At 70.8% G+C, this 227,354-nt stretch carries 204 protein-coding genes, 4 tRNA genes, 5 pseudogenes and 1 riboswitch (2 of these 214 only partly in view); of the genes and pseudogenes, 85 read left to right on the top strand and 128 right to left on the bottom strand.

Features of this window, described 5'->3' with window-relative positions:
* Together AB0B57_RS07655 and AB0B57_RS07650 are read right to left on the bottom strand one after the other, a co-directional pair.
* A protein-coding gene (locus tag AB0B57_RS07655; protein WP_357066557.1) for a PP2C family protein-serine/threonine phosphatase crosses the window boundary here: on the bottom strand, positions 1 to 11 show its 5' end (the start). Its footprint begins 1,114 nt before the window's first position; the window shows 11 of its 1,125 coding nt (coding positions 1–11); it begins with the start codon at positions 9 to 11; the stop codon falls past the left edge of the window.
* Positions 12 to 115: 104 nt separating this feature from the next.
* Positions 116 to 748: a septal ring lytic transglycosylase RlpA family protein gene (locus tag AB0B57_RS07650; RefSeq protein ID WP_357066429.1), complete on the bottom strand. Its 633-nt coding sequence runs from the start codon at positions 746 to 748 to the stop codon at positions 116 to 118.
* A gap of 187 nt (positions 749 to 935) precedes the next feature.
* On the opposite strand from AB0B57_RS07650, the gene AB0B57_RS07645 reads away from it, so the two are divergent.
* Positions 936 to 1,487: a phosphoribosyltransferase family protein gene (locus AB0B57_RS07645; protein ID WP_357066427.1), complete on the top strand. Its 552-nt coding sequence runs from the start codon at positions 936 to 938 to the stop codon at positions 1,485 to 1,487.
* Between the two features lie 49 nt (positions 1,488 to 1,536).
* Positions 1,537 to 1,968: an ASCH domain-containing protein gene (locus AB0B57_RS07640; RefSeq protein ID WP_357066425.1), complete on the top strand. Its 432-nt coding sequence runs from the start codon at positions 1,537 to 1,539 to the stop codon at positions 1,966 to 1,968.
* A 10-nt stretch (positions 1,969 to 1,978) separates the two neighbouring features.
* On the opposite strand, the gene AB0B57_RS07635 is transcribed toward AB0B57_RS07640, so the two are convergent.
* Positions 1,979 to 2,860, bottom strand: coding sequence for an LLM class flavin-dependent oxidoreductase (locus AB0B57_RS07635; RefSeq protein ID WP_357066423.1), 882 nt, complete (start codon positions 2,858 to 2,860; stop codon positions 1,979 to 1,981).
* Positions 2,861 to 3,053: 193 nt separating this feature from the next.
* Here AB0B57_RS07635 and AB0B57_RS07630 point away from each other — a divergent pair, with 193 nt between their 5' ends.
* Positions 3,054 to 3,758 carry a dihydrofolate reductase family protein gene (locus AB0B57_RS07630; protein ID WP_357066421.1) on the top strand — a complete coding sequence of 235 codons (705 nt, stop codon included), beginning with the start codon at positions 3,054 to 3,056 and terminating at the stop codon, positions 3,756 to 3,758.
* Between the two features lie 31 nt (positions 3,759 to 3,789).
* A complete protein-coding gene (locus tag AB0B57_RS07625; RefSeq protein ID WP_357066419.1) occupies positions 3,790 to 4,434 on the top strand; it encodes a dihydrofolate reductase family protein in 645 nt (214 codons plus the stop codon).
* 14 nt (positions 4,435 to 4,448) lie between these two features.
* On the opposite strand, the gene AB0B57_RS07620 is transcribed toward AB0B57_RS07625, so the two are convergent.
* A complete protein-coding gene (locus tag AB0B57_RS07620) occupies positions 4,449 to 4,793 on the bottom strand; it encodes a VOC family protein (RefSeq protein ID WP_357066416.1) in 345 nt (114 codons plus the stop codon).
* A 151-nt stretch (positions 4,794 to 4,944) separates the two neighbouring features.
* On the opposite strand from AB0B57_RS07620, the gene AB0B57_RS07615 reads away from it, so the two are divergent.
* Together AB0B57_RS07615 and AB0B57_RS07610 are read left to right on the top strand one after the other, a co-directional pair.
* On the top strand, positions 4,945 to 5,733 hold the full coding sequence (locus AB0B57_RS07615) for a hypothetical protein (RefSeq protein WP_357066413.1): 789 nt from the start codon (positions 4,945 to 4,947) through the stop codon (positions 5,731 to 5,733).
* The gene (locus AB0B57_RS07610; protein WP_357066410.1) at positions 5,730 to 6,077 is read left to right on the top strand and encodes a transcriptional regulator; all 348 of its coding nucleotides are present in this window, start codon (positions 5,730 to 5,732) and stop codon (positions 6,075 to 6,077) included. Before AB0B57_RS07615 ends, AB0B57_RS07610 begins: the two co-directional genes overlap by 4 nt.
* A gap of 58 nt (positions 6,078 to 6,135) precedes the next feature.
* Here the strand turns inward: AB0B57_RS07610 and AB0B57_RS07605 are convergent, their stop codons facing one another.
* Positions 6,136 to 6,939, bottom strand: coding sequence for a hypothetical protein (locus AB0B57_RS07605; RefSeq protein WP_357066407.1), 804 nt, complete (start codon positions 6,937 to 6,939; stop codon positions 6,136 to 6,138).
* Positions 6,936 to 7,523: an RNA polymerase sigma factor gene (locus AB0B57_RS07600; protein ID WP_357066404.1), complete on the bottom strand. Its 588-nt coding sequence runs from the start codon at positions 7,521 to 7,523 to the stop codon at positions 6,936 to 6,938. Before AB0B57_RS07600 ends, AB0B57_RS07605 begins: the two co-directional genes overlap by 4 nt.
* 137 nt (positions 7,524 to 7,660) lie before the next feature.
* Here AB0B57_RS07600 and AB0B57_RS07595 point away from each other — a divergent pair, with 137 nt between their 5' ends.
* Together AB0B57_RS07595 and AB0B57_RS07590 are read left to right on the top strand one after the other, a co-directional pair.
* Positions 7,661 to 8,605, top strand: coding sequence for an ATP-binding cassette domain-containing protein (locus AB0B57_RS07595; protein ID WP_357066400.1), 945 nt, complete (start codon positions 7,661 to 7,663; stop codon positions 8,603 to 8,605).
* Positions 8,602 to 9,351, top strand: a complete 750-nt coding sequence (locus AB0B57_RS07590; RefSeq protein ID WP_357066398.1) for an ABC transporter permease — start codon at positions 8,602 to 8,604, stop codon at positions 9,349 to 9,351. Before AB0B57_RS07595 ends, AB0B57_RS07590 begins: the two co-directional genes overlap by 4 nt.
* Here the strand turns inward: AB0B57_RS07590 and AB0B57_RS07585 are convergent.
* Together AB0B57_RS07585 and AB0B57_RS07580 are read right to left on the bottom strand one after the other, a co-directional pair.
* Positions 9,335 to 12,472, bottom strand: coding sequence for a BTAD domain-containing putative transcriptional regulator (locus AB0B57_RS07585; RefSeq protein WP_357066395.1), 3,138 nt, complete (start codon positions 12,470 to 12,472; stop codon positions 9,335 to 9,337). The genes AB0B57_RS07590 and AB0B57_RS07585 overlap by 17 nt on opposite strands.
* A 120-nt stretch (positions 12,473 to 12,592) precedes the next feature.
* Complete coding sequence (locus AB0B57_RS07580) at positions 12,593 to 12,979, bottom strand: helix-turn-helix domain-containing protein (RefSeq protein ID WP_357066392.1); 387 nt, start codon at positions 12,977 to 12,979, stop codon at positions 12,593 to 12,595.
* Between the two features lie 102 nt (positions 12,980 to 13,081).
* Here AB0B57_RS07580 and AB0B57_RS07575 point away from each other — a divergent pair, with 102 nt between their 5' ends.
* The 3 genes from AB0B57_RS07575 to AB0B57_RS07565 are packed head-to-tail and all read left to right on the top strand — an operon-like array spanning position 13,082 to position 15,213.
* On the top strand, positions 13,082 to 13,705 hold the full coding sequence (locus AB0B57_RS07575) for an NAD(P)H-binding protein (RefSeq protein ID WP_357066389.1): 624 nt from the start codon (positions 13,082 to 13,084) through the stop codon (positions 13,703 to 13,705).
* Entirely contained in the window at positions 13,705 to 14,127 is a 423-nt protein-coding gene (locus AB0B57_RS07570) for a nitroreductase family deazaflavin-dependent oxidoreductase (protein ID WP_357066386.1), read from the top strand. The genes AB0B57_RS07575 and AB0B57_RS07570 overlap by 1 nt, the downstream gene beginning before the upstream one ends.
* Positions 14,128 to 14,163: 36 nt before the next feature.
* The gene (locus tag AB0B57_RS07565) at positions 14,164 to 15,213 is read left to right on the top strand and encodes an LD-carboxypeptidase (protein WP_357066383.1); all 1,050 of its coding nucleotides are present in this window, start codon (positions 14,164 to 14,166) and stop codon (positions 15,211 to 15,213) included.
* A gap of 26 nt (positions 15,214 to 15,239) precedes the next feature.
* On the opposite strand, the gene AB0B57_RS07560 is transcribed toward AB0B57_RS07565, so the two are convergent.
* Positions 15,240 to 15,560, bottom strand: coding sequence for a hypothetical protein (locus tag AB0B57_RS07560; protein WP_357066380.1), 321 nt, complete (start codon positions 15,558 to 15,560; stop codon positions 15,240 to 15,242).
* Between the two features lie 1,011 nt (positions 15,561 to 16,571).
* Here AB0B57_RS07560 and AB0B57_RS07555 point away from each other — a divergent pair.
* Both AB0B57_RS07555 and AB0B57_RS07550 read left to right on the top strand, forming a co-directional pair.
* Positions 16,572 to 16,904 carry an NUDIX hydrolase gene (locus AB0B57_RS07555; protein WP_357066377.1) on the top strand — a complete coding sequence of 111 codons (333 nt, stop codon included), beginning with the start codon at positions 16,572 to 16,574 and terminating at the stop codon, positions 16,902 to 16,904.
* Positions 16,905 to 16,919: 15 nt separating this feature from the next.
* The gene (locus AB0B57_RS07550; RefSeq protein WP_357066375.1) at positions 16,920 to 17,876 is read left to right on the top strand and encodes a hypothetical protein; all 957 of its coding nucleotides are present in this window, start codon (positions 16,920 to 16,922) and stop codon (positions 17,874 to 17,876) included.
* A 261-nt stretch (positions 17,877 to 18,137) separates the two neighbouring features.
* Here AB0B57_RS07550 and AB0B57_RS07545 read toward each other — a convergent pair whose 3' ends face one another.
* Complete coding sequence (locus AB0B57_RS07545) at positions 18,138 to 18,524, bottom strand: hypothetical protein (protein WP_357066372.1); 387 nt, start codon at positions 18,522 to 18,524, stop codon at positions 18,138 to 18,140.
* Positions 18,525 to 18,738: 214 nt separating this feature from the next.
* On the opposite strand from AB0B57_RS07545, the gene AB0B57_RS07540 reads away from it, so the two are divergent.
* On the top strand, positions 18,739 to 19,554 hold the full coding sequence (locus AB0B57_RS07540; protein ID WP_357066369.1) for a cellulose-binding domain-containing protein: 816 nt from the start codon (positions 18,739 to 18,741) through the stop codon (positions 19,552 to 19,554).
* A gap of 154 nt (positions 19,555 to 19,708) precedes the next feature.
* Here the strand turns inward: AB0B57_RS07540 and AB0B57_RS07535 are convergent.
* Positions 19,709 to 19,782, bottom strand: a tRNA-Gly gene (locus tag AB0B57_RS07535).
* A 282-nt stretch (positions 19,783 to 20,064) separates the two neighbouring features.
* Entirely contained in the window at positions 20,065 to 20,622 is a 558-nt protein-coding gene (locus tag AB0B57_RS07530; protein WP_357066366.1) for a pyridoxamine 5'-phosphate oxidase family protein, read from the bottom strand.
* A gap of 99 nt (positions 20,623 to 20,721) precedes the next feature.
* Between AB0B57_RS07530 and dcd the strand changes: the two genes are divergently transcribed.
* Positions 20,722 to 21,300: a dCTP deaminase gene (gene dcd / locus AB0B57_RS07525; RefSeq protein ID WP_357066363.1), complete on the top strand. Its 579-nt coding sequence runs from the start codon at positions 20,722 to 20,724 to the stop codon at positions 21,298 to 21,300.
* Between the two features lie 60 nt (positions 21,301 to 21,360).
* On the opposite strand, the gene AB0B57_RS07520 is transcribed toward dcd, so the two are convergent.
* Entirely contained in the window at positions 21,361 to 22,347 is a 987-nt protein-coding gene (locus AB0B57_RS07520; RefSeq protein ID WP_357066360.1) for an NlpC/P60 family protein, read from the bottom strand.
* Between the two features lie 67 nt (positions 22,348 to 22,414).
* A riboswitch (cyclic di-AMP (ydaO/yuaA leader) is annotated at positions 22,415 to 22,550 on the bottom strand.
* A 234-nt stretch (positions 22,551 to 22,784) separates the two neighbouring features.
* Between AB0B57_RS07520 and AB0B57_RS07515 the strand changes: the two genes are divergently transcribed.
* On the top strand, positions 22,785 to 24,767 hold the full coding sequence (locus AB0B57_RS07515) for an N-acetylmuramoyl-L-alanine amidase (protein ID WP_357066357.1): 1,983 nt from the start codon (positions 22,785 to 22,787) through the stop codon (positions 24,765 to 24,767).
* 64 nt (positions 24,768 to 24,831) lie between these two features.
* Here AB0B57_RS07515 and AB0B57_RS07510 read toward each other — a convergent pair whose 3' ends face one another.
* The 5 genes from AB0B57_RS07510 to AB0B57_RS07490 form a co-directional block, all read right to left on the bottom strand.
* Entirely contained in the window at positions 24,832 to 25,845 is a 1,014-nt protein-coding gene (locus AB0B57_RS07510) for an NlpC/P60 family protein (RefSeq protein ID WP_357066555.1), read from the bottom strand.
* A gap of 167 nt (positions 25,846 to 26,012) precedes the next feature.
* Positions 26,013 to 27,014: a hemolysin family protein gene (locus AB0B57_RS07505; protein ID WP_357066354.1), complete on the bottom strand. Its 1,002-nt coding sequence runs from the start codon at positions 27,012 to 27,014 to the stop codon at positions 26,013 to 26,015.
* Positions 27,007 to 28,329, bottom strand: coding sequence for a hemolysin family protein (locus tag AB0B57_RS07500; protein ID WP_357066351.1), 1,323 nt, complete (start codon positions 28,327 to 28,329; stop codon positions 27,007 to 27,009). Before AB0B57_RS07500 ends, AB0B57_RS07505 begins: the two co-directional genes overlap by 8 nt.
* A gap of 110 nt (positions 28,330 to 28,439) precedes the next feature.
* The gene (locus AB0B57_RS07495; protein ID WP_357066553.1) at positions 28,440 to 30,629 is read right to left on the bottom strand and encodes a (Fe-S)-binding protein; all 2,190 of its coding nucleotides are present in this window, start codon (positions 30,627 to 30,629) and stop codon (positions 28,440 to 28,442) included.
* Between the two features lie 208 nt (positions 30,630 to 30,837).
* A complete protein-coding gene (locus AB0B57_RS07490) occupies positions 30,838 to 31,101 on the bottom strand; it encodes a cell division protein CrgA (protein ID WP_357066348.1) in 264 nt (87 codons plus the stop codon).
* 227 nt (positions 31,102 to 31,328) lie between these two features.
* Between AB0B57_RS07490 and AB0B57_RS07485 the strand changes: the two genes are divergently transcribed.
* From AB0B57_RS07485 to AB0B57_RS07470, 4 genes are read left to right on the top strand one after another with little or no spacing between them, the layout of a single operon-like run.
* On the top strand, positions 31,329 to 32,129 hold the full coding sequence (locus AB0B57_RS07485) for a DUF881 domain-containing protein (protein WP_357066346.1): 801 nt from the start codon (positions 31,329 to 31,331) through the stop codon (positions 32,127 to 32,129).
* Positions 32,126 to 33,808 (top strand): class E sortase, encoded by a 1,683-nt coding sequence (locus tag AB0B57_RS07480; RefSeq protein WP_357066343.1) that lies wholly within the window; start codon positions 32,126 to 32,128, stop codon positions 33,806 to 33,808. Before AB0B57_RS07485 ends, AB0B57_RS07480 begins: the two co-directional genes overlap by 4 nt.
* Before the next feature lie 4 nt (positions 33,809 to 33,812).
* A complete protein-coding gene (locus AB0B57_RS07475) occupies positions 33,813 to 34,091 on the top strand; it encodes a hypothetical protein (RefSeq protein ID WP_357066338.1) in 279 nt (92 codons plus the stop codon).
* A 2-nt stretch (positions 34,092 to 34,093) separates the two neighbouring features.
* On the top strand, positions 34,094 to 34,744 hold the full coding sequence (locus AB0B57_RS07470) for an aminodeoxychorismate/anthranilate synthase component II (protein ID WP_357066336.1): 651 nt from the start codon (positions 34,094 to 34,096) through the stop codon (positions 34,742 to 34,744).
* A gap of 36 nt (positions 34,745 to 34,780) precedes the next feature.
* Here the strand turns inward: AB0B57_RS07470 and AB0B57_RS07465 are convergent, their stop codons facing one another.
* The 8 genes from AB0B57_RS07465 to AB0B57_RS07430 form a co-directional block, all read right to left on the bottom strand.
* Positions 34,781 to 35,410: an ElyC/SanA/YdcF family protein gene (locus AB0B57_RS07465; RefSeq protein ID WP_357066333.1), complete on the bottom strand. Its 630-nt coding sequence runs from the start codon at positions 35,408 to 35,410 to the stop codon at positions 34,781 to 34,783.
* 76 nt (positions 35,411 to 35,486) lie between these two features.
* Positions 35,487 to 37,307 (bottom strand): Stk1 family PASTA domain-containing Ser/Thr kinase, encoded by a 1,821-nt coding sequence (gene pknB / locus AB0B57_RS07460; RefSeq protein WP_357066330.1) that lies wholly within the window; start codon positions 37,305 to 37,307, stop codon positions 35,487 to 35,489.
* A complete protein-coding gene (locus AB0B57_RS07455) occupies positions 37,304 to 38,737 on the bottom strand; it encodes a protein kinase (protein WP_357066327.1) in 1,434 nt (477 codons plus the stop codon). The genes pknB and AB0B57_RS07455 overlap by 4 nt, the downstream gene beginning before the upstream one ends.
* 1 nt (position 38,738) lies before the next feature.
* Positions 38,739 to 40,244, bottom strand: coding sequence for a penicillin-binding protein 2 (locus AB0B57_RS07450; protein WP_357066324.1), 1,506 nt, complete (start codon positions 40,242 to 40,244; stop codon positions 38,739 to 38,741).
* Positions 40,241 to 41,731: an FtsW/RodA/SpoVE family cell cycle protein gene (locus AB0B57_RS07445; protein ID WP_357066321.1), complete on the bottom strand. Its 1,491-nt coding sequence runs from the start codon at positions 41,729 to 41,731 to the stop codon at positions 40,241 to 40,243. The genes AB0B57_RS07450 and AB0B57_RS07445 overlap by 4 nt, the downstream gene beginning before the upstream one ends.
* A 30-nt stretch (positions 41,732 to 41,761) precedes the next feature.
* A complete protein-coding gene (locus tag AB0B57_RS07440) occupies positions 41,762 to 43,267 on the bottom strand; it encodes a PP2C family serine/threonine-protein phosphatase (protein ID WP_357066317.1) in 1,506 nt (501 codons plus the stop codon).
* Positions 43,264 to 43,749 carry an FHA domain-containing protein gene (locus AB0B57_RS07435; RefSeq protein WP_357066314.1) on the bottom strand — a complete coding sequence of 162 codons (486 nt, stop codon included), beginning with the start codon at positions 43,747 to 43,749 and terminating at the stop codon, positions 43,264 to 43,266. Before AB0B57_RS07435 ends, AB0B57_RS07440 begins: the two co-directional genes overlap by 4 nt.
* 6 nt (positions 43,750 to 43,755) lie before the next feature.
* Positions 43,756 to 44,544 (bottom strand): DUF3662 and FHA domain-containing protein, encoded by a 789-nt coding sequence (locus tag AB0B57_RS07430; protein ID WP_007454122.1) that lies wholly within the window; start codon positions 44,542 to 44,544, stop codon positions 43,756 to 43,758.
* A gap of 206 nt (positions 44,545 to 44,750) precedes the next feature.
* Between AB0B57_RS07430 and AB0B57_RS07425 the strand changes: the two genes are divergently transcribed.
* The 3 genes from AB0B57_RS07425 (at position 44,751) to AB0B57_RS07415 (ending at position 46,818) form a co-directional block, all read left to right on the top strand.
* Positions 44,751 to 44,836 (top strand) — tRNA-Leu (locus AB0B57_RS07425).
* Positions 44,837 to 44,899: 63 nt separating this feature from the next.
* The gene (locus tag AB0B57_RS07420; RefSeq protein WP_357066310.1) at positions 44,900 to 46,015 is read left to right on the top strand and encodes an NAD-dependent epimerase/dehydratase family protein; all 1,116 of its coding nucleotides are present in this window, start codon (positions 44,900 to 44,902) and stop codon (positions 46,013 to 46,015) included.
* Complete coding sequence (locus AB0B57_RS07415; RefSeq protein ID WP_357066307.1) at positions 46,012 to 46,818, top strand: WecB/TagA/CpsF family glycosyltransferase; 807 nt, start codon at positions 46,012 to 46,014, stop codon at positions 46,816 to 46,818. Before AB0B57_RS07420 ends, AB0B57_RS07415 begins: the two co-directional genes overlap by 4 nt.
* Before the next feature lie 70 nt (positions 46,819 to 46,888).
* Here the strand turns inward: AB0B57_RS07415 and AB0B57_RS07410 are convergent, their stop codons facing one another.
* Positions 46,889 to 48,445, bottom strand: coding sequence for a S8 family serine peptidase (locus tag AB0B57_RS07410; RefSeq protein ID WP_357066304.1), 1,557 nt, complete (start codon positions 48,443 to 48,445; stop codon positions 46,889 to 46,891).
* Between the two features lie 215 nt (positions 48,446 to 48,660).
* Between AB0B57_RS07410 and AB0B57_RS07405 the strand changes: the two genes are divergently transcribed.
* Positions 48,661 to 49,260: a hypothetical protein gene (locus AB0B57_RS07405; protein ID WP_357066301.1), complete on the top strand. Its 600-nt coding sequence runs from the start codon at positions 48,661 to 48,663 to the stop codon at positions 49,258 to 49,260.
* On the opposite strand, the gene AB0B57_RS07400 is transcribed toward AB0B57_RS07405, so the two are convergent.
* The 3 genes from AB0B57_RS07400 to AB0B57_RS07390 all read right to left on the bottom strand — a co-directional run bounded on the left by AB0B57_RS07400 (position 49,228) and on the right by AB0B57_RS07390 (position 50,901).
* Positions 49,228 to 49,629, bottom strand: coding sequence for a hypothetical protein (locus AB0B57_RS07400; RefSeq protein WP_357066298.1), 402 nt, complete (start codon positions 49,627 to 49,629; stop codon positions 49,228 to 49,230). The two genes, AB0B57_RS07405 and AB0B57_RS07400, sit on opposite strands and share 33 nt — an antisense overlap.
* A gap of 199 nt (positions 49,630 to 49,828) precedes the next feature.
* Positions 49,829 to 50,050 carry a DUF397 domain-containing protein gene (locus tag AB0B57_RS07395; RefSeq protein ID WP_357066294.1) on the bottom strand — a complete coding sequence of 74 codons (222 nt, stop codon included), beginning with the start codon at positions 50,048 to 50,050 and terminating at the stop codon, positions 49,829 to 49,831.
* Positions 50,020 to 50,901 carry a helix-turn-helix transcriptional regulator gene (locus tag AB0B57_RS07390; RefSeq protein WP_357066291.1) on the bottom strand — a complete coding sequence of 294 codons (882 nt, stop codon included), beginning with the start codon at positions 50,899 to 50,901 and terminating at the stop codon, positions 50,020 to 50,022. The genes AB0B57_RS07395 and AB0B57_RS07390 overlap by 31 nt, the downstream gene beginning before the upstream one ends.
* Positions 50,902 to 51,524: 623 nt before the next feature.
* Between AB0B57_RS07390 and AB0B57_RS07385 the strand changes: the two genes are divergently transcribed.
* Positions 51,525 to 51,809, top strand: a complete 285-nt coding sequence (locus tag AB0B57_RS07385; RefSeq protein WP_357066288.1) for a hypothetical protein — start codon at positions 51,525 to 51,527, stop codon at positions 51,807 to 51,809.
* Positions 51,810 to 51,913: 104 nt separating this feature from the next.
* On the top strand, positions 51,914 to 52,369 hold the full coding sequence (locus tag AB0B57_RS07380) for a hypothetical protein (protein ID WP_357066285.1): 456 nt from the start codon (positions 51,914 to 51,916) through the stop codon (positions 52,367 to 52,369).
* Between the two features lie 113 nt (positions 52,370 to 52,482).
* On the opposite strand, the gene AB0B57_RS07375 is transcribed toward AB0B57_RS07380, so the two are convergent.
* Both AB0B57_RS07375 and AB0B57_RS07370 read right to left on the bottom strand, forming a co-directional pair.
* Complete coding sequence (locus tag AB0B57_RS07375; protein ID WP_357066282.1) at positions 52,483 to 53,373, bottom strand: PASTA domain-containing protein; 891 nt, start codon at positions 53,371 to 53,373, stop codon at positions 52,483 to 52,485.
* Between the two features lie 162 nt (positions 53,374 to 53,535).
* A complete protein-coding gene (locus AB0B57_RS07370) occupies positions 53,536 to 54,222 on the bottom strand; it encodes a PASTA domain-containing protein (protein WP_357066279.1) in 687 nt (228 codons plus the stop codon).
* Positions 54,223 to 54,348: 126 nt separating this feature from the next.
* Here AB0B57_RS07370 and AB0B57_RS07365 point away from each other — a divergent pair, with 126 nt between their 5' ends.
* The gene (locus tag AB0B57_RS07365) at positions 54,349 to 55,794 is read left to right on the top strand and encodes a hypothetical protein (protein WP_357066276.1); all 1,446 of its coding nucleotides are present in this window, start codon (positions 54,349 to 54,351) and stop codon (positions 55,792 to 55,794) included.
* A 166-nt stretch (positions 55,795 to 55,960) separates the two neighbouring features.
* Here the strand turns inward: AB0B57_RS07365 and AB0B57_RS07360 are convergent, their stop codons facing one another.
* Both AB0B57_RS07360 and AB0B57_RS07355 read right to left on the bottom strand, forming a co-directional pair.
* Complete coding sequence (locus AB0B57_RS07360; RefSeq protein WP_357066273.1) at positions 55,961 to 57,439, bottom strand: glutamate--cysteine ligase; 1,479 nt, start codon at positions 57,437 to 57,439, stop codon at positions 55,961 to 55,963.
* Positions 57,440 to 57,710: 271 nt separating this feature from the next.
* Positions 57,711 to 58,292: a YceI family protein gene (locus AB0B57_RS07355; RefSeq protein WP_357066270.1), complete on the bottom strand. Its 582-nt coding sequence runs from the start codon at positions 58,290 to 58,292 to the stop codon at positions 57,711 to 57,713.
* Positions 58,293 to 58,395: 103 nt separating this feature from the next.
* Here AB0B57_RS07355 and AB0B57_RS07350 point away from each other — a divergent pair, with 103 nt between their 5' ends.
* Positions 58,396 to 58,902 carry a MarR family transcriptional regulator gene (locus AB0B57_RS07350; protein ID WP_357066266.1) on the top strand — a complete coding sequence of 169 codons (507 nt, stop codon included), beginning with the start codon at positions 58,396 to 58,398 and terminating at the stop codon, positions 58,900 to 58,902.
* A gap of 241 nt (positions 58,903 to 59,143) precedes the next feature.
* Here AB0B57_RS07350 and AB0B57_RS07345 read toward each other — a convergent pair whose 3' ends face one another.
* From AB0B57_RS07345 to AB0B57_RS07335, 3 genes are all read right to left on the bottom strand, one after another.
* A complete protein-coding gene (locus AB0B57_RS07345) occupies positions 59,144 to 61,834 on the bottom strand; it encodes a helix-turn-helix domain-containing protein (protein ID WP_357066263.1) in 2,691 nt (896 codons plus the stop codon).
* Between the two features lie 134 nt (positions 61,835 to 61,968).
* On the bottom strand, positions 61,969 to 63,117 hold the full coding sequence (locus tag AB0B57_RS07340; RefSeq protein WP_357066260.1) for an acyl-CoA dehydrogenase family protein: 1,149 nt from the start codon (positions 63,115 to 63,117) through the stop codon (positions 61,969 to 61,971).
* 71 nt (positions 63,118 to 63,188) lie between these two features.
* Positions 63,189 to 64,721, bottom strand: a complete 1,533-nt coding sequence (locus AB0B57_RS07335; RefSeq protein ID WP_357066257.1) for an acyl-CoA carboxylase subunit beta — start codon at positions 64,719 to 64,721, stop codon at positions 63,189 to 63,191.
* Between the two features lie 169 nt (positions 64,722 to 64,890).
* Here AB0B57_RS07335 and AB0B57_RS07330 point away from each other — a divergent pair, with 169 nt between their 5' ends.
* Entirely contained in the window at positions 64,891 to 65,451 is a 561-nt protein-coding gene (locus AB0B57_RS07330; protein WP_357066254.1) for a snapalysin family zinc-dependent metalloprotease, read from the top strand.
* 54 nt (positions 65,452 to 65,505) lie between these two features.
* Here AB0B57_RS07330 and AB0B57_RS07325 read toward each other — a convergent pair whose 3' ends face one another.
* Positions 65,506 to 66,426, bottom strand: coding sequence for a hydroxymethylglutaryl-CoA lyase (locus AB0B57_RS07325; protein WP_357066251.1), 921 nt, complete (start codon positions 66,424 to 66,426; stop codon positions 65,506 to 65,508).
* Positions 66,427 to 67,449: 1,023 nt separating this feature from the next.
* On the opposite strand from AB0B57_RS07325, the gene AB0B57_RS07320 reads away from it, so the two are divergent.
* Positions 67,450 to 68,184, top strand: coding sequence for a hypothetical protein (locus AB0B57_RS07320; protein WP_357066248.1), 735 nt, complete (start codon positions 67,450 to 67,452; stop codon positions 68,182 to 68,184).
* Between the two features lie 91 nt (positions 68,185 to 68,275).
* Here the strand turns inward: AB0B57_RS07320 and AB0B57_RS07315 are convergent, their stop codons facing one another.
* The 4 genes from AB0B57_RS07315 to AB0B57_RS07300 all read right to left on the bottom strand — a co-directional run bounded on the left by AB0B57_RS07315 (position 68,276) and on the right by AB0B57_RS07300 (position 75,048).
* Positions 68,276 to 69,649: a biotin carboxylase N-terminal domain-containing protein gene (locus AB0B57_RS07315; RefSeq protein ID WP_357066245.1), complete on the bottom strand. Its 1,374-nt coding sequence runs from the start codon at positions 69,647 to 69,649 to the stop codon at positions 68,276 to 68,278.
* Positions 69,650 to 69,720: 71 nt separating this feature from the next.
* Positions 69,721 to 70,311, bottom strand: coding sequence for a TetR/AcrR family transcriptional regulator (locus AB0B57_RS07310; protein ID WP_357066242.1), 591 nt, complete (start codon positions 70,309 to 70,311; stop codon positions 69,721 to 69,723).
* 103 nt (positions 70,312 to 70,414) lie between these two features.
* Positions 70,415 to 73,258: a hypothetical protein gene (locus AB0B57_RS07305; RefSeq protein WP_357066239.1), complete on the bottom strand. Its 2,844-nt coding sequence runs from the start codon at positions 73,256 to 73,258 to the stop codon at positions 70,415 to 70,417.
* Positions 73,259 to 73,260: 2 nt separating this feature from the next.
* Positions 73,261 to 75,048, bottom strand: a complete 1,788-nt coding sequence (locus AB0B57_RS07300; RefSeq protein ID WP_357066236.1) for an HSP90 family protein — start codon at positions 75,046 to 75,048, stop codon at positions 73,261 to 73,263.
* A 119-nt stretch (positions 75,049 to 75,167) separates the two neighbouring features.
* Here AB0B57_RS07300 and AB0B57_RS07295 point away from each other — a divergent pair.
* Positions 75,168 to 76,271: pseudogene (locus AB0B57_RS07295) on the top strand (MFS transporter); the annotation flags it as partial.
* Positions 76,272 to 76,346: 75 nt separating this feature from the next.
* Here the strand turns inward: AB0B57_RS07295 and AB0B57_RS07290 are convergent.
* The gene (locus AB0B57_RS07290; RefSeq protein WP_357066551.1) at positions 76,347 to 77,504 is read right to left on the bottom strand and encodes an FAD-dependent oxidoreductase; all 1,158 of its coding nucleotides are present in this window, start codon (positions 77,502 to 77,504) and stop codon (positions 76,347 to 76,349) included.
* Between the two features lie 119 nt (positions 77,505 to 77,623).
* Here AB0B57_RS07290 and AB0B57_RS07285 point away from each other — a divergent pair, with 119 nt between their 5' ends.
* The 3 genes from AB0B57_RS07285 to AB0B57_RS07275 all read left to right on the top strand — a co-directional run bounded on the left by AB0B57_RS07285 (position 77,624) and on the right by AB0B57_RS07275 (position 80,006).
* Positions 77,624 to 78,205 (top strand): TetR family transcriptional regulator, encoded by a 582-nt coding sequence (locus AB0B57_RS07285; RefSeq protein WP_357066234.1) that lies wholly within the window; start codon positions 77,624 to 77,626, stop codon positions 78,203 to 78,205.
* 68 nt (positions 78,206 to 78,273) lie between these two features.
* The gene (locus AB0B57_RS07280) at positions 78,274 to 78,822 is read left to right on the top strand and encodes a SigE family RNA polymerase sigma factor (protein ID WP_357066231.1); all 549 of its coding nucleotides are present in this window, start codon (positions 78,274 to 78,276) and stop codon (positions 78,820 to 78,822) included.
* Positions 78,819 to 80,006 (top strand): hypothetical protein, encoded by a 1,188-nt coding sequence (locus tag AB0B57_RS07275; protein WP_357066227.1) that lies wholly within the window; start codon positions 78,819 to 78,821, stop codon positions 80,004 to 80,006. Before AB0B57_RS07280 ends, AB0B57_RS07275 begins: the two co-directional genes overlap by 4 nt.
* Positions 80,007 to 80,091: 85 nt before the next feature.
* Here the strand turns inward: AB0B57_RS07275 and AB0B57_RS07270 are convergent, their stop codons facing one another.
* The 3 genes from AB0B57_RS07270 to AB0B57_RS07260 all read right to left on the bottom strand — a co-directional run bounded on the left by AB0B57_RS07270 (position 80,092) and on the right by AB0B57_RS07260 (position 83,606).
* Positions 80,092 to 80,994 carry a sulfurtransferase gene (locus tag AB0B57_RS07270; RefSeq protein ID WP_357066224.1) on the bottom strand — a complete coding sequence of 301 codons (903 nt, stop codon included), beginning with the start codon at positions 80,992 to 80,994 and terminating at the stop codon, positions 80,092 to 80,094.
* Positions 80,995 to 81,118: 124 nt separating this feature from the next.
* On the bottom strand, positions 81,119 to 82,663 hold the full coding sequence (locus AB0B57_RS07265; protein ID WP_357066220.1) for a hypothetical protein: 1,545 nt from the start codon (positions 82,661 to 82,663) through the stop codon (positions 81,119 to 81,121).
* Between the two features lie 175 nt (positions 82,664 to 82,838).
* Positions 82,839 to 83,606, bottom strand: a complete 768-nt coding sequence (locus AB0B57_RS07260; RefSeq protein WP_357066217.1) for an SGNH/GDSL hydrolase family protein — start codon at positions 83,604 to 83,606, stop codon at positions 82,839 to 82,841.
* Between the two features lie 223 nt (positions 83,607 to 83,829).
* Between AB0B57_RS07260 and AB0B57_RS07255 the strand changes: the two genes are divergently transcribed.
* The 6 genes from AB0B57_RS07255 to AB0B57_RS07230 all read left to right on the top strand — a co-directional run bounded on the left by AB0B57_RS07255 (position 83,830) and on the right by AB0B57_RS07230 (position 89,497).
* Positions 83,830 to 84,969 (top strand): transporter substrate-binding domain-containing protein, encoded by a 1,140-nt coding sequence (locus AB0B57_RS07255; protein WP_357066214.1) that lies wholly within the window; start codon positions 83,830 to 83,832, stop codon positions 84,967 to 84,969.
* Positions 84,855 to 86,024: a hypothetical protein gene (locus AB0B57_RS07250; RefSeq protein WP_357066549.1), complete on the top strand. Its 1,170-nt coding sequence runs from the start codon at positions 84,855 to 84,857 to the stop codon at positions 86,022 to 86,024. The genes AB0B57_RS07255 and AB0B57_RS07250 overlap by 115 nt, the downstream gene beginning before the upstream one ends.
* 64 nt (positions 86,025 to 86,088) lie before the next feature.
* On the top strand, positions 86,089 to 87,858 hold the full coding sequence (locus AB0B57_RS07245; RefSeq protein ID WP_357066211.1) for a proline--tRNA ligase: 1,770 nt from the start codon (positions 86,089 to 86,091) through the stop codon (positions 87,856 to 87,858).
* A 57-nt stretch (positions 87,859 to 87,915) separates the two neighbouring features.
* Positions 87,916 to 88,341: a CBS domain-containing protein gene (locus AB0B57_RS07240; protein WP_252416973.1), complete on the top strand. Its 426-nt coding sequence runs from the start codon at positions 87,916 to 87,918 to the stop codon at positions 88,339 to 88,341.
* 71 nt (positions 88,342 to 88,412) lie between these two features.
* Positions 88,413 to 88,841: a SufE family protein gene (locus AB0B57_RS07235; RefSeq protein ID WP_357066208.1), complete on the top strand. Its 429-nt coding sequence runs from the start codon at positions 88,413 to 88,415 to the stop codon at positions 88,839 to 88,841.
* A gap of 20 nt (positions 88,842 to 88,861) precedes the next feature.
* Complete coding sequence (locus tag AB0B57_RS07230; protein WP_357066205.1) at positions 88,862 to 89,497, top strand: DsbA family oxidoreductase; 636 nt, start codon at positions 88,862 to 88,864, stop codon at positions 89,495 to 89,497.
* Positions 89,498 to 89,565: 68 nt separating this feature from the next.
* Here AB0B57_RS07230 and AB0B57_RS07225 read toward each other — a convergent pair whose 3' ends face one another.
* From AB0B57_RS07225 to AB0B57_RS07205, 5 genes and pseudogenes are all read right to left on the bottom strand, one after another.
* Positions 89,566 to 90,114, bottom strand: a complete 549-nt coding sequence (locus AB0B57_RS07225; protein ID WP_357066547.1) for a YbaK/EbsC family protein — start codon at positions 90,112 to 90,114, stop codon at positions 89,566 to 89,568.
* 95 nt (positions 90,115 to 90,209) lie between these two features.
* Entirely contained in the window at positions 90,210 to 90,404 is a 195-nt protein-coding gene (locus AB0B57_RS07220; protein ID WP_357066201.1) for a hypothetical protein, read from the bottom strand.
* Positions 90,405 to 90,479: 75 nt separating this feature from the next.
* Positions 90,480 to 91,133: a GAP family protein gene (locus AB0B57_RS07215; protein ID WP_357066198.1), complete on the bottom strand. Its 654-nt coding sequence runs from the start codon at positions 91,131 to 91,133 to the stop codon at positions 90,480 to 90,482.
* Between the two features lie 51 nt (positions 91,134 to 91,184).
* Entirely contained in the window at positions 91,185 to 92,573 is a 1,389-nt protein-coding gene (locus tag AB0B57_RS07210; RefSeq protein WP_357066195.1) for an MFS transporter, read from the bottom strand.
* Between the two features lie 58 nt (positions 92,574 to 92,631).
* A pseudogene (locus AB0B57_RS07205) lies at positions 92,632 to 92,948 on the bottom strand (hypothetical protein).
* Between the two features lie 162 nt (positions 92,949 to 93,110).
* Between AB0B57_RS07205 and AB0B57_RS07200 the strand changes: the two are divergent.
* Positions 93,111 to 97,553, top strand: a complete 4,443-nt coding sequence (locus AB0B57_RS07200) for an HAD-IC family P-type ATPase (RefSeq protein WP_357066192.1) — start codon at positions 93,111 to 93,113, stop codon at positions 97,551 to 97,553.
* A 30-nt stretch (positions 97,554 to 97,583) separates the two neighbouring features.
* Here AB0B57_RS07200 and AB0B57_RS07195 read toward each other — a convergent pair whose 3' ends face one another.
* Complete coding sequence (locus AB0B57_RS07195; RefSeq protein ID WP_357066189.1) at positions 97,584 to 97,958, bottom strand: YciI family protein; 375 nt, start codon at positions 97,956 to 97,958, stop codon at positions 97,584 to 97,586.
* Positions 97,959 to 98,062: 104 nt separating this feature from the next.
* Entirely contained in the window at positions 98,063 to 99,037 is a 975-nt protein-coding gene (locus AB0B57_RS07190) for a DUF6461 domain-containing protein (protein ID WP_357066187.1), read from the bottom strand.
* Between the two features lie 135 nt (positions 99,038 to 99,172).
* On the opposite strand from AB0B57_RS07190, the gene AB0B57_RS07185 reads away from it, so the two are divergent.
* Positions 99,173 to 99,610, top strand: coding sequence for a DUF4259 domain-containing protein (locus AB0B57_RS07185; protein WP_357066184.1), 438 nt, complete (start codon positions 99,173 to 99,175; stop codon positions 99,608 to 99,610).
* A gap of 33 nt (positions 99,611 to 99,643) precedes the next feature.
* Here the strand turns inward: AB0B57_RS07185 and AB0B57_RS07180 are convergent, their stop codons facing one another.
* The 3 genes from AB0B57_RS07180 to AB0B57_RS07170 form a co-directional block, all read right to left on the bottom strand.
* Complete coding sequence (locus AB0B57_RS07180; protein WP_357066181.1) at positions 99,644 to 100,243, bottom strand: hypothetical protein; 600 nt, start codon at positions 100,241 to 100,243, stop codon at positions 99,644 to 99,646.
* Positions 100,244 to 100,347: 104 nt separating this feature from the next.
* A complete protein-coding gene (locus tag AB0B57_RS07175) occupies positions 100,348 to 102,669 on the bottom strand; it encodes a hypothetical protein (protein ID WP_357066178.1) in 2,322 nt (773 codons plus the stop codon).
* Positions 102,662 to 103,444 (bottom strand): hypothetical protein, encoded by a 783-nt coding sequence (locus tag AB0B57_RS07170; protein ID WP_357066175.1) that lies wholly within the window; start codon positions 103,442 to 103,444, stop codon positions 102,662 to 102,664. Before AB0B57_RS07170 ends, AB0B57_RS07175 begins: the two co-directional genes overlap by 8 nt.
* Before the next feature lie 642 nt (positions 103,445 to 104,086).
* Here AB0B57_RS07170 and AB0B57_RS07165 point away from each other — a divergent pair.
* On the top strand, positions 104,087 to 104,464 hold the full coding sequence (locus AB0B57_RS07165; protein WP_357066172.1) for a carboxymuconolactone decarboxylase family protein: 378 nt from the start codon (positions 104,087 to 104,089) through the stop codon (positions 104,462 to 104,464).
* Positions 104,465 to 104,960: 496 nt separating this feature from the next.
* On the opposite strand, the gene AB0B57_RS07160 is transcribed toward AB0B57_RS07165, so the two are convergent.
* From AB0B57_RS07160 to gyrB, 6 genes are all read right to left on the bottom strand, one after another.
* Positions 104,961 to 105,036 (bottom strand) — tRNA-Ala (locus AB0B57_RS07160).
* 42 nt (positions 105,037 to 105,078) lie between these two features.
* Positions 105,079 to 105,207: a DLW-39 family protein gene (locus AB0B57_RS07155; protein WP_209444550.1), complete on the bottom strand. Its 129-nt coding sequence runs from the start codon at positions 105,205 to 105,207 to the stop codon at positions 105,079 to 105,081.
* A 44-nt stretch (positions 105,208 to 105,251) separates the two neighbouring features.
* Positions 105,252 to 105,325, bottom strand: a tRNA-Ile gene (locus tag AB0B57_RS07150).
* Between the two features lie 150 nt (positions 105,326 to 105,475).
* On the bottom strand, positions 105,476 to 106,387 hold the full coding sequence (locus tag AB0B57_RS07145) for a DUF3566 domain-containing protein (protein ID WP_357066169.1): 912 nt from the start codon (positions 106,385 to 106,387) through the stop codon (positions 105,476 to 105,478).
* A gap of 4 nt (positions 106,388 to 106,391) precedes the next feature.
* Entirely contained in the window at positions 106,392 to 110,108 is a 3,717-nt protein-coding gene (gene gyrA / locus AB0B57_RS07140) for an intein-containing DNA gyrase subunit A (protein ID WP_357066545.1), read from the bottom strand.
* A gap of 193 nt (positions 110,109 to 110,301) precedes the next feature.
* Positions 110,302 to 112,248 carry a DNA topoisomerase (ATP-hydrolyzing) subunit B gene (gene gyrB, locus AB0B57_RS07135; RefSeq protein ID WP_357066166.1) on the bottom strand — a complete coding sequence of 649 codons (1,947 nt, stop codon included), beginning with the start codon at positions 112,246 to 112,248 and terminating at the stop codon, positions 110,302 to 110,304.
* 522 nt (positions 112,249 to 112,770) lie between these two features.
* Between gyrB and AB0B57_RS07130 the strand changes: the two genes are divergently transcribed.
* Positions 112,771 to 113,325 (top strand): hypothetical protein, encoded by a 555-nt coding sequence (locus AB0B57_RS07130; RefSeq protein WP_357066163.1) that lies wholly within the window; start codon positions 112,771 to 112,773, stop codon positions 113,323 to 113,325.
* Here the strand turns inward: AB0B57_RS07130 and AB0B57_RS07125 are convergent.
* The gene (locus AB0B57_RS07125; RefSeq protein ID WP_357066160.1) at positions 113,310 to 113,825 is read right to left on the bottom strand and encodes a MarR family transcriptional regulator; all 516 of its coding nucleotides are present in this window, start codon (positions 113,823 to 113,825) and stop codon (positions 113,310 to 113,312) included. The two genes, AB0B57_RS07130 and AB0B57_RS07125, sit on opposite strands and share 16 nt — an antisense overlap.
* 117 nt (positions 113,826 to 113,942) lie before the next feature.
* Here AB0B57_RS07125 and AB0B57_RS07120 point away from each other — a divergent pair, with 117 nt between their 5' ends.
* The gene (locus tag AB0B57_RS07120; protein ID WP_357066157.1) at positions 113,943 to 114,170 is read left to right on the top strand and encodes a hypothetical protein; all 228 of its coding nucleotides are present in this window, start codon (positions 113,943 to 113,945) and stop codon (positions 114,168 to 114,170) included.
* A gap of 10 nt (positions 114,171 to 114,180) precedes the next feature.
* Here the strand turns inward: AB0B57_RS07120 and AB0B57_RS07115 are convergent, their stop codons facing one another.
* From AB0B57_RS07115 to dnaA, 5 genes are all read right to left on the bottom strand, one after another.
* The gene (locus AB0B57_RS07115; protein ID WP_357066154.1) at positions 114,181 to 114,792 is read right to left on the bottom strand and encodes a DciA family protein; all 612 of its coding nucleotides are present in this window, start codon (positions 114,790 to 114,792) and stop codon (positions 114,181 to 114,183) included.
* Positions 114,782 to 115,915, bottom strand: coding sequence for a DNA replication/repair protein RecF (gene recF, locus AB0B57_RS07110; RefSeq protein WP_357066151.1), 1,134 nt, complete (start codon positions 115,913 to 115,915; stop codon positions 114,782 to 114,784). Before recF ends, AB0B57_RS07115 begins: the two co-directional genes overlap by 11 nt.
* Before the next feature lie 16 nt (positions 115,916 to 115,931).
* Entirely contained in the window at positions 115,932 to 116,807 is an 876-nt protein-coding gene (gnd, locus tag AB0B57_RS07105) for a phosphogluconate dehydrogenase (NAD(+)-dependent, decarboxylating) (RefSeq protein ID WP_357066148.1), read from the bottom strand.
* A 40-nt stretch (positions 116,808 to 116,847) separates the two neighbouring features.
* Entirely contained in the window at positions 116,848 to 117,981 is a 1,134-nt protein-coding gene (gene dnaN / locus AB0B57_RS07100) for a DNA polymerase III subunit beta (RefSeq protein WP_357066144.1), read from the bottom strand.
* 773 nt (positions 117,982 to 118,754) lie between these two features.
* The gene (gene dnaA, locus AB0B57_RS07095; RefSeq protein ID WP_357066141.1) at positions 118,755 to 120,581 is read right to left on the bottom strand and encodes a chromosomal replication initiator protein DnaA; all 1,827 of its coding nucleotides are present in this window, start codon (positions 120,579 to 120,581) and stop codon (positions 118,755 to 118,757) included.
* 626 nt (positions 120,582 to 121,207) lie between these two features.
* Between dnaA and rpmH the strand changes: the two genes are divergently transcribed.
* The 9 genes from rpmH to AB0B57_RS07050 all read left to right on the top strand — a co-directional run bounded on the left by rpmH (position 121,208) and on the right by AB0B57_RS07050 (position 130,122).
* Complete coding sequence (gene rpmH, locus AB0B57_RS07090; RefSeq protein ID WP_007453904.1) at positions 121,208 to 121,345, top strand: 50S ribosomal protein L34; 138 nt, start codon at positions 121,208 to 121,210, stop codon at positions 121,343 to 121,345.
* Between the two features lie 33 nt (positions 121,346 to 121,378).
* A complete protein-coding gene (gene rnpA, locus AB0B57_RS07085; RefSeq protein WP_357066138.1) occupies positions 121,379 to 121,795 on the top strand; it encodes a ribonuclease P protein component in 417 nt (138 codons plus the stop codon).
* Positions 121,792 to 122,088, top strand: coding sequence for a membrane protein insertion efficiency factor YidD (gene yidD, locus AB0B57_RS07080; protein WP_357066135.1), 297 nt, complete (start codon positions 121,792 to 121,794; stop codon positions 122,086 to 122,088). The genes rnpA and yidD overlap by 4 nt, the downstream gene beginning before the upstream one ends.
* Before the next feature lie 2 nt (positions 122,089 to 122,090).
* Positions 122,091 to 123,080 carry a membrane protein insertase YidC gene (gene yidC, locus AB0B57_RS07075; RefSeq protein ID WP_357066543.1) on the top strand — a complete coding sequence of 330 codons (990 nt, stop codon included), beginning with the start codon at positions 122,091 to 122,093 and terminating at the stop codon, positions 123,078 to 123,080.
* A 211-nt stretch (positions 123,081 to 123,291) separates the two neighbouring features.
* Entirely contained in the window at positions 123,292 to 123,912 is a 621-nt protein-coding gene (locus AB0B57_RS07070) for a R3H domain-containing nucleic acid-binding protein (RefSeq protein WP_357066132.1), read from the top strand.
* 4 nt (positions 123,913 to 123,916) lie between these two features.
* Entirely contained in the window at positions 123,917 to 124,765 is an 849-nt protein-coding gene (gene rsmG, locus AB0B57_RS07065; RefSeq protein ID WP_357066130.1) for a 16S rRNA (guanine(527)-N(7))-methyltransferase RsmG, read from the top strand.
* Between the two features lie 256 nt (positions 124,766 to 125,021).
* On the top strand, positions 125,022 to 126,329 hold the full coding sequence (locus tag AB0B57_RS07060; protein ID WP_357066128.1) for a ParA family protein: 1,308 nt from the start codon (positions 125,022 to 125,024) through the stop codon (positions 126,327 to 126,329).
* 27 nt (positions 126,330 to 126,356) lie between these two features.
* Positions 126,357 to 127,370, top strand: a complete 1,014-nt coding sequence (locus tag AB0B57_RS07055; RefSeq protein ID WP_357066125.1) for a ParB/RepB/Spo0J family partition protein — start codon at positions 126,357 to 126,359, stop codon at positions 127,368 to 127,370.
* Between the two features lie 1,495 nt (positions 127,371 to 128,865).
* On the top strand, positions 128,866 to 130,122 hold the full coding sequence (locus AB0B57_RS07050) for a hypothetical protein (RefSeq protein WP_357066122.1): 1,257 nt from the start codon (positions 128,866 to 128,868) through the stop codon (positions 130,120 to 130,122).
* 106 nt (positions 130,123 to 130,228) lie between these two features.
* Here the strand turns inward: AB0B57_RS07050 and AB0B57_RS07045 are convergent, their stop codons facing one another.
* Positions 130,229 to 131,233: a D-alanine--D-alanine ligase gene (locus tag AB0B57_RS07045; RefSeq protein WP_357066120.1), complete on the bottom strand. Its 1,005-nt coding sequence runs from the start codon at positions 131,231 to 131,233 to the stop codon at positions 130,229 to 130,231.
* A 7-nt stretch (positions 131,234 to 131,240) separates the two neighbouring features.
* The gene (locus AB0B57_RS07040; RefSeq protein WP_357066117.1) at positions 131,241 to 132,554 is read right to left on the bottom strand and encodes a PLP-dependent aminotransferase family protein; all 1,314 of its coding nucleotides are present in this window, start codon (positions 132,552 to 132,554) and stop codon (positions 131,241 to 131,243) included.
* Between the two features lie 297 nt (positions 132,555 to 132,851).
* On the opposite strand from AB0B57_RS07040, the gene AB0B57_RS07035 reads away from it, so the two are divergent.
* Entirely contained in the window at positions 132,852 to 133,517 is a 666-nt protein-coding gene (locus AB0B57_RS07035) for a GNAT family N-acetyltransferase (RefSeq protein WP_357066114.1), read from the top strand.
* A gap of 15 nt (positions 133,518 to 133,532) precedes the next feature.
* On the opposite strand, the gene AB0B57_RS07030 is transcribed toward AB0B57_RS07035, so the two are convergent.
* The 7 genes from AB0B57_RS07030 to murJ all read right to left on the bottom strand — a co-directional run bounded on the left by AB0B57_RS07030 (position 133,533) and on the right by murJ (position 141,919).
* On the bottom strand, positions 133,533 to 134,696 hold the full coding sequence (locus AB0B57_RS07030; protein WP_357066111.1) for an N-acetylmuramoyl-L-alanine amidase: 1,164 nt from the start codon (positions 134,694 to 134,696) through the stop codon (positions 133,533 to 133,535).
* A gap of 171 nt (positions 134,697 to 134,867) precedes the next feature.
* Positions 134,868 to 135,191, bottom strand: a complete 324-nt coding sequence (gene trxA / locus AB0B57_RS07025; protein WP_053651673.1) for a thioredoxin — start codon at positions 135,189 to 135,191, stop codon at positions 134,868 to 134,870.
* A 31-nt stretch (positions 135,192 to 135,222) separates the two neighbouring features.
* Positions 135,223 to 136,173 (bottom strand): thioredoxin-disulfide reductase, encoded by a 951-nt coding sequence (gene trxB / locus AB0B57_RS07020; RefSeq protein ID WP_357066108.1) that lies wholly within the window; start codon positions 136,171 to 136,173, stop codon positions 135,223 to 135,225.
* Between the two features lie 183 nt (positions 136,174 to 136,356).
* A complete protein-coding gene (locus AB0B57_RS07015; RefSeq protein ID WP_357066106.1) occupies positions 136,357 to 137,352 on the bottom strand; it encodes a hypothetical protein in 996 nt (331 codons plus the stop codon).
* A complete protein-coding gene (gene sigM / locus AB0B57_RS07010) occupies positions 137,349 to 138,065 on the bottom strand; it encodes an RNA polymerase sigma factor SigM (RefSeq protein WP_357066103.1) in 717 nt (238 codons plus the stop codon). The genes AB0B57_RS07015 and sigM overlap by 4 nt, the downstream gene beginning before the upstream one ends.
* 43 nt (positions 138,066 to 138,108) lie before the next feature.
* Positions 138,109 to 139,716 (bottom strand): protein kinase family protein, encoded by a 1,608-nt coding sequence (locus tag AB0B57_RS07005; RefSeq protein ID WP_357066100.1) that lies wholly within the window; start codon positions 139,714 to 139,716, stop codon positions 138,109 to 138,111.
* Positions 139,717 to 140,161: 445 nt separating this feature from the next.
* On the bottom strand, positions 140,162 to 141,919 hold the full coding sequence (murJ, locus tag AB0B57_RS07000; protein ID WP_357066097.1) for a murein biosynthesis integral membrane protein MurJ: 1,758 nt from the start codon (positions 141,917 to 141,919) through the stop codon (positions 140,162 to 140,164).
* A 126-nt stretch (positions 141,920 to 142,045) separates the two neighbouring features.
* Here murJ and AB0B57_RS06995 point away from each other — a divergent pair, with 126 nt between their 5' ends.
* On the top strand, positions 142,046 to 143,506 hold the full coding sequence (locus tag AB0B57_RS06995; RefSeq protein WP_357066094.1) for a CCA tRNA nucleotidyltransferase: 1,461 nt from the start codon (positions 142,046 to 142,048) through the stop codon (positions 143,504 to 143,506).
* Between the two features lie 198 nt (positions 143,507 to 143,704).
* Here AB0B57_RS06995 and AB0B57_RS06990 read toward each other — a convergent pair whose 3' ends face one another.
* The gene (locus AB0B57_RS06990; RefSeq protein WP_357066091.1) at positions 143,705 to 145,222 is read right to left on the bottom strand and encodes an SPFH domain-containing protein; all 1,518 of its coding nucleotides are present in this window, start codon (positions 145,220 to 145,222) and stop codon (positions 143,705 to 143,707) included.
* Between the two features lie 29 nt (positions 145,223 to 145,251).
* Complete coding sequence (locus tag AB0B57_RS06985) at positions 145,252 to 145,773, bottom strand: hypothetical protein (protein ID WP_357066541.1); 522 nt, start codon at positions 145,771 to 145,773, stop codon at positions 145,252 to 145,254.
* A 78-nt stretch (positions 145,774 to 145,851) separates the two neighbouring features.
* Here AB0B57_RS06985 and AB0B57_RS06980 point away from each other — a divergent pair, with 78 nt between their 5' ends.
* Both AB0B57_RS06980 and AB0B57_RS06975 read left to right on the top strand, forming a co-directional pair.
* Positions 145,852 to 146,331, top strand: a complete 480-nt coding sequence (locus tag AB0B57_RS06980; RefSeq protein ID WP_357066089.1) for a methylated-DNA--[protein]-cysteine S-methyltransferase — start codon at positions 145,852 to 145,854, stop codon at positions 146,329 to 146,331.
* Positions 146,332 to 146,455: 124 nt separating this feature from the next.
* Entirely contained in the window at positions 146,456 to 147,397 is a 942-nt protein-coding gene (locus AB0B57_RS06975) for a hypothetical protein (RefSeq protein ID WP_357066086.1), read from the top strand.
* 91 nt (positions 147,398 to 147,488) lie between these two features.
* On the opposite strand, the gene AB0B57_RS06970 is transcribed toward AB0B57_RS06975, so the two are convergent.
* Complete coding sequence (locus AB0B57_RS06970; RefSeq protein ID WP_357066083.1) at positions 147,489 to 148,568, bottom strand: inositol-3-phosphate synthase; 1,080 nt, start codon at positions 148,566 to 148,568, stop codon at positions 147,489 to 147,491.
* Positions 148,569 to 148,591: 23 nt separating this feature from the next.
* Positions 148,592 to 149,230, bottom strand: a complete 639-nt coding sequence (locus tag AB0B57_RS06965; protein WP_357066080.1) for a PadR family transcriptional regulator — start codon at positions 149,228 to 149,230, stop codon at positions 148,592 to 148,594.
* 175 nt (positions 149,231 to 149,405) lie between these two features.
* Here AB0B57_RS06965 and AB0B57_RS06960 point away from each other — a divergent pair, with 175 nt between their 5' ends.
* A complete protein-coding gene (locus tag AB0B57_RS06960; RefSeq protein ID WP_357066078.1) occupies positions 149,406 to 149,855 on the top strand; it encodes a DUF5318 domain-containing protein in 450 nt (149 codons plus the stop codon).
* 139 nt (positions 149,856 to 149,994) lie between these two features.
* Here AB0B57_RS06960 and AB0B57_RS06955 read toward each other — a convergent pair whose 3' ends face one another.
* Positions 149,995 to 150,717: a hypothetical protein gene (locus AB0B57_RS06955; RefSeq protein WP_357066075.1), complete on the bottom strand. Its 723-nt coding sequence runs from the start codon at positions 150,715 to 150,717 to the stop codon at positions 149,995 to 149,997.
* Here AB0B57_RS06955 and AB0B57_RS06950 point away from each other — a divergent pair.
* A complete protein-coding gene (locus AB0B57_RS06950) occupies positions 150,680 to 152,929 on the top strand; it encodes a transglycosylase domain-containing protein (protein ID WP_357066072.1) in 2,250 nt (749 codons plus the stop codon). The genes AB0B57_RS06955 and AB0B57_RS06950 overlap by 38 nt on opposite strands.
* 127 nt (positions 152,930 to 153,056) lie before the next feature.
* Positions 153,057 to 154,565: a glycosyltransferase 87 family protein gene (locus AB0B57_RS06945; protein WP_357066069.1), complete on the top strand. Its 1,509-nt coding sequence runs from the start codon at positions 153,057 to 153,059 to the stop codon at positions 154,563 to 154,565.
* Positions 154,566 to 154,572: 7 nt separating this feature from the next.
* Here AB0B57_RS06945 and AB0B57_RS06940 read toward each other — a convergent pair whose 3' ends face one another.
* Together AB0B57_RS06940 and AB0B57_RS06935 are read right to left on the bottom strand one after the other, a co-directional pair.
* Positions 154,573 to 157,098 (bottom strand): hypothetical protein, encoded by a 2,526-nt coding sequence (locus AB0B57_RS06940; protein WP_357066066.1) that lies wholly within the window; start codon positions 157,096 to 157,098, stop codon positions 154,573 to 154,575.
* The gene (locus AB0B57_RS06935) at positions 157,095 to 157,886 is read right to left on the bottom strand and encodes a deoxyribonuclease IV (protein WP_357066063.1); all 792 of its coding nucleotides are present in this window, start codon (positions 157,884 to 157,886) and stop codon (positions 157,095 to 157,097) included. Before AB0B57_RS06935 ends, AB0B57_RS06940 begins: the two co-directional genes overlap by 4 nt.
* A gap of 640 nt (positions 157,887 to 158,526) precedes the next feature.
* Between AB0B57_RS06935 and rpsF the strand changes: the two genes are divergently transcribed.
* The 4 genes from rpsF (at position 158,527) to rplI (ending at position 160,179) form a co-directional block, all read left to right on the top strand.
* On the top strand, positions 158,527 to 158,817 hold the full coding sequence (rpsF, locus tag AB0B57_RS06930) for a 30S ribosomal protein S6 (RefSeq protein ID WP_036391391.1): 291 nt from the start codon (positions 158,527 to 158,529) through the stop codon (positions 158,815 to 158,817).
* An 80-nt stretch (positions 158,818 to 158,897) separates the two neighbouring features.
* Positions 158,898 to 159,437 (top strand): single-stranded DNA-binding protein, encoded by a 540-nt coding sequence (locus AB0B57_RS06925; protein WP_030487687.1) that lies wholly within the window; start codon positions 158,898 to 158,900, stop codon positions 159,435 to 159,437.
* Positions 159,437 to 159,718, top strand: a complete 282-nt coding sequence (rpsR, locus tag AB0B57_RS06920) for a 30S ribosomal protein S18 (RefSeq protein ID WP_051723758.1) — start codon at positions 159,437 to 159,439, stop codon at positions 159,716 to 159,718. The genes AB0B57_RS06925 and rpsR overlap by 1 nt, the downstream gene beginning before the upstream one ends.
* A 14-nt stretch (positions 159,719 to 159,732) precedes the next feature.
* The gene (gene rplI / locus AB0B57_RS06915; protein WP_355028584.1) at positions 159,733 to 160,179 is read left to right on the top strand and encodes a 50S ribosomal protein L9; all 447 of its coding nucleotides are present in this window, start codon (positions 159,733 to 159,735) and stop codon (positions 160,177 to 160,179) included.
* Between the two features lie 197 nt (positions 160,180 to 160,376).
* Here rplI and AB0B57_RS06910 read toward each other — a convergent pair whose 3' ends face one another.
* Complete coding sequence (locus AB0B57_RS06910; RefSeq protein WP_357066058.1) at positions 160,377 to 161,915, bottom strand: hypothetical protein; 1,539 nt, start codon at positions 161,913 to 161,915, stop codon at positions 160,377 to 160,379.
* Positions 161,916 to 162,296: 381 nt separating this feature from the next.
* On the opposite strand from AB0B57_RS06910, the gene dnaB reads away from it, so the two are divergent.
* Positions 162,297 to 165,134, top strand: a complete 2,838-nt coding sequence (dnaB, locus tag AB0B57_RS06905) for a replicative DNA helicase (RefSeq protein ID WP_357066055.1) — start codon at positions 162,297 to 162,299, stop codon at positions 165,132 to 165,134.
* 22 nt (positions 165,135 to 165,156) lie between these two features.
* Here dnaB and AB0B57_RS06900 read toward each other — a convergent pair whose 3' ends face one another.
* The 5 genes from AB0B57_RS06900 to AB0B57_RS06880 form a co-directional block, all read right to left on the bottom strand.
* Positions 165,157 to 165,834 (bottom strand): maleylpyruvate isomerase N-terminal domain-containing protein, encoded by a 678-nt coding sequence (locus AB0B57_RS06900; protein ID WP_357066052.1) that lies wholly within the window; start codon positions 165,832 to 165,834, stop codon positions 165,157 to 165,159.
* Positions 165,835 to 165,929: 95 nt separating this feature from the next.
* A complete protein-coding gene (locus AB0B57_RS06895; RefSeq protein ID WP_357066049.1) occupies positions 165,930 to 166,307 on the bottom strand; it encodes a zf-TFIIB domain-containing protein in 378 nt (125 codons plus the stop codon).
* Positions 166,308 to 166,329: 22 nt separating this feature from the next.
* Positions 166,330 to 166,962, bottom strand: a complete 633-nt coding sequence (locus AB0B57_RS06890) for a phosphoribosyltransferase family protein (protein WP_357066046.1) — start codon at positions 166,960 to 166,962, stop codon at positions 166,330 to 166,332.
* Positions 166,963 to 167,003: 41 nt separating this feature from the next.
* Positions 167,004 to 168,335, bottom strand: a complete 1,332-nt coding sequence (locus AB0B57_RS06885) for a glycosyltransferase family 87 protein (RefSeq protein WP_357066043.1) — start codon at positions 168,333 to 168,335, stop codon at positions 167,004 to 167,006.
* 44 nt (positions 168,336 to 168,379) lie between these two features.
* Positions 168,380 to 170,773, bottom strand: coding sequence for a bifunctional diguanylate cyclase/phosphodiesterase (locus tag AB0B57_RS06880; RefSeq protein ID WP_357066539.1), 2,394 nt, complete (start codon positions 170,771 to 170,773; stop codon positions 168,380 to 168,382).
* A 757-nt stretch (positions 170,774 to 171,530) separates the two neighbouring features.
* Between AB0B57_RS06880 and AB0B57_RS06875 the strand changes: the two genes are divergently transcribed.
* The 5 genes from AB0B57_RS06875 (at position 171,531) to AB0B57_RS06855 (ending at position 177,571) form a co-directional block, all read left to right on the top strand.
* Positions 171,531 to 174,605: a BTAD domain-containing putative transcriptional regulator gene (locus AB0B57_RS06875; RefSeq protein ID WP_357066040.1), complete on the top strand. Its 3,075-nt coding sequence runs from the start codon at positions 171,531 to 171,533 to the stop codon at positions 174,603 to 174,605.
* 251 nt (positions 174,606 to 174,856) lie between these two features.
* Entirely contained in the window at positions 174,857 to 175,348 is a 492-nt protein-coding gene (gene moaC / locus AB0B57_RS06870; RefSeq protein ID WP_357066037.1) for a cyclic pyranopterin monophosphate synthase MoaC, read from the top strand.
* A complete protein-coding gene (locus AB0B57_RS06865) occupies positions 175,345 to 175,815 on the top strand; it encodes a MogA/MoaB family molybdenum cofactor biosynthesis protein (protein WP_357066033.1) in 471 nt (156 codons plus the stop codon). Before moaC ends, AB0B57_RS06865 begins: the two co-directional genes overlap by 4 nt.
* A gap of 74 nt (positions 175,816 to 175,889) precedes the next feature.
* Positions 175,890 to 177,146 carry a molybdopterin molybdotransferase MoeA gene (locus tag AB0B57_RS06860; RefSeq protein ID WP_357066031.1) on the top strand — a complete coding sequence of 419 codons (1,257 nt, stop codon included), beginning with the start codon at positions 175,890 to 175,892 and terminating at the stop codon, positions 177,144 to 177,146.
* Positions 177,143 to 177,571 (top strand): molybdenum cofactor biosynthesis protein MoaE, encoded by a 429-nt coding sequence (locus AB0B57_RS06855; protein WP_357066028.1) that lies wholly within the window; start codon positions 177,143 to 177,145, stop codon positions 177,569 to 177,571. Before AB0B57_RS06860 ends, AB0B57_RS06855 begins: the two co-directional genes overlap by 4 nt.
* Positions 177,572 to 177,575: 4 nt before the next feature.
* Here AB0B57_RS06855 and AB0B57_RS06850 read toward each other — a convergent pair whose 3' ends face one another.
* Positions 177,576 to 179,039 (bottom strand): glycosyltransferase 87 family protein, encoded by a 1,464-nt coding sequence (locus AB0B57_RS06850; protein WP_357066025.1) that lies wholly within the window; start codon positions 179,037 to 179,039, stop codon positions 177,576 to 177,578.
* A 216-nt stretch (positions 179,040 to 179,255) separates the two neighbouring features.
* Positions 179,256 to 179,801, bottom strand: coding sequence for a DoxX family protein (locus AB0B57_RS06845; RefSeq protein WP_357066021.1), 546 nt, complete (start codon positions 179,799 to 179,801; stop codon positions 179,256 to 179,258).
* A 134-nt stretch (positions 179,802 to 179,935) separates the two neighbouring features.
* Here AB0B57_RS06845 and AB0B57_RS06840 point away from each other — a divergent pair, with 134 nt between their 5' ends.
* Positions 179,936 to 180,484: an N-acetyltransferase gene (locus AB0B57_RS06840; protein ID WP_357066019.1), complete on the top strand. Its 549-nt coding sequence runs from the start codon at positions 179,936 to 179,938 to the stop codon at positions 180,482 to 180,484.
* Between the two features lie 24 nt (positions 180,485 to 180,508).
* Here AB0B57_RS06840 and AB0B57_RS06835 read toward each other — a convergent pair whose 3' ends face one another.
* From AB0B57_RS06835 to AB0B57_RS06825, 3 genes and pseudogenes are all read right to left on the bottom strand, one after another.
* On the bottom strand, positions 180,509 to 181,750 hold the full coding sequence (locus tag AB0B57_RS06835) for an ATP-binding protein (protein ID WP_357066015.1): 1,242 nt from the start codon (positions 181,748 to 181,750) through the stop codon (positions 180,509 to 180,511).
* Positions 181,751 to 181,906: 156 nt separating this feature from the next.
* Positions 181,907 to 182,362: a hypothetical protein gene (locus AB0B57_RS06830; RefSeq protein ID WP_357066537.1), complete on the bottom strand. Its 456-nt coding sequence runs from the start codon at positions 182,360 to 182,362 to the stop codon at positions 181,907 to 181,909.
* 416 nt (positions 182,363 to 182,778) lie between these two features.
* A pseudogene (locus AB0B57_RS06825) lies at positions 182,779 to 183,270 on the bottom strand (hypothetical protein); the annotation flags it as partial.
* Positions 183,271 to 183,760: 490 nt separating this feature from the next.
* On the opposite strand from AB0B57_RS06825, the gene AB0B57_RS06820 reads away from it, so the two are divergent.
* Positions 183,761 to 184,402, top strand: a complete 642-nt coding sequence (locus AB0B57_RS06820; protein WP_357066012.1) for a prepilin peptidase — start codon at positions 183,761 to 183,763, stop codon at positions 184,400 to 184,402.
* Positions 184,403 to 184,478: 76 nt separating this feature from the next.
* Here AB0B57_RS06820 and AB0B57_RS06815 read toward each other — a convergent pair whose 3' ends face one another.
* From AB0B57_RS06815 to AB0B57_RS06795, 5 genes are all read right to left on the bottom strand, one after another.
* Positions 184,479 to 187,670 (bottom strand): UvrD-helicase domain-containing protein, encoded by a 3,192-nt coding sequence (locus AB0B57_RS06815; protein ID WP_357066010.1) that lies wholly within the window; start codon positions 187,668 to 187,670, stop codon positions 184,479 to 184,481.
* A 61-nt stretch (positions 187,671 to 187,731) separates the two neighbouring features.
* A complete protein-coding gene (locus tag AB0B57_RS06810) occupies positions 187,732 to 189,039 on the bottom strand; it encodes a metallophosphoesterase (RefSeq protein WP_357066006.1) in 1,308 nt (435 codons plus the stop codon).
* Positions 189,040 to 189,049: 10 nt separating this feature from the next.
* On the bottom strand, positions 189,050 to 189,304 hold the full coding sequence (locus tag AB0B57_RS06805; RefSeq protein WP_357066003.1) for a MoaD/ThiS family protein: 255 nt from the start codon (positions 189,302 to 189,304) through the stop codon (positions 189,050 to 189,052).
* A gap of 3 nt (positions 189,305 to 189,307) precedes the next feature.
* A complete protein-coding gene (gene moaA, locus AB0B57_RS06800) occupies positions 189,308 to 190,321 on the bottom strand; it encodes a GTP 3',8-cyclase MoaA (RefSeq protein ID WP_357066000.1) in 1,014 nt (337 codons plus the stop codon).
* Complete coding sequence (locus AB0B57_RS06795; protein WP_357065997.1) at positions 190,318 to 191,232, bottom strand: fructosamine kinase family protein; 915 nt, start codon at positions 191,230 to 191,232, stop codon at positions 190,318 to 190,320. Before AB0B57_RS06795 ends, moaA begins: the two co-directional genes overlap by 4 nt.
* A gap of 172 nt (positions 191,233 to 191,404) precedes the next feature.
* Between AB0B57_RS06795 and AB0B57_RS06790 the strand changes: the two genes are divergently transcribed.
* The gene (locus tag AB0B57_RS06790) at positions 191,405 to 192,451 is read left to right on the top strand and encodes a DUF4192 domain-containing protein (RefSeq protein WP_357065994.1); all 1,047 of its coding nucleotides are present in this window, start codon (positions 191,405 to 191,407) and stop codon (positions 192,449 to 192,451) included.
* A gap of 200 nt (positions 192,452 to 192,651) precedes the next feature.
* On the opposite strand, the gene AB0B57_RS06785 is transcribed toward AB0B57_RS06790, so the two are convergent.
* The gene (locus tag AB0B57_RS06785; protein ID WP_357065991.1) at positions 192,652 to 193,383 is read right to left on the bottom strand and encodes an XRE family transcriptional regulator; all 732 of its coding nucleotides are present in this window, start codon (positions 193,381 to 193,383) and stop codon (positions 192,652 to 192,654) included.
* A gap of 322 nt (positions 193,384 to 193,705) precedes the next feature.
* Here AB0B57_RS06785 and AB0B57_RS06780 point away from each other — a divergent pair, with 322 nt between their 5' ends.
* Both AB0B57_RS06780 and AB0B57_RS06775 read left to right on the top strand, forming a co-directional pair.
* Positions 193,706 to 193,996 (top strand): hypothetical protein, encoded by a 291-nt coding sequence (locus tag AB0B57_RS06780; RefSeq protein ID WP_357065989.1) that lies wholly within the window; start codon positions 193,706 to 193,708, stop codon positions 193,994 to 193,996.
* A gap of 490 nt (positions 193,997 to 194,486) precedes the next feature.
* On the top strand, positions 194,487 to 195,266 hold the full coding sequence (locus AB0B57_RS06775; RefSeq protein ID WP_357065986.1) for a GAP family protein: 780 nt from the start codon (positions 194,487 to 194,489) through the stop codon (positions 195,264 to 195,266).
* A gap of 84 nt (positions 195,267 to 195,350) precedes the next feature.
* Here the strand turns inward: AB0B57_RS06775 and fdhD are convergent, their stop codons facing one another.
* The gene (fdhD, locus tag AB0B57_RS06770) at positions 195,351 to 196,217 is read right to left on the bottom strand and encodes a formate dehydrogenase accessory sulfurtransferase FdhD (RefSeq protein WP_357065983.1); all 867 of its coding nucleotides are present in this window, start codon (positions 196,215 to 196,217) and stop codon (positions 195,351 to 195,353) included.
* Between the two features lie 140 nt (positions 196,218 to 196,357).
* On the opposite strand from fdhD, the pseudogene AB0B57_RS06765 reads away from it, so the two are divergent.
* The 3 genes and pseudogenes from AB0B57_RS06765 to AB0B57_RS06755 all read left to right on the top strand — a co-directional run.
* Positions 196,358 to 197,044 (top strand): annotated as a pseudogene (locus AB0B57_RS06765) (NTP transferase domain-containing protein); the annotation flags it as partial.
* Positions 197,041 to 197,307 carry a DUF6457 domain-containing protein gene (locus AB0B57_RS06760; protein ID WP_357065980.1) on the top strand — a complete coding sequence of 89 codons (267 nt, stop codon included), beginning with the start codon at positions 197,041 to 197,043 and terminating at the stop codon, positions 197,305 to 197,307. The pseudogene AB0B57_RS06765 and the gene AB0B57_RS06760, both read left to right, overlap by 4 nt.
* An 81-nt stretch (positions 197,308 to 197,388) precedes the next feature.
* Positions 197,389 to 198,495, top strand: coding sequence for a hypothetical protein (locus AB0B57_RS06755; RefSeq protein ID WP_357065977.1), 1,107 nt, complete (start codon positions 197,389 to 197,391; stop codon positions 198,493 to 198,495).
* A 161-nt stretch (positions 198,496 to 198,656) separates the two neighbouring features.
* Here the strand turns inward: AB0B57_RS06755 and AB0B57_RS06750 are convergent, their stop codons facing one another.
* Together AB0B57_RS06750 and AB0B57_RS06745 are read right to left on the bottom strand one after the other, a co-directional pair.
* Positions 198,657 to 199,658, bottom strand: a complete 1,002-nt coding sequence (locus AB0B57_RS06750; protein WP_357065975.1) for a zinc-binding dehydrogenase — start codon at positions 199,656 to 199,658, stop codon at positions 198,657 to 198,659.
* A 25-nt stretch (positions 199,659 to 199,683) separates the two neighbouring features.
* A complete protein-coding gene (locus tag AB0B57_RS06745; protein ID WP_357065971.1) occupies positions 199,684 to 200,148 on the bottom strand; it encodes an Lrp/AsnC family transcriptional regulator in 465 nt (154 codons plus the stop codon).
* 59 nt (positions 200,149 to 200,207) lie between these two features.
* Here AB0B57_RS06745 and ddaH point away from each other — a divergent pair, with 59 nt between their 5' ends.
* On the top strand, positions 200,208 to 201,041 hold the full coding sequence (ddaH, locus tag AB0B57_RS06740) for a dimethylargininase (protein ID WP_357065968.1): 834 nt from the start codon (positions 200,208 to 200,210) through the stop codon (positions 201,039 to 201,041).
* Positions 201,042 to 201,101: 60 nt separating this feature from the next.
* Here the strand turns inward: ddaH and AB0B57_RS06735 are convergent, their stop codons facing one another.
* Both AB0B57_RS06735 and AB0B57_RS06730 read right to left on the bottom strand, forming a co-directional pair.
* The gene (locus AB0B57_RS06735) at positions 201,102 to 202,289 is read right to left on the bottom strand and encodes an ABC transporter substrate-binding protein (protein ID WP_357065966.1); all 1,188 of its coding nucleotides are present in this window, start codon (positions 202,287 to 202,289) and stop codon (positions 201,102 to 201,104) included.
* Positions 202,290 to 202,369: 80 nt separating this feature from the next.
* Entirely contained in the window at positions 202,370 to 203,167 is a 798-nt protein-coding gene (locus AB0B57_RS06730; protein WP_357065963.1) for an alpha/beta hydrolase, read from the bottom strand.
* An 83-nt stretch (positions 203,168 to 203,250) separates the two neighbouring features.
* Between AB0B57_RS06730 and AB0B57_RS06725 the strand changes: the two genes are divergently transcribed.
* The gene (locus AB0B57_RS06725; protein WP_357065961.1) at positions 203,251 to 203,853 is read left to right on the top strand and encodes a bacterial proteasome activator family protein; all 603 of its coding nucleotides are present in this window, start codon (positions 203,251 to 203,253) and stop codon (positions 203,851 to 203,853) included.
* A gap of 3 nt (positions 203,854 to 203,856) precedes the next feature.
* On the opposite strand, the gene AB0B57_RS06720 is transcribed toward AB0B57_RS06725, so the two are convergent.
* The 3 genes from AB0B57_RS06720 to AB0B57_RS06710 form a co-directional block, all read right to left on the bottom strand.
* Entirely contained in the window at positions 203,857 to 204,669 is an 813-nt protein-coding gene (locus AB0B57_RS06720) for an HAD family hydrolase (RefSeq protein WP_357065958.1), read from the bottom strand.
* Positions 204,669 to 205,490 carry an HAD family hydrolase gene (locus AB0B57_RS06715; RefSeq protein WP_357065955.1) on the bottom strand — a complete coding sequence of 274 codons (822 nt, stop codon included), beginning with the start codon at positions 205,488 to 205,490 and terminating at the stop codon, positions 204,669 to 204,671. The genes AB0B57_RS06720 and AB0B57_RS06715 overlap by 1 nt, the downstream gene beginning before the upstream one ends.
* Before the next feature lie 236 nt (positions 205,491 to 205,726).
* On the bottom strand, positions 205,727 to 206,470 hold the full coding sequence (locus AB0B57_RS06710) for a hypothetical protein (RefSeq protein WP_357065952.1): 744 nt from the start codon (positions 206,468 to 206,470) through the stop codon (positions 205,727 to 205,729).
* Between the two features lie 131 nt (positions 206,471 to 206,601).
* Here AB0B57_RS06710 and AB0B57_RS06705 point away from each other — a divergent pair, with 131 nt between their 5' ends.
* From AB0B57_RS06705 to AB0B57_RS06695, 3 genes are all read left to right on the top strand, one after another.
* The gene (locus tag AB0B57_RS06705; RefSeq protein ID WP_357065949.1) at positions 206,602 to 207,033 is read left to right on the top strand and encodes an OsmC family protein; all 432 of its coding nucleotides are present in this window, start codon (positions 206,602 to 206,604) and stop codon (positions 207,031 to 207,033) included.
* 149 nt (positions 207,034 to 207,182) lie between these two features.
* A complete protein-coding gene (locus AB0B57_RS06700) occupies positions 207,183 to 207,545 on the top strand; it encodes a metallopeptidase family protein (protein WP_357065946.1) in 363 nt (120 codons plus the stop codon).
* Positions 207,546 to 207,647: 102 nt separating this feature from the next.
* The gene (locus AB0B57_RS06695) at positions 207,648 to 208,370 is read left to right on the top strand and encodes an AIM24 family protein (protein WP_357065944.1); all 723 of its coding nucleotides are present in this window, start codon (positions 207,648 to 207,650) and stop codon (positions 208,368 to 208,370) included.
* Between the two features lie 44 nt (positions 208,371 to 208,414).
* On the opposite strand, the gene pheA is transcribed toward AB0B57_RS06695, so the two are convergent.
* The 5 genes from pheA to AB0B57_RS06670 form a co-directional block, all read right to left on the bottom strand.
* Entirely contained in the window at positions 208,415 to 209,371 is a 957-nt protein-coding gene (pheA, locus tag AB0B57_RS06690; protein ID WP_357065941.1) for a prephenate dehydratase, read from the bottom strand.
* Between the two features lie 10 nt (positions 209,372 to 209,381).
* A complete protein-coding gene (locus AB0B57_RS06685) occupies positions 209,382 to 210,008 on the bottom strand; it encodes a hypothetical protein (protein ID WP_357065938.1) in 627 nt (208 codons plus the stop codon).
* An 84-nt stretch (positions 210,009 to 210,092) separates the two neighbouring features.
* Positions 210,093 to 210,482 (bottom strand): ACT domain-containing protein, encoded by a 390-nt coding sequence (locus AB0B57_RS06680; protein ID WP_357065935.1) that lies wholly within the window; start codon positions 210,480 to 210,482, stop codon positions 210,093 to 210,095.
* 65 nt (positions 210,483 to 210,547) lie between these two features.
* Positions 210,548 to 211,006 (bottom strand): hypothetical protein, encoded by a 459-nt coding sequence (locus AB0B57_RS06675; RefSeq protein ID WP_357065932.1) that lies wholly within the window; start codon positions 211,004 to 211,006, stop codon positions 210,548 to 210,550.
* 168 nt (positions 211,007 to 211,174) lie between these two features.
* The gene (locus tag AB0B57_RS06670; protein ID WP_357065929.1) at positions 211,175 to 211,912 is read right to left on the bottom strand and encodes a hypothetical protein; all 738 of its coding nucleotides are present in this window, start codon (positions 211,910 to 211,912) and stop codon (positions 211,175 to 211,177) included.
* Positions 211,913 to 212,075: 163 nt separating this feature from the next.
* Between AB0B57_RS06670 and AB0B57_RS06665 the strand changes: the two genes are divergently transcribed.
* On the top strand, positions 212,076 to 213,293 hold the full coding sequence (locus AB0B57_RS06665; RefSeq protein ID WP_357065926.1) for an arginine deiminase: 1,218 nt from the start codon (positions 212,076 to 212,078) through the stop codon (positions 213,291 to 213,293).
* A 93-nt stretch (positions 213,294 to 213,386) separates the two neighbouring features.
* Here AB0B57_RS06665 and AB0B57_RS06660 read toward each other — a convergent pair whose 3' ends face one another.
* The 14 genes and pseudogenes from AB0B57_RS06660 to AB0B57_RS06595 form a co-directional block, all read right to left on the bottom strand.
* Positions 213,387 to 214,274: a DUF5926 family protein gene (locus tag AB0B57_RS06660; RefSeq protein WP_357065924.1), complete on the bottom strand. Its 888-nt coding sequence runs from the start codon at positions 214,272 to 214,274 to the stop codon at positions 213,387 to 213,389.
* Between the two features lie 127 nt (positions 214,275 to 214,401).
* Positions 214,402 to 214,821 (bottom strand): ATP-binding protein, encoded by a 420-nt coding sequence (locus AB0B57_RS06655; RefSeq protein ID WP_357066535.1) that lies wholly within the window; start codon positions 214,819 to 214,821, stop codon positions 214,402 to 214,404.
* A 61-nt stretch (positions 214,822 to 214,882) separates the two neighbouring features.
* Entirely contained in the window at positions 214,883 to 216,337 is a 1,455-nt protein-coding gene (locus AB0B57_RS06650; protein WP_357065921.1) for a PAS domain-containing sensor histidine kinase, read from the bottom strand.
* A gap of 45 nt (positions 216,338 to 216,382) precedes the next feature.
* Positions 216,383 to 217,171: a glycerophosphodiester phosphodiesterase family protein gene (locus AB0B57_RS06645; RefSeq protein ID WP_357065919.1), complete on the bottom strand. Its 789-nt coding sequence runs from the start codon at positions 217,169 to 217,171 to the stop codon at positions 216,383 to 216,385.
* 10 nt (positions 217,172 to 217,181) lie between these two features.
* The gene (locus tag AB0B57_RS06640) at positions 217,182 to 217,517 is read right to left on the bottom strand and encodes a rhodanese-like domain-containing protein (RefSeq protein ID WP_357065916.1); all 336 of its coding nucleotides are present in this window, start codon (positions 217,515 to 217,517) and stop codon (positions 217,182 to 217,184) included.
* A 58-nt stretch (positions 217,518 to 217,575) separates the two neighbouring features.
* Positions 217,576 to 218,538: an LCP family protein gene (locus AB0B57_RS06635; RefSeq protein WP_357065913.1), complete on the bottom strand. Its 963-nt coding sequence runs from the start codon at positions 218,536 to 218,538 to the stop codon at positions 217,576 to 217,578.
* A gap of 183 nt (positions 218,539 to 218,721) precedes the next feature.
* Positions 218,722 to 219,984 carry an LCP family protein gene (locus tag AB0B57_RS06630; protein ID WP_357065909.1) on the bottom strand — a complete coding sequence of 421 codons (1,263 nt, stop codon included), beginning with the start codon at positions 219,982 to 219,984 and terminating at the stop codon, positions 218,722 to 218,724.
* Between the two features lie 175 nt (positions 219,985 to 220,159).
* A complete protein-coding gene (locus tag AB0B57_RS06625; protein ID WP_357065906.1) occupies positions 220,160 to 221,386 on the bottom strand; it encodes an LCP family protein in 1,227 nt (408 codons plus the stop codon).
* A gap of 65 nt (positions 221,387 to 221,451) precedes the next feature.
* Complete coding sequence (locus AB0B57_RS06620) at positions 221,452 to 222,429, bottom strand: NAD-dependent epimerase/dehydratase family protein (protein WP_357065904.1); 978 nt, start codon at positions 222,427 to 222,429, stop codon at positions 221,452 to 221,454.
* A gap of 81 nt (positions 222,430 to 222,510) precedes the next feature.
* A complete protein-coding gene (locus AB0B57_RS06615; RefSeq protein ID WP_357065901.1) occupies positions 222,511 to 224,202 on the bottom strand; it encodes a cation acetate symporter in 1,692 nt (563 codons plus the stop codon).
* The gene (locus AB0B57_RS06610; RefSeq protein ID WP_357065898.1) at positions 224,180 to 224,545 is read right to left on the bottom strand and encodes a DUF485 domain-containing protein; all 366 of its coding nucleotides are present in this window, start codon (positions 224,543 to 224,545) and stop codon (positions 224,180 to 224,182) included. Before AB0B57_RS06610 ends, AB0B57_RS06615 begins: the two co-directional genes overlap by 23 nt.
* Positions 224,546 to 224,720: 175 nt before the next feature.
* A pseudogene (locus AB0B57_RS06605) lies at positions 224,721 to 225,254 on the bottom strand (flavin reductase family protein); the annotation flags it as partial.
* 283 nt (positions 225,255 to 225,537) lie between these two features.
* Entirely contained in the window at positions 225,538 to 227,241 is a 1,704-nt protein-coding gene (locus AB0B57_RS06600) for an ABC transporter permease (RefSeq protein WP_357065895.1), read from the bottom strand.
* On the bottom strand, positions 227,226 to 227,354 hold the 3' end of the coding sequence (locus AB0B57_RS06595) for an ABC transporter ATP-binding protein (protein ID WP_357065893.1). Its footprint extends 636 nt past the window's final position; the window shows 129 of its 765 coding nt (coding positions 637–765); the start codon falls outside the window, past its right edge — the gene reads right to left on this strand; its stop codon occupies positions 227,226 to 227,228. The genes AB0B57_RS06600 and AB0B57_RS06595 overlap by 16 nt, the downstream gene beginning before the upstream one ends.

Here is a 227,354-nt window from a genome sequence, read left to right as displayed (position 1 = left end):
ACGACTGACAGTTTGCCTGATCGAAGTGAACCAGTGAATGAACCTGACCCGTCGTCCAGGAAGGTTCTGTCCGGCCGGCCCGGTCGAGCGTCCGAATCGGCGCGACCCGACCCGGTCAGCCGAGCACCTCGTAGCGGACGGTGAGCGCGCCCACGTCGACCGAGGCGATGCTGGCGAACGCGGCCCGGGAGAGGTCGAGGCAGCGGCCGTCGATGAACGGGCCGCGGTCGTTGATCCGCACCACGACCGACTTGCCGTTGGCCGGGTTGGTCACCCGGACCTTGGTGTTGAACGGCAGCGTCTTGTGCGCGGCGGTCAGCGCGCCCGGGTTGAACGACTCACCGTTGGCGGTGAGCTGCCCGTCGGAGTAGAACGAGGCGCCACACGAGCCGCTCTCCAGCACCTTCGGGGCGGCCGTGGTCTTCTTCGCGGTCGGCTTCGGCTTCGGCGGGGCGGTACGGGTCTTGCCCCGGGAGGCGGCCTGCTGCGACCGGATGGCCGACGGACTGGCGGACACGCTCGGCGAGGCGCTGGCAGACGGGGAGACGGCCGGGGAACTGGGGGTGAGGCTGCTCGCGGCCGTGGTCGGGGTGAGGTCGAGGGCCGTCTGCCCCGACTGGGCGGAGCCGGAGGTCAGCTGAACGGCACCGAACGTGCCCCCGACCGCGAGGGCGACGCCGACCGCCGCGGTGGCCACGATGCCCGCCGGAGAGGAGAAGATGCGGGTACGGGAGTGCTTGGCTGCCACCGGCCCGGTCCTTTCGTCGTCTGAACAAACCGGGTCGGACCGTAACGAGAGAAGCACTTCCGACGTCAACGTGATCATTGTGGTATGCCCGTATTTGCACTGGTACGTGTAGCCGATCATCCGACCCCGGGTGGGCCGGCCGGCCCGGGTGGCGACACGCCGACCACCGGTGCCGCAGGATGAGCGGATGCCCGCTGAGCTGACCGAACGCCTGGCCACCCTGTTTCGGTGGATCGACCCCGGACCGGACACCAGTCACCTGGTCAGCGACATCTCCGGCTGGTGGCGGGACCCGGCGGTGCTGGCCGAGCTGGGACCGGCCCTGGTCGCGCCGTACCGGGCCGCCCGACCGACGGTGGTGCTCGCCCCGGCGGTCACCGGGTTGCTGCTCGGTCCGTTGGCCGCGACCGCCCTCGGGGTCGGCTTCGTGGCCGCCCACAAACCCGGCGACGGGCGATTGCCGGCCGGCCCGCTCACCTGGGCGCAGAGTCCACCGGACTATCGGGGGCGGCGGGTCGACCTGGCCGTACGCGACCGGCACCTCGGCCCCGGCGACCGGGTCCTGGTGGTGGACGACTGGGTGCGTACCGGCGCTCAACTCCACGCTCTGTACGACATCTGCGCGGCGCGCGGCGCAGAGGTGCTGGGCACCGCCGTGGTGGCGGTCGACTGCCCACCGGAGGTCGCGGCCGATCTGCGGATCACCGGCCTGCTCAACGCGGCGGATCTGCCAGCGTGACGGCGTATTGCGGCGGCGGTGTGGGTCGCGCTGGCCTAGCCTCGGCAGGATGTGGCCTCGGATCGGTGGACTGCGCACCCTCGCCCTCGGCACCCCAGGTGAGCTGCGGGCGACCCTCAACACCCTCGTACTCGCCGGAGTGAAGACCGCGACGGCCGGGCGGCTCGCCTACTACGCGGAGGAGGGCGAGGAGTTGGAGCAGGTCGGGGAACGGCTGGCCCTGGTCGACGACGACGACGCGCTGGCCGGTGTCGTGGAGATCACCGGAGTCGAGGTGGTCCGCTTCGCGGACGTGCCGTGGGACTTCGCCCGCGCCGAGGGCGAGGGGGACCGCTCGATCGAGGAGTGGCGGGCTGGTCACTCGTCCTACTGGGCGCGGCTCGGCACCCCGGTCGACGGCGACACCCCGATCGTCTGCCTCCGCCTACGGCTGGTCTCCGGCGGCGAGGGCGGCGTGGCCAGCGGCGACCTGGGCACCTGACGCCGGCAGCTCAGCCGCGCAGTTCCGGGAGCAGTCGGGTCGCCACGTCCACCAGGACGGCCTCGTCGCCGGCGTACCAGCTGCTGGCCCGCGGCCAGTGCGTCACCACGTCGGTGAAGCCCAGGTCGGCGGCCCGGCCGACCTGATCGGCGAAGAACTGCGCGCTGCTGAGCGAGAAGACAGGTGCGGCGTCCAGGGAGAGATAGCGGTCCAGAGTGGCCGGGTCGCGGCCGGCCTCGTCCAACGTCCGGTCCATCCGCGCGGACAGCGCGGTCACGCTGTCCCACCAGCCGGCCAGGTCGTTGTCGTCACCGGTGCCGGTGGTCACCCAGCCCTGGCCGAAGCGGGCCACCAGCCGCATCGACCGTGGCCCGTTGGCGGCTACCACGAACGGCACCCGGGGTTGCTGCACGCAGCCGGGGTTGTTGCGGGCGTCCACCGCGGCGAACCAGTCACCACGCCAGGTGGTGCCGTCCTCGCGCAGGATCAGATCCAGCAGTTCGACGAACTCGGCGAACCGGTCCACCCGCTGGCGCGGCGGCAGCGTCTCGCCGCCCAGCACCGCCGAGTCGAAACCGATGCCGCCCGCGCCCAGGCCGAGCAGCAGCCGACCGGCGGAGACGTCGTCCACCGTGGTGATCTGCCGGGTGAACGCGGCCGGGTGCCGGAAGTTCGGCGACGCGACGAGGGTGCCCAGCCGGATGCGGGAGGTCACCGTGGCGGCGGCGGTCAGCGTGCCCATCGAGTCGAACCACGGGCCGTCGACGAGGTCCCGCCAGCCCAGGTGGTCGTACGTCCAGGCGTGGTCGAAGCCCCACTCGTCGACCTGCCGCCAGCGCTGCTGCGACTCCGCCCAACGCTGGTCCGGCAAAATCACGATGCCAATCCGCATGATCGCCAGCCTAGTCGCGTCCGAGTGGCCCTCGGCACCTCGCCAGAACAGGCAGCCCAGGGGCTGAATCCAGATATCGATGCGGAAGTGACGCGCGTCACACCATGGTCCGGTAGGGCGACCCCGATCGGCTCCGACCCCTTGGCGAGCAACGCCCCCTCCGGGGTGTGACCAAGGAGAGGATCCACACGAGATGACGAAGGTGACCGCACAGCTGTCGGTGTCGGTGGACGGCTTCTACGCCGGCCCACGGTTCGACGGGCACGGCAACTGGATGGACTCGGCGGAGAGCGCCGCGTTCTTCCGGGTCACCCGCTGGGCGACCGAGGCGTCGGCGTGGCGCGAACGACAGGGCTTCGCCGGTGGTGAGCAGGACGCCAACTCCGAGGTCATCGCCGAGTCGTTCGGGGCCGCCGGCGCGTACGTGATGGGACGCCGGATGGCCGACGGCGGTGAGGTGCCGTGGGGCGACGAGCCGCCGTTTCGCGCGCCGGTCTTCGTCGTCACCCACCGCCCCCGCCAGCCGTTGCTGCGGGGAGGAGGCACCAGCTTCACCTTCGTCACCGATGGCGTGGCCAGCGCCGTCGAGCAGGCGCGCGCCGCAGCCGGCGGCAAGGACGTCGCTGTCGCCGGGGGAGGCAGCCTGGTGCGGCAGGTGCTCAAGGCCGGCCTCCTCGACGAGTTGGAGCTGCACGTCGTACCCGTCGTGCTCGGCACCGGTCTCCGGCTGTTCGACGCGGACCTCGACCTCGGCGAGAGGGAGGCGATCGAGCTGACGCCGACCCGGTTCATCCACACACCGCAGGTCACCCACATCCGGTACGCGGTGCGCGGTCGGGCCCCGCTCGTGCTCGACGACCGGGGCAGCGGCGGTGGCCCGACGGTGACCACGAACTGAATCCACCCGGTAAACCTGAGAGGAGAAAGCCATGCCACAACTACTGCGGGTGCAGTGCTTCAACGTGTCGCGGGACGGGTTCGGCACCGGCGTGGGGCAGAGCCTGGAACGGCCCTTCGGTCACGCGGACCCCACCCCGCTGTTCTCCTGGCGGGCCGCCACCGCCAGCTTCGTGTATCGCACCGAGCCGGGCGGCACTCGCGGCCTGGACGACTACCTGACCCGCGACGCCGAGTGCAACATCGGCGCGGAGATCATGGGTCGCAACAAGTTCGGCCCCCAGCGTGGCCCCTGGGAGAACCACGACTGGCAGGGTTGGTGGGGCGGCAATCCGCCGTTCCACACGCCGGTCTTCGTGCTCACCCACCACGTGCGCCCGTCGTTCAGCCTGTCCGACACCACGTTTCACTTCCGCGATGTCAGCCCGGCCGACGCCCTGGCCGAGGCGAAGCAGGCAGCCGACGGTCGGGACGTACGCCTCGGTGGTGGGGTCGCCACCATCCGCGAGTTCATCGAGGCCGACCTGGTCGACACGATGCACATCGCCGTCGCGCCCGTCGACCTCGACCGGGGCGAGCGGTTGTGGGACAGCCCGGACGAACTGCTCGACCGTTTCCACAGTGAGTCGGTGCCCAGCCCCAGCGGAGTCACCCACCTGCTGTTCTGGCGACGCTGACGGGACGCCGACCACTAGGGCAGGCGGGACAGCACCAGCATGCGGTTGCCGTCGGGGTCGGTGACCCGGGCGGACCGCTCACCCCACGGTTGGTCGACCGGCTCCTCGGTGACCGTCGCACCGGCCGAGCGCAGAGCGTGCACGGCGGCGTCGCAGTCGTCGGCGTAGACGCACAGCTCCCAGCGGTGCGCGGCGGTCGGCTCGCCGGCTTCCGGGTTGGCGGCCAGCCCGAGTTCGCCGTTGCCCAACCGGAGTGCGACGAACTCCGGCTCACCCTCCTGCGGGAACCGGTAGGTCAACTCGAAGCCGACCACGTCCCGGTAGAACCCGATCAGTCGTGGCAGGTCAGGTGTCGTCACGATCGGAAAGGCTTCGGTGAACACGGACCACCTCCACGCCGGACCCTAGCCGCGCCACGGCTCCGGTGGAACTACCACCGTCGATACGGCGCGCCCCACTGTTCGCCCGACCCTCTTGCGCAAAATGATTTGCAATGCAAACCTATTGGCAGTGCAGGAGATCCCGAGCAGGCTGGAGGCCACCGTGTCGGAACAACGGAGCACCGCGCCAGACGACAGAGACACCCCCGGAGAACTCCTCGCGTCGGTGGCCGCGCTTCGGCGGCGTACCCGGGTCGCCCGACACGCCTACTGGTTGCCACTCCTGCTGTTCGGTCTCCTGATCGCGGCGGCGGCACCCCTGTACGTGGAGTCGGCCGACCCCCTCGCCATGCGCGGTTCGCAGGGCAACTCCGCGCTGACCGGCCTCGGTGGGGACTTCCTCGAACGCTCGGCGGCCCTCGGGTGGTACTGGCTGGTGGCGCTCATCGGCGGCTACCTACTGACCCTCGGCTGGTACCGGTGGCGTGGCGCGCGGGTGGGCGTGCAGACCCCGACCCGGACGTACGTCATCGCCGGCATCGTCGGCACGCTGGTCGGCCTCGTCCTGCCGATCGTGCTGCGGTTCCTCCTGCTCAACTCGGCGACCGCGGTGTCGAGCGCGACAAGCTGGCTGACCACGCCGCTGTTGGGCGTGTCCAATCGCGGCATGTTTCCGCACCTGGTCATCGCGGTGGGTCTGCTGGTCCTGGCCCGACTGGAACGCAGTCGCGGCCTGACGGTCGTCACCGTGGGCTACGCCGCCGCGGTCGTCCTCGTGAACGTCTACTTCCAGACCGCGAACTTCGAGCCGGGCGACCTGAGCCGACACAGCTTCCTGCTGGCGGCCCTACTGCCGGCGCCGATCCTGCTCGTCGGTGGCATCATCGCTCTTTTCACCACCGGTAAGAGGTCGACATGAGCACCGGCACCGGCCCCGGCGGGCACCCGACGAACGGGCTCAGCGACACCGTCCACCAGCGCAACCGGCTCGGCATCCTCACCATCGCCGCCGAGGCCGAGCGGGTGGAGGTCGCCTACCTGCGCGACGCACTCGAACTCACCGCCGGCAACCTCTCCCGACACCTCGCCGTGCTGGAGGAGGCGGAGCTGATCCAGATCGACCGGGGCTACCACGGCCGCAGACCCAAGACCTGGATCAGGATCACCGAGCAGGGGCAGGCCGCACTGGCTGCCGAGATCAACGCCCTACGGGAACTGCTCCGCCGCCACCAGGAGTTGGGCGGCGCTCCGCCGGCGCGCTGAGATCGACGTGCTGATCCCGGTGAACGCCCGACAGGACGCGGGCCTTCACCGGGCTCGCCTATCGCCCCCAGGGCTCGGCGGGTCGGCAGTCAGCTCCCGGCTCGCCGTAGACGACGGTGCCGGAGGAGTCCACGTAGCAGTGATCGAACTCGTGCGACGAACGAAACAGCAGACGGCGGCCAATCTCCACGCCGGCGGAGTCAAAGCTGACCAACTCGGCGTCCCTGGTGACATTGGCATCATCGGTGAGCAGGCCGAACACCCCGTTCACCAACCGCGCCGTGGTCGTGTGGCCGTCTCCGTGTTCGAGCACCAGCCGGTGCACGCGAGCGCTGACCCGGCCGGTCACCCCGACGTCGCCTCCGTCGGCTTCGGTCGACATGAGCAGGAGCCGCTGGACCGGGCCAGGCAACCAAGCCCGTTGCGGCCAGACGCGTTCACCTGTGGCACCCCCACTGGTCTCCTCACCCGGCCGCATCGTGACCTCGCAGGTGAAATATCCGGTGTCCGTGATGAACAGCACCAGGCCGCGGTGGTCCTGCTCGGCGGCCACGGCCACATCGTCAACCGACAGTGGAAGCCGCTCCATCTGCGTGTTCCACTTCAGGCACCGCTCCACCGCCTGGTGCAGCGTCGGTGACAGTTCACTCGAACCCATCGCCAGGTGCCGCACCTCCCCGTCGTTCGGCACCATCGCCACGCCGGCCACCACCGCCGCAGCCGTCGCCACGGTGGCGATGCCGAGTCGTACGGCCCCGTGGCGCCGAGGCCGGCGGATCGACGTCATCAGGCCCGCTCGCATTCGCGCCGCCGTGGCGGGCGGCAGTTCACGCTCGGCAGGCGTGTCGAGAATGTCCCTCATCGCTCTTCCTCCTGCTTGTTGCCATCGGTAACCATCCGTGCCAGCCGAGCCCGTGCGCGGCTCACGCGCGAACGGAGCGCGCCTTCGCTGATGCCGAGCACCGTCGCCGCCTCGCCGTACGACACGCCGGACCACAGACACAGGGCCACCGCCTCCCGCTCCGCGCGAGGTAGTCGGCGGACCACCGCCAAGATCTTCTTCATCTGCCGCTCGTCATCGAGCCGCGCGACGATGTCGCCGGCCGGGTCCGCGTCCGCCTCCCGCTCCGGTGGCAACCTCCGCAGGGCTGTCCACCACCGCCGGGCCGAACGCCACTCGGTGCGTGTCGTATTGGTGGCGACCACCAGCAGCCACGGCAACACCAACCCGTCCACCAGGACCGCCGCTTCGCCGCGCCTACGCCACGCGACCAGGAAGGTCGCCTGCGTCACGTCCTCGGCGAGCGCCCAGGAGCCGGTGAGCCGGAACACGTGGTTGTAGACCGCCTTGGCGTACCTGTCGAAAAGCCGGGCGAAGGCGACCTCGTCACCGGCTGCGATTGTCGACCACAGGTCTTGGTCAGACGGTTGTATCTGGCTCGTCACACCTGACTATTGCCGGTCGGGGCGAATCTGTTGCAGTCCTGCCCGAAGTCGGGGCGGGAACGAGGTGGGACACCGTGTCAGTGGCCGTGTCACCGTCGCGTCAGGGCGGTGACAGGCCGGCCGCCGATGGTAGCTGCATGACGAGTTCAGCGATTGCAGTCTCCGGGCTGCGAAAGGCCTACAAGGACAGGGTCGTGCTCGACGGCATCGATCTGGATGTCCCCGCGGGCACGATCTTCTCCCTGCTCGGCCCGAACGGGGCGGGCAAGACGACGACAGTGAACGTGCTGACCACACTGGTGAAGGCCGACGGCGGGACCGTACGCATCGCCGGACACGACGCCGTCACCCAGGCCAAGGCGGTACGCGCGGCGATCGGGGTCACCGGTCAGTTCGCGGCCGTGGACGAGCTGCTGACCGGACGCGAGAACCTGCAGCTGATGGTGGACCTGAGCCAGGTGCCCGCCAAGGACGGCCGAAGGGTCGTCGCGGAGCTGCTGGAGCGGTTCGAGCTGACGGAGTCCGCGCAGAAGCCGGTGTCGACCTATTCCGGTGGCATGCGCCGCAAGCTGGACCTGGCGATGACGCTCGTCGGCGAGCCGCGGATCATCTTCCTCGACGAGCCGACGACGGGCCTGGATCCGCGCAGCCGCCGCACGATGTGGTCGATCATCCGGGACCTGGTGGCCGACGGTGTGACGATCTTCCTCACCACCCAGTACCTCGAGGAAGCCGACCAGCTCGCCGACCGGATCGCCGTCCTCGACCAGGGGCGCGTCGTCGCCCAGGGCACGCCCGACGAGCTCAAGCGCCAGATCCCCGGCACCCACGTCCGGCTCCGCTTCACCACCGTCGCCGAACTCGACGCCGCCGCCCGGGTGCTCGACGGCTCCACCCGGGACGACGAGGCACTGGCGCTGCGGGTTCCCGGTGACGGCGGAACCGCCTCGTTGCGGGCCCTGCTGGACCGGCTCGACGAGTACGCGATCACCGCCGAGGGGTTCTCCGTACAGACGCCGGACCTCGATGACGTCTTCCTCGCCCTGACGGGCACCCGCACCCCGGAGGTTTCCGCGAAATGAGCGCCAAGTCCCATTCGATCGTCATGCTGCGTCGCAACTTCACGCACCTCACCCGGAACCCGACCTCGGTGTTCAACGCGGTCCTGATGCCGATCGTGATCATGTTGATGTTCGTGTACATGTTCGGCGACGCCTTCAACGTCGGCGTCGACTACATCGACTACGCCACTCCGGGACTGATGCTGTTGGCGGTCTGCTACGGCCTCGGGGCCACCGCGACGGCGGTGAACTCCGACATGACGAAGGGCATCATCAACCGGTTCAAAGTCATGCACGTCTCCCGAGGCGCGGTGCTGACCGGTCACGTCGTCGCCAGCGTACTGACCAACCTGGTCGCCATCGCGGCCCTGGTCGGGGTGGCCTTCCTACTCGGATTCAGTCCGTCGGCGAGCCTCCTCGGCTGGCTCGGCGTGATCGGCATCATCGTGCTGCTCGGCTTCGCCGCCGGCTGGCTCACGGTCGCCCTGGGGCTCTCGGCGAAGTCTCCGGAAACGGCGGGGCTGGCTTCCGTACCGCTGGTCATGCTGCCGTTCTTCAGCAGCGCGATCGTGCCGGCGGACAAGATGGGCCCCGGGCTGCGGGAGTTCGCGGAATACCAGCCCTTCACACCGATCATCGAAACTCTGCGCGGGTTCCTCAACGGAACGCCGTCCGCCGGTGACGTGATCCCCGCCCTCGCCTGGTGCGTCGGAATCGCTCTCGTCGGATACCTGTGGGCACGTTCCACGTTCACGAAGCGAGCGTGACCGCGACCAACCGGCTCCAGTCCGTCCGACTGCCTTCTCGCGCCGCCTCTGCGAATCTCACTTCGCCGAGGCGGCGCCGTACTTCCTGCTCGATCCGAGCCACGTCCGGCTGGGAAAGATCCTGCCGTCCGCGCACACCGGTGCTCGCGGCGAGCAGCCGCGCGGCCAGCTCATGCTGGTCCCGGCGCAGCGCCAGATCCGCGACTCCGACGAGCACCCGCGCGATCGACGGGGCGTGCCCCGTCGTCGCCGCCGCCTCGCAGGCCAGGGAATGGTGTCTGCCCGCCGCACCGAGATCTTCCGCGACATAACCGAGCAGGTCGTGGGTCACAACGCGGATGTACGGCTGCGTCGCCTCGTCGCGCAACAGGGTCGTCGCGACACCAACCTGGTGGGCCACCTCTTCGGCGTGACCGCGCCAGCGAGCGAGTTCCGCCTGGGACAGGGCCAGCACGGCCAACGCACCCGGCCACGTGACCCGCGCCGCGCACCGCCGCGCCTCGGCCATGGCCGCCGCGCTGGACTCCTCGTCGCCAAGCAACCAGTACAGCTGAGCCTGCCGGGACCGCATCCGGATGACGTCCTCGACGGTGCCGACCTCGGTGACGACCGCAGCCGCCTCCTCGTAGTGCTCGCACGCACGGGCGAACTCACCGCGTACGGCGATCAGCTCCGCCAGCTCGGTAAGGGCGAACGAGATCCCGAACCGTTCGCCGAGTGCCCGGAACTCGGCGAGCGCCGCCACGAGATGTGCTTCCACGTCCCGACCGTCCTGGCCGAAAATGATCCGCATCTTGCCCAGTTGCAACCGGGCCAGTGCGCGTACCCAGGGATCCTCGTCGTCCAGCAGCGGTTCCCACGCCTGCAGGATCGCGTCCGGATCTCGCAGCATGCGTTCCAGCGGGACGACGAGCGCCATCCCCGGGTGGCTGGCGTGACTGCGTTGGCTGAACTCGTACGCCTTGTGGATCCACTCCGCCGCCTGGTGCTCGTCGCCCGGTCCCGAGTTCACGAAGAGCACGACGAGCGCGTACACCGTGGCCCGGATCTCGTCGCTGACCTCACCAGGCGTCTCAGTGGCCGCCGTGATCAACTCCATGCCTTCGGTCCGGTGGCCACCGAGCCACCAGTACCACCCGGCACCTGCGGCCAGCCGCATGGCCGCGTGCGCTTCGCCTGCGGCGAGGGCACCGCGCATCGCGGACCCGATGTTGTCATGTTCAACTTCGAGAGTGGCGAGCCATTTCACCTGGTCCGCGCGGCGAAGCTGCGGCTCCGCGGTCGCGGTCAGTTCGATGAAGTACGTCAGATGCGCGTGGCGCGCCAGGTCCGATTCTCCCGCCTCAAGGAGGCGATGCGCGGCGTACTCCTTGATCGTGCCGAGCATCCGGTAGCGCGGGGCCTCATCGCCCTCGGCGACCACCAGCGACTTCTCGGCCAGCGCGGTGACCAACTCGAGCACATCCTCCGGCTCGACCTCGTCGCCGGCACAGACCCGTTCGGCCGCTTCGAGGCTCGCCCCGCCCGAGAACACCGAGAGCCGGCGCAGGACCGCCCGTTCCGCGTCGCTCAACAGCTCCCAACTCCAGTCGACCACCGCGCGCAGCGTTCGGTGCCGGGGCAACGCGGTACGGCTGCCGCCGGTCAGGAGGCGGAACCGATCGTCGAGCCGCCTGGCAAGCTGGTCGATGGACATCGTGCGCAACCTGGCGGCGGCCAGCTCGATCGCCAGCGGCATTCCGTCCAGCGCCCGACAGATCCGCGCCATCGTCGACAACGTGGAGGCGTCGACCGCCAGATCCCTGCGCACCGCGCCCGCTCGGTCGCGCAGCAACCGGACAGCGGGAGAGGTCTCGATCTCGTTGGGATCGGCATCGACGTCCGGCAGGGCCAGCGGCGCGACCGGCCAGAGCGCCTCGCCGGTGATGCCGAGCGGTTCCCTGCTCGTCGCGATGATCCGCAGTCGCCGACACTCCCCGAGCAGCCGGTCCGCGAGCACCGCCGCCGACTCGATCACGTGCTCACAGTTGTCCAGGATCAGCAACGCCTCCCGCTCGCGGATCGCGGCGACGAGCCGGTCGATCAACTCCATGCTCGGTGGCTCGCCGAGCAGCGCGTCCCGGAGTCCGAGCCCTGCGAGCGTCGCCTGCACCACGTCACCGTCCGCGCCGATGGCGGCGAACTCGACGAGCCAGGCGCCGTCCGGCAGGTTGTCGAGCATTCTGCGCGCGGTTTCCGTGGCCAGCCGGGTCTTCCCGGAGCCACCCGGGCCGATCAGGGTCGTGAGTCGGTGTTCGGCGACGAGCGCGCCGACCTCGGCGACGGCCTCGTCCTTGCCGATGAAGCTGCTCAGTTCGGCACGAAGGTTGGTCTTCCGGTTCTCCTCGCGCCGTTGCACCTCACCCCGCAAGAGCGCGACGTGCAACGCCGAGAGTTCCGGCGAGGGGTCGACACCCAGCGCGTCGGCCAGGGCCGCACTCGTGCGCTGATACACGAGCAGCGCCTCGTTGTCCCGGCCGCTCGCGCCGAGGGCCCGCATCAACGCGAGAGCCAGCCGTTCCCGTACCGGATGCGCGGCCACCAGGTCGGTCAGCTCCGCGACCAGCTCCGGACCAGGGCCGAGGCCGACCTCCACGTCGAAGCGATCCTCCTGGGCGGTCAGACGCAGCCTGTCGAACCGGGTGACCGCCGCGTCGAGCGCCGCGCTGTCGACCAGACCGACGTCCTGCATCGCCGCACCACGCCACAGGTCGAGGGCCTCACGCAGCCGCTGTCCCCGCTGCTGGCCCTCGTCATCGCGGGCCAGGCCGACGAGACGTTCGAACCGTACGGCGTCCACGTCGTCGGGTTCGACAATCAACCGGTAGCCGTCCGGCTGTCCCTCGATCGATCCCTCCGGCAGCGCCTTCCGCAGCCGGGAAACCAGGCGGTGCAGGGCGTTCGCCGCATCGGAGGGCGGATGTTCACCCCAGATCCAGTCGACGAGGGTCCCCTTCGGGACCACTCGACCCGGGTTGAGCGCGAGGGCGGTCAGCAGCCCGCGCAGCCGCGCGCCCGGCACGTCGATGACGGTGCCGACGTCCGTGCGAACCTCGACTGGACCAAGCATCCTGACCTGCACCTGGCAGATCCTGCCACGAACGTGAGAAGCATCCGTGTCACCGTGGTGCACCGCCAACGGCTCTCCGGACGAGGTCGACCACGCTTTCCTGGCCCTGCGCCGCGCCGGTGGCACGCGGGGTCACCCAGCGCGGTTGCGCCGGGTGGCGTTGTCGTACGACTCGCGGGCGTCGAGCAACTGGTCCCAATGCTGCTCGGTCCAGGCGCAGGCAACCGCGATCGGTTCGAGCATGCTGCGGCCCACCGGCGTCAGCTCGTACTCCACGTGCGGGGTGACCTCGGTGAAGACGGTGCGCTTGACCAGCCCGTCCCGTTCGAGGGAGCGCAGCGACTGGGTGAGCACCTTGGCAGTGACGCGGCGCAGCGGCACGCGCAGCTCCGAGAACCGGCGAGGCCCCTGCTCCAGGCAGCGGATGATGAGCGCCGCCCACTTGTCGCCGAATCGGATCGGGTTGAGCGAGGACGGGCACAGCTCGTCGAACATGTCGGCGGGCAGGGGTTGCCTCATCACCAAACGATAACTGGTATCCCGGCGGTAACCACGACCCTCGATAGCGTCGGCACATCGGCCGGGTGCACGGGCTCCGGCCTCTGGCGAGAGGCGTGACTCATGAGGATCGTGGTCTTTGGCGCGGGCGGTCGGGCCGGACGGCAGGCCGTCGCCGAGGCGCGACGACGCGGCCACCAGGTCACCGCCCTGGTGCGCAACCCCGCTGACCACGGCGACCTGCCCGACGTACGGGTGGTGGCAGGCGACGTGACCGACGCCGGGAGCATCGCGCAGGCAGCCGCCGGGCACGACGCCGCCATCAGCGCCGCCGTCGACCTGTCCGTACCGCCGCACGACTTCTTCACCGCATCGTCGCGCGCCCTGGCCGCCGGCCTGACCAAGACGGGGGTACGTCGCCTGGTGGTGGTCGGTCTCGCCTCGATCATGCCCGGGGCATCCGGTGCCGCTCTGATGGACCAGCCCGGCTACCCGAACGAGTACCGGCCCTTCTACCTCGGTCACGCAGCGGGCCTCGACGAGATTCGGACCTCCGACCTCGACTGGGCCTACCTGGCCCCCGCCGGTGACTTCGACCACGGCGGCACACGCACCGGCCACTACCGGATCGCCGAACATGGCGACCCAGCCAGTCGGATCAGCTATGCGGACTTCGCGATCGCACTTGTCGACGAGATCGAGGCCCCCCGCCACCACCGCGCCGCCGCGAGTGTCCGGGAGGTCTGATGCCCGAGGTCCACGACAGCCCGAACGCCTGGGTCGCGGAGCACATCCGCCGGTTCGAGGAGACTGGCGGCCGGCCCCGGCCCGGCGTGAACGACCTGCTCCTGACGACCCGAGGCCGACAGACCGGCAAACTGCGCCGCACCGCGCTCGTCTACGAACGCGACGGCGACCACTACGTGCTGGCCGCCTCCAACCGCGGCGCAGACCGCCACCCCGCGTGGTACCTCAACCTGCTCGCCGACCCGTACGTCACGGTGCAGGTCGGTACGGAGACCTTCGGCGCGTACGCGCGCCCCGCCACGGCCGGGGAGCGTCCGCATCTGTGGCGCTTGATGGTGTCGGCCAGGTCGGAGTACGCCGCCTACCAACAACGCATCACGCGGGAGATCCCCGTGGTGCTCCTGGAACCTGTAACGAAATGAGATGCGGACGGCCTGGCGTACCTGTTGGATCTCGTCATGACACATGAGCTTGTTCGCCCTCGGAAGGCTCGACCCGGGGACAAGATCGCGGTTCTCTCGCCGTCCTTCGCCGCGGCCGGCGCCTTTCCCGAGATCCACGAACAGGCCATGCGACGGCTCGCCGACCTGACCGGCCTCGTGCCGGTCGAATACCCGACCACCCGCACGGTGGGTGCGCCCGCGGCGGCGCGGGCGGCGGACATCAACGCCGCCTTCGCAGATCCCCAGGTACGCGGCCTTCTCGCCGTTGTCGGAGGCGACGACCAGATCACCGTCATCCCGCATCTGGACGCCGACCTCGCCCGAGCCGATCCGAAGCCGTTCCTCGGCACCAGCGACAACACCAACCTGCACCAGTGGCTCTGGGGCCTCGGCATCGCCAGCTTCTACGGTGGGTCCTCCCAGGTGCACCTCGGCCCCGGGCCGGCCGTGGACGACATCCACGCCCGGTCGCTGCGAGCGGCGTTACTCACCGGCGAGCGGTTGGAGATCACCGACCCGGGCGAGTCCGAGGACATCGGGTTCGACTGGGCCGACCCGCGGGCGTTGACGTCTTTCGGAGAACGCGAACCGACGGAACCATGGAGCTGGTACGGGCCGCGTCGAGCAGTTACCGGCCCCACCTGGGGTGGCTGCCTGGAAGTCATCCAGTGGATCCTGACGGCGGGGCGCTTCCCGTCCACTCCGGAGGCTCTGCGGGGCGGGGTGCTGGTCATCGAGACGTCGGAGGAGCTTCTCCCGGCCCGCGAGGTCGGCTGGATCGTCCGATCGCTTGGTGAACGCGGTTTCCTCAGCGCCGTCGACGCGGTGCTGGTCGCCCGTCCGCCGGTCTCCGACCGGACGCGCCGACCCACCGCCGAGGATCGGGCACGGCTACGTGAGCAGCAGCGCGACACGGTCGTCGACGTGGTGACCCGCTACAACCCGGAGGCAGTCGTCTGCGTCGGCATCCCGTTCGGCCACACCCGACCACAGTGGATCCTTCCCCACGGCGGCCCGGTCACCGTCGACGGCGTGGAACGCCGGGTGTTCGCGGACTATCGATAGAGCCCGCTCGCCCCACAAGCCGGCGGTTAGCTGTCGGTGCCAGGCCCCGCGTCGAGCGCGGCACGGACGCCCGCCCGCACCCGGAACACGAGCGTCAGGAGGAGCAGCAGCACCGCACCTCCGGCACCGATGAGGATCGCGTACGGCGCGACGACGTCAAGGATATTGATCCACGTCGGTGTCCCGCTGTCGTGGACGATGCCCAGGCGCTTCGGGTCGCTGCCGTCGTTCGGCGGGCCCGACACCCCGGCCGCGCCGAAGGCGGCGAGCAGCCCGCAGACCCACCCGATGGTCCCCGGCCACCTCGATCCGGCGACGCCGACCCGCCGCGCCGCGCCGCGATCCACAGCATCGGCACCAGCACCGCGGTCAGGGCCAACCCCAGATAGGCCAAGGATTTTTCGATGACGGCGGCGAGCGACCCGCTCATGCTGTTGCCATAGTTGAACAGCTCGGTGAAGTGGAGCAGCTCTCAGACGGTCACGGCGGCACGGAGCAGCAGCCCGACGCTGAGCACCGCGATGGGGAGCGGCATCCAGGCGAGATGCTGTCGATGTCGGGGCAGCGCGGTGCTGGTCACGACGACCAATCTATAAGGCAGTTGTGCGTAGCTGGTGCTGCCGCCGACTCGATGCGTAGCTTCCAGCTACTCCTGATCTGAGCGCTGGTGCCGGAGCAGCAGCACGGCTGAGGCCAGGTGGCCAACGGCAAGACACCTCCCAGGAGGAAACCCTGCTTGGGTGTCTTCGTTGTCTGCCACCACGGGTTACCGGCCGTTCCCACATCTGCGATCCTGCCATCGTCGAAGGCGAATGAGCCAGATGGAGAACGGGCAGTCAAAACCTCGAGTGAGGGTGACAATCTAGAGCCAGCGGACGAGAGCACGCTCGATGTGTCCTCGTTGCCGCATTCGTCTGATCCACAGGGCGCCACCGAGTGCCAGGACCAGGCCCGCCCACTTCGGTGCACCTGCCTTCCACACGAGCCCCCCGACGAGGACGGCGGCCAGGAGCAGAACCCACTCCACCCTGCCGGGAGTTACCCACCTGGCGAACCCTGCGCGAGTCATGAGCACACCGAAACACAAACGCGGTCTTCTCACCTCGAACGTTCCGGCGAGGGCGAACACCGGAGGGACGACGTAGCGTCTTCGACGCCGCTTCTCCGCACCGCATGGCTCACCGATTGGACGGCCAGATGAGGATTCCGCCGATCGCGTTCAGGCTGCTCCATCGCCTGCGCGGGCTGTACTGGCGGATCGCCAAGCCGACCACCTACGGCGTGCAAGCGCTGATCATCCACCCGGTCGACGCTGACCGAGTCCTCCTCGTCCAACACAGCTACGGTGACCAATCCCTGTGGCGCCTGCCCGGGGCGGATACAAGCCAGCCCGAGAAACCCCTGAGCAGGCGGCCAGGCGTGAGTGCGTCGAGGAACTGGGCGTCACGTTGGACTCGTCGGCTCTCGTGCTCGAGGAGCACGTGACGACCAGCGGGGGCAGAAAGGGCCACCTGATGGTCGTCCGCCTGCACGCGCTCTCCGACGAGATCACCCCGAACGGCGAGATCTCCCAGGCCCGGTGGGTAGCCGTCGACCTTACGGACCTACCCCACGACTCGGCGGTCTCCAAGCGGGTGGGTTCGGCCCTGGAAACGCATCTGGGCCGGCCCCCCAGATCCGGTTTCCGGTGACCGATGATGCTCGTGATGACGACACCGCGAGGCGAACGCGATCAGGCCAGCCTTCGGCGGCGGCTGGAGATGTTGAAGCTGCCGGTTGTGCCACTGGAACGCCATGGATTTCTGACACGCTCGGACCGCGTGGATATGAAGCGCGAGCCGGAGGCGGTCGGCGTCGGGCCCGATGGCACGGCGTTCGCCGTCTGGTCCGACCGGATGGACTCCCGGCACAAGCAGGTGACCTGGCATCTCGGTGGCAAGGGGATCCGGATTGTCGGTGCCATCGATGTGGAGACAGACCTTCGCGTGTCGTTCGTGCAACCGCTCTCGCAGGGGCGGGTCCTGCTGGCGGCGGCCCGTACCGGGCGTGACGCGCTCAACGGTGAGGTGTGGACCCGCGACGGCGATCTGGAGTGCCGAGGCCATCTCGGTGATGCCATCAAGGAACTCCAGACAACGCCGTCCGGCAAGGTATGGGCCGGATATTTCGATGAGGGAGCGTTGGGCGGGAGCGGGCCGGAGGGACACGGCCTTGCCCGGTTCAACCAGGACCTGACCGTCGACTGGCTCTACCCGCACGATGCCGGGCTCCCGTACATCTCCGACTGCTACACGCTCAACCTGCACGGCGAAACCGCGCACTTCTGCCCCTACACGGATTTCCATGTCCAGTCGGCGTCAGGTGACACGGTCACCGATTGGGGGGCGTCTCCCTATCAGTCCGCGCACGGCATGCTGGTCAGCGGCGCAGACCGAGCTCTTCTGACGGGCTGGGGCTCCGAGTACGACGTCGTGACGCTGCTGCGCATCAGCCGAGAGGGCGTGCACCGCATCGGCGGGCAATGCCGCCTCGTGCTACCCGACGGCATCGAAGCACAGCGTCTCCGCTACACCTGCCGGAGCGGCGACCTGCACGCCTTCGCCCGGGGCACCTGGTACCGCACCACCATGGACGAGCTACAGGCTGTCGCGTTCCACTCGTAGCGGACGCGGACAGCCGAGCTTCCCTGCGTTCGTCCTGTACGTGGATTTCCTGTCTGGACTGGTGGGCACCAGGGTTGTAGTTCTCGTCGATCGGGCCCATCAGCCCGGCGCCCACGCCACTAGGGCGGACAAGACGTGCGAGCCAGACAAGGCCAGCCCCCGCACGGTCAGCTTGGGAATTGCGGATGCGACCCTGCTAGCAGGGTCGACGGGCTGGTTGCGGCGACCCTTGGTTGCCTGGGTTGACCGTGACTGTCCGGCCTAACGGCACGCCTCCGCCCGCTCCTCAGCGGTGGGCCGTACTCGCTCCCACTGCGGGTCGTAGCAGTCCAGACCGTGAGCGGCTGCCATCCGAGCAGCCTCGGTCGAGACTTCCTCGCACACGCTGTACCGCATCGTGAAGTAGACGAACGGCCCAGACGCCTCATCCATCAGCGGACCAGCGGACCACGGGCTGGCATCGTCCTTGTCGTCGGAGGACAGGTCTACCCACCGCTCCAACAGGGCGAGGACGTAGGCCCGGATGCGTGGGGTCGGGGGTAGTTCCTCGCCCTCCGCGTACGTGGCATAGAGCCGGTCGTAGACCTCACCCGCAGCGGCGTCGTCAGCCGGCTGCTCACCTTCCCAGACCGCCAAGTCGTAACTCATGGCGGCAGTCTGCCCGCGGGGCCCGACAACCCACGCGGTTGAAGCGCCAACCCGTCCTGGCCGAGGGGGCCGGTCGGGAGATCACGGCGGTCTCCAGTGGCGAGCTGGTGCGACGCGTGGTGGAGACGACCACCGATCCGATCAATTGACAGACATTGATTGATGCGGTCGACTGGCGAGGCCCGTATCCCCCGGCTCACCCAGGAGGACCCTCTTGCGTACGCTCCTGACCCTCGCCGCGGCCGCCGTCTGCGCCGCCGGTGCACTGGCCGTCCCCGCAGCGGCGGCGCAGGCCGATCCGGCCGGCACCACCCCGGCCGGCGCGACCGTCCCGGCCGACGCCTGCGCCGGTACCGTCCAGATCCAGTCGCTCACCTTCAACCCGCCCCGGGTGGTTCCGGGCCAGGTCGTCAGGGCCACGGCCGTCGGGCAGAACTGCACCGCCCAACAGCAACAGGTCGGCACGGCGATCTACGGCCGGTTCGCCGGCTCCACCCCCGGCCTCCCCACCGGCTGCCCGGCCCTCCCCTCGCTGCCGGGCTGGGCGGTCACCGTCGATCCGGGCGCGACCTTCAGCTGGCAGGAGGGTTACCATGTGCCCTCCGGCTGTACGGCCACCGGCCTGGAGGTCACGGTCCTGCTAGAGAACAGCGCCACCGGCACGCGACTCACCCAGACCGCCACGGTGCCGATCGACCCGCCGCCGGCGGCGCCCTGCACCGTGAGCTACCGCACCGGGAGCGAGTGGCCGGGAGGCTTCACCGCCCAGATCACCATCAAGAACACCAGCACCGTGCCGGTCAACGGTTGGACGCTCAGCTTCACCTTCCCCGGTGACCAGCACATCGTCCAGTCCTGGTCCACCACGGCGCAGCAGAGCGGTGCCACCGTCACGGCCCGGAACCTCAGCTACAACCCCCTGGTGGCGCCGGGCGCCTCGGTGGACTTCGGCGTCCTGGGCACCTGGCAGGCCAGCGACGCGGTGCCGATCGCGTTCACGCTCAACAACGTCAGCTGCGCCGCCGGGTAGCCCGCGCACCGGACCCGGCAACACGCTCGCGTCGCCGGCGCGAGGACGACGGGACGGGCGCCGAGGCGGGCCAATAGCACAGCGCCCTGTTTCAGCCATCTAGAACGACGGAAGCCCTGGCGGGACCATCGGTCCTGACCAGGGCTCTCGCATCTGGAGCGGGTGACGGGAATCGAACCCGCACTGTCAGCTTGGGAAGCTGATGTTCTGCCATTGAACTACACCCGCAAGCGGCACCACTGTACCCGAGTCGCCGAGCCCGTGCACCCAGGCACCCCGACCCGCCTCTTGCCCGCGTGCCGCGCTGCCCGCGCTGCCTGGTTCGGCCAGGCTTCGGCCCGGCTTGATCCACTCGGGTTCCTGAAAGTCGAGGTGTCCGAGCGGCCGGGACACCGCGATTTCACCAAAGCCGAGTCGATCATGCGGGGCGGCGCGGCGCCGGGTGGGGCGTACGGCCGAATGCCGGCTCCGTTACGACGGAGCCGGCATTCGGTTGTGTCTGGGCTGCGGTCAGGCGGCTGTGCACTGGACGTCACGACTGCGGCGGGCCGGGCGGGTCTGCGGCACGGTGAGTGGCGCGGCAGCCGCCGTCGGGGCGTGCGGGTCGAGCCAGACCCGAACGGCCGGACGGCCCGCCGGGAGGCCGGGGACGCCCACGGTGTGCTGCTCGCGGCGGGTGAGCATCGCCACGTCGACGGTGAACTCGAAGAGCCTCCAGTCGACCTGCGGCTCGGCGCGGGCGCTCTGCGCCAGGTGCGCCACCCGGACCGGATCGGTCACCGGACGGGCATGCCCCGCCACGTACGCCTCGTCGTCGCTCTCCTCCGGGGGGAACGAGTGCAGCGCGTAGCGGCCGTCGCGTTCGAGGTCACGGCGCTTCGGAGAGTCGATGATGAAGCAGAACAGACCCTCGTCGGTGATGACCGGGGAGACCGGATGGACCCGGGGCCCGCCGTCGGCGCGGACCGTGGCCAGGTAGCCGAAGCCCGGCCCGTACTGCTGGAGGAGAACGCGGATCCCGTCGGCGAGTCGGGGCTCGTCGGCGGCGAATTCGGACCAGGAAGCCATGCGAGCATTCTATCGAACAAATGTACGAGCAGCGACCTCGACGCGCTGGTCACCGGCACCGAATCTGGTGGGTTTTCGGGCCGCCGCTATGGTGGTCCGATGCTGCTCTCCGACCGCGACCTGGTCTCCGAGATCAAGGCCGGCACGCTGGGCCTGGAGCCGTTCGAGCCCACCCTGGTCCAACCTTCCAGCATCGACGTGCGGCTGGACCGGCTGTTCCGGGTCTTCAACAACCATCTCTACACCCACATTGACCCGGCGATGCAGCAGGACGACCTGACGTCGGCGATCGAGGTGCCCGACGGGGAGCCGTTCGTGCTGCACCCCGGCGAGTTCGTGCTCGCCTCGACGTTGGAGGTCATCTCGCTGGGTGACCAGCTCGCCGGCCGACTGGAGGGCAAGAGTTCGCTGGGGCGGCTGGGGCTGCTCACGCACTCCACCGCCGGTTTCATCGACCCCGGCTTCTCCGGTCACGTCACGCTGGAGCTGTCGAACGTGGCGAACCTGCCGATCACGCTCTGGCCGGGCATGAAGATCGGGCAGCTCTGCATCTTCCGACTCTCCTCGCCGGCCGAGCACCCGTACGGCTCGGCAGTCTACGGCTCGCGCTACCAGGGGCAGCGGGGGCCGACGCCGAGTCGCGCCTGGCAGCACTGGCGCACCTGGCCCACCCGCTGAACCCGTGACGACGGGGGCCCGCCGCGACGGATCGCGACGGGCCCCCGGTCCGCGCACTGATCAGCCTGGACGGCCGTAGCTGTGGACCTGACCGTCGTCGGCCCTCTTCATCTTGACCGGTTCACCGGCCTGCGAGGCGTGCACCACCCAGCCGTCACCGACGTACATGCCGACGTGGTGGATGTCGCTGTAGTAGAAGACCAGGTCGCCGGGGCGCAGGTCGCCCTTGCTGACCTTCTTGGTGGCGCGGCTCTGCGCGGCGGCGTTGTGCGGCAGGGACACCCCGGCCTTCGCCCAGGCGGCCAGCATCAGCCCGGAGCAGTCGTACGAGTTCGGGCCCTCGGCACCCCAGACGTAGGGCTTGCCGATCTGCGCGCAGGCGAACTTGACCGCCGTGCCGGCGGCGCCACCGGGATAGCTGGCAGGGCAGGGCGCCGGGCGCAGCGGACCGCCGCCACCGCTGCCGTACACCTTGAGGCGCAGCTTCTGCAGCTTGTCGATCTCCTCGTTGATCTGCTTCTTCTTCGCCGCCAGCTGAGCCTCGGTGCGGGTCAGTTGGGCCACCATCGCGTCGAGCGGCGCCTTCTGCCCGGCCAACTGGTCGCGCAGGTCGGCCACCTCGCGGACGTCCTGCTGCTGGTTGTGCGCGAAGCGGTCGAGCATCTCGAGCTGCCCGACCACCTCGCTGGGCGACCGGCTGCCCAGTACGGCGTTGACGGTCAGCACGTTCTCGCCCTTGTACGCGCGCACCGCCAGGGCACTGACCTTGTCCATCGCGGCGTCGACCTGGCGCTCCAGCGGGGCGATCCGGGCGGCCAGCGCGCCGGCCTGCCTGCGTTTGGCGGCGAGGTCGATCCGGGTGGCGTTGTGCTGTTCGATGATCGGTTCGAGTTTGTTCCAGTCGGCGTCGATCTGGCGCTCGATCTCGGCGACGGACGGGTCGGCGTGGGCCGGCGTGGCGCTGCCGGTCAGGACGACGGCGACGCCGGCCAGTGCGGCGAGCGCGGTGGTGAAGCGGGACCAGCGTGGGCGCGGCGCGATCGACATGGGGCCGGCTGCTGCCGACCGCTCGGACGACGGCCGCGGGGCATGGAGTGCCACCGGGGTTCCGTACTCCTTCTTCCTGACCGCCTACCGGGTTAGCTGACGGGTTCGGGCGGGAAGTCGGCGCCCTACCGCAGTGGCTGCGGATTCACCCCGGGGGACATGGGTCCCCGGTTCGTTCGGAAACGACTCGGCGGTGTCGGTCCGTTACCGCCCGGGCTGGGCGGAGCTGCTATCGGGCCGACAAAAGACCAGAGTAGAGACGCCCGTTACCACTCCGCAACCCGCGCGGCCGTGACACTCCGTACCGATCGGAGAGGAGCCCCGACCACACGCGAAGATTTCTTTCCAGGCAGGTCGACACATAGAAAGGTATTGACGTGGGCTCCCGGGCGGCGCGAAGGTGACCTGACCTGCACCCGTGGAATCTAGGGGGTTCGATGCACCATCCAACCCTGTCCCCCGGCCGGCGCGCACTGCTCGCCGCCGCCGTGGTCGCCGCCGCGACCGCGGTACCGCTACCCGCCCACGCCGCCGCCGCACCCACCGGCGACCGCCAGCAGCAGTACGCCGCCGCGGCGGCCGAGTTCGGCGTACCGACCGACGTGCTGCTCGGCGTCTCCTACCTGGAGTCCCGCTGGGACAGCAACGCCGGCACACCCAGCACCAGCGGCGGTTACGGCCCGATGCACCTGACCGACGCCAGACACATGGCCGCCCTGCCCACGGCCGGCCACCACGACGCCGGCACCGGCACCGAGGATCCGCGCGGCGACGACTCCCGTACCGCGCTGGCACCCGCGCCTCGGCCGGCGGACCCGGCACCATCGGCCGCCGCGTTGCAGACCGTGGACGCCGCCGCCGCACTGACCGGCGCGGCCACCGACTCGCTGCGTACCGACGTCGGTGTGAACATCCGGGGCGGCGCGGCGCTGCTGGCCTCGTACCAGCGGGAGTTGGGCGCGCCGGTCGGTGCCGGCACCGACCCGGCCACCTGGTACGGCGCGGTGGCCCGCTACGCCGGCGCGGACACCGCCGACGCCGCGGCGGCCTTCGCCGACGAGGTCTTCACCACCATCGGCACCGGCGAGTCGCGGACGACCGACGACGGAGCGCGGATCACGCTGCCGGCCCGGGCGATCCGTCCGGAGCGCTCCTGGCTGGACCGACTGGGTCTGCGCCGGCTCGCCCGCCCGGACGGGCTGGAGTGCCCCCGCACCATCTCCTGCGAGTGGATCCCGGCGCCCTACGCGGCGTTCGGCGACGGGGACTACGGCAACCACGACCTGTCCGACCGGCCCGCCCGGCAGAAGGTCGAGTACATCGTCATCCACGACACCGAGGGAAGCTGGGCGACCACCCTGCAACTCGTGCAGGATCCGACCTACGTGAGCTGGCACTACACGCTGCGCTCGGTGGACGGGCACGTCGCCCAGCACGTGCGGACCAAGGATGTCGCCTGGCACGCCGGCAACTGGTACGTCAACGCCAAGGCGATCGGGCTGGAGCACGAGGGCTTCGCGGCGCAGGGCACCTGGTACACCGAGGCCATGTACCGGGCCTCGGCGAAGCTGGTCCGGCACCTCGCGCTGCGGCTGGGCGTCCCGCTGGACCGCCAGCACATCATCGGCCACGACAACGTGCCCGGCACCGTCGCCGCGAACGTCCGGGGGATGCACTGGGACACCGGCCCGTACTGGGACTGGACGCACTACTTCACGCTGTTGCACGCGCCCCGGCTGGACACCGGCACCCCGGCCACCGGTCTGGTCCGGATCGACCCGGACTTCGCCACCAACCAGCCGGCGTTCGTCGGCTGCGTCACCGCCGGTGTGCCGTGCGCGCCACGCGGCTCCTCGGCGGTGGTGCTGCGCTCCGCGCCGGCCGCGGACGCGCCGCTCGTCAACGACATCGCGCTGCGCCCCGACGGCACCCCCAACACGATGGAGGTGTCGGACCACGGTGCCCGTGCCTCCGCCGGTCAGACGTACGCGCTTGCCGGCCGGCAGGGCGACTGGACGGCGATCTGGTACCTCGGGCAGCGGGCGTGGTTCCACAACCCGGCGTCCGCGCCCACCGCCAGTTGGACCGTCGGCGTGGTGGCCACCCCGAAGCCCGGTCGGGCCACCATCCCGGTCTACGGACGCGCCTACCCGGAGCAGGCCGCCTACCCGGCAGGGGTGCCCTACCAGGCGATCTCGCCGCTGCAGTACACCCTGGCCGCCGGGCAGCGGTACGCCGTCGGCGCGGTGCTGCCGGGCGAGTACTACCGGGCCAGCACGTTCGACGGTTCCTCGCCCGGCGACTGGACGGTGATCCGCGGCAAGAACCGGTACGCGCAGATCCAGTTCGGCCACCGCATCATGTACGTCGACCTGGCCGACGTGCAGCTCCTGCCGTCCCCGGTGGGTGCGCCCCGCTGAGAAACCACGACGGCCCCCGGTCGGTGACCGGGGGCCGTCGTGTTGGCGCTGGGGCCTGGGTGGATCAGCCAGGTCTGCGGAACCCGGCGACGGGCATGGTGTTGATGCTGGACACCGACACCGGTTTACCGGCTCGTGGCGCGTGCACCATCTGGTTGTTACCCAGATACAGCCCGACATGACTCAGGCCGGAGTAGAAGAAGACCAGGTCACCGGCACGGGCCTCGGATCGCGAGACGGCCTTGCCCTCGTTCCACTGGTCTCCGGTGTGGTGGGTGAGGTAGATCCCGGCCGACTTGTAGGCGTACTGGGTCAGCCCCGAGCAGTCGAACGAGTTCGGGCCGACGGCCCCCCAGACGTACGGATCGCCGACCTGCTGGCAGGCGGTCTTGATCGCCTTCTGGGCGGCCACGGAAACCACACCGTTGATGGTCGGGCAGCCGGCGGTCTTGACCGTGGTCTTGGGCATCGACGCCTCGAGTTGCTTGATCTCGGCGTCGATCTGCTTCTTCTTGGCCGCCAGCTCGTTCTGCTGCTTGGTCTGGGTCGCGATCAGCGTGTCCAGCTTCTGCTTCTCGCCGTCGTACTTGGCCCGTACGGCAAGGACACCCTCGACCTCCTTGCGCTCCTGCGCGGCCAGCCGATCGAGGATGGTGAGCTGCTCGGTGAGCGTGTCCGGCTTGGCGCTGACCAGCAGCGTGCCAATGTCGTGCGACGGGCCCGAGATGTAGTAGCGGGAGGCGAGATCGCCGACCCGGTTGAGCGCCAGCTCGCTCTGCAACGCCAGCGGCTCGATCTTCTTCTGCAGGTCGACCGACTTCTGCCGGTTGACCTTCAGCTGCGCCCTGACCTTGTTGTACTGCTCGATGGTGGGCTCCAACTGCTCCCACTTCTTGTCGATCTGCGCTTCGATCTCGTCGACCGTCGGCGCGGCGTGCACCGGCGCGGCGAGCTGGCCCGCGCCGACCACCGCGGCGGCCGTCAGGACGAGCAGACGGCGAGTGGCACGGCGCAGAACACCCGGCCGAGCAGACGCAAACAGGTCGTGACGATGAGGGGGCATGGTTGCCACCGGCACCGACTCCTTTGCCACCGACCGCCGGGCGCCTCGCGTGAGGGAAGGGCCGAGGCAGACGACCCACAGCGGTCGGTGCCCCACATTAGGGAAGCGCGGGGCGGTAATCAAGGCGAGCGGAATAACCGTCACTGTCGGGCAACCAACTGCACACCAAGGGTATTGGTGAATCATCCAACGATTGCGGTCAATACATCGTCGAGTGTGACCACACCGAGAGGGCGCCGGCCGTCGCTGACCAGCACCATGTGCCGCCGTTCGCGGCGCATGGCCAGCAGCAGGTCCGCCAGCGTACGCTCCGGCGGCACCACCGCCAGCGGCCGATAGACCTGGGCCGGCACCGGCGACCGGCGCCCCTGTCCCGCGTACCCGAGCACGTCCTTGACGTGCACGAAGCCGAGCACCCGACGGGTCGAGCGCTGCACCACCGGGAACCGGGACCGGCCGGTCCGGGTTGCCAACACCTCCAGCGACGCCGGCGAGACGTCCTCGGCCACCGTCACCACCGTCGACCACGGCTGTAGGGCATCCGCCGCCGTGCGGCTGTGCAGGGCCAGCGCGCCGGTGATCCGGGCGTGCTGCTCCGCGTCGAGCAGCCCCTCGGTCCGTGCCTGCGAGACGAGCCCGGCCAACTCCTCGGCGGTGAACACCGTCTTCACCGCCTCGGACGCCTCGATCCGCCAGATCGCGAGCACCCGGCGGGCCGCCCACTTCATCGCGAGCAGCAGCGGCTTGGTGGCCACACAGAACGCCAGCATCGCCGGGCCGAGCCAGAGTGCGGACACCTCCGGGCCGGCCAGCGTGATGTTCTTCGGCACCATCTCACCGACGACCGTGTGCAGGAAGACCACCACGCCCAGGGCCAGCACGAAGGCCACCGGGTGCACCGCCCGCTCGGGCAGGCCGGCCTCGTGGAACGGCGGCTCCAGCAGGTGTGCCAACGCCGGCTCGGCGATCGCCCCCAGGCCCAGCGAGCAGACCGTGATGCCGAGCTGCGCGCCGGCGATCATCAGCGGGATCTGGTTCATCGCCGACAGCGCCCACCGGGCGCGCTTCGACCCGGCGGCCAGCGGCTCGATCACCGTCCGGCGGGACGCGATGAGCGCGAACTCACTGCCCACGAAGAACCCGTTGCCGAGCAGCAGCAGCACGGTCACCAGCAGCTCAGTCATCGTCGTCCGGCTCCGCCGGGCGCAACACCCGGACCTGCTCGATCCGGTGCCGTTCCACCTCCACCACGGTGAACTCCCAGCCGTCCGCCTCGACCGTCTCACCGGCCAGCGGGATGTGCCCGAGCTGGGCCATCAGGAACCCGGCCAACGTCTCGTAGGGCCCCTCCGGCAGCCGGAAGCCGGTCTGCTCGGCCAGCTCGTCGGAGCGGAGCACCCCGTCGACCAGGACAGTGCGCTCGCCGCCGGGCACTCTCAACTCGACCGGGTCGGCATCGTCCACACTCGCCGGATCGAACTCGTCGGCGATCTCCCCGACCAACTCCTCGACGAGATCCTCGATCGTCACCACGCCGTCCGTGCCGCCGTACTCGTCGACCACGATGGCCAGGTCGGCTCCGGCCGCCTTCAGGGCCGCCAGCACGCCGTCCAGGTTGAGGCTCTCCGGCACGTAGACGGGCTCACGGGCCACCGACCCGACACTTGTCGAGGCCCGGTCGGCCAGGGGCACACCGAGCGCGTCAGGCACCCCGGCCACGCCGGTCACCAGGTCCAGGGTCTCCTCGTACACCGGGAAGCGGGTCCGCCCGGTCTGCCGGGACTGTTCGAGCAGCTCGGCCACGGTGGCCGTGGCGCGCAGCGCGACCACGTCCACCCGGGGGGTCATCGCCTCGGCGGCCCGCTTGTCGCCGAACCGGATGGTGCGGCGCAGCAGCATCGCGGTGTCCGTCGGCAGCGCGCCGGCCCGGGCCGAGATGGCCGCCAGCAGGCCCAACTCCTCCGGTGAGCGGGCGCTGGCCAGCTCCTCCTGCGGTTCGACGCCGAGCGCCCGGACCAGCCGGTTCGCCGAGCCGTTCAAGCCCCGGATCAGCCAGCCGAACGTCCGGGAGAAGGTGTGCATCGGACCGGCCGTGGCCAGCGCCGCCGGCATGGGCCGGGCCAGCGCCGCGTTCTTCGGCACCAGCTCACCGAAGAGCATGGAGAGCAGCGTGGCCAGGGCCAACGCCAGGAACGGGGTGTAGCGCTCGGTGCTCTCCCCGGCCAGCGGGCGCAGCAGCGGGGTGAACAGCCGGGCCAGGGCCGGCTCGGCCAGGTAGCCGGTGAGCAGCGCGGTGATGGTGATGCCGAGCTGTGCGCCGGAGAGCTGGAAGGAGAGTTCGCGCAGCGCGGTGCGTACCGTCAGGGCGGCCTGGTCGCCGGCGGCGGCCCGCCTGTCGATCTCCGCGCGGTCGACCGTGACCAGGGCGAACTCGGCCGCGACGAAGAACGCGTTGCCCGCGGTCAGCGCAACGAAGCCGACCAGGGGCAACAGCGTCATCAAGAGCAGGCCGTCGATGTCGCCTCACCTCGGCGAGATTCTTGCACGGCGACGGCGGCCCGCATGGGGCCGCCGTCGCCGCCGATGAACAGATCCCAGGTGTACGCGCCTCAGCCGCCGACCGGCGTCGTCTCCTTGCCGCCCTGCGGCTTGACCGAACGGAGCAGCACGCTCGCCACGTCGATCACCTCGACCTGCTCGCCGGCGCCCTTGCCGTTGACCCCGTCGTTGAGCATCGTCGAGCAGAACGGGCAGCCGACGGCGACAGTCCTGGCCCCGGTGGCCATGGCCTCCTCGACCCGGTCCACGTTGATCCGCTTGCCGATCTTCTCTTCCATCCACATCCGGGCGCCGCCGGCACCGCAGCAGAAGGAGCGTTCGCTGTTGCGCGGCATCTCGGTCAGGTCGCCCTCGATGGCGTCGCCGAGGACCTCCCGGGGCGCCGCGAAGACCCGGTTGTGCCGGCCCAGGTAGCAGGGGTCGTGGTAGGTGACGCCGCCGTCGACCGGCTGCACCGGCGTGAGCTTGCCGGTGGCGACCAGGTGGGCCAGCAGTTGGGTGTGGTGGACCACCTCGAACTCGCCGCCGAGCTGGCCGTACTCGTTGCCCAGGGTGTTGAAGCAGTGCGGGCAGGTCGCGACGATCTTGCGCTTGGCCTTCTCCCGGCCCTCGAACGCCTCGTTGAGCGTCTCCACGTTCTGCTGGGCGAGCATCTGGAAGACGAACTCGTTGCCGATCCGCCGTGCCGGGTCGCCCGAGCAGGTCTCGCCCTCGCCCAGGATCGCGAACGACACACCCGCCTCGTTGAGCAGCGTGGCCACCGCGCGGGTGGTCTTCTTGGCCCGGTCCTCGAAGGCACCCGCACAGCCGACCCAGAACAGGTACTCGAAGTCGTCCACCTCGCCGACCCGGGGCACCTCGAAGTCCAGGCCCTTGGTCCAGTCCTCGCGGGTGTTCTGCGGCGCACCCCACGGGTTGCCCTTGTTCTCCAGGTTGCGCAGCATCACGCCGGCCTCGGAGGGGAAACTCGACTCGATCAGCACCTGGTAGCGGCGCATGTCGACGATGTGGTCCACGTGCTCGATGTCGACCGGGCACTGCTCGACGCAGGCGCCGCAGGTGGTGCAGGACCAGAGCACGTCCGGGTCGATGACGCCGCCCTCCTCGGCGGTGCCGATCAGCGGCTTGTCGGCCTCGGCCAGGGCCAGCACGTCCAGGTGGGCGAGCTGCGCCTGGGTGGCCTTCTCCTCACCGGTCAGGTCCTTGCCGCCGCCGGCCAGCAGGTAGGGCGCCTTGGCGTACGCGTGGTCACGCAGGCTCAGCACGAGCAGCTTGGGCGACAGCGGCTTGCCGGTGTTCCAGGCCGGGCACTGCGACTGGCAGCGACCGCACTCGGTGCAGGTACTGAAGTCCAGCAGGCCCTTCCAGGTGAACTGCTCGACGTGGGCGACGCCGAACTGGTCCTTCTCCGGGTCCGCCTCCTCGAAGTCGAGCGGCTTGCCCTGGCTGGTCATCGGGCGCAGCGCGCCGAGGCCGGAGCCGGCCGGCCGGGCCGGCTCACGCTTGAAGAAGATGTTGGGGAACGCCAGGAAGCGGTGCCAGGCGACACCCATGGTGACGTTCAGGGAGATGACGATCAGCCAGGTCATCGAAATGATGATCTTAATGGCGGCGGCGACGCTCACCCCGTCCGCCCAGGCCGGCAGCACCGCGCCGACCGCGTGGCTGACCGGGGTGGCCCAGACCGGGAACTCGAAGTGGTCGGTGGCGACCTTGAAGCCCCGGATCACGAACCCGAAGATCAGGACCAGCAGCACGATCCACTCGACGAAGTAGCCCTGCCACATGGTCGAGCCGGTGAACCGGGACCGCCCGCCCGGCCGGGTCGGCCGGTTGCGGAGCCGGATCGCCATCAGCACCAGGATGCCGACCAGGCCCAGCACCCCGATGATCTCGGTGACCAGGCCAAAGATCGTCCAGTGCCCGATGATCGGCAGGCCACCGTCGGTGGTGACCACCTCGAAGTACGCCTCGAGCACCAGCAGCGACAGCACGACGAAGCCGACCATCACGAACCAGTGCGCGGCACCCACCACGCCCCACTTGAGCATCCGCGTGTGGCCGGCCGTCTCGACGAGCATCGTCCGGGCGCGGGTGATCTTGTCGGTGAACCGTTCCGGTGCCGGCTGCCCGAGCCGGATGACTGCCACCATCTTCAGGACCGCACGCACCGCAAGCCACACCGCCACGGCGGTGATGGCGGCCGCGAGGATCGTGGTGACGATCTGGACGCTGCCCATCGAGTTGGCCTCCCCGGTCTGCTGCCTGATGACCTCGCTCTGCTCGGTCATGCAGTGCAGCCTACGCGAAGGTTACCCAGCAGTAACGTGAGTCATCTCGCAGTAGGCCACGCTGCCTGCGGACACCATAGGGGGCCCCACCCGATCCTGCCGGGCAGGGGCGCGCCGGGTTGACGTGGGACCGCCGACGCGACGGCCCCGAGCCGGCTCAGCGCCAGCGGGAGAGCAGCCCCAGCGAGGCGACCATCGCGCCGAAACCAACCGCGAGGTTCCAGTAACCCCACGCGGCGACCGGGTACTCCTGCTCGGACAGGTAATAGAGCACCAGCCAGCCGATGCCCACGACGATCAGGGCGACCGCGGTGACCGGCAACCACACCGGGCTAGGCTTGCGCGTCGACGCCGACGTCGTCGGACGAACGTCCGTCGGCGCGGTGTACACCTTCTTCTTGCGGACCTGAGACTTGGGCACGACGCTCTCCAGAGGGGTGACGACCTCGTCCGGCCTGACAACCGGGCGCGGGGGCGACGGTCCATGGCCAATAATGTTCGACAGCTAGCGTAGTCCCGATTGCCCGTCCGGACCATGAATGGGGTCAGGCCGGTGCACGGAGTGACCGAAAAAGGCGGACCTGTTCGCGTCACCGGCCAGCCGGGCGGCCGGGCGGACCGATCCCCGACACGCGGAAGGAACGCTCGGTGGAGTACACATCCGGCGCAACCTCCTGGCAGAAGGTCCTCCGACGGGCCGCCGCCGGGCTGCTGCCCCGGCGCCCGCGTCAACGGCGTCCGGGCTGGTCGATCGGGGTGCCCCTGATCGCCGCCGCGGCGGGCCTGCTCTTCACCACCACCGCGACCACCGCCGGCGGCACCGCGCTGCGGGAGGATCGGCGACCCCAACTCAACCAGTTCATCGAGGACCGGCGCGAGCAGGTGGCGGCGAGCGAACGCCGGGCCGCCACGCTGCGTGGCGAGGTCGAGCAACGGACCAACACCCTGGCCGGCTCGGACGCCCCGATCAAGGAGCAGCAGAATCGGGCCCAGGGCAGCCTCCAGGGCGCCGGGTTCACCGCCCTCGGCGGGCCCGGGGTCACGGTCGAGCTGAACGACGCGCCTCAGCTCGACCAGACCAAGTCGGACGCCAGCAACGACGACCTGGTGGTGCACCAGGCGGACGTGCAGGCGGTGGTCAACGCGCTCTGGGCCGGCGGGGCGGAGGCCATGTCAATCATGAACGTCCGCGTGCTCGCGACCAGCGCGGTACGCTGCGTCGGTAACACCCTGCTGTTGCACGGCCGGGTGTACTCCCCACCGTTCAAGATCGTAGCGATCGGCGACCCCGCTGCCCTCCAGCAGGCCCTCGCCAGCTCCCAGGGAGTCCAGTGGTTCAAGGACGCGGTCGACGACTACCAGCTCGGCTACAAGGAGACGGTCTCCACGGTGCGGGTCCCCGCATTCGAGGACTCGACCTCCCTGCGCTCGGCTACGGTGCCTAAATGAGCGGGCCGGACGAGCATCGCGACGGGCGACACCGGGACCAGACCGACGATCCGACCGCCTTCCTGCCCAAGGTCGACCGGCCCGAACCGACGCCTGGCCGACCGACCCCGACCGGCAACTGGCCTGAGCCGGTGTTGCCCGCCCGACCGGGTGCGGCGCGCCCGTCGACCCCACCTGAGCCTCCCCGCCCGGCCGACCCGACCCCCAGCACCGGCCGACCGAGTGTCGACGCGCCCCCGCCGTGGCCGGGCACCGTGACCCGGCACCCCGGGTCCGACGTTCCGCCCGCCCCCGGCCGACCGGCCGCGACCAACCCGGGCCCGACGCGACCCGCTGTCCCGAGCGACGCTCCGACCCGACCCCCCACGCCCACCGGCCCGCCCAGCGCGGCGGCGCCCGGGGCCGCACCCACCCGACCAGCAGCACCCACCCGACCCGCAGCACCCGCCCGACCGGTCGCACCCACCCGACCGGCGGTACCCGCCCGACCGTCGGCCACCGCTGGCGCGCCGGGTGCCACGCCGACCCTCCCGGGCGCGCCGAGTGCCACGCCGACCCGGTCGACGACCTCCGGCACGCCGAGTCAACCTGCCCCGTCCGGCCCCCCGACGCCGCCGGTTGCCGACGCGCCGACCGCGTTCATCCCCCAGATCGCCGCCCGGCCCGCCCGAGCGACCGGCTCCCCGGCCGGCCAGGAGGCCTTCTCCGCGGCCGGGCCGGGCCAGGTCCCGCCCACCGGGCCGGACCGCGTCGCCGACCCCGCCGCCACCGCGTTGATTCCCGTCGTGCCTGCCACACCCACCACCCGGCCGCCAACCATGGACTCGACCACGCTGATGGGTGCCGTCCCACGTACGTCAGGCCCGCAGGAGCCGACCGGCGGCGACAACCCCGCCGAGCCGCCCCGACCCCGGCGCGGCGAGCGGGTGGTCCAGCTCCGGCCGCACCAGACCGGCGAGGGCTACAAGAGCGTCTACTCCGAGCTCACCCGCCCGTCGCTCGGCTCACGAATCCGCACCGGAGTCCGCGTCACCGGCGAAATCCTGATCACCTTCGGTCTGGTGGTGCTGCTCTTCGCCGGTTACGAGGTGTGGGGCAAGTCGGCGATCGTCGACGCCCACCAGAACGACCTCACCAATGAGCTGGAGCAGCAGTGGGGAGGCCCGGCCGACGACCCGACTGTCGTCCCGTCGGCCGGCCCGAGCGTCAAACCGTCGCCACCGGTACGCGGCAAGCCGCTCGCCGGCCTCTACCTCCCCAAGATCGACAAGAATCTGGTGGTGGTCGAGGGCGTCACCCAGGAGGACATCCGCTACGCCCCGGGCCACTACCCCACCAGCGCGATGCCCGGCCAGGTGGGCAACTTCTCCGTCGCCGGGCACCGCAACCGGGCCACCTTCTGGCGGCTCGACGAGCTGGTCGAGGGCGACGCCGTCGTGGTCGAGAGCAAGACCGACTGGTACGTCTACCGGGTGTCGCAGTCGCGGATCGTCCGGCCCACCCAGGTCGAGGTGGTGGCGCCGGTGCCCGGCGAGCCGAACAAGAAACCGACCAAGCGGATGCTCACCCTGACCACCTGCAACCCGAAATGGGACAACTACCAGCGGCTGATCATCCACGCCGAGCTGGACCGCACCCAACCCAAGTCGGCGGGCCGCCCCGCTGAGCTGGGAGACTGACCCGATGTACGCGTTCATCTGGCGCAAGCTGCCGTTCGGGGTGGCCGGAAAGCTGGTCGGCTCGGTGCTGCTGGTGGCCGCCACGGTGGCCCTGCTCTGGTATGTCGCCTTCCCGTGGGCCGAGCCCCTGCTGCCCTTCGACGACGTGCAGGTCGAGTCGGGTGTCCCCGCCGAATCGGGCGACGGCGGCCCGGTGACCGGCGACACCCCGGCCGGCGACGAGCACGATCTGCCGTACGACACCAATCAGAACAACCCCGCGCCGCCCTCCCCGAGCAGGTGACAATGCGCATCCTGGTGATCGACAACTACGACTCGTTCGTCTTCAACCTCGTGCAATATCTCGGCCAGCTCGGCGTGGACTGCGAGGTCCGCCGCAACGACGAGATCGACGTCGAGGCGGTCGGCAGGGTGGGCGCGGCCGGCATCCTGCTCTCCCCGGGGCCGGGCAGCCCCGACCGCGCCGGCATCTGCCTGGACGTCATCCGACGGTACGCGGGCGAGCTGCCGATCTTCGGTGTCTGCCTCGGCCACCAGGCGATCGGCGAGGCGTTCGGTGCGACAGTGACGCGCGCACCCGAGCTGCTGCACGGCAAGACCTCCGAGGTACGCCACGACTCGGTCGGCGTACTCGCCGGCCTGCCCGACCCGTTCACCGCCACCCGCTACCACTCACTCGCCGTGCTGCCCGACACGCTCCCCGAGGAGCTGGAGGTCACCGGCTGGACCCGCTCCGGTGTGGTGATGGCGATGCGGCACCGGACGCTTCCCATCGAGGGCGTCCAGTTCCACCCGGAGTCGGTGCTCACCGAGGGCGGCCACCTGATGCTGGCCAACTGGCTGGCCGGTTGCGGTCACCAGGAGGCGTTGGAGCGCGCCCCCGCGCTGGCCGCCGAGGTCGACGCCCGTCGCCGGGCGGCCTTCGCCACCACCTGAGGCGGCTGACCCGGTGAGAACGTCCCGCTGGCCGGGTCAGCCGCGCAGCGCGTCCTGAACCGCCGGATCCGCGGGTGAGCGGACCGCCGGCGCACGATCGCGGGCCGCGTCCCACGCCGCCTTACCGCTGGCGAAATAGTCCCGGATCGACTTCTCGGCGAGCAGGACCGGCCCGCAGCCGCACCGTGCGGTGACCCCGTCGACGTCGAGCCCGAGATGCCGGCACAGCGTCACCGCCCGGGACAGGTGGTAGGACTGGGTCACGATCAGAGCCCGCTGGACCCCGTACACCTCGCGCGCTCGGGCACAACTGTCGTAGGTGTCCAGGCCGAACGGGTCGGCCACCACGCGACGCGCGTCGACACCGAGTTCGGTGAGGTACGACGTCATCACCGCGGGCTCGTCACCCGACGCGCCGCCCCCGTCGCCGGACACGAGCACGACCTTGGCCCGCCCGCTGGTCACCAACTCGGCGGCGGTCTCCAGCCGGCCGGTGAGCCGGTCGCCCGGCCGTTGCCGATCGGCCGCCACCGCGGTACCGAGGACGATCACCACCTCGGCGGCCGGGGCGTCGGCCTCGGCGTACAGGTGGCCGCGGGCGGCAATCGTCGTCCACAGCCACGGAAGGCTGGCGAGCAGCAGCACGGCGGTCGCCAGGATGGCCACGCGTCTGAGGCGTCGAGGACGTCGACGTACCGGGCCGACACCTGATGCGTCGGCGTCACTCATACCGAAACAGGCCTTAGTCCTCGGGAAGCCGGCTCGGCGGGGGCGGGAACGGCAGACCGACGCCGCCCCCGCTGCCGGGCGTGGTCGGTGTGCCCGACGGCGTGCCGCTGGGCGTGCCGCTGGGTGATGGGTCGACCACCTTCACCGGGACGCCGATCTCGATGGTCACGGTCTTGTCCTTGGCTAGTGCGGTGCCCGCGGTCGGATTCTGCCTCTGGACCCGACCGGCCTGGTCCGCCGCCACCTCGTCACCGTCGCGGAACTCGACCTTGTAACCCGCCTCGCGCAGCTCCTGGGCGGCCTCGTCGCGGGTGGAGTTGACCACGTTGGGGACCTTGCCGACGTTGCCCTTGGAGACCTCGACGGTCACCGTGCTGTCCTGCGCGACGGTGGTCCCCGACGGCGGGGTCAGCTTGAGCACGGTGCCCTTCGCCGCGGGGTTGTCCACCTGCTTGTCCTGGACCTTCAACCCCTGGCCCTCAAGCTGAGACTTGACGAGCTCGTACTGGGAGTTGACCAGGCCGGGGGGGATCTTCACGGCCGGCTTGCCGTCGCAGAGCTGAATGGTCACCGGGCTGCCCTGTTCCAGCCGAGTGTTCGGCGGCGGATCCTGCTTGGCGACGGTGCCCTTCGTGCAGTCGTTGGCCAGGATCGGGTCACCCAGCTTCGGCTGGAGGTTGGCGCCCTGGATCTCGGTGAAGGCGACGGTCTGGCTCTTGCCGCTGAGGTTGGGCACCAGCTTGTTGGCCTTGTCCTGTTGCATGTTCCAGAGCAGGGCTGCGACCAGGGCGATCACCGCCAGCACGCCGACCGCGCTGAACGTCGCGATCACCCAGGAGGACGCCTTGCGCTGGCGCGGATCACCCACCCGGGCCGGGATCTGCCCGGTCTGGGGCCCACCGCCGGCAACCGGGTAGCCGCCCCGGCCGCCGGCCGGTGCCATCGCCACAGTCTCCGCCTCGCGCAACACCGGGGTAGCCAACACGGGCCGGCCGGCGGCGGCGCGGAGCAGGTCGGCGCGCATCTCGCCGGCGCTCTGGTAGCGGTTGAGCGGGTTCTTCGACAACGCCTTCAACACGATCGCGTCGACGGCCGGGGTGACATCCGGGTTGATGTCACTCGGCGTCGGCGGCGTCTCCCGGACGTGCTGGTACGCCACGCTGACCGGGCTGTCCCCGACGAACGGCGGGTGCCCGCAGACCAGCTCGAAGAGCACACAGCCGGCCGCGTACACATCGGAGCGGGCGTCGACGGCCTCGCCGCGCGCCTGCTCCGGGGACAGGTACTGTGCCGTGCCGATCACCGCGCTGGTCTGCGTCATGGTGGTCGCGCCGCTGGCCAGCGCACGGGCGATGCCGAAGTCCATCACCTTGACCTGGCCGGTCTGGGTGAGCATCACGTTGCCGGGCTTGATGTCCCGGTGGATGATGCCGTGCCGGTGGCTGAACTCCAGCGCGGCACACATGTCGGCGCAGATCTCCAACGCCCGGCGCGGCTGTAGCCGACCCTCGGCGCCGAGGACCTCCTTCAAGGTCCGTCCGTTGACGAACTCCATCACGATGAACGGCAGCGTCTCGCCGGTCGGCGCGGTCTCCTCACCGGTGTCGTAGACCGCCACGATCGCCGGGTGGTTGAGCGAGGCGGCGTTCTGCGCCTCCCGACGGAACCGCATCTGGAACGTCGCGTCCCGAGCCAGGTCGGTGCGGAGCATCTTGATCGCGACGTCCCGACCGAGCCGGAGATCGCGACCGCGGTGCACCTCGGCCATGCCGCCGTAGCCGAGCAGCTCGCCGACCTGGTACCTGCCACCGAGCAGGCGGGCCTGCGCTGTCATCGCGTCTGTCGTCCTTCGCTCGTCGTCGTCCCGCCGTCGCCCGGCTGGAGTCGTATCTCCCGACGGTACGACGTCTGGGTCACATCGTCGCGCCCGTCGAGTCGCAGCACGCCGGACGTCACGGTGCGCGCACTCGTCCCGGCTGGTTCACCGGCCTGCGACTGCTTGTTCAGCTTGTAGGAAATCACGCCGGAGCAGAGCAGGACCAGCACGGCAAGCAAGATGGCAAGAAGCACCATCCCCGGCCGGGACCGCCGAGGCTCGGGTGACGGCGCCGATGGGCCAGGCTGCCGGGCGTACGCCGGCTGTTGTTGCTGCCGGGGTGCGGTCGGCACCGCCGCGGCACCGCGCGGGTAGCCGTTTTGTGCGGCCGGCGGCCGGGCGACCGGCGCGACAGCGGTGGGTCGCGGCTGCTGAGCCGGCGCGACGGCGGTGGGCCGTGGCTGCTGAGCCGGCGCGACAGCTGTCGGCCTCGGCCCGGCGGCGGCCGGCGGGCGGGCACCCGGCGGCCGCATCTGGTGCGCCTGCGGCACCTGGGCCCGACCAGGCGCGGCCGGTGAGGACGGTGCCGCGGAGACCGGCCCGGCGTTGCCGCCGGCCCTGGCCTGCTGGGAGAGCGCGGCCTTGAGTTGACGGGCGACCCCGGCGAGGGCGGCGGCGCTCGGCCAGCGGGCGGCCGGGTCCTTCGCCAACGCCCGTTCGACCACCGCGCGCACCTGCGGGGGAATGTCGGACGGCAGTGGCCGAGGCGTCTCCCGGACGTGCCGCATCGCGATGTCGAGCGGGTTGTCGCCCTCGAACGGACGCCGCCCGGCAAGGCACTGGTAGGCGACCACGCCGAGCGCGTACACGTCGGACGCCGGGGTGGCCACACCGCCGGTGGCCTGCTCCGGGGAGATGTACGAGGCGGTGCCGAGCACCGAACCGGCGGCGGTGAGCTGGCCGACCAGGTCGGAGCGGGCGATGCCGAAGTCGGTGAGCACCAGCGTGCCGTTCGGCCGGACCAGCAGGTTGCCCGGCTTCACGTCGCGGTGCACGATGCCCTTCTCGTGCGCGGCGTGCAACGCGTCGGCGGCCTGCGCGACGAGGGCCATCGTCCGGGCCGGGGTGAGCCGCCCGACCCGACTCAGCGTGGACGACAGGGCGTCGCCCTCGACGTACTCCATGACCAGGAACGCGATCTGCTGGTCGTTGCCGAAGTCGTAGACGTCCACCACGCCGGGATGGTTGATGGTGGCCATGGTGCGGGCCTCACCGCGGAACCGCTCGGCGAAGTCCGGGTCGTCGAGCAGCGCGGGAAGCAGGCTCTTGACCGCGACCGTCCGGCCGAGCACCTGGTCGGTGCCGCGCCAGACGTCGCCCATGCCGCCGCTGGCGATCCGCTCGTCGAGACGGTAGCGGTTGCCGAGCTGGACGCCGGGGCTGAGCATGTCAGCGCCCCCCGGGGTCGCGGATGGCGGCGCGCATGATCTGGCCGGCGATCCGGGCTGCCTCGCCGCTGCCACCGGGCCCGGCCTGTTCGAGCATCACGCAGACCGCGGAGATCGGGGTGCCGTTCTTGTCCAGTGCGAAGCCGATGAACCAGCCGTGGTCGGGCCGGTCCGGTGCGGACTGGGCGGTGCCCGTCTTGCCGCCGACCGTGTAGCCGCTGACCGCGGCCTTCTTGCCGGTGCCGTTCTGGACGACGCTGACCATCATCTCGCGCAGGTCGGCGGCGACCTGCGGCTCGACCGGCTGACGCAGCTCCCGTGGCTTGGCGGTGAAGTAGCTGGTGGTCCGGTCCGGGGCGAGCAACTGCTGGACCAGGTAGGGCCGCATCTGGCTGCCGTTGTTGGCGATCGCACCGGCGATCATGGCACCTTCGAGCGGGGTCATCCGGACGTTGTTCTGGCCGATCGAGGACTGGGCCAGTGCGGCCTGGTCGACGCTGCCGTCCGGGTTCAGCATGTCCCCGGTCCGGCTGGCCGCCGTGGGCAGACCGTCCTCGCCGAGGTGACCGACGGTCAGATCCTCCTGCTCGAAGCCGAACTGCCGGGCCTTCTCCTTGAGAGTGTCGGCGCCCAGCCGCACGCCGAGTTGCGCGAAGCCGGTGTTGCACGACTCGGTGACCGCCTCCAGCAGGGTGACCTTCGACTCCGGGCAGATCGACGGGTCGGCGTTGCGGATCGGGGTGCCGGAGGTGGGCGGCGTCCAACTGGGACCGGCCGGGATCTGGGTGGTCTTGCCGACGCCGTTCTCCAGTGCCGCCGCGGCAACCACAATCTTGAACGTGGAGCCCGGCGGCAGTGTCTCGGAGAGCGCCCGGTTCTTCAGGGGGCCCGCCGGGTCCTGTTCCAGCTTGTTGTACGCCGCGGCCGCATCCTTGTCGGTGTGACTGGCCAGCGGGTTCGGGTCGAAGCTGGGCATGGAGACAAGCGCCTGCACCGCCCCGGTACGCGGGTCGATGGCGATGGCCGCGCCCCGCTTCGCCCCCACCTGGTTGTTGCGCAGCTGGTTGTACGCCACGTCCTGGGCCTGCTTGGAGAGGCTGAGCAGCACGTTGCCGCCACCGCTCTCGTCGCCGGTGAACATGTCCTTGATCCGGTCGCCGATCAGCTGGTCGCTGGTGCCGGCCAGGAAGTCGTTCTCCGCCCGCTCGATGCCCGTGTCGGCCAGGCTGACCGGCTTGTAGCCGAGCACGTGAGCGTACTCCGCGCCGCCCGGGTAGGCGCGCTGGAACTTCAGCCTGCCGGTGGTCTCCTTGCTGGTCGCCACCGCAGTGCCGCCGGCCTCGATGTTGCCGCGCTTGCGCTTGTAGTCGGCGACCTGGACCCGACCGTTGTAGTCGCTGGTGCGGTACTCGTCGGCCTTCTGGAACTGCACCCAGTTGAGGTTGGCGAAGAGCAGGCCGAACAGGACCATGACGACGACGCCGACCCGGCGCAGTGGTGCGTTCACGGCTTGATCACCTCCGTGGGAGCACCGTGCAGCTGCTCCGGTGCGCCACCGGTGGGCCGGGCGGCCTTGCTGGCGCTCCCGCCGACCGGCCGACGGGCTCCGTCGGAGACCCGCAGCAGCACCGCGACGAGCAACCAGTTGGCCATCAACGACGAGCCACCGGCGGACAGGAACGGGGTGGTCTGACCGGTCAGCGGAATGAGCTTGCTGATCCCACCGACGATCACGAAGACCTGGAGGCCGAGGGTGAACGCGAGACCGCCAGCGAGGAGCTTGCCGAACGAGTCCCGGACCGCGAGCGCGGCCCGCAGCCCACGCTCCACGATCAACAGGTAGACGACGAGCAGGGCGGAGAGACCGAAGAGGCCGAGCTCCTCACCGAGGCCGGCGAAAATGAAGTCGTTCTGCACCTCGGGCAGGCTGTCCGGTTGGCCGCCGCCCGGCCCGGCGCCGAAGAGCCCACCCGTGCCCAGGGCGAGCAGCCCCTGCACGAGTTGGTAGCCCTTGTTGGTCGGGTCGGCGAACGGGTCCAGCCAGATCTCCGCCCGGACGTAGAAGTTGGCGAACGGGCCGCCGACCGTCGAACCGAGGACGTAGGCGAGGTAGGCCCCGCCGAAGAAGAGGACGAGACCGATCAGCAGCCAACTGACTCGTTCGGTGGCGATGTAGAGAGTCACCACGAACATGCCGAAGTAGAGCAGCGACGTGCCCAGGTCCTTCTCGAAGACGAGGACCATGAGGCTGACCAGCCAGACTCCGACCACCGGGCCGAGGTCGCGCCCGCGCGGGAAGTCGATGCCGAGGAACCGTCGACTCGCCAGCGAGAGCACCTCGCGCTTGCGGACCAGGTAGTAGGCGAAGAAGACAAGCAGCGCCAGCTTGGCGAACTCACCCGGCTGGATGGAGAAACCACCCACCCGGATCCACAGCTTCGCACCGTTGATCTCGGAGATGCTCCTGGGCAACACCGCCGGGAGCATCACCAGCACGATGCCGGCCAACCCCAGGGTGTACGCGTACCGGGAGACCGAACGGTGGTCGCGCATGATGGCGAGCAGGGCGGCGGCGAGGATCACCGCGGCGAGCGTCCAGGCCAACTGCCGCCCGCCGATGCCGGCGAAGATGGCCAGGCTCTCCCGGTCGGCCACGGGCGCGTCGCCCAGGTCGATCCGGCGGAGGAAGCCCACCCCGAGCCCGTTGAGCAGGGCCACCGCCGGCAACAGCGCCGGGTCGGCGAACGGGGCGAGGAATCGGATGACCAGATGCAGACCGAGGAAGACCGCGCCGAGCGCGGCGGCGGGCATCCAGAAGTCCGGGGTCACGGTGTCCAGCAGGTTCGCCTCGACCGTCGCCCCGTACGCGGCCACCAACGCCATGGCGAGCAGCAGGAGGGACAGCTCGGCGTTGCGGCGCGACCGCGCCAGGCGTACGCCGGACTGCTCGCCCGCGGTGGCGGGCGAGGTTGCCGGTGTGGCCGCTACGGTCACAGGTGGAATCCTCGGGATCTCAGCCGACGCTCACTCAGGAGATCGGCAGGCGGCCGGGTCGAGCGCCGGCGTGGCCGAGTCGGAGGGCGTGACGTCGGGTGTGGTGGACGAGCCGATGGCGGTGGCGCCGACGGTCGGGCTCGCGCTGACAACCCCGTTGGATGTCGGGGACGCGATGGTGCTCGGGCTGCCGTTCGGGCTTGGGCTGCCGTTCGGGCTTGGGCTGCCGTTCGGGCTTGGGCTGCCGTTCGGGCTCGACGCCGGACCGGCCGGCGTCGGCGTGCCACCCGCCGCGGCGGACGGATCCAGCGGGCAGAGCGGCTTCAGGTTGGGGTTGCTCGGGGTGTCGCTGGTCAGCTCGGCGAGCTGACGCTCGGCGTCCGGCTCGCTCTTGGCCCGGATGCCCACCCGGACGGTGTCCTGCGCGGCGACCGTGAGGTCGTCCAGGCGGGTGCCGCTGCGGCGGTGCACGGTGGAGAGGTCCATCCCGGCGATCTGACCCTGGACGCCACGGAAGACGGCGACCTGGCCCTCCTCGGTGGCTCCCACGTAGTACTGCCGCTGGGTGTACGTCCAGCCTCCGAAGGCCCCTCCGCCCACGATCACCAGCAGGGCCAGCGCCATGGCGGCGGTGCGTACCGGGCGGCGCTTCGGACGGTCCGGTTCGTCGTCCGAGGCCGCTGGCTCCTCGGGCACGGCCGGGCGCGGCGCGGCCAGCGCCGAGGCCCGGGCAGCCGGAGTCGAGTCGTCCGCGGAGGTCGCCATGCCCCGGTCCCGAGCGGCGGCACCACCGACGATCGGGCTCGCCTCGACGATGTCCTGATCCGTGGCGTCGGCGATGATCACCGTGATGTTGTCCGGGCCACCGCCGCGCAGCGCGAGCTGCACCAGCCGCTCGACGCACTGCTGCGGGTCGGTGTATTCCCGGAGGGTGTCGCCGATGGTCTCGGCGCTGACCACACCCGAGAGGCCGTCGCTGCAGATCAGGTACCTGTCGCCGGGCAGCACCTGGCGCACCGAGTATTCCGGGTCGATGTCCCGGCCGTCGAGAGCTCGGGTGAGCAGCGACCGCTGTGGGTGACTGCTCGCCTCCTCGGCGCTGATCCGGCCTTCGTCGACGAGCATCTGGACGTAGGTGTCGTCCTTGGTGATCTGCGCGAAGTCACCGTTGCGCAGCAGGTAGGCCCGCGAGTCGCCGATGTGGACCATCCCCAGCTTGCTGCCGGTGAAGAGGGTCGCCGTCAGCGTGGTGCCCATCCCCTCCAACTGCGGGTTGGCATCCACCGTGTCGCGGAGTTGTTGGTTGGCGGTGCCCACGGCCGAACGCAACGCGTCGACGAGAGCGTCCCCGGGGACGTCCTCGTCGAGCGGCGCCATGGCACCGATGACGATGTTGCTGGCGACGTCACCGGCGGCCATGCCGCCCATGCCGTCGGCAACGGCGAGTAGCCGCGGCCCGGCGTAGACGGAGTCTTGATTGCCGTCTCGGATCAGACCGCGGTCGCTGTGGGCCGCATAGCGCAGGGTCAGAGTCATGGCCGTAATTCGAGGGAAGTGCGGCCGATCCGGATCGGCACGCCGAGGGGGACGGGGGTTGGTCCGGTGACCTTAGCGCGATCGAGGTACGTGCCGTTAGTCGAGCCGAGGTCCTCGACGTACCACTGCCCTTCGCGCGGCACGAGCCGGGCGTGTCGCGCCGAGGCGTAGTCGTCGGTGATGACCAGGGTGGAGTCCTCAGCTCGACCAATGGTGATCTGCGCTTCACCGAGAGTGATCCGGGTGCCGGCCAGTTGACCGGCTGTCACCACGAGCTGGTGTGCCGCCCTACCCCGTTTGACCTTCGCGGGTTTCGTCGCCTGCCCCGTCGAGGCGCCCACCGCGCGCGGCGCGGCGACCAGACGCCCGGAGCGGGCGCCCGCGAAGAGATCCCGGCGGATCACGCCGACCACCGTGAACACGAAGATCCACAGCAGGATCAGGAACCCGAACCGGGCAACTGTGATGACCAGTTCCGGCAAGGCGGATCAGCCGTCCACGCGGAAGGTCAGCGTCGTCGTGCCGAGCTGGACCATGTCACCGGGGTTGAGTGCGACAGCGGAGACCCGCTGCCCGTTGACCATGGTGCCGTTGGTCGACCCCAGATCGGTCAGCACGACCTGGCCCCCGTCGAAATCCAACCGGGCGTGTCGCCGGGAGATGCCGACGTCGGGCAGACGCAGGTTGGCCTGGTCGCCGCGACCGATCACCGTCGACCCCATCTGAAGGGGGTAGGTGCGACCGTCGCCGGAGACCAGCCGCACGTTGCGACCGCCACCGTGCCCGGGCGGAGGGCCGTAGCCACCACCCTGGTCGTACGCGGGGTAGGCGGGCGGCCCGGCGTCGTAGCCGGGTGCCGACACCGGGGCGACCTCGCCGCCGGTGTAGACCTCGGCTGTGACACGGAACATGCCCGTGTCCAGGCCCTCGCCTCGCTCGATCTCGACGATCACGTCGCCATAGACCGTCCAGGCCTGCTCGCCGATGAACTCCGCCTGCGACTGGGCCAACTCCTGGGCCAGCGCAGCGGCGTACGGCGCCAGCCGACTGTGGTCGAACGGCGAGAGATCGATCACGTAGCGGTTGGGCACCAACGTGCGCCCACCGGCCAGGATCGCCTTGTGCGCCTCGGCCTCCCGCTGCATGGCGTTGAGGATCTCCACGGGGTGGACCACCCCTTTGAAGACCTTGGCGAAGGCCCCTTCTACCAGGCCTTCCAGACGCTTCTCGAAGCGTTGCAGCACGCTCACCGGCTCCTCCTCGGGTCCCGAGGACATGATGGTATCCGGCCGGCGCGCGCGCAGCTCACACGCCGCTCGGCCACCTGCTCTCGGCCCGTTCGGAAGGGCCGGGATTGCCGTGCTAATCTTTCGTCCGCCACGAACGGTAATCGCTCGTGGCGAGCGCCTTGGACAGCGTAGTATTCCCGGGGCCGCTGGAGACAGCGGGGCCGGGGCGGCTACAGTGTTCCGGGTTGTGCCACGGGGATGTGGCGGAATGGCAGACGCGCACGGTTCAGGTCCGTGTGCCCGAAAGGGCGTGGGGGTTCAACTCCCCCCATCCCCACCACCGACGAGGGCTCCGCTTACGCGGGGCCCTTCCGTCATATCGGGACGGGCCAGACGTCACGCTATGCTGCGATGGATTCTGCCTCCGATGGACCGGGAGTGGCGTGTGAGTGTCGCGTTGGTGACAGGGTCGGGTGGCCTGATCGGCTCCGAGGCGGTCCGGCACTTCGCCGGCCTCGGTCTGGACGTCGTCGGCATCGACAACGACATGCGCCGGTACTTCTTCGGCGAAGACGGCTCCACATCCTGGAGCCTGGAGCGGCTCGCTCGTGACCTGGGCAGCGCGTACACGCATTTCGCGGTGGACATCCGGGACCGCGACGGCTTGGAGCAGGTCTTCAAGAAGTACGCCTCGGACATCGCCGTGGTGATCCACAGCGCCGCTCAGCCGAGCCACGACTGGGCGGCCAAGGAGCCGTACACGGACTTCGACGTGAACGCCGGCGGCACGCTCAACATCCTGGAGAACACCCGCCGGCACGCGATCGACGCGCCGTTCATCCACTGCTCGACCAACAAGGTCTACGGCGACCGGCCCAACAGCCTGCCGCTGATCGAGCTGGAGACACGGTACGAGCTGCCCGAGGACCACCGCTGGTACGAGGGCATCACCGAAGAGATGTCGATCGACCACTCGCTGCACTCGGTCTTCGGCGCCTCCAAGGTCGCGGCGGACGTCATGGTCCAGGAGTACGGGCGCTACTTCGACATGAAGACCGCCTGCTTCCGCGGCGGCACGCTCACCGGTCCGGCGCACTCGGCCGCCGAGCTGCACGGGTTCCTGGCGTACCTGATGCGCTGCGTGATGGAGGGCCGGACATACAACCTGTTCGGCTACAAGGGCAAGATGGTCCGGGACGCGATCCACTCACGCGACGTGCTCACCGCGTTCGAGGCGTTCTTCCGGGCCCCCCGCTCCGCCGAGGTCTACAACCTCGGTGGCGGCCGGCACTCCAACACCTCCCACATCGAGGCGTTCCGGATCGCCGAGGAGATCGCCGGCCGCGAGGCGCGGATCAACTACGTCGAGCAGAACCGCACCGGCGACCACCAGTGGTATGTCAGCAGCATGGCCCGGTTCGAGGCGCAGTACCCGGACTGGAAGATCACGTACGACGTGCCGATGATCCTGCGGGAGATCTACGAGGCCAACGTGGGCAAGTGGGTATTCAAGGCATGACCGCGCGGACCAAGCGCAATGTGCTCGGCGTCCTGGTCGACGTCACCGACTACGCGACGGCGACCGACGCGGTGGTGACCGCGGCGCACGAGCGGCGTCCGCTCGCGCTGACCGCGCTGGCCGTGCACGGCGTGATGACCGGGGTGCTGGATCCGGCGCACAACGCCCGGCTCAACTCGTTCGACGTGGTCACGCCGGACGGGCAGCCGGTGCGGTGGGCGCTCAACCTGCTGCACCACGCCGGGCTCGCCGACCGGGTCTACGGGCCGACGCTGACCCTGCACGTGTTGTCGCGCTTCGCCGACGAGGGCTTGCCGGTCTACCTTTACGGCTCGACCGAGGAGACCCTCGCCCGGTTGATCCCGGCGCTGGAGCGGATGTTCCCCGCACTGAAGATCGCCGGGGTGGAGCCGTCCAAGTTTCGGGCCGTCCAGCCGGGTGAGGACACCGAGATCGCCGACCGCATCCGGTCCAGCGGCGCCCGGTTGGTCCTGGTCGGGTTGGGCTGCCCACGCCAGGAGGTCTTCGCGTACGCCATGCGGCCGCTGCTGGACATGCCGTTGATGGCGGTCGGTGCGGCCTTCGACTACCACGCCGGGCTGCTGCGCCAGCCTCCGCGCTGGATGCAGCGCGCCGGTCTGGAGTGGTTCTGGCGTCTCGGTCTGGAGCCGAAGCGGCTCTGGCGCCGCTACGTCATCCTCAACCCGGCCTACCTGAGCCGGCTCGCCGCCCAGAAGGTCGGCCTGTGGAAGGCCCGGCCGCCGGCGCCGGCGACCGAGCGGCCGGCCACCTTCTCGGTCTGACCCCTGATCGCGTACGACACGAGGCCCCACCCGATTTTCCGGGTGGGGCCTCGGTCGTGGGGAGGGAGGGTCAGACGGTCAGGGTCCAGGTGTTGATGTAGCCGGTGTCGGCCGAGTAGGTGTCCCGTACCTGGAGCCGCCAGATGCCGTCGGCGGCCTCACCGGACACGTTGGTCGTGTAGGTGGCGTTCACGTTGTCCGCGCTGTCCGAGGTGCTGCTGTTCTTCAGCCGGTACGCGCTGCCGTCCGGGGCGAGCAGGTCGATGACCAGGTCACCACGGTAGGTGTGCACGATGTTGACCGCCACCGTGGAGGCCGACGAGGCGTTGCGACCGCAGCCGGAGATGGTGATCGAGCTGGTCACCGCCGCCCCGGCGTCCGGGATCGACACGTCGGTGCCGTTGGTGCCGGTGCAGCCGGTCGGCGGCGGCGGGGTAGTGCCGGTGCCCACGTAGAGAAGCAGGTTCGGTGAGCCCGAGCCGGGGTTGCTCACCACGTTGGGTGTCGCGCTGGCCACCAACTGGTTGCGGACCTGAGCCGGGGTCCAGCTCGGGTTGGCGCTGGCCACCAGGGCCGCCGCTCCGACCACGTGCGGCGTGGCCATCGAGGTACCGCTGATCGTGTTGGTCGCGGTGTTGCTGTTGTACCAGGCCGAGGTGATCGACGAGCCGGGCGCGAAGATGTCCAGGCAGGTGCCGACGTTGGAGAACGACGAGCGGGCGTCCGAGCTGGTCGTCGAGCCCACCGTGATGGCCTCCGTGGTACGCGCCGGTGAGGTGTTGCACGCGTTCGCGCCGTTGTCGTTGCCGGCCGCCAGGCCGTACGTGACACCGGAGGCGATCGAGTTGCGCACGGCGTTGTCCAGCGAGCTGTTCGCGCCGCCACCGAGGCTCATGTTCGCCACCGCCGGCTTGATCGCGTTCGCGGTGACCCAGTCGACGCCGGCGATCACACCGGCGTTGGTGCCGCTGCCGGAGCAGTTCAGCACCCGGACACCGACGAGCTGGACCGCCTTGGCGACCCCGTACGAGGATCCGCCGACGGTGCCGGCGACGTGCGTGCCGTGCCCGTTGCAGTCGTCGGCCGCCCCGCCGTCCACCGCGTCGTAGCCGGAGGTTGCCCGGCCACCGAAGTCGTTGTGGGAGAACCGGATGCCGGTGTCGATGATGTACGCGTGCACGTTGCTTGCCGTGTTCGGGTAGGTGTAGGAGCTGTCCAGCGGCAGGTTGCGCTGGTCGATCCGGTCCAGGCCCCAGGAGGGCGGGTTGGCCTGCGTGCCGGAGATGGAGACGGTGTGGTTCTGCTCGACGTACGCCACCGCCGGGTCGGCCGCGATCCGCGCCGCCGCGCTCGCGCTGACCTTGACCTCGAAGCCGCGCAGCGCCGCGCCGTAGGTGCGGGCCACCGTGCCGCCGTGGCGGCCGGAGAGCCGCTTCGCGGTGTCACCGACCCGGTCGCGGGCCACGGCGCTGTCCTTGAGAACGACGATGTAGCTGTCCGGCACGGCGGTGACTCCGCCGGCGGCCCTGACCTCACCCGCGGGTTCGGCGGCCAGGGCCGGCGTGCCGACGGCCAGCACGGTCGCCGTGGCCACCCCGACCAGTACGGACCTTCGTGGAAGACCCATTTCCTACCTCCCTCTGACCGGTGGTGGAACGTGACCACCGGTCCCAACATCAATCGACAATTGCCGATCTAGCTGAGGGTAAGTCAGCGACCAGGTAGTTGGACATGCCGAAACGCCCATATCTCGGTGCGATGACCCCTACGGGCCTGGGGTCCGGGGCGAACAGGGGACCGGCCCGGATTCGCACCTGCGTGATTCGGGGAAGACTCTCGAACATGGAGAGTCAACTCACCATCCTGCTTCCGGTCGCCGCCGTCTGGCTGGCCGCCGGTGTCGTGGCCGACGGGCTCCCCCGGCTGCGCACCACCTGCCTGCTGCGCCGGCGTACCGGATGGTTGCTGGTGTTGGCTCTGACCGGCGTGGCGCTCACCGCGACCGTGCTCGGCGCCGGCCTGCTCAGTGCCGGCACCGCGCCGGTCGACCGTGCCGCCGCCGGGCTCACGCTGGCCGCCGGTCCGGCGCTCGTGGCGACGGTCTGCTCCCTCCGGCGGATCCGGCGGCTGCGGGCCGGGGCGGGGGCGTTCGTCAGCGCCCCCGGCACGCCGGCGCCACACGGGCTGCGCGCCGCCGCGGCCCACCCGCTCATCGGCCTGCCGCTACAGGTGACCGCCCTGGCCACGGTGCCGGCGGTGATCGGGGCGATCGGCACCGATCTCGGGGCCGACCCGGGTGTCACCGGGCCGGCGATCACCGTGGGCGCGCTCGCGGTGATCGCCATCGGGGTCCGGCACGCCCTGCGGCACAGCCGGTTCGCCGAGCGGGCCCAGCCCAACGTTCCGCGATCAGCGCGGGCGGCCAGCCCCCTGCACGTATAGCAGTTCCAGGATCGCCCTGGTCGCCTCGAACCAGCGGTCCAGCCAGCCGGGCGGCGGCACGCTGCCCCTCGGCGGCAACTCCAACAGCAGGCCGCGCAGCAGCGGGTGGTCGGCCAACGAGCCGCTGGGCTCCATCGGCCAGCCGGTGGGCGGAAACGACGGCTCCACCAGCGGGTTCGGGTCCAGCGAGGGCAGCGAGAGCGGAATATCGGCCGAGTCGGAGGCCGACCCGTCCCGCCCGCTCATCTCCTGGTCTGTCGAAATTACTTCGGTCAGTACGCTGTCCCGACGCGCTCCGCGGTACTTACCACCGAACCGCTCCGGTTTGCCCGGACCGTTGGTGAGATTGTCTGACCCGATCGTCGTCATCCGTCTCGCCTACCTCGCTCGGTTGCCGGTCGGGGCGACGGGTCGTCGACCCGCGCCGTACCGCTCGGTTCAACGAGACGGGCCGGCTGTGGCGACGGGAATCCCGGCGGAACCTCGCCCAGCCACCCCCGCCCGACCCTCCCCGCACACGGCAAGGTCCCCGTCCGGATCCGGACGGGGACCTCAGTTGACCACTCGGTCAGACCGCGCCGAACGCACCGCCTCGGGTGCCGCCGACGAAGGCGTGCCAGTCACTCGGTGCGAAGACCAGGGCTGGGCCCGCCTTGTCCTTCGAGTCCCGCACTCCGACCGCCCCCGTCACGTACGCCACCTCCACGCAGTTGTCACAGTTCGGCCCGCTCTTCGAGCTCTTGAACCATGCTGCCTGCGTCAGGTCCACGGGGAACCCTTTGGTCGCCATTTCCACAACGGCTCCTCTGCCAGTTTTGCGATGTGTGCGACAGACTCCTCTGGACGTATGGCCGCAGCGCGGATGTGATCGAAGATGAAGCTGTACTTCTGCAGTTCGTCGCTTTTCTCGAGGAAAAGCCCACCCGTGGCGTTCTCCGCGTACACAACATCCGGATCACCGGGCTCAGGGAAGCTGAGGATCGTGAAGGTGCCGTCCATGCCGGCGTGCGCGCCCACCTCGAAGGGCAGGATCTGCAGCGTCACGTTCGGCAACTCGGCAACCTCGACCAACCGCTTGAGTTGGCCACGCATCACCTCGTCCCCGCCCACCGGCCGACGTACCACCGCCTCATCGAGTACCACCCACAGATCGACCGGATCGTCCTGGGTCAACAACGACTGACGGCCCAAACGGACACGCACCCTCTGGTGCACCTGATCGGCGGTGAAGTCCGGCCGGGCCGCGCGGATCATCGCCGACGCGTACTCCTCGGTCTCCAGGAGACCCGGCACGACCTGCTGTTCGTACGCCCGGATCGAACTCGCCGCCGCCTCCAGCCCGACGTACGCGCCGACGAGCACCGTGCTGTACGGATGCCACCAACCTTTTTGTCGGGCCTCCCGGGCGATCTGCACCAGCTCGTCGCTTTCGGCGCCGACCACCCCGTAGATCCGCAGCATGTCCCGGACGTCGCGCGGGGTGGCGGTGGTGTGCCCGGTCTCGATCCGGGAGATCTTCGACGCCGAGCACTCCAACTGCTCGGCGACCACCTCGATGGTGATCCCGGCGGACTCACGCTGGCGGCGCAGCTCGGCACCGAGCCTTCGCCGCCTGATGGTGGGACTGCGCCGCTCACTCATCGCGCGAACCGCGAATCGTTGATCCCCGCCGCTGGCTGCTCGACCCCACTCGGGCTACCTCCGGTCGATGCGCCACTGATGACACCCGCCGGTGGCGCGACCGTCGTCCGGCGAGCGTTCGCGACGAGGGGTGGTGCGGTCCTCGGCCGGTCGCGACGGGCGAAACCGGCTCCCAGTGTGCCGTCCGTACGCGGAAGGCTTCAATAGGCCTTTCGCGGGACTCGCTCACGTATCGGCAAAAGTCGACGTGCAACTTGCATGTGGCACGTCCCTCATGCACTCTGTCCGTATGGCACGGGTTACTCAGCGTCTCCGTCCACTCCCTCGCAGTGGTGACCCCACCGAGCCGGGGGCACCGGGCGCGACGCGGGTCCGGCCGACGACATCGAGACCTGCTCCGGGGGTAAAGACCCCGCTGCTGCAAGCCGGCAAGCTGCGGCGGCGGGCGCGGTCCCCGGAAGCATCCGGGTGGTGGTCGGGTGGCGGCACGCCACCAGCGAGGTACGGCCCGGCCACCGCCATCCGCACCACCGGTTCACGAGGCACGACCCCGTCACCGGCCGAGACGTCCCCCGTTCAGGCACCGCCGGCACAGCCGCCGGCCATCCTCCCCAGGAGCCCATGTGCTTCCCCGCACCGGTGACGTACTGCTCGTGACTCGCGCGGCGAGTGTCCAGTTCCTCCGGCCCATCAAGTTCCGGGTGATCCGAGTGTTGGACTGGCCCACCTATGACGGCTGGCTCTGGCTCGACGGCTATGAGTTGAACGCCGCGGGCGACGCGGTCATCCGACGGTCGATCTTCGTCCAGCGGGCAGGGCTGCAACAGCTACAGGCAGCCCCCGAGCCGCGCCCGCACACCGTGCGCGCCCGGCGACCGGTCACCCGTACCCCGATCCGGGTTGGCTGACCGACCCGATCCGCCGCCGGTGGGCGTGCCGTCACCATAGAATTGGTACGCCCACCCCGGCACTGTTCCGCCCGCGCGTCCAGGACCCTGACCCTGGGATGGTCATGGTCAATCAGCCCGCCCTGCGGCGGCACCACCGCTCCCTCATCGCCTACGCATTCGGCCTGCTCGCCCTCCTCGGGGCGGTGGCCACGATCCTGGTCCTCGTCCGCGACCCGGCGATGTCGTCCACCCGGCTGACCACACCGGTGCCCGCACCTGAGATCACCGTGGTCGACGCCGACCCGCCGACGGACGACGGTCCCGCGGCGCACGAGGAACCCGACTGGATCGGCGCCGGTGGCCCGGGCGAACATGCCGCGGGCACCGGCCCGACCGGGCCGGTGGTCGGCGGTGGCGCCGGCGGCCAGTCCGACGGCCGTCAGGAACTCACCGAGGCAGCTCCGGCCCGGGACACCACGCCGAACGTCCGCCGCTCCCTGTTCTGGTCCGGGATCTTCGGTCTCGCCATCTCCATGGCCGGCCTCGGCCTGGTCGGCACCCGCCGACGGAGGTGGTGACCACCAATCAGGCCGTCCTCGGCCTGGTCGGCACCCGCCCGTGGTGGTGGTGACCACCAATCAGACCAGCCTCGGCCTGGTCGGCACCGGCCGGTGGTGGTGCTGACCATCGGTCAGGGTGTGCTCGTGACCGTCGGACTCGGGGCGGTCGGGCTCACCCCGGTCGAGGGCCGGGCCTGGGAGACGATCAACAACACCTCGTCGTCGGTCGACACCGACGTGCCCGTTCCCGGCTCGGTGCCCACCACGGTCCCCGGTGGCAGCTCCGACGGGCGGTACTCAACCTGGTAGGAGATGCCGAGCCGGCCCAGCAACCCCTCGGCGGTGGCCTGCGGCAGCCCGGCGAGCGGCGGCACCGGCACCTCGTCCGGCGCGCTGGTGGTCGGCGGGCTGCTCGGTGTCTCGCTTGTCGGTGCCGCCGAGCTGGGGGATGCGCTGGTCGGTGCGGCACTTGTGGCACTTGTGGCACTGGCTGACGGGGCGGACGGGGTGCTACCCGGGTCGTCCCGGTCGTCATCGCGCTGGGCGAGCACCAACCAGAGCGCTCCCCCGAGCAGCCCGACGAGCAGCAGCGCGAGCACACCCCACAGGATCGGTAGCCACCAGCGCCGGCCGCCCTGCTCCTCGACGTACCACTCACCGCCGGATTCCGGCCGGGACGGCCGCACCTCGGCCCGCCCGGACCACGACGGCGAAGTCGACTGCTCCACCGGTATCCGGGTCGTCTGGTCCGCAGGCGTGCCCGGAGTAACCGGCGCGGCCGGCGTGCCCGGCGCGGCCGGCGTGCCCGGTTGGGTACCGGTGGGACGGTCGATCGGCATGGTCTGGTCGGGCGAGGCGGCGGGATGAGCCGGGACGGCCCGGTCGATCGGCGCCGTCTCGTCCGGTGCGCTGGCGGGTCGGGTCGGTTGCGGTGACTCCGCCCGGTCGGTGGCCGGTGGCAGGGGACGGGTCCGGTCGTCGTCGTGCTCGCCGGCGGGCGGCTCCTGGCGGTCGTCGCTCATCGCACGTCCTTTCCCGAACCGGACGGGCGTCATGGCCCCTCGACCGTCAACCTAGTCTCCCAACCGGCCATCGGTGGGGATCAGCGTGCCGAGCCGCGCCGCCCGCACACAAGCGGGGCGCACCGATCCCGCCGGGCAGCCGATCGGCTCGCCGGCCCGAGATCAGGAAGTGGGCTTCGCCGTCGGTTGTTCGGGGGCGCCCGACCCGCACCAGATGCTGACCTCGTCGTTCCACCGGGCCGGGCCATCCTCCACCGGCTCCTGCCGGGCGACCTTTCCGTTGCGGCCGCTGATGTAACGCGGGTAGAGGCCCTCGTCGACCAAATCGTCGACGGCTTTGGCGCAGTCCTTCCCGACCACGTCCGGCACCTCGGCCGCTGGCGCCGGCCCAGCCACCTGGAGTTGCACGGTCGTACCCCGGGCGACCTCGGCGCCCACGGTCGGTGAGGTGCTCTCGACCGTACGACCGGACCCACCGCCGAACACCAGCCGCCAGCCCAGCCGCTGCTCGCGCAGCACGTCCCGGGCCTGCTCGAAGTCGGTGCCGACCACCGGTGGCACGGTCAGCCCGGGCCCCCTGGTCGCCGTGGCGGAGGTGCGGACGGCCGACGGCGTGGCCCGGCCGGTGCTCGGCCGGGGCGCGGTGGCCCGGCTGGTCGGCGGAGCGGTCGTGGTCGCGGCGGCCAGCGGATCCCCGGGAGGTGGGTCACCGTCGCCGGCCAGCAGCCAACCGCCGGTCGCGCCGATCGCGGCGAGCAGCACAACGGCCAACCCACCACCCAGCAGCACGCTGGCCCGGCTCGTGCCGCCGCCCGCGGCATCCTGCGAGCCCGTGTTCGTGTCCGTCATACCGCCCACCGCCTCATCACCGGCGACCGTACCGCCCGCCGCCCAATCCGCCGCACCGACGGTCAGTCCATACCGGCGGGTCGTTGCGACTCGCCGCGCCGACGACGGGACGTTACGCTGCCCGGCATGGCCAGACAGGGCTGGGGAGTGTCGATCGCGACCGCGATCGGAATCGCTGCCGGCGCGGGCGCCGCACAACTGGGCTTCGGCTACGGGCTCGGCGTCATCACCTGGACGCCCACCGATCTCGGGGCCACGGACACGGCCTGGGCCGACGGCCTCGCCTGGGCCACCTGGCTCGCCGCCAGCTCGACGGTCCTCGGCGCGGTCTGTGCGCAGCGGCTACACCAGCGCGGCGCATCCACGACGCCCGAGCAGCCGGTGACCGAGGTTTCCGGCCCCGCCACCGACACCACCGGCCCAGAGACGCCCGAGAGGCGATCGCCGCAGCCAGCCGAGGTGCCGTCCGACGACCGAGCCGACCCGGAGACGACCGCAAGGCGACCGCCGCAGCCGTCCGACGACCGAGGCGGCCTGCTGCGGCGGGTGGTCCTGGCGCTCGGCGCCGGGGTCGGCGGGCTGGTCACCGTACTGCTGATCGCCGTTCCCGCGCGGGTCGCGACCGGTGCCGACACCGGCGAACCGCAACGGACCGCCGCCGTGCAGGCGACGCTGGGCATCCTGATCGGTGTGCTCGTCGCGGTCTGGGCGCTCCGGTCCCGGGCCGCCGCGGTCAACGTGACCGCGACCGCCGCCTGGCTGTGGCTGCTCGCGGTGGTCTCGGTGATCGACGGGGTACGCGTCGGACGAGGGCTGACCGGTGCTCAGCTCGGCACCTGGCAGCTCGATCCGGACCAGCCGCGGTACTGGATCGCCGACCAGCTCTACTGGCCCGGTGCGCTGTTGGCACTCGTGCCCGCGCTGCTGATCGGCGTGCTGGCCGCCCGGCACAGCGCCCGGTCGGCCGGGCACCGGATCGGGGCCGCGGCCTCCGGCGCTGCCGGTCCGGTGCTTGTCGCGCTCGCCTACCTGACCACCCTGCCGCACTGGTCGACGCTGGGCCCCGCGCAGCTGTCCACCCAGCTGATCGCCCCGTACGCGGTGCTCGCCGGCATCGGCGGCTCCGTGCTGGCGGCTGTCCTCGTCGATCGCGCCGAGCGGAGTCGGGGTGCGGCTGCCTCGGTCCCGAGGGCGGACGCGCGCCCGGCTGCTCAGGTCGACTCGACCCGGGCCACCGTCGACGGGCCGACCCCTCGGACCGATCCGGCTCCGAACGCCGAGCCGTCGACTTCCCGCTCGCCCATCGCCACCACGGGTCGACGCGGCAGGACCGACGCCCCACCCGGGACAACCATGGCAGGCGCCGCACCAGGTGCGGATGCCACGCCAGGTGCGGGTGCCACGCCAGGTGCGGATGCCACGCCAGGTCCGGATGCAGCGCCGCGGGTGCCCGCACCAAGGGTGCCCGCGCCGCGCACCGAACCCTCCATCTCCGCCCCCGCAGAGGATCCGACACCAAGCGCCCGCCGCACCCGCGCAACCCGCCGATCCACCCGCCCCACCCCCGACTAACCCCCACCCCCCACCCCACCCCCCACCCCCCACCCCGGCCCCCACCCCACCCCGGCCCGCCTCGTTGATCATGGGGTTATTGCCATCCGGCACGGCGTGTCGCGGCAATAACCTCATGATCAACGCGATCTGAGGGGGGGGTGGGGGTGGGGTGGGGTGGGGTGGGTTAGGGGACTGGCCAGGTGTGGACGGGTTCGTTGGCGCGCTGGAGTTCCGCGTAGCGCTGGACCATGTGGTGCAGTGCGGCCGACCGGTTCATGTCGAGGCGACGCTGGGCCGCCCACACCGCCTCGGTCTGCCAGACGGCGCCGTTGCGGCCGGTACGGCAGCGTTGCTCGATGATGCCGAGCAGCCGGTCCCGCTGGGCCGGCGCGACGCCGAACCCGTCCAGGCCGGCCGCGGCGGTGGGCAGCAACCGCTCCAGCACCAGCTTGGTGACGGGCACGTCGCCGAGCCCGGGCCAGTGCAGCACGGCATCGAGGCCCCGTCGGGCGGCGGCCTGGAAGTTCTCCTCGGCGGAGCTGAAGGTGAGTTGGCTCCAGATCGGACGGTCCGCCTCGGCCAGACCCCGCGCCAGCCCGAAGTAGAAGGCCGCGTTGGCGAGCATGTCCACCACCGTCGGGCCGGCCGGCAGCACCCGGTTCTCCACCCGCAGGTGCGGTCGGCCGTTCATGATGTCGTAGACCGGGCGGTTCCACCGGTAGACAGTGCCGTTGTGCAGCCTCAACTCCCCGAGCTGCGGCACACCGCCGGCGTGCAGCACCTCCACCGGGTCCTCGTCCCCGCAGATCGGCAGCAGTGGCGGGAAGTACCGAACATTTTCCTCGAAGAGATCGAAGATCGAGGTGATCCACCGCTCACCGAACCACACCCGGGGCCGTACGCCCTGGGCCTTGAGCTCGTCCGGGCGGGTGTCGGTGGCCTGCTGGAACAGGGCGATCCGCGTCTCGGCCCACAGTTGACGCCCGTACAGGAAGGGGCTGTTCGCCCCGATCGCCACCTGCACGCCGGCGATGGCCTGGGAGGCGTTCCAGTAGTCGGCGAAGCTGTCCGGTGCCACCTGGAGGTGGAACTGGAGGCTGGTGCAGGCCGCCTCGGGGGCGATCGAGTCGGTGTGCGTCCGGAGCTGCTCGACGCCGCGGATGTCCAGCTCGATGTCCTCGCCGCGGGCGCCCACGATCTGGTCGTTGAGCACCCGATAGCGCTCGTTGGTGGAGAGGTTGTCCTCCACCAGGTGCCCCTCGGTGAGGGTGGGCAGGATGCCGACCAGGACGATCTTCGCGTCGGACCTGGCCGCGCGCTCGTCGGCTCTGGAGAGGCTGCCGCGCAGGTCGTGCTCGTAGTCGGCGAAGCCGGTGCCCTCGATCAGTCGGGGTTCGGCGTTGAGTTCCAGGTTGAACTGCCCCAGCTCGGTCTGGAACAGCGGGTCGGCGATGTCGGCGAGGATCTCCTCGTTGCGCATCGCCGGCTCGGCCGCCGAGTCGACCAGGTTGAGCTCGATCTCCAGGCCGGTCATCGGCCGGTCGGCGTCGAACCCGAAGTCGTCCAACATGAGGGCGAAGACATCCAGGCACCGTCGCACCTTCTGCCGGTAGCGGATGCGATCATCCCGGGTGAAGGCGCCCTGCGCGACGTCCCTGCCCATGTGTCCTCCCGACAACCGGCGCGGTCGGGATTCTGCCGTCCCGGCAAGCGCATTGTGAACCCTTCACGGTAAGAGCGCCCACCTGACCGGGGCCAGAGGCCGGAGCGGAGGCACTCGTGGCGCCATCTGTACCCCGTCGTCGACGCCTGGACCCGGGGGCGGTGCCAACAAGTCGTGACAATTACCACGACCACGACATTGGCGGTGGAGACGACGCCGGGCCCGCGCCGACGTGCGGCGCGGGCCCGGCGTACCGGTGATCCGGGGCAGATCAGGCCTGACGGACGGCCTCGCCCTCGATCTCGATCTTGATCTTGCGGCTGACCAGCACGCCACCGGTCTCCAGGGTGACGTTCCAGGTCAGGCCGAACTCCTCCCGGTCGATCTCGGTGCTCGCGGAGAAACCGAAGATGTCCTGACCGAACGGGCTGCGGCCGACACCCTCGAACTCCACCTCCAGCTCGACCGGACGGGTGACGCCCCTGATGCTCAGCTCACCGGTGAGCACGAACTCGCTGCCACGACGGGACTTGACCCCGGTGCTGCGGAACTCGAGCGTCGGAAACTTCTCCACGTCCAGGAACTCGGGGCTGCGCAGGTGCGCGTCCCGGTCGGTCTGGGTGGTGTCGATGCTGGCCGCCTGGATGGTGGCGGAGACCGACGACTGCATCGGGTCCTCGGCGATGGTGATGGTGGCGGTCGCCTCCTTGAACTCACCGCGAACCTTGCTCACCATCATGTGCCGCGCGACGAAGCCGACCCGCTTGTGCGCCACATCCAGCGCGTAGGTGCCAGCCGCCGGGATGGTGAGGCCGTCCCAGTCGCGGGTAACCACATCGGTGCTGCTGGTCATGCTGCTGTCCTCCAGGGGGGGGAATGTTTAGTAGCCCAACGACTGCCGGAGCAAATATAACCGCAACAATATTCCCCGTGTCAAGTACTGCTAGGATGAACGAGTGACCAACGTCTTCGACGATCCCCGGATCACCGCCGTCGGCCTACTCTTCGAGGCGCACGCCGGGCTGTCAGCCCGGTTCACCGCCCAACTCGAGGAGCATGGCCTCTCCTCGGTCGAGTTCGAGGTCATCACCCGACTGGCCCGCTCGCCGGGCAACCAACTACGGATGACCGACCTCGCCGCCCAGACCTCGTTGTCCACAAGCGGCGTGACGCGCGTCGTCGACCGGATGGAACGCGACGGGTTGCTCACCCGGCGGGCCTGTCCGAACGACAGGCGCAGCTCGTACGCGGTCGTCACCGCCGCCGGGATGCAGCGACTGAACGAGACGCTGCCCGGGCATCTACAGATGATCGAGCAATGGTTCACCGGCCAACTCGACCCGGAGGCACTGGCGGCCCTGCTCGACGGGCTACGCCGGGTCCGCGACGCCGCACATCCGTGCGCCACCGCCGGCAGCGACGACGTCAGCCCCGAGCAGCAGACCGCCACCACCCGGCCCTGAGCACCGGGGCGGTGACGATTACCAATAGCGGCAGAAAAAGCGGCAGAACTAAGCCATCCGAGCCGAAGAATGCCATCTAACCCGACTTTCCGCCTCCATGGCGGTGGCAGGCTTCCTACACCGGGGATCAACCGGGGGGTGACGGCGCGGGCGATCAGCGAGGGGTAGCACCAAGGGGGCTCTTCGTCCGCGCCACTCTCCCGCCCCGACGCCCGTCGGCGCCGCTCGCGAGCGGCAGACCCTAGGGTGCTTCCGGGCCACTCCGGACGGCGGTCAGCGCGTAGAGCAGGCCCGACTCCTGCGGCAGCAGCCGAATGCCGCTCTCCTCGCAGACCCGCTCCAGCCGGTCCAGGACCGCCGGGTTCGCGGTGCTGGCGGCCAGTCCCACCAGCGCCTCCACCACATCTCGGTGATCCTGACCCTTGGCGTCGACGGCGGCGGCGAACCACTCGGCGGCCAACTCCCGGTCACCCCGGTGCAGCGCCAGATTGCCCTCGATCAACGCACAGAGCCCAGCCTCCGGGCCGCCCGAGGACAGTGCCGCGTCCTCCGAGCGCTGTCGCGGCACCACGCCCCGCCGAGCCGACGCTCGCGGCGATTCGGCCGCCACCGCGTCGACAGTCCCCGCGCGCAGCTCGCTGAGCACCTCTGTCGCTTCCGCACCACGCCCGTCCTGAGCCAGCGCCAACCCGAGTTTCCCCAGCACCCGGCGGCGGCGTCGCGGATCACCCAGCTCGGCCAACGCCGCGATCGCCCGCCGGCCCTGGTCGACGGCGTCCGCGTACCAGCCCTCCAGGCGGGCGACCTCGGCTCGGTTGGCCCAGGCCAGCACCCGAAGTCGCTGCTCGCCACTCTCCGCGGCGAGTCGGTCCACCGCGGCGAGCCTGCGCCGGGCCGCGGCCAGGTCACCCGTCCGGATCTCGTGCCAGGCGAGGCTGTTCTGGGCCACCGCCAGATCCCGGGTACGTCCATTACGGGCGGCCAACCGCAGCGCCGTCTCGGCCTGCTCGCGAGCCTCGTCCTGCCCCCCGACGGAGATCAGCAGGGTGCCGAGCATGTTTCGCGCCTCCAACTCCCCGGTGACGTCGCCGGCCTGCCGGAAGATGTCCAACGCCGCGCGTGCCGTCGACAGCTCCTCGGCGCCCGCGCCGTGCTCGGCCGCCAGCCGGGCAACCCCGAGCGCGGCCCAGCCCCGCAGGATCGGATCGGCGTCCGCGGTCCGCGGGTCCGCCAGCAACCGCCGCAGCCACTGCCGCCCGGCGACGTCGCGCCCACGGAACCGCCACCAGCGGGTCAGGCACGCCGCCAGCCGCAGCGCGGTCATCGGGTCGTCGGTGGCCGCGTGGACCAGCGACGAGCTGATGTCACTGCTGATCTCGTCCAGCCGGTGCACCGCGTCGGGCAGCCGGGGGCCGACCAGGTCGCTGGCGGTCCGGGCCACCAGGCGCGCGATCACCTCGGCGTGCCGACGTCGGATGCCCGTCAACTCACCCTCTCCGGCCGCCTGCTCGACGGCGTAGTCGCGGACCGCGTCGAGCAACCGGAACCGGAACGGCCCGGTGCCGCGTACGCTCAGCAGCCCGAGCTCGACGAACCGGTCCAGCAGTGCGACAGGGTCGATCGCCACCGTGCCGTCCCGGTCGGCCTCGTCGCCGAGCATCTCCTCGGCCAACTCCACCGACCAGCGGTCGCCGAACACGGCGAGCCGGCGAAGCGCCGCCTGCTCGTCCGGGGCCAGCAATCGGTAACTTGTCGCCACCGCTTCGCGCAGGGTGACCGAACCCCCCGCCGAACCCGTGTCGGCTTCGCCGGTGGTGCGGGTGAGCGCATCCGAGGCGTCCCAGCCGGGGTGGCCCGCCGGCTCGGCGGGAGTGGCGAGGTCGAGCACCCGGTCGCCGTACCTGTCGAGCAGTTCGGTGAGGTCGAGGAGTCGGCCCCGAGCGGCCATCAGCTCGATGGCCAGCGGCAGCCCGCCCAGCCGGCGGACCAGCGCGGCAAGCGCTGGCAACTCGTCGCGGGTGGGCGGCTCCCGACGGACCTGGGCGAGCCGGGAGATGAACAACGCGACAGCTGGCCAGGTGTCGAGCGGGGCCGATCCGGAGCGTTCGGCACCCGGTGGCGGCACGTCGAGCGGCGCGACCGGCCACACTCTCTCGCCGGGCAGCCCGACCGGGTGCCGCCCGGTGACCAACACCCGCAGCGAGGGCAGTGCGGCGAGCAGCCGGTGCAGCGTCGTGGCCACCGGGCCGGGCGCACGCTCCACCGCGTCCACCACCAGCAGCGCCGGCTGCCCGGCGAGCCGGGCCACGAGTTCCGGCAGCCGCGCCGCCCCGAGTACGCCCATCGAGGCGGCGAACACGTCCGGCCCGTCCGAGCCTTCGCCGACAAGCATCCCGGCCACACCGGCCGGGTGGGCGACGGCCACCAGATGCGCCACCGCCGTCGCCAGGGCGGTCTTGCCGACCCCGGCCAGCCCGACCAGGCTCACCAGCCGGGGCCCGCGCTCGGCCGTCAGCATCTCGGCCAGCTCGGTGAGGTCACGCTCCCGGCCGACAAGCGTGATCGGCGGCGGGAGTGCGGCCGGCAGGTCGATGGATGCCGCCTCCGCCGTCGTCCTGCCCCCGATCCCGAGCGCCGTCGGGGTGGCGTCCGCCCGGGCTGGCTCGGCGCCGGCGGGGCCCCGGGCCGCGGCCAGGAACGCCGCTCGGCTGGTGCCGGTCAGCGCCAACGCCGCGGCGAGCAGCTCGACAGTGGTGCGCTGCGGCCGGACCGACCGGCCGCGCTCCAGGTCACGCACCGTCCGCACACCCACCCCGGCCCGGGACGCCAGCTCGGCCTGGGTCAGGCCGGCGGCGCGTCGATGCCCGCGGAGCAGCTCCGGCAGGGAAGTACGCCCAGCCGGGCTCCGTGACCGATCATGATCCGGAGTCATGGCCACGAAGAGTACGGATGGACTACGACCGTCGGCAGCCGAACGTCGGGCTACCGACGCCCGTTCGCCGATAATCCGACAGCCCTACGGACAGCCCGCTCGGGGCCAAATGGCCGGCCTACCCGGTGAGACTCTCAGAGGCCCAGATCACGAGCGATGATCATGCGTTGCACCTCGCTGGTGCCCTCGCCGATCTCCAGAATCTTGGAGTCCCGCCAGAATCGGGCCACCGGATACTCGTTCATGAAGCCGTACCCGCCGTGGATCTGGGTGGCCTCGCGGGCGTTGTCCACCGCGATCGTGCTGGCGTGCAGCTTGGCGATGGCGGCCTGCCGCTTGAACGGCTCGCCGGCCAGCATCCGGGCGGCGGCGTCGTAGTAGGCCAGCCGGGCGGTGTACGCCTTCAGCTCCATGTCAGCGATCTTGAACTGGATCGCCTGGTTGGCGCCGATCGGCTGGCCGAAGGCGTGCCGCTCCTTCGCGTACCTGATGGACTCGTCGACGCAGCCCTGGGCGAGGCCGACCGCCAGCGCCGCGATGGCGATCCGACCCTCGTCGAGGATCCGCAGGAACTGGGCGAAGCCGCGGCCCCGCTCGCCGAGCAGGTTGGCCGCCGGCACCCGGCAGTCGTCGAAGGTCAGCTCGTGGGTGTCCGAGGCGGTCCACCCCACCTTGGAGTAGCCCGGCGCCACGGTGAACCCGGGCGTGCCGGTCGGCACGATGATCGTCGACAGCTCCTTGGAGCCGTCCGGGTTCGTGCCGGTCACCGCCGTGACGGTCACCATGGCCGTGATGTCGGTGCCCGAGTTGGTGATGAACGCCTTCGACCCGTTGATCACCCACTCGTCGCCGTCCAGCACCGCCCGCGTCTGGGTGCCGGCGGCGTCCGAGCCGGTGCCCGGCTCGGTGAGCCCGAACCCGGCCAGCGCCTCACCGCTGAGCAACCGGGGCAACCACGTCGCCTTCTGCTCGGCGGTGCCAAACCGGTAGATCGGCATCGCGCCGAGCGAGACCGCCGCCTCCAGCGTGATGGCCACGCTGGAGTCGACCCGGGCCAACTCCTCCAGGGCCAGGCAGAGCGCGAAGTAGTCGCCGCCCATGCCGCCGTGCTCCTCGCCGAAGGGCAGGCCGAACAGGCCCATCTTGCCCATCTGGCGGATCACCTCGTACGGGAAGGTGTGCTGCTCGTAGTGCTCGGCGATGACCGGGGCGACCACCTCGCGCGCGAAGTCCCGCACGCTCTCCCGCAGCGCCGTTTGGTCGTCGGTGAGCCGGAAATCCATCTCATCCTCCTGTGGGGACGGTGCCGTCGGGCGCTCGTGACGCCGGGGACGGGTGGCGGTACGCCGTCGGGTCAGACCGGGGTGACGCCGTGCCGACGACGAGAGAAGTGCCGATCCTTGGTACGCGCCGCCGCGAAGCGACGGACCAGCTCGGTGCGCAGGTCGTGCGGCTCGACGATGGCGTCCACCACCAGCTCGCTGGCGAGCCGGACGACGTCGATGTCCTGCTCGTACTCGGCTCGCTTGGCGGCCACGAAGGCGGCCCGCTCGGCCTCGTCCTCGATCGCCGCGATCTTGTTGGCGTAGACGGCGTTCACGGCGGCCTCGGCCCCCATCACCGCGATCTTCGCGCTGGGTAGGGCGATGGTGGCGTCCGGCTCGAACCCGGGGCCGGCCATCGCGTAGAGGCCGGCGCCGTACGCCTTGCGGACCACCACGCAGATCTTCGGCACCGTCGCCTCGGAGATCGCGGTGATCATCTTGGCGCCGTGCCGGATGATGCCCTGCTTCTCCACCGCGCTGCCGACCATGAAGCCGGGGACGTCACTGAGGAACAGCAGCGGCACGTTGAACGCGTCGCAGAGCTGCACGAACCGGGTGGCCTTGTCGGCGGAGTCGACGAAGAGCACACCGCCCTTGAACATCGAGTTGTTGCCGAGCACGCCGACGACCTGACCGTCCAGACGACCGAAGCCGATGGTCAGCTCCTTGGCCCACAGCGCCTGGATCTCGAAGAACGAACCCTCGTCGAGCAGGCCCTTGACGTACCGCCGCATGTCGAACGCCTGCCGCTCGCTGGCCGGCACCAGCGCGGCCAGGTCGGCCTTCGCGGACGCCGGGACCGCCGGTGCGGTCGGCGGCGCCTGGGTCCAGTTCGCCGGCAGGTACGACAGGTAGGTCTTCACCACGTCGAGCGCGTCGGCCTCGGTCTTGCAGAGGAAGTGCCCGACGCCGGACTCGGCGGTGTGCACCTTGGCCCCGCCCATCGCCTCCAGGGTGGTCTTCTCGCCGGTGACCATCTCGACCATGCGGTCCGAGCCGAGATACATGCTCGCGTTGCCGTCGACCAGGGCCACCACGTCGCAGAACGCCGGAATGTACGCCCCTCCGGCGGCGCTCGGGCCGAACAGCGCGCAGACCTGCGGAATTGAGCCGGAGGCGCGGACCTGGTTCCAGAAGATCTTGCCGGCGCCGCGGCGACCGGGGAAGAGGTCGACCTGGTCGGTGATGCGCGCGCCGGCCGAGTCGACCAGGTAGACCATCGGCACGCCGGCGCCGTACGCCCGCTCGATGATCCGGATGATCTTCTCGACGGTGCGGGCACCCCAGCTGCCGGCCTTGACGGTGGAGTCGTTGGCCATCAGGCAGACCTGTCGGCCGTCGATGGTGGCGGTGCCGGTGACCACGCCGTCGGCGGGCAGCCCCTCGGCGAGCGCGTTGGCGTAGAGGCCGTCCTCGACGAACGAACCCTCGTCGACGAGCAGTGCGACCCGCTCGCGCGCGAAGAGCTTGCCCTTGGCCGCGTTGGCGGCATGGTATTTGTCCGCGCCGCCGGACCGGGCCCGCTTGCGCAGCTGCTCCAGTGCCTCACCGTCGAGCGTCACGCCGACTCCTCCGCCATACTGACCTGAACGATCGTTAGGCTAGCGCATCGGCGCGACCGCCCGCGACCCATGAGCGAATCAGACGGGCGAGGCCCAGCACAAGACATTGAATAACATGAATCCTTATCGCTAGGCTCCTGGCACCCCTCCTCCCGGATTGGAGTCAGCGATGACCTCACGACTCAATCGGCTCGCTGTCGCGTTCCTCGCGACGGCACTCGCCACCGTCGGCGTCACGGTCGCCAACCCCGCGCCCGCATCCGCCGCCATGACCATCTGCTACAACACCAGCCAGGCGGGAAGCTACGCCAGCGTCGCCAACCAGTCCGCCTCGATCTGGAACAACGCCACGTCGAACCTGACGCTCTCCGCGAACTGCGGCTCCAACCTCCGGATCTACCGGATCACCGGCGGCGGTTCCTACGCCGTCCGGACCAGCCTCGGCAACGGCCGGGTCTACATCGACACCCAGCAGGCGGCGCAGTACAGCGTGCTGCGGATCATGACCCACGAGATCGGGCACATCCTCGGCCTGCCGGACAACTACAACGGCAACTGCGCGATCCTGATGTCCGGTGGCAGCGCCGGCACCGGCTGCACCAACCCGTACCCGAGCACCGCCGAGGCGAACCGGGTGACAAGCCTCTTCGCCGGCACCTTCAGCGCCACCGACCGTAGTGCGGACATCTTCCGGGACAGCTGGCCGAGCGTGGTCGCTCCGGTGAGCTGACCGACCTGGCAGGTGGAAGGGGCCGGCGTCCGCGCCGGCCCCTTCGTCGCGTCCTCAGCTCGGCAGCGGCGTCAGCCGGGTACGCGGGCCGGCTCGCAGCACGCCGGACGGCAGCTTCTTGCCGAGCAACTCCTCGGCCAACTCCGCCACCTCGAGCAGAGCCGCCAGGTCGATGCCGGTGTCGATGCCCATGTCGTGCAGCATGTGCACGGCCTCCTCGGTGGCCAGGTTGCCGCTCGCCCCCGGCGCGTACGGGCAGCCGCCCAGACCACCGACGCTGGCGTCGAACTCGGTGACCCCCAACTCCAGCGCGGTCAACAGGTTGGCCAGCGCCGTACCCCTGGTGTTGTGGAAGTGCAGCAGCACCGGCACCTGCGCGTCGCGGTCGCGTACCGCGGTCAGCAGCTCGCGGACCCGACGCGGCGTGCCCATGCCGGTGGTGTCGCCGAACGCGACCCGGTCCGCGCCGTCACGGACCACCCGGTCCACGATCCCGGCCACCCGCTTCGGGTCGATGTCCCCCTCGTACGGGCAGCCGAAGCTGGTCGCCACGATCACCTCGACCCGCGCGGAGGCGCCGTGCAGCAGATCGATCAGCTCGGCGATGTCGTCGAGTGACTCGTCCGTGGATCGGTTGACGTTGCGCCGGTTGTGCGTGTCGCTGGCCGAGACCACCACCTCGATCTCGGTGAAACCGGCCGCGAGGGCGCGCTGGGCACCCCGGGTGTTCGGCACCAGGGCCGAGTAGCGCACCCCGTCGGCCCGCACCGCCCGCTGCCACACCTCGTCGGCGTCGGCCATCTGCGGAATCGCCCTGGGGTGCACGAACGACACCGCCTCGATCCGGCGTACGCCGGTGCCGGAGAGGGCGTCGAGCAGGCGCACCTTGGCCTCGGCCGGGATCGGGTCCTCGTTCTGCAACCCGTCCCGTGGCCCAACCTCGCGAATGGAGACGAAATCTGGCAATTCCGCCATGGGTCACCTCACTATCTGCCCTGGTGGGACAACGGTAGCGACACCCCGGCCCGGATAGCCGCCAGCGTCGGAGGCGGTACGGACACGGTGTGCGACGGCCGCCCGCCGGGGTGGCCCGTCCAGCCAGCGCCGGACCACCCTTCGGCGAATGAATCAGGCCAGAAGGATGCCATCACCGGCGGCGGCATGGAACTGCGGGCGGTCGGGTGGCTACGTTGGTGCCGGCGGGACAGCGGGGCCAGCCATCGGCTCGACCCCACCGTCCGGACGCCTCCGGTGGTCAGCGCTGCGACGGTCCTTCCAAGAGCTCCGCAGCGCATCGGAGTGCGGTCGAGAGGGCGCCCGCGCACGCGGCGGCGCCCTCTCGACCCACGAGCAGAGCCAGCACCACGGCGCCATCGGTGCCGAGCGATGCCTTCCGCAGAATGCGGACCGCCCGCGACCCCGCACTCGGCCAGTCTGCACCAATACCGTTCATCGCTCTTCCTCCGACAATCAGCCCGCAATTGCGGGGCGGTTAACGTCGATGGAACTTCCACGACTGTTTCCACGATCAACAACGAATCTGGATCGGGCGTTGGACGTTTCCATCTCCCTGGCAACGACCCGACCCGATGAACATGACGATCTTGTGACCGGGTTGCCGTAGGGCTACCCGGCCAACCCGACAGATGGCCGGGCTGCGACCACGACCCGGCCAAATTGGTCTGGTGTAAGGGCTGAACGCAGGCTCATCCTGACAACCCGGCCAGCCACCCGGCCAGAATCTGACTTGCGACACAGCCTCAGATACCCGTTTGCTTGATCTGAGGCGGTACAAATGTTGATCCCGGCGTCATGTGAGCTCTTGGAAGGACCCGCGTGGCGCGGTTTGCGGGGATGCCATGACCACCGGAGATTGAAAGGAGCAATGTGAACGCCGAGGGACAAGTGCCACTCTCAGCAGAACGCACCCAAAGACACCGACTGGTGCCGCGGTCGACGCTCGAAGCGCAATATCGCCAGCGATATCACAACCCCGCCGTGTCGACGTACGCGCTGGCGGTCCGTGAGATCGTGGAGACCTGCCCCGAGATCGGGCCGATCGACACCTGGCAGAAACTGGCGGACCGGATCTACACACCCCAGTCCGATCCCGACCGAGCCAGTCGGAGCAGGAAACAGTCCCTTCTGCGCAAGAAGCTGTCGCGACACTTCACCGCCGAGAGCAAGGGGCCGCCCTGGCAGACGGTGATGCTGGTGGTGAAGCACGCGCTGCCGCCGGAGCTCCGCCGGCAGTGGCTGGCCGACCTCGCCGAGTTGTACGAGCTGGCCCGCGGCGAGAGGCCACCGAATGGCGTTCGCGACGAACGCGCCGAGGACAGGACCGAGGTGCGGGACGGCCGCGATCTCGAACAATGCCTGCGCCAGCGGATCGTCGACCTGGAACGAGAGTGTCTCGACTTGCGGGTGGAGGTCAGTGAGTTGCGGGCCGCCCAAACGACTCGGCCCCTCGGCCCCACATCAGACGATCTGCCTCGACAGCGCGAGCCGTTGAGCGGCTCGTCGACCCCGACGCCCAACACCAGGCACTTTCCGCCCAGCCAGGCCCGGGGCGGCGGTCCGGCGCAGAGTCACTACCCGGCACCGCGGCTGGACATGGGTTCGCCCGGCCTACCCGGGCAGAACAGGGGAGAGCTGGCCCGCCTGGTCGACCAGCCCTGGCACGCCCGACAACCACAACTCGACACTCCCAACAACCTGCGCCAACACCCGTAGCCCCCGCACCCACCCCGGTCGGTGATCAAGAGGTTTGCGTCCGGATTCCTAACGCAAACCTCTTGATCAACCCGACCGCGGGTGGGTGGGGTCAGCGCATGCGGGCGACGATGCCGGTGTCGTAGGAGCCGGAGCGGAACTCTTCGTTGGCCAGCAGCTCGGCGAAGAAGGGGACGTTGTTCTTCGGGCCCTCGATCTGGAAGGCGGCCACCGCCTCCTGCGCGCGATCGAGCACCTCGTCTCGGGTCGCGCCGCTGATGATCAGCTTGGCCAGCAGACTGTCGTAGAACGGCGTGACAGTGTTGCCCTCGGTGTAGCCGGAGTCCACCCGCACACCCGTGCCCGTCGGCTCCACCCAGGTCCTGATTACACCAGGGCCGGGCAGGAAACGCTTCGGGTCCTCGGCGTTGATCCGCATCTCGATGGCATGGCCACGCGGCGTCAGCGCGTCCGGGTCGAAGGTCGGGGCCAACCCGGACGCCACCCGCAGCTGCTCCTCGACCAGGTCGATGCCGTAGACGTACTCGGTCACCGGGTGCTCCACCTGCAGCCGCGTGTTCATCTCCAGGAAGAAGAACTCTTCGGCGCCGGGGCCGGGGCCGTCGCCCTCGGAGTCCCGCTGACGCGGGACCAGCAGGCACTCCACGGTGCCGGCGTTGCGATAGCCGACCGCCTCACCCGCGCGCACCGCCGCCGCCAGGAGCCGGGACCGCAGCTCCGGCGAGACCGCCGGCGACGGGGACTCCTCGACCAGCTTCTGGTTGCGCCGCTGCACCGAGCACTCCCGCTCGCCGAGCGCCACCACCCGGCCATCGGCCAGGCCGAGGATCTGCACCTCGACGTGCCGCACCCGGGGGAAATACCGCTCGATCAGCACCGAGCCGTCGCCGAACATCCGCTCGGCGAACGCGCGCACCTTGTCGTACTCGGTGCGCAGCGCGGTCTCGTCGACGGCCACCGCCATGCCCATGCCGCCACCGCCGGCCGCGGCCTTGACCATCACCGGGTAGCCGATCGCGGCGGCGGCCGTCAGCGCCGCGTCCAGGTCGGCGGCCGGATCGGTGGTGCCGGGTGCGACCGGGACACCGGCCGCCGCCATCAGGTTCCGGGCATTGATCTTGTCGCCCATCGCGGTGATCGCGTCCGCGCCGGGCCCGACCCAGACCAGGCCGCTCGCCTCGACGGTACGGGCGAACTCGGCGTTCTCCGACAGGAAGCCGTACCCGGGGTGGATGGCCTGGGCACCTGTCGACTTCGCGGCGGCGAGGATCGCCTCGGTGTTGCGGTAGCTCTGCGCCGGGGCCGGTGGGCCGATGAGGACCGCCTCGTCCGCCTCGGCGACGAACGGCAGGTCGGCGTCGGCCTCCGAATACACCGCGATCGCGCGGATGCCGAGCCGCTTGGCGGTACGGATGATCCGGCGGGCGATCTCGCCCCGATTGGCGACCAACAGTGACTCGATCATTTTTCCTCCCGGCGTCCGGATGTTGGGACGATGTCAGGGAATCATGACCGGCCTGCTTCTGACGAGTCGGCTCAGGCGAGCAGCGCGGCCAGGGTCGCACCGCGCAACAGCTCGGCACGACGGCGCCGGTCCACCTCACCACCGAGGAACGGGGTCGAGTTCATCAGGCCGAACGCGGCGTGCGCGAGCACCCGCGCCTCGCCGTCGGGCATGCCCGGGTGCAGCGCGGTGAGCACTGTCACCCACTCCTCGACGTAGAGCCGTTGCAGACGGCGAATGCGTCGCCGCGGCTCCTCCGGCAGGCGGTCCAACTCGTGCAGGTGCAACGCGATCACCGCCGGGTTGGCCAGCGCGAACTCGACGTGAAAGTCGATAAGCGACTCCAGCACTCCGCGCGGGTCGCCCGGGCGCCCGGCGGCGCGTTCCCGCCCGCCGGCCAGCAGCCCCTCACTCACCGGGATGAGCGCGGCGGCCAGCATCGCCTCCTTGCCGGCGAAGTGGTGGTAGAGCGCCGGACCGGTAACACCGGCGGCCCCGCCGATGTCATCCATCGACACACCGTGATAACCACGGGCGGCGAACAGGCCGACCGCGATCTCCAGAATCTCGTCCTTGCGGGACCTGCGCCGGCCCGCACCCCGTGTTTGCTGCTCCACCGTCACCGGGCAAGCCTAGACCGCGAACCGGGTGCGGTGGTTGCCGGTGAGTGTCGCTCGCACCGGGGTCGGGCCACCCCTGACCTGGTCGGGGGCGGCCCGCTCCGGGTCAGTCGTCCTCGTCCAGGTCGTGCTCCGCACGCAGTGCGGCGGCCTCCGCGGGCCGATCGAGCAAATCCAACGCACGAGCCAGCAGCCAGGCCGTCTGGCGGACCGGCTGCGCGTCGGCCGGCAGCCCACCGAGCACCCGGCGCAGGAGCACCTCCGCCTCGGCCGGCCGGTCCAGACGCAGCAGCAGCTCACCGGTGAGGCGCTCGGCCATGGCGGCCTCACTGAACGCCCCGATCGACCGCAACCGGTCGGGCACCCCGGCGAGCCGGTCCAACGCCTCGTCCAGTCGACCCTCGCCGGTGAGCACCCGTGCGCCGACCTCGGCCGCCATCGCCAGCTCGTACGTCACCGACGGCTCGGTCTGCCCGGCCAGCTTCGCCGCCACCCCGTCCACCACCTCGACGGCCCGCAACGCCGTGTCCCGGTCGTCGGCCCAGAGCCAGGCGTACGCCTCCCGCCGGCGGGCACGCAGCTCGTCCAGCGGCAGGTCACCGAGCCGGTACGCCTCAGCCGCGGCAGCGAACCGCTCGCCCGCCAGCGCGTCCCGGTCGGCGTCGAAGAGGATCCCGCCGGCCTCCTCCAGCACCTGCGCCCGGTAGGGAAGGTTGTCCGGGCCGTCCAGATTGACGGCCAACTGCTCCAGCAGGGCCAACGCCGGGTCAACCGCACCGAGCCTGGCGTAGACGCCGGCCAACAGGTGCCGGCAGCGGTCGGCCTCGGCCTGGGCGCCCATCCGGTCCAGGCCGAGCACGGCCTCCTCCGCGACCTCGGCGGCCTCGGCCAGCCGGCCCACCATCTGGTACGCGTTCGCCAGCTCCCACCGCAGGAACGCGTCCCCCTCGGCGCCCCGCTCCACGCACAGCGTCACCGCCTCGACGAAGTCGTCCACCGCGTCGACGGCCCGGCCGGCCGCCTGCAAGGCCCGAGCGCGGGCGACTCGGACCGGCAGCTCCGCGTCCGCCGGTGCTGCCGCCAACGCCTCGTCGCAGGCGGCCACGGCGTCCGCCGGATCGTCAGTCATCCGCGCATGGGCCAGGCAGGCGGTCACGATCACCTCGCCGACGCCCAGCTCACGGCCGAGCTGGCGAGCCTCGTCGACGGCGGCTCGCGCCTCGTCGAGGCGGTCCGTCTGCTCCAGCACGTGCGCCCGGTACGTCGCGATCCGGGCCAGCAGATGCCGGTCGCCGCCCGCGTCGGCCGGTGCCCGGTCGAGCGCGGCGAGCGCGTCCGCCCAGCGCTCCCGGTTCAGCAGCGCCGACGCCATTCGGACGTGGCCACCCGCCCGCTGCCGGGCGTCGCCGGACCGGTCCAGGGCCTCGGCCGCCTCGCGGGCCAGCGTCAGCCCCGCCTCGGCGCCCTCGTCGGACCGGGCCAACAGCACCCCGAGCCGCCCGGCGACCACCTGGGCGGGCACGTCCTCGCCCGCCTCCCGGTACAGCTCCAGCGCCGCCCGGTTCAGCTCGACCGCGCTCTCGAAGTCTTCCTCGTCGGCACGCTCGCCCGCCCGCAGCGCCAACCGGTGCGCGGACGTACGTGCGGGCAGCTCGGCGGAGCCGAACCGTTCGTCGAAGGCGACAAGCACCGCCCGGAAGGTGGTCTGGTCGTGTCGACCCCAGCTCTGGTCCGCGAGGTCCAGCAGGTCGTCGGGGCCGGCGTCGGCGGGCAGGTCAACGGTGGGTCGTTCACCCCTGCCGGGCCGCACCCGCTCGGCCCGGTCGGCGGTCCGGCCGGTCGGGCGGCGGCGGACACTCGCCGACAGCGGCAGATGCTCCCCGCTCGCCCGCACGGCCAGCCGGCGGGCGATCCACTCCGACTGGTGGGCGGTGCCGTTACGGGCGTCGAAGCGGGCGGCCAGGCCGGTCGCGGTCTCGGCCAACTCGTCCGCCAGCGCCGCCGCGGACACCTCGGCGGCCGGCCGGCCCTCGGCGGCCCGGCGGTACACGGTCGACCCGCCGGCCTGCCGCAGTGCCGCGGCGGCGGCCGCCGCGAAGTGCATGGCGGCGGCCGGCGACGGCGGCTTGTCCAACCAGTCCAGGTGTCGCTCGACCAGCTCAACCGCCCGCGCCTCGTTGCCGGTCAACGTGCAGAACTCGACGTGGTCGCCGATGTCCCACAGGTCGGCGAGGTTGCCGCGCAGCCGGCGGTACGCCTCCCGGTGCGCGTCCCGCGCCGCCTCGCCCCGCCCGGTCCGCAGGTACGGCAGGAGCAGCGCGGTGAGGATCGCCTGCGGCTGTTCGTTGCAGTTGAGCCGGCCGGCGAGCACCGGCTCGGCCAGCTCCACCGCCTCGGCGTCCCGCCCGGTGTCGGCGAGGTATTCCACCCGACCCGTCGGATCACAGCCGGCGCAGTCGGAGAGTTCGCCGCGCGGGGCGGTCTGCCAGAGCCGGTACCAGTGCGCTGCGGCTTCGGCGTCGCCCACGTGGTCGGCGACCCGGAACCGGTGCTTGTACACGGCCTGCAGGCTGTGCCCACCGGCCCGGTAGCGCCGCTCCATGTCGTCCAGCACGGCGTACGTGCGGTCGAGCGGCACCTCCGGGAAGTTCAGCAGGCCGTTGACCATGTACTTGAAGTGCCACAGCAACTGGTGCAGGTGGCTCTGGTGGTAGGGCTGCGGGTCATTGTCGAACTCGGACAGACACCAGGAGAAGGTCACGAAGGACTTCGCCGGCTCGCCGCCGTAGATGTAGCCCTCGGTGGCCTGCATCCGGGTGACGAAGGCAAGGTGCCGGTCGTCGGCGGCGTCCACCCGACGCAGCAGCTGCTCCAGCGCGGCGATCTGCCCCGCCCCGTACGGCATGTCGGCGATCCCGCGCAGCACCCGCCACAGATCCTCGTCGCTCATGCTCACTCCCGTCCCGGCACAGCCCGGCCGAGCAGGCCGAGGAAGGAATCGTTCAGCAGCGCGGCGTCGGCCGCGCGGATCGGATGGTGGCCGAGCAGCAGCGCCTGCCCGTACAGGGCCTCGACGGCGAGACCGACCAGCTCCGGGTCGGCCAGCGCGGTGACGCGGCGTACCAGCGGGTTGCGGTGGTTGAGCACCAACTGCGGACGGTCCGGCGGGGCGGTGGCGGCGAGCGCGTCGAGCACGCCGCCCCACAGTTCGTCGGCCCGGTCCCGGCTGGCCGCGAGCTGGTCGTTGAACGCGGCCGACCGGCTCACCAGGTAGAGCGCGGGCAGCGAGACCGGGTCGTACGCCCGGATGACCACCTCGCAGCCGGACCGTTCGACGGCCCGTTGCGCCGCGGTGAGGAACGGCCGCAGCGCCAGCTCCACCTGCGGGTCGAGTGCGTCGAAGCGGGTGGTGAGGTCGCTCGGCTCCAGCCGCTCGATCAGCACCGAGCGGTCCACCACCGGCAGCCGCTCGATCAGCTCGGTGTCGTACGTGTAGCCGGCATTGACCACCGCCAGATCCTGCGCGGCGGCCACGGCGGCGAGCTGACGGAACTCGTCGAGGCTCGCCGCGTAGCGGACCACGCCGTAGCGCTCGCGGAACTCGGCGAGGGTGAGCGTGCCGACGTTGGTGTCCATGGGCCACCACCTGTCGACCAGCCGGAGCATCTCGTCGTCGTGCAACGCCAGGGCCTTCACGCCGAGGTGGTGCACCTGGAGGAACTGCGCCAGCCGGTGCGGGTCGTGCCGCGCCAGCCGGACCAGCCAACCGCGCACCTGGTCGCCAAGCGCCTCCCGCGTCGCCGTCAGCAGCGTGTCCTCGTAGAGGGCCTCCCGGCTGGCGGTCGGGCGCAGCTCGGTCGCGTCCACCACGCAGTGCGCGAAGAATGCCCACTCGGGCAGCAGCCCGTCGGCATTTTCGGTGAGCAGCATCCGCTTGAGGTAGACGCGGTGCCCGGCCCGGGCCGCCGGGTTCACCGGGGTGGGCAGGATGACGGCGACACCGGTCAGCCCGGCCTCCGGCACGGCTAACGGCAGCACGTCGAACGGGTCGACACCCAGCGTCTCCCGCGCGTACCGGATCAGGGCCGCGCGGTCCAGCGGCGCATCCGGCGTGGTCGGCCACGGCGGTGCCCCGGTGGTGGTGACGACGTCGCCGACGCGGACGGTGACCGGCAGCAGCGCCCCGAAGAGTCGGGCCAGGTCGGTGACGGTCGGGGTGGTGAACCACTGGTCGGCGTCGCGGCGGGGCACCAGCGTGACGGTGGTGCCCGGCTCGGCGCGGGCGGCCTCCGGCGGGGCCAGCGTCACCGCGTAGCGGCCGTCGGCGTACCCGGTCCAGCGCACCGTCGGATTGTCGCCGTGCCGGGTGAGCACCTGGATCTCGTCGGCCACCAGGAAGCAGGAGAGCAGGCCGATGCCGAACTGGCCGAGGAACTCGTGCCGGGAGAAGCCCAGCTCGTCGCGCTTGGAGCTGCGGCCGATGGTGGCCAACAACTCGTGCACCTGCGCCTCGGTCAGGCCGATGCCGGTGTCGTGCACCCGCAGCGTGCCGTCCCCGGTGCGGTCCGGGGGTTCGATGCGGACCAGCGCCGGCGCGTCCGGCTCGACCGCACGCCGGGCGGTGATCGCGTCCACCGCGTTCTGGAGCAGCTCGCGGACGTAGACCCGCGGGCTGCCGTAAAGGTGATGACTGAGCAGGTCGACCACGCCACGCAGGTCGACCTGGAAAGTGTGATCCACGCCTGGTTTCTCCCCGGTCCGATGCCGGCGCCCACCGTACCGATGATCACCGACAGGCGCGTCCCTCTTTCGTCTCGACGGCTTGACCCTCGACCCGGTCGAACCGGCACGGTCACCGGATGACCTCCTCAGCTCTCGGCCGGGACTTCCGGCTGCTCTGGTCCGCCGCCGTCTCGTCGCGGCTCGGGGACGCGCTGCGTACGCCGGCGCTGGCCCTGCTGGCCGCGGCGGTGACCCGCGACCCCCGGATCATCGCGGCGGTCACCGTGGCCGGTCAGCTACCGCCGCTGCTCTTCGGCCTGCTCGGCGGCGTGTACGCGGACCGCTGGGACCGCCGTCGGACGATGGCCCTGGTCGACGGGGTACGCGCCATCGTGGTGGCGGCGCTGGCCGTGGCGGTCGCCCTCGACCGGGTCGGTGTCGCGGTGCTGCTGCTGGCGGCGTTCCTCCTCGCCGCGCTGGGCACCCTCTTCGACTCCGCGTCGTTCGCCCTGCTTCCCGCGCTGGTGTCCCCGGACGCGCTGCCCCGGGCGAACGGTCGACTCCAGGCGGGGTCCGCGGTGGCCGGCGGCTTCCTCGGCGCACCCGCCGCCGGTGTCCTCTTCGCCCTCGCCCCGGCCCTGCCGTTCGCCCTCGACGCCGTCACCTTCGCCGCCGCCGCCCTGCTCGTGCTGGCCCTGGCACCGGTTCCGGTTCCGGTCGCGAGAGCGCACGCACGGCGCGGATCGGTGCGCAGCGAGATCGCCGAGGGGATGCGGTGGCTACGCGGGCACCGGACACTGTGGCGGGTCACCCTGCTGGCCGCCGCGAGCAACCTGGCGATCAGCGGGATCATGGCGGTGCTGGTGCTCTACGCGCTGGACGTGCTGCGGGTGCCGCCGGCCGGGTACGGGCTGTTCGCCGCCGCCGCCATCGTCGGCGGTGTGACGGGGGCTCTCGGGGCGGGTCGGCTCGCCGCCCGGTTCGGCACGGTGTCGACGTTGCGTGCGGTGCTCGCCGCGCAGACCGTGGCGTTGACCGGGTTCGCGCTGGCTCGGCATCCGGTGCCGGGCGGCCTCGCGTTGGCCGTCTTCGCCGTCGGGACCGTGGTGTGGAACAGCCTGTCGGCGTCGTACGGGCAGCGGCACGTGCCGACCGGGCTGCTCGGCCGGGTGGGTGCGGCCCAGCGGATGGTCGGCCTGCTCACCGCACCGGTCGGGGCGGTGCTCGCCGGTCTGGCTGCCGCGGCGTACGGCACGGTGCCGGTGGCGGGCGCGGCGGCCGGCCGTGACCGGCGTGCCCAACCCCACCGGCGTCGGCTAACCCGGCGTCGGTGCCCGGTGGGACAGCCCGGACAGGCGCAGCGCGACCTTCCGGCGCGCTGGCGGCAGTGTGCCGAGCACCCGGAGCAGCACGTCACGGGCCGGTCGACGGGCCGGGGAGACGGTGGCCAGCCGGGTCAGCCCGGCGGCGAAGCTCAACACGTCCTCGGCCATCGGCCGCTGCCGGGCGCTGTAGTCGTCGAGCAGCGATTCGGGGCCTCCGTCGAGCACGTCCGCCACCGCGGTGCCGAGGGCGACCGCGTCGCAGATGCCGAGGTTCATGCCCTGGCCGCCGGCTGGGCTGTGCACGTGCCCGGCGTCTCCGGCCAGCAGCACCGGCCCGGCTCGGAAGGTGTCGGCGATCCGGTGGTGCACCCGGAACCGGGAGCCCCAGCGCACCTCGGTCACCCGGTCGGGTCGTCGCGCCGGGCCACGCTCGTCGAGCAACCTCTGCAGGTACGCGGCATCCGGATCCGCCGGAGCCGTCGCCACCGCGGCTACCAGCCGGACCACTCCGTCCGGCAGGGGTGCCCAGATCAGCGGACCGGAACGGGCGAGGAAGAGCGCCACCTCGTCACCGGGCAGGGTGCTGTCCACCCGTACGTCGGCGAGCACGAAGGACTCCTCGTCACTGGGGCCGGTGAAGCCGATACCGGCCGCCTGCCGGACGGTGCTGTGCAGGCCGTCCGCACCGACCACGTACCGGGCGCGCAGCGTCTCCCCGTCGACCTGCGCGAGCACCCCGTCGCCGGCCGGGGTCAGGCCGGTCAACCGCGACGGCCGGCGGACCTGGACGCCGCGGGCGGCCAACCGACCGCTGAGGACCGCCTCGGTGACCGACTGCGAGACCAGCAGCGCGTAGGGGAAGCGGGATGGCAACTGGTGGAACGGCACCGCCAGCAACACCCGGTCCCGGTCGCGGACGGTGAAACGCGGCGACCGCACCCCCTGGGCGACAAGCGGCGCCGCCGCGCCGATCCGGTCCAGCACCTCCAGGGTGTACGCGTGCACGACTGCCGCACGGGAGGTCGTGGGCGGCTCGGTCAGTTGGTCCAGGACGGTCACCTCGATCCCGCGTCGGGCCAGTGTCAGCGCGGTGGCGAGACCGGTGGGGCCAGCGCCCACCACCAGGACGTCGGTGCTCACGGGCAGCATGGCCACCTCCGGAAGACTGTTGCCAACGACTATTGCCAACGACTGTTGGCAAACACTTGTTGGCGACGCTAGGGCGCTGCTGATTGTGTGTCAACAGTTGTTGGCATACGGTCGTGGACATGACAGCGTCCGCCCAGCCGACCCACCCCCGCCGCTCCGACGCCACCCGGGCGGCGATCCTGCGGAAGGCCCGGGAACGCTTCGCGGCGGACGGATACGAGCGCGCCACGATCCGGGCCATTGCCGCCGACGCTCAGATCGACCCGTCGATGGTGATGCGCTACTACGGCAGCAAGGAGGGGCTCTTCGCGGCGGCGGCCGAGTTCGACCTGCGCCTGCCCGATCTGGCCCCGGTGCCGCCCGCCCGCCTCGGCGAGGTGCTGATCCGGCACTTCCTCGCCCGCTGGGAGGGCGACGAGACGCTCGTGGCGCTCCTGCGGGCCGCCAGCACCAACCCGGGCGCCGCCGAGCGCATGCGGGGCATCTTCGCCGACCAGCTCACCGCCGCCGTGGCCACGTTCGGCACCGACCCGGCACTGACCACCCGACGTGCCGGTCTGGTGGCCAGCCAGATCCTCGGCCTCGCGTTCACCAGATACATCGTCCGCCTGCCACCCATCGTGGACGCGCCGGCCGAGGAACTGGTCTCCTGGATCGCACCGACCCTTCAGCGCTATCTGACCGGGGTGCCGGAAAACTGACCCAACCTTTTACCCCTCCTCGTGCGTCTGGCAGGTGACGCGTGACGCGACGCCGGAAGGGAGGGCGGATGGTACCGACGGGACACGACGGACGCGACGGCTACCTCGCCTTCGTGGAGAGCCACCAACACCGGCTGCTCCGCGCCGCCTACCTGATCTGTGGCAACCGCCACCAGGCCGAGGATCTCCTCCAGGAGGCCCTGCTCAAGCTGGCGCTGCGCTGGGCGTCGGTTCGCGACGGCGACCCCGCCGCGTACGTGCGGGCCATCCTCTACCGGGACGCGGTGTCGTGGTGGCGTCGCCGACGGCGGGAATGGCTGAGCGCCACACCGCCGGACCGGGCGACCCACGACCGCGACGGCGCGCTGCGGCTGACGCTGCACGACGCACTGGGCCTGCTGCCGCCCCGGCAGCGGGCCGTCCTGGTGTTGCGCTACTACGAGGACCTGACCGAGGTCGCCACCGCAGAGGCGCTCGGGGTGACCGTCGGCACCGTGAAGAGCCAGTGTCACGCGGCACTACGCCGCCTCCGCGAATCCGCCCCAGATCTCGCCCAGAACGCCCGAGCGGGTCAGGGCAGGGCCGATCTGGCCACCGGCGTGGAGGTGAACCCGTGAACGAGCAGGATCTGCGCCAACTCCTGACCGCCAGCGTCGAGGACGTCCTACCCAGCCAGCCGGCGTCGGCCGGATGGGACCGGGCTCGGCGTAGGCGGCGCGCTCGGCGGGCGGTCGGCGGGGTCGTCCTGGCCGTGGCACTGGTCGGCGGTGGCACGGTGGCGGCTCTGCGATCGCCCGCCGACCCGCCGCCGAATCACTCGGTGGCACCGACCCCGACAGTCGTCCCCACGCACCCTGGCCCCGTGCAGCACCCGCCCGCCGAGCTGACCTTCCCGCCCGACCCGCTGGCCCGACTCAGCGGCCCGGCGACCGTGCCGCTCTCCCAGCGACCGGTCCAGCGGGCGCTGGCGCTGTTCCAGCCGACGGACGAGGAGAATCGCGCGGACGGCCCGGTTCGGGTGCTCGGCAACGACGGCGTGGTGCGCAGTCTCGACGTGGTGACGCTGGCACCCACCCGGGACGTGAGCTACAACGAGGCACCCGCCGTGAAGCCGGGCGTGCTGTCGCCGGACGGCAAGTCGGCGGCGTTCGCGCAGACCAAGGAACTGGTCATGGTCGACCTCACCACCGCGGAGGTACGCCGGATTCCGCTCGACGGCTATCTGGAGCGGGTGGTCTGGGCGAACGACCGGGTGCTGGTCGGCAGCGAGGACCGCACGTACGCGGTGGACCGGGCCACCGGGACGGCGAGCACGATCGACGTGTCGACCTGGGCCGTGGTCGCACCTGATCCGGCAGCCGGCCGCGAGGCACCGCTTGTCGAGCTGATCGGCGAGCGGAGCAGCCTGAAGCTGCGCACCCGGACCGCCCGCGAGGCCACGATCCGTTCCGAAGAACGGATCACCGGCGATGCGCTGCCCGCGCCCTACCAGGTCAACGAGTTCTACGGCCGGGGCTGGTTGCACGGCGGGCGACTGGCCAGCGCGGCGTGGATCACCAACGGCGAGATCGACGGCGCCGAGGGGGCGGCCGTGCTGGACGCCCGGACCGGAGCGGTGGTGCACGTGCTCGACCTGGGCCGGGAGCGCAGCAAGGGCTGCTGCGAGGTGCTGGGCTGGGACAACAAGGGTTCGGTGCTGCTGCGACTGGAACCGGCCGCCCTGGCCCGCTGGAACCCGGAGACCGGCGAGATCACCGGCATCATCCGCGACCTGCGTGGCGTGCTCGCGGTCGCCGGCTGAAACGACCGTCCCCGCGCGACAGGGCATCGCGCGGGGACGGTTCAAGCCAGCACCACCGCTCAGGCGGCCAGGCCCACACCGCCGCTCAGGCGGCCAGGCCGCCGGGCTGGTCGCCCTTGACGACGGGTGCCCGGACCAGGTTGCCCCACTCGGTCCACGAGCCGTCGTAGTTACGCACCTGCGGGTAACCCAGCAGGTGCCGCAGCACGAACCAGGTGTGGCTGGACCGCTCGCCGATCCGGCAGTACGCGATCACGTCGTCGTCGGGGCTCAGCCCGAGCTGGTCGGCGTAGATCGCCTTCAACTCGTCGGCGGACTTGAACGTGCCGTCGTCGTTGGCGGCGGACTTCCACGGCTTGCTGACCGCCCCCGGGATGTGGCCGCCCCGCAGCGCGCCCTCCTGCGGGTAGTCCGGCATGTGCAGCGTCTCGCCGGTGTACTCACCCGGCGACCGGACGTCGACAAGCGGCCGGCCGGCGGCGATGTGCGCCATGACCTGCTCACGGTAGGCCCGCAGCGGCGCGTCGTCCCGCAGCGGGACCGGGTAGTCGGCACGGGGGCGAGCTGGCTTGTCGCGGGTCACCTCGCGCCCCTCGGCGATCCACTTCTGCCGGCCGCCGTCGAGCAGCCGCACGTCGGCGTGGCCGAAGAGCGAGAACACCCAGAGGGCGTACGCGGCCCACCAGTTGAAGTTGTCGCCGTAGAAGACGACCGTGTCGCCCCGGCCGATGCCCTTCGCGGCGCACAACTCGGCGAAGCTCGCGGCATCCAGATAGTCGCGGGTCACCTGGTCGTTCAGCTCCAGGTGCCAGTCGACCTTCACCGCACCGGGGATGTGACCCGATTCGTAGAGCAGCACGTCCTCGTCGGACTCGACAACCACGAGGCCCTCGTCGCCCAGGTGCTCGGCCAGCCACTCGGTGGTGACCAGCCGTTGCGGGTCCGCGTACGACTGAAGGCGGGGATCAGGATCGTTCGGCACAGACATGATCCCCAAACTACGCCGCGACACGACCGGACGGCCCGGCATCGGGGATCGGGAACGACACATGTGGCCGGAAACGCGCCCGGCCCACCACCCGGGAGGGTGATGGGCCGGCCGCACACCGGCTCTAACTGCCTGCGGGCTGCTCGGCAACCCCGAAGAACCAGATGGCTGCCGTGGTCTCGACGCCGTCCTGGTTGACGCCGACAACCTCGAGCATCGTCCAGCCGGCCTCGGTCGGCACCCAGGTCACCGACGCGCTGCCGTCAGCGTTGGCCGGCACGGTGCCGGTCTGCTCGTTGAAGGAGTAGCGGTAGCTGACCGTGCCGGGCACGACCGGGGTGAAGGTGAACACCCCGGGTACGCCCGGTCCGCCGCTCTCGGTGAACTCCTGGTAGACGGTCGAGGAGATGGTCGGCATGGTGAGGGCGCCCGAGAAGCGGTAGTTGGTTACCGGCGACTGGTTGCCGAGGGCATCCACGCTCCACACATCGAGCGAGTTCGGGCCGCTGCGGGGGTTCAGGGTCACGGTGGCCGAGCCGCCGGGGTGGTTGGCGGTCACCCGGCCGGGAGCGCCGGAGTTGAGCTGGTAGACGAATCCGGCCACGTCCGCCGCGCCCTGGGCGTCGAAGGTGAACCTCCCCGACAGCGCCGGTGCCGGCGGCCCGTCGACCGGGAAGTCGGTGGAGGACACCGCCGGTGCCGTGGTCGGCCCCTCGAAATCGGTACGGAAGTAGCAGACCGGACTCCACTCACTGGTGGCTCCGCTGTCCGCCGCCCGCACCTGCCAGGCGTAGACCCGGTCGTGCTCGAACAGGGAGGGGAAATCCCGGAACCGGCCCAGCGCCCGCTGACCGTCGCGGGAGAAGTCGATGCGTTCCACCCGGGCGTCCGGCTCGTCGACCGGCCACAGTGCGAACGTCGCGGTGATCTCGTCCGTCCCGCCGGTGTCGGTGCGGTCCCTGTCGTGCACGACCGCCGAGAGGTCCAGGGTTCGGAACGGCAGCACCTGGTACGGCTCAGCGACAGTGCAGTTCGTGCCGTTCGCCGTCTGCAGGTCGGTCGGTACGCCCGGCGGGTAGTTGTGCACGATCGAGAGGCCCACCTGGCTCGCGTACTTCCGGGCCAGCTTCGGGTCCTTCTCGACCCTGACCGGGAGCCGGAGCGAGAGAGTGAGCGTCGACTTGCCCTCGGCGAGTGCCTGACGCAGCCCCTGCGTGGCGTCGAATCCGACGTAGGGAGCCGGGCACCCGGACTCCGCGGGTAGCGCGGTGGTGTCGATACGCGCGAGGTCGACCGGGGGCTTCGCCCAACTGGAGCGCGAGGTGTACGCCTCGGTGCGCCACAACTCCACCTCGGGACGCTTGGCGCAGTCGCCCGCCCCGGTCTCCTTGGCGTTGAACGTCGCGAGTTCGATGACCGCGCCGCGATAGGAGGTGATGTCGAAGGTGAAGTACGCCCGTGAGGTGTGCGGGCGTCGCTTGCTGTCGACCCAGGTGCCGACGGCCACGTCGCCGGCCTGATCAATGTCGATCTTCTTTGGGCGCTCGGAGTCGGTCCAGGCCCAGGAGGTGTTCTTCTCGAAGCGCACGTCGTACGCGGCGGCCGGCGAGGCGGTCGAGACGACCACCAGCCCGGCGGCGACCAGCGTGGACAGTGCGCCAGCCAGCAAGGATCGCCCGGTTGATCTGGACGACGTCGTACCAGGTATGAGGGTCATCCCTCATCCGCCTTCCCTGTTGTCCCCGTGCTCGATCGACGGGGGCAACGGAGACTATCGGGTGGGCACGACGTCGGGCGATCCGATAACCGGTCTACGTGGCGGGCCGGATGCCCTGTTCGGAGGCTCAGTCGACGATCGGCCCGAGCAGCGGGCGTTTCGCCGTCACGGTGTCGCCGGACGACCGGCCGGTCAGTCGCCGCTTCACCCAGGGTGCGAGGTGCCGACCGGCCCACCGCACGTCGGCGGCACGGGCAGCCAACCAGGGCGACGGCGCCGGGTGCGGCGGGACCATCAGCCACTCCTCGTCGCAACCGACCCCGAGCGCGTTCAGCACCTGCCCCGCGACCCGCCGGTGCCCGGCCGGGGAGAGGTGCAACCGGTCGGTGCTCCAGAGCATCGGGTTGAGGAAGGTGTCGTCGGCGTACAGGTCGACCATGATGGCGCCGTGCCGCTCGGCGGTCTCGCCGACGGCCTGGTTGAGCAACTGCACCCGGGGGGCGACGAGGCGCTGACCGGGCAGTCGGGCCATCACGTCGGCGAACCGGAAGAGCAGCACGTCCGCGCCGCCCGAGCGCAGTTGCCGGACCACCTCGTCGAAGCGGGCCACCAGCGTGTCCGGATCGAAGGTGCGGCGCAGCACGTCGTTGCCGCCGGCCGCGAAGCTGATCAGGTCGGGCTTCATCGCCACCGCCGACGGCACCTGCTCGGCAACGACGCTGGGAAAGAGCCGGCCCCGGATGGCCAGGTTCGCGTACCGGAAGTCGGGGCCCGCCTCGGCGGCGAGCCGGGTCGCCACCAGGTCCGCCCAGCCCCGGAAGGTGCCGTCCGGGTACGCGTCATCCATGCCTTCGGTGAAACTGTCCCCGACCGCGACAAAACTGCGCCAGCGCACCCGCGCCCCCTCACACCACTCGTTGCCTGCGGCGACCAGTCTTTCACCGAGGGCGCGGTGGACAGTGCCCCGATCGGGCGACGTGGCGGAGGTCATGGGGCGACGAACCGGTCCGACCCGTGCCGTTCTGTCGCCAATCCGGCCGGTCGAGGAGTGCCGTGACTCGCTCCCAGGCCCCACAATGGGGGGCCGATCACCGGTCCGAGCAGCGGGGAGGGCCTAGTTGAGCCAGGAAAGCGAGCCGACCCTTGCGGGGCCGGCCCCGGCGGTGACCACATCGCCGCGCACCGCACGGGCCCGCCAACTCCGACTCGTCGGGCTCATCGTGGCGCTGGCCGTGCTGGCTGCCGCCCTGGTCCCGATCGTCCTCGCGACCGGCCCGCCAACCCGCGACGAGTTGCTGGAGCAGGCCGGCCTCAAGGGCAAGCAGCAACTCGTCATCGGGGTGAAGGACGACCAGCCGGGCATCTCGCAGCGCCTCTCGAACAACGTCTGGAAGGGCTTCGACGTCGACATCGCCTACCTGATCGCGGGCTACCTCGGCTTCGACCACTCCCAGGTGCGCTTCGTGCCGATCGAGAGCGAGGACCGGGCCCGTCGACAGGCCCGGGACAACGACGGGTTCGTCATCGTCGACATGGTCATCGCCTCGTACAGCATCAACGACAAGCGCCGCGAGGAGGGTGCCGTCTTCTCCGCCGCGTACCTGCACACCGAGCAGTCGGTGGTGACGTTGAAGAGCTTCCGGGAGCAGGTGAGCAGCCTGGAGGATCTCCGTGGCCTGACGGTCTGCTCGCTCACCACCTCGACGTCCATCCAACGCCTCGCCGAGGCCGGCGCCAGGCCGGTGGGCCGGAACCGGATCAGCGAGTGCATCCAGGAGCTGTACGACGGCAAGGTGCAGGCCGTCACCACCGACGCGGCGATCCTCGCCGGCTTCGTCACCGGCGACCAGCCAGGCGACGACGGTCAACGCTTTCCGGTGACCCTCAAGAACGTCAAACCGTTGCAGCACTGGGACATCGGCTCGTCACCGCAGGAAAAGTGGGGTGTCAACGTCGGCCCCAACCAGGCCCTGCTCGACCTGGTCGACCTCGCGCTCTACGCCTCGGCCACGGACGAGGAGAACTCGACCTGGGAGAACGCGTACAACACCAACCTCCGGTGGCAGCAGGGGTACAACCTCCCGCAGCCGGTCGCGGAGCAGCAACAACCCGAGGCGAGGAAGGTGGAGGTGCGACAGTGGCCGTGGGAGAGGACCGCGCTGCCGCCCCCGGCGTACCCCGGATCGTCACCAGCTTCGGCGAGACCGGCCGCCCGCGCCGGATGGCGGGGGCGCGGCAGGCGCAGCAGTGGCTGCTGACCCTCCTTCCCGCTTTTCCCGTCCTACTCCTGGTGCTGCGGCTGTGGCAGCTCAGCCAACAGGACATGTCCACGATGCTGCTGCTGGTCCAGTACGTCAGCCCGCTCGGCCTGCTCAGCGCCCTGCTGATCGCCCTGGTGTGGGCGTTCCCCGTCGTCGTGCTCACCTTCGGGGTGCTCGGTCGGCTGCTCCGGCTCAGCGCCCCTGACCGGTTCGACCTGGAACGGTCCCTGCTGGCCTCCGGGACGGCACGTACCCCCGGTTGGGTGATCACCGCGGCGGTCGCGCTGGGGGCGCTCACCTGGCAGCTCCGCTTCCTGCCGTCGCTGCTGATGCTCGCCCTCTGGCTGCTCGCGCTGCGTACGCGCTATCTGCACCCGGACCAGCCGACCCGGGTCCTGCTGGTCAGCGTGGCCCTGCCGTTGGCGGCGGCGGTCCTGGCGTACAGCGTGCTGGGCCCGGCGATCTGGACGGCGTACCAGGATCGCGAGTTGGCCACCGCCGCGCTGCTGGCGGTGCCACCCGCCGCGACCCTCCTGCTGACCGGCCCGATCCCCGGCTGGATCGCTCCGGCGCTGACCCACGGCCTGGCGTTCACGGTCGCCGCAGTGCTTCCAGTGGTGATGGGAGCGGTCTTCCTCCGGGTGCCGCTGCTGCCCACCGCCGCGGTCGAGGTGGTGCCGAGGGAACCGGCCGCGACGATCCCGCGGGCCCCGGCCGCGACGACCCCGCCGGACGGCGCAACGGCGCCCCCGGCCAGCGGGGCCGTCCCACCACCGGTGGCCGTCGCCGGCCGGGAGGTGGTGCTCGGTGCGCTCATCGCGGTCACCGACACGTCGACGATCATGCTGGACCGTTCCGCCACCGTCCGGTTCGTACCGAACGGGTGGGTCGAGTCGCAGGTCCTCTGCCCACAGCCGGCGGCGGTGCCGTACAGCCTGGTGTCGGTGCGGGGTTGGCCGGTCGAGGAGACCGCGCTGGACTGGATGATGCCCCGGCGGCCGGTGGCCGATCCGGACGTCCGCTGCGAGGGCCGACTTCCCGGCACGCCGTGACGCCCGGCGACGCCACTGACGAATTGGTTCGCTCGGCCGGTCGGCGCCGCTCTACGCTGCGCGCATGCTGCTGCGCATGTCGACCCTGTTGCTGCGAACCCTGCGCGAGGACCCGGCCGACGCGGAGGTGCCGAGCCACCGGCTCCTGCTGCGCGCCGGTTACATCCGTCGCGCCGCGCCGGGCGGCTACACGTGGCTGCCGCTGGGCAAGCTGGTGCTGGACCGGATCACCGACGTGGTGCGCGGCGAGCTGTTCGCGATCGGCGACCAGGAGGTGCACTTCCCGGCGCTGCTGCCGGCCGATCCCTACCGCACCAGCGGCCGGTGGACGGAGTACGGCGACGACATCTTCACCCTCGCCGACCGGCGTGGCGCCGAGCACCTGTTGGCACCCACCCACGAGGAGATGGCGGCGCTGCTGGTCAAGGACGTGTTCACCTCGTACCGGGACTTTCCGGTGACGCTGTTCCAGGTGCAGACGAAGTTCCGCGACGAGGCGCGGCCCCGGGCCGGTCTGCTGCGCGGCCGGGAGTTCCTGATGAAGGACGCGTACTCCTTCGACCTGGACGACGCGGGGCTGCGGGACGCGTACGCCCGGCACCGTGCCGCGTACCAGCGGATCTTCGACCGATTGGGCCTGGACTACGCGGTGGTGCACGCGATGTCCGGGGCGATGGGCGGCTCCGCGTCGGAGGAGTTCCTGGCGGCTACTCCGGTCGGCGAGGACACCTTCGTGGGCTGCACCGCCTGCGACTACGCGGCAAACACCGAGGCCGTGATCACCCGGGCGCCGACCGCCGGTGACCCGAGCGCGCAGCCGGCCGCCGAGGCGCACGACACTCCGGAGACGCCGACGATCGTCAGCCTTGTCGAGCTGGCGAACGCCCGCCGGTTGGGTGGTCGGGACGGCTGGACCGCCGCCGACACCCTGAAGAACGTGGTGCTGTCCGTCCGGCAACCGGGTGCCGACCGGGCCGAGCCGCTGGTGATCGGGCTGCCCGGGGACCGGGAGGTCGACCTGAAGCGGGTCACCGCCGCGTTGGCGCCGGCCCAGGTGGCCGTCTTCGACGAGTGGGCCGAGCATCCGGAGCTGGTTCGCGGGTACCTCGGGCCGCAGGTGCTCGACAAGCTGGGCATCCGCTACCTGGTCGATCCCCGGGTGGTGCCCGGCTCCGCCTGGCTGACCGGGGCGAACGAGCCCGGCCGGCACGCGACAGACGTGGTCTGCGGGCGGGACTTCACACCCGACGGCACGATCGAGGCGGCCGAGGTGCGCGCCGGTGACAGCTGCCCCGACTGCGGCGACGGCGAGCTGACGATCCGGCGGGGTATCGAGATCGGCCACATCTTCCAACTCGGTCGCCGGTACACCGACGCGTTCTCGGTCGACGTGCTCGGGCCGGCCGGCAAGCCGGTCCGGCCGACCATGGGCTGCTACGGCATCGGGGTGTCCCGGGCGGTCGCGGCGATCGCCGAACAACACCACGACGACCGGGGGCTGGTCTGGCCGGCGGCGATCGCGCCGTGCGACGTACACCTGGTGGTCGCGGGCAAGGGCCCGCAGCTCGACGCGGCGCTGGAGCTCGGCGGACGCCTCGACGCCGCCGGCCTGCGGGTGCTCGTCGACGACCGGACGCACGTCTCGGCCGGGGTCAAGTTCACCGACGCCGAGCTGATCGGCATCCCCCGGGCCGTCGTGGTCGGCCGCCGGCTCACCGAGGGGTACGTCGAGCTGCGCGAGCGGGCCGGCGACGGGCGCACGGAGGTGCCGCTGGACGGGTTGGTGGACCTGCTCGTCCACGAGGTACGCCAGGCGCGTGGGAACCTGGTGTAGCTGCCGCGTCACGGGGTAGTGCAGTCGGATCGAGTGAAAACGTCTTCGGAGGCTCTCATGACCGGTTACCGGGTCAGTGACGTGATGACCAAGCAGGTGGTATACCTGCCGGCCGAGACCACCCTGGACGAGGCGGCCAGGGTGATGAAGGAGGCGGACATCGGCGACGTGGTGGTCACCGACGGCGCCAGCCTCGCCGGCATGCTCACCGACCGGGACATCGTGGTGCGGGCCGTCGCGGAGAACAGCTCCCCCGCGGCCACCACCATCGGCTCGATCGTCACCCGCGAGGTGGTCATGATCGAGCAGCACTGCACGGCGGGTGAGGCGGCGGCGCTCATGCGGGACCGGGGCATCCGCCGCGTGCTGGTCTGTGACACCGACCGCAAGCTGGTCGGAATCGTCTCGCTCGGCGACCTGGCCATGCAGCTCGACCCCACAAGCGCCCTCAGCGAGATCAGCGAGCAGTCGCCGACGGTGTGACGAACGGGCCGGGCCGGGCGGCGGTGTGCGCCGCCGGCCGGTCCGCGGGTGGCCGGCGGTAGCCTCGACGCATGGCTGACATGCCGGCCCGACTGGCCGAGATCGTCGACGAGTTCGCTGCCGCGCCGCGCGACCTGGTGTTGGAGATGCTCCTGGAGTACGCGGACGTCATCCCGGTGCTGCCGGAGGGCACCGTCGAGCGCGAGGGCATGGAGCAGGTGCCCGAGTGTCAGACGTCGTTCTTCCTGCGCGCCAAGGTGACCCCGGAGGGCACCGTGGCGACGATCTTCGACTGCCCGCCGGAGGCGCCGACCACCCGGGCGTTCGCCGGGATCCTCGCCGAGGGGTTGGCCCTGGCGAGCCCGGAGGAGGTGCTGGCCGTGCCGGACGACCTCTACCAGCGGATGGGGTTGGCGCAGGCGATCAGCCCGCTGCGGATCCGCGGCGGCACGGCGATCCTGGGTCGACTCAAGCGTCAGGTGCGGGAACAACTGGCCTGACCGCGAGGTTGGCACCGATCATGGAGATCGAGATCTACGCGGACGTCGTCTGCCCGTGGTGCTACATCGGCAAGCGTCGCCTGGATGAGGCCCTCGCCAGCTATCCGGGCGAGGTGACGGTCCACTACCGGCCGTTCCAGCTCGACCCGTCGCCGGTGCCCGAACCCCTCCCGGTGGTGCAGGCGCTGGCCGGCAAGTTCGGCGGCCCGGAACGCGCCCGGCAGGTGTTCGCCCACGTGACCCAGGTCGCGGCGGGTGACGGCCTTCACCTGGATTACGACCGCGCGGTGACCGCCAACACCTTCGACGCGCACCGGCTGGTCTCCTGGGCCACCGACCGGGGTAGGGCGGCCGAGATGGTGGAGGCGCTCTACCAGGCGCACTTCCACCACGGGGTCGACATCGGGTCGCGGGAGGCGCTGGCCACCCTGGCCGGCGAGATCGGCCTGGACGCGGCCGACGCGCGCCGGTTCCTCGACTCCGACGAGCGGGTCACCGACGTCGCCGCCCAACTGGCCGAGGCGCAGGGCCTGGGCATCAGCAGCGTGCCGACCTTCGTCCTGGCCGGAAAGTACGCCGTCTCCGGTGCGCAGGAGGTGCAGACGCTGCTCGCCGCGCTCACCGAGGTCGAGCAACGCGAGGCCGCGGCCCACTGAGCCACCGGGACGTCCGGCATCGATGATCACGATGTTTCACGTGCAACAACATCGATGCCGGTCCATGCTCAGGCTGGCCTGGCCAGCCCCTCCACCACCTGCGCGCCGGGCAGTGCACCCAGCGCCGGCCCCGGCAGCGCGATCTTGCTGTGCCGTACGCCGGAGCCGATGATGACGTGCGGGGTGGCGATGACCCGGGCGTCCACCAGGATCGGCCACTGTGCGGGCAGCCCGATCGGGGTGATGCCGCCGTACTCCATCCCGGTCAACTCGACCGCGTCGGTCATCGGGGCGAAGCTCGCCTTACGGACGTCGAGCGCCCGGCGGGCCACCCCGTTGACGTCCGCCCTGGTGGTGGCCAGGACGATGCAGGCCGCGTAGCGGACCACACCCTCACGCTTGCCCGCCACCACGACACAGTTGGCCGACACGTCCAGCCCCACCTCGTACGCCGCACAGAATGCCGCGGTGTCGGCGAGCTCCGCGTCGATCGGCGCGACCAGCACGTCGTTGACGTCCACCGGCGCGTCCGCGGGCCACTGCGCGATGACCTCCGCCACCGGCGGGGCGAGCAGGTCGAGGCGGGCGCGGGCGGGTTCGGTCTTCAGCGTTCCCATCACGGGTGCGATCCTCGCATCCGGCACGCCGAACCGCCCGGCGGCTCCCGGGTCGTCCCGCGACACCGCCGGCCGGGGCCGGACCGATCCGGTGCTCAACTGCCGGCGAGGAAGGCGTTGTCGCGCAGGAAGGAGCGGTCGCGGGCCGCCGCCAGCTCCTCCTCGCGCCGGGCCCTGGCTCGTTGCAGCTCCAGGTCCTCCATGGCATGCCGGACACCCAGCCGGATCACGCCGTAGAGGAAGACGAAACCGAAGACGTAGAGGATCACCGTGGTGACGACAACGAACATGCCGTCACCGTAAGACGAACGTGAACCGCTGTTGCTCTCATCTCCGCCCGGTTCCCCCGTACGTGTCTGCCCGGCTCACCCCGAGCGGATCAGGTCCAAGACGGTCAGCAGCGCGAAGAACGCGATCACGATCTCGTTGACGATCCAGGCGTGCCCCTCGGCCCACTCCCGCATCCGGGTCAGGGTCCGCGCCGCCCGGGCTCCGAGCAGCAGCAACGCCAGCAGCGGCAGTGCGAGCAGAAGCACGGTGAGCAGCACGAACGGCACCAGGTGCCACCACGGCAGGTTGTGCCGGGCCACGCTCGCCCCGACGGCGGCCATGGTCAGGTCGTCGGTCGGCGTCAACACGAAGAGCAGCGCACCAAGTCGCAGTGCCGTACGCGGGTCGGCGTGCTCGATGCTGCCCAGCCACCTCGGCGGCCCGGACCGGTGCCGTCGTACCCACACCAGCACGGCCAGGCCGACCAGCAGGGCGAGAACCACCAGATCGATGGCGGGACCGCGATCGACCCTGCCGGCGACGGCACTCGCGTCGGCGGCCAGCCCGCCCACCCAACGGGTCAGCAGCCAGCTCACCGTCACTCCGGCCGTGACCACCAGCCCAGCCCCGGCGAGGAAACCCAGCGACGCCGCCCGGGGCCGGTCCGACGAGGCGAGGAAGACCGCCACCACCAGTTGGGTCCCGGCGACCATCACCACGGCGAGTGGCAGGACGGTCAGGAAGTTCATCGCCCGCCATCCTCCCGGCACCACCGGGCCGGACGCGGCCGAATCCTCGGATCACCCGCCCGGTCGCGCGCTCCCACCCACCACGACGCGGCCGGCCAACAGCGCGCCGAGCAGCGCCAGGCCCGCCGTCACCGCCAGCGTCGCCGTGTAACTGCCCGGGCCCGGCGCGCTCCCCGCGGCCAGCAGGGCACCGGTCAGCGCGAGCACCGTCGCCGCGAAGAGGGAGTCGCCCAGTTGCAACGAGGAACTGTTGCGGCCCTGCTCGCCGGGGGCGGACAACTCCAGGGTGAGCACCGACAGCGACGGGTAGAGCAGCCCCATGCCGAGGCCGGCCACCGCCCAACCGACGACCGCGACGGCCACCGGAAGCTCGGGCCGGACGGCCAGCGCCACCGTGGCGGTGCCGACCGTGATGCAGCTCAGCCCGACACGCGGCAGGGTGGCCCGGGACGCCGGCACCGGGATCCGGCCCTGCAACCAGGAGCCTGCCGACCACGCCAGCGCGCCGACCGTGAGGACCAGCCCGGCGGCGGTCGGCGAGAGACCCCGCTCCCGGGAGAGCAGCAACGGGATGACCACCTCGGCGCCGACGAAGGCCGCCGACGCCAACCCGCGCAGCCCCACCACCGTGGGTAGCCCCCGGGCCGCCCGCAGGAACCCGGCCGGCAGCAGACGCGGGGCACACACCAACAGGCCGACCACGGCGAGCGCGACGAGCGTCAGGGCGGTGGCACCGCGCTGCTGCCCCCCGATGTGCAGCAGAGCGGCGCTCACCGCGGCCCCACACGCCCAACCGATCCGGCCCGCCGCGCCGGCCGGCGGCCGGGCCTCCGCGCTCCGCCCCAGCGACCGCAGGCCGGGGTGGATCAGCAACACCGCCGGCACCGCCACCGCCGGCACCGCGAGGAAGACCCAGCGCCACCCCAGGTGCTCCACGATCAGACCGGCCACCGCCGGACCCACGAGCGACGGTACGACCCACGCCGCCGCGAACGCGGCGAAGATCCGCCGGTGCAGCTCCTGCGGGTACGCCTGCCCGACGATCACGTAGAGCGCCACCGACAGCAGCCCGGAGCCGAACCCCTGCACCACCCGCCCGACGACCAGCACACTCATCACGGGAGCGGTCCCGGCGATCAGCAACCCCACCACGAACCAGGCGACCCCGTGCCACATCGGGCCCCGAGGGCCCCGGGCGTCACACCAGATGCCGGACACCACCATGGCCAGCACACCGGTGGCGAACGGGCCACCGAACGCGATCCCGTACAGCGCGAGCCCGTCCAGGTGGTGGGCCACGGTCGGCATCGCCGTACCGACCGCCAACGCCTCGAACGCCAGCAACGAGATCAACGCGACGCTGCCCACGGTCATCGCCCGCAACCGAGGTGCGAACAGTCCCGGTGCGGTCGGTGCGGTGGTGGCGACTGTGCTCGGCATGACCCGAGCATGCGACTTGAACCTGGATTCAGGTCAATCGTCGGTGACCCGGCTCTCGTCAGGCATCCTGGAGCGCCTGACCGACCCCGCGCACCAGTCCCGACAGGTGTTGGTCCGCCAGCAGGTGACCGGCGGTGATCACCAGGGCGATCGGCCACTCGATGACCTGCAGTGCGGCGAGGACACCGAGCCCCGCGTAGTAGGCGACCTTGTCCGGTGGCGGCACCGCCACATCGCCCAGCATCGGTAACGCCACCCGCCGGGTGTACATCCGAACGTTCTCGTGCGAACCGTTGAGATGTCGCGTCAGCGTGCTCATGCCGGCCTCCCCATGTCCGGTGAAGGTCGTCGGATTCCACGGCCCACCCCGTCCATGCGCCGGCAGCGGCGGAAAGTTCCACCACCGCAGGGGCATAACGGACGGCAGGTCGGGAAGCCAGGCCGCCGGACGTGAGCGCGCTGGGAGGACGACATGGGCAAGGTCAGGACCAGCAGCAACAGGGAGTCGGGCCAGCGTCCGTCCAGCCGTACGCCTCGATGACGGCGGCGGGTCGCGCAGCCAGCCGCATCCTGCCGTCCTTCGGCGTGCCGCACCTGGTCGGCGAGGCGTCCCGGACCGTCGGTTCGGCCGCGACCCGGCTGGCCCGCACGGCCGGGCTGACGCGGCGTCGGGTCTGGTCCCGACCGGGAAGACACCACATCGAGGTGCACGGCGTCTGCCAGGACGGCGGCAACAAACTGGCACGTCAGGTGGAGGGCGCGCTGGAGCGTCTGCCCGGGGTCGCCTGGGCTCGGGTCAACGCCCCGTCCGGGCGGGTGGTGGTTGCCGTCCAGGCCCCCGAGCCGGCACTGCGCGACCTGATCGCCACGATCAGCCGGATCGAGCAGACCTGCGACCACGAACCCGACCCGGAGATCCCACCGCCGCACCCACCGGAGGAGGGGCCGCGAACCCCCCGTACCCTCGGCGCACTCGCCTCGGACGCGCTCGGCCTGACCATCTCGGCGGCCACCCGGATCCTGCCGTTCGCACCGCTGCCCGGTGAGGTGGCCGGCCTGCTCTCCGCGATCGACCTACAACCGAAGCTGCACCAGTTCATCGGCAAACGGCTGCGCTCAGATCCCCGCGCCGACCTCCTCTTCCCGCTGGCCGAAGCGGTGGTGCAGGGCCTGACCGGCCGCTGGACCGGGATCGCCCTGGACGGCGCCCAACGGTTGGTGCAGTGGGGCGAGGCGCGGGCCCAGCTCGCGGCCTGGGAGCGGGCCGAGCCACGACTGACCGGCGACCCGGAACGAGCCACCGCCCGCTGGCCGGTCGTCGAGCGTCCCCGGCCGAAGCCGGACGGCCCGGTCGAGCGGTACGTCAACCGCATGCTCGCCGCGGGAGCGGCCACGGGTGTCGCGGCGATGCCGTTCGCCGGGCCGAAACGGGCCGCCGCGCTGGGCCTGTCCACCCTGCCGAAGGCTCCTGGCAGTGGACGCGAGGGGTACGCCGCCCAGCTCGGCCGGATGCTGGCCCGGCGCGGAGTGATCGCGATGGACCGCAGCGTGCTGCGGGAGCTGGACCGGATCGACACGCTCGTGCTGGACGCCGCCGTGCTCGGCTCGGACCGGGGCGTACTCGCCGATCTGGCGCCGGCGCCCGGCGCCGACGTCGACCAGGTGGCGGAGCGGGCCTTCGCGCTGTTCGACCCGGACGACCCGGCCGCCTCGCGCACGGCGGACGGTTGGCGGCTCGGACCGCTGGACCAACTGCCCGGCAGCGACCCGAATGCCATCCCGGACGGCGACCGGCTGCGATCCGCCGGCGGCCAGCTACTCGGCCTCGCCCACGGCGACCGACTCGCCGCCCTGCTGCGGGTCGAGCCGGAACCCGCGCCCGGCGTCGACGGCCTCCCGGCCGCCGCCCGGCACGCTGGCCTGCGGCTGGTGGTGGCCGGCGGCGACGAGCAGCGGTACGGCTTCGCCGATGCGATGCTGCCCGGCGGAGACCAGTTGACCGAGTCGGTACGCGCGTTGCAGCGCGACGGCGCGGTGGTGATGCTGGTCTCGGCGGACCGCAGGGCGCTCGGCGCGTCCGACTGCGGTCTGGGGCTCGCCGCACCGGAGGCGCTGCCGCCCTGGGGTGCACACCTGCTGGTGGGTGTCGACCTGCGGGTGGTGGCCCTGGTGGTCGAGGCGACCGGGGTGGCCCGGCGGACAGCCCAGCAAAACATCCGGTTGGCCATGGCCGGCACCGGTCTCGGGGCGTTGGGGGCGTTCACCGCTCCGCCGACCCAACTGCCGCACAAGGCGCTCGTCGCGGTCAACGGCGCCGCCGGGTTGGCCTTCGCGAACGGGGTCTGGCAGGCCGGCCGGTTACACGACACGTCGGACACCCCGGCACCCGTGACGACCGCCTGGCATCTCATGCCGGTCAACACCGTGCTGGGCCACCTGCGCACCACCCCGGACGGGTTGGCCAGCGCGGAGGCGCAACGCCGGTACGACGGCTCGGTTCGCGACGGCCAGGCCGCACCCGGACGTGGCGGTCTGCTGCGCGCCTTCGTGGACGAGCTGTCCAACCCGCTGACCCCGGTGCTGGCCGCCGGGGCGGTGCTCTCCGCGTCGTTCGGCTCGCTTGTCGACGCCGCACTCGTGGGCAGCGTGGTCGGTGGGTCCGCCCTGATCGGCGCGGTGCACGAGCGCAACACGGAACGGTCGCTGGCGGAGCTGCTGTCCCGCTCGGCGGTGACCGCACGGGTCCGCCGGGACGGCGCCGAGCGCGTTCTCGCCGCCGAGGACCTGGTCCTCGGTGACGTCATCGCCCTGGAGCCGGGCGACTCGGTGCCCGCCGACTGCCGCGTACTCGACGCGGTGGGCCTGGAGGCGGACGAATCGTCACTGACCGGTGAGTCGCTGCCGGTCGCCAAGTCAAACCGACCGGTGGTGGCCGCCGCCATCGCCGACCGACACTCCATGCTCTACGAGGGCACCACCGTCGCCGCCGGGCACGGCACCGCCGTGGTGGTGGCGACCGGCTCGGACACCGAAGCCGGCCGCAGTTTGGCGCTGGTGCGACAGGCCCCGCCGACCAGCGGGGTGGAGGCCCGGCTCGGCTCGTTGACAAGCGCCGCCATCCCGTTGGCCGCCGGTTCGGCGGTGGCGGTCGCCGGCGCGGGCCTGCTTCGGGGCGTACCCCTGGCCGAAACGGCGGCGACCGCCGCGAACCTCGCCGTGGCGTCGGTGCCGGAGGGGCTGCCGTTCCTGGTCTCCGCGGCGCAGCTGGCCGCCGCCCGGAGGCTGGCCGAGCACGGCGCATTGGTGCGCAACCCGCGCACCATCGAGGCGCTGGGTCGGGTGGACGTGCTCTGCTTCGACAAGACCGGCACCCTCACCGAGGGCCAACTGCTGCTCGCCGGGGTCGGTGACGGCGTCGGCGACCGGTACGCCCCGGTGGACCGGCTGGACGACCGACTCCAGTTGACGCTGGCCGCGGCCCTGCGCGCCACCCCCGCCGCGGCGACCCCGGAGGAGTTGGCGTTGCAGACCGACCGGGCGGTACGGCGGGGCGCCGGAGTGGCCGGGGTGGTGGAGCAGACCGGTGCCCCCGGCTGGCGGGCTGCCGGTGGGCTGCCGTTCGAACCGTCCCGCGGCTATCACGCGAGCATCGGAGAGACCAACGGTCACCTGTTGCTGAGTGTCAAGGGTGCTCCGGAGACCGTGCTGCCGCGCTGTTCGACCCGGCGCACCGACGGCAGCCAGGAGCCACTTGACGACGCCGGGCGCGCGGAGCTGGAGCGGATGCTCGCCGACCGGGCCGGGGCGGGAAACCGGATCCTGGCCGTCGCCGAGTGCCAGGTGGACGACCCGACGGTGACCGACACCGACGTCCGAGGGCTGACCTTCGTGGGTTTCCTGGCCCTCGCGGACGGGGTGCGGGAGAGCGCCGCTCCGGCGGTACGACGGATCCGACAGGCCGGCGTGCACACCATCATGATCACCGGTGATCATCCGGCCACCGCCGAGGCGATCGCGGCCACCATCAGCGAGCACGACGAACAGCGGGTGGTCACCGCCGGCGAACTCGACCAACTCGACGACGAGGCGCTCGCCGAACGGTTGGCCCACACCGACGTGGTGGCCCGCTGCACCCCCGCGCACAAGGTGCGGATCATCCAGGCGTTGCAGAAGTGCGGGCGAACCGTCGCAATGACCGGTGACGGCGCCAACGACGCCCCGGCGATCCGGCTGGCCGACGTCGGCATCGCCCTCGGCCAACGGGGCACCCCGGCGGCACGGGCCGCAGCCGACCTGGTGGTGACCGACGACCGGCTGGAGACCATCATCGCCACCCTGGTCGAGGGTCGGGCGATGTGGTCCTCGGTGCGACACGCGCTCAGCATCCTGGTCGGCGGCAACCTCGGCGAGATCGCCTTCAGTGTGCTGACCGCCGCGGCGACCGGCCGCTCCGCACTCACCGGCCGACAACTGCTGCTGGTCAACCTCCTCACCGACCTGGCACCGGCACTTGCCATCGCGGTCCGCCCACCCGCGTCGGACCGCACCGACACGCTCCTGCGGGAAGGCCCCGACGCGGCGCTCGGCGAGAGCCTCACCAGGGAGATCGGGCTGCGGGCGGCAGCGACCACGCTGGGCGCGACAGCGGGGTGGACGTTGGCCCGCTACACCGGACGCCGCCAACGCGCCGGCACCGTCGCCCTGGTGTCCCTGGTCGGCACCCAACTCGGCCAGACCATCCTGGCCGGCGGCACCAGCCCGGCCGTGCTCGCCTCCACGGCGGCGTCACTGGGCGTGCTCGTCGTGGTGGTACAGACGCCGGGCGTGAGCCAGTTCTTCGGCTGCACCCCGCTCGGGCCCGTCGGCTGGAGCATCGGGGCCGGCTCGGCGCTCGGCGCGACCTTCGCCAACGGCGCGCTCACCAAGCTGATGGAACACGTACCCCAGGCCCGACCGGACACCACGCCCACCGACAGCTGAACCGGCTTCCTGGTCACCGGTGTGCTGATCTCACCCCCGACTGTCGGCCTCGCGGAGCAGCGCCTCTGTTTCGGGGTCAGGCATGAGCTCCCGGACCTCCTGCGGGCAGCGGCAGGCGACGGCGAGCTTGGCAGCCCACGTCAGCGCCTCCTCGCGCGTGGCCACGTCGACGACCGAGAACCCGCCGATGACCTCCCTGGTCTCCGGGAAAGGGCCGTCGGTGACCGTTCCGTCCGTGGCCACGACACTCGCCTGCTGCCGCTCGAGTCCGCCGCCGTACACCCACACGCCGGCGTTCACGGCCTCTTGGATCACCGCGTGCGCCGCCTTGCCCACGTCGGGCATCTCCTCGGCGGGGATGGGATCCATCGCGCCGTCATTGAACGAGATCAGGTACCGCGTCATCGATGACTCCCTTGTCCCGGAGGCCTCTTCCGGCCGCCCTCGCCTGTTCTACGAACGACCCATCTCGGATTCGACATCTCGGCTCGGTCAGGTTGGCGAGGAGGTCAGCTCTCCCGCACCAGGCGGTACAGGTCCCGGCGGAACACCGGCCAGTCGTCGGCGACCGCGTACCGAACGGCGTTCAGCGCTTCGACGGCCGCTACTCCCTTGCCCGTCGCCGCGTACAGGGCGTGGACGGCACTGGAGCAGGTTCGCACGTCGGTGCCCTGCGCCCTGAGGTGGCCGATCCTCAACCGGGTCTCCTCGTCCAGGGTCAGGCCCCGCTCGACGGCCTCCACCGCCTGCCTCGCCAGATCGTCATCGCCAAAGGTGAACCGCGTCGTCACCGCCCGCACGGCAAGCGCCAACGCCGCCCGCCGCACCCGCTCCGGCGCGGCCCGCAGTCGCGCGTCGAGATCGGGCTCGTCGTGACCAAAGTTCGAGGGCGGTCGCGGGTCCGGCGGGAACGCCCCAAGCCGCACCGTCACCCACGGCCCGGCCTGCGGATCCGGCCCCTCGTCGCCCATCCACTCCGCCGGCAGCCGCACGCCGGTACGCCGCTCGACGAACGCCATCGCCGCGGACGTCACATACTCGGTGCCCTGCGCGGCGCACACGTCGTCCAGGTCGTCGGCGAACGCGGACGGGTCAGCACCGTGCCGCAGGTCCGGGTCGTTCATGTCCATCCAGGCGAGCACCCTGCCGTACACCGCGTACGAGACGCCGCCGTTGCCGTTGATGGTCCACTCGACCGTGTGCACCCGCACCCCGTCGCTGAGCCAGCGCAGCACCTCAGGCCGGCTCAGCGCGCAGCCGTTGTCCTGAAACACCACCACATGAGGGCCGATCTGAGCCAGGTCGGCGATCTCGCCCGAATGGTCGTCACCCGGCTCGACACGCCTGGCCCGCAGGCGTTCGATCACTCCGTCGACAGTGGCCTCGGCACTCGCCGGCTGAACCACCGCCCAGCTCAGCCCCTCGGCGAGCCAGTCCCGATCAGCCAGGAAATCGTCGTAGTAGCGCACGGCGTCCGACACCATCCGAACACGGTACGGCGATCACCGTCGGTCGGCGGTCCCGCCCGGGGGCCGCGTCGGCTTCAGGCCTGTTCAGCCCCTTGCGTCCGCCCCCGCTTGGCTTCATGATCCGATCACCGGAACATCGAGGAGGAACACATGGGCGCCTGGGGTGACGGCCCGTTCGACAACGACAGCGCCGCCGACTGGTGCGGTGAACTCCACGATGCCGATCCGTCTACGCGGGCGGCAATGGTCCGCGCTGCCCTGACAACTGCGGCACTCAACACCGACTACCTCGACTACGACGATGCCGCCTCGGCCATCGCCGCGGCAGCGATCGTGGCGTCCCAGCTGCCCGGCGGCGACCCGATAACCTCGTCGTACGCGCCGGACTTCCTGCTCGCCGGCGAATCCCTCGACCTGGACGACCTGGCACAGCTGGCAGTCCAGGCACTCGACCGGGTCGTCGGCGACGACTCGGAGTGGCGGAGCCTGTGGGGCGAGGCGGGAGACGGTGAGTTCCCGCAGATCAACAAACTCCGCGCAGTGCTGACCGGTCCGCCCGAACTGCCCGGCCAGATCGCGCTGGTCTAGACCGCTGCCTCGGCCGTACTTCCCGAAATCGGACTAACCGCGACGATCTGGCCTGGCCTCACGTACCCACTTGTCGAAATCGTCAACGGTGCGCGCTCTGTGGTCGAGCACAGCCGTGTAGATGTCCCAGCTCCGCACCTGCTGGCCGTACTCCGCTCGACCGGCCCACGCGTCCTTGATCGTCAGGATCGCCTCGCGGCTCGAAGCGGTCAGCCGTTGCGGCAGCGTCCGTAGGTGCTCCAGGTCGGGCTGGCGTTCTGGCTCGTTGACGAACCAGATATCGACCGACCACATCTCGCCGAGGTGGCTGGCGCACCGCACTCGCAGATACAGGCCGTCGGGATAGGCAGGGTCGATGTTCCAGCGACCGGTGTCGTTGCGGAAAGTAACCTCACGTACTCGCTGATGTGTCGCGATCCGTGCGCCAGTCACCGCCACAGCCTCAGCGTCGAGCCGGGGAGAGACCACGGTGAGGTCAAGATCGCGCCACACCATCAGGCCGAGCGCGGCGCTGCCGACGCAGACAACCTCGCCATGGGCGGAGAGGTGAGCGTCCAGGCCAAGGTCGTCACGCACCTCCAACGCCTCGCTCTGCAGCTCGTCCTGTCGGCGCAGCAACTCGCTCATTCGCATCCGGGCGATGATGCCAGGCTCTGGCCGCATCCCCGCGGCTGCGGACCAGCCCGCCGTACGGTACGGCGGGCCGATCCTGCGCCGCACGCCACTGGTACGTGACGCTACGACTTCTTCTTCCCGGCGGCCCCACCGCTGCCACCGGTCTTGGTGCTCTTCGTGCTCTTCGTGCTCTTCGTCGACGTGGTGGTGCCCTTGGCCGTCGGCTTGGCGGTGGCCGTCTTCCCCTTCGCCTTCTGCTGGTCCTGGTAGGCCTTCGCCTGCGCCTTGGCGTACGCGTCCCAACGAGCCGCCTCGTCCTTACGGCGCTGCTCGGCCTCACGTTTCTCCGCCGCACGCTTCTGCTCGGCCGCCCGGAACTCACGGTCGTCCTTGGCCTTGGACGCCTTGAGAACCTTGTCAGCCTTCTTGCTCTCCGCCTTCGCCTTCACCTTCTGCTGCGCGCGAAGCTCCTTGTCGGCGGCGAACTCGCGCGCGTCCTTGGCCCGGGCCGCCTCGACCGCTCTTCCTGCCGCCTGCTGCGTCTCCCACTGCGCCGACTTGGCCTTCGCGTACGAGTCCCACCGGGCAACCTCGTCGTTGCGGCGCTGGGCGGCCTTGTCCTCGTTGATCGCCTGCTCGAACAGTTGACGTCTCGCCTTGCCGAACTCGGGTGAGATGAGGGGGACTGAGCCATCCTCGTACGACGGGTCGCCGCCCTGGTAGAACTGATACTTCTCGATTTGTTCGGCCCGCGTGCTCGGGTCCTTTAAGGATTCCTGGAGGTATTTGAGGCTTTCCCGCTCCCGTTGGTCCTGCACCCCCTGAAGCGCGGCGAAGGCCTCCGGGTCCTGCTGCTCCAACCATTGCAAAGCGACGATTTCCAGTCCCATCCCGGTCGCGCCGGACCCGCCGCGCAGGCCGCCAAGGCGCTTCGCCAGGGCGGCGGCCCCGCCGGGCTTGGCGGCGGTGGTCGCGGGGGTGCCCGCATTGTCAGGAGTGCGCTGCGCACCATTGCCGCCCGACCCCTTCGGGCCGTCGGTCCTGGGCCGGGTCTTGGCCGGCGGGTCGTCCGGTGGGTCGCCGTTGCCCTTCTTGCCCTGGGCGGAATTTACCGGTGCGTTGTGGGTGGCGTGAGCCTTGTCCCGAGTTCGGGCGATATCGTCGCGCGCGCGCTGCTCAGCCTTGCGTACCTTCGCCTCAAGCTCATCAGCCTTCCGCGCGGCGATGGTGGCCTCGGTCGTGGCCTTCTTGAGCGGCCCCCGAACCTGCTCCGACTGTTGGCGTGCCTTCTCGACGCGCCGCTCTTCCTTCGCCACCGCCCGCGGGTCGTCCTTGGCCCGAGCCGCCGCCAAGCGCTGCTCGGCTTGGCGTACCGCCCGCTCGGCCCGGTCGGCGACCCGCTGTGCGCCGTCGGCGGCGCGGCTCGCCGTGGTGGCCGCCTTCCTGGCGCCGTGAGCCTTTTGCTTGACCTCCACACCAGCCGCGGCGACGTACGCCTGGTTGTACCGCTGCGCCACCCGATCGGCCTGCTGGGCCCTTGCCGCGGACCGGGTCGCCTCCTTCCGCGCTGCCTTGGCGTCCCGACCGTCCGTCCTGCTCTGCTGGCGGGCCTCGGAGGATCCCGCCGTCCGAGCCTGCTCCGTTGATCGGCGCGCCTGTTCCTCGGCCCTGGCCGCCCGGACCGCAGCCTGCTCAGCGGTTGCCCGAGCCCGGGCGGCGTCCTGGATCGCGGTCGTCGCCCTCGCCGCGTCCTGCTGGGCCTTCTTGGCCGCCCGCAGGGTCGACGCATTCACCCGACCCAGGCGACGACGCTCGTCGGCCCGGGCCTGGCGGAGCCGCTCGGCGTGCCGGGCGGCGGTGATCGCCAGCGTCACGGCCAACACCCCACTGCGGACCGGTACCGCGCTGGACTGTCCCCCCTGCATGCCCAGCCCGGGCTTGGGAACGGCAGTCCCGGCCTTGGGCAGCTGACTGGCAGCCTTACCGAGATTGTCGGCGGCCTTGCTCAGGTCGTTTCCGGCCCGTACGCCGTCCTTCGGGATGACCTGATTCTGCTTTCCGCGACGGGCTTTCCGCTCGTCTTCCTCCCGCTGGGCGGGAGTCCGCCGATCGACCGAGTTGTCCTCGTAGTACCTCGGCGGATCGAGCTGATCCTCCCAGTGGTGCGCCGGTGGCCTCGGCCGGTACCGGTCCACCTGACCTTCGCGGGCGTCCAACTCCGGTCGGTCGAACGGGAGGCCTTCCCACTTCCCGGTCGCCGGGTTGTAGACGACCCTCGCTCCCCACCGATCAGGTTCAGGCTCGCTGCTGGCCACGTACCGCAGGTCGTCGGGCTGCCCGGCTCGCGGCTGCGACTGGACCGCCCCGCCGACCAGTCCGGCTGCCAGGGCGGCGGAGAGCAGGACGGACATGGTCAGTCGGCTGGTCCTTGTCGTCTCAGCCACCGAAAGCTCCGTCACCAGCACCCGGGCCGCCGGCCCGGACCAATCGGGACCCGTCGAGGTTAGGGCGCGCTCCGGGCCCGCCGGGTCGTGCCTGCCACACCGAGCGGGGGTACGCGGGCCGCACGCGGTCGTGGCACCACTGGATCGGGGCGCGGTCCTTCAGGCTCTGTTCCTTCAGGTGCGTTGGGCGGACGTGCACGACCTGGTCCCTGACGTCCTGCACCCGGGGTTGGTGGTTCTTACCTGCCGCAGTTTCGGTGACCCGGCAGATGGCCCGAGCGGTTCGTCCCTGGTCGACCGCCTTGCAGGCATGCCCGAAGCTACGGCCGAACGCGAGACGGCTCGGCACCCAACCCCTGGTCCGGTCCACCGATTCGGCACGACGCTTGTTCCGGTCGACCGGCTCGCCACGACGCTTGTTCTGGTCCACCGATTCGGTGCGGCGCTTGTTCTGGTCCACCAGCGCGAAACGGTCCTTGTGCTGGTCCACCGATTCGGCGCGACGCTTGTTCTGCTTCACCGGCGCGAAACGGCGCTTCTTCTGGTCGACCGCGATGGCGGGCGTGCCGTTGTCGGTGGCGTTCTTGGCAGCGGCGCCACTGCCGACGGGCTGGCGCGGCGGATCCTGCCGGACAGGTGTGGTGGTGGACGGCTGCTCGGCGATCGGCGCTCTGGTGACCGGAATGTCGACCGCGACGGCAGCGGGAGATCCCGCGGTGGCGGTCGCGGAACCCGCTCGGTCATTCGTGCCGACCCAGGCCACGGCGCCGCTCACGAGTGCCACCGCCAGGATGAGTCCGGCCCAGCCCCAGGTCCGTGGTTGCCACCGCCACCTGGCCGGCGCGTTCGCCGGTGGCGACACGGCCGGGCGCCTGGCTGGTGATTTACGTCGTCGGGTCACGGATCCTCCTCGTTCGCAGCTCGCGACGGCGAAATTCGCTTGTTTCGCAGCGAGCAACCTTGAGAAGAAGCCAACGCGGTCACCGATTTCCCAACAAGGTGAACAGCCGGTCGGGACAATCCCGACCAGGCTCGCGACCAGCCTCGTACGCGCTGCCCAGCACCCCCGGGACAGACTGGGACTGTCCCGTACGGGACAGCGCCCAACGGGGTGGGCGGGGTACGCGAAGGGTGAGCAGGGCTTGGCACTCTCCAGATCGAACCCCCGGAGTCCCCAGCGTGCGGCAGCCGCGACCGAGATCAACCAAGGGAAGTGCTGGTGGAGCCCAGGGGACTCGGACCCCTAACCCCTGCCTTGCAAAGGCGGCTCGATGCGGTGGATGCTCACTGATCGATGTCGGCGTCTGGCGTTGGACGCGACACCGGTTTTCCGGAACGGCCGACCGAACGCCGGGGTGGACGCGATGCTGGAACCGAACGGCAGTCGATCGGCTGACACCTGCGGAGGTGACAACGCATGCCCGACGATCCCCGATACCAGCAGGCCCTCGACACCGCGGAGCGCCTCCTCGGCCAACCGTTGACCCTGCCGCTGGCCGACGGGGAACCCGCGGTCGGTCAGGACTTCCGGCGGCTGGCGACCGAGCACACCTTCGGCGACTCGTGGCCGCGACCGGGCCTGGACCTGCGGAGCCGCTGCCTGATCTCGGTGGCCGTCGCGGCGGCGCTGGGCACCCACGAGCCGCTGCGGGGGCAGTTACGCATCGCGCTGACGTCCGGCGTGACCAAGGAGGAGATCGTCGAGCTCTTCATCCACCTGGAGGCGTACGCCGGGGCGGCCCGGGCGTTCGACAGCTACCAGGTGGCCGCGGCGGTCTTCGGCGAGCACCTCTGACGACGCTGCCAGCACCCGTCAACGACCTGTCGTTCTGCGGCGGCCCTCCGGGCTCCCCGCTCTCCGCGCCAGCGCCCGGGCATCAGGCGTGCCGGCCGCAGAGCGACAGCGGCCGGCGCGCGCCCTGGCGGCGGCGCGGCCGGCCCGTCGAGGGCCGCCTTGATGTTGCGCAGCAACTTCCGCCGCCAGGTCTGGCGGCCGTCACTCGTCCGCGCTGGGCTCCTCGGCCAGGTCGTCGAGGTCGGCCCGTTTCAGTTCTGCGCCACTTGGTCTGACCGTGAGGATGTGGAGTGGTCGGCGGAGTTCACGACCGAGCGGAAAGCCGTCGACTGTGTGGCGACCAAGGCGGCCGGCGGGCTGCGGTTCCACGATCAACGAGTCGGTGCGCAGGGTCTTCGGCGGCTCTGCTGACGATCCGCTGACGACCAAAAATGATCGTCGATCCGAGGTGGGGTCAGCGGGGGAGAAGAACAGGCCGTGACCTGCCCGGATGATGTGGTGGAGCCCAGGGGACTCGAACCCCTAACCCCTGCCTTGCAAAGGCAGTGCTCTGCCAGTTGAGCTAGGGCCCCGTGGACGACCGTGGCGCCGATCGCTCGGCGCCGGGCCGGACCTCAGCGCAGGTCGGGCGCGGTGGTCGCCTCGTGCCAGAGGGCACGCTCATCGTTCGAGGCCTTGATCTTGTTGAACACGACGGCGGCCACGCCGACGACGCCAGCCAGAATCAGCAGCTTCTTGAACATTGGGGCGACCCCTCGTGCTCGACTAACGTCGGACGACCGTGCGGTGGGGCTAGATGGAATCGAACCATCGACCTCAGAGTTATCAGCTCTGCGCTCTAACCGACTGAGCTATAGCCCCGCGTTGCGACGAGCAAGATTAACCCATCCGCTGGGCCCACCCCAAATCGGGGTCCGGACCAACGAGCCGGGCCGTCGACGCCTGCAAAAACTACCTGAGTACGGGACGCCGGAGCGACCGCTTTCCGCGGTGCCCCGGCGTCCCGGTCGTTCAGTCCCGCTCGGCGAGCGTCAGCTCGATCCCGCCGACCAGGTCGGCGCAGACGTTGTAGACGAACGCCCCCAGCGTGGCCAGCGCGGTGAACAGCACCACGTTGACCAGACCGATCAGCGCCGAGCTGAGGATCACGCCCTTGGCGGTGATCTGGAAGCTGCTGGTGCTCTGCCCACCACCGGCGTTGACCAGGTCGCCCAGGCTGTCGTTGACGCTCTTGAACACGCCCATCGCGTCCAGTGCCAGGTAGAGCACCGAGGTGGCGACCACCACGACGATGAAGAGCACCACCGAGACGGCGAATGCGAACTTCATCACCGACCACGGGTCGATCCGCTTCAGGTTCAGCCGCGCCCGACGCGGCCCGCGGGACGCCGCCGAGCTGACCGACGAACGCGCCGCCCGCACCGCGTCACCGACACGGGCAGCCCCGACGGCGGACGGGTTACCGATCCCCGGCGGCAGGCCACCCCCGCTGGCCGGGCGGCCGGCAGCGGAGGTACGCGTCGCATCCGACGGCGGCTGCGTCATGCCGGGCATGATCCGCGGCTGGGTGCCGGTGGTCCCGCTCGACGCCGCCTGACCCGGCCGCACGTTGATCGGCTGGGTGGTCGCCGGACGGGCCGAGGGCGCCGCCGCCGAACCCGGAGGCGTGGCGACGGCGGACGTCGGCGCCTCGGCACCGGACGCCTCCGTCTTGTCACCCGAACCAGCGTCATCACTGCCGGGCTCCGGCGGGGGTGTCATACCCGGGGCCCTCGTGAACTTCGGGGCAGGCGCGTCGGCGGGGACCGTTGCCCGGCCTACGGCCGCGCGGCCAGTCGCTGGTGTGCCGCCCTTGGCGGCCTCCTCGTCGACCGGGTTGGCCGAGGTCCCCGTGTTCCCCGACTTCGCCTGTGTCTCCGTCATTCAACTAGTCCTGTTCGTCAGGCTCGTCGGCATTGCGAGCAATCGCCACGATAGTCACGCCGTCCGGGAGGTCCATCAGCTTGACCCCCATTGTGTTCCGGTCACGCGTACGGCGTACAGGCTTCACCGGAGTCCGAATGACACCACCGTTGCTGGTGATCGCGAACAACTCGTCGTCCGGATCGATCACCACCGCGCCAACCAGACCACCGCGCCGTTCGGTGATCTTCGCAGTCAACACGCCTTTACCTCCCCGGCCCTGCACCGGGTATTCCTCGATCGGGGTCCGCTTCGCGTATCCCCCGTTCGTGGCCACCAGAACGTCCAGTCCCTCCCGCACGACCTCCATGGCGAGCAGGACGTCGTCGTCCGTGAAGCGCATGCCGATCACACCCGAGGTGGCCCGACCCATCGGCCGCAACGCCTCGTCCGAGGCGTTGAACCGGATCGCCTGTGCCTTCTTCGAGACCAGCAGCAGGTCGTTCTCCGGCGCAACCAGCGCAGCACCGACCAGCTCGTCCTCATCGCGCAGGTTGATCGCGATGATGCCGCCGGAACGGTTGGAGTCGAACTCCTCGAGCCGCGTCTTCTTCACCAGGCCGTTCTTCGTGGCCAGTACCAGATAGGGGGCTACCTGGTAGTTCGGGATCTCAATGATCTGCGCTATCTGCTCGTCGGGTAGGAAGGCGAGCAGGTTGGCCACGTGTTGGCCCTTGGCTACCCTACTGGCCTCCGGCAACTCGTACGCCTTGGCCCGGTACACACGGCCCTTGTTCGTCAGGAACAGGATCCAGTCGTGCGTCGAGCAGACGAAGAAGTGGCTGACGATGTCGTCCTGCCGCAGCGTAGCGCCACTGACGCCCTTACCCCCGCGTCGCTGCGAGCGGTAGAGGTCGACCTTGGTCCGCTTGGCGTACCCGGTCCGGGTGATCGTGACGACCACATCCTCGCGGGCGATGAGGTCCTCCATCGAGACCTCGCCGTCGAACGGGATGATCTGCGTCCGGCGCTCGTCGCCCCACTTGGTGACGATCTCGCCCAGCTCCTCCGAGACGATCTTCCGCTGCCGCTCAGGCTTGGCGAGGATGTCCTTGAGGTCGGCGATCTCGATCTCGAGTTTCGCCAGGTCGTCGATGATCCGCTGCCGCTCCAGGGCGGCGAGCCGGCGCAGCTGCATGTCCAGGATCGCGGTCGCCTGGATTTCGTCGATCTCCAGCAGCCGGATCAGGCCCTGCCGAGCGTCGTCCACGGTCGGCGAACGCCGGATCAGCGCGATCACCTCGTCCAGCGCGTCCAGCGCCTTGCCCAGACCGCGCAGGATGTGCGCCCGCTCCTCGGCCTTGCGCAGCCGGAACGCGGTCCGCCGACGGATCACGTCGATCTGGTGCTCGACGTAGTAGCGGAGGAACTGGGCCAGGTTGAGCGTGCGCGGCACCCCGTCGACCAGGGCCAACATGTTGGCGCCGAAGGTCTCCTGGAGCTGGGTGTGCTTGTAGAGGTTGTTCAGCACGACCTTCGCGACCGCGTCGCGCTTGAGCACCAGCACGATCCGCATGCCGGTACGCCCGGAGGACTCGTCACGGATGTCCGCGATCCCGGCGAGCTTGCCCTCCTTGATCAGCTCGGCGATCCGCTCGGCGAGGTTGTCCGGGTTGACCTGGTAGGGCAGCTCGCTGACGACCAGGCAGGGGCGACCCCGCTTGTCCTCCTCGACCTCCACCACGGCACGCATCCGGATCGAGCCACGACCCGTGCGGTACGCGTCCTGGATCGCGGTCGTGCCGACGATCAGACCGTGCGTCGGGAAGTCCGGGCCCTTGACGATGCCGAGCAGCGCCTCGAGGGTGGTCTCCTCGTCCTCCTCCGGGTGCTCCAGGCACCACTGCACCGCCGCGCCGATCTCCCGCAGGTTGTGCGGCGGAATCTTGGTGGCCATGCCGACCGCGATGCCCTCGGAGCCGTTCACCAGCAGGTTGGGGATCCGCGACGGCAGGATCGTGGGCTCCTTGGCCCGACCGTCGTAGTTGTCCTGCAGGTCGACGGTGTCCTCGTCGATGTCCCGCAGCATCTCCATGGCCAGCGGGTCGAGCTTGCACTCAGTGTTGTGGCTGACGAACCCGTCCGAGACGAACGAGTGGTCATCGGTGTCGACCCGGACGCTGTAGACCGACTGCACGCCGGCGTCCGTGATCTGCGCCACCTCGGCGTAGTAGAACCGACCGTCGACCAACGGCTCGACCACGTCGAGCACCTCGGTGTTGGTGATCCGGGCGGCGATCTCGTCGCGGTCGCGCTCCCACCGCTCCACCCGGTCCACGTTGTGCCGACGCAGCCAGTCCCGCTCGGTCCAGCGCTGCGCGCCGTGCTCGCGGATGAACTCGCCGACCAGCGGCACGTGGTCGCTGGAGAGCGCGGTGCTGCTCGCCGGCACCTGGGCCAGCTCCGCCTCCAGCTTGGCCTGCTTGCGACCGAGGAAGCCGACGTGCGCGGCGAAGATCCGGGCGTCCCGCCGGTTGGTCACCACGACCTTGATCTCGCCGTCGTCGTAGCGGGTCTGCCGGCTGATCACACCGAACTCCAGCAGCAACTGCTGGACCTCGCGGGCCAACCGCTCACTGCGCGTGGAGTACGAGACCTGGATGGTGTTGCGCGGCAGCAGCGAGGACGAGCCGTCGCCCTCGAAGAGCGCCTGGAGGAAGGCCCGCTTGATCGCGGCCGGACCCTGCCAGACGAACTCGGGAACGAACTTCGCGGCGCTACGGGCGCCGACCAGGTCGCCCAGGACGGACCCAGCGAAATCGGAGGTCCAGCCCCGCAGCTTGTGCAGAGTCTTGCCGGTGACCGTTGTCTCGGTGCCGACCCAGCGTCGACCGCCCACGGCAAGGTCGTAGGCCGCGAGGACCCGAACGAAGAACTCCCGGTCGCAGTTGTCAAACCCGACCCGGTCAGCAGAGGTCCAGCCCTCACTAACGTAAGCGCCAGCCAGCACCGCTGCCTCGACGTGCTCCAGCATCGGGTAGCCGATCTCGTCCGGCACCGAGCGCTGGAGCACCACCCGGTCGCCCGGGGAGATCTCGGCCAGCAGCTTCCACAGCAGGGTCGGCACGCCGGCCACGTCCACCAGGCAGAGCACCGGGTGGTTGTGGGTGCCGGTCAGCTCGTACCCCTCGCGGGTGCGCAGCCGCAGCGTCGGGTGCTCGCCGGAGTGGAAGAACTTGCTGGCGCGGACCAGGTCGCCGTTGCGGTCGCGGACCTTGAGGTCGATGTCGGTCTCGCTGGACGGTGCCGCGTCCGGCACGACGTCGCCGATCCGCACACTGCCGTCGGCGGTGCGAATCCGGACATCTCCGGTGACGCAGTAACGCATCGCCGCAGCCGGATCGTTACCCGGCGAGCCGAAGTTGCCGTTGCCGTCGACCAGCGGATACCGCAGCGACCAGGACTGCGCCATGCGGACCAGCGCGTCGTAGATGGCCGAGTCGCCGTGCGGGTGGAACTGGCCCATCACGTCGCCGACGACCCGGGAGCACTTCACGTAGCCGCGGTCCGGACGGTAGCCGGAGTCGAACATCGCGTAGAGGATCTTGCGGTGGACCGGCTTGAGCCCGTCCCGCACGTCCGGCAGCGCACGCCCGACGATGACGCTCATCGCGTAGTCGAGGTAGGAGCGCTGCATCTCCACCTCGAGCCCGACCGGTTCGATCCGGTCGTGTGCGACCACGGCGGCGATGGCCTCGGCGGGGACCTCGGGCTCGTTAGGTGTGGACTCGGGAGAATCGGTCACTGTATACCCTTATCAGACTCAGAGTCGTTTTCGTGCTGTGGATAACCGCTGTGGATACCGGCCAAGCTGTGGATAACTCTGTGGACCGGCGGAGCGGCGGGGCACTGCCCGGCCGCTCCGCCACGGTCTGTCAGATGTCCAGGAACCGGACGTCCTTGGCGTTGCGCTGGATGAACGACCGGCGGGCTTCGACGTCCTCACCCATCAGCACGCTGAACAACTCGTCGGCGGTTGCCGCGTCGTCGAGAGTGACCTGACGCAGGGTACGCGTCGCCGGGTTCATCGTGGTTTCCCACAGCTCGGGATAGTTCATCTCGCCGAGGCCCTTGAAGCGCTGGATGTCGTCCGGCTTGGCGTTCGGCTTCTTCTGCTGGCGCAGCGCGATCAGCCCGTCCCGCTCGCGGTCGGAGTAGGCGTACTGCGCGTCGTCGCCCTTCTTGTTCCACTTGATCTTGTAGAGCGGCGGGGCGGCCAGGTAGACGTTGCCCATCTCGACGAGCGGCCGCATGAAGCGGAACAGCAGGGTGAGCAGCAGCGTCTGGATGTGCTGGCCGTCGACGTCGGCGTCGGCCATCAGCACCACCTTGTGGTACCGCAGCTTCTCCATGTCGAAGTCGTCGTGGATGCCGGTGCCCAGCGCGGTGATCAGCGCCTGGACCTCGTTGTTCTTCAGCACCCGGTCGATCCGGGCCTTCTCCACGTTGAGGATCTTGCCGCGGATCGGCAGGATCGCCTGGGTCCGCGGGTCGCGGCCCTGCTTGGCCGAGCCGCCGGCCGAGTCGCCCTCGACGATGAACACCTCGGACTCGCGCGGGTCGGTGGACTGGCAGTCGGCCAGCTTGCCCGGCATCGAGCCGGACTCCAGCAGCGACTTGCGCCGGGCCAGCTTGCGCGCCTGCTGCGCGGCGATCCGGGCCCGCGCCGCCTGGGAGGCCTTCGTGATGATCATCTTGGCCTCGGCCGGGTTGCGGTCGAACCAGTCGACAAGCCGGTCGTTGCAGACCCGCTGCACGAAGCTCTTCACCGGGGTGTTGCCGAGCTTGGTCTTGGTCTGACCCTCGAACTGCGGGTTGGCCAGCTTGACCGAGATGATCGCCGCGAGCCCTTCGCGGATGTCCTCGCCGGAGAGCTTCTCGTCGCCCTTGAGCAGCTTCTTGTCGGTGCCGTACCGGTTGACCACGCTGGTCAGCGCGGACCGGAAGCCCTCCTCGTGGGTGCCGCCCTCGTGGGTGTTGATCGTGTTGGCGAAGGTGTAGACCGACTCGCCGTACGACTCGTTCCACTGCATGGCGATCTCAAGCGACATGCCCTCCTCCTCGGCGCCGAACTCGACCACGGTCTTGTGGATCGGGCTCTTCGAGGCGTTGAGGTGTCGGACGAAGTCGGCGATGCCGCCCTCGTAGTAGAAGGTGACCTCGCGCTGGCGGCCGTCCTCCTCCTCGGCCACCCGCTCGTCGAGCAGGTGGATGCGCAGGGCGCGGTTGAGGAAGGCCATCTCCTGCAGGCGTCGGTAGATGGTCTGGAAGTCGAAGTCGACGGTCTCGAACACGTCGGGGTCGGGCCAGAAGGAGACCGCCGAGCCGGTGCGGTCGGTGGGCTCGCCCTTCTCCAGTGGGCTCGGCTTCGAGTTGGTGTAGTGCTGCCGCCACACGGAACCGGACTTGTGGATCTCGACGAACATCTTGGTGGAGAGCGCGTTCACCACGGACACACCGACGCCGTGCAGGCCGCCGGAGACCGCGTACGCCTTGCCGTCGAACTTGCCACCCGCGTGCAGGATGGTCAGCGCGACCTCGACGCCCGGCTTCTTGAGCTTCGGGTGGAGGTCGACCGGGAAACCTCGGCCGTTGTCGGTGACCCGGACGCCGCCGTCGGCGAGCAGCACCACGTCGATGGTGTCGCAGTATCCGGCGAGCGCCTCGTCGACAGCGTTGTCGACAACTTCCCAGACGAGGTGGTGCAGACCGCGCTCACCGGTGGACCCGATGTACATACCGGGCCGCTTGCGGACCGCCTCCAGACCCTCAAGAACGGTGATCGACTCTGCGCCGTACTCCTGCTTGTCCTGCGCTGCCACCCTCGGCCACTTTCTCGCGTCAGCCACGCCGGTAGGGCGCGTCGGGCGCGGGTTCGGCGGACATGACGCGACGTCGGCGCGTGGACCGGTGCCGGAGACCTCCGGACAGCGGGTCGAACGCGCCGGTCGCCGCGGTTGCCCGCGGATCGCGATCGGCTCGACCCGACGTGGAGAATGAATCTGGGGCCACCCGGCCCCGTCGCTCTCCCACACCGGGTCTTCGTCTCGCTGTCAATCCTACTGTGCGCGGGGGACAGAACCACCACTCGGCACCCTCAGAGAGGCTGCTGAGAAGTCCGTAGCCGGCAGAACCCCGTTGCCCGCGACTCCCCCCACACGCCAGGGTCCGATCGCACGCGCCGCCCCCGGACGGGTTGACCCGCGCTCGGGCGGGTCGGGGGTCGCGGCCGAAGCGTCCGTGCCGTACGTTTGCGGCGCCCCGGAACCAGGCTTGATCTTTACCGGCCGGAACCGGGACGATCGACTCGATCGACCCGACACGTGCTCTCTAAGAGGTGACAGATGGGGCTGGACAACGTCGCGGTGCACTGGCCGCGGACCGGCCGCTTCTACGATCCGGTCGCGCCGGCCGAGTTCGTCGACTTCGGCGAGATCGTCGACGTGCCGCGCATCTCCGCGCCGACGGCGGCGCTGGCCGAGCTGATCGCGAAGACCGGCACCATCCGGGCGACCGCGTACACCGAGTTGGTGGATCTCCTTCTCGGCCTCGAAGGTGTGTTGTACGCCACAGATGCCGCGGCCGAGGACGAGGATCCGGTGATCGACCCGGACGGCTGCTCCTGGATCGCCAGTGGCATCGAGCGGTTCGTGGCCGGGCACCGCGCGTACGGCGAGGCGGTGACCTTCGAGTCGGTGAGCACGGTGCTGCGCTCGTTGCTCGGCGACGGCAGGTTGGCCGAGCAGCAGCTGCGGTGGTTGGAGAGCCGGCTCGACGCGCTGCGCGACGAGCGCGGCGACCCGCCGCAGTGGAACTTCACCTGCGCCGAGCTGGGCGTGCTGGCCGCGTTCTACCGGCGCTGCGCCGAGCGCGGCTTCGCCGTCTACGCCGACGCCTGACCCGCCGACGCCTGACCCGCCGCGTCGGTCTCTGCCACCCTCTGGTCGCTGCCCGGTCGGTTGGCTGCGGCGATCACCTGGGTGAGCACCGCGTGCAGGTGTTGCAGGTCGGCGACGGGCAGCCCGAGTCGCTGCACGATCGCGGCCGGGATCAGCTCCGCCTGGTCGCGCAGCGCGGCGCCGCTGGCGGTGAGGGTGACGGCGAGGCTGCGCTCGTCGCTGGGGTCGCGTTCCCGGCGCAGGTAGCCGGCGGCTTCGAGTCGCTTGAGCAGGGGTGAGAGCGTGCCCGGGTCGAGCTGCAACAGGCGGCTGAGCTCACGGCCGGACAGCGGCGCGTGCTGCCAGAGCGCCAACATCACCAGGTACTGCGGATGGGTCAGCCCCATGGGTTCGAGGAGTGGCCGGTAGACGGCCACCACGCTGCGCGCGGCCACCGAGAGGGCGAAGCAGACCTGCTGCTCCAACGCCAACGGGTCGACGCGATCGGGTCGTTCGGTCATCGGTTGCCCTTACCAAGCACGGTGACTACTCTACCGATCGTTGGTGTACCAACCATTGGTGCCCCAATCGCTCGCTCGTTCGGCGGGCGGACGACGCGCGGCGGAAGAGGGCGGCAGATGAGTGAGGACGGCGCGACCACCAGGGCCCCGGGCGAGGGCGGCCGACTCCTGAGCTGGGCGTTCCGGCACCTCGCCGGGCCGGCCGACGGTGTCAAAGGTGCGGTGCAGGGCGGCTCGGCCGAGGCCCGCGAGGCGTGGAAGCGCGACCTGGCCGAGCGCAAGCGCTTCACCCGGGAGCAGCGCGAGCGCAAACGAGCGGCCCGCGAGGCCGACCGACGGCGCTGAGGGGGCCGGCTCAGCCGTACGTGTCGCGGGGGCCCCGGCCGCGTACCCGGCGTGGCCCCTTCCCCCAGGAGGGCGCGGCCGGGCCGTGGATGTGCAGCTTGCGCACCACGTTGTGGCCGACCTCGCTGGCGATCTGCTTGAGCAGCGAGCCGGCGAGCAGGCGCAGCTGGGTCGCCCAGGCCGTCGAGCGTGCCTCCACGGTCAGCTCGCCGTTCTCCAGTTTGACCGGGCGGCTGTTCTGCGCCACCTCCGCGCCGACCACGCGCTCCCAGGCGCCGAACACGGTGGCCTCGGCGGCCGGCTGCTGCCAGCCACGCGCCTTCACCAGCCGGTTCAGCACGGCGCTGAGCGGCTGCGGGTCGCGCGGGTCGGGGCCCGGGCCGGAGTAGCCGCGCAGCCGCCGCCCCGATCCGCCGGCCGCGTCGCCGCCGGCGCCACCCGGGGTACGTCGGGCTCGGGCCGCCGCCTGCCGCCGGGACAGCGCCGCGTCGAGCACCGCCCGCGCCAGCTCCGGCCCGGCGGGCGCCGACTCACCGCCGGTCGCTTCCGACCCGGGGGTACGCGCGGCTGCCGCGTCACCCTTACCCGTCTCCGGTCCTTTGGGGCGTGGCTCATCCGACACGGCGTACCGTCCCTTCGCCAACCTGGTAGCGGGTCCCGCGCAGGGCCGCCGGCACGTCGTCGTCCACCGCGCAGGTGACAAGCAGTTGGCTCGCCCCGCCGACCAACTCCGCCAGGCGCTCCCGGCGGCCGGTGTCCAACTCGGCGAAGACGTCGTCGAGCACCAGCACCGGCTCGATGCCGTCGGCGCGCAGCAGGTCGTACCCGGCCAGTCGCAGCGCGAGCGCGAACGACCACGACTCGCCGTGGCTGGCGTACCCCTTGGCGGGCAGTGGCCCGAGGGTCAGCGCCAGCTCGTCGCGGTGCGGGCCGACCAGGGTGGTGCCCCGTTCGATCTCGGCGGAACGGGACGCGGCCAGGGCCGCCGTCAGGGCCTCGGCCAACGCAGCCCGGTCGGTGGTCGGCTCGGCCAGCTCGATCGAGGGCCGGTAGGCGATGCTCGCCGCGCCCCGACCGGCGGCCACCGCGTCGTAGGCCTTGGCGACGTGCGGGGTGAGCGCGGCAACCAGTTCCAGGCGGCCGGCGAGCAGCTCCGCGCCGTGCTGGGCCAGGTGGGTGTCCCAGACGGCGAGGGTGCCGAGGTCGCCGCCGCGGGACCCGCCGGTCTTGCGAGCCAGGTACGCGGTGCGCAGCAGGGCGTTGCGCTGCTTGACCACCCGCTCGTAGTCGGCCCGCACACCCGCGAACCGGGGCTGCCGGTTGACCAGCAGGTCGTCCAGGTAGCGGCGGCGCTCGGACGGGTCGCCCCGGACCAACTCGAGGTCTTCCGGGGCGAAGAGCACGAGTCGCAGGGCGCCGAGCACGTCCCGGGCCCGCCGCGCCGGTGAGCGGCCCAGCCGGGCCCGGTTGGCCTTGCCGGGCACGATCTCCAACTCGACCAGGAGCTCCCGGCCGTCGTGCACCACCGCGCAGCGGATCACCGCGGCGGTGGCGCCCATCCGGACCAGCGGCGCGTCGGTGGCGACCCGGTGTGAGTCCAGAGTCGCCACGTAGCCCAGCGCCTCGACGAGGTTCGTCTTGCCGACGCCGTTGGGGCCGGTCAGGACGTTCGCCCCCGGCTGGAGGTCGACGGCCACCCGCTCGTACGAGCGGAAGTCGACAAGTTCCAGTCGGTGGACATACACAGGGTGTGGATACCGCTCAGCGCTTGTGGACGGCGTGGCCACCGAACTGCTGGCGCAGCGCGGAGACGGCCTTCATGGCGGGCGAGTCGTCGTCCTGCCGCGAATTGAACCGGGCGAACAGCGAGGCGGTGATGACGTTGAGCGGCACCGCCAGGCGGACCGCCTCGTCGACGGTCCAGCGACCCTCGCCGGTGTCCTCGGTGTAGGCGCTGAGGTCAGCCAGCTCCGGGTCCTCGTCGAGCGCCCGGTCGAGCAGGTCGAGCAGCCAGGAGCGGACGACGGTGCCCTCGCGCCAGGACTTGATGACCCCGGGCACGTTCGTCACCAGCTCGGAGGCGGTCATCAGCTCGAAGCCCTCGGCGTAGGCGTGCATGAGGCCGTACTCGATGCCGTTGTGCACCATCTTCGAGTAGTGCCCGGCACCGACCGGCCCGGCGTGCACGAAGCCGAACTCGCCCTCCGGCTTGAGCGCGTTGAAGATCGGCATCAGCCGGTCGACGTGCTCCTGGGAGCCGCCGACCATCAGCCCGTAGCCGTTCTGCCGGCCCCAGACGCCACCGGAGACGCCGACGTCGAGGTAGCCGATGCCCAACTCGTTGAGCCGCTCGGCCCGGGGCGCGTCGTCGCTGAAGCGGGAGTTGCCGCCGTCGATGATGATGTCGCCCTCGCCGAGCACCTCGGCGAGGGAGTCGATGGTGGCGTCGGTGACACCGGCGGGCACCATGACCCAGACCACGCGCGGCGACTCGAGCTTCTCTGCCAGGCCCGCGATGGTCGGGACGTCGCTCAGCTGCGCGTTGTGGTCGAAACCGACAACGTCGTGACCGGCCGCGCGCAACCGCTCCCGCATGTTGCCGCCCATCCGGCCGAGTCCTACAAGGCCGAGCTGCATGTGTTTCTACCTCCGTGGATCTGGGTGTTGCTGGGCGCGATCAGCGCGAGACGCGGATCGGCATGATGAGGTACCGGTACCCCGGAATTACCTCTCCATCCTCGCCGGCGGGTGAGATCACCGCGGGCTTGAAGGCGTCGACGAACGAGAGCACGGCGGTCTGGGACCCCAGGTTGGCCAGGCCGTCGATGAGGTACTGCGGGTTGAAGCCGATGGTCAGCGCGTCGCCGGTGAAGGTGGCCTCCATGGCCTCGCTGGCCCGCGCCTCCTCGGAACCGCCGGCCTCGACCACCAGGCCGTCGGCGCTGAAGCTCAGCAGCACCGGAGTGGCCCGCTCGGCGACCAACGCGACCCGCTTGACCACCTCGATCAGGGTGCTGACCGGCACCCGGGCGGCGGCGTTGTGGGTGGCCGGGAAGAGCGAGCGCACCGGCGGGTAGTTGGCGCCGTCGAGCAGGCGGCTGGTGGTGCGCCGGGTGCCGCCGGCCAGACCGACCATGCCCTCGCCGGCAGCGCCCTGGGCGAGGGCGAGCGTGACCTCGCCGCCCAGCGGGCCGAGGGCCTTGGCGGTGTCGTTCAGGGTGCGGGCGGGCACCAGGGCGTTGATGCTGACGTCGGGGTCGTCCGGCTGCCACTGGATCTCGCGCAGCGCCAGCCGGTATCGGTCGGTGGCGAGCATCGACAGCGTGTTGCCGGAGAGCTCGACGCGGACGCCGGTCATCATCGGCAGCGTCTCGTCCCGACCGGCCGCGATGGCCACCTGGGAGACCGCGGTGGCGAACGCGGCGGCGTCGACCGTGCCGGCGCTCTGCGGCATCTCGGGCAGCGCCGGATAGTCCTCCACCGGCATGGTGGGCAGGGTGAACCGGGCGCTGCCGCAGACCAACTCGAGGTGGGCGCCGACCGCGGCGATGTCGACCGGCTTGGCCGGCAACGCCTTGGTGATCTCGGCGAGCAGGCGGCCGGAGACGAGCGCGGCGCCGTCGGCGTCGCCCTGCACCTCGACTGTGACCTGGCTGGAGACCTCGTAGTCGAACCCGGAGACCCGCAGGTTGCCGTCGGTGACCCGGAGCATCACCCCGGCCAGCACCGGGACGGATGGCCGGTTGGGCAGGCTCTTCGCGGTCCAGGCCACGGCCTCAGCGAGCGCGTCGCGCTCCACTCGGAACTTCATCAATGCCTCCGCGTCGACGTCAGCGACAACTCTCTCATGCCGACCGCTGCCTACCGTCCCGCCCAACCGTGCGGGTACCCATCGCACCTTAGGGCGCGTCGGTATCGGCTGTGCGCCCGACCCCATGGTTCGTGTCGGTGCTGACCGGGTGATCGGGCAGCGCTCGGCACGATCCACAGAAAGCCCAACGGTGATGATTGGTTTTTGTTCTCTTAGAAGAGATAACTCATCGTCTTCATCGCACCTGTGCAAACTGTGGAAAACCCGCGTCTGCCCTGGTCAGACAGGTTATCTACAGGTGATTTAGCTGTGGAGAACCGGGGGTACAACTCGCTCGCCTGTCCACAGCCCGGTCTCGGCGCTCGGTTGTCCACCGTTGTCCACCGGTTGTCCACCGGTAATCCACCGACTTTCTCCCCAAGCCTGTGGACGACGATGAAGATCACCATTGCCGTCGTCCCCAGAACCTTCAACAGCTCGTACACAGGCCGACAGTCAGCGGTGGATAACGTGACGGTTGTCCCCAGGCGTCCACAGCTCCGTACACAGGGTTTCTCCACAGTCTGTGGGTAACCGGCGAAGGACGGACCGTAGTTATCCACCGACGGTGGACAACGAGCTGTGGACAACGAGTGGGAGTCGAGGCGGTCACGGCCTCCATGCTGTGGCCTACACCATGTCGAGAGTCCAGTCGGAGGGCCGAAAAAACGCCCGACCGGAGATCCGGGCGGGCGTTTCCTGGGCTGCGTGCCGCCTCGACGGCGGCGTACGCCTCAGCTGTTCTGCTTGATCCGGTTGGTCAGCTCGGCGATCTGGTTGTAGAGCGAGCGGCGTTCCGCCATCTGCTGCCGGATCTTCCGGTCGGCGTGCATCACCGTGGTGTGGTCCCGGCCACCAAAGGCCTGCCCGATCCGGGGCAGCGACAGCTCGGTCAGCTCCCGACACAGGTACATGGCCACCTGCCGGGCGTTGACGAGCACCCGGGACCTGGACTGGCCGCGCAGGTCCTCCAGGCTCACGCCGAAGTAGTCGGCCGTCGAGGCCATGATCTGGTCGGCGTTGATCTCCGGTCCGGCGCCGTCGGGCATGAAGTCCCGAAGCACCTCCTCGGCCAGTGACAGCTCGACCGTCGACCGGGTCAGGCTGGCGAACGCCGTCACCCGGATCAGCGCGCCCTCCAGCTCCCGGATCGAGTTCGACACCCGCGAGGCGATGAACTCCAACACGTCCGGCGGGGCGTACATCCGCTCCTGCGCCGCCTTCTTCTGCAGGATCGCGATCCGGGTCTCCAGATCGGGTGGCTGGATGTCGGCCAGCAGCCCCCACTCGAACCGGGTTCGCATCCGGTCCTCGAGGGTGGCGAGCTGACGCGGCGACCGGTCCGAGGTGATCACGATCTGCTTGTTGGCGTTGTGCAGGGTGTTGAAGGTGTGGAAGAACTCCTCCTGCGTACGCTCGCGGTTCTCCAGGAACTGGATGTCGTCGATCAGCAGGATGTCGACGTCGCGGTAGCGCCGCTGGAACGCGCTTGTCTTGTCGTCCCGCAGCGAGTTGATGAAGTCGTTGGTGAACTCCTCGGTCGAGACGTACCGGACCGAGCGGGCGTTGCCGAGTGTCGTGGCGTAGTGCCCGATGGCGTGCAGCAGGTGCGTCTTGCCCAACCCGGAGTGCCCGTAGATGAACAGCGGGTTGTACGCCTTCGCCGGTGACTCCGCCACCGCCACGCTCGCCGCGTGCGCGAACCGGTTGGACGAGCCGATGACGAACGTCTCGAACATGTACTTCGGGTTGAGCCGGTTGCCGCCGGTGTCGGCGCCGGGCAGCCGGCGGTCGTCGCGGCCACCCGTACGGTGGTCCACTGCGCTGCGACCCGGGCCGCTGTCCGTTCCGCTGTCGCGCGGCATCGCGCGGATCACGTGCTGGTCGCGCGGCGACCCCGAATCTTCCCGGTAGCGCGGCTCGTAGGGCCGGGTGTCCGGGCCCTGAGGGTCGAGGCGAGCGGCCTGCTCGTCGTAGCCCCGACGATCCGGCCCGGGGCGCGACGGCCGCATCGGTTCGGCGAACGCGGCGCTGAACAGCGCCTCCTGCCCGTCTCGGCTGGCGGGGATCATCCCGGGACGATGCGCGTCGACGCTCGGCGCGAGCGGCGGACCCGCGGGTGCGGGTGGCGCGACCGGCTCGGACGTCCGCGGCGCGTGGGTCTGCTCGGGGATCATCGTGTCGGCGTGCGCTCGTGCGCCGTGGTCGTCGAAGGGTGCGGCAGCCGGACCCTCGACGTCGAACGGGCTGGACTCCGGGGCGCTGCGGTAGACGGTGCCGGCCGGTCGACCCGTGGCGTCCTCGGCCACCCGCACGGTGACCGCGACCTGGATCGGACGACCGAGCCGCCGGGTGAGCGCCTCGGTGATCGCCGGGCGCAGCCGTGACTCGATGACGTCGCGGGTGAACGCGTCCGGCACGGAGAGCAGCGCGGTGTCCTCGACGATCGCCCGCAGCCGGGTCAGTCGGAGGTAGGCACGCTGCTGGGCAGAGATGATCTCGTCGGCTAGCTCGTCGGTCGCCGCTAACCACACTGCGGCAAGGTCGGTCGTACCGGCCACCGTCGTGCCACCCCCTCGCCTCTGCTCCCGGCCGCCGCTGTCTGCCAGCCGGCCATCCCGGGCCCGCCGCGTTCGCGGGTGGAACAACACCCCACCCGGACGGTCGACCGGTGGTCATCCACAAGTTATCCACAGCCTGTGTACCGACCGATTGTGGCCGCCGCCGGACGCGGGTGGCACCTGCCCCCTGCCTGACCGGGCGTTGAAGCGGGTTCACCGTGCCGAACGATTCACTACCTTGTCCGGTCTTGCCTGCGCGACGACCGGAGCTTCCGACGCTCACCGCAATCGGGCACGGTAACAGCGTTGTCCCTGCGCCATCAACCGGCGACGCGGTGACAGCCTTGTCGGCATCAGCGAAAACCACCCTTCGGCTCCGGGCGCGTCCTGTTGTCCGCTCCTCGGGGTGTTTGACGGCCATTGCCCCCCTGCGTAGGCTGGAACGGCTGCTTTCTCGCCCTCTGCTAGGGTGATGGGTGCTTGCTGTCCGCGGTCGCATCCCCGCGTCGCCGAGGTCCCGCACCACCGGACAGCACCGATCGGGGCCACCGTCGAGGTGGCCTGGACCACCACACGACCCCGGCGATCCCGTCGCGCGGGGCGCGTACGAAAACGGAGAGCCTGACGTGAGCAAGCGCACCTACCAGCCGAACAACCGCCGGCGCGCGAAGACCCACGGCTTCCGGCTGCGCATGCGCACCCGTGCCGGCCGTGCCATCCTCTCGAGCCGTCGCGCCAAGGGTCGCACCACCCTGTCGGCCTGAGCCGACCGGGCCGGTCAGGGGACGTGGGCAGTCGTGCTGGCCGCCGCGCAACGACTGCGGCGCAGCACTGACTTCGCCGCAGCGGTTCGCGGTGGCCGACGTGTCGGACGTGGCGCCGTCGTGGTCCACCTGACCGTGCCGGTGAGCGCCGAGGCCAGCACACCGACCTCGCCGGAGCCGGTGCGGGACAGCATCGCGGAGCAGTCATCCGTGCCGTCCCGCGCCGGCTTCGTCGTGTCCAAGGCCGTCGGCAACGCGGTGATCCGCAACCGGGTCAAGCGTCGGCTGCGAGCACTGGTCCAGGACCGGTTGACCGGCCTACCCGCCGGCAGCACCCTTGTCGTCCGGGCGCTGCCCGCAGCGGCGGAGGCGTCGTACCCTCGCCTCGCCAACGACCTGGATGCCGCCATCGCGGTCGCCCGGTCGCCCCGCGAGCGGCGGTCCCGATGACCGGCACCGAGAAGACCAGCCCACGTCTGCGGACAACCGGTGCCAGGGTGCTGATCGCGCCCATCATCGCGTACCGTCGGTGGATAAGTCCGGCGCTGCCGGCCCGCTGTCGGTTCTACCCGTCGTGCAGTGCGTACGCCCAGGAGGCGATCGTCCGGCACGGCGCGCTCCGGGGAGCCACGCTGGCGGTCCGGCGGCTGTTGCGCTGCCACCCCTTTCACCCTGGTGGACATGACCCGGTGCCGGAGCCGGGCGGCCGCCGCCGTGCTGATGTGACTGGAGCCCCGAATTGAGTCTGAGTCTCGACTGGATCTACTACGCGATTTCGTGGATCCTGCTGACCTGGCACTCTGCCTGGGACGCCATCGGGGTACCGGTCGGCTCGGTGATCGGCACCAACTTCGCCTGGATCTTGTCCATCATCTTCCTGGTGGTCACCGTCCGGGTGATCCTGTTCCCGGTCTTCGTCAAGCAGATCAAGTCCCAGCGGGCGATGCAGGCGCTCCAGCCCAAGGTCAAGGAGCTTCAGGAGAAGCACAAGGGTGACCGGGAGACGCTCCAGAAAGAAATGATGGAGCTCTACAAGAAGGAGAAGGCCAACCCGCTGATGGGTTGCCTTCCGATGTTCCTTCAGATCCCGGTCTTCCTGGGTCTCTTCCACACCCTGAAGCGACTGGACCCGGCGAACCAGGGCAAGACCCTGTACGGGTGGAGCGTCGACCAGTTCACCAGCGCCTCGCAGGCGAAGCTCTTCACCGCCCCGATCGCCGGCAAGTTCGGCTCCACGGCCGACGAACTGTCCCGCCTCGGCGCCACCGGCAGCACCGTCAAGATCATTGCTGGCGTCCTGGTCCTGGTGATGATCGCGACCACCTACCTGACCAGCCGTCAGATGATCCTCAAGACCGGCTGGGCGGAAGACCCGCAGCAGCGGATGATCCAGCGACTGATGCTCTACGGCATCCCGGCGTCGCTGCTGATCTCCGGCGCGATCTTCCCGATCGGCGTCATCATCTACTGGGTCACCAACAACCTCTTCACCCTCGGCCAGCAGCAGTGGGTGCTGCGGAAGTTCCCGCCGCCGGTGACCGCCAAGAAGGCCGTCGCTCCCGCCGCCAACCGCAGCCCGGTGCAGCCCGCCAAGTCCGGTGGCCTGTTCGGTCGCGGCAAGGCGGCCCCGCCGGCGCCGGTCAAGGCGACCGCGCCCAAGGTGGCCGGGCCGAAGCCGGGTGCCAAGCCGGCGAACAACCCGAAGAAGAGCCGTCCCGCCAAGCGGCAGGGCTGACCCGCACGGGCCGTCGCCGGGTGACCGGTGGCGGCCCGTCCCGCGCCGCGCAGCCGCCGTCCGGTGGCGCCGAGCGGAACCGACCGCGCACCGTGCGGCCACGGGCGACACTGCCCGTACAGACGTGCCCGCGGGCACCGGCGACCTCCCGCCGGCCCCGGGAAACCAGTCGGACCCGACGGTCCGGCCGAGCGAGTACGGAGATGAGACCGTGACCGAGACCAGCATCCCCCGCACCGAGCAGTCCCTGGACGAGGAGGAGACCGCGACGCTCGCGGTGGACGGCGACGACGCCGAGACCGACGAGGACAGCGCGGCCGACGAGGGCACCGATACCGCCGCTGGCGGCAGAGTGAAGAAGGCGGTGAGCGAGGGCGACCTGTTCCAGCAGAGCGAGATCGCGGCCGACTACGTCGAAGGGCTGCTCGACATCCTCGACTACGACGGCGACATCGAGGAGTTGGTCGCCGCCGGACGCCCCATGGTCGAGGTGGTCGGCGATCGCCTGCAGAACCTGGTCGGTCAGCGCGGAGCCACCCTGGAGGCGCTCCAGGAGCTGACCCGCCTCGCCGTTTTCCGGCAGACCGGCACGCCGAGCCGTCTGCTGCTCGACGTCGGCGGCTACCGGGCGAACCGCCGCAAGGAACTCGCCGCCGTCGCCAAGAACGCCGTCGAGAAGGTCAAGGAGTACGGCGAGCCGGTCCGCCTGGAGGCGATGTCCGCGTTCGAGCGCAAGTGTGTGCACGACGTGGTCAACGCCATGTCCGGTGTGGCGAGCGAGTCCGAGGGCGTGGAGCCGGCCCGGCGCATCGTCGTACGGCCGGCGGACTGACCGGGTGACCCACCACGACAGCACGGCCGACGCCGTGACCGGCCCGGGCGGCACACCGCTCGGGCCGTCCGCTGTCCAGCCCGCTGGGGCTGGCGTCGAATCGGCCGACCTCGGCACCGCCCCGTCAGCAGAGGACGCGGCGCTGCCGCCAGAGCTGGCTCCGGCCGCGCTTAACCTGTTCGGCGATCGTCTCGACCTGGCCGCCGCGTACGCCGAGTTGTTGGTCACCGACGGGGTGGTCCGCGGCCTGATCGGCCCCCGCGAAGCACCTCGCATCTGGGATCGGCACCTCCTCAACTGCGCGGTGGTCGCCGAGCGGATCCCGTCCGGCGCGACAGTCCTGGACGTCGGCTCCGGAGCCGGTCTGCCGGGTCTTGTCCTGGCCATCGCGCGCCCCGATCTCACCGTCACCCTGATCGAGCCGCTGGCACGGCGCACGTCGTTCCTGATCGAGGTCGTCGAGCGACTCGGCCTGGCCAAGTCGGTACGGGTGTTCCGCGGCCGGGCCGACGAGGCGGCTACCGGTTCGAGCGGTCGGGACCCGATCAGCGGAGACGTGGTCACTGCCCGCGCGGTCGCGCCACTGGATCGCCTGGCCGGCTGGAGTCTCCCCCTGGCGGTGCGTGGCGGCCGCCTGCTGGCGCTGAAGGGTTCGTCCGCGGCCGTCGAGATCGAGGAGCACGCCGAGGTGGTGGCGCGACTCGGTGGCGGGGAGCCCACCCTGCACCTCTGTGGGACCGGGGTGATCGACCCGCCCACCACCGTCGTGGAGATCGTGCGCGAGCGGATGGTCGGCCCGGCACGCGCGGCGACCAACAAGCGGTCCCGGAACGGCCGGACCCGCCGACGCTGACACTTCGTGTCATCGGGCTTCCGGTCGGTGGGTTGCCTCGTTGTACCGGTACGGATGGACGAGGGGATGAGAACCCGACGTGGACCGGCCGCGCCCGTCCGCCGTAGGCTGACCGCGCGTCGATAGTGTGAAGCGGCGACGGACGTCGCGGGGTCTCCGACCGCTCCCGAGGGCCGTACGCTCCGGGTTGCGAGCGTGGGTGTGGCCAAGTTGACCGGGGCGCGGACCGACCATCCGAAGCGGGCAGGGATGACAGGTGCATGACGACGGCAGGTACGACGATCCACGCGTGACCGGGTCGACAGGCGATCCCGTTTCACGTGAAACCGACTACCCGAGCTGGCCTCCCGGAACGACCGGGCCTGCGGACGGCGATCCGTCGTTGTTCGGCGGAGATCCAGCGGATCCACCGACCGGGGCCGAAGTGGTGGACCCGGCGAGTGTTCGCCGGACATCCGAAGGGCTGACCCGACCGGCCAACGTCGTCGAGGTGCGGCAGACGTCAGGCCGGCGCAACACCGCCCGAGCGGTTCGCTTCGAGCCCGCGGTCCCGCACCAACCCGGCGCCGCGGCGGTACGAGATGCCGTGCCGGTGATCGCCGACGCGCCGGTCACTTCGACCGACTCGTTGGCTGCCGTGGCAACCGACCCCACGTACGTTTCACGTGAAACCCCGACGCGCGAAGAGGATGACCCACCCTTGGCTATGGAGGCGATGCGCGCCGTGCAGATCCTGAATCCCAGTGGCGAGGTGACCATGCCTCGGCCGGACCGGACCCGGGTCATGTGCGTCGCCAACCAGAAGGGCGGCGTGGGTAAGACCACGACCACCGTCAACCTTGCAGTGGCCCTCGCCCTGCACGGCAACCGGGTGCTCGTGGTGGACCTCGATCCGCAGGGCAACGCCTCGACCGGGCTCAACGTCCCGCACCACACCGGCATCCCGGACGTCTACGACTGTCTGATCAACAGCGTGCCCCTGGCCGAGGTGGCGCAGGCGGTCGAGGGCATCCCCAACCTCTGGTGCGTACCCGCGACCATCGACCTGGCCGGCGCCGAGATCGAGCTCGTGTCGGTCGTGGCGCGGGAGTCACGCCTGGACCGGGCGATCGCCGCCTACCCGGGCGAGTTCGACTACGTCTTCATCGACTGCCCGCCGTCGCTCGGTCTGCTCACGGTCAACGCCCTCGTTGCCGCGCAGGAGGTGCTGATCCCGATCCAGTGCGAGTACTACGCCCTGGAAGGGCTCAACCAGCTGATCAACAACATCAACCTGGTACGCCAACACCTCAACCCGAAGCTCGATGTCTCCACCATCCTCCTGACGATGTACGACAGGCGTACCCGGTTGGCCGACGCCGTCGAGCAGGACGTCCGGAACCACTTCGGCGACAAGGTCCTCCAGGCGGTCATCCCCCGCAACGTCCGGGTCTCCGAGGCACCCAGCTACGGCCAGTCGGTGATGACCTACGATCCCGGATCGCGGGGAGCCACGAGTTACTTCGAGGCCGCCCAGGAGATCGCCGAGCGAGGCGTCAAGGAGCCGGTGGGTCGGAATGCGTAGTGCGGACGAGTCGCTGGGAGGCGAGGCATGAAGAACCGTCCTCGGGGCGGTCTGGGTAGGGGCCTGGGGGCGCTGATCCCGACCGGGCCGGTGCCGGGTGCCGCCGGCACCGCAACGGTGGAGCCGGAGAACGAGCACCCGGTCGAGGCCGACGCCGCAGCCGTTCCGGCGGTCACCGCCGCGACGCAGGTTCACGAGCCGGAGCCCACGCTCAGCCCCGTACCCGGAGCACGATTCGCCGAGATTCCGGTCGACGCGATCCTGCCCAACCCGAAGCAGCCCCGCCAGGTCTTCGACGAGGAGGCACTGGAAGAGCTCAAGACCTCGATCCAGGAGGTCGGCTTCCTTCAGCCCATCGTCGTCCGGCAGCTCGACGACGAGAAGTACGAGCTGGTGATGGGCGAGCGGCGTTGGCGGGCCGCCCAGGCGGTGGGGCGGGACAGCATTCCCGCCATCATCCGGGACACCCGGGACGACGCCATGCTCCGCGACGCCCTCCTGGAGAACATCCACCGAGCCAATCTGAACCCTCTCGAAGAGGCCGCCGCCTACCAGCAACTGCTGGAGGAGTTTGGGGCCACCCACGAGGAGTTGGCCCGCAGGATCGGCCGGAGTCGCCCGCAGATCTCCAACACCATCCGGCTGCTGAACCTGCCGGCCCAGGTGCAGCGCCGGGTTGCCGCGGGGATCCTGTCCGCAGGCCACGCCCGCGCTCTGCTGAGCCTCGACGAGACCGAGGCGCAGGAGCAGCTGGCGTTGCGGATCGTGGCCGAGGGCCTCTCGGTTCGGGCGACCGAGGAAATCGTCGCGCTGACGCTCAACGATGGGCCGGCAAAGGGGCAGGCCGCGAAGCGGCGGCCGAAGGCCCACGCGCCAGCCCTGACCGATCTCGCCGACCGCCTGTCCGACCGGTTCGACACTCGGGTGAAGGTCGACATCGGCCGGAGCAAGGGGAAGATCACCATCGAGTTCGCCACCGTGGACGACCTTGAGCGGATCGTCGGGATCATCGGAGTGCAGCAGGAGGAGAGCGGGGACTGAACCCGCCCTCTCCGCCTACGGCCGCGCACCCCTCCGGGTAGCGCGGCCGTTCTGCTTCCGGCTTCCGCGTTTCACGTGAAACAGCTGTCGATTGCCGTTCCTGGGGCGGGGCCTGTCGCACTCGCGAGCCGCAGCGGGGGTCAGCCGGCGGCCCGACGCCGCGCCGCGTCGCGACGCCGCATCTCGCGCTGATCGATTCGCCGGTCCGCAGTGATCGCGACGGTGGCTCGCGGCGTCGGTCCGCGACGGTGGCTCGCGACGGCGGTCCGCGGGTCGGTCCGCGATGGTGGCTCGCGACGGCGGTCCTCCGCGATGGCGGTCCTCCGCGATGGCGGTCCTCCGCGACGGCGGTCCTCCGCGACGGCGGCTCGCGACGGCGGCCCGCGACGGCGGTCCTCCGCGACGGCGGTCCTCCGCGACGGCGGTCCTCCGCGACGGCGGCCCGCGACGGCGGCCCGCGATGGCGGTCTGCGGCGTCGGTCCGCGCCGATCCCGACGCGTGCCCGCAACGGCGGGCTGCGGTCGATCACGACGGTGTGCCCGCAATGATCGACTCGGCTTTCTGAAAGTCGGTGCATCACGCTGGGCCGGACACCGCGACTTCATGAAAACCGAGTCGATCATTGCGGGCACGGGGCGTGCGCGGGCTCCGTTTCACGTGAAACGGAGATCCGCTGTCGCGTGGACCTTCCGATTCCCCGTGGGATGACCATGAGGCGCCCGTGCGGCCGTTGAGTGGCCCGCTGCCGCTTCCTGGGCCGCAGGGGTACCCTCCGGTCGCTCCGGAACTTCTTACGACCTTCTCGACGCGTGTACGGCCCTGAATCCTCGTCGCTGTCGCCGTCGCTGCCTGACGCTCGACAGCCACTTCTCGTCATCGCCACGCACTGTCCGGGTGGGCCCCGACGTGGGACCGTCGACCAGCGATCGATGCTGCCCCACATCCCGCGAGCCCAGTGAGCCCTCGCGCCCCTCGGCAACCCCGGCGCCCCTCGGGGCACGGAGGCGTCCGCGCCTCGTACCGCCAGTCTCAGCGGTTACGCGGGCGGGTAACCCACACCTCCATGGCGGCGGCTCGGTCAGGTAGTCCGGAAGGGCGTTTCGATCGCCGTTGTCCGCCCGTCGGTCGGCGCGGCTGTCCCTCCCGGGCAGCGCCCTGCGCGACCGAGCGGGACAGGTCCGTCCCCGCTCGGCTGGCGGCATCGAGCCGTCATTGCTACGCGGTTCGGCGATCTTCCGACAACGACCGACCGGTGGAAAAGTTATCCACACCCGTTGTCCACAGGCACCCCCTGTTTCACGTGAAACAGCGCGTGAGAGCGGGTGTGAGCCTGTGGATGACGGCCCGTATTGGCGATCTCGGCAGCCTGTGGATATCGCTTCGCCGCGCGGTGGTGACGTGGCACACCTGATCGACGAAGAGCACTGATCTAGTCGATCGGGAGGGGTCAAACGGGTAGGGACAGCGGTGCCAGACTCGGTTAGGGTCAGCGTCGTGCACGACACCCCTCCCTCAGTCCCGGACTTCACGCAGTGGCCGTCGTTCCCCTTCGAGGGGGACCTCCACGTGAAGCAACTCGATGATCCGGTCCCGGTCGAACCGCCCCGGAAGGGCGAGGGCCTCCGGGAATGCACCGCCTGCAACGCGCCCGACGAGGCCTACATCTGGGTGGGCGAACGGTGGCGAGTCCGTGCCATGGATCGGCCCACCGGGCTGCCCATGGTGCTCATCCTGGAATCGCGGACCCACCTCGACCTCGGTGACCTGCCGAACCTGCTTGCCGCCGAGTTGGGCGTGATGACCGTACGGCTGGAACGGGCCATCCGGTCACTCGACGGCGTGGCGCGGGTGCACGTCAACCGGTGGGGAGACGGCTCGGCTCACCTGCACATGTGGTTCCTCGCCCGGCCGTACGGCCGCCTCCAGTTGCGGGGCACCTTCCTGTCGCTGTGGGATTCGATTCTGCCGCCGATCTCCGAGGCGCAGTGGCGGGAGAATCTGGCGCTCGTTGCCGCCTGGCTTGCCGAGTTCGGTGGTCGTCCGCTCGCTGAGCCACCCCGGATCCAGTGGCAGGCACCGTCCAGCCTGCTGGCCCAGTCGGCCGCCGCGGATGCCGCTGCCGCCGCCGCTGCGGAGGCAGCCTCGGCAGCGGCGGCCTCGGTCATCGAGGCCGCAGAGGAGACTTTGGAACCAGCGCCCGAGCCTATCGTCGCCACCGGTCAGACCGACGAGGACGCAGCACCCGCAGCGGATTCCCTCGTCGTGGAGGCCGGCTCTCCGGTCGACGTCGCCGAGCCGACCGGCGGAGCCGCCCGATCGGCATCCGCCACCCACGTGGCAACCGGCGCGTCCACCGCCTCACCATCCATCGCTTCGACGTCCGGTACGCCGACAACCGCCGTCGTCCCAGCAACCGCCGCCGCTGGCACGGCGGAGCCGCTTCCCGGCGGACCCGAGGTTCTCGGCGGTGCCGCAGGCCTCTCTGGCTCGGCGGGGGACACCGATGACGAGGCCGTCCCCGGCACGGCCGGGCAGACCGTCAAGCAGGTGGCCCCGGACAACGGCACCCCGGACGACGGCACCTCGGACGACGGCACCCCGCACAGCGGCACTGCGGACAACAGCACCCCGGACAACAGCAGCCCGGACAACGGCACTGCGGACAACAGCAGCCCGGACAGCAGCACCGCCGGTCCCGTACCCGCCGCACCGCCGCGCACCGACGGGCCGGACGCACGGACGGTTCGTTGACGGTGGATCGACCATGAGGGTGGTGCGGTGATCCAGGCGTGTGGCAGCCACGCCAACCTCATGGTCGGCTCAGGGGCGGCGGCGCACCGAGGCGGCGGCGAGTAGGTCAGGGAGTGGTGAGGCGGGCTGCCGCTCGGGCGACCAGGGTGCCGAGGAGCCGGCCGAAGTCCAGCCCTGCCGCCTGCACGGCAAGTGGCAGGAGCGACGTCTCCGTCATGCCCGGCGAGACGTTGACCTCCAACACGTGTGGTTGGCCGGCAGCGTCCACGATCACGTCGACCCGCGAGAGGTCCCGTAGACCGAGCGCGGTGTGCGCGGCGAGGGCCACGTCGGCGACCGTGGCGGACACCTCCGGGTCCAACCGGGCCGGGGCGTGCCAGGTGGTCCGTCCGGCCGTGTAGCGGGCGGCGTAGTCGTACACGCCGTTGCGCGGCACGATCTCCACGGGCGGCAGCGCCTGCGGTCCGTCGCCGAGGTCGACCACGGAGACCGCCACGTCCATGCCGGGCACGTACCGCTCGACGAGCGCCGTGGAGTCGTACGCGAAGCACCCGACCATCGCGGCGGGCAGCGCCGTGGCGTCCCGCACCACCGCGCCACCCAGCCCCGACCCGCCCTGGGCGGGCTTGACCATCAGGGGCAGGCCGAGTCGGTCGACGATCCGGTCCAGTACGGCGACCGCGCCCAGCTCGGAGAAGCGGTCGTGCGGCAGGGCCACCCAGTCCGGTGTGGGAATGCCGGCCTCGCGGAGCACCGCCTTGGCCGAGGGTTTGTCCCAGGCGACCCGGGAGGCGCGGGCGTCGCAGCCGACGTACGGGATGTCACACAGGTCCAGCACGCCGCGCAGCGAGCCGTCCTCGCCGGTGGCCCCGTGCAGTGCGATGACGACGGCGTCCGGCGGGTCGGCGGCCAGCGCGGGGAGCAACGCCGCGTCGGCGTCGCGCAACTCGGCTTCCACCCCGACAGCGCGCAGCGCGTCGAGCACCCGTCGACCGGAGCGCAGTGACACGTCCCGTTCGTAGGAGAGCCCACCCGCGAGCACCACGACACGCAGGTCGGTGGAGGTGGCGGAATCGGTCACGAGGAGGCGCTCAGTGGCGGTCGTACCCATGCCGGCATCATGCCAAGTCGGGCCCTGGCACGTCGGAGCCGGCCTGGCCGCGTCGGCCGGCGGTGCCGCCCACGGCGCCGAAGACCCGGCGCATCGCGATCTCCTGCTCCATCACACCGGCCAGCCGGCGGACGCCCTCGCGGATCCGCTCCGGCGGCGGGAAGCTGAAATTCAGCCGCATCGCGCCGGTGCCGGTGCCATCGGCGTAGAAGCCGGTGCCGGGCACGTAGGCGACCCGAGCGGCGACCGCGCGGGGCATCATCGCCTTCGAGTCGAGGCCCTCGGGCAGGGTGGCCCACACGAAGAGACCGCCGGCCGGCGTGGTCCAGTTGGTGCCCTCCGGCATCAGGTCGGCCATCGCGTCGAGCAGGGCGTCCCGGCGCTCCCGGTAGACCTCGCGATAGACCTTGAGCTGCTGCCGCCACGGCATGGTGCCGAGGTAGGTGGCCACCGCGGTCTGGGCGTAGACGCTGGGGCAGAGGATCTGGGCCTCGCTGGCGATGACCAGCTTGTCGCGGACCGCGTGCGGGGCCAGGATCCAGCCGACGCGCAGCCCCGGCGCGAAGGTCTTGGAGAACGTGCTGAGGTAGAAGACCCCGTCGCGGCGACGGGCCCGCAAAGGCGCCGGTGCGTCACCCTCGAAACCCAGCTGACCGTACGGGTCGTCCTCGACGACGAGCAGACCGGCGCGCTCGCAGATGTCGAGCACCCGTTCCCGGCGCTCCTCGCTGAGCGTCACACCGGCCGGGTTCTGGTAGGTGGGGATCGTGTAGAGGAACTTGACCCGCCGGCCCGCGCGGGCCAGGTCGGCGATGGCGGTTTCCAGTGCCTCCGGGATCAGCCCGTCCGCGTCCATCGGCACGTGCACGACCTGCGCCTGGGCGGCCTGGAACACGCCGAGCGCGCCCACGTAGGTCGGACCCTCGGCCAACACCACGTCACCGGGGTCGAGGAAGAGCCGGGCGACCAGGTCCAGGGCCTGCTGCCCGCCCACGGTGACCACGACGTCCTCCGGGGAGGCGCCGCACGCGGCGTCGATGCCGGAGAGCGCCATCACCTCGCAGATGCGCTCGCGCAGCTCGAGGGTGCCCTGACCGATGCCGTACTGGAGGGTGGTCACGCCGTGCTCCGAGCCGAGCCGGCCGAGCATCTCACCGACCGCGTCCAGCGGAAGGGCGGCAATGTACGGTGCGCCACCTGCGAGCGAGACGACCTCTGGACGACTGGCGACCGCGAACAGTGCTCGGATCTCCGAGGCGGTCATCCCGCGTACCCGCCGGGCGTACCGGTCGGTGTAGTCGTCAAGAGTCGTGCCGGTCATGACCTCACCTCGATCGCTGCTCGGGTGGTTCCCGTCCCGGGTACCCCATTCACCGATGACCATGGCGGTGGGACACCGATTGTCGATCCTAGTCCGCCAGGGCCACGTCGCAGGCCTGCCGAGACGGATCGACCACATGGCGGACCGTCGTCCGGGACGTCCCCCGGTGCGGTGTGCATCTGCGCGTCCCCTCCCGTATCGCCGATCGGCGGCGTACGATCGCTCGTCGGGGGCAGGAAGGCGGCACTGTCGTTTCGTGCCGATCCTTCCACCGAGCCTATTGTGGGGATGCGCCGTATGTCGCGACGTCTGGTCAGCCTGACCCTCGACACGTTGGAAGACCTTCCTCGGCCGTGCCGGCAGTGCGTCTACTGGGAGCTTGATCCGGTCTCCGCGGACCGGGCCTGCGCCGCCGGTGACCCGGGCCTGGAGAAGGAGGCGTGGGTCTCCCAGACACTGCTGGAGTGGGGTTCCTGCGGCAAGCTCGCGTACGTCGACGGCATGCCGGCGGGTTTCGTGACGTACGCGCCGCCCGCCTACGTGCCCCGCTCGATGGCGTTCCCGACCTCACCGGTCTCCGCGGACGCGGCACTGCTGATGACCGCCAACGTGGTCGCCGCGTTCTCCGGGGGCGGGCTGGGCCGGATGCTGGTGCAGGGCGTCGCCCGAGACCTGACCAAGCGGGGGATCAAGGCCATCGAGGCGTTCGGCGACGCCAAGTTCGGCGACGCGGACGACCCCGCGGGCGGCTGCGTGGCACCTGTCGACTTCTTCCTCTCGGTGGGGTTCAAGACCGTACGTCCGCATCCGCGTTTTCCCCGGCTGCGCCTTGAGCTGCGGACGGCGCTGAGCTGGAAGTCCGACGTCGAGTACGCGCTGGAGAAGCTGCTCGGCTCGATGAGCCCGGAGACCCTGCTTCGTCCGGTCCGTCCCGCCCCGGCGACCCGCTCCACCAACACCTGATCGCCGCCCGGCGGGTCAGTCGACCACCGTGCCGGCGGTCACGACGGCCCGCAGTTCGCTGACGTCCAGCGAGCCGGTCGGAACGTCGCGCTCGATCGGGTAGTACATCCGCTGTACCGCGGCCACGATGGCCTCCACCACCCGGTCGTGGAAACGGGGGTCGACCAGTTGGGCGCGGTCCGTGGGCGAGGTGAGGTAGCCGACCTCGACCCGGACGGCCGGCATCCGCGTCAGCCGCAGCAGGTCCCAGGTCTTGGCGTGGGTACGGCAGTCGCGCAGCCCCGTGCGGGCGACGATCTCCCGCTGCACCAGCCCGGCCAGGCGTTCACCGGTCGCCGACGTCACGCCGTTGTCGGTGCCGTAGTGGTAGGTGGCGACGCCCTCCGCCTCCGGGTTGGCGTGGCCGTCCAGGTGCAGCGAGATGAACACGTCAGCGCCCAGCGAGTTGGCCAGCAGCGCCCGGTCGGTGTCCGGCAGGCATCTGTCGGGCGACGGGCCACGGGTGAGCTGCACCCGCACCCCGGTCGCGGCGAGTCGCCCCTCCAGCCGGCTGGCCAGGTCATGCATCAGGTCGGCCTCGGTCCAGCGCAGCGACCCGTCGGGCACCACCATCCCCGGGTCGGTGCCGCCGTGCCCGGGGTCGATGACCACCGTCTTGCCGACCAACGCCGGGCCGGACTGCCGGATGGCGTCGGACTCGCGTAGCCACTGCGGTCGGCCACCGACCACCTTGCGGCCGATCCGGCGCAGCGCGTTCATGGTGTGCGGGCCGCAGGATCCGTCGGGGGTGAGGCCGACCTCGCGTTGGAACTGGGCCACCGCCCGGGACGTCCGGATGCCGTAGATGGCGTCCGCCCGGCCCACGTCGTACCCCATCTCCAGCAGCCGCTCCTGCAGCGACCGGACATCCTCGCCGGTCAGTGGGTCGGGGACCGCGTGGTAGAGGGTGCGGGCGCCGAGCCGCCAGCGGGCGGCGTCCAGGGCGCGCCAGGTCTCCGCCCCGACCCGGCCGTCCACGCTGAGGCCCCGGGACTGCTGGAAAGCGCGGACCGCCCGCTCGGTGGCGAGGTCGAACTCGTCGGCGTGCGGCCCGGTGACGGTGAGCAGGTCGAGGCCGGTCAGGATGCTGCGGATCTCCGTGACCGCGGGTCCCCGGTCACCGGATCGGATCGGACGCACGGCACGACCCCCTCTGCACGACACTGGCTGGCCGGGCGGCCCAGGGTTGAGGCTATGCGTTCCGGGGCGGCGAGGTGGCCTGGCCGGGAAAAACGTCGACGCCGCGGGCGGAAGGACACCGAACCCCGCACCCGACGAGCGGGTACGGGGTTCGGTGGATGTTTCTGCTGCTCAGAGAGCCGACTCGATGAGCCGGACCAGCTCGCCCTTCGGCTTGGCACCGGCGATCGACTGCACCGGCTGGCCGTTCTTGAAGACGGTGAGCGTCGGCACCGACATGACCCGGTAGGCGCGGGCGGTCTCCGGGTTCTCGTCGATGTTGAGCTTGACGATGCTGACCCGGTCGCCCATCTCGCCGGCGATCTCCTCGAGCAGCGGCGACACCTTGCGGCAGGGGCCGCACCACTCGGCCCAGAAGTCCACCAGAACCGGCTTGTCGGCCTGCAGCACGTCAGCGACGAAACTCTTGTCGGTGACCGCCTTGGTATTTCCCACTATGCCCCTCCTCCGGGATGTGTTCCTTGTTTCAGCTGAGCGTCGCGATGAACCGTTCGGCGTCGAGCGCGGCGGCACAGCCGGTGCCGGCCGCGGTGATCGCCTGACGGTAGGTGTGGTCGACCAGGTCACCGGCGGCGAAGACACCTGGCACGTTGGTGCGGGTGCCGGGGGCCTGGACCTTCACGTAGCCCTCGTCGTCCATCTCGACCTGACCACGGAAGAGCTCGCTGCGGGGATCGTGACCGATGGCCACGAACACACCTGTCACGTCCAGCACCTTGGTGTCACCGGTGTGCACGTTGCGGACCCGTACGCCGGTGACCTTGCCGTCGTCGCCCAGGATCTCCTCGACGGCGCTGTTCCACTCGACCTTGATCTTCTCGTTGCTCAACGCCCGCTCAGCCATGATCTTGCTGGCCCGGAACGAGTCGCGGCGGTGGATGATCGTGACCGACTCCGCGAAGCGGGTGAGGAAGCTGGCCTCCTCCATCGCCGAGTCGCCGCCACCGACGACCACGATGTGCTGGTTGCGGAAGAAGAAGCCGTCGCAGGTGGCGCAGGAGGAGACGCCGTGGCCGAGGAACTCCTGCTCGCCGGGCACGCCCAGCGGACGCCAGGCCGAACCGGTGGAGAGGATGATGGAGCGGGCCCGGTAGGCGGTCTGGCCGACCCAGACGGTGCTCACCGCGCCGGAACCGGCGTCGCCGGTGTCCACCAGCTCGACCCGGGTCACGTCGTCGGTGAGAAACTCCGCACCGAACCGCTCGGCCTGCTTGCGCATGTTGTCCATCAGCTCGGGGCCGAGGATGCCGTCGGCGAAGCCGGGGAAGTTTTCCACCTCGGTCGTGGTCATCAGCGCACCACCGGACTGCACGCCCTCGATGATCAGCGGCTTCAGGTTGGCCCGTGCGGCGTAGACCGCCGCCGTGTAGCCGGCCGGACCGGAGCCGATGATGATCAGGTTGCGGACCTCGTCCACTGCCGTCTCCCGATTGTGTGTGTTTCAGCGTCGGTGTGAGCGCCGGTGCTGATCCGAGTTGCCGACGCCTGGATGGGGCCGACAGCTGACTTCCAGAACGTCATCGTACGAACCGGGGATTCCCGAAACCGGCATCTGGTGGGTCAGGTCACGTGGGTGGTCATCGTGCCGTCGACCGTGGATTCACCCTACCCGCGCCGAATACCGGCTGTCCGAGCCGGACCCCGGCACTCCGCACTCCGGGCCGCTCACCCAGGCCCAGCGGGCCCCGGTCGCGTCGGTGAAACGGATGATGAGTGTCTGCTCGCCCTGGAACCGCGCGTAGTCGATCAACTCGACCGTCAGGGGGGCGGATCCGTGTTCCGCCGCCACGCTGGTCAGGCAGGTGGTCAGCGCGGCCTCGGTGGTCAGCCGGGCCAACTGGTCCGAGCCGTCGGGCGACGGACGTCGGTCACCCTCGGCTTCCACCCCCGGCTGGGTGCCGGGCGTGTTACTGGTCGCCCGACCGGGAGACGATGCGGTCTGCAGGTCGTCGAGGGTCTGCGGGGCGTAGTTCGTACCGCTGTGCAGTGCCGGCCCGGTGGTGCGGACCGGTGCGGGCGCCGCGGCGATGTCGGGCGCGTTCATGGCGGTGGTGCCGGAGTCGTCGCTCGCGCCCATCGACAGCTGGTTCAGGCCCAACGCGAGCGCGACGACGGCGATCGCGGCGGTGGCCACCGGTGCGCCACGGCGCACCCAGCTGCGCCGGCGGCCCGGGCCGGTGGGCGCCGCCGGACGACCGGCACCGGCCGGTACGCGGACGGCTGGCCGACGGCCGGCACCGCCCTGCGTCGGCACGATGGGCGGTGGCGCGGTGTCGCCGGGTCGGTCGACCTCGAAAGTTGCGGAGGCATCCTCGTCGGCCGAGGTTTCGGCCGGTGTCGGCCCCGCATCTGCGAGCGCGGCGCCGAGACGGTCGGCGATCGCCTGCGGCATCCGCGGCGACGGCTCGGCCCAGCGGCCCAGGTCGGCACGGACCTCCGCGAGCGCGGGAGCCAGCAGCGCGTACGCCTCGGCCCAGGCCGGGTCGGTGGACACCAGCTCGGCGACCTCCTCCTGCCGCGGGGTGCCGTCCAACGCCCCGCCGAGGTAGTCAGCGAGGAGGTCGTCGTCGACCTCCCGGAACCCCTCGGTCGTCACGTGTCCTCCTGGTTGGCGTCCCGCCGGTACCGCCCCGACCCCGATCCGACGCCCTCGGCCGGGCTCGGGTTCCCCGGCGTGACGCCCGGCACCTCCCTGGTCGGGCCGTTTGCGTGCGGGCGGGCCGACGGCGTCGGGGCGACGGCGGGGCGAAGATGCCCGAGCAGCACCGCCAGCCGGGCTCGGCCCCGGGCGCACCGGCTCTTCACCGTCCCCTCGGCGATGCCGAGGATCCGGGCGACCTCGGCGACCGGGTAGCCCTGGACGTCCACCAGCACCAGCGCGGCACGTTGCTCGACGGGCAGCGCGGCCAGCGCCTCGCGGACCACCAGCGCGGTGTCGTGGTCCGGTGCGGGTGCGACAGGTTCGATCCCGCCGATGCCCGAGCCGTCCCCCGTGCGGTTGCCGTCCGGCAGCGGCACGGTCGGGTGCGCCTGCCGGCGACGCATCCGGTCCAGGCAGGCATTTACCACGATGCGGTGCAGCCACGTGGTGACGGCGGAGTCACCACGGAACCGGGCGGCTGCCCGGTGCGCGGAGAGCAGCGCGTCCTGGAGCGCGTCGGCGGCCTCTTCACGGTCGCCGAGCGTACGCAGGGCGACCGCCCAGAGCCGGTCGCGGTGCCGGTGGAACAGCTCGGCGAAAGCGTGCCGGTCACCATCGACGTGGGCACGCAGCAGCTCCAGATCCGAAGCCGCGGCGTGCCCGTCCATCACCACGTCCTGCGAATGCGGCGCCACGGTGGGGGTGCCAGGCTCACGACCCCTGGACCGTGATCTCCTGGACGTCGACCTGGAAGCCCCCCTCGGCGGGCGGCAACTCGGTGACCCAGAACAGCAGGTACTGGTATTTCCGGTCGGCGTCGAAGCCGTCGAACGCCATGGTGGTGCCGTCGTGGTCCTCGAATGGCTGCCCGATGGCGTTCTTCGCGGTCCGGTAGTTGGCGATCACCTGCTTGTCGCCGTTGGAGGTCGACGGCGGGTTGACGCTGCCGGTGAGAAGCTGGGCGGAGGCGCCACGGGCCGAGAGCACCGCCTGCACCGATTTGACGGTGTGCGGCGCGCCGAGGTCCAGCCAGATCCCCATGCCCTGCTTCGTGTTGCCGAACTTGGCGGTCGTGTACGTGTCGGTGCCCCAGCCCTTGTCCGGGTCGCCGTCGACCGCCTTGATGGCGCCGTCCAGCTCATCGCGCACCTTGCTGTCCGGGTCGATGATTCGGACGTCCTTCACGGGCAGCTTGCGGACCACCGCGGCGGCCGGGGTGGCAGCGCCGGCCGAGGTGCTCGCCGACGGAGTGGGGTTCGGGCTGGCCTGCGGGTCCTTGTCGCCAAGCGTGCTGATCCCGATCAGCAGACCGACCAGGGCGACCGCCAGCAGGCCGGCGATGCCCACGGCAACCTTGCGACCACCGGCCGCGGCCAGTGGCGACGGCTCTTCACCGGTCTCGGCGGCGAAACGCAGCGGGCCGCTGTTTTCGAGGTAGTGCTCCTCCTCGGCCGGCACGTCCAGTCGGGCCAGCTCGGCGGCGAGCACATCGGACGACGGCGGCGCGATCTCGGCGTCGAGCAGATCCATGGTCAGGTCGTCCAGGTAGGCGGGCACGCCCGCCCGGACCTGACGTGGCGCCGCGATGCCACCCCCGGCGTCCCGAACGGCGTCCGGGATGGCGGCACGGCCGTGACCGGCGGTGGCACCGTGCAGGGGTGCTTCGGCGTGCGGCCAGGAGCCGGTCAGGGCGAAGTAGAGGATGCCGCCGACCGCCCGGATGTCGTTCTCCTGGCTGTCGGCACCATCGGTGCGCGCGTCGGCCAGGACCACGCGACCCTCGTCGCTGATCATGACGGTGCCGGGGTGGACGTTGCCGTGCACCATGCCGGTGGCGTGCACCGCGGCGAGCGCGCTCGCGACGGCGTTGCCGATGGCGGTGGCGCGGGCCGGATCCAGTGGGCCGTCGGTCGCGAGGTCGCGCAGGGACTGCCCGTCGACCCACTCGCGCACCACGTACGCCCGCTCGGCCTCGTCGATCGCGTCGTAGACGCCGACCAGGTTGGGGTGGATGACCCGGCTCGCCGCGACGGCGGCCTGGAGCATCTCGGTGGCGGAGTCGCCACCCGGGTAGCGCAGCACGACCGCGACGGGACGGCGCAGGATGACGTCGACCCCGCGCCAGACCAGCCGACCCGCGCTGTCGTTGTTGATGTGCTCAACCAGTTCGTAACGCTCGGCGAGGACTTCACCGGCCGTGGGAGCACCGAAGGTCATAACCGGAGGAGCGCTCTCGTCTGCCTCCTGACCCTCGCCGACCTGGGTCACCCGTCCTCCCTCGGTGATCGTGTCGATCGATGGACCCGAACTGCTGGGCATGTGGCTTCCCGCTCTGCCGTTGAAGGAACCGGCCGACGGTGTCGACGCGCCGCGTCGGCCCCTGCCGTACCCGTCGAGAGCGACCTTACCTGGGTTGCCCATCTCCTCGACATGTCATCTTCCCGCCGTACCCGGCGGGTTGCCGGCAGTCGAGGAGCTCGTCCGGTTACGACCGTTGTCAGCCACGTTGCTGGCACATGTACTAGCTAATCTACGGCTTCACCGCAAGTGACCGACGCCGGGGCTGGGCTGCCGCGGCCCCTCCCCACACCTGGCATGTTCCCACCGATCGGCCCCGCACCCTCAGCCTTACGGTTGGTTATCCACAGGCTGATGCGGTGGTTGACCGGCGAATCGCGGAGTTATCCACAGGTGCGTCCCCAGCCTGGTGATCCGCGGTCACGGTCCGTGTGCGTGTCAACTTTTTGTGACCAACCGCTGGCGGTCAGCGACCGAGGCGGCGGCGGACCATGCCGACCACCTCGGCGATCTCGCTGATCCGCAGCAACATGGCCAGACCCAGGTAGGTCCCGCCGATCACCGCGCCACCGATGACGAGCTGCACCACCGCTTCCAGCCGGCTGGGCGTGTCGTCGCCGGGCAGCAGCTTCACCACCAGCAGGCCGACAAGTGCCGAACCGAGCGCCGCGACCGCGACCCGGCCGCCGGTGCGCATGATGCCGCCGAGGCCGATCCGACCGACGCGTGGCCGGAGCAGCCAGGCCGAGCCGATCGCGGCAGCCAGGTAGGACACCGCGTTACCGATCATCATTCCGGCGCCGGCGAAGCTCGCCGAGAAGGCCACGAAGAGCACGATCTGCACCCCGATCCGGAGCGCCACCACCGGGATGTTGATCAGCGCCGGGGTACGCGTGTCCGGCAGCGCGTAGAACGCGAAGGTGAAGAGCTGGCTGATCGCGAACGGGACCAGCGCGAGCGCCGCCGCGAGCAGCACGACGGAGGTGGCGGTGGCGTTGTCCTCGGTGAAGGCACCCACCCGGAACAGCGTGAACGCGATCGGGGTGGACAGGACGGCGTAGCAGACCGCGATCGGCGCGAGCACCGCGGTGACCGTGCGGGTGCCCCGGGACAGGTCGGCGGCGAGGTCGCCGTAGCGGCCGTCGGCCGCGGCCGCGCTCATCCGGGGCATCAGCGCGGTGATGATCGAGACGGCGATGATGCCGTGTGCGGTCATCAGCAGCAGGAAGACGTTGTTGTAGATCAGCGGGCCGGCGGCGTTCTCCTTACCGGCCCGGTTGAGCAGGTTGATCAGCACGATCAGGCCGACCTGGCTGACCGCGACGTAGCAGATCATCCAGGCGCCGAGCCGGCCCAGCTCGCGCAGCCCGAGCGCCCGGAAGTCGAAGCGCATCTTCCAGCGGAAGCCGACCTTGCGCAGCGCCGGCAGCAGGCCGGTCGCCTGGACCGCCACGCCGACCAGGGTGCCCCCACCGATCAGGATGACCCGGCCGGCCGTCATGTCCTCCGGCTGGACGATCTTCGCGCCGAAGATGGCGATGTAGAGGCCGGCGGTGCCGATCACCACCAGGTTGTTGAGGATCGGCGCCCACATCGGGGCGGCGAAGTGACCCCGGGTGTTGAGCACCGCGCTGATCAACGCGGAGAGGCCGGAGAAGAAGATCATCGGCAGCATCAGGTACGACAGGTGCCGGACCAGCCCGGAGAACTCCCCGGTCGACTCACCGCTGCCGTACAACCAGGTCAACGGCCCGGCCAGGGCCACCGCCAGGAGAGCCGCCGCGCCGAGGGCGAACACCGCGAGGGTGAGCAACCGCTGGGCGTACGCCTGCCCGCCATCCGGGTCGCTCTTGCGTCGGCGCACCAGCACCGGGATCAGCACGCTGGTGAGGACGCCACCGAGCAGGAACTCGTAGACCATGCCGGGCAGGATCTGGGCGGTCGTGTACGCGTCGCCGACAAGCAGACCGCCGAGGGCCGCGCCGATCACCAGGTTGCGGAGGAAGCCGGTGCCGCGGCTGACCAGGCTGCCAACCGCCATCACCGCGCTGTTGGCCGCCGCGCTCGCCTCGGCCACCTGCTCCTGCGGCGGCGCGGTCGACTCCAGGGCCGGCTGGTTCAGCGGCTCGGCGGAGATGAAGGTGGCGCCGTCACCCGGACGCGCGGCGGGGCCGGGCCCGCCGCCGTGCGCGGCGTTGGCGCTGCGGTAGAGCCCGCCGCTCATCTCCAGCCTCCCAGGGGTACGTCGGGTCGGACACCGACCCGCACGCCACAGACCATAGTCAACCCCCACCCGTTACCCACGCCCGGCGGATCGGATCACACCCCGGCCCGATAGGCTGGCGATCCCATGTCCGAAGCCTCCGCTCCTCACGCCGCCGACCGCCGCGAACTCACCGCCGCGCAGCGCAACGCCGTCGCCGAACTGCTCCGGGTCTCCCCGGTCGCCGACGAGTTGGGCCGCCGGTTCGTCCGCGCGGGTCACGAGTTGCACCTGGTGGGCGGTTCGGTACGGGACGCGCTGCTCGGCCGGCTCGGTGACGACCTCGACTTCTGCACCGACGCGCACCCCGACGAGACGCTGCGGATCATCAAGGGCTGGGCCGAGTCGATCTGGGAGACCGGCCGGGAGTTCGGCACCATCGGCGCGCAGCGCGATGGCCTCCGACTGGAGATCACCACCTTCCGCGCCGAGTCGTACGACCAGGTCAGCCGCAACCCGGTGGTGGTGTACGGCACCAGCCTCGACGAGGATCTCAAGCGGCGCGACTTCACGATCAACGCGATGGCGGTCAGCCTGCCGGAGCACCGGTTCACCGACCCGCACGGCGGGCTGGACGACCTCTCCGCCAAGGTGATCCGCACTCCGAGCACCCCGGGTGAGTCGTTCGGCGACGACCCGCTGCGGATGCTGCGGGCCGCCCGGTTCGCCGCGCAGTTGCGCTTCGCCGTCCACCCGGACGTGCACCGGGCGATGAGCGAGATGGCCGCCGACCTGGACCGGATCACCGCCGAGCGGATCCGCGACGAGTTCACCAAGCTGCTCTGCGGCGCGGACCCGATCACCGGCCTGCGGTTGCTTGTCGACACCGGCCTGGCCGACCGGTTCCTGCCGGAGCTGACCGGTCTGAAGCTGGAGATCGACGAGCACGCACAGCACAAGGACGTCTACGAGCACACCCTGACGGTCGTCGAGAACGCGGTCTCCTACGAGGAGGAGGGCTGCGACTTCGTCCTGCGGATGGCCGCCCTCCTGCACGATGCGGGCAAGCCGGCGACGAAGGCGGTCGGGCCGGACGGTCGGGTCAGCTTCCACCACCACGAGGTGGTCGGCGCTCGGCTGACCAAGGCCCGGATGAAGGCCATGCGCTACCCCAAGGACGTCACCGCGCAGGTGACCGCGCTTGTCGCGCTGCACCTGCGTTTCTACGGGTACGGGCGGGGCGAGTGGACCGACTCGGCGGTGCGTCGTTACGTGGCCGATGCGGGTGACCTGCTGCCCCGGCTGCACAAGCTCACCCGTTCCGACTGCACGACCCGTAACCGGCGCAAGGCTGCCCAGCTCGCGGCGGACTACGACGCGCTGGAGGACCGGATCGCCCGGATCGCGGCCGAGGAGGATCTGGCCCGGGTCCGCCCCGACCTGGACGGCAACGCGATCATGGAGTTGCTCGGCGTACCGCCGGGGCCGGTGGTCGGGCGAGCCTGGAAGCACCTCAAGGAGCAGCGCCTCGAACACGGCCCGCTGGACCGCGACGCCGCCGAGGCGGAGTTGCTGCGCTGGGCCCGTGCCGAGGGCCTGATCCCCTAGAGCTCCGAGCCGCACGCTCCGAGCCCTGCGATGATCGACTCGGTTTCGTTGAAGTCGCGGTGTCCCGACACGGCGCATGGCCCGATTTTCAGGAAGCCGAGTGGATCACTGCGGCGTGCCGACGGGCAGGCCCGCCCCGCCCCGGCATGCCGACGGGCGCCACCCCCGAACCGGGAGCGACGCCCGTCGCGTACACCGTCAGCGGGTCTCGACGGCCTGCCCGTCGACGGACGCGGCGCCGTTGCGGGTCGGACTCGACGCGGAGCCGAGCCGGGCCAGCAGACCGGCCAGGTCGATCCCGGTCAGGTCGCTGCCGAGTTGGAGCCCCTGCGCCACGTTGCCGGCCACCGACTTGGTCAGCGACGACGCACCGTCGGTCGAGATGACAGTCATCTTGTCGATCGCCCCGATCGGGGCGCTGGCCGCCTCCACCACCTGCGGCAGCACCTTCACCAGCAGGTCCAGGACCGCTGCCTCGCCGTACGCGGCGAACGCCTCGGCCTTGCGCGCCATCGCGTCCGCCTCGGCCTCGCCCCTGGCCAGGATGGCCGCCGCCTCGGCCTGACCCTCGCGCTCCACCGCCTCGGCGATCGCGGAACGGCGACGCTGCTCGGCCTCACCTTCCTTGGCACCCTCGATCGCGTTCGCCTCGGCCAGTGCGGCACGTCGGGCCCGCTCGCCCTCACCGGTGAGCCGCGCCTGCTCGGCGGAGGCCTGTGCGGCGGCGATCACGGACTGCCGCTGCGCGTCGGCGTGCAGCACCGCCGCGGCGCGGGACGCCTCGGCCTCCTGCTCCACCTTGTACCGGGCCGCGTCGGCGGGCTTGCGTACCTCGGTGTCGAGTTGGCGCTGCTTGAGTTCGGCGTTGCGCTCGGCGACCTTCTGCTGCTCGGAGAGGATGGCCTGGTCCCGCTCCGCCTGGGCGAGCGGCCCGGCGGCGGCGGACTTCGCCTTCGCCGCGTCGATCTCGGCCTGGATGCCGGCCTGCTTGAGGGCCAGGTTGCGGTTTGCCTCGGCGATGGCCTCCTCGGCGAGCAGTCGTTCCTGCTCGGCCTGCTGTCGGGCCCGCGCCTCGGCGATGGCCGCGTCCTTGAGCACCCGGGCGGCCTCGGGTCGACCCAGGTCCTGCAGGTAGGACCCTTCGGCGAGGATGTCCTGGAGCTGGAAGGTGTCCAGCACCAGACCCTGGTTGGTCATCGAGTGCTCGGCCTCCTCGGCGACCGCGTTGGCGAACGCCGCCCGGTCCCGGATGACCTCCTCGACGGTGAGCCGGCCGACGATCGAGCGCAGGGCGCCGGCCAGCACCTCCCGGGTGAAGTTGTCGATCTCGTCCTGTTGGTGCAGGAACCGCTGGGCGGCGGCCCGGATGGCGTCCTCGGTGCCACCGACCTTGACGATCGCCACCCCGTGCAGATCGGCGCGGATGCCCTGCTTGCTCACCGCGCCCCGGATGCCGACGTCGATCCGCCGGCTGGACAGGTCGAGGGACTGGAGCTTCTGCACCACCGGCAGCACGAAGACCGAGGCGCCCAGCACGACCTTCTGCCCGGAGTTGTCGGTCGACCGGCCGCCGTCGGCGGTCTGCGTGGTGCGGCCCTTGCGGCCGGTGACGATGAACGCCTCGTTCGGCCCGGCCACCTTGATCCGGGAGAGCACGAAGAGCACCAGGATGAGCGCGAGGACAACCGCGCCACCGATGGCGATGAGCAGGGCCATATAAAGGAGTCCCGTCTACGAGGAGGAGATCAGTAGGTCTCGACGTGCACGCTCGTCTCGCTGAGCGCCTGCACGACGAAGACCTGGGCGCCGAGCGGGATCGGCTGGTCCGCGCGGGCGCTGAGCTTGACCGGTTGGCCGGCGAGGCGCACCCGGACCTCGCCGTAGCCGTCGACCGGCACCGGGGTGACGACCAGGCCGAGCGCGCCGACCAGGTCGTCGCGGGTGGGGGTGGGATCGGTGCGCATGTTGCGCGCGGCCCGGCTGAGCCGGGCCGCCAGCCAGCCGGTGGGCACGGCCGCGAGCACGCCGCCGACCGCCGCACCGACGATCATGCCGGGGGTACGCGCACCGAGCAGTTCGTTGACGATGGCCCCACCGAAGCCGAACGCCCCGGCGAAGCCGGCAACCGTTTCGACCGAGATCGGACCATCCACGTCGGCGTGCCCGAACTGGAACAGCTCGGTGCCGAGCAGGGCGAGCGCGAGCACCCCGATGCCCGCCCCGCCGATGATCAGAAAGATGAGCGTCCCCGTTGCCACGACCTGCACGGTATCGACGCCGCGCAACGCGGACCGGCTGCTGCCGGCGGGGTTCGCCCGGTCGCCCGGGTCGGGGAGAATGGGGCGATGCGTTGGACCGTGCTCGACTCCCCGATCGGTGAGTTCTCCGTCGCCACCGATGGCACGGCTGTCTGCGGCACCCACTTCGGTCGGGTCGAGGCCGCCACCGAGGAACCCGGCGACGAGCTGTCGCGGCAGGCCGTCGCCGAGCTGCGGGCCTACTACGCCGGCGAGCTGACCGCGTTCACCGTCCCGGTGTCGATGCCGCGTGGCTCGGACTTCGAGCGGGCCGTGTGGCGGGAGATGACGCGCATTCCGTACGGCGAGACGCTGACGTACGGCGAGGTGGCACGCCGGGTCGGCGATGCCGGGGCGGCTCGGGCGGTGGGCGTGGCCTGTAACCGCAACCCGGTGCCGGTGATCGTGCCGTGTCACCGGATCGTCGGTGCGGGCGGCAAGCTGGTCGGCTTCGGTGGCGGTCTGCCGCGCAAGGTCACGCTGCTGGAGTTGGAGGCCGCGGTCGCCCTGCGCCACGCCTGGTCCTGACCGCTCGCGGTCGGTCGGCCCGCCGGATGCGGGACAAATCCCGACTATCAGCCGACCGGTCGATATGGATTCCATGCCGCAGCGGTCATGATCAAGCGTCGTTTCCACTTTCGCGGGGGTACTCATGACCGAAAACCAGGACAAGAACGTCGGCCGGCGTCAGCTGCTGCGCCGCGCGGGCACCGTGGCCGCCGGCGTCGCCGGCACCACAGTGGTCGGTGCCGTCGCGGCCGGCTCGGCCCAGGCCGACCCTGGTCAGCCGGTGATCCAGGCCGCCAACAACGTCGTCACGGGCGGCGGCACCACCGCGCTGGTCAACCCCGCGAAGGGGCCGACCCTGCGGCTGGAGAACACCAACGTCATCGAGGACAGTGACTACGAGCTGTCCAGCCCGGCACTGATGCTGACTCCCGGTGGAGACTTCCTCCACAGGGAGTCCCCGATCGGCTCGGTTGGCGTAGACAAGGACGGCAACTTCCAGGTGGTCTCGGTGTGGGACCAGGACGGCGCCATCATCGAGTACGTGCACACCGACTACAACTCGAACCAGACCGTGCCGGTTGTGCCACAGCGGGTCATCGACACCCGCGACCCCGGCCTTCGCAACCGGATCGTCAACGCCTCCTCGACCACCCTGGACAGCGCGGGCCGCCTGCGGGGCGGCCAGACGATCAACGTTGATCTGCGCGACTTCGTCTTCTACGGTGACGCGCTCTTCGGCATCGTCACCGCGACGACCGCGATCAACGCGGGCTTCCTGCAGATCTTCCCGTACGGCACCCCGCGTCCGGCGAACTTCGCGTCGCTGAACTACTCGGCCAACCAGGTCAACTCGAACGCGTTCATGTCGGGCATCGGCTGGACCGCCGACTTCATCTCGATCTACGCGCTCCAGACCACGCACGTCGTCATCGACGTCACGGCGTTCGTGGTCGGCTACGGCCGCGTCAACCCGGAGATCCTGCCGTACTCCGTCAACGCCGCGGCCCGCGGCGCCAAGTCGCTTGCTGACCGCAAGGCGGAGCGGGCGGCCAAGGCCAAGCAGGGCAAGCCGAGCTGGGAGTAGTTCGAACGCCGTCCCGACGGCGAGGCATCGAACGCGCCGAGGGCCGGGTCCCAACGGACCCGGCCCTCGGCCGTGCTTGCCGCTCAGCGGGTCAGCGCTCGACCTCGCCGGCGATGAACTCCTCGACGGCCTGGTGGGCGTCGTGGTCGGCGTACTGCACCGGCGGGGACTTCATGAAGTACGACGAGGCCGACAGGATCGGGCCGCCGATCTTCCGGTCCAGCGCGATCTTCGCAGCCCGAACCGCGTCGATGATGACGCCGGCCGAGTTCGGAGAGTCCCACACCTCGAGCTTGAGTTCGGCGTTCAGCGGGGTGTCACCGAACGAGCGGCCCTCCAGGCGGATGTACGCCCACTTGCGGTCGTCCAGCCACGGCACGTGGTCCGACGGGCCGATGTGCACGTCGCTCTTGCTCATCTCGTGCGGGATCTGCGAGGTGACCGACTGGGTCTTCGAGATCTTCTTCGAGACCAGCCGCTTGCGCTCCAGCATGTTCATGAAGTCCATGTTGCCGCCGAAGTTGAGCTGGTACGTGCGCAGCAGCTCGACGCCGCGGTCCTCGAAGAGCTTCGCCAGCGCGCGGTGCACGATGGTGGCGCCGACCTGGCTCTTGATGTCGTCACCGACGATCGGCAGGCCCGCGTCGGTGAACTTCTGGGCCCACTCCGGGTCGGAGGCGATGAAGACCGGCAGGGCGTTGACGAACGCGCAGCCGGCGTCGATCGCGGCCTGGGCGTAGAACTTGGCGGCCTGCTCGGAGCCGACCGGGAGGTAGCAGACGACGACGTCGACCTGCGCGTCGCGCAGCGCCTGCGCCACGTCGACGGGGGTCGCGTCGGACTCCTCGACGATCTCGCGGTAGTACTGGCCCAGACCGTCGAAGGTCGGACCGCGCTGCACGCTGATGCCGGTCGGCGGCACGTCGCAGAGCTTGATGGTGTTGTTCTCGCTGGCGACGATCGCCTCCGCGAGGTCCATGCCCACCTTCTTGGCGTCCACGTCGAACGCCGCGACAAACTCCACGGAGTTGACGTGGTAGTCGCCGAAGGCGACGTGCATGAGACCCGGGACGCGGTCGTTCGGGTCGGCATTCCGGTAGTACTCGACGCCCTGAACAAGGGACGAGGCGCAGTTACCCACACCGACGATGGCGACGCGGACGGAGCCCATAGCGTCTGCCTCCTTCTTTTCTGTCACGGCCGCTCATTCCTGGTCTCTCCAGGCGGAGGCGGGCTGTTGTCTTCTCGTCGGCCACCGGCCGTCCCGATGTTCGGGACCGTCGGGGCTCGGCCGGAGCGCTCGTTGGCGATGAGCTCCTCCAGCCAGCGGACCTCGCGCTCACAGGCGTCGAGGCCGTGGCGCTGTAGTTCCAAGGTGTAAGCGTCGAGGCGCTCGGCTGCCCGGCCCAGCACGTCACGAAGCCCTTCGCGACGCTCCTCGATCTTGCGGCGGCGACCCTCCAGAATGCGCAGGCGGGTCGCCTGGTCGGTCCGGGCGAAGAACGCGAAGTGCACCCCGAAGCCCGTGTCGTCATACGTCTCGGGCCCGGCCTGTGCGATCAGCTGGGCGAAGCGTTCCTTGCCGTCCGCGGTGATTTTGTAGACCACCCGACCTCGTCGGCTGGTCAGCGCGGGAACCTCCTCGGCAGTGGCGGGTGTCTCAGCAGCTTCGGTGATCCATCCCGCCGCCTGCAGCCTGCGCAGGGTTGGATAGAGCGAGCCGTAGCTGATCGCCGCCCGGATCGCGCCGAGTTTGGCGGTCAGCTCCTTGCGCAGCTCGTAGCCGTGCATCGGAGACTCCTGCAGGAGGCCGAGGATGGCGAACTCGAGCACTGGCCACCCTCTCCTTACCCTCCGGCGTGAAGCGGTAACCGCCGCGATGTATCGGTCCGATACATCGCACGTTAGCGGGTCGCGCCAGCCAGGGCAAACCCCCGTTCCGAGACGTCGTCGTCACGGATCGTGAGCATGGTCGCCTGGTCGGGCCGGACCGCGTACCCTTCTCCGCATGCGTACGCAGCGCCAGGTCGTCGACTACTCGCTTCAGAAGCGAGCAGTGCTGCGTGAGCTCCTGGCCGGCCGGGTCGGCACGTACGACGTCTGCGACGCATCGCCGTACCTGAAGAACGCCGCCCGGTTCCACGGAGAGCCGACCGAGCGGCGCTGCCCGATCTGCCGCAGTGAAAACCTGACCCTCGTCCACTACATTTATGGCGACGAGCTCAAGCAGTCCGCCGGGCAGGCACGGACACTTACCGAGCTGCCCGTCCTGGCGATGACGCTGCGTGAGTTCCAGGTCTTCGTGGTGGAGGTGTGCCTCGGCTGTGACTGGAACCATCTCGTCGAGCAGTACCTGCTCGGCCGGGACGGTCTGACCGGCGACAGCGACGGCACCGGCGAGCAGGACATGGCGGCCGCCGAAGGTGCGGGTCGGCGGAGGCGAGAGGCGCAACGGTGATCGCAGCTGGTTGGACCGGCCCCGGGGCCATCGACAAAACCCGGGACGGACGACCGCTCGTTGGTCCGATTGGCCCGATTGATACGGCATTGACCTCGGTGAGGTGGCACTCTCGTGCCACCGTCCCGGGTGAAGCAACTCACGGCAACCCGGTGGCGGCGCAGTCGCGCCCCACCGCGACCGGCAGGGTGTGAGGAATGAACTCGTACGGCGATCCCAGTTCTGCGCGCGGCCGGGCCCAGTACCCGGGTGCGAACGGCAACCCCGGGTCGGGCGCGGACGACGCGCACCGCAGACCCGGCGGTGACTCCCCCGGGAGTGGCTGGTCGGCCTCGGAGGGCGGCGCGGCAACCCCGGGTCGCGCCTCGGTGCCGCCGCGGGCCGCCGGTGGGCGGGCCACGGTGGGCGGTTCTGCCTCGGTGCCGCCGCGTGGCACCGCGGCGGCCGGATCGGCCTCGGTGGGTTCGGCGACCCCGGGCCGAGCAGGGCGGGCCTCGGTGCCGGTGTCGCCGGCGCCGGGTGTGGCCGCCGGTCGTGCCGGCGCGGGCCGGGCCTCGGTGCCCGTGTCCCCGGCGCCCGGAGCACCGGCAGGTCGGGCCACGGTCGGTGCCGCCGCTGTCGGCGCCGCCTCGGCGGGCCGGGCCAGTGTCGGCTCCGCCTCGGTGGGTGGCCGCGCCGCGGTGGCCCGGGCGAGCGTCTCGCCGGTCTCCGGCGGTCCCGGTGGCCCGGGTGGGCCCAACGGTCCGGGCGGACCCAACGGGCCGGGCCGGGGCGGTCGTGGCGCCGGCGGCCCGGGAGCGGCGCGGGCGAAGAAGCGCAAACGGATGAACCTGCTGATCGCCGGGGTCGCGGTCTTCATCATGCTGGCCGGTGTCGGCGTGGTCGGGTTCACCTACTACTCGACGAACGTGGTCATGCCCAACGAGTTGCCGCTGCCGCTGTCCACCACGGTGTACGCCAAGGACGGCAAGACCGCGTTGGCCAAGCTGGGCAGCGAGAACCGCACGTTCGTCACCATCAACCAGATCCCGGAGTTCGTGCAGCACGCGGTGGCGGCAGCCGAGGACCGCAACTTCTACCGGCACTCCGGCGTCGACTACAAGGGCATCGTCCGGGCCGGATGGAACAACATCTCCGGTGGCGACAAGCAGGGTGCCTCGACCATCACCCAGCAGTACGCCCGCAACGCGTTCGAGAATCTCCAGGACGACACGTACGGCCGGAAGGTGAAGGAGGCGATCCTCGCCTCCAAGCTGAACGAGAAGTACGACAAGCCGCAGATCATGCAGCACTACCTCAACGTGATCTACTTCGGCCGCGGCGCCTACGGCATCGAGGCGGCGGCCCAGACCTACTTCGGCAAGTCGGCGAAGGACCTCAACGTGGCCGAGGGCGCGGTCCTCGCGGCGGTCATCAAGCAGCCGGTGGCCAGCGACACCCACAAGGGGTTCGACCCCGCGGTCAACATGCCCGACGCCAAGGCACGGTGGGACTACGTGCTCGCCGGCATGAAGAAGGAAGGCTGGGTGGACTCCCCCGGCAAGCCCGTGTCGCCGACCGAGTACCCGAAGGTGCTGGCACCGAAGAAGGGCGGCAACGGGTTCGGTGTCGACAGCCCGCGCGGCAACGTCATCAACTACGTCCGCCAGGAGATGGACGCGATGGGCCTCTGCTCCGACAGCGGTGCGGAGGGCAAGACGAGCTGCGTGGACGCGCTGCGCGACGGCGGCTACCGGATCACCACCACCATCGACCCGAAGTTGCAGACCGCCGCGGAGAACACGGCGATGCAGTCGAAGAAGGGCTCCGAGCTCAACGACCAGCCGAAGAACCTGATGGCGGCCGTGGTGTCGATCGACCCGTCGAAGGGTCGCGTGCTCGCCTACTACGGCGGTGACAGCGGCGCCGACTTCGACTACGCAGGCAAGAACACCGACAAGAACGGCGACCTGACCGGTGGGCACCAGCCGGGCTCGTCGATGAAGGTGTACACGCTGGCCGCCGCGATCGAGGCCGGCATCTCGGTCAAGTCGCACTGGGACCCCACGCCGTACAAGCCCGAGGGTTCCTCTGTCGCGATCGGCAACGCCGGCCGCACCAACCTCAAGTGCGGCAAGTACTGCACCCTCGAAGAGTCGACGGTCCAGTCGTACAACGTGCCCTTCTACTGGGTCGCCGACAAGATCGGCGCGGACAAGGTCGTCGACATGGCCCGGAAGGCCGGCGTGACCACCATGTGGGGCGTCGACCCGCCGCAGGCCTTCGACCTGTCGAAGAAGGGTCCGAACCCGTTCGACAACTACACAGGTTTCGGCAAGTACCCGATCACCGTGTTCGACCACGCCAACGCCATGGCGACGTTCGCCAACGACGGCAAGTACATCAAGGCCCACTTCGTCATCAAGGTGGAGCAGCAGGACAAGGACACCGGCAAGTGGAAGGTCGTCGGCAGCGAGCGCATCAAGGTGGAGCCGCGGATCCCCAAGAAGATCACCGACGAGGTCACCGGTGTCCTGAAGCAGATCCCGCGCCCCAACGACATCTCCCTGGAGAACGGCCGCCAGGCCGCCGCCAAGACCGGCACCTGGGAGTACGACAAGGACGACAACTCGCACGCCTGGACGGTCGGTTACACCCCGCAGAACGCCACAGCGGTGTGGGTGGGCAGCCGCGACCCGAAGAAGCCGCAGATCCGCCTCGCCAGCGGCAAGGATGTGGGCGGCTCGAACCTTCCCGGCCCGATCTGGGAAAAGTACATGAACACCGCCCTCAAGGGCCTGGAGGAGATCCCCCTGCCCAGCGTCACCGGTGAGGGTGACGTCACGAAGGGCAACGGCAAGGAGCCGCCGCCGGCCATCCCGGGTCTGCCGGGCCAACCGGGCGGCCCTGCCTGTGACCCGCTGACCGACCCGTTCTGCACGGTTCAGGGCGGTAACCCGGGCGGTAACCCCGGGGGCAACCCGGGCGGTAACCCCGGTGGGCCTGGCGGGCCCGGTGGGCCCGGTGGGCCAGGTGGTGGGTTCGGTGGTGCCGGCGGTGGAGTGCTGCCCGGCCTACCGCCCAACCAGGACTGACCCGCAGCTCCGCACGACGCCGCCGCCGACCGGACGACCTGTCCGGCCGGCGGCGGCGTTTTCGTACCCAGATCTCTCCGCGTCGGGACGGGACGGGTACCCCCGTCATACGGCAGGATGCCTTTTCATGAGCACCCAGTCGACGCCCGGCATCGACGACGCCGGCACCACCGACCACCCGTCCCGCTCCGACGGGTTCGTCCGCGGCCTCTCCGGTGCGATCGGCGGCCCGCTGGGCGACCACGCGACCGCGCTGGACCGGCCGGCCAGCCAGGAGCGGCGGTTCTGGACCGCGGTCCGGATCGTGCTGGCCCTGGTCTGCCTCACTCTCGCGCTGCACTGGGTGCAGAAGTCGCCCTGCCAGGACGGCGCCTGGCAGAACAACGTCCAGTACACCCGGTTCTGCTACACCGACGTCCTCGCCCTCTACTACGCCGAAGGGCTCAACGAGGGCAAGGTGCCCTACCGTGACCACCCGGTCGAGTACCCGGTGCTGACCGGCTACTTCATGGGCGCGTTGGGCCTGCCGGTGCACGCGGTCGGTGTCGACGACCCGGGCATCAACCAGGGCCAGTGGTTCTACAACCTCAACGCGCTGGTGCTGGGCTCGCTCGCGGTGGCCACGGTGGCGGTGATCCTGGCGCTGCGCCGCAGACGACCCTGGGACGCCGCGTTGTTCGCACTCGCCCCGGCGTTGGTGCTCACCGCCACCGTCAACTGGGACCTGCTGGCCATCGGGCTGGCCGCCTTCGGCCTGCTGGCCTGGGCCCGAAAACGACCGGCGGTCGCCGGTGTGCTGCTCGGGCTGGCCGGCGCGGCCAAGCTGTGGCCGTTGTTCCTGCTCGGGCCGATCCTCATTCTCGCGCTGCGGGCCGACCGGGTCCGTGCCGCGCTCACCGCCATCGGTACGGCGATCGCCGCCGTGGTGCTGGTGAACCTGCCCGCCGCGCGAGCGTACCCGGACAACTGGGACCGATTCTTCGAGCTGAACACCACTCGGCCGATCGACTGGGGCACGTTCTGGTACATCGGGCGTTACCTGGACGGCAAGGTGGGCAACGACCCCGCCCGGCTCGGCCCGTTCGAGTGGCTGAACGGCAACATCCCCGCCCTCAACAACCTTTCGTACGCGCTGTTCGGGCTGGCCTGCCTCGGCGTGGCCGTGCTGGCGCTGCGGGCACCACGCCGCCCGCGGCTGGGCCAGCTCGCCTTCCTGGTGGTCGCGGCGTTCCTCATCTTCAGCAAGGTCTGGTCGCAGCAGTTCGTGCTGTGGCTCCTGCCGTTGGTGGTGCTGGCCCGCCCCAAGTGGGGAGCCTTCCTGGCCTGGCAGATCGCCGAGGTCTGCTACTTCGTCGCCTTCTACGGTGAGCTGCTCGGCGCGGCGACCAGCCGCCCGGTCTTCCCCGAGGGGGTGTTCGTGCTGGCCTCCACGTTGCGGCTGACCACCGTGGTGGTGCTCTGCGTGCTGGTCATCCAGGAGATCCGGCACCCCGAGCGGGACGCCGTACGGGCCACCTACCCGGACGACCCGGACGGTGGCGTCCTCGACGGCGCACCCGATGCGCCGTGGCTGGACCGCTGGCGCCGCAAAGCACCGGCCCCCGAACCCGAACCCGAGCCCACCCCCGCCACCTGACCCCGCGTCAGAGCTTGTAGACGACGGCGTTCCCGACCTCCTGGCGGGTGATGCCGAGCGACTCGACAGGTGCGTCGATGGTGATCTCCCACGGCGTACCTGGCACCCGGTCGCGCAGCAGCACCACCGTCCGGACGCCGAGCGTGCGCAGGTAGTCGATGCTTGTCTGGTTGGGGAACGCCTGGCTCACCCGACGGACGTCGTCCAGCTGCCGTGGAGTGAAGCCACTGCCGCCGTTGACCACGTCGGGGAACCCACTTGTCGACCAGAGCATCACGTGCTGGTCCAGGTTCTGGCTGCTGGGCAACACCAGCAGGGGTCCCTCGGCCGTACGCATCGCGGCCGGCTGTCTCGGCACCACCGGGTGCGGGGTGTTGTTCAGGCCCTCGACGGTGACCAGCAGCAGCGGCAGCAACGTGGCCATCCGCAGCCACGGCCCCGGCCACGACGGGATCCGCTGCGCGGTCAACTCGCGGACCCGGTCGGTGAGCGCGGTGACCGCTCCCGCCGCGAGCAGGCCAAGCAACAACGTGGTCCACAACATCAACCGACCGGGAGTACGCAGAGCACTCCAGCCCGGCACGTGCTCGAAGAGCGGCACGTAGGTGAAGGTGCCGTCGAAGAAACGGGTGCCCATCGCGAAGGCCATCGTCACCAGCACCCCGGCGAGCAGCAGCAGGCGATGCCGCAGCCGCCAGACCGAGAAGAACAGCCCACCCAGGGCGAGCGCGTAGAGCACGTAGCCCGGCAACAGGGTCATCTCCGGATGCCACGGCAGTGCCGCCCGGGCGCCCTTGTGCAGTCCACCCCAGATCAACGACTCCGCGGGTGACGTCACGAAACCCGACGCCGGCGGCGAGAAGATGCCGACGTCGTCGATGGTGCGCTCGGCGTACGGGTGCAGCTCGGTCACCCGGAAGAACGGGAACGCCATCAGCAGACCCACACCGGCGAACAGCAACCCGCCGAGCAGGTCGGCGAGGAGCAGCCGGCGACCGAACGGTACGGCCTGGCGGGTGCGCAGCCGCCGCACGTAGAAGAGGACGACGGCGACCAACACCGCGACGCCGAGGAAGTACGCGAACGGCAGCCCGATGCCGAAGCCGAGGCTGAGCTGCCAGGCAGCCACCAGCCAACCGCCGTAGACCCAACCGTCGTGCCGGCGCTCGGGTCGGTAACCGTGCCGCAGTGACCAACCGTGCCCGCGCGCCAACATCGCCAGCGCCAGCGGAATCCCGCCGTTGGAGAGCACGTGCAGGTGCCCGGCCTGGGACAGCAACCACGGCGCGTAGGCGTAGGTGACCCCGGCGACGGCGGCACCGATCCGGCCGGCACCGAGCTGTCGGGCCAGGGCGTACGCCCCGAACGTGGCGAGCGCGTGCGCCAGCACGAACATGATGTTGTAGCGCAGGACCGCGTCCTCGGGGCCGCTGCCGAGCATCCCCGCCGGGGCGTACCCGAGCAGGGTGTCGGAGAACGCGAAACTCCACAGCTCGGGGAAGAACGTGTTGGACTGCCACAGGCGCGCCGGATCGGCCAGCAGGATGTGCCCCGACCAGGCCATCTGCCAGGCTTGCAGGCTCGGATCCCAGTAGTCCTGCGGAAGTGTGTAGCGCGGGTAGCGCAGCGTCGGCCAGGTCATCAGCACGGCCAGCGCCAGCGCGCCGAGGGCGGCCAGGGTCCACTCGTGGATCAGGAATCGGCCCACGGCCCGGCCGGACCGGGTGAGGATGGACGGCTTCGGCTCCGGAGCGGAAGCGAACGCCTCCCAACGATCCGGGTCAGCCGGCTTCGTCTCGCCATCGGTCAGTGGCTGACCGTTGGCGTCGCCCGGCTTCGCGCTCTTGGTCGCGCCATCGCCCTTGGCCGCGTCGTCCTTCGGGTCGCCGTCCTTGGCCGGGTCGCCGTCCTTGGCGGCGCCTGCCTTGGTCTTGTCGTCCTTGTCCGGGTCGTTGTCCTTGACCAGGACGCCGTCTTTGGCGGCGTCTGCCTTGGTCTTGTCGTCCTTGGCCGGGTCGCTGTCGTTGACCGGGGCGCCGGCCGTGGCGCTGGCCCCCTTGGCCGCCTTGCCGCGCTTGGTCAGGCGGCTGATCCAGCCGCGCTTCGGTGCGTCCGTGCCGGTGACGTCCCGGGCCGTACCGCTGGCCTTGGCTGTGTCGCTGGCTTTGGTCGCGTCGCTTGCTTCGCCGGTACCGCTGGCTTTGGCGGTATCGCTTGCTTCGCGCGTACCGCTGGTTTTGGCCGCGTCGTCCTTCGCGGGACCGGGTTCGATGTCACCGGTGGCGACGCTGGCGCCCGTGGGCCTGCCGTTCGTCGCCGCTCCGGGTTTCGCGCCGTCGGTCGATCGCGGCCCGGGGCTTTCCGCCGACGTCGCAACCGATGCCTCGGCGGAGTCGGGCGCCTGGTCGGTGCCCGAGGTGTCGGCCGACCGGGTCGGGCGGCCCGTCGTGGATGCGGTGGCGGGTTGGTTCTCGGCTTCCGCGCCGGCGGGGGCGGGCCGGGCCGCACCGGTCCCGGGCTGTCCGGTCGTCATGCTGCCCGGCTCTCCGTCCCGAGCTGCTGACGGAGGAAGTCGATGTCGGCGGCCTGACCGGCCACACCCCCCGGTGTCTCGACCACCACCGGCGCCCCGGCCGCCCGGATCACCGCCACCACCAGTTCCGGGTCGATCGTCCCGCCGCCCAGGTTGTCGTGCCGGTCCTGGCCGGAGTTGAACGCGCCCTTGGAGTTGTTGGCGTGGATCAGGTCGATCCGGCCGGTGATCGCCTTGACCCGGTCGACGAGCCCGAGCAGGTCCTCGCCGCCCGCGTACGCGTGGCAGGTGTCCAGGCAGAAACCGACCTCGTGGTCGCCGATGGCGTCCCAGAGTCGAGCCAGCGCGTCCAGTCGTCGGGCGCACGCGTTGTCGCCCCCGGCGGTGTTCTCGATCAGAACCGGCACGCCGAAGCCACCGGAGTCGGCGGCGTACGCGAAGGTCTTGCGCCAGTTGTCGAAGCCGACGGCCAGGTCGTCACCGGCGTTGACGTGCCCGCCGTGGACGATCACGCCCTTGGCGCCGATGGCGGCGGCCGCGTTGGCGTGCCCGAGCAACAGCTTCCGGCTCGGGATCCGGATGCGGTTGTTGAGGGTCGCCACGTTGATGACGTACGGCGCGTGCACGTAGAGGTCGACCTCGGCCGTGCGCAGTAGTTCGGCGTCCTCCCGAGGCTTGGGCGCCTTCCATCCCTGAGGGTCGGAGAGGAAGAACTGCACGGTGTCGGCGGACCGGGCGGCCGCCTCCGCCAGCGGGTCGGTCGAGTCGACGTGGGCTCCGATACGCATGCGAGCGAGCCTACGTCGCGACCCTGACTGCCGCCGCGACGGTCGGGGCGGTGTCGCGGGGGGTCACACGTCACCGCTCGGACCGACGCTCGTTGATGGGATTGAACCGGCGACCAGTGCCCGGTCCGGTTGGTGGCGTGGGCGCCACGTCCGGTGACCGGGGTCGACGGCCGACAGCGAGGTTGCCTCCGCCACGCGGCCCGGCGCGGCGGGGGCGGCCCCTTCACACCCCGGATCCAGGCCGATGAAGAATCTCGGAAATTTGTACTTTTTCCCCCGACAAGGTACGAGTGCTGTTGTATCGTCAGATAACAACACGATAAAGCTCCGCGGGGCGTCTTCCGTCCAACCTCATCGGTGTGGTCGTTCCTCCCCAGGTCCCACCCAAGGAATGCGGACGGGACGCCCCGCGGCCTCGTTGGACGGGGGTCCACCACCGATCGCTACCCGGTCGGGCGGTGGACCCCCGTCAGCGTGTCCGGGTGCTGATCCGACCGCCCCGGGCATGATCGTTCGGACCGGGTATCCTGGTGCGGTTGTCCGCGTCCGGCCGGGTTCCCTCGGCGCGTGCGGGCAGCGACACAAGACCTCCTGCCACGGAAGGACCGTGGCCGCTTAGCCCACAGGAGGTGAGCACGTCTTGCGTCACTACGAACTCATGGTCATCCTCGACTCCAGCCTCGAGGAGCGCACCGTCGCACCGTCGCTCGACACGTACCTGAACGTGATTCGGACCGCGGGTGGCTCGGTTGAGAAGACCGACGTGTGGGGCCGCCGGCGCCTCGCGTACGAGATCAACAAGAAGGCCGAGGGCATCTACGCCGTCATCGACCTGCAGGCCACGCCTGCTGCGGTGGCCGAGCTGGACCGTCAGTTGCGCCTCAACGAGTCCGTGCTGCGCACCAAGGTCATCCGACCGGAAATGCGCTAGAGCATCCAACCCCGGTTCGTCCGGATCAGCCTCCGTGACTCTGTCGTACGGCTCTGCGAGCCTGTACGACGAGACGCTGAGTGCGCGAGGAGATGGTCATGGCAGGAGACACCACCATCACGGTCATCGGCAATCTGACCGATGACCCCGAGTTGCGGTTCACCCCCTCCGGGGCTGCGGTCGCCAAGTTCCGAGTCGCTTCGACGCCCCGTTTCATGGACAAGGCGTCGAACGAATGGAAGGACGGCGAGCCGCTGTTCCTCGCATGCACCGTGTGGCGGCAGGCCGCCGAGCACGTCGCCGAGTCGCTGCAGCGTGGCGCCCGGGTGATCGTGTCGGGCCGGCTGCGTCAGCGGTCGTACGAGACCCGCGAGGGTGAGAAGCGCACCGTCATCGAGCTTGAGGTCGACGAGATCGGCCCGTCGCTGCGCTACGCCACGGCGAAGGTGCAGAAGATGTCCCGCTCCGGCGGCGGTGGCGGCGGCTTCGGTGGCGGCGGTGGCGGCGGTCAGGGTGGCGGCGGAGGCAACTTCGACGACCCCTGGGCTTCGGCTGCTCCCTCTCCCTCTCCCGCGCGTGCCGGTTCGGGCGCCAATTTTGATGAGGAGCCACCGTTCTAATGGCGCCTAGCGCTCGCGATCGCAAACCAGGAGCACGTGCAACGGCCAAGGCTGCGGCACTGCGCAAGCCCAAGAAGAAGGTGAACCCGCTCGACAAGGACGGGATCGCCTACATCGATTACAAGGACACCGCGCTGCTGCGCAAGTTCATCTCCGATCGCGGCAAGATCCGCGCTCGTCGGGTGACCGGCGTGACCTCGCAGCAGCAGCGGCAGATCGCCCGTGCAGTCAAGAACGCCCGTGAGATGGCGCTCCTGCCGTACACGGCCACCACCCGCTGAGAGGAGGCACCGATATGAAGATCATCCTGACTCAGGAAGTGTCCGGCCTCGGTGCCCCGGGCGACGTCGTCGAGGTCAAGGACGGCTACGGCCGTAACTACCTGCTGCCGCAGGGCTTCGCGATCGCCTGGACCAAGGGCGCGGAAAAGCAGGTCACGGTCATCAAGCGGGCCCGTGGGGCTCGCGAGATCCGCGACCTCGACCACGCCAACGAGGTCAAGGCTCAGCTCGAGGGTCTCAAGGTCAACCTGAAGGTCCGCGCCGGCGACGGCGGACGGCTCTTCGGCTCGGTCACTCCGGCCGAGATCGTCGACGCCGTCAAGGCGGCCAGCGGCCCGGTCCTCGACCGTCGCCGGCTGGAGGTGCCCGGTCACATCAAGTCGACCGGCAGCTACCCGGTGAAGATCAAGCTTCACCCCGAGGTGACCGCGTCGTTCAACCTGAACGTCCTTCAGGGCTGACGTCCGCAACACCACCACGAGGGCCCGCACCGAGCAGTCGGTGCGGGCCCTCGTGCGTACGTCATCGGCCCCTGACCAAGGCCTCGCCACCGGTGCCGCTGACGATCACCCCGTGCAGCAGCGGCGAGACGGCCCGGGCACGCGGCTCCCACGCTCGCCGGCGAACCCACCCGGCGCGGCCTCGACTCGCCGGCCGGTCACCCGATCGGTTGACCGGTCACCGCGCTGATCAGCACCGTGGAGAGGCCGCCGCCCACCACCGCGGCGGCGAGCGCGATGGTGGCCGAACGCCACGTCGTGCCCACCCGACGCAGCAGCGCCGCCACCACCAGACTGCTCGCCAACGCCAACGCGAAGCGCGGTGAGCCGGCCAGCAGCGACTCCAACGCGCGGGACCGGGGCGAGTCGCACCCACCCCCGCTGATGTCGGTCACACAACCAGCCGGCGCCTGACTGTCCAACGTCAACAGCCACACGAAGATCAGAACCGCCGGCGTGAGATAACAGGCAGCCGTGTACAGCAACGGCCGGAATGGCCCACCCGGATCCGGGTCGAGCAGATCGTCCTCCAGGCGGCGAGCCCAGGCACCGGTGGCCGCCGACTCGACCCGACGCCGCACCGACGCCGCACCGACCGCCGCCCGGTCCGCCCGCCGCCGTGGCGCGGCCCGAGGGGGCACCGGCGCACTGCGCGGCCGAGGAGCCGTGTAGCCCACCACCGGTGAGCGGGGCGCCGACGGCAGCGGATCCGTCCATCTGGGATCATCGCCCGCCAGCCGGGTGCCGGACCAGAACCCGTCGTCCCGCGTCGGCCAATCCTCCGCCGCGGCAGCCCGGTCGGAGGGCGGCGGCAACGCACGCTCCCACTGGTCGTCCTCGATCGCGGACCGCTCCCACTGGCCGGTGCGGTCGGACCGCACCCAGCCGCCGACGCCATCCACCGCCGACCACTGCTCGCTCAGATCCGTGCCGTCAGCACCGGCACCGGGCGGCCACGCGTGCACGCCCGACGAGTCCCACGGATCCACCGCGGGCGGGTACGACGGCTCGGGCTCGGCCACCCGATCCGACCCACGTGCCCACGGGTCGTCCGCCGGCCGGGACCACGACTCCTCCGCCGCACGCCGGCTGCGCCGGGTGGGGCGGCTCACGTCCGGCACCGGCTCGCTCGGAGCGGGCTCCAGATCCCCGCCCGACCAGATCACCTGCGGACGGCCAGCGGGCGCACGGCGGGGACGGCGGTCCGGGACAGCACCGGAGACCGGCTCATCCTCCCCGGCGTCCGCGCGTCGGCGCCCGGCGTACCCCTGCTCCTGCGGACGGTCGAGCGTCCACTCCCGGGTGTGGTCCGACTCGGGGGCCGCGCCGATCGCGGCCTGCTCCCGCCAACTCGTCTCGCTGCCCCGCCGTCGGCTGCCCGACGACTCGATGGACCGCCGGCCGGCACCGGAAGTCGGCCGCTCAGGCTCGCGCTCGGGCTCGTCCTCGTCCGGTGCCGCGTGGCGACCGCCGCCGTCGGCGTGCCGAACACCCGACTCCAGCGCCCACCGGGGCAGGTAGGCGTCGACGGGCTCGTCCTGGCCGCGGTCCAACGCACGCCGCCGGCTGGACGTCCGGTAGCGGCCGTCCTCGTCGTACGGCTCAACCGGAAGAGACGCCGCGCGCTCACCCCACGAGGAGGTCGGCTGGCGCTCGCGCGGGCTGCCATCCCCGCGTCCCCAGTCCCGGTAACTCACGGCCGGAGTGTGACCCTTCTGAACCGAAAGCGGAATCCGCTGTCCAGGTGTAGCCGTTCGCTGGAGATAGTACGGGACGATCGTGTCACAGACCCGACCGAAATATTCTCCTCCACAGGCTGGGGAGCATGTTTCCGCAGGTCAAAGAGATGAGGCCAGGAATTCCCCAGTGGTTATCCACAGGCTGTGCACACACTGCGCACATCATGTCCACCGGCATCCACAGGTTGTCCCGAGGCTCGTCCACCGGTGTTGTTGAGTCTCTGACCTCGGGGTCCGTATGGTTGGCCCCCGACCGCCGGCGCGATGGCCCCCGATCGACCGGCCCGGTCGGACGGAAGTGTCAGACCCCAGCGGTAGAGCTGGAACAGATCCGACGCAGTGGAGGGGGGACCCGTGTCGGTCACCGACGACATGCGGGCGGAGTCACGGTCCGGTGGCGGCCAACCACCGGCACCACGAGACGGCCAGTTCGACAAGACCCCACCCCAGGACGTCGCCGCAGAGCAGTGCGTCCTCGGCGGCATGCTGCTCTCCAAGGACGCCATCGCCGACGTCGTCGAGATCCTCAAGACCAACGACTTCTACCGGCCGGTGCACGCCACCATCTTCGACATCATCCTCGACATCTACGGCCGGGGTGAGCCGGCCGACTCGATCACGGTTGCGGCGGCGCTCGCCGACTCCGGCGACCTGGTCCGCATCGGCGGCGCGCCCTACCTGCACACCCTCATCGCCAGCGTGCCGACCGCCGCGAACGCGGCCTACTACGCGCGCATCGTCAGCGAACGCGCGGTGCTGCGCCGGTTGGTCGAGGCCGGCACCAAGATCGTGCAACTGGGCTACGGCACCGCCAGCGGCGGCGCCCGGGACGTCGACGATGTCGTGGACCTCGCCCAGCAGGCCGTCTATGACGTCACCGAACGCCGGGTCAGCGAGGACTTCGCGATCCTGGCCGACATGTTGCAGCCGACACTCGACGAGATCGAGGCGGTGGGCGCGCAGGGCGGCATGATGACCGGGGTGCCGACCGGCTTCAGCGACCTGGACCGACTACTCAACGGCCTGCACGCTGGACAGTTGATCATCGTGGCTGGAAGGCCCGGTTTGGGCAAGGCGCTCGCGCTCGACACCCCACTGCCGACCCCGGGTGGCTGGACCACCATGGGCGAGGTGAAGGCTGGCGATCAACTTCTGGCGGCGGACGGCAGACCCACCACCGTCACACACGCCTTCGACGTCATGCACGACCGCCCCTGCTACGAGGTGGAGTTCTCCGACGGCACGGTCATCGTGGCCGACGCGGAACACCTGTGGAAGACGACCAGTCGGGCCAGTCGGCGGCAGGGGCCAGCGCGGCACAGGCGGCACTGGCCCGAATCGGCGCTGACCAACGTTCGTGCGGTACACGAGCGGCTGAGCTCTCTGCAGAATCAGCCGATCACTCTCTTCGACACGGTTGAACAGGTCGGCCCCGAGTTTCGGCATGTCCTGCACACCGTCGCCCGGGAGGTCGGATCGGTCGGCCGGATCAGCCGTCCCATCGTCCGCAACGGCAAGCCGCAGAACTGGACTGCGCCCGGCTATCCGACTGGTCCGCTTCTGAGCGCGCTCCTCGAACGAGCCGAGCGGGAGGTCAACGCCGGCAGCCGGGCCGACCACGACGGCGTCGTCACCACTGCCGAGATCGCAGCCACGCTGCGTACCGACACCGCCCAGCGGCGGCTCAACCATGCCGTACGGAACTGCGCACCCATCCAGCTCCCGGACCGTGAGTTGCTGGTCCCGCCCTACACCTTGGGGACGTGGCTGGGTGACGGGCACAGCGACGCCAGCCGCTTCACCACGGCAGATCCGGAGATGGTCACGCACGTCGAGGCGGACGGCTTCGTCGTGCGGCCCAGCGGGCCGATGATCTACACCATTCTGCTGCAGCCCACGTCCGCTGCTTCGGGGAACGGTGTCTGCGGGGACTGCGGCGTTTCCACCAGGGCGTTGCGGGAGAATCCAGCGACCGGGAAGTGTGCCGACTGCCGTCACCGGAACGGTTCCTTCCTCGGCCTGTTGCGTCAGATTGGGGTAGCGGGGAACAAGCACATCCCGGGCGTCTATCTGCGCGCCTCGGAGGCTCAGCGCCGGGCGTTGCTCGCTGGGCTGATGGACACCGATGGGACCGTCGCCCCCTCCGGCAACTTGCAGTACACGTCGACCTCGAAGCGGCTGGCCGATGAGGTACGCGAACTCGTCGTCAGCCTCGGCTACCGCTGCACGGTCAACGTGAAGCCGGTCCGTGGTCGCACCCCCGAGTCGTCCATCGCGTACACGTTGAACTTCTCCACCCCGGATGTCGTCTTCCGGCTCAGGCGCAAGCAGGATGCGCACGCCGAACGTCGCCGCACCACCTCCGACGTGCGAACGACCTCGCGGTTCGTCGTCGACGTCCGGCCGGTCCCCAGCGTTCCGGTGCGGTGCGTGACCGTCGACAACGACGAACACCTGTACCTGGCCAGCCGGGCGATGATCCCTACCCACAACAGCACCGCCAGCATGGACTTCGCCCGCAATGCTGCTATCCGCGCCAACCAGGCTGCCGCGATCTTCTCGCTGGAAATGAGCAAGGTCGAGATCGTCATGCGGCTGCTCTCCGCCGAGGCGCGGGTGCCACTGCACGTACTGCGCAGCGGTCAGCTCTCCGACGACGACTGGACCAAGCTGGCCCGGTGCATGGGTGAGATCAGTGAGGCGCCGCTCTTCGTCGATGACACGCCGAGCATGAACCTGATGGAGATCCGGGCCAAGGCCAGACGGTTGAAGCAGCGGCACGACCTCAAGATGATCGTGGTCGACTATCTGCAGCTGATGACCTCACCGAAGCGCACCGAGAGCCGCCAGCAGGAGGTCGCCGATCTGTCCCGTGGCCTGAAGCTGTTGGCCAAGGAGGTCGAGTGCCCGGTCATCGCGGTCAGTCAGCTGAACCGTGGCCCCGAGCAGCGCACCGATAAGCGACCCCAGTTGTCCGATTTGCGCGAATCAGGCTCAATTGAGCAAGATGCCGATGTTGTCATCCTTCTGCATCGTGACGACTACTACGACAAGGAGTCGCCGCGGGCCGGCGAAGCGGATTTCATTGTCGCTAAGCATCGGAATGGCCCCACCGACACGGTGACCGTCGCTGCCCAGCTGCACCTGTCCCGCTTCGTGGACATGGCCATCGGCTGACCGGTGCGGCACCCGCCGTCGATCAGCCGAGCAGGGGGAACCAGCCCGCCGACTCACCCAGCTCCAGCCGGTCCCGATCGGTCAACGGGACGCGCCCGGTGGCCTTCAGCAGGAAGTCCTGGTCGTCCCACGCGGTGGGCCGCACCGTGTCGTCGCTGAGCAGGCCGTCCATGGTCGCCACCGCGACACCCACGGCCAGCGGACCGGGCAGCGGTGCGTCGGGCAGGGCCGGGGTCAGGTCCAGGTGGTGGATGACCGCCTCGGTGGTCAGGGTGGCGAGGAAGTCCGGTACGCGCAGCACGTGCCCCTGCGTGGTCACGTACCCCTCGGGGTTTGCTGACCTGGCGGCGCGGACCGCCGCCGGGGCGGTGTCGCGCCAGAGCCGGACGATCCCGCTCGGACTGTCGAACGCGGCGGCCGATCGGCGCACCCACCAGGCGTGCCGGGTGCTCGCTTCGTCGCCGGCGGGGAAGTCGCGCCAGTAGCTGACGTCGTCGACGTCGGCCGGCCCCTCGGCGGGGCTGGCCAGTGCGACAAGCGCACGCTGGGCGTCGCCGAGCACGTGCAGGAGCAGGTCCGCGACGAGCCAGCCCTGGCAGCGGGTGGCTCGTTGCAGGCCGGCGTCGTCCAGGTCGGCGACCACTGCGGTGATCCCGTCGTACGCCTGGGCCAGCGCCTCGTACGCTCGGATCGTGGTCATGCGATTCAGCCTCGCATGGACCATCCCGCCCGCCAACCGGCGAGCTGCTGCCCGGGTCGACGCGTGATCGACCCGGGCGGGTTGTCGGTCTTGGCTCAGCCGAACATCTCGTCGAGGAAGCCCTTGCGCTTCTTCTGCCGGTAGTGCCCGTGGTAGCCGTGGTGCTGTTGCTGCTGGTGGCCGTAGGCCGGCGCCGGCGGGTAGCCGGGCGGGGGCGGCGGCGGGACGGCACCGTAACCGGGCTGGTGCGGCGGAGGCGGCGGAGGTGGGTAGCCGGCCGGCTGATGGGTGGGTTGCTGCGGCGCGCCACCGGGCTGTTGGCGGCTCCAGTTGGCCTCGGCCTCGAACAGCTTCTCCAGCTCGCCGCGGTCCAGGAAGATGCCGCGGCACTCCCCGCACTGGTCGATCACGACGCTGCTGCGCTCGTACTGGCGCATCTCTCCATGGCACTTGGGACAGGTGAGACTATTCATCGCCCGACGGTACCTGGTCCACCTAAGCGGTTGCTGTGAGCGCCTCGCTGACCTCTGCGTCGGAGACCTCGTGGAAGTCGTCGTAGTAGACGCTCACGGCGCCGAACTCGGGTGGGCGTTGGGCACAGATGACCTGGTCCGCTTCGGCGGCGAGCAGTTCGTACGCCTCCTGTGCGCCGACCGGGACGGCGACCACGACCCGGTGTGCCCCGAGTTGGCGGGCGACCTCCACGGCGGCGCGGGCGGTCGCGCCGGTGGCCAGGCCGTCGTCGATGATCACGGCGGTCCGTCCGGTGAGGTCCAACTGTGCGCGGCCTCCTCGGTAGAGCCGTTCCCGACGGGTCAGTTCGGCCTGCTCCCGTTGGCTGACCTCGGCGATGTCGTCGCTGCTGAGTCGGCTGGCCACCGCGTCGTTGAGCACCTGGACACCGCCCGGCCCGAGCGCGCCGAAGGCGACCTCCCGGGCCCACGGCATGCCGAGCTTGCGGACGACAAGCACGTCCAGTGGTGCGCCGAGTCGTTCGGCGACGACACGGGCGACCGGTACGCCGCCACGGACGAGGCCGAGGACGACCACGTCCGGGTCGCCGACGAGTGCGGTGAGCCGCTCGGCGAGCACCCGGCCCGCGTCGGCCCGGTCGCGGTACGTCGTCATGCCTTCAGGTCTACGCCCTGGCGGGCCGTTCCGCCCGGCAGTTACGCCGATGCGGTCCGACTGGCCAGCTCGGGAACCGGGGTGGCCGGTGGGTGGACCGGGCGGTGCAGGGCGGATGCCCAGGTGAGCAGGGCCATCGGGTAGAGCAGGTAGCCGAAGCGCGTCGAGGGCATCAGGGCGATCGCGGCGAGTAGCCCGTACCCGCAGATCAGCGCGGTGGCGGTGGCGGTGCGGGGCGGGCGGCGGGCGAGCCGGACGGCGATGGCCACGCCGGCGGCGACAAGCAGCGCGGCGGCGATGATCCGGCCGGCGGGTAGCGCGTTGGCGATCAGGTAGCCGGGGAAGGGGGACTGCGCGGGGCTGGTGACCAGGCCGTGGCCGAGGGGGAAGCGCAGCACGTTCTCGGTCAGCGCGTCGTGGTCGACGAGTATCGCCGGCAGCAGGGCCGCGACGGGCAGGCCGATCGCGCCGGCGGCGACCCGGGTGCCGGCGCGTCGGGTCAGGCCCCAGACGATCAGGACGAGCGCGACCGGCCAGGCGAAGAGCTTCAGTGCGCCGGCGAGCCCGACCGCGAGGCCGGCGCGGCCGGGTCGGTCGGTGGCGGCGAGCGCGAGGGCCAGCAGGCAGAGCGCGAGTACGGGTAGGTCGTCGCCGCCGGTGGCGAGGGTGAGGGCGCAGACGGGCAGGACGGTGGCGGCCTGCACGCCACGCAGCAGCGCGGCGTCCGGTCGGTGGCCCCTGCCGGTCTGGGCCGGTGGTCTGCGCAGGGCGGCGACGGCCAGGGCGAGCGCCAGTGCGGTGCCCACCGCGAACCAGACCCGGGAGTCGGTCCACCAGGTGTCGGCAAGTGCTCTGGGCACGCCGAAGATCGCCATGCCGGGCTGGTACGGGGTGTAGCCCAGCAGTTGTTCGCCGGGGGGTAGGGCGGCTATCGCGTCGGGTCCGAGGTACGGCGTGCCGTGTTCCAGGAGGCGGGTGCCGGCGTGCTCCACGACCAGCACCTCTTCCTGTGCGCGGTCGGTGCGCCCGCTGGCCCGCTCGATGCTCTGCCAGAGCAGGGGCAGCAGGGCGGTGCTCGCCCAGGTGAGGCCGGTGATCGCCCAGCGGGCGCGTAGACCGACCAACGGTGCGCTCGGGTGGCCCCGACGCAGCAGGAGTTGGGTGATCACCACGAGCGTCGCGGCCAGGTACCCGACGGCGGCGACCGCGCCCCAGGCCCGGTGCGGCGACAGGGTCGACGTGACGGCGGTGAACGCGGCGAAGACGGTCGACACGGCGTAGAGGCCGAGGTCGACGGCGAGTCCGCCGGCGGCGGTGTCGAGCGTGCGCCAGTGCCAGGGACGGCGGCGGGCGGTCGGGGCGTCGGCGATCACGCGAGCCAGTCTGGCAGACCGGGCCGTACCTGCACCGGACCGCGTCAGGCGGGCAGGTGCGGGAGGCGGGTGCGGCCGGGTTGGCGGCGGGTCTGACTCAACCGGATCACCGCGCCGGCGTTGTGCAGTGGCGCGACGAGGGCGCCGGGGCGCCCGCCCGAGCCGCGTTGCATGGCCGCGAGCAGGGTGCCGGCTGGCACCGGCCGGGCGAACAGGTGGCCCTGGCCGGCGAGGCAGCCCAACTCCCAGAGGGCCCGCCGTTGTGGCTCGCTCTCCACCCCCTCGGCGACCACTGCCAGGTTGAGGCTGCGACCCAGGTCGAGGGTGGAACGGATGACCGCGGCTGCCTCCGCTGAACTCTCCATGGTCGTGACGAAGCTTCGGTCGATCTTCAGCTCGTGCACGGGGATGCGGGAGAGCAGGGAGAGCGAGGAGTAGCCGGTGCCGAAGTCGTCCAACGCCAACCGGACGCCCTCGTCGCGCAGCCGGCTGAGCACGCGGTCGACCACGTCGAGTTGGCTGAGCGTGAGCGTTTCGGTCAGCTCCAGCACCAGCCGGTCCGCCGGTAGGTCGTGGGCGCGCAGCCGGGCCAGCACCGAGCCGGGGAACCGCGCGTCGAGCAGACTGCGGGGGGACACGTTGACCGCGACGGGTATGTCGAAGCCGGCGTCCCGCCAGGTGGTGGCCGCGATCAGTGCCTGGTCGAGGATCGCCTCGGCGAAGGCCGGCAGCAGACCGGAGCGTTCCACCGCCTCCAGGAAACGCAGTGGGTCGATCATGCCGTGGGTGGGGTGGCGCCAGCGGGCCAACGCCTCGGCGCTTGTCACCTCGCCGGTGCCCAGGTCGACGATCGGCTGGAAGTTGACGATGAACTCGTGGTCGGCGACCGCACGGGGCAGGTCGCCACCGAGGGTGAGGCGGCCCAGGTCGGCGGTGTCGCGGGTGGTGGCGTAGGTGGAGAGTCGCTGCCCGGCACGCTTCGCCTGGTACATGGCCACGTCGGCGCGGCGCAGCAGCTCGGTCATGCCACCGGTCGACGGGGCGACGGAGATGCCGCCGCTGGCTTCGACGCTGATCCGCATGCCGTCCAGCTCGAACGGCTCGTGCAGGGTGGCGAGGAGCGTCTCGGCCCGGTGCGCGGCCACCGCCGGGGCCGGCAGCCCGCGCAGGAGTACGGAGAACTCGTCACCGCCGAGGCGGGCCACCAGGTCAGTCGCCTGCGCCGCGTCCCGTAGCCGGTCGGCGACCTGAACCAGCACCTGGTCACCGGCGGCGTGGCCGAGTGTGTCGTTGACCTCCTTGAAGTGGTTGAGGTCGATCAGCACCAGCGCGGTCACGCCGTCCGCGTGTCGGGCGCTCAACTGTTTGGTGCCCTCGTCGAGGAGGTGCCGGCGGTTGGCCAGCCCGGTCAGCGCGTCGTGGGTGGCGGCGTACGCGTGCTCGTCGGCCACCCGGGCCAGCTCGGCGTACGCCTGGGCGTTGCGCACGGCTGTGCAGAGTGCGGAGGCGAAGGTGCGCAGGGTGTACTGCTCGCGCTCGGAGAGTTGCACCGGGCCGCGGAAGCGTAGTCGGAGGACGCCGACGTCGACAGTGCGGTCGTGCCCTTCGAGCGGGGTGGGGACGATCGTGCCGTCCACGTCGGTGGGCTTGCCGATGGGGCCGTCGAAGGTGATGCCGCCGGTGTTGCCGCGGACGGTGCGGTCGCCGTCACGCAGTTCGATTTCGACCTCGTCGGCGGAGAACAGTTCGGCGGCCTGGGTGACGGCGGTGGTGAGGACGGTGTTCAGGTCGACGACGTTGAGCGCGTCGGTGGTGCGGGCGAGTCGTTGCCACGCCTGCTGTTCGGTCCTGGAACGGATCCTCGTGGAGTAGGCCAGGTGCAGGCTGAGAACCAGGGGCGGAACGGCCAACAGGAGTTTGAAGTTCGCGTCGAGGATCAGCAGCGTGCAGACCGCCACGACGAACCGTACGGCGAAGCCGGCGAGTCGGAGGTCGAGGTTGGTCCGGAACTGCCTTGAGATCTTGGTGCCGGAGGCCAGCGCGATGACCGGGATGGCCAGTAGGTCGTCCAGCAGTGCCGCGACCAGGTACGAGGCGGCTACCGGCACGATCAGGGCGACGACGCTCTCGGGTGGCCAGGTCCAGGTCGTCATTGCCAGCGTGATGCCGGCACCCCAGGCCACGATGACGTTCTTGCCCACACTGAAGGCCATCTTGATCGGCGACAGTCGCAGCGAGGCAAAGGCGATGCCGACCGCGGTACAGAGGACCACCGACTGGGCCGGGGCGATGGCGAGGCCGATGATGATCGCGGCCTCGGTCCAACTGATCGAGTGGGTGGTGGACCGGATTCGTACTCTTGCTTTGACCAGGGTGCCCAGGGCGATCGCGACGGTGAGCGCGACGAGGATCGCGATGTTGGTCGGCGTGGCGGTCATCGCCGAGCGCGCCGCGCCCGGAAGCGACGTGGCCGTGATGATGGTTGCTACAACGACGACGAGACCGACGAGCAGCCGTAGCCGCTGATCGGTCTCAATCTCTCGTCGCTGAGGAAGGGTCATGCGACTCCCGAAGGCCTGCTTCTGCCGTGCTCACAGCCTACCGTTCGAGGCTCGTGCACGTCCCCGGTCGAGGGGTCAGTTCCACTCGCTGCCGCGCATCGCGTTGCCCCCTTCTCGCTGAGCCAATTCGAGGGCCTACCCAAAGGGGAGGTCTTCCTCGGAATGGCAGCTTAAGAGAAGGATCGGCAGCTTAGAAGAAATAAATGTCGGTATGCGCAACATTAGCCAAGTTGGAGAGTGTTTGTGACGTTGTGTCCATCACTGCTGAACGGAGTGCGGTCGAACTCACCGTGTTGGATTGGGGGGACAGCTGACAACTGCAGACGGTATCCGACGAGGTAATGGATGCGTTATTCGCTAGACGCGACCGGGGTGTCGGGAGGCGGGGCAAAGGTGTCAGGTGCGAGTGGCGCGGGGGCGACGACGACGTGGAATTTGCATCCCGACCGGTGTCGATGCAACTTGCGACCGACACGGTGCGGGTGTAGAGAGTTATGAAGCGGCCTCCACACGGTAATCCTCAGGTCACCAACGGCCATCCTCCCTCGCCCGTGAGCAGCACGTCACCGGAGAATGGTCGTAGACTCCGTTGCGTGATCGACTGAGTACCTCTCATGGCTGGAACAGGGGGCCAGTGGAGATTCAGGTTCTGGGCGGCCTTGCGGTGCAACTGTCTACCCGCATGCTGCGCCTCGGTACACCCAAGCAGCAGACAATCTTCGCGATGCTCGCAGTGCAGCCCGGGCGGCTGGTGACATTGGGCGACCTCGTTGACGAGTTATGGGCTGATTGCCCACCGCGATCAGCTGTGGCTAATGTGCGGACCTATGCGGCCAATCTGCGTCGGACTTTCGAGGCTTTCCCGGCCGGTCACGGTGCCATCGAACGCCAACGCAACGGCTATCGACTCGTTGTGGACCCGGAACAGGTCGATGTCTTTTGCTTCGAGCTGGAACGGAACGCGGGTCGGGAAGCGCTGACGGCTGGTCACCTGGACCGTGCCCGTGAGCTGCTGGAGCGCGCCTTGGCTCGGTGGCGGGGTCCGATGCTCGCCGGCGTCCCGCTTGGACCCGTCCTCACCTCCCGAACCGTTGCCGTCGAAGAGGAACGGCTGTTGACCGTGGAGCTTCTCGCCGACGTCCAGCTGAGGTCGGGGCGGAACGACTCGGTGATACCGCTGCTGCGGGAGGTCGTTGTTCGTCACCCCCTCCGGGAACCGGCGCACCTCCTCCTCATGCGGGCGTTGTACAAGCGTGGCGATCATGCCGGAGCTCTCGTCGTGTACGACGCGGTCCGAACGACGTTCGCCGAGGAGTTGGGCGTCGAACCGGGACCAGACATCCAGGGCCTGTACTCGGAGATCGTCACCGAGGCTCCCGCGGGCGAGTCGGCGATCAGCGTTTCACCCCGCCCGACCCTGGCGCGTTGGCTCGCCGCAGACGCGCCCGCCCCAACCGAGGCACGTCATCGGCGTGCGCCTGTCGAACACCTTCCTCGAGCGGTGACCGACTTCGTTGGTCGGGAGGAGGTGGTGTCGCGGCTGCTGGCAGAGACCCGCCGAGTCGAGGAACGGGTCTCGGCAGTGCACCTGATCGACGGCATGGCGGGCAGCGGAAAGACCACTCTGGCCGTGCATCTGGCTCGCCGCCTGTCGAAGCGATACCCGGACGCGAGCTTGTTCATCGACCTGTGCGGTGACGGCGAGACGACTCGGATCGAGCCGTCAGCGGCACTTGTCACACTGCTCCGACAGTTCGGAGTTCCGGCGGAGCGGATACCTGCCGAGTTCGACGACAAGGCGGAGCTGTGGCGCCGCGAACTCGAGAGCCGGAGATCGGTGGTCGTGTTCGACAACGCGGCGGGCAGTGACCAGGTCCGGCCTCTCCTGCCCGCGTCGCCGGGCGCGGTCGTCCTGGTGACTTCTCGTCGACGACTGGCTGACCTGGACGTCGGCCCACCGGAGTCGTTGCCTCTGATGACTCTCGACGAAGGGCTGAAACTGCTCGCGCAGACTGCCGGCGTCGAGCGGATCGCCGAGGAGCCGGCGGCGGCCGCAGAGGTCGTGCGTCGTTGCGGGCACCTCCCGTTGGCGATCCGGCTCGCTGGGTCACGTCTTGCCCTTCGACCGGCACGCAGGGTCGCGGATCTGGCGGCTCTCCTGGCGGCCGACTCTCCAGCGCTGAACCAGCTGAAGGTCGGTGAACGGACTCTGGCACGAGCCTTTGCCACGTCGTACGGGCCCTTGCCGGTGCCCGCCAAACGGGCCTTCCGGATGTTGAGTCTTCATCGCGGTGAGCACAGCGTGGAGATGGTCGCGGCGCTGCTCGACCTGCCGCTCGATGTCGCCGCCAGACTGCTCGATGATCTGGTCGACCTGCACCTGGTTGACGAGGTTGAGGGAGGTCGGTACCGACTACACGACCTCCTGCGGCAGTACTCGCGAGCACAGTGCCTGGTTTCCGAGACGCCCGAAGCCATGACGTCGGCCGTGGCGCGGCTCCTGGACTTCGCCCTGCACGCCACCCTGCAGGCCGCCTCGAAGCTGCACCAGTCCGTCGACGTCCGCAAGGAGATTGGTGCCGGTCCGCCCCCACGTCCCGACCTGATCGGCCCGGAGACCGTGTCCGGGGTTGATTGGCTTGAGCGGGAGCGCCCGAATCTCGGCATGCTGGTGGGCCTCGGCGCCGAGCACCGACTCCACGACCAGGTGTGGAAGCTCGCCCGGGCCCTCTGGCGCTTTCTTCACGTACGGGGGCATTTCGACGATATTCTTGCCACCCATCGCGCGGGCCTAGCCTCGGCGATGGTGCTCCAACACCGATCCGCCATCGTCTCGATGCACAACTATCTCGCATCGGCCCTGGTGAAGACCGGCTCTCACCGTCTTGCGTCAACTCATCTCGACGCGGCCATAGCGCTGTGCCGTGAGTCTGGCGACTGGCGGCAGTTGGCCCGACTCCGTTCGAATCTGTGCGTCGTCTACCTGCTCAGCGGGCACCTTGAGTTGGCTGTCGCGACGGGACGGCAGAGCCTGGCCGGGCGCCTCTACGACAACCGCGTGCCGTTGGCCCTGCCGAATCTGGGTATCGCGCTGGCATTGCTGGGCCGATGGGACGAGGCACTCAAGATCCACCGACAGCACCTGTTCCAGGCACGGCTCAATCAGGATTACTACCACCTGGCGAACGCTCTGAGCCATCTCGCGGCGGTGCGCGTCCGGCTTGGGCAGTACCGGCGCAGTGTGGCGCTGCTGAACTCCTCGCTGTCGCTGTTTCACCGCACCGGTCACCGGTACGGTGAGGCCGAGGCACGTAACGTTCTGGGAGTCGCGTACCGAGGGCTCAACAAGCTCCACCTCGCCCGACGACACCACTTGGCCGCCTTCGAGTTGGCCGTTGAATCGGGCGAGCGGCACGCGCAGTGCATCGCCCTTAATGATCTTGGGTCCACTCTGTTGGCGAGCGGAGACGGTCCGGCAGCCCTTGCGGCTCACCGCCAGGGCCTGCAGCTTGCCGAACGCGTCTCCAACCCGTACGAGCAGGGTCGAGCCCTGGCCGGGCTCGCCGAACACTTCGCCCGCACCGACCCGGCCGAGGCCCGACGGCACTGGGAGCGGGCGTTGGCGATCTTCCGACGGATGGGCGTGCCGGAGCGCTTCGAGGCCGAACGCCGCCTCGCCGAGCTGGGTGCGGAGCGCCGACGAGCCTGAACGTCGCTTATCGATTTCTTATCGGCGGGGCCGGTAGCTTACCGACCGTATCGGCGCACGGGGGAGGTCCTGCTCTGGATAGGACCGGGTCGTCGACACGTACCCGCTGCCAGGTCACCCCAGGGCCTTGGTGGCGGGTCGGCGAGGGAGGAGCGGCGATGCACCGCCGGGCCGCAGCACCCGGCCTGGCGGGTACGGGGCGACGCCGCTCCTTCCAAGCGCCGTCGTACCGCACCGATAGACTCACGGCCGTGACCGAACCCGCGCAGCTCAGCCATGTCGACCGTGCGGGCGCGGCCCGCATGGTCGACGTCTCCGACAAGGCGGTGACGGGCCGGCTGGCCGTCGCGGCCGGCCGTTTGCGCACCACACCCGAGGTCGTCGACCTGCTGCACCGCGACGGGCTGCCCAAGGGCGACGCGTTGGCGGTCGGTCGGTTGGCCGGGATCATGGGCGCCAAGCGCACCCCCGACCTGATTCCGCTGTGCCACCCGATCGCCCTGCACGGCGTCACCGTCGACCTGCGGCTGACCGCCGACACCGTGGAGATCACGGCCACCGCCCGCACGGCGGACCGGACGGGCGTGGAGATGGAGGCGCTCACCGCCGTGGCCGTCGCCGGTCTCGCCCTGATCGACATGGTCAAGGCGGTCGACCCGGCGGCCTCGGTGGAGGCGGTCCGGGTGTTGCGCAAGGAGGGCGGCAAGACCGGCGAGTGGGTCCGGCCGGAGGACCGGCCGTGATCCGGGCCCGAGTGATCGTCGCGTCCAACCGGGCTGCCGCCGGCGTCTACGCCGACACCAGCGGTCCCCTGCTCGTGTCCGGCCTGCGCGAGTTGGGGTGCCAGGTCGACGACCCGGTGGTGGTGCCCGACGGCGAGCCGGTCGGCGCGGCCCTGCGGGCCGCCCGCGCCGACGGTGTCGACGTGGTGCTGACCAGTGGTGGCACCGGGGTGACCCCGTCGGACCGCACACCGGACGTGACAGGCGCTCTGCTGGATTACGAGATCCCCGGCATCGCCGAGGCGATCCGCGCGCACAGCCGCGACCGGGTGCCCACCTCGGTGCTGTCCCGGGGTCTGGCCGGGGTTGCCGGCCGGATGCTGGTGGTCAACCTGCCCGGCTCGACCGGTGGCGCCCGGGACGGGCTGGCGGTGCTCGGGCCGATCCTCGGGCACACCGTGGACCAGCTTCGCGGCGGAGACCACTGATTCCCCGGCGGAGACCACCGACGGGTCCACGCCAGGCTCGGGCAGGTGTCGGTCCGTGCCGATAGGCTCGGCCGGTGAGCACGGAAACCGCACCCACCGCGGATCGGGTCGCCGCACCTCCGCCAGCCGGGTGGGAGGAGGCGCGGTCCCGGGTCTACGCGGTCGGCCTGGCCGCCGCGCTGCCCGCCGCCAACCGACCACTCGTCGACACCGACGGGTCGACCCTGGCCGAGCCGCTGACCACCCGCACCGACCTGCCCGCGTTCCCCACCTCCAGCGTGGACGGCTGGGCGGTGCGCGGCGGCGGCCCGTGGCGCATCGTCGGCCGGGTGTTGGCCGGCAGCACCCCCGCCCCGCTCACCGAGGACGACACGACGGTCGAGATCGCGACCGGGGCCATGGTGCCCGAGGGCGCCACCGCCGTGCTGCGCGTGGAGGAGTCCGCGACTGCCGACGGCCTGGTCAGCGGCGTTCCCCGGCAGACACCCGAGTGGCGCGAGCCCGGCGAGGAGGCGTACGCCGACGAGGAGCTGTTGCCGGTCGGCACGCCTGTCGACCCGGCGGTGATCGGCCTGGCCGCCTCCTGCGGGCACGACACGCTGCGGGTCCGGCGGGCGCCGCGCGCCGCGCTGCTGGTCTTCGGTGACGAGTTGCTGACCACGGGCCCGCCCGCGGCCGGTCGGGTCCGCGACGCGCTCGGCCCCGCGGTGCCGGCGTGGCTGCGGCGCTACGGCTGCCAGGTCCGCCCGTCGGACGTGGTCGGCCCGGTGGCCGACACGCTGCCCGCGCACGTGGCGGCCCTGCGGGCGGCGCTGACCAACGCCGACCTGGTCTGCACCACCGGTGGCACGATGAACGGCCCGGTCGACCACCTGCACCCGACCCTGGAGGCGCTCGGCGCCGACTACGTGGTCAACACCGTGGCGGTCCGTCCGGGCTTCCCGATGCTGCTGGCCCGGGTGGCCGGACACGACGGGCGGGTCCGGTTCGTGGCCGGGCTGCCGGGCAACCCGCAGTCCGCCATCATCGCGTTGGTGTCGCTCGTCGCGCCGCTGCTCGCCGGCCTCCAGGGCCGCTCGATGCCGGTGCTGCCGCACGCCACGTTGGCCGAGCCGGTGCCCGGCCGCGGTGACCACACCCACCTGGCCCTGGTCCGGCTGGACCGGGCCGCCGGGACCGCGTTCCCGGTGCGACACGTCGGCTCCGCGATGCTGCGTGGCCTGGCCGGGGCGGACGGCTTCGCCGTCATCCGGCCCGGCACCAGGGGCGAGCCGGGCGACCGGGTGCCGATCGTGCCGTTGCCGCTGCTTCCCGGGGAGCGTTCGTCATGACCGCACCGACGATCACCTTCGGTGAGATCACCGACCAGCCGCTCGACCTGGCCGCACACGAGGCGGCGGTCGCCGACCGTCGGGCCGGTGCCGTGGTCTCCTTCCAGGGCGTGGTCCGCGACCACGATCACGGCCGGCAGGTCACCAGCCTGGAGTACGAAGGGCATCCGAGCGCCGCGCAGGTGCTGCGCGAGGTGGCCGCCGAGATCGCCGCGGAGCCCGACGTCTACGCGGTTGCGGTCTCGCACCGGGTCGGCCCCCTGGCGATCGGTGACGTGGCGCTCGTCGCCGCGGTGAGCACCGCCCACCGGGCGGCGGCCTTCGCGGCCTGCGCCCGACTCGTCGACGAGGCCAAGGCGCGCCTGCCGATCTGGAAGCGGCAGGTCTTCAGCGACGGCACCGACGAATGGGTCAACTGCCCCTGACCGCTCAGCGGCGGCCGTTGACCAGCACTGCCCGGGGGAGCCGGTCACCGTAGAACGCCGGCTCCGCACCCGGACGCCACGGCAGCGCGGCGACCAGCACGATCAGTGCGAGTGCGAGCGAGTTTTCCATCAGGGCCCCGAAGAGACCGTCCTGGTAGTGCGACATCTCCGGCAGTTGGTGCTCGTACGGCCAGATCGGGGAGATCAGGAAGAGCAGGTAGAGCCCGATCGCCGCGGCACCGTGCCGGAGCCCGGTCAGCGTGGGATACCAGATCGGCGGGCGGAGCCCGTTGACCCCGGGCAACCCGCCGAACACCGGGCCCTGGCCGGTGCGCTGTGGCATCGCCCGGGTCGCCTCCCGGCGGCGTACGGCGGCGTCGGCCAGCACGATGATCGCCGGGATCACCCAGACCAGGTGGTGCGTCCAGGAGATCGGGCTGATCACGTTCGCGGTGAGACCGACAAGTGTGAACGCGGTCAGCTCGTCACCGTCGGCGCGGGAACTGGCCGCCCGGGACAGGCCCAGCGCCAGGATCAGCACCGAGAAGGCGAGCCAGAGCAGCCCCGGGGTCTCGATCGAGTCGTACAGGCGGGCGAGGAGGCCGGCCAGCGACTGGTTCGGCGTCATGTCCGCCGCGCCGACCCGTTCGGTCTGCCAGAGCACGCTGCCGAAGTACGTCCGCGACTCGTCACCGACGATCGCGAAGGTCGCCACCGTCACGCCGATCGTGGTGCCGATGGCGGTGGCCGCCACTCGCCACTGGCGGGTGATCAGCAGGTAGAGGATGAAGAGTGCCGGGGTGAGCTTGACCGCGGTGGCCAGGCCGATGCCGGCGCCGGCCCAGGCCCCGCCGTAGAGGAAGCGCAGCAGGGGGCCGTCCGTCGCGGCGTAGTGGGTGCCGCGGCGGGAGCGCCAGCGAAGGCCGATCAGGTCAGCCATGATCAACGCGAACAGCAGGATGTTGACCTGGCCGTAGCCGAGAGTCTCCCGACCTGGCTCGATGGCGATCGCGAGCGGCACCGCCACGGCCACGGTGAACCACAGTGGCCACCCCAGCCGGTCCACGATGGGGCGGAGCAGCCCGGCCAGCACCAGCGCCAGCGCGGCGATGCTGGCGACGGCGTTGACCATGCCGGCCGCGAAGATCGGTAGCTGGGCCATGGGCAGCATGACCAGCCCACCGAACGGCGGGTAGGTGAAGCCGAGGGTGGTCCCGGGCGCGATGAACTCGTAGAGCTCGTGACCGCTCGCCCACCACACCACGGCACCGTGGTAGATCTTCATGTCGAAGAAGTTGTACGGCCGCCCGAAGGCGCCGATGGCGAGCCATGCGGCGTAGGCGACGGCGGCGACGATGGCGCCCCGTACGACGTTCTTGCGATCGATCCGACGCGTGACGCGTTGGAGACGCGTTAAGCGTCGGATTGGGGCGAGGCGGTCCGCCCGACTACCGACAGCCGTCGGCATGGCGTGGCCACCCCCGTACCAAGGTCGTCCTACCCGTCCAGGTCCTGCAGGGAGCCTAGAACGGCGCCTCACGTAACTGCCTCCCGCGTTATGCGACCGTGTCCGATCCCACACATGTTTTTGACATTTCCACCGCGTTAACGCCTACCGGGTGGTTCAGGTAATTCGCGGCCTTAGCGGGGGGGTGGGGGTGGCACAGCGAGGCATCGACGCAGGTCAGCCGGGCAGTCGACGTGCGGTGGACGCGGACCGGGCGGCGATCCTGGCCTCGCGTCGGGCGGTGCGGACGGCGCGCTGCACGGAACGTCGAGAGTGGTCGATGCGATGACCGGCGCGCCACCGCAGACCCGGCTTGCCGCCGGTGTCGGCCGCGGCGAACAGCAGACCGCCGAAGAGCCCGAGGTTCTTCAGCGCGTGGATCTCGTTGTTGTTCTTGGCGGTCGGGTCGTCGTTGTTCCAGAAGGGATGACCGGCGATGGTCACCGGCACCAGCGTGCCGGCCAGGACCAGCGCCGCCGGCCGGCTGAACCGCCCGGTGGCCAGCATCAGCCCCGCGCCGACCTGAACCGCCGCGTTGATCCGGATCAACGCCTCGGTCTCGGTGGGAATGCTCGGGTGTGCCTTCTTCAGCATCGGTGCGACCCTGTCGGTCACCGGTTTGGCCGCCACGGCGAGCCGGCCGGGGTTGCGGAAGTTGCGATACCCGCTGACCACGAAGATGCCGCTCAGCATGGCGCGGGCGAGGGAGCGTACGGGCGTCATGGATCAGTCATACCCCGTCGCGGCGTTTGCTACCCCGGCAACCGGCGGATCCGGATCGGTCTTCGCACACGCGCGCCACGCCGATTCGAACGACAGTCACGGATGGACGGGCCTCGGCGGGTAACGTCGCGCGGGTGACCACGCTGCGGCTACGCCCCGAGGACGCGGCCGACGCCGGTCCGGTACGCCGCGTGCTGGCCACCGCCTTCGCCCGCCCGGACGTGGCGACGCCGCCCGAGGTGAGCCTGGTCGACGAGTTGCGCGGCACCGCCGCCTGGCTGCCGGAGTTGGCGATGGTCGCCGAGTACGGCGGTGAGGTGGTCGGGTACGCGCTGCTCACCCGGGTGCGGCTGCGGCCCGAGCGGGGGTCGGACGTGCCCGCCCTGGCGCTCGGTCCGGTGGCGGTCGCGCCGCACCGACAGCGCGTCGGGCACGGCACGGCGGTGGTGCAGGCGGCCCTGGACGCCTCCACCGAGCTGGGTGAGCGGCTGGTCGTGGTCCTCGGTGACCCGGCCTTCTACCGCCGGTTCGGTTTCGGCCCCGCGACCGAGCTGGGCCTGACTGGCCCGTGGGCGGGTCTCGGGGAGCCCTGGCAGGCGTTGGTGCTGCCGCCGTCGACAAGCGAGGAAGAGCCCCCGCCCCGCGGCGAGGTGCTCTTTCCGGCCCCCTGGTCGAAGGTCTGACCGCGTCGACACCCCGGTCGGTGGTCAGGCCGGCTGGGTGCGCAGGTACCTGCCGAAGTGCGGGACCGTGAAGGCGACGGTGCCCCGCTCGCCGGAGTAGATCAGGCCCTTCTTGATCAGTGCGTCCCGTGCCGGGGAGAGGCTGGCGGGCTTGCGGCCGAGAGCGCGGGCGATCTCCGCGGTGGGCACCGCGGCATCCATGTCGTCTCGGGTCACCTCCCCCGGCTCCCCCTCGACCGCGGACATCATGGCCATCGCCCGCATGTACTCGCGCTCGGCGGGCGTGGCTCGCTCGAAGCGGGAGCCGAAGAACCCGACCGCCAGCTCGGCCTCCGCCTCGGGCGCGGCGACACGCACGTCCGCCGCGGTGATCGGCGAGCGCGGCGCGTGGTCCCAGGTCGCCTTGCCGTACGCCTGGACGAAGTAGGGATAGCCGCCGGACTTCTCGTAGAGCAGGTCGAGTGCCTTCTGCTCGTACTCGACCTCCTCGCGCTCGGCCGGCGCGCAGAGCGCCTGGTCGGCGGCGATCCGGTCCAGCCGGTCGATGCGTTGGTAGCGGAACAGCCGTTCGGAGTACGACTTGGCCGCGCTCAGCACCGCCGGCAGGTGCGGAAGGCCGGCGCCGACGACGATGAGCGGCGCGCCGAGCTGGGACAGCTCGTGGCAGGCCGCGCAGAGCGCCGACACGTCCTCCGGGCCGAGATCCTGCATCTCGTCGATGAAGATGGCGATGCCGGTGCCGACATCACTGGCCACCGCTGCGGCGTCACTGAGCAACTCGACCAGGTCGATCTCGATGTCGCCGGAGTCGGCCCGGCCGCTGGCCGCCGGCACGTCGATGCCGGGCTGCCACCTGTCGCGCAGCTTCGGCGCGGCACCGGCCCGGCCGGTCGGGGCGGACCGCTGGGCGAACGCCTTGAGAACGCCGAGAAACGCGTCGATCCGGTCGGGCGCGCGGTGTCGGGGGGCGAGCTCCCGGACCGCCATGTGCAGCGCGGCGGCGATCGGACGACGCAACGACTGGTCCGGGCGAGCCTCGATCTTGCCGCTGCCCCAGAGCCGGTTGATTGCCTGCGATCGGAGGGTGTTGAGCAGGACCGTCTTGCCGACGCCCCGCAGGCCGGTGAGCATCAGGCTGCGTTCGGGTCGCCCTCGTGCGATGCGTTCGAGCACGATGTCGAAGACGTCCAGCTCCCGCCCCCGCCCGGCGAGCTCGGGCGGGCGCTGGCCGGCGCCCGGCGCGTACGGATTGCGGACCGGATCCACGCATCGCAGAATATCGGGCCGTCTAGCTGCGAGCCTAGACACGGATAGATGGGGCTATCGGCGTGTCGGGGCCGTCGACGAGGTCAAGGAACCGTCGACAAGAAACTAGGGCTGTCTAGCGTCCACGCTAGACAGCCCTAGTTTTGGCAATCGGAGCTACCGCTTCCGCAGACAGAGCACGTAGTCGAGCAGGTCCACGGCGTTGTCGTGCACGTAGGTCGCGCTTATCGGGGGTGGCAGCGCGTCACACCGGGCCGAGTCGGTGGTCGCCGGGATCCGCAGCAGCACCTGGTAGGTGTTCGGCCCGCACGGCACCTTGCGCAGCTCCGCGGCGTCCTCGGTGCCCTCGTTCACCAGGCAGTCGCCCGTGGCGAACTCGTCCTCGTCCTCGTCCGGCGTCGGCGGGGCCGAACTCGGCACGTCGCTGGGCAGGACCGGCGGGACGACCGGGGCGCTCGTCGACGGCGTACGGCCGTCGTTGCCGGCGTCGGCGACCCTCCAGATCGCCCAACCGGCCAGGCCCAGGCACGGGCAGAGCAGGAGCACCACCACCAGCGCGATGATGAGGGCGACTTTGCGGCCGGTCCTCTTCACCGGCGCGACGGGCGGCATGCCGTAGCCGCCGGGCGGCGGCTGCCCCCACGGTGCGGGCGGCTGACCCGGCACCGGTCCGGCCGGCGGAAACGGCCCGGGCGGTGGGTAACCCGGCCCTGAGGGCGGCGGATAGCCCGGGCCCGAGGCTGGTGGGTAACCCGGCCCTGAGGGCGGCGGGTAACCCGGCCCCGGGACCGGCGGGTATCCCGGGTCTGAGGCGGGCGGGTAACCCGGGTCTGAGGCCGGCGGGTGACCCGGGCCGGAGACCGGCGGCGGCGCCCACATCGGTGCGGTTGGCGGCTCCGCGTCGGGTGGCGGCGGGCCCCACTGCTGCCTGGTCGGATCCTCGGCGGGCGGGCGATGGTGCGGGTCGTCCGGCTGCTCGGGGCCCGCTGGTCCGTAGGTCGTCATGTCATCCCTGGGGGTGGGTGGTCTCAGCGTTGCTTGAGACAGAGGACGAAGTCGAGAGTGTCCAGCTCGCTGTCGAAGAAGTACCAGTTGGTGTAACCCTGGACCTTGCCGCACTTGGTCTCGGCATCGCGCTCACCGCTTGTCGCACCGTCGATCCGACTCAACACCTCGTACGACTTCGCAACGCACTCGCTGATCAACAGTTTGGGCTTGGCGCCCGCGGCGGCGTCATTGCGGACGCACTGGCCAACCTTGGCGAACCGAGGATCGGCCGACGACTCCGGGGCCGCGGCGCTCGGTACGGGCTCGGTCGCGTCGGCGTCCGCGCTGGGTTCGGCGGTGGCGGGCGAGTCGGTTGGCGCGGCCACCGGAGCCGGGTCGTCCTGCCCGCGTCGGAGCCAGAACACACCGCCGACGGCTGCCACCAGCAGCACGACGGCCAGCAGCGCGATCAGCAGCCCCCGGCCGCGTCGGCGCGGTGCCGGTGTGGGGTCGCCGCCGTAGGGCGCGGATGGTCCCTGGGGTGCCTGCGGGTACGGCGGGGCCGCCGGTGAATAGGGCTGGTGCGCCGGCGGGTAGGACTGCTGCGCCGGCGGATACTGCTGCTGCGCCGGTGGATACGGCTGCGGTGCCGGCGGGTAGGACTGTTGCGGCGACGGGCCGGGCTGGTGCGTCGGCGGATACTGCTGCCGCGCCGGGGGGTGGGGCTGCGGTGCCGGTGGGTACGGCTGTTGCGCTGGCGGATAGGGCTGCTGTGCCGGCGGGTCGGGCGTCTCGTCCGGTCGCTGTCCCCGCCACGGTCCCGGGTAGCCGCCCCCGGGTGGTCCGTAGTTCGTCATGCCGCCCTCCTGCACGAGTGGTGGGAGTGCGATCACCGATACGCGACGCCGACTCCGACGCCACCGTAGCGTGGTCCACTGGTGAGCTCATCTCCACCGAGCGGGATCGGCGGGAACCCGCGATCGGGGACCGTGTGGACGGGCGACCGCCGGTAACGTCCGGTCCATGTCGGCCGCCACGCTGTTGGGGGTGGCGGTGCTCGGTGGGTTGGTCGGTGTCGTCGTACCCTGGCTGGCCCGGCGCTTCACCACCCTGCCGACCCGGCCGCGGCCTCGGCGTGGTCCGTGGGTCTGGCTCGGTCCGCCGCTGGCGGTGGTGGTGTTCGTGGGGCTTGCCGTCGCACAGCGTGGCGACCCGGCGCTGCCGGTCCTGCTCGCGGTGGCGGCGGTCGGGCTGGTGCTGGCCGCTGTCGACCTGGTCTGCCTGCGGCTGCCCGACCCGCTCGTCGGCGTCGCCGGCACGCTGGCCCTCGGTGGTCTGACCGCGGCGGCGCTGCTGGCCGGCACGCCCGGGCGGCTGGTCGGTGCGCTGGCCGGCGCGGCGGTCGCCGGCGCAGCACACGCGCTGCTGGCCCTGCTGCCGGGATCCCGGTTGGGCTTCGGAGACGTGAAACTCGCCGCCGTCCTCGGGCTGCCACTCGGCTGGCTGGGTCGGGACGCGCTGCTCGCCGGGCTGCTCCTGCCACACGTGCTGCACGGCGGGCTGGTCCTGGGCCTGCTCGTCGCAGGGCGGGTACGTCGGGACACCCTGCTGCCGCTCGGGCCGGCGCTGCTCGCCGGCGCGTGGCTCGGCATGCTCGTCGGCTGACCCTCGCCGGATGACGTGCGGTCGTTCGGCCCGGAGGGCCACGCCGTCGGCACACGGGCCGCGGGCCGCGGGCCGCTCAGATCAACCGGAGCTGGCGGTCCTTCGGACGGCGCGGCTCGGCCTCGCCGAACCGCTCGAACAGGCCCGGATCGATCACGCCCAGGAACGGTGACGGGGCACAGTCTCGTTCCGCGCCGTGCCGGGTGCGGCGGGCGGCGTGACTGACGTACAGCCGGTCCTGGGCGCGGGTCAACCCGACGAAGAAGAGTCGGCGCTCCTCGGCGACCGCGTCCTCGTCGGGCGTCGAGCCCGGCCACCGCAGCGGCAGCAACCCGTCCTCCACACCGACCAGGAAGACCACCGGAAACTCCAGGCCCTTCGCGGCGTGCAGGGTGAGCAGCGTGACCGCCTCCGCGCGCGGGTCGAGCGCGTCCACCTCCGCGCCGGTGGCCAGTTGCGACAGGAACGCCTCCAGGTCGTCCCCGCAGCGCCGGGCCAGCGGGGTCAGCAGGTCCACCGCCGAGCGGACGGCCTCGGGGCGTACCGTGCCGGTGCCGTCCAGGGTGGGCACCGCGAACCGCTCGGCGACCACCTGGCCGGCCAACCGGACCCGGGCCGCCAGCGAGCCGGCCAACCCGTCCGCGTGCCGCAACTCGCGGGCGATGGCCGCCACCCCGGGCCGGTCCCGCAGCCGGTCGTGGGACCGCTTCTGCACCGGGATGTTGGCACGGGCCAGCGCGTCGACGATGGGTGCGGCCTGCGCGTCGGTGCGGTACAGCACGGCGATGTCGGAGAACGACAGCGAGGTGGACCGGCCGTCGATCCGGCCCGAGTCCAGCGAACGGTGGGACAGCCCGCCGACCAGCTCGTCGACCGTGCGCACCACGAAGTCGGCCTCCTCCGCGACCGACGCCGCCGGGTAGTGCCCGACCAGCGGGGCCTCCGGATCGAGTCGGGCCGGATCCAGCCGCCGGCCACGGACCAGCGAGGACGGTGCGATGGCCTGCACGGCGGCGGCCAGGATCGGCGCCGACGAGCGGTAGTTGCGGTTGAGCCGGACCAACCGGGCGTCCGTGAAGTCCTCGGAGAAGCGCAGGAAGTAGCCGACGTCGGCACCCCGGAACGAGTAGATCGCCTGGTCCGGGTCGCCGATCGCGCAGAGGTTGCCGTCCGCCGGGCTGAGCAGCCGCAGCAGCTCGTACTGCACCTCGTCGACGTCCTGGTACTCGTCGACGAAGATCCAGCGCCAGCGGTCCCGGTAGCGCTCGACCAGCTTCCGGTCGGCCCGCAGCAGCTCCACCGGCAGGGTGACCAGCTCGTCCAGGTCGACCAGGTCCTGCTTGCGCAGCAGCGTCGTATAGCTGGCGACGTCGTCGCCGGCCTCGGACCGGGCCGCCGCCCGCTCGGCGTCGTCGGCGATGCGGAAGTCGGCGGGCAGGCCCGCCGTGTCGGCGTTCTCGCGCAGGATGGTCAGGCCCAGCGCGTGGAACGTGCCCACGGTGACGTCCTCGGCGACCGGGCCGAGCAGGCCGTCGAGGCGGTGTCGCAGCTCCTCGGCGGCCCGACGGGTGAACGTGATCGCGAGGCAGTGCTCGGGAAAGACGTTCAGCTCCGCGCAGAGGTACGCGATCCGGTGCGTGAGCGTCCTGGTCTTGCCGGTGCCCGGCCCGGCCACGATCAGCAGCGGCCCGCCGGGTGCGGAGGCGGCCACCCGCTGCATCGCGTCCAGCCGGTCCAGCAGGCCGGTGCCGACCTCCTCCATCCCGGAGAGCATCGGCTCGAACGGCTCGTGGGGGGACGGCGGCGACGCGATCGGCGGTGCGGGAGCCGGGGCCGGCTTACGCTTCGGCTCCGCCTTCGCCGCCGCCGGGCGCTTGGCCGTCGGGCGGGCCGCCGGCTCCGCCGGTCGACGCTGCGCCGGCACCGGTACGTCGAAAAGCGTCTCCTGTGCCGCGCCGGAGCTGGCGCCCACCTCCGCCGGGTCGAAGAGCGTGATCACCCCGTACTCGCCGTCGTAGCCCGGCACCCGACGCACCTCGCCTCGGCGCAGCCGACCGATGCCCTCCGCGAGCAGCTCACCGCCGGCCTGCGCGATGTCGGCCAGCGGCGTCGTGGTCAGGATTTCCAGCTCCGGGCCGAGCGCGGCGACCAGCTCGTTGAGTCGCCCCTCGACCTTCTTCGACCGGGCGCCCACCTTGTTGATCTCGCCGAGGATCTCGGCCAGCGGGACGAGGTGGGTGACGTCCCGAGCCTGTGCCGGCCGGTGCCCCGCCGGGCGGTCGGCCAGCTCCTCGATCCGGCTGAGGACGCCCACGGTGAGTGGCTTGCCGCACTCGGGGCAGCGCCCTCCGGCGGCCCGGGTCCGCTCCGGGGACCAGTTGACCCCGCAGAGCCGGTGCCCGTCCGCGTGGTACTTGCCCTCCTCCGGGAAGAACTCGATGGTGCCGGCCAGACCGTCACCGGTCCGCAGCGCCTCCCGGACGGCGAAGTAGTCCCGTTCGCTGGTCAGCACTGTCGCCTCCCGGCCCAGGGCCGGCGGCGAGTGCGCGTCCGAGTTGGAGACCAGTTGGTAGCCGTCCAGGCTGCCGACCCGCCAGTTCATCGCCGGGTCGGAGGAGAGGCCGGTCTCCACGGCGAAGATGTGGTCGGCAAGGTCGGCGTAGCAGTCCGCGATCGCGTCGAAGCCGGATTTCGAGCCCAGCGCGGAGAACCACGGCGTCCAGATGTGCGCCGGGACCAGGTAGCCGTCCGGGCTGGCCTCCAGGGTGATCTCCAGCAGGTCGCGGGAGTCCAGACCGAGGATCGGCCGGCCGTCCGAGCCGAGGTTGCCGATCCGGCCGAGGGCGGTGTTGAACCGGGCCACCGCGTCGAGATCCGGCAGGTAGACCAGGTGATGCACCTTGCGGGTCCGGTCGTCCCGCTTGTAGATCGTGGAGATCTCCACGCTCAGCATGAACCGGACCGGGTCCGCCTCCGCCGTCGAGGCGAGTCGCGGCGGCAGCCGGCGGGCGATGTCCCGTTCCGCCTCGGCGTCGAGCCGGTACAGCCCCGGTTCCGCCGGACGCAGGGTCTCCCGCAGGTGGTCGTACCAGGCGGGGTGGGTGAAGTCGCCGGTGCCGAGCAGACCGATGCCCTTGCGACGCGCCCACCACCCGAGGGTCGGCAGGGTGAGGTCACGGCTGCACGCGCGCGAGTATTTCGAGTGGATGTGCAGGTCCGCGACGAATGGCGAGAGGCCACCGGAGGGTACGGCACTGAACGGGGGCACGCCGCATCCTGTCACGCCCGCCGCGCCGGCCGCCTGCCGCCACGCGCGGACGTGACGTCCGCTATGCCGAGCGCAACTCCACAAGACTGATCTGCGGCTCCGCACCGACCCGGACCGGCGGCCCCCAGAAGCCGGCGCCGTTCGTCACGTAGACCTTGGTGCCGTCGACCTCGCCGAGGCCGCTGACCACCGGCTGCGCCAGCCGGACGACCAGGTTGAACGGCACTACCTGACCACCGTGGGTGTGCCCGGACAGTTGCAGGTCGACGCCGTAGTGGGCCGCCTCGACGGCCGCCAGCGGCTGATGGGCGAGCAGCACCACCGGACGGCTCGGGTCGCGGTCACCGAGGGCGGCGGCGAAGTCGGGCCCGGCGGCGAGGCCGGTGGTGCCCGTGGCGTCCAGGTCGTTCACGCCGGCCAGGTCGAGCACGCCGCCCCGGGCCCGGATCTCCTGCCGCTGGTTCTGCAGCACCCGCAGGCCGAGCCGGTCGACCTCCTGGACCCACTCCTCCACGCCGGAGTAGTACTCGTGGTTACCGGTGACGAAGAAGTTGCCGTAGCGGGAGCGCAGGTCGCGAAGGGGCGCGGCGGCCGAGCCGAGCTCGGCGACCGAGCCGTCGACCAGGTCTCCGACCACCGCGACCAGATCGGCGTCGAGCCGGTTGATCGCGGCGACGATCCGCTCGGTGTGCGCCCGGCCGCGCAACGGGCCGAGGTGGATGTCCGAGACGGTCGCGATGCGCAGGCCGTCCATGCTGCGGGGGAGCTTGGCGAGGGGGATCTGCACCCGGTCGAGTCGTGGTGGGCCGAGGGCGGTGCGAACGCCGTACCCGGTGATGCCGGTGGCGGTGAGACCGGCGAAGATGGCCGCCCCACGGGCCAGCAGCAGCCGGCGGCCCGGGTCGTGGTCCGCGGCCGTGACGGCACCGGCGGCCGGCGGCTCGGGCGGCCCGGCCGCGCCCACCAGCACCGGCTCGGGTGCGGCGGTGGTCGGCGCGGTGGTGGTCGGCTCGGCGCTGGGGACGAGCACCGGCTCGGGTGCGGCGGTGGTCGGCTCGGCGGCGGCGAGCCGGCGGCGCAGCACCAGCCGGGTGACGAGCATTGGCACTTCGAGCACGACAAGCACGACGAGCAGGTAGAACATCACGGCGAGCCACAGGTAGCCCGGCCAGGCGAGCCAGTAGAGCCCGGCCTGCGTCCCGATGAGGGTGGCCGGCACGAGCAGCGCCAGCACCAGTGCGGCGATCCCGCCGACCCGCCGCCAGCGGCCCGGACCTGTGGTGTCCCGAACGAGTCGCTTCCACAGGTAGAGGTGGATGAGACCGGTGGTCAGCGCCAGGACGGCCACGAACCCCAGAACCGCCAACATGTGCGCCTCCTCAGCCGCCCGCGAACGGGGGCAGAACGTCGATCGTGGCCCCGGCCGGCAGGGGCGCTTCACGATCATGACAGGTGACGCCATCCACCAGAAAACTCGCCACTCGCAGCACGGCGGCGAGTCGATCACCGTGTCGCCGCACCAGCTCGGCGGTGAGGTCGTCCAGCGACCGGCCGGCGGGCAGGACCTCCTCGGCGTGCCCGGCAGCGGCGCGGGCACCCGCGAAGTAGCGGACGGTCAATCGTGTCGGAGCCACGCCTCAACCCCCGATCGCGGACATCGGCCGGGTCGGCTGGAGGAAGGTCGGGTCGTCGATGCCGTGCCCGGCGCGCTTGCCCCACATCGCGGTGCGCCAGCGTCGGGCCAACTCGTCGTCGTCCGCGCCGGTGCGCAGCGCCGCGCGCAGGTCGGACTCCTCGGTGGCGAAGAGACAGGCACGGACCTGGCCGTCCGCCGTGAGCCGGGTGCGGTCGCAGTCACCGCAGAACGGTCGGGTGACGCTGGCGATCACGCCGACCCGGGCGGGACCTCCGTCGACCAGCCAGGTCTCCGCCGGTGCCGCGCCGCGCTCGGTGGGGTCGGGGCTCAACTCGAAGACGGTACGCAGGGAGGTCAGGATCTCCTCCGCGGTGACCATGGTGTCGCGGTCCCAGCCGTGTTGGGCGTCCAACGGCATCTGCTCGATGATCCGCAGTTGGTAGTCGTGCTCGACGGCGAAGCGGAGCAGGGCCGGCGCCTCGTCCTCGTTGACACCGCGCATCAGCACAGAATTGATTTTTACAGGGCTGAGCCCGGCGGCGGCCGCCCCGGCGAGCCCGGCCAGCACCGCGTCGAGGCGGGGGCGGCGGGTGAGCTGGGTGAACCGGCCCGGGTCCAGAGTGTCGAGTGAGACGTTCACCCGGTCCAGGCCGGCCGTACGCAACGCCGGAGCCAGTCGGTCCAGCCCGATGCCGTTGGTGGTCAGCGAGACCCGGGGGCGGGGCCGCAACGCGGCAACCGCGCTCACGATGCCGACCAGCCCGGGCCGGATCAGCGGCTCACCGCCGGTGAACCGCACCTCGGTCACACCGAGCCGCTCGACGGCCACCCGGACCAGCCGGACGATCTCCTCGTCGGTCAGTAGGTCGGGGCCGGCCAGCCAGGGCAACCCCTCCGCCGGCATGCAGTAGGTGCAGCGCAGGTTGCACTTGTCGGTGAGGGACACACGCAGGTCACGGGCGACGCGGCCGTACCGGTCGACGAGGACGCCATCGGCCCCCGGGGTGACGCTCACCTGTCGACCGTAGCGCGTTCGACCCGGGCCGGGACGGCGCGGGCGGCCTGAAGGACCGCGTCCCGGTAACCGCCACCGAAGAGCGCGGTGTGCACGAGCAGCAGATGCAGTTGATGCAGTGGCACCCGGTCGCGCCAGCCGTCCGGCAACGGCCAACTCTCCCGGTAGGCGGGCAGCACCCGACCCAGGTGGGGGATGCCGCCGAAGAGCGCGAGCTGGGCCAGATCCGTCTCCCGGTGCCCGCCGTGCGCGGCCGGGTCGATCAGCCAGGCCCGGTCGTCGGCGCCCCACAGCACGTTGCCCGGCCACAGGTCGCCGTGGATGCGAGCGGGCGGCTCGTCACCGCCGAACTCACCGAGCCGACCGATCACCTGCTCGACCAGCCGGGCGTCGGCGCTGGTCAGGGCGCCACCGTCGACCGAGCGCCGCAGGTAGGGGAGGAGGCGCCGCTCGGCGAACCACGTCGACCACGGCCCGTCGGTGGGGGTGTTGTCCTGGGGGAGCGACCCGATGAACCCCGGCCAGGTCGCCCCGAAGGTCGCTGAACCCGCCCGGTGCAGGTCGGCCAACTCCCGGCCGAAGCGTGCCGCGGCCTCCGGCGTCGGCTCGCCGGGCTCGACCCAGTCGAGCGCCAGCAGGTCAGGCAACGCCACGATCACCTCGGGTACGGCGACCGCCCCGGCCTCCCGCAGCCAGCGCAACCCGGCCGCCTCGGCGGCGAAGAAACCCGCCGGGGCCGGTTGGCCCGCCCCCTCGGGCCAGGACTTGGCGAAGACCGAGCGACCGTCCTCCAGGGTGAGCCGGGCGGCGGCGCAGATGTGCCCACCGGCGACCGGCGTCTCCCGGATCCGCTGATGGGTCCGGAAGGTCGGCAGGTGTGCCGGGTGCGCGCGCAGGTACGCCAGGTCCATCAGCGCACGGTAACCGCTTCCTGTGACACCACGGTGTCGCCCGAGGACATCGGGCCTCTTTCGGCACCCGTGAAACGCAGCGAGCAGCGGAAACACGTTCCGTAACTGTGGATAAACCGCGTGTCATCCACAGGGGCTGTTGAGCCGGGCAGGCCCGCCGCAGGCTTCCGACATGGCCTCGACCGACCGCCCCCAGCTCGCCGTCCGCTCGCCCGCCGACCTGATCGCCGCCGTACCGTACCTGCTCGGCTTCCACCCCGCCGACAGCGTGGTCGCGGTCGCGATGCTCGGCCGGCAGATCATCTTCGCCGCCCGCGCGGACCTGCCCGACCCGTCGACCGACCTGGTCGAGCGGGCCCGGCACCTGGCCGGAGTGATCCGCCGGCAGGGTGCGGAGGCCGCCACCGTGGTCGGCTACGGGCCACCCGATCGGGTGACACCGGCCGTGGACGCGGTGCGTGCCGCACTGAGCGCCGGCGGGACGGAGGTGCTCGACGCGCTGCGGGTGACCGGAGACCGGTGGTGGTCCTACCTCTGCACCGAGCCCGACTGCTGCCCACCCGAGGGCCGACACTACGACCCGGCCGCCAATCCGGTGACCGCCGCGGCGGTCTTCGCCGGCCAGGTCGCGCTCCCCGACCGGGCCGCCCTGGTGGCGCAGGTGGCACCTGTGGACGGGCCGGCCCGGGACGCCGCGCGTGCGGCCACCGCCCGCGCCCGCCTGCGCCTGACCGAGGTGCTCAAACAGGCGGCCGAGAGTGACCTGCTCGGCAGTCGGGCGGTGGGCACCGCCGGGCTCGAAGCGGTCCGCGAGGCCCAGCGTCGACAGCGTCGCGGTGAGCGGCTCGACGACGACGAGGTGGCCTGGCTGAGCCTGCTGATGACCCACCTGCCGGTCCGGGATCACGCCTGGGAACGCACCGACGGCCGAGACCGGGACATCGCCCTCTGGACCGACGTGCTGCGCCGAGCCGAGCCGGAGTTGGTCGCCGCCCCAGGTGCGTTGCTGGCGTTCGCGGCCTGGCGCGCAGGGCAGGGGGCGTTGGCGGCGGTGGCACTGGAGCGCACGCTGAGCCTGCACCCCCACTACTCGCTCGCCGTGCTGTTGGACGACATGCTCCGGCGCGGTGTGCCCCCATCCGAGCTGGACGGTTGGCCGTCGGAGGGCATGCCCGGCGTCATCCGCCCCCGCAAGAGAAGGCGACGTCGCCGCCGCTGACCAGCCGGTTCCCGGTCGCCGCCCGGCCCGGCACGGGAGCCGTCCGGCTCGGCGCGTCGGGGTCGTCCGGCCCGGCACCTCGGAAGTTGATCGACTCGGTTTCCTGAAAGTCGGGGCATCCCCGCCACCGGGACACCGCGGTATCAGCAAACCCGAGTCGATCACGGGTCAGGGAGCGACCGGGCTAGCCATCAGCGCAGCTACGCCGCCCCGGCGGCGTCCCACAGGGACTCGAAGTGCTCCACGTAACGATCGAACGGGCCGCCGGACTCCCTGCGTCGGAGATGCATCGTCACTGAGTCCTGCCCGAGCCCCGCGCCGATGTGTGTTGCCACGATCGCCTCGTCATCGAAGATCCAGACAGACATGGCAACGTGTCGTTCTGACAGCCGGACCGCAAGAGGTTCCGGAGACTTGGCGATCTCCGCTTGTGTCATCGCTATGCGGGTCGCGAGCGTGAGGGGAGTCGCCTCGATCCGCTCCCGCGCGGTGGTGACATCGCTTCGCGGGTCACCCAGGAGGAAGCGCACATCGGCTCCGCCCTGGGCCTTCGCGCCGAGGGCGGCGGCGGCGTTAGGTACCTCAAGCCACACGAAATAGCTCGTGTATCCGCCGAACCACAACCGCGTACTCGCTCTGTTGATCAACTCTCGGAACAGCGAACTTGGAAGGTCGGAGCGGCGTGCGTACACGCCGACCAGTTCACGGTCGGATCCAACTTTGATTGCGCGGCGAACGACCTCGGGCCATAGCACCTCTACATCCTGACCCAGCACCCCGGCGGCCCGCATCCGGGAGCGGGGGTGAGGGACTCGACCCCTGCTAATCCACCGCTCCACCGTCTTGGCGTCCACATCGCACTTCGCGGCGAGGTCAGCAACGGTCAGACCCGCCGATCTCAGGGCGTGTCCAAGGACGTCGTTTCGCGTCATCGCAAGGGGACCTTTCCTAGACGTCCCTCGATGGTCGCATACGGACGGTATAGGCGTCCTGCACCCGCTGAAACCGTGTCGGGTAAGCGGCACCGCTGGTGGAGGCGCAGCCCGGCGGCGGTGTCAGCCCGGGGCCGCCCCGTGGGCGAGCACTCAGGGGCGGCCCCTCCTAATCAATGGGAGGGGAAGGCATGCCCGAGGATCGACCCGCACCGAAACCCGTACCCGCACCCACACCCGTCCAGTGCCCGCCAACCCCATGGCCCCCGCCGCGCCCAGACTTACGCGCCAACCGTGTCCTTGACTGCCGTTCGGTGCCGCGATGACCGGGAAGATGCGGGCGGGTCAAATCATCGAGCTGACCACCGCCGCGAGCGTCCAATTCATGCGCCCGATTCGTGTGCGCATCATTCGCGAGTTGGATTGGATCACGTACGACGGGTGGGTCTGGGTCGACGGCTACGAGCTGAGTCCGACGGGCGACGCGCGGGCGAGACGCGAACTGTACGTCCGGCGCGAGGGCGTGCGCGTCGTGAGCGAGCCCTCGAACCCCGCGCCAACGAGGCCGATCGCCCGCCGGCCCGTCGTCCGCACCCCACTGCGCGTCGGATGATCCCGCGGCCGCACTACCCCGGTCACCCGCACTGGCGCTGTACGACATGCGGCGCCCCCTGGCCGTGCTCTCCCGCGCGGCTGGCGCTGCTGCGACGGTGGGAACGCGATTTTGACGGCCTCGCGCTGCTGCTGCACACGCTTGCCGTGGAGGCGCTGACGGATGCGTTCAAGCTGGGTCTAGATCCCAAGCCCGCGGTGTACGCCGAACGGTTCCTTGGATGGGTGCTCGACCGCGCCCGGAGAGACGCCGCGGGGCCGTCGAGATCGTCGCCGCACAGCCGGCGGTCTGTCGATTGATCAATGATCGACCCGGTTTCCTGAAAGTCGGGGTGTCCCCGCCACCAGGACACCGCGGTATCAGCAAACCCGAGTCGATCATGGGCGAGTGCGTGCCAGGGCGAGCCTGCGACAGCCCGCCGCGCCGCTCATCACTCGTCCCCCGAGGGCGATCGCCCCGTGCGCGTCCGTGCGCAGCCCTCCGTCGAAGGATGTACGCGTTTCTCCTGATCGCGGCCGACTCGGCGGGGCGCGAGCCGGCCGACAATGATCGGGTGACCCCCGAACTGCTGCTCTCGCTGGCCGGGCTGGCGTTGGTGGACAGCACCAGCATCGGCACCCTCTTCATCCCGGTCTGGCTGCTGCTCGCCCCCGGGCCGGTCAACGCCCGCCGGATCCTGGGCTACCTCGCCACCATCGCGGCGTTCTATCTCGCGGTAGGGCTGCTGCTGGTGTGGGGCGGCAGCAGGTTGGGCGATGCGCTGGGCGGTGCCCTGGACAACCGGGCTGTCCTCTGGTCGCAACTCGTGCTGGGCGTCGCGATGCTGGCGCTCAGCTTCCGCTACGACGGCAAGCGGCGCCCCCGTACCGGTGGAGTGCTGCGGTGGCGGGACCGGGCCACCGCCGGCGACTCCTCGGCCCGCTGGCTGGTCGGGCTGGCGCTACTCGCCGCGCTCGCCGAGGTGGCGACGATGCTCCCGTACCTCGGCGCGGTGGGTCTGTTGGCGACCTCGGGGGTGGGCGCGGTGGCCGTGGTGGCGCTGCTCGCCGGATATTGCCTGGTCATGGTGCTGCCAGCGGTGGTGTTGCTGGGTGCCAGGGTGGCCCGCCCGGCGCTTGTCGAGCCGGTGTTGGCCCGCCTCAACGCGTGGATCGTCTCGAAGGCGGGCGGTGCGTTGGGTTGGATCCTCGGCATCGCCGGCTTCCTGATCGCCCGCGACGCCGCCGCGCGGCTGGCCCTGTTCGACCTGATCGACCGGATCGGTAAGTGAGCTCACCGCCTGGAACGCCGATCTTGCAGTCTCGGTCGCCATTATGGGCGGACAGAATGTGCAAGATCGGCGCGGGCGGGGGCGTCAGGCCGGCTGCTCCAGCGTGATGCGGTGGGGGCCGGTGTAGACGTTCATGGTCCGGCCGCGCAGGAAACCGACGAGCGTCATCCCGGCCTCGTCGGCCAGTTCTGCGGCGAGTGTGCTCGGGGCGGACACCGCCGCCAGCAGCGGCAACCCGGCCATCCACGCCTTCTGGGTCAGCTCGAAGCTGGCCCGGCCGGAGACCAGCAGCAGGTGTCCAGCCAGTGGCAGTCGACGTTCCCGCACGGCCCAGCCGATCACCTTGTCCACCGCGTTGTGCCGGCCCACGTCCTCCCGCAGCACCACCAGCTCTCCGCCGGGGGTGAACAGGCCCGCCGCGTGCAGCCCGCCGGTCCGGTCGAAGCCACGCTGGGCGGCGCGAAGTCGGTCGGGCAGTTCGGCGAGGAGCGTGGCCGACACGCTGAGCGGATCGGCGGAGACCGGGAACTGTGACCGGGTGCGGATCGCGTCGATGCTGGCCTTGCCGCAGACTCCGCAGGAACTGGTCGTGTAGAAGTTCCGGGACGGGTCGGTGGTCGGTTCCGGCACGCCGGGGGCGAGCACCACGTCCACCACGTTGTACGTGTTCGGCGTCTCCGCGCCAGCGCAGAGCTGTGCGGTCAACACGTCGTCGGTCGACCGGATCAGCCCTTCGGTCAGGAGGAACCCGATGGCCAGGTCCAGGTCGTCGCCGGGGGTACGCATGGTCACGGCGAGGGGCTGTCGCCGGCCGGGGCCGGCGGCGCCGACCCGAATCTCCAGCGGCTCCTCCACCGCCAGCGTGTCCGGCCGACGGATGGACCCGCGACCGGCGGTCGCTGCGTCCAGGTCGATCCGAAGTACGCCGCGCCGATCAGTTGCCCGTCCCATCCCGCCATCCTCCACCCCACCCACCCCAACCCGGCGCGTTGATCATGGGGATGTCCGCGCGTGTCGTCGGCGTGTCGAGCGATAACTTCATGATCGCCGGGACGACGGGTCGGGTTGGCCCGTTCGCGCGTTGGCACGGCTACCGTGACCGGGTGGGGACGTACGCCGCAGTGGTGCTCGCGGGTGGGGCCGCCCGACGGATGGGTGGGGTGGACAAGCCTGCGCTTTGGGTCGGTGGCCGGTCGATGCGTGACCGGGTGCTGGCTGCCGTCACCGACGCGACGCCGCGCGTGCTGGTCGGTGCGGCCGACTCCGTGCCGGCGGGTGTGCGGGTCGTCCGGGAGGATCCGCCGGGCGGGGGCCCGGTCGCCGCCGCCGCTGCCGGGCTGGCATTGCTGGAGACCGACATCGTCCTGGTCGCGTTGCTCGCCGCCGACCTGCCGCTGCTCACCCGGGCCGCGATCGGCGACCTGCTGGCCCACCTCGCCGAGGAAAGCCCCCGCCATGCCGCCTCGGCGAGGCCCGACGCCGCTCCGGCGGTCGGCAGCGGCCTGGTCGAGAGTGGGCGTCGGCCGGACGGGGCGTGCTTCGTCGACGGGGACGGACGGCGGCAGTCGCTCTGCGGTGTCTGGCGGGTCGCGGCGCTGCGGGCCGCGCTGGACCGGTTGACTGTCGAGCGGGGCGGCAGCCTGTCCGGTGCCCCGGTCCGGGCGTTGCTGGCCGGCCTCGTCGTGCGGGAGGTGCCCTGGTCCGGCGAGGGCCCGCCGCCCTGGTTCGACTGCGACACTGACGAGGACGTACGCCGGGCGGAGGAGTGGGCGCGATGACGGTGATGGACGACTGGGTCACGGCGGCGTGCACCGAGCTGGAGCTGGACCCGACCGGGGTGCCGGTTCCGGCGGTGCTGGATCTGGCCCGCGACGTCGCCCACCAGGTGCTGCGGCCGGGTGCGCCGGTCACCGCGTACCTGCTGGGGTTGGCGGTTGGGCGGGGTGCCGACCCGGCGGACGCCGCGGCCCGACTCAGTGCCCTGGCCGGCGCCTGGCCCGTCGAGCTGGGCGCGGACCCCGCGGACCCGACGGCCCCCTGACCGCCGTTGTCCGATCCCGGTCCGGGCTGATTGAGCCGCCAGGCGGCGTGGGTAGGGTGATCGTGACGGACGGAGGCGATCATGACGGCTGACCACCCCTCGGCGCCGATCGGTGACCTGCCCGGCGCTACGGCCGAGCCGGCGGAATCGATCCTGCTCGACGAACCCAGCACGACCGACCTGCGGGCGAAGGTGACCGAGGCGTGGCAGGAGTTCGCCCGTGCGCTCGCCGTGCGGCTGCGGGAGCTGCCCGTCGGCGCGCACCTGGAGGTGACCCTGGACCCGACCGCCTCCGGCACCGGGGACGCCGTCTACTCGGTGAGCGTGGACGTGCACGACGGCGGCGCGTTGTCCGCGCGGGCGGTCGGCAACGCCACGCTGCCGGCGGGCTACCGGTTGGACCGCGGCGCGGTGGCGGACATGGTCGCGCTCGGCTGGTCGCCACCCGGGGTGGTCGCCGGATCCGGCGGTTTCTTCGGGCTGGACGGCACGACGGGCGAGTCCACCCGGATCGCCGCGCTGCTCTCCCGGACGCTGCGCGACGTCTACGGCGCCCCGCACCCGGCGTTCCTCGTCTACCTGGTGCAGGACGCCGAGAGCGAGCCGCTTGCCGTGGACCCGTTGGGCACGGCACGCAGCGAGTTCGGCCCGGACGCCGACGTCGAGGCCGACCTGGAGGAGGCGCTGGCCGAGGCGGCCTCCGCGCAGGTCGAGCGGGACGACGTGCTCGACCTGGCTGATCGGGTCCGGACCGTGGTCTCCACGATGCTCAAGTCGGACACCGACCGGTTGCAGGTCGACTCGGACGGCGACATCAACATCCGGGCGGGCTCGGCGATGGTCTTCGTGCGGGTGCGGGACAATCCGCCGCTGGTGGACGTGTTCTCCCCGGTGCTCACCGAGGTGGAGCCGACCGAGCGGCTCTACGTCAAGCTCTCCGAGTTGACCAACCGGATGCCGATCGGCCGCCTCTACTGCGCCGACGACACGGTCTGGGCGTCCATCCCGGTCTTCGGTCGCAACTTCCAGGCCACCCACCTGATGCTTGCGGTGCAGGTGATGACCGGGCTCGCCGATGAGCTGGACGACCGTCTGCACGGCGAGTTCGGCGGCAAGCGGTTCTTCGGCGAGGGCGACAAGCCGGTTCGGCGCGACGACTCGGAGCACCGCACCGGCATGTACCTGTAAGGCTTGTTTCATAAGACCTGGCCGGCCTGCGGCGGGCCCGGACGACGACCGGCGGCGTTGCGGTCTCGCCCGGATACAACACCGGTATCCGGACGAAACCGCGCCTTGCCGGATCGCCTCCCGGACTCCGCCTCGGCTCGACCGCCCTCATGAAACAGGCCTTAGACGTCCAGCAGGGTCTTGCCGACCGTCGCGCGCGCCTCGATGGCGGCGTGCGCGTCGGCGGCGCGTTCCAGCGGGAATCGCTGGCCGATGAGCGGGCGCAGGCGGCCGGCCGCACCGCCGGCCAGGGCCTGCCGGGTGTACGCCCGCAGTTGTGCGGGTGACGTGTCCGGCCGTACCAGGGTGACCTGCCGTGCCGTGGCGGCCTCCGCTGACACCGGGGACCACTCCCCGCTCGCCAGGCCGAAGCTGACCATGCGACCGCCCGGGTCCAGCAGGTCGAAGGCCGCTCGGGCCACCGCGCCGCCGACCCCGTCGAACACCACGTCGACGCCGCCCAGTGGGGCCCGGACGCGGTCGGCCCAGTCTGGCTGGAGGTAGTCGACGGCCAGGTCGGCGCCCAGGCCGGGTAGCAGGTCCACCTTGCGCGGCCCACCGGCGACGCCGATCACCCGGGCACCGGCCTGGGCCGCGAGCCGCACCAACAGGCTGCCCACGCCGCCCGCGGCTGCCTCCACCAGCACCCGGTCGCCGGGGCGGATGCCGACCGCCTCGACAAGCATGGTGGCGGTACGCCCGTCGGCCAGCAGTGCCACCGCCTCGTCCAGGGCCAGCTCGGCGGGCACCTCGATGGGCGCGGCGGCGTCGACCGCCGCGCGTTCGGCGTATCCGCCGGAGCCGCCGGTCGCGCTGACCACCCGCCGCCCGAGCAGTGCCGGGTCGACGTCCGGGCCGAGGGCGGCGATCACCCCGCCCACGCCGTTGCCGGGGATCAGGGGCGGGGTGACCTGGAACGGACCGGGGCCGCCGGCGCGCTGCTGCGTCTCGACGAAGGTGATGTTCGCGTGCGCGACGTCGATCAGCACCTGACCGGGGCCGGGTGTCGGGTCGGTCGCGGTGCCGGGCACCAGCACCTCGGGCCCGCCGAACTCACGTAACCAGACCGCACGCATCACGTCCCCCTTGGCTGCGGTGGGCGGCGTGCCCACGCTCCCGACCACTTCATCTCCTCAACCAGGGTTGAGGTCAAGCGGTGCGGGGCGACGGTCCGACGCCCGGGGACTCGGCCAGGCGGGACAGCACGATCGTGCTGCGGGTGGAGGTCACGAAGGACTCGGCGCGCAGCCGCTCCAGCGCCGCCTCCAGGTGGGCGATGTCGGCGGCGCGCAGGTGCACGAGCGCGTCCGCCTCCCCGGAGACGGTGTAGGCGCCGACCACCTCCGGGTGTCGCCGGGCGGCCACGCCGATCTGGGCGGGGGTGGTCCGGCCGGCGCAGAACAACTCGACGAACGCCTCGGTGGTCCAGCCGACGGCGGCCGGATCCACCACGGCCGTGAATCCCCGGATCACGCCGGTGGCGCGTAGCCGATCGACGCGACGCTTGACGGCCGGGGCGGAGAGTGACACCCGGGTGCCGATGTCGGCGTACGACGCACGGGCGTCGGCGACGAGTAACGCAATGATCCGCTGGTCTACCGCGTCTATCTGCAACGTTCCGCCTCTGAGAAGCAACGGTTGTGGCTGTTACCAAAGTTCTACGGTACCTACTCTTGGTGACCGTGAACCAGCAGCGAGTCCCGCGAAAGCGGACATATCTCATGTGCTCGCCCGAGCACTTCGCGGTCGAGTACGCGATCAACCCGTGGATGGACGTGACCACGCCCGTCGACCGGGACCTGGCCGTCAAACAGTGGGACCGGCTGCACGAGACGCTTGTCGGTCTCGGCCACGAGGTGCACCTGCTCACGCCCGAGCAGGGCCTGCCCGACATGGTCTACGCCGCCAACGGTGCCTTCGTGGTGGACGGCAGCGTGTACGGCGCTCGGTTCAAGCACGAGCAGCGGGCCGCCGAGGCAGCCGCCCACCACGCCTTCTACGAGTCGCAGGGCTGGCGGTTCGTCGCACCTGGCGAAACCAACGAGGGCGAGGGCGACTTCGCGTACGTGCCGGAGGCGCACGGCGGCCTCATCCTCGCCGGGCACGGCTTCCGCACCGAGCTTCCGGCGCACGGTGAGGCGCAGGAGGCGCTGGGTCGGCCGGTGGTGTCCCTGCGTCTGATCGACCCCCGCTTCTATCACCTGGACGTGGCACTCACGGTCATCGACGACTCGAACGTCGCCTACTTCCCGGGCGCGTTCTCCGCGGCCAGCCAGCGGGTGCTCACCCAACTCTTCCCGGACGCGGTGCTCGCCGACGACGAGGACGCTCTGGCCTTCGGGCTGAACCTGGTCAGTGACGGCGCGAACGTGGTGCTCAACAGCGAGGCGACCCGGTTCGCCGGCAAGCTGAAGGCGGCCGGCTACACCCCGGTCCCCGTCGAGTTGGCCGAGCTGAAGAAGGGCGGCGGCAGCGTGAAGTGCTGCATCGCCGAGCTGCGGCACTGACTCCCCGTACGACAGGGCCGGCCTCCCCAACGGGAGGCCGGCCCTGTCGTTGCTCCGGGGTCAGCCCAGCGTGGCCAGCTCGTTGATCAGCACGTTCGACATGACCTGGCCGTCGCGCTGCACCTCCCGCAGGTACCACTTCTGCTGGGGGGTACGCGGCTGGTTGAACTGCCAGATGCCGCGCGGGCTGTCGATCTGGCCGATCCTGCCGAGTGCCAGGTTGACCTGCTGCGGGTTGGGCGAGCCGCCGGTGAGCTGGATCGCCTGGTCGAGCACCTGCGCCGCGTCGTACGACGCCATCGCGTACGTGGTGGGGGTGACCTGGTATTTCTTGCGGTAGGCCGAGGCGAAGACCCGGTTGGACGTGTTGTTCAGGTCGGCCGAGTAGTTCAGCGCGGTCTGGATGCCCAGCGCATTTTCCTTCAGGCTTTCCAGCACGGTGCCCTCGGTGAGGAAGCCCGGTGCGTAGATCGGCCCGGCGAACTTCTCCCGCAACTGCTTGATGAACTCCACCGCGGCGGCTCCGGCGAAGAAGCAGAAGACCGCCGTGGGCTCCTTGGCCAGCGCGGTGCTGATGTCCGCCGAGAACGCGGTCTTGCCGGGGTTGGGGTTGGCGCTGGTGTAGGTGACCGGGTCGCTGATGCGCGGGTCGGTCGCGCCGAACTCCTGCCGGAAGCCGCGCACCACGTCGGGGCTGCCGACGTTCTCCGGCATGATGATCGCCACCCGGCCGTTGGCAGGCAGTTGGTCGCGCAGGTAGCGGCCCAGCGCCTTGCCGGCCTCGTCCAGCACGTACGACGTCCGCCAGATGTAGAACACGCTCTGCAGGCTGCTCGGTGAGGCGTTGGAGCCGATCAGCGGGACCTTGGCCTGCTCGACGGTGTCCCGGATGCCGACCATCACCGCCGAGTTGACCACCCCGGTGAGCGCCAGCACACCCTGCTTGAGCAGGCCGTCCACGGCGGCCTTGCCGGTCTTCGCGGTGTCGCCCTCGTCGGCGGTCAACAACTCCACCGGGTGGCCGCCCAGCCGCTTGTCGTGCAGGTCGAGGAAGAGCTGGAAGCCGTTGGTGATGTCATCGCCGATGCTCTTGAAACCGCCGGCCTGCGGCGTGATCAGCCCGATCTTGATCGGGCTGCGGTTGACCGTCGGTTCGGGGTCGGAGTCGGAGCCACATCCGGCGACGAACCCGGTGGTACCGAGCGCGGCCAACAGTTGGAGCGCCCGCCTGCGATTCATCTGCGACACCGAGTTCCTTCCAAGGAGCGTTGCAGGGCTGAACACCGCCCCTCCGGCGTTCTACCTGGTCCGCGACGCTGCGTCAATGGCTAGTGATCAACCTGCAGGGACCGCAACTCGGCGAGGACGCGGGGCCAGGCGGCGGACTCCGGATCGATCAGCCCGAAATGCTCGCATCCGGGCAGCTCAACAAGGGAGATATCGGATCCTGCGGCAGTGGCCTCCGCGACGAAGTCCCGGCTCATCTCCACCGGAACCTGTTGATCCTCCGAGCCGTGCAAAACTACCGTCCGTGTCCGCGTCGGCACCAGTAGCCGTGGATCCGTCGCCGCGTACCGGTCCGGGAACTCGGCCGGGCCGCCGCCGAGCAGCGCGGCCACCGCGCCCGAGTCCAGATCCCGCCGGTACGCCTCGCCCAGATCGGCCACCGGGGCCAGGGCGAGCACCCCGCCCACCGTGGCCGGCGCGGTGGCCGCCACGTACAGCCCCAGGTGGCCGCCGGCGGAGTGCCCGACCAGGATCGGCGCGGCCCGGGTCACCCGGCCGGGCAGCGCCTCGGCGGCCAGCCTGGGCAGCTCGGCCACCCCGGTCAGCACATCGGTCAACGTGCCCGGCCAGCCACCTCCCGGCTGCCCGGTCCGCCGGTACTCCAACTGCGCCACCGGGTAGCCGTCCGCGGCGAGTGCCGCAGCCAACGGGTCGGTGTGTCGTCGGTCGTACTCGACCCGCCAGAAACCGCCGTGCAGGACGACGACCAGCGGGCGCGCCGGACCCGCTCCCGCCGGGCACCGCAGGTCGGCCACCTGATCCGGGTGGTCGCCGTACGCCACGGTCCGGTCGGGCCCCGGTGCGGGCCGGGTCAACACGGCGCGCGGGTCGGCAGGCATGGCGCGACGGTAGCGCGCCCGCGCGGGTGGTTCGGTCCCGGTAGTCGGTCCCGGGCGCCAACGGTCCAGCCCGCTGGGTAAAGATGGACCCCATGACCGAAGCGCGCTCAGCTGGACAGGACGACGAGCCCGGCACCGACGACTCCGGCCACCCCGGCACTGTCGTGGTGGTCGGTCCGGACGGCCGGCCGATCGGGACGATGCAGACCGACGAGGGCCAGGGTGAGGACCCGACCCGCCTGGTCGAACAGCCGGCCAAGGTGATGCGGATCGGCAGCATGATCAAGCAGTTGCTGGAGGAGGTGAAAGCCGCACCTCTCGACGACGCGAGCCGCAACCGGATGCGCGAGATCCACGAGCGGTCGATCGTCGAGCTCAAGGAGGGCCTCGCCCCCGAGCTGCGCGACGAGCTGGAGCGCATCTCGCTGCCCTTCACCGAGGACAAGGCCCCCAGCGAGGGCGAGTTGCGGATCGCGCACGCCCAACTCGTCGGTTGGCTGGAGGGCCTGTTCCACGGCATCCAGGCGGCCCTGGTGGCCCAGCAGATGGCCGCCCGGGTGCAGTTGGAGCAGATGCGCGGTGGCCGCCAGGCGCTGCCCAGTGGCCCCGGCGGGATCGTCCCCGGGATGTCCGGCATCGGCCAGCCGGGCGGCGGCGAGGGCCACAACACCGGCCAGTACCTGTAACCCTCAGTCCACCCCGAAAACCTTCTCCAGGTACGCCGCCACGCCGTCCTCGGTGTTCGCCGTCGTCACGTCGTCGGCGACCGCCAGGACGGCGCGGTGCGCGTTGGCCACCGCCACGCCCCGGCCGGCCCAGCTCAACATCGGCACGTCGTTGGGCATGTCGCCGAAGGCCAGCACGTCCGCCGCGGCCACCCCGAGTTGGTCGCAGTACCAGGCCAGCCCGGCCGCCTTGGTCACCCCGGCCGCGGAGATCTCCACCAGGCCGGAGGACGACGAGTGCGTGGCCTCGGCGAGCCCCGCCACCGCCGCGGCGATCAGCTCGGCGAAGGCGTCCGGGTCCTGCTCGCCGGCCCGCGCGAGCAGCTTCACCGCCGGCACCGAGAGCAACTCCTCCGGCGTCTCGATCGGTCGGATGCCCTCCGGGTCGACGTCCCAGCGCAGCGGGTAGTGCGCCTCGTGCCGCATCTCCCGGCTGTCCAGGATCTCCACGGCGAAGCTGATCCCGGGCACCTCGGCCCGTAGCCGTCGGGCCACCTCGGCCAGGTGGTGCGGGGCGAGCGGGTCGGCCCGCACCACCTCGTCGGAGAACGGGTCGTAGACCACGGCGCCGTTGGCGCAGACCGCCGGCAGCGGCTGGGCCAGTTGGTCGTACACCATCTTGAGCCAGCGGACCGGACGGCCGGTGACCAGGACGACGGGCGTGCCTCGCGCGGAGATCCGCGCGAGCACGTCGGCGGTGCGGGGGCTGACGGTGTGGTCGTCGCGGATCAGCGTGCCGTCGATGTCGGTGGCGACCAGGCGGGGTGTCTCTTGCATCACCGGGACAGTAGCCGGTCCAGGTACACCGCCACACCGTCGTCGTCGTTGCGCAGGGTCACCTCGTCCGCGGCGGCGCGCAGGGCGGGGTGCGCGTTGGCCACCGCCACCCGGGACCAGCCGGCCCACTCGAACATCGGCAGGTCGTTGGGCATGTCACCGAAGACCAGGACGTCGGCCGGATCGACGCCGAGGCTCTGCGCCACCACCGTCAGCCCGGTGGCCTTGTCCACGCCGGGCGGGCAGATCTCGATGAAGCCGAGCCCCGCCTGGGTGAGCGTGGCGACCTGCGGCGCAACGATCCGGCGGGCCACCGCCAGCAGTTCGTCCACGTGGTGGTCGGCGGTCCGGGCGAACGCCTTGATCACGTCGCAGGAGAGGCACTCCGCGCGGCTGCGCGCCTCGAACCGGTCCTGGTAGGGCCAACTCTCGTGATAGTCGCCCCAGAGCGGAGCATCGTGCTCGTCGGACGCCTCGACCATCACGGTCAGCGGGCCGACCTCGGCCTCCAGGTCGGCCAGCAGCCGGGCCAGCACCTCGGCGGGCAGCCGCTCGTCGCGGAGCACCACGGGGCCGGCCGGATCGCTCTGGTCGACCACCCGGCCGCCGCCGGCCATCACCAGGAAGTCCGCGGCCCGGATGTCGTTGCGGGTCAACTCGGTCAACCGAGGGCCGCGTCCGGTCGCGCCGACCACCGGAATTCCGGCAGCCCGCACCCGGTCGAGCACCCCATGGGTGTACGCGGAGACGGTGTCATCGCTGCGCACCAGCGTGCCGTCGAGGTCGGTCGCGATCAGCTTGGGCAGGCCCGGGCGGGTCATCGTTCCTCCTTCGCCCGCCGCCGTCGCACCTGCTGTCCCCTTCTGTTGAGGAGACCCGGCGTCACGGCGGGCAGCAACCGTACCTCGCGCAAAGGGTCGCATCCACGGCTTCCAGACGAATCGGACGCGAACAACGCCCACCCCGCCCCGCCGCCTTCCCCCGCGATCTCGCCCTTCCTGTCCCTTATGTCGGGGCAGTAAGTGCGAGATCGCCGGGGCGTGGGGCGTGGGTGGGTTTAGGGCTGGGGGTCGGGGTGGGCGAAGGGGGCGGCGGGGGTGACTGTCAGGTCGGTTGGGGCGGGTGGGCCGTACTCGATGGGGTCGGGGTTGCGGCGGCGGCGCCAGGGTCGCGACGGCGGCGCGTCGGCGGGCCCGTCATCGTCTGGTGGCCCGGCGAACGTGCCGGTGGATGTGGCGGGCGTCAGCCGCAGGGCGACCGCGAACAGCACACAGGCGGCGAAAGCCATCACCAGCCCACGGCCGTATTCGGCCCGGAACCCGTCCGGCGGCGAGTAGAAGAAGTTGCGCTGGCTGGGGTCGTTGAGGGTGGCCGTGGCGGCGATCAGCACCGCCAACAGGGCACCGGCCAGGGTGAGACCGGCCAACCGGGCGTTCGGCCGCACGGCCGCCGTGCCCCGCAGGGCCAGCGCCACGGCGCAGACGAGACCGAGCAGCCCGACCAGGTAGCCAACGCCGAAACCGCCGACCTCGGACACCCCGGCCGGCACCTCGATCGTGCCCTCACCCTCGGGCCCGCCGCCGTTCGGCAGGCTCATCACCAGCCACTCCCCGACCAGCGAGGCGACCCCGGCGACCGCGCCCAGACCGGCGAGCAGCAGGGGCAGCCGAGGGTCCTGTGCGAAACCGGCCAGGGACCAGCCGAACCGGCGCCGCGGAGCAGGGTCGACAGCACCCCACTCGATCACGGCCGGTTCCTCGGACCGGTCGCCCTGCCGGGGGATCGGAAGCTCGTCGGACATCGGCAATCCTTCCGCCGGTCACGGACCTGGGTCGCATCATGGCACAGCCAGCCGATCGTGACAGGGATCGCAGGGCAGGCGTCCGTGCCGGTCGGTCGCTCGACGGTCACCTTTCCGCTAGCGTTCTCCTCATGCCTATCCGTACCGCTTCAGCACAATGGCAGGGCAATCTCACCGAGGGCTCCGGCACGGTCCGCACCGGTAAGGGCGGCCTGTCGGGCAACTACTCCTTCAAGTCGCGCTTCGAGGAGGGCGAGGGCACCAACCCCGAGGAGTTGATCGCCGCAGCACACGCCGGCTGCTTCTCGATGGCGTTCTCGAAGGCGCTCGCCGACGCCGGCTCGACGGCCACCTCGGTCGAGACCACCGCCAAGGTCCACCTGGACAAGACCGACGCCGGCATGACCGTGACCCGGATCGACCTGGAGACCGTCGGCCAGGTCCCGGGGATCGACGACGCGGAGTTCCAGAAGCTCGCCGAGGCCGCCAAGGCCAACTGCCCGATCTCCCGCCTGCTCTCACCGGGCGCCGAGATCACCCTCGACGCGCGCCTGGCCTCCTGAGCGGTCGACCACAACAGCCGGTCGACCCACAACCGCTCGTTCACGGACGAGAGTCTCCGCCCGCCCCTGGGCGGTCACTCTCTCCGTGAGCCTGCGGATCCGATCGGCGCCACGTCTCGACCGGCCCAACGGGTGCGGCGTCGGGCAGAATGGGTGCCGTGCCGGTAGACATGACCCGCGAGCGCTTCGAGGAGCTGGTTGCCGACGCCCTCGACGAGGTGCCCGAGGAGCTGCTCGGCCTGATGAACAACGTGGTGATCCTCGTCGAGGACGACCCGCCGCAGGGCGAGCCCGGCCTGCTCGGCCTCTACGAGGGCCACGCCCTGACCAGCCGCGGTTGGGACTACTCCGGTGTGTTGCCGGACCGGATCTTCATCTACCGACACCCGATCCTGCGAATCTGCGACAACGACGACGACGTCGTCGACGAGGTGGCGGTGACCGTCGTGCACGAGATCGCGCACCACTTCGGTATCGACGACGATCGGCTACACGCCCTGGGCTGGGGCTGAGCCCTCCGACAGTCGCGGTCACCGCTCGGCCGATGGCCCGTGGTTGCCCTGGTCGCCTACCTTCGGTGCAGCAATCGCAACCCTGTCAGGAGGCACCCTTTCATGCGCAGTGAGCTGTTCTCCGCGGAAAACCTGGAGAAGGAGTCCGCGCAGCCCGGCATGCGGCTGCAAAACTCCAAGATGTTGAAGATCGAACTCAACGGGGAGGCGATGGCCCGAGTCGGGTCGATGGTCGCCTACCAGGGGAATGTGCAGTTCCAGGCGCTCGGCTCGGGCGGGCTCGGCAAGTTTCTCAAGCAGAAGCTCACCGGCGAGGGCGTCCCCCTGATGAAGGTTTCCGGCCACGGTGACGTCTTCCTCGCCGAGCTGGCCAAGGACGTGCACATCATCGACCTGGAGCCGGGCGACGCCCTCTCCATCAACGGTTCCAGTGTGCTCGCCTTCGACTCGACCCTCCAGTACGACATCAGGATGGTCGGCGGCGCCGGGATGGCCTCCTCGTCCGGCCTGTTCAACTGTGTGTTCAGCGGCTACGGCCGGATCGCCATCACCACCAAGGGCACCCCGGTCGTGCTCAACGTGGACGCCCCCACGTACGTCGACCCGCAGGCCGCGGTGTGCTGGTCGGCGAACCTGCAGACCGGCTACCACCGGGCCGAGCAACTGGGCCTCGGCACGCTGCTGGGTCGGCGTACCGGTGAGTCGTTCACGATGAGCTTCGCCGGTCAGGGCTTCGTGGTGGTGCAGCCGTCCGAGGAGCCGCCGGTCCTGGGCAGCGGCCAGCAGCAGCAGGAGGGCGGTCTGCTCGGCGGCCTGCTGAGCTGATCACCTGCGGCGCGGGGCGCTCCCGATCGGTTGGGAGCGCCCGGTCAGGTCAACTCACCTGTGCGCAGTCGGGTCAGCCAGGCCGCCGCGTCGACGTAGTCGGCGTCGGAGAGGCCCGCCGGCGCGGGCACCGGCCGATCGCGCGCCGCGTCGACCCACCGGTGCCGGGGGTACGAGCCCAGGAAGCGGACCTCCGCGCAGACCCGGCGCAGCCCCTGCAACGCCTCACCCAGTCGTACGTCGGCGACGTGGCCGGTGCAGTCCAGGAAGAAGACGTACCGGCCCAGCGCCTCGCCGGTGGGACGGGACTCGATGCGCGTCAGGTTGACGCCACGGACGGCAAGCTCCATCAGCACCGACAGCAGCGCGCCGACCCGGTCGTGCGCGATGTAGACCGCCAGTGAGGTGAGGTCGTCGTCGGTCGGCGGCGGGGGAGGCCCGGGGCGGGCCACCAGCGCGAACCGCGTCACCGCGTCCGGATGATCGGCGATCTTGTCGGCGAGTGTCACGAGCCGGTGGCGGGCCGCCCCGATCGGTGCGCAGATCGCGGCGTCGTACGCGCCGGTGCCGGCACCGGCCGCCGCCGCGCCGTTGGAGAGCACGTCGACCACCACGGCGTCGGGCAGATGGTCGCGTAACCAGCCCCGGCACTGGGTGGACGCCTGCGGATGGGCCGCCACGGTGCCGATCGAAGTCAGCGGAGTGTCGGGTCGAGCGCCGAGCACGAACGCCACCGGCAGGATCACCTCTCGGGTGATCACCAACGGCTCGCCCTCGACCATCTCGTCGAGCGTGACGCCCACCGCGCCGCCGATCGAGTTTTCCAGCGGCACCAGCGCGGCGTCGGCGTCCCCGGTCCGGACGCTGTCCAGCGCCTCACCGACGCTGCGGGCGGGCGTACGGGTGCCGCGCTCGGCGGCGGGAAGTGTGCGCAGGGCCTGCTCGGCGAAGGTGCCCTCCGGCCCGAGGTAGACGAAGCGTGTCGGCGGTGTTCCCGGCATGCCGGTCAGCCTACGCACTCGGCCGGCTGGCCGGAGCGGCGTCGCAGGCGAGGGCGCGGATCCCGGCCGGGCTGGTGGCGCGTACCTCGATGGTGCAGACGTCGGTGCCGGCGGTGACCAGGGTCGGTGCGGTGGCCTGGCCCCGGGTGACCACCTGGAGCTCCTCGTGCCCGGTCACCTGCAGGACTGTGTACTGCCACTCGGCGGCGCAGAGCGGCCCGGTGCGGACCTGGACCCGAACGTTTGCCGGAAGCACCCCGGCCCGGCCGCGCAGCAGTTGCACCACCCGCTCGCCGGTCGGCCCGTTCCGGCAGGGTGTGGCGACCAGCCCGGCATCCGGGGTGGGCGTGACCGTGCCGAGTGGTGGTGCGGTGGCCGGCGGCGTGCTGGGTGCGGTGCTCGGCCCAGGTGTCGTCGGTGCCGCGGTGCGGGTTGGCGCGGCAGTCGGCTCCCGTAGCTCGGGTGGGGCGCCACAGCCGGCGAGCACCGCGACGGCGAGCACCGCGAGCGCGACCGGCCGGATCCGGGCGGTGGCCCGAGTGGGGGCGTGGTCGGATGCCCGGCTGGGTGTCGCCGGTGGGAGGTAGGCCGTCGCCCGTGGTGGGGGAGACGGGGGGTGGGGCGGGGTGAACGGCACGGGCCGATCCTCGGGACATCGGAGAATTCGTCGCGGCCGGGGTGGCCGAGCCCATCGTAGGGTCAGCGGCCGGTCGGGTGAAGGTCAGCCGGTGACGCGGTGCCCGGCGCGCTGTAGCGCGGCGGTGCCCTCGGTCAGCCGGACGGCCGGCACCAGCAGGTAGTCGGTGTCGAAGGTGGAGAACGTGACCACACTGACCCGTGCCTCGGCGAGCGGATCGACGAGCGTGGCCAGGCTGCCGGTGCTGGCCATGTCGGCGGGGGCGGTGACCCGTAGACAGCGCCAGGCGGTTTCCACCACGGCCTGCACCGGCACCCGATCCGCTGGGCAGATCACCGAGATGCCATCGGAGGTCCAGCTCACCGTCACCACGTCGGTGCCGCTCAGCCCGCTCGACAGCGCGTACGGCAGGGCGGTGCCGGCGGCCAACCGCCACACCGCGTACTCCCCGGGCAGCAGGGCGATATCGAGCATGGGGGCACCTTACGGCCTACTCGCGCAGGGCTGGGCCAGCAACGCCGTGTGCGGCTTGTCGCAGGTCAGACCTCGGAGAAGAAGGTGAGCGAACCGGCCACGGCACCGTCGGTGAGCACCGGGGTGGAGATCGCGTCGACTGTCGCGTCGGAGCTGTTCGCCGAGGCGGCCTGCACCCGGAGCAGCCCTCGGGCGAGTCGACCGGAGGTGAGCGCCAGCAGGGGCGGGATCTTGTCGATCTCGGCCTCGGTCAGCTCGCCCCGGTTTGCGGTGAAGTCGAGCAGGCGCAGCCCTCCGTCAAGCAGCGGTCGCCCGATCAGGACGTCCGGCTCGCCCAGACAGAGCAACTGGCAGCCGGCGGTCGAGATCGCCACCACCAGGGTGTCGGTGTCGATCAGCAAGCACGGCTCGTCGGCCCGGGAGACTGTCGAGGACCATTGGCCGACGTTGCCGGACTCCGGCTCTGTCGAGGCCCGCGCCGCCGGCACGAACGCTTCTGAGAGCGAAAGTTCGACGTGGGCCACCGCGCCTCCTATGTGCACCGATCGACTGTCCACGCTAGCGGGTCGCCGACGGAATCACCGAGCGCACCGGGTCACCGAGTCGCGCAGCGTGAACCGAGGCGACCGGTGACGGCGCGGAGACCGGTGGGTAGTCGGGGGGACCGGAGCCGCGTGGCGTCGACGGTGACGTTACCGGCGGTGGGCCGGCTTGTCAGCGGCCGTTCGGCCCTCCTCATACCACCGGTAGTCGGCAGTTGGACGGTACGTGCCGTTGAGCCAGGTGCTGGGATGCTGTGCGACCCGGGAGAGCTTCTCGGCCGTGGCGGGGCTGATCCGGCTGCCACCAGCCACGAGAAGCCGGTCCAGTTCTCGGTGGGTGGCCATCAGACAGTCCTTGGGGAGGCCGTAGACGCTGATCACACCGGAGCCGACGAAGGTCAGCACCGGCGTCACCGGGACGGGCAGCCCCACCGCGTCGGAGAGGGCCTTGCTGGCCCGCTTGGCGTCCCGGCGGGACTCGGCCACGTACGGTGGACGCTTGCCGTTGATCTGCACGACGTCACCGGCGACGAGGACCCTGGCCCGGCCGTGATCGGCGATGGTCACGGCGAAGAGACCGCTCGGCCCGATGGCGAGGAACCCGGCCCGGTCGTCCTGACCGCGATCGAGGACGTCGGTGACGTCGGTGCGCGGCCACTCGATGACGTGCCAGGCCGGCCCGAGGTGGTCGAGTTGGCCCAGTGCTCGCGCCCCGGCCGCCTCGAGGCGGCGCGCGCCCCGCTCGGCACGACGGCGGCGAGCCCATTCGAGCGGTGTCGGACGGACCGGTTCGAGAACCCCTGGCGACTCGACGCGGGGGTGTGGCACCGCGACGGGCGGCAGTGCCCGAGCGGACGGTACGGCTCGTCGTGCGGGAAAGACAGTCATCGCGACCTCCGGCAAAAGGTCCCTCGAAGTTATGTCCTCACTACCCTACGTTGCCACTACCGGTGTTCGGCAAGCCGGAGCGCCGGAGTGACTATGGATGAATGCCATATTCATCCACAGTTCTTTTCTCGGATGCCGCCAAACCCTGCCCTACGCTGCGGGAGTGACCCACTACGTCGACAGTGAAGTCGGCCGGCTCGGCACCGTACTGCTGCACCGGCCCGGCCCCGAACTGGCCCGGCTCACGCCCCGCAACAACGACTCACTCCTGTTCGACGCGATCCCCTGGGTCGGACGGGCCCAGGAGGAGCACGACGCGTTCGCCACCGCCCTGCGCGACCGTGGGGTCGAGGTGCTCTACCTGGCGACCCTGCTGGCGGAGACGCTTGCCGTCGCGGACGCCCGTGCCGAACTCACCGAGGAGGTGCTGCGCTCCCGGCGGCTCGGCGACACCCTGCGGGCCCGCGTCGCCGACCATCTCTCCTACCTCGACCCGGCCGCCCTGGCCGACGTGCTCACCGCCGGGCTGGCCCACGAGGAGCTGCGGATCTCCTCGGCGCGGCCGGGCGGGCTTGTCTACACGCTGATGGATCGACACGACTTCGTTATCGATCCGTTACCCAACCTGCTGTTCACCCGCGACTCATCGCTGTGGATCGGCGATCGGGTTGGTGTGACGAGCCTGGCCATGCCGGCCCGCCGACGCGAGACCACCCTGACCGACGCCATCTACCGCCACCATCCACGCTTCGCCGGCACCGACTTCGTCTACCGCCCGAGCCTGGAGCACCTGGAGGGCGGGGACGTACTGCTGCTCGCACCCGGGGTGCTGGCGGTCGGGGTGGGCGAACGGACCACACCGGCCGGCGCCGAACGCCTCGCCCGGCAGGTCTTCGCCGCCGGGCTCGCCCACACCATCCTGGTGGTGCCGATCGCCCAGAAACGCGCCACCATGCACCTCGACACGGTCTGCACGATGGTCGACGTGGACGCCGTGCTGATGTATCCCAACATCGCGAGCACGCTGTCCGCGTACACCGTGATTGCCGGCGCGGATGGTGCGGACCCGCGGGTGGACGGGCCCGCGCCGTTCCTGCGGGCCGCCGCCGACGCGATGGACCTGGACCTGCTGCGGGTCATCGACACCGGGTTGGACCCGGTGACCGCGGAACGCGAGCAGTGGGACGACGGCAACAACACCCTCGCGTTGGCGCCCCGGCTCTGCGTCGGCTACGAGCGCAACACCGAGACCAACGCCCAACTGGAGCGCGCCGGCATCGAGGTGATCCCGATCGCCGGCTCCGAGTTGGGCTCCGGCCGTGGCGGGCCGCGCTGCATGTCCTGCCCGATCACCCGCGACCCGCTGCCCGTCGCCGGCTGAAACGCACGGCGCCCGGCTGCGCGCGACGACCGTGCCCGATCCAGCCGGGCGACCGCACCCGGCCGGGCGGAAGACCGAGCCGGGCGACCGCGCTCAGCGCAGGGTGAGTTGGCGGCCGAGCAACCCCTGGCGGGCGCGTCGGCCGGCGGCGTCGAGCGGGTCGGTGGCGGTGAGTGCCTCGGCGTACCGCTTGGCGAACTGCGCCACCGGCTCCTCCCACTCGGTCGCCGGAGTCTGCTCCGGCAGGTCCCAGACCGGCACCAGCCGACCGTGCGCGCGGAACATGCCGGCGAACTTGGTCTGCTCGCCGAGCGTCAGCGTGCCGGCGGCACCGAGGCGGGCCAGCGCATCCAGGGCGGCGTCCTCGTCGTCCGGCAGCACCCAGCGCACGTGTGCCTTCTCCGGGACCTGGCACCAGTACGCGGCCTTCGCGGCGGTCAGCCGCACGGTCGGGTAGATGGCCGCGTTCGCCCGCTCCAGCGACGCCTGGACGGTCGGATCGTCGGCAGCCCCGGGGTCGAGCCAGAACTCGAAGCCCTCGTGCAGGGCGACCTCAAGCGGGCCGTCCACGAGGATGTCCTGTAGGCGGGGGCCGGGGCCGGGCAGCGGCGGCACGGTCACCTGGCCTCCCGGCTCGGTGCGCAGTGCGCTGAGCAGCGCCTCGGCCAGATCCCGGGAGACGTCACCGGACTGCTGGTGGCGCTGGAGGCCGATGAGCACCCGGCCGTCCGGCTTGGTGATCGCGGGGGCGGCCATCGGCAGCACCGTGGCGAGCGTCGCCGGCCGGTCACCGAACTCCTCGACCAGGGCGGGTGCCAGCCGCAGCGGCGCGGAGGCGGCGGGCACCAACTCACGCAGCGCGATCCACTCGACCTCGTCGACCAGCCCGTCGAACGGACGCGGCACGAAGACGTCGCGCACCTTCTCGCGGCGGGGGGCGGTGTCGGCGGTGGTGCGTTGGCTCTTTCGACGCTTGCTCACGGCGTCACAGCCTAGAGCCCGAACTGCCGGCGCGTGGGCCGGACCCACCCACCCCATCGCTTGTCGATCATGAGGTTGTTGTCACCGCATCCGGCGTGTCGTGGCAATAACTCCATGATCAACGATGTCAGGCGGTGGGCACCAGGGTGGGGTTGGGGGTTGGGGTTGGGGTGAACTCCGCCCAGACCCGCTGGCCCATCCCGTCCCGTTCGACGCCCCAGCGGGTGGCCAGCCCGGCCACGATGTGCAGCCCTCGCCCGTCCGCCGCGTCGGCGCTGGCCGTCCGGAGCCGTGGCGCGGTGCTCGCGCCGCCGCCGTCGGTGACGCCGAGCTGGATCAGGGTGCCCTCGGCCGAGGGCCGCAACCGCCAGGCCACCCGGACCACTCCACCGGGCAGCGGCCGGGCGTGCCGCACCGCGTTGCCCACCAGCTCCGCGAGCACCGCGATCAGATCCGCGAGGAGCGTCGGGGCGACGACGTCCGCCAGTTCACCGGCGAGCCGGTGCCGGGCCAGCCGTGCCCCGGCCGGGTGGTGGGGAACCACCACGCACCACGCCCGATCCCTCGCTGCCGCTGCCACCGTTGCCTCCACGTCGCGCCACCCTCGGTCAACCGCGCGGTAGCCGCACCTCTGCGACCGTACCGCCGCCGGTCCTTGGACGTAGGGATACCCATCCATTCTGTTGTTCAACGATTCGGCGAACGAGATAGAGGCCGAGCCCTGCCCCCGGGTAGCCGCGCCGGTCGCCGGACTCGCCCTGCCAGAACCTGTCGAACGCCCGCTCCACGTGCTCCGGTCGGATGCCGATGCCCCGGTCGCTGACCCGGAACGCCACCAGTTGACCGTCCGGTGAGGCGGCGATCTCGATCGGAGAGTCGGGCGCCGAGTATTTGCCGGCGTTGGTTGTCAGCTCGGTCAGCACGGTGGCCAGGCTGGGTCGGTGGCCGAGCGCCTTGGGCAGGTCGGCCGGGAGGCGGAGCACCAGCCGGCGGCGCAACTCCGTCGGCAGGTCCAGAACTGCCGAGCGCAGCGCCTCACCGAGGTCGAACGGGGTGGGCGGATCGTCGCCCGGCCCGGCCTCGGCCGCCGAGCTGAGGAGACGGTCGACCAGCCGGGCCAGCTCGTTCGCGCGTTGCCCGATCACCCGGGCGGCCTGCCGCCGGTCGATGTCGGTCAGCGACTCCCAGTGGTCGGTGAGGGTGTCCGCGTACCCCTTGATCACGGTGACGGGGGTGCGCAGCTCATGGCTGGTCACCGCGACGAACAGCTCCCGGTCGTGGTCGCGGCGCTGCTGGTCGGTGATGTCGCGGAAGGTGACCACCCGCAACGAGCCCGGGCCGGGCAGCTCGCCGGAGGTGATCCGCAGCCAACGGCCGTCCGGCATCCGGTGGTCGCGGACCTGACCGGAGGGCGGCAACGGAAACGGCAGTGGACGGCTCAGTGCCTGCTCGACCGACCGGCCGGTGACCTGGGCGGCGGCCGGGTTCCAGAGGCGGACGTACCCGTCCCGGTCGACGACGGCCAGCCCGTCGGCGAGTGCCGCCACCACCGGGCCGTCACCGTGCACCGGCAGGCCGCTCTGGTCGCCGTACATGTGCGCGACACAGGACGCGAGGTAGGCGACGACCCCCTGCCGCTCGGCGTCCGGCTTGTCGTCGCCGGGATAGAGCGCGTGCAGACTGCCGACGGTGTGGCCGCCGATCTCGGCCCGCGAGACCACCATCCAGCGCAGGTCACTGCCGGTCAGCTCGCCGGCCAACTTGCCGTTGAGGCGGCCCACCCGCACGTTGCGCACCCGTGGCCCGTTGAGCAGGCAGACAGTGTCCGGGTCGTCGGCCGCCAGCGGACGGCCGAGGGCCGATCCCGCCGTGCCGGTGGCGGCGATCACGCGACCGCCTGTCGGACCGAACTCGACGAACGCCATACCGGTCGCGCCGAGGGCCGGCTGGGCCACCCGCAGCAGTTGGGTGAGGACCGGCAGGCCCGCCTCCCCAGAGTTGATCATCTCGATCACGACTGTGTGACCGGTGAGGAGAGCGGGGAAATCGATACGCTCCGGCATGTGCCGAGTCTGCCTCGCCGGCCTGGATTTGGCATCCCTGCCGGGTCAGCGGTCCAGTCGGGCGAGGGCGTAGCCCGGCCGGTCGGTGATGATCCCGTCCGCCCCGGCGGCCAGCACCAGATCGAGGTCGGTCGGCTCGTTGACCGTCCAGACGTACACCTGGTTGCCGGCCGTGCGAAGTGCGGGCAGCAGGTGCGGGCGGGCCCGGACCAGGCCGATGCCCGGCCCCGCGATACGGGTGCCGAACGGCAGCCGCCCCAGCCGCGGCCAACGCGGCAACACCTCCAGCAACAGCACCGTGGGCAGCTTCGGCGCGAGCTCGTGCACCCGACGGACCGCCAGCGGGGAGAACGACATGACGGTGACCTGCACCGGGTCGTCCGGCGCCGGGTCGGCAAGCCCGTACTGGCGCAGCAGGCTGACCAGTCGCCGTTCCACGTTCGAGCCGTAGCGGGACGGATGCTTCGTCTCCACCAGCAGCCGGACCGGCCGGCCGGCGGCGAGTACCGCGTCCAGCAGTCGGGTCAGGGTCAGCAGCCGGGTGTGCGAGTCGTCCGGGGGTACGTCCCCGGCCGGCGCGCTGCCCGGGTGCCAGGAGCCGAAGTCCAGTGCCTCCAGCTCGGCGAGCGTCCGCGCGCTGACCAGACCGCGACCGTTGCTGGTGCGGTCCAGTCGCCGGTCGTGCACGCAGACCAGGTGCCCGTCCCGGGTCAGCCGGACGTCACACTCCAGGCCGTCGGCACCCTCGTCGAGAGCGCGCAGGTACGCGGCGAGGGTGTGCTCGGGAAGGTCGTACGAGGCGCCGCGGTGCGCGAAGACCAGTGGCCCACCCATCCCGGCCGCCTCAGATGACCTGGCCGGGCTGCCCGTTCGCGTCGACCACCGGACGGCCGACGGCGGCCCACTGGCGCATCCCGCCGTCGGCGTTGCGCACCTGCTCCCAGCCGTTGTTGACCAGGTAGGCGACGACCTGGGCGGAACGCCCGCCGGAGCGGCAGATGACCGCCACGTCCCGGTCGGTGGGCACCTCCGCGAGCCGGGCCGGCAGCTCCATCATCGGCAGGTGGTGGGCGGTGGGCGCATGGCCGGCCGACCATTCGTCGGCCTCCCGCACATCCAGCAGGTAGGTCTCGTCGGCGATCTCGGTCACGGGCACGGTGGGAACCTGGGGTCCGAACACAGGAAGCAACACTAGATCCTCGTCGACCGGTTCGGCACCGACCTGGCCGTCGGCACCATCACAACCGGGTCACCCAGCGCGGGTTGGCCTGCGCCCACGACGGCATCTGCCGGCCGCGTACCGCCTCGAACAGCCCGTTGCCTCCGTTGTCCAGCACCACGTACGAGACCTCGTCGATGGTCTGTGGGGACGACGGCACCTGGACGCCGCGCATCCCGTCGGGCGGCAGCGCGCGCAGCGCGAGGAGCAGGTCCTCCAGGGGTACGCCGTTGGTGTCCACCGTCAACGAGCCGCCCACCGCCCGGAGCACCTGGTCCAACTTGACTGGGTTGCTCCGCAGATCCGCCCTGCCGGCGCTGTCCAGCATCGCCCGGAGCAACTGCTGCTGGTGGTGCTGCCGGTCGTAGTCGCCCCCGGGCAGGTCGTAGCGCTGCCGGACGTAGTCCAGGGCCTGCGCCCCGTCCAGCTGTTGGCAGCCGACCGGGAAGACCCGGTTGGTGTGGATGGAGCGGACCTCGGTGTCCACGCACATCCGCACCCCGCCGAGGAGGTCGATGACCTTCCGGAAGCCGGAGAAGTCGATCAACGCGGCACCGTCGAACCGGATTCCGGTGAGCCGGTTGAGGGTGGCGGAGAGTAGTTGGGCGCCGGCCGGTCCGCCGCCGCCGTGCTCGTACGCCGCATTGATCTTGTCTTGACCGCCCCCGAAGCCGCTCGTGGGCGGGATGGCGACAAGCAGGTCACGCGGCACGGAGACCAGGTACGCCTCCCGCTGGCCGGCCGGCACGTGCACGATGAGGATGGTGTCGGAGCGTTGGTCCGGTCCGCTGCCGCCGGGGCGACGGTCGGAGCCGACCAGGAGATAGTTGAGGGGCCCGTCCAGGTCGGTGCGCTCGGTGCGGGCGTCCGCGTCGAGCAACTGCTCCTTGGTGACCGTGCGGTCGTACCTGTTGCTCAGCGTCTTGAGGCCGACCACGGCGAGCCCGGCCAGCACGACGAGGGCCAGGCCGATACCGAGCATGATCCGTGGCCCTCGGGCGCGACGTGCTCGGCTGGGCGGAGCCGCTCCGGCTCGGCCCGCCACGTTCCGTCCCCACCTGGACGTGACCGCCTCCCCGCGACCGATACGTGAAACCCGCTCACGTCAGGTTACGGGCGGTGACGGGCTGGTCGCCGGCTTTCCGGGACTTCCGACCGGCACCGCTCACTTGCGGCTGGAGATCACCTCGGGGTGGGTGAAGACGAACTCGGCGAGCTTGTCCTGCTTGACCGCGCGGAACATCTCCTTCGTCTCGTCGTTCAACGCCTCGGTGCCGTTGTCGGTGCCGTTGAAGGTGCCGTTGTTGGTCTTGAGCATGGTCAGCTCGTTCGCGGTCACCCCGCGCATGGTGAAGATGAAGTTCTCGATCGACGCCCCGCCGGTGTCCAGCACGAACGCCTTGCCGGCCGCCTTGATCAGCTGCTGGAGCTTGGTCGGGTTGGTCAGCATCCCGCCGTCGGTGGCCTTCTTGGCCATCGCCTTGATCAGCTGCTGCTGGTTCTGCTGCCGGTCGTAGTCGCCACCGGGCAGCCCGTAGCGCTGCCGGGAGTAGTCGAGCGCCGCCCAGCCCTCCATCTGCTGGCAGCCCTTCTTGTGCACCACCGGGGTCATCTTCTTGCCGGTCTTCTTGGCGTCGGCGTTCCACATCGGCTTGCCGTCGACGAACGACATGTGCTTGGACCTGACCTCGTGGCTCACGCAGATCCGCACGGTGCCGAGGGTGTCGATGACGTTCTTGAAGCCGCCGAAGTTGATGATCGCCGCGCCGTCGAAGCTGACGCCGGTGAGTCCCTTGATCGTCTCGGCCATCAACTGGGCGCCGCCCTCCCAGCCGCCGCCGTTGCGGGCGCCCACCTCGAAGGCCGCATTGATCTTCGCGCTGCCGCCGGACCAGCCGTTCTTCGGGCGGGCCGGGATCTGCACCTCGGTGTCCCGGGGGATGGAGATCAGGTACGCCTGGTCGTGCGTGGCCGGGATGTGCAGGATGATGATGCTGTCCGAGCGGACGTCGTCGGCGGCCCAGCGCTCCCGCGCGTCCACGCCGAGCAGCAGCATGTCGATCGGGCCGTCCAGACTGGCCCCGCCCTCGGCGTCGGACTTGCTGGCGTCACCGAGCAGGTTGCGTTGCGCGATGTCCCCGGTCGCCTGACCGATCAGCACCTTGCCGCCGACGATGCCCACGCCGCTGCTGAGCATCAGCACCGCCCCGAACACCACGGTCAGCCGGGCCCACAGCGGGTCCTTGCGCTTGGTCCGCTTCTTCGCCGACCCCCCGCCGACGACCCGACCACCGTTCCCGCCGCCGGGCGGGCGACCGCCCGGCCCGCCACGCGAGGGGCGCGCCTGGGCCGGTATGGACGCGGCGGCACGGCCGCTGGGCGCGGCAGACCCGGGGGACGAAGGGCGACGACTGGCCTGAACCGGCATGCGTGCTCCAGCTCGTGATCAGGAGGGGGCGGCACCACTCTACGTACATCAAATCGACTTGGCGAGTTCATCACGGGTCAATCGGGTCGTCGATTTCCCACGGAGCGGATCGATCGTCGTGTCTCGATGAGCCGAGCGGCGGGGCGACCGTCGGCCCGGCGGCCGACCGGCACGGTCAGCCGCCGTCCTTGCCCTTCGGCGGGTTGGCCTTGACCCAGTCCGCCATGGTGTCCGCCGTCATGGCCTGGTACATGGCGAGTGCCTTCTCCCGGTCGGAGACCACCACCGACTCGCCGTTGATCGTGTCGCTGCCCGAGTTCGGGCTTGTCACGAAGGTGAGGTTCTGGCCGCGCAGGTTGCGGAACTGCAGCGCCATGTCGGTAACCGAGAAATCCTGGTCGACGGTTACGGCCGCGGTCACCGATTTGAGGAAGTTGTTGAGCTTCGCCGGGTTCGCCAGCGTGCCGCTGCTCGCCGCCTTGTCCATCAGGGCCCGGAGAAACTCCTGCTGGTGCCGCATCCGGGCGAAGTCCCCGTCCGGGAACTGCTTGCGCTGACGGATCCAGTCCAGCGCCTCCGCGCCGTCCATGTGGTTGGTGCCCTTGGTGAACGTCCGGTACGGCTTGTGGATCGAGGTGATGGTCCGCTCCACCTTCAGGTCCACCCCGCCGAGAGCGTCGGTGACCTCCTTGAAGCCGCCGAAGTCGATCGCCATCACGTGGTCGATCCGGACGTCGGTGAAGCACTCCACGGTGCGAACCGCCAGCGGCAGCCCGCCGAACGCGAACGCCGCGTTGATCTTCGCGCGCTGGCCCGAGGCGCAGTCCGCGCCGGCGCTCTCCGGAATCGGCACGTAGAGGTCCCGCGGGATGGAGACCAGGTACGCCTGCTGGTGGTCGGCCGGAATGTGCATCACGATGACCGTGTCGGCGCGCCACTGACTCTTGGCGTCGACCGGCGCGTCCGGGTCCCGTGAGTCGCTGCCGACCAGCAGGATGTTCAGCGCGCCGTCGACGGTCTTGGCCGGCCGGCCACCGGTGATCTCCGCGAACGGGTCGGTGCGGGCCAGGTCACCGTTGAGGTTGCGGGCGTACAACCAGGCGCCCACGCTGCCGAGCAGCGCCAGCACCAGCACCGCGATCCCCGCCACGAGGGCGATCCGGCCCCAGCGGGGTCGCGGCCCACGTCGCCCCGACCCGCCCAGGCCACCCGGCCCGCCGGGCCCCCGTGGCCCCACCGGGCCGTCGGGCCTGGGCTGCTCCTCGTCGTACGGCGGGTAGAAGCGTGCCTCGGTCGGACGGGCACGCCCGGAGGCGGCCCGATCGGGGCCGGGCACCGACGCGCGTCCGGAGCTGCGGTGCAGGTGCGGATGCGGGACGCCGGCAGACGAGGTCGCAGACATGTCACTCAGGGTACGTAGCGCGAGCCACTGCCGCCTTCAGCCGACACTCAGCGATCGCCGTCGCGTTACCCGAGGTGAGCCCGGAAGTGCGCGATCGTGCGTCGCAGGCCGTCTTCGGGCGCCACCGTCGACTCGTAGCCGAGCAGTTCGCGGGCCAGGGTGAGATCGGGGCGTCGCATCTCCGGGTCATCCGAGCTGCGAGTGACGTAGGTCACCGTCGAACTGCTGCCGGAGAGTGACACGATCAACTCGGCGAGTTGCCGCATGGACAGCTCGTGCTCGGTGCCGCAGTTGATCGGGCCCGTCTCGGTCGAGTCGAGCAGCAGCAGGATGCCCCGCACCAGATCCTCGACGAAGCAGATCGACCGGGTCTGGTTGCCGCTGCCGTGCACGGTGATCGGCTCGCCGCGCAGCGCCTGCGAGATGAAGGTGGGGATGGCCCGACCGTCGTCCGGGCGCATCCGCGGGCCGTACGTGTTGAAGATCCGGACGATCGCCGCGTCGAGCCCTCGGTACCGGTGGTACGCCATGGTGGCCGCCTCGGAGAAGCGCTTCGCCTCGTCGTAAACGCTGCGCACCCCGATCGGGTTGACGTTGCCCCAGTAGGTCTCGCGCTGCGGGTGCTCCTTCGGGTCCCCGTACGCCTCGGAGGTGGAGGCCATCAGGAACCGGGCGCCGTCGGCGACCGCGCGCTCCAACAGGTGCAGGGTGCCCACCGAGCCGACCCGGAGGATCTCCACCGGCAGTTGGGCGAAGTCGGTGGGGCTGGCCGGTGAGGCCATGTGCAGGATCGCGTCGAACCGCTCGGCCAGTGCCGGGTGGTTGGTCGGCAGGCCGTCGGAGATGTCCGCATCGACGAGCGTGAAGGTTGGCCGATCCAGCAGGTGGGCGATGTTTTCCTTGGAGCCGGTCACGAAGTTGTCCAGCGCCACCACCTCGCAACCGCGGGCGATCAGCACATCCACCAGGTGCGACGGGACGAAACCAGCTCCGCCGGTGACGAGAACGCGGTGACCGGAACCGAAGCGCTCAACAACCTTCATGCTGGTCAGCCTACCGATCCCCGATAACGGCGAGAGGCCCCCCGCGGACGCGTGGCGTCAGCAGGGGGCCCGGTGCCTGAATCAGTGGGCGCCAGCGCCGGTGAGGGCGCGCACCTCCAGCTCCGCGTACTTCGCCTCGTCGTGCTCCTTCGAGATGATCGTGCCGATCCACCCGCACAGGAAACCGAACGGGATGGAGAGGATGCCCGGGTTGGACAGCGGGAACCACTGCCAGTCGTGATCCGGGAACATCGAGGTCGCCGCGCCGGAGACCACCGGCGAGAAGAACACCAGCAGCACGGCCGAGAGCAGACCGCCGTAGATCGCCCACACCGCGCCGGAGGTGTTGAACCGCCGCCAGAACAGGCTGTAGAGGATCGCCGGCAGGTTGCCCGAGGCGGCGACCGCGAAGGCCAGCGCCACCAGGAACGCCACGTTGAGGTTCTGCGCGAAGATCGACAGCAGGATGGAGATCGCGCCGATCACCAGGGCGGAGATCCGGGCGACCCGCACCTCCTGGCGCTCCGACGCCTCCCCCTTCTTCATCACGTTCGCGTAGAAGTCGTGCGCGAGGCTGGACGAGGAGGCCAGGGTCAACCCAGCCACCACCGCCAGGATGGTGGCGAAGGCGACCGCCGCGATGATCGCCAACATGGCGGCACCACCCAGGTCACCGCCGAAGAAGTCCAAACCCAACGCCTCGGCCAACTGCGGTGCCGCGGTGTTGCCGGCCTTGTCCTGATCGGTGATCGCCTTGCTGCCGACCAGCGCCGCCGCACCGAAGCCGAGGGCCAGGGTGAGCAGGTAGAAGGTGCCGATGATGCCGATCGCCCAGAGCACGCTCTTGCGGGCCGCCTTGGCGGTCGGCACCGTGTAGAAGCGGATCAGGATGTGCGGCAGACCGGCGGTGCCGAGCACCAGGGCGATGCCGAGCGAGAGCAGGTCCATCTTGTTGTAGAACGTCTGCGTGGCGTTTCCGGCGACCTCCACGCCGTACCGCAGGCCCGGTTGCAGGAGGGCCTCGCCCTTTCCGGATTTGGCGGCGGCGGCGCCGAGCAGCTCCGACAGGTTGAAGTGGAACTTCGCCAGCACCAGCACGGTCATCAGCAGCGCGCCGGTCATCAGCAGGAACGCCTTGACGATCTGCACGTACGTGGTGCCCTTCATGCCACCCACGGTCACGTAAACGATCATCAGGGCGCCGACCATGATGATGGTCGCCACCTTGGCGGTCGCCGCGTCCATGCCGAGGAAGGTCGTGCCCGGCCTGATGCCGAGCAGCAGCGCGACGAGCGCACCGGCACCCACCATCTGCGCCAACAGGTAGAAGATCGACACCGTGATGGTGGAGACCGCCGCCGCCGTACGCACCGGACGCTGCCGCATCCGGAAGGCCAGCACGTCGGCCATCGTGTACCGGCCCGAGTTACGCAGCAGCTCCGCGACCAGCAGCAGGGCCACCAGCCAGGCGACCAGGAAGCCGATCGAGTAGAGGAAGCCGTCGTAGCCGTACAGCGCGATGATGCCGGCGATGCCGAGGAACGACGCGGCCGACATGTAGTCGCCGCCGATCGCCATGCCGTTCTGGAAGCCGGAGAAGGACCGGCCGCCGGCGTAGAAGTCGGTAGCCGTCTTGGTCTGCCGGCTGGCCCAGATGGTGATGGCCAGGGTCACCGCCACGAAGATCAGGAAGAGCGTGATGGTCAGGTTGCGGGCGGTGTGGTTGCCCGCCTCGGCCGCGAGGACCGTCTCAGCCGCGAGGACCGTGCTCATGGGTCACCTCCCCGATCTCTTCGCGGATCCGGTCGGCGATGGGGTCGATCTTCCGGTCGGCGTATCGGGCGTAGAGCCAGGCGATCAGGAACGTCGAGACGAACTGGAGCAGGCCGAAGACCAGTGCGACGTTGATGTTGCTGCCGAACAGCTTCGTGCCCATGAAGTCCCGGGCGTACGCGGAGAGAATGACGTAGAGCGCATACCACAGGAAGAACGCGACGGTCATCGGGAAGACGAAGCCGCGCAGCGCACGCCGCAGCCCGGCGAATTCGTCCGACCGTTGTACGGCCAGGTACTTGTCCGACTGGGAAGCGGCCGGAGCGGGTGTGTCCGTGGACATCTGTGGATCACCACCTTCACAGGCGTCAGAGGAGTTTCGCGCACGGTAGAGAGCGCACTCCCCGACAGGGAAGGCTGAGATCGACGGCGGTAGACGAGTGCGCCGAGCGGTTGGTTGCCTGCGCCAAGTGACTCAGGTCACCCCGGTGACCGGTCGGTCCGGTCGAGCCGCCCGTTCAGGCCGGCAACTCGTGGTACCGACCGCGAAAGTGCAGCAGGGGAGACGCCTCCTCGGTCAGCTCGACCGTCTCGATGATGGCCTCCACCAGCAGGCCCCAGCCGCACTCGCGGGCGCTGTCCAGTCGGCATCCAACCCAGCCGCCGGCATCCCCCGGCACCGGCCCGTGCGGCGTGTCGACCCACTCGCCGGTGGCGAAGAGCCCGCCCGGGGCGGGAAAGAGGCCGGCGAACCGGTCCGCGAGTTGCCGGTGCGGCGGGCCGAGCAGCGTGACCGCGAACCGGCCCGCCTCCTCCACTGCCGCCCAGAGGTCGGACTCCGGATCGATCAGCCCGAGCATCCGGTCCGGCTCCCCCTCGGCGACAAGCGTGGACGACACCGTCAACCCGGCGGGGCCCGGCGCCGTCCAGAGTGTTACCGGCGTGGCGAGTCGACCGCGCAGCCGGCGTGCCGGCGACCGCTGCCCCCTCGGCACCGCGAACGGGTCGGTGTGATGGATCTCGGCACCCGGCTCATGATTCACGTGAAACATTGTGCCGCCCCGACCTCGCCAGAGCGGGCGCATCGGCAGGTGCCGCCGGCTCACCTCGGCGCTCCGCCCCGGCGCGGCGGTGCGGCCCGCCGGGTGCGGTGCGGTTCGCTGGCCGGGGGCCGATGCACGAACAACCGTGATGACTCAGAGGCATATTTATGACCCGGAGGCATATCGCTCGTGGCGATGCGACAGTCCCGGGCGGCACCCATCACCGGTGGTCGCCGTTCGCCCGGCGCGGCTTCGTCGCCGACACCGCCCAGGCCCTCGGCCGGCGCGTCGGCTAACGGCGTGGTGTGACCGTGGCCAGCAGCTCCGGCTGACGCCGGTCCAGCACGTCGCCGGCCAGGTACGCGCCCAGCAGCGCCGCGCCCACCCCGTACGCCGCGCCCACCGGCAGGGCCAGCCAGAGCCAGGCGTCGCCGAGCAGTGCCGCCGCCACCGCCATCGGCACCGCCGTGACCACCGAGGCGAGCATGGCCACCAGGGTGAGTAGCCCCTTCGCCACGCCGGCACCGCTGTTCATCGCGAACGGGTTGCTCGTCTCCGGCAGCGAGTACGCCCCGAGCACCGAGATCAGGCTGTTCACCGCCAGCCCGGCACCGTAGGAGGCGACCAGGCCGCCGATGGTGAGCGCGATCCACTCTGGTCGACCGAGCACTATCGACAGCACCACCGCGACGAACCCCAGCAGCGGCAGCACGTACAGCGAGAAGGCCACCATGCGGGCGCGCAGCTCCACCCGGCCGGGCACGCCCGCCACCACGTTCGCCGCGTACGCGCTGCCGTCGAAGCCGAACTGATTGGCCAGGGTGACCGCGGCGAGCACGCCCACGAGGAGCATGGAGATGGTGACCACGACCGGCGAGCTGTCGGCGACACCCGCGGTCAACCCCGCCTCGCCCTCGAACGCGAAGTCCCCGCCCGTCACGTTGATGAACACGGGTACGAAGATGCCGACCACCGCGATCGTGATCAGGTTGGCCCGGCGGCGGGCGTCCCGCCACCAGTAGCGGGCCTCCCTGGCGACCAGCGCGCCGAACCGGTCCCGCCGCGCCCAGCCGGCGAACCTGGGGAACAGTTGCTCGACCGCACCGCCGGTGGTGGCGCGTCGGGCCGGTGCCTTGCCGGCGCTCGCCGCACCCACCATCGCCGACTCCAGCGACCGGGACCACCAGAGCAGCAGGGCACCGATCGCCACCACCGTGATCAGCAACTTGACCGGTGCGGCCCAGACCCGGCCCTGGGCCACGTCGATGCCCATCGTCCACGGTGCGCCCAACGGCGTCCAGCCGATCACGGTCGCCACGCCGGCCAGTCGGCCCCAGTCCGCCTCCCGTAGGGCGGCGAGGCCGACGACCTGCAACGGGCCGAGCATGGCGGCGGTCACCGCCAGCAGCACGGCCGCCAGGTCGCGGACCCGACGCGACCGCAACATGGTGGCGAACGCGCTGGTCACCGCTCGGCTGGCGGCCACGCAGAGCAGCAGCCCGGCGAGCACGCCGACGAGGGCGACCAACCCCGCCGACCAGCCGCCCAGGGACAGCGCGGTGAGCACCAGCCCGAACGACGCGATGAGCACCGCCAGCACCGGCACGCTGATCAGGGCCGCGACGAACAGGCCGGTCACCAACGTCCGGCGGGGCAGTGGCAGCAGCGCGAACCGGGCTGGATCCAGGGTTTCGTCCACCCCGAAGAAGACAAGCGGTAGGAGAAGCCAACCGAGCACCAGCAGCCCGCCGCCCGCCGCCGCGACGAGCACCGCGTACGTGCCGTCGTCGGCCAGGCCGGGCGCGGCGAAGAGGAAGAAGCCGCTGACGGCGAACCAGAGCCCGACCACCGCACCACCGATGAACAGGGCGATCCGCCAACCCTGGCCCCGGAAGCTGTTGCCCATCACCCGCAGCTTGAGCCGCGCGAAGTGTCGAGCGGAGACCGCACGCACCGGCACGGCGGGTGCGGTGTCCGCGATCACCGGGAGAGCCACGACAGCTCCTCGCCGGTCGCGGTGCGCCCGCCCACCACCTCGACGAAGACGTCCTCCAACGAGCGGCCGCCGCGCACGTCGCTGATCGTGCCGACCCGCTTGATGGTGCCGCC

The organism is Micromonospora sp. NPDC049101 (assembly GCF_040648675.1).
Taxonomy (GTDB): Bacteria; Actinomycetota; Actinomycetes; order Mycobacteriales; family Micromonosporaceae; genus Micromonospora.
The sequence above is the reverse complement of the archived record's forward strand: the minus strand, read 5'-3'. Positions and strand labels throughout refer to the sequence as shown.

Coding starts and splice junctions, on each gene's coding strand:
- AB0B57_RS07645 (WP_357066427.1), top strand. CDS start 936: ATGCCCGCTGAGCTGACCGAACGCCTGGCCACCCTGTTTCGGTGGATC.
- AB0B57_RS07640 (WP_357066425.1), top strand. CDS start 1,537: ATGTGGCCTCGGATCGGTGGACTGCGCACCCTCGCCCTCGGCACCCCA.
- AB0B57_RS07635 (WP_357066423.1), bottom strand. CDS start 2,860: ATGCGGATTGGCATCGTGATTTTGCCGGACCAGCGTTGGGCGGAGTCG.
- AB0B57_RS07630 (WP_357066421.1), top strand. CDS start 3,054: ATGACGAAGGTGACCGCACAGCTGTCGGTGTCGGTGGACGGCTTCTAC.
- AB0B57_RS07625 (WP_357066419.1), top strand. CDS start 3,790: ATGCCACAACTACTGCGGGTGCAGTGCTTCAACGTGTCGCGGGACGGG.
- AB0B57_RS07610 (WP_357066410.1), top strand. CDS start 5,730: ATGAGCACCGGCACCGGCCCCGGCGGGCACCCGACGAACGGGCTCAGC.
- AB0B57_RS07605 (WP_357066407.1), bottom strand. CDS start 6,939: ATGAGGGACATTCTCGACACGCCTGCCGAGCGTGAACTGCCGCCCGCC.
- AB0B57_RS07595 (WP_357066400.1), top strand. CDS start 7,661: ATGACGAGTTCAGCGATTGCAGTCTCCGGGCTGCGAAAGGCCTACAAG.
- AB0B57_RS07590 (WP_357066398.1), top strand. CDS start 8,602: ATGAGCGCCAAGTCCCATTCGATCGTCATGCTGCGTCGCAACTTCACG.
- AB0B57_RS07580 (WP_357066392.1), bottom strand. CDS start 12,979: ATGAGGCAACCCCTGCCCGCCGACATGTTCGACGAGCTGTGCCCGTCC.
- AB0B57_RS07575 (WP_357066389.1), top strand. CDS start 13,082: ATGAGGATCGTGGTCTTTGGCGCGGGCGGTCGGGCCGGACGGCAGGCC.
- AB0B57_RS07570 (WP_357066386.1), top strand. CDS start 13,705: ATGCCCGAGGTCCACGACAGCCCGAACGCCTGGGTCGCGGAGCACATC.
- AB0B57_RS07565 (WP_357066383.1), top strand. CDS start 14,164: ATGACACATGAGCTTGTTCGCCCTCGGAAGGCTCGACCCGGGGACAAG.
- AB0B57_RS07550 (WP_357066375.1), top strand. CDS start 16,920: ATGACGACACCGCGAGGCGAACGCGATCAGGCCAGCCTTCGGCGGCGG.
- AB0B57_RS07545 (WP_357066372.1), bottom strand. CDS start 18,524: ATGAGTTACGACTTGGCGGTCTGGGAAGGTGAGCAGCCGGCTGACGAC.
- AB0B57_RS07530 (WP_357066366.1), bottom strand. CDS start 20,622: ATGGCTTCCTGGTCCGAATTCGCCGCCGACGAGCCCCGACTCGCCGAC.
- dcd (WP_357066363.1), top strand. CDS start 20,722: ATGCTGCTCTCCGACCGCGACCTGGTCTCCGAGATCAAGGCCGGCACG.
- AB0B57_RS07520 (WP_357066360.1), bottom strand. CDS start 22,347: ATGTCGATCGCGCCGCGCCCACGCTGGTCCCGCTTCACCACCGCGCTC.
- AB0B57_RS07515 (WP_357066357.1), top strand. CDS start 22,785: ATGCACCATCCAACCCTGTCCCCCGGCCGGCGCGCACTGCTCGCCGCC.
- AB0B57_RS07505 (WP_357066354.1), bottom strand. CDS start 27,014: ATGACTGAGCTGCTGGTGACCGTGCTGCTGCTGCTCGGCAACGGGTTC.
- AB0B57_RS07500 (WP_357066351.1), bottom strand. CDS start 28,329: ATGACGCTGTTGCCCCTGGTCGGCTTCGTTGCGCTGACCGCGGGCAAC.
- AB0B57_RS07495 (WP_357066553.1), bottom strand. CDS start 30,629: ATGGGCAGCGTCCAGATCGTCACCACGATCCTCGCGGCCGCCATCACC.
- AB0B57_RS07480 (WP_357066343.1), top strand. CDS start 32,126: ATGAGCGGGCCGGACGAGCATCGCGACGGGCGACACCGGGACCAGACC.
- AB0B57_RS07475 (WP_357066338.1), top strand. CDS start 33,813: ATGTACGCGTTCATCTGGCGCAAGCTGCCGTTCGGGGTGGCCGGAAAG.
- AB0B57_RS07470 (WP_357066336.1), top strand. CDS start 34,094: ATGCGCATCCTGGTGATCGACAACTACGACTCGTTCGTCTTCAACCTC.
- pknB (WP_357066330.1), bottom strand. CDS start 37,307: ATGACAGCGCAGGCCCGCCTGCTCGGTGGCAGGTACCAGGTCGGCGAG.
- AB0B57_RS07455 (WP_357066327.1), bottom strand. CDS start 38,737: ATGCTCAGCCCCGGCGTCCAGCTCGGCAACCGCTACCGTCTCGACGAG.
- AB0B57_RS07440 (WP_357066317.1), bottom strand. CDS start 43,267: ATGACTCTGACCCTGCGCTATGCGGCCCACAGCGACCGCGGTCTGATC.
- AB0B57_RS07430 (WP_007454122.1), bottom strand. CDS start 44,544: ATGTCCTCGGGACCCGAGGAGGAGCCGGTGAGCGTGCTGCAACGCTTC.
- AB0B57_RS07420 (WP_357066310.1), top strand. CDS start 44,900: ATGCTGCGATGGATTCTGCCTCCGATGGACCGGGAGTGGCGTGTGAGT.
- AB0B57_RS07415 (WP_357066307.1), top strand. CDS start 46,012: ATGACCGCGCGGACCAAGCGCAATGTGCTCGGCGTCCTGGTCGACGTC.
- AB0B57_RS07410 (WP_357066304.1), bottom strand. CDS start 48,445: ATGGGTCTTCCACGAAGGTCCGTACTGGTCGGGGTGGCCACGGCGACC.
- AB0B57_RS07405 (WP_357066301.1), top strand. CDS start 48,661: ATGGAGAGTCAACTCACCATCCTGCTTCCGGTCGCCGCCGTCTGGCTG.
- AB0B57_RS07400 (WP_357066298.1), bottom strand. CDS start 49,629: ATGACGACGATCGGGTCAGACAATCTCACCAACGGTCCGGGCAAACCG.
- AB0B57_RS07395 (WP_357066294.1), bottom strand. CDS start 50,050: ATGGCGACCAAAGGGTTCCCCGTGGACCTGACGCAGGCAGCATGGTTC.
- AB0B57_RS07390 (WP_357066291.1), bottom strand. CDS start 50,901: ATGAGTGAGCGGCGCAGTCCCACCATCAGGCGGCGAAGGCTCGGTGCC.
- AB0B57_RS07380 (WP_357066285.1), top strand. CDS start 51,914: ATGGTCAATCAGCCCGCCCTGCGGCGGCACCACCGCTCCCTCATCGCC.
- AB0B57_RS07375 (WP_357066282.1), bottom strand. CDS start 53,373: ATGAGCGACGACCGCCAGGAGCCGCCCGCCGGCGAGCACGACGACGAC.
- AB0B57_RS07370 (WP_357066279.1), bottom strand. CDS start 54,222: ATGACGGACACGAACACGGGCTCGCAGGATGCCGCGGGCGGCGGCACG.
- AB0B57_RS07365 (WP_357066276.1), top strand. CDS start 54,349: ATGGCCAGACAGGGCTGGGGAGTGTCGATCGCGACCGCGATCGGAATC.
- AB0B57_RS07360 (WP_357066273.1), bottom strand. CDS start 57,439: ATGGGCAGGGACGTCGCGCAGGGCGCCTTCACCCGGGATGATCGCATC.
- AB0B57_RS07355 (WP_357066270.1), bottom strand. CDS start 58,292: ATGACCAGCAGCACCGATGTGGTTACCCGCGACTGGGACGGCCTCACC.
- AB0B57_RS07345 (WP_357066263.1), bottom strand. CDS start 61,834: ATGACTCCGGATCATGATCGGTCACGGAGCCCGGCTGGGCGTACTTCC.
- AB0B57_RS07340 (WP_357066260.1), bottom strand. CDS start 63,117: ATGGATTTCCGGCTCACCGACGACCAAACGGCGCTGCGGGAGAGCGTG.
- AB0B57_RS07330 (WP_357066254.1), top strand. CDS start 64,891: ATGACCTCACGACTCAATCGGCTCGCTGTCGCGTTCCTCGCGACGGCA.
- AB0B57_RS07325 (WP_357066251.1), bottom strand. CDS start 66,426: ATGGCGGAATTGCCAGATTTCGTCTCCATTCGCGAGGTTGGGCCACGG.
- AB0B57_RS07315 (WP_357066245.1), bottom strand. CDS start 69,649: ATGATCGAGTCACTGTTGGTCGCCAATCGGGGCGAGATCGCCCGCCGG.
- AB0B57_RS07305 (WP_357066239.1), bottom strand. CDS start 73,258: ATGAGCGACGAGGATCTGTGGCGGGTGCTGCGCGGGATCGCCGACATG.
- AB0B57_RS07290 (WP_357066551.1), bottom strand. CDS start 77,504: ATGCTGCCCGTGAGCACCGACGTCCTGGTGGTGGGCGCTGGCCCCACC.
- AB0B57_RS07285 (WP_357066234.1), top strand. CDS start 77,624: ATGACAGCGTCCGCCCAGCCGACCCACCCCCGCCGCTCCGACGCCACC.
- AB0B57_RS07280 (WP_357066231.1), top strand. CDS start 78,274: ATGGTACCGACGGGACACGACGGACGCGACGGCTACCTCGCCTTCGTG.
- AB0B57_RS07270 (WP_357066224.1), bottom strand. CDS start 80,994: ATGTCTGTGCCGAACGATCCTGATCCCCGCCTTCAGTCGTACGCGGAC.
- AB0B57_RS07245 (WP_357066211.1), top strand. CDS start 86,089: ATGCTGCTGCGCATGTCGACCCTGTTGCTGCGAACCCTGCGCGAGGAC.
- AB0B57_RS07240 (WP_252416973.1), top strand. CDS start 87,916: ATGACCGGTTACCGGGTCAGTGACGTGATGACCAAGCAGGTGGTATAC.
- AB0B57_RS07235 (WP_357066208.1), top strand. CDS start 88,413: ATGGCTGACATGCCGGCCCGACTGGCCGAGATCGTCGACGAGTTCGCT.
- AB0B57_RS07230 (WP_357066205.1), top strand. CDS start 88,862: ATGGAGATCGAGATCTACGCGGACGTCGTCTGCCCGTGGTGCTACATC.
- AB0B57_RS07225 (WP_357066547.1), bottom strand. CDS start 90,114: ATGGGAACGCTGAAGACCGAACCCGCCCGCGCCCGCCTCGACCTGCTC.
- AB0B57_RS07220 (WP_357066201.1), bottom strand. CDS start 90,404: ATGTTCGTTGTCGTCACCACGGTGATCCTCTACGTCTTCGGTTTCGTC.
- AB0B57_RS07215 (WP_357066198.1), bottom strand. CDS start 91,133: ATGAACTTCCTGACCGTCCTGCCACTCGCCGTGGTGATGGTCGCCGGG.
- AB0B57_RS07210 (WP_357066195.1), bottom strand. CDS start 92,573: ATGCCGAGCACAGTCGCCACCACCGCACCGACCGCACCGGGACTGTTC.
- AB0B57_RS07200 (WP_357066192.1), top strand. CDS start 93,111: ATGACGGCGGCGGGTCGCGCAGCCAGCCGCATCCTGCCGTCCTTCGGC.
- AB0B57_RS07195 (WP_357066189.1), bottom strand. CDS start 97,958: ATGACGCGGTACCTGATCTCGTTCAATGACGGCGCGATGGATCCCATC.
- AB0B57_RS07190 (WP_357066187.1), bottom strand. CDS start 99,037: ATGGTGTCGGACGCCGTGCGCTACTACGACGATTTCCTGGCTGATCGG.
- AB0B57_RS07185 (WP_357066184.1), top strand. CDS start 99,173: ATGGGCGCCTGGGGTGACGGCCCGTTCGACAACGACAGCGCCGCCGAC.
- AB0B57_RS07180 (WP_357066181.1), bottom strand. CDS start 100,243: ATGCGAATGAGCGAGTTGCTGCGCCGACAGGACGAGCTGCAGAGCGAG.
- AB0B57_RS07165 (WP_357066172.1), top strand. CDS start 104,087: ATGCCCGACGATCCCCGATACCAGCAGGCCCTCGACACCGCGGAGCGC.
- AB0B57_RS07155 (WP_209444550.1), bottom strand. CDS start 105,207: ATGTTCAAGAAGCTGCTGATTCTGGCTGGCGTCGTCGGCGTGGCCGCC.
- AB0B57_RS07145 (WP_357066169.1), bottom strand. CDS start 106,387: ATGACGGAGACACAGGCGAAGTCGGGGAACACGGGGACCTCGGCCAAC.
- AB0B57_RS07130 (WP_357066163.1), top strand. CDS start 112,771: ATGGGGCTGGACAACGTCGCGGTGCACTGGCCGCGGACCGGCCGCTTC.
- AB0B57_RS07125 (WP_357066160.1), bottom strand. CDS start 113,825: ATGACCGAACGACCCGATCGCGTCGACCCGTTGGCGTTGGAGCAGCAG.
- AB0B57_RS07120 (WP_357066157.1), top strand. CDS start 113,943: ATGAGTGAGGACGGCGCGACCACCAGGGCCCCGGGCGAGGGCGGCCGA.
- gnd (WP_357066148.1), bottom strand. CDS start 116,807: ATGCAGCTCGGCCTTGTAGGACTCGGCCGGATGGGCGGCAACATGCGG.
- dnaN (WP_357066144.1), bottom strand. CDS start 117,981: ATGAAGTTCCGAGTGGAGCGCGACGCGCTCGCTGAGGCCGTGGCCTGG.
- yidD (WP_357066135.1), top strand. CDS start 121,792: ATGACCGGCACCGAGAAGACCAGCCCACGTCTGCGGACAACCGGTGCC.
- AB0B57_RS07055 (WP_357066125.1), top strand. CDS start 126,357: ATGAAGAACCGTCCTCGGGGCGGTCTGGGTAGGGGCCTGGGGGCGCTG.
- AB0B57_RS07045 (WP_357066120.1), bottom strand. CDS start 131,233: ATGGGTACGACCGCCACTGAGCGCCTCCTCGTGACCGATTCCGCCACC.
- AB0B57_RS07040 (WP_357066117.1), bottom strand. CDS start 132,554: ATGACCGGCACGACTCTTGACGACTACACCGACCGGTACGCCCGGCGG.
- AB0B57_RS07035 (WP_357066114.1), top strand. CDS start 132,852: ATGTCGCGACGTCTGGTCAGCCTGACCCTCGACACGTTGGAAGACCTT.
- sigM (WP_357066103.1), bottom strand. CDS start 138,065: ATGGACGGGCACGCCGCGGCTTCGGATCTGGAGCTGCTGCGTGCCCAC.
- AB0B57_RS07005 (WP_357066100.1), bottom strand. CDS start 139,716: ATGCCCAGCAGTTCGGGTCCATCGATCGACACGATCACCGAGGGAGGA.
- murJ (WP_357066097.1), bottom strand. CDS start 141,919: ATGAGCGGCGGGCTCTACCGCAGCGCCAACGCCGCGCACGGCGGCGGG.
- AB0B57_RS06995 (WP_357066094.1), top strand. CDS start 142,046: ATGTCCGAAGCCTCCGCTCCTCACGCCGCCGACCGCCGCGAACTCACC.
- AB0B57_RS06990 (WP_357066091.1), bottom strand. CDS start 145,222: ATGGCCCTGCTCATCGCCATCGGTGGCGCGGTTGTCCTCGCGCTCATC.
- AB0B57_RS06980 (WP_357066089.1), top strand. CDS start 145,852: ATGCGTTGGACCGTGCTCGACTCCCCGATCGGTGAGTTCTCCGTCGCC.
- AB0B57_RS06975 (WP_357066086.1), top strand. CDS start 146,456: ATGACCGAAAACCAGGACAAGAACGTCGGCCGGCGTCAGCTGCTGCGC.
- AB0B57_RS06970 (WP_357066083.1), bottom strand. CDS start 148,568: ATGGGCTCCGTCCGCGTCGCCATCGTCGGTGTGGGTAACTGCGCCTCG.
- AB0B57_RS06960 (WP_357066078.1), top strand. CDS start 149,406: ATGCGTACGCAGCGCCAGGTCGTCGACTACTCGCTTCAGAAGCGAGCA.
- AB0B57_RS06950 (WP_357066072.1), top strand. CDS start 150,680: ATGAACCTGCTGATCGCCGGGGTCGCGGTCTTCATCATGCTGGCCGGT.
- AB0B57_RS06955 (WP_357066075.1), bottom strand. CDS start 150,717: ATGATGAAGACCGCGACCCCGGCGATCAGCAGGTTCATCCGTTTGCGC.
- AB0B57_RS06945 (WP_357066069.1), top strand. CDS start 153,057: ATGAGCACCCAGTCGACGCCCGGCATCGACGACGCCGGCACCACCGAC.
- AB0B57_RS06940 (WP_357066066.1), bottom strand. CDS start 157,098: ATGACGACCGGACAGCCCGGGACCGGTGCGGCCCGGCCCGCCCCCGCC.
- AB0B57_RS06935 (WP_357066063.1), bottom strand. CDS start 157,886: ATGCGTATCGGAGCCCACGTCGACTCGACCGACCCGCTGGCGGAGGCG.
- rpsR (WP_051723758.1), top strand. CDS start 159,437: ATGGCGCCTAGCGCTCGCGATCGCAAACCAGGAGCACGTGCAACGGCC.
- rplI (WP_355028584.1), top strand. CDS start 159,733: ATGAAGATCATCCTGACTCAGGAAGTGTCCGGCCTCGGTGCCCCGGGC.
- AB0B57_RS06900 (WP_357066052.1), bottom strand. CDS start 165,834: ATGACCACGATCCGAGCGTACGAGGCGCTGGCCCAGGCGTACGACGGG.
- AB0B57_RS06895 (WP_357066049.1), bottom strand. CDS start 166,307: ATGAATAGTCTCACCTGTCCCAAGTGCCATGGAGAGATGCGCCAGTAC.
- AB0B57_RS06890 (WP_357066046.1), bottom strand. CDS start 166,962: ATGACGACGTACCGCGACCGGGCCGACGCGGGCCGGGTGCTCGCCGAG.
- AB0B57_RS06880 (WP_357066539.1), bottom strand. CDS start 170,773: ATGACCGCCACGCCGACCAACATCGCGATCCTCGTCGCGCTCACCGTC.
- AB0B57_RS06855 (WP_357066028.1), top strand. CDS start 177,143: ATGACCGCACCGACGATCACCTTCGGTGAGATCACCGACCAGCCGCTC.
- AB0B57_RS06850 (WP_357066025.1), bottom strand. CDS start 179,039: ATGCCGACGGCTGTCGGTAGTCGGGCGGACCGCCTCGCCCCAATCCGA.
- AB0B57_RS06845 (WP_357066021.1), bottom strand. CDS start 179,801: ATGACGCCCGTACGCTCCCTCGCCCGCGCCATGCTGAGCGGCATCTTC.
- AB0B57_RS06830 (WP_357066537.1), bottom strand. CDS start 182,362: ATGCCGCCCGTCGCGCCGGTGAAGAGGACCGGCCGCAAAGTCGCCCTC.
- AB0B57_RS06820 (WP_357066012.1), top strand. CDS start 183,761: ATGTCGGCCGCCACGCTGTTGGGGGTGGCGGTGCTCGGTGGGTTGGTC.
- AB0B57_RS06810 (WP_357066006.1), bottom strand. CDS start 189,039: ATGTTGGCGGTTCTGGGGTTCGTGGCCGTCCTGGCGCTGACCACCGGT.
- AB0B57_RS06795 (WP_357065997.1), bottom strand. CDS start 191,232: ATGGACCTGGCGTACCTGCGCGCGCACCCGGCACACCTGCCGACCTTC.
- AB0B57_RS06790 (WP_357065994.1), top strand. CDS start 191,405: ATGGCCTCGACCGACCGCCCCCAGCTCGCCGTCCGCTCGCCCGCCGAC.
- AB0B57_RS06785 (WP_357065991.1), bottom strand. CDS start 193,383: ATGACGCGAAACGACGTCCTTGGACACGCCCTGAGATCGGCGGGTCTG.
- AB0B57_RS06780 (WP_357065989.1), top strand. CDS start 193,706: ATGACCGGGAAGATGCGGGCGGGTCAAATCATCGAGCTGACCACCGCC.
- AB0B57_RS06775 (WP_357065986.1), top strand. CDS start 194,487: ATGTACGCGTTTCTCCTGATCGCGGCCGACTCGGCGGGGCGCGAGCCG.
- fdhD (WP_357065983.1), bottom strand. CDS start 196,217: ATGGGACGGGCAACTGATCGGCGCGGCGTACTTCGGATCGACCTGGAC.
- AB0B57_RS06760 (WP_357065980.1), top strand. CDS start 197,041: ATGACGGTGATGGACGACTGGGTCACGGCGGCGTGCACCGAGCTGGAG.
- AB0B57_RS06755 (WP_357065977.1), top strand. CDS start 197,389: ATGACGGCTGACCACCCCTCGGCGCCGATCGGTGACCTGCCCGGCGCT.
- AB0B57_RS06730 (WP_357065963.1), bottom strand. CDS start 203,167: ATGCCTGCCGACCCGCGCGCCGTGTTGACCCGGCCCGCACCGGGGCCC.
- AB0B57_RS06725 (WP_357065961.1), top strand. CDS start 203,251: ATGGACCCCATGACCGAAGCGCGCTCAGCTGGACAGGACGACGAGCCC.
- AB0B57_RS06720 (WP_357065958.1), bottom strand. CDS start 204,669: ATGCAAGAGACACCCCGCCTGGTCGCCACCGACATCGACGGCACGCTG.
- AB0B57_RS06715 (WP_357065955.1), bottom strand. CDS start 205,490: ATGACCCGCCCGGGCCTGCCCAAGCTGATCGCGACCGACCTCGACGGC.
- AB0B57_RS06710 (WP_357065952.1), bottom strand. CDS start 206,470: ATGTCCGACGAGCTTCCGATCCCCCGGCAGGGCGACCGGTCCGAGGAA.
- AB0B57_RS06705 (WP_357065949.1), top strand. CDS start 206,602: ATGCCTATCCGTACCGCTTCAGCACAATGGCAGGGCAATCTCACCGAG.
- AB0B57_RS06700 (WP_357065946.1), top strand. CDS start 207,183: ATGGGTGCCGTGCCGGTAGACATGACCCGCGAGCGCTTCGAGGAGCTG.
- AB0B57_RS06695 (WP_357065944.1), top strand. CDS start 207,648: ATGCGCAGTGAGCTGTTCTCCGCGGAAAACCTGGAGAAGGAGTCCGCG.
- pheA (WP_357065941.1), bottom strand. CDS start 209,371: ATGCCGGGAACACCGCCGACACGCTTCGTCTACCTCGGGCCGGAGGGC.
- AB0B57_RS06680 (WP_357065935.1), bottom strand. CDS start 210,482: ATGCTCGATATCGCCCTGCTGCCCGGGGAGTACGCGGTGTGGCGGTTG.
- AB0B57_RS06670 (WP_357065929.1), bottom strand. CDS start 211,912: ATGACTGTCTTTCCCGCACGACGAGCCGTACCGTCCGCTCGGGCACTG.
- AB0B57_RS06650 (WP_357065921.1), bottom strand. CDS start 216,337: ATGCCGGAGCGTATCGATTTCCCCGCTCTCCTCACCGGTCACACAGTC.
- AB0B57_RS06645 (WP_357065919.1), bottom strand. CDS start 217,171: ATGGGTGGGCCACTGGTCTTCGCGCACCGCGGCGCCTCGTACGACCTT.
- AB0B57_RS06635 (WP_357065913.1), bottom strand. CDS start 218,538: ATGCTCGGTATCGGCCTGGCCCTCGTCGTGCTGGCCGGGCTCGCCGTG.
- AB0B57_RS06630 (WP_357065909.1), bottom strand. CDS start 219,984: ATGCCGGTTCAGGCCAGTCGTCGCCCTTCGTCCCCCGGGTCTGCCGCG.
- AB0B57_RS06625 (WP_357065906.1), bottom strand. CDS start 221,386: ATGTCTGCGACCTCGTCTGCCGGCGTCCCGCATCCGCACCTGCACCGC.
- AB0B57_RS06620 (WP_357065904.1), bottom strand. CDS start 222,429: ATGAAGGTTGTTGAGCGCTTCGGTTCCGGTCACCGCGTTCTCGTCACC.
- AB0B57_RS06615 (WP_357065901.1), bottom strand. CDS start 224,202: ATGAGCACGGTCCTCGCGGCTGAGACGGTCCTCGCGGCCGAGGCGGGC.
- AB0B57_RS06610 (WP_357065898.1), bottom strand. CDS start 224,545: ATGTCCACGGACACACCCGCTCCGGCCGCTTCCCAGTCGGACAAGTAC.